Origin of the sequence: Antrihabitans stalactiti (genome assembly GCF_012932915.1) — a bacterium.
GTDB lineage: Bacteria > Actinomycetota > Actinomycetes > Mycobacteriales > Mycobacteriaceae > Antrihabitans > Antrihabitans stalactiti.
The window spans coordinates 394,181-621,245 of the sequence record NZ_VCQU01000001.1 but is presented as its reverse complement, the minus strand read 5'-3'; the positions used below and the strand labels follow the sequence as shown (position 1 = coordinate 621,245).

Here is a 227,065-nt window from a genome sequence, read left to right as displayed (position 1 = left end):
GGTCGGTGCCATCGCGGGTGCGTCCGACGGTTGGTCCTGGACTTCGTCTGGCAGGACGAGATGAGTGACGCCACGTCCGTCGAGCGCGCGTTTGACGGACGTCGCCGCCAATTCGGCATGTGCGGAGCCGGATTCGATGGTGACGGTGGACAACGCAACATCGCGAAACACGGCAGCGAGGTCGAGGTCCTGGAAGGCGCCACGGCCGCGGACCGTCGACGGGACCTGACCGGAAATCGCGACGACCGGAGCGCCGTCGAGTTTTGCGTCGTACAGCCCGGTCAGCAAGTTTGTCGAACCTGGTCCGGCGATGGCGAAGCAGGCGGCCGGTCGGCCGGTCAGTTTGCCGTAGCCGCTCGCTGCGAATGCTGCGGCGCCTTCGTGGCGAATTCCGATGAATTTCAGTTCGCCGCGCTCTTCGGCCTTGCGCAAGGCGTCTGCGAAGCCGAGATTCGAGTGCCCGACCATGCCGAAGACGGTGTCGACACCCCATGCGACCAGAGTTTCGACGAGAACGTCCGAGACGGAGCGTTGCCGTTCGACTACGTCGGGTAAGCAGACGTAGGTTCCGTCGTCGCGTTCGTCCACATCGAAAGCTGTTGGTGCATCCGAGAATCCAGCAGGTGGACGGCCAGTGGTCGGGTTGTAGTCGTAGCCGTGCCACGGACACCGCAGCAGGCCGTTCTCGATCGAGCCTTCGCCGAGCGGTCCGCCTTGATGGGGACAATGGTTGTCGAGTGCCCCGACGCGGCCGCCGCACCGCGTCAGGGCGATGCTGCGGCCGTCGACGATCGCGGTGTGCACACGACCTTCGGCGGGAACTTCCGCCACGCGGTGCCACTGATTCATGTAACGCTCCATCTCTCGCCTGACACGCTTGTATGAGACGTAGTGCAGGGCGCGACCTATGGCGTTACACCGATTCGAATCGAGGACTTCACATGAACGACGAGACTTTGGCCGCGACCCGGCGATCGCTGCATGCGGTTGCGGAGTTGCTGATTGCGGGTCCGCAGCATCGTTTGCACCAGACGATTCGACTGGCGGTGGACTCGGACGGGATCGGTGGAAAGATCCTGCCGATTCGGATCGAGGGCGCCGAGCTGGTCTGGCCGGAGGGTCGGGCGCCGCTGACCGGAACGTATCGCGAACTCGCTCAGCTCGCGGGCGTCGAACCCGGAGTCGCAGAGGGCGTGTACGCCGACACGACGGGGGTGTCGCTGGACGAGCCGCTATCGGTCGACCCGGCCGCCGCGGCGCTGGTGCTGGGCTGGTTCGCGATGGGGGACAAGGCGTTACGCACGTTCGCGCCCACCGAGGAACCGGTCCTGTGGCCTGAGCATTTCGACCTCGGAATTGCCGTGGACGAAGTGAACTACGGCATTTCGCCGGGCGACAGCGGAATCGCGACACCGTATGCCTACGTCGGTCCGTGGACACCCCAGATCGGTCCGTTCTGGAATGAATCGTTCGGCGCTGCTCGGACGGTGGACGACCTGCCATCGGTCGAGTCGATTGTCGCGTTCTTCGAAGATGGAAAGGACAGCGTGAAACGCGTGTAACGCCAGCCCGGGCTGCCCACACTAGGGTGCATGACCGAGTCAACTGCCAACACGCCCCCAGCCGACTACAGCGATCTGCGGGCGCTGTTCATCAACTGCACCCTCAAAAGGTCGCCGGAGCCCAGCAATACCCAGGGACTCGTCGACATCAGCACGCGCATCATGGAGGCCCACGGGATCACGGTCGAAACGGTGCGCGCAGTCGATCACGACATCGCCACCGGTGTGTGGCCGGACATGCGCGAGCACGGCGCCGCGACCGACGACTGGCCCGAAATCTTCGAAAAGGTGTTGGCGTCAGACATTTTGGTCCTCGCCGGACCGATCTGGCTCGGCGACAACAGCTCGATCATGAAGCAGGTTCACGAGCGTTTGTACGGTGGCTCGCATCTGCTCAACGACGCGGGCCAATACCTCTACTACGGTCGGGTCGGTGGATGTTTGATCACCGGCAACGAGGATGGCATCAAGCACTGCGCACAGAACGTGCTCTACACGTTGCAGCACATCGGCTACACGATTCCGCCGCAAGCCGATGCGGGATGGATCGGTGAAGCCGGTCCGGGGCCGTCCTACCTCGATCCCGGTTCTGGCGGTCCGGAGAACGATTTCACCAACCGCAACACCACGTTCATGACCTGGAATCTCATCCATCTGGCGCGACTGCTCAAGGACGCGGGCGGTGTTCCGGCGTACGGGAACCAGCGTTCCGGTTGGGACGCTGGTTGCCGTTACGACTTCGAGAACCCGGAGTACCGGTAGTCCGTCAGTTCGGGCGAACCGGACGTCGATCGGACAGTTTTCGGCGATCATTGAGGCTTGCCAGCTGATGCGCCCACTCGAGACGTCGGCGAAGAGGGGCTCGTGGCCGCGCTTCGGTGCGGCGACGAGTCCGCCTTCGCCGAGGTGGTCGACCGATACACGCCGACGATGCTCCGCATCGCCCGCGGCTACGTCGCCGGCCACGAGGCTGCCGAGGACGTCGTGCAAGAGACCTGGATTGCGTTGCTCAAAGGCATCGACAAATTCGAAGGTCGGTCGTCGTTGCGGACATGGTTGTTTGCGGTTCTCGTGAACGTGGCGAAGGCCCGAGGAATTCGAGACCACCACAACGCAACGCGCGAAGTTGCTGGAACCTTCCCGAACGGCGCGTCGGTCGACCCCATGCGGTTCCGGCCTGCCGACGATCGATATCCGGGCGGCTGGCGCCCTGAGTACGTGCCTGCCCCTTGGTACGTGACTCCCGAGACGTCCGTGCTGGGCGACGAGATCTTGGCTCTTGCTCGTGCGGAATTGGATCGTTTGCCGACGCGGCAGCGGATGGTCGTGGCGCTGCGGGACATGCTCGGTCTCGACGCGGGGGAGGTATGCACGATGCTGTCGTTGACGACAGAAAATCAGCGAGTCCTACTGCACCGCGGCCGCACGCGGATTCGGCAAGGCCTGGAGGCCTACTTGGCGGTCGATTCGTCATGACCGAACCTGCCCATATCAGTTGCCAGGAGATCGTCGAACTCGTCACGGAGTATCTCGACGGCGTATTGGACCCGGAGACGACTGCGCGGGTCGAACATCATCTGGAACTTTGCCCTGGGTGCCTGAACTATGTCGAGCAAATGCGCACAACGGCTCGCATTCTCGACGCAAGCCAACCGGAGCCACTGGACCCGGTTTTCCGCGAGCGACTACTCGATGCGTTCAGAAAGTGGCGATAGAACGTCCGCGCGGGTTCGCGCTACGGGCGTTGTGCTGCTGTGGCAGACGAGCCGATCGCCGCCGGAATTCTTGGCTTCGTACATCGCCAGGTCCGCCTGGTGTAGTTCCGTGGCGAACGCGTTGGACGGGTCGATCGCCGGGACCAGGCCGGTGCGGATCCACGCTCCCGTGCTTGCGGTCACGGGGACGATATCGAGTGAGTCGTTGATCGATTCGTGTAGGCGGGCGACAATCTTGTCGACCTGGTCGACTGGGATCGCGACGACCGCGGCGAACTCGTCGCCGCCCAACCTCGCAACGAGTCCGGTCCGCGGAATGGCTGCGTGGAGTCGGCCCGCGACGGCGCGCAACGCCTGGTCACCGCTGGCGTGACCGTATCGGTCGTTGAGGGACTTGAACCCGTCCAAGTCGGCGAGCGCGGTCACGATGACAACCTGATCGTCACGTGCCGACGAAAATAGTTGATATGCCTCGGCGGCCAGGCCGCGGCGATTCAGCAAACCGGTGAGTGGATCCCGGTGCGAACCCTCCGCATCCTCCTTCAAAAACTGCAAGCCGATGTGCAGGATCAGCGGAATCCCAGTCATCAAACCCACCAAAATAAGCACGCGAATGGCGAACAGCGCTACTTCAGCTTCCGAGTCTCCGACCAGGTACTGCGCAGCGGCCACCCCGATCGTTGCGCCCGCCCAGCCGAGATGCAGGGCAAGAATGCGCGAACTGTGCAACAGGGTCACATAGATGCCGATAACGACGAACAATCCGCTGCCGGCCAGTGGTGACGAGGTACTTCCCGCGCCCGCAAAAAGCCCGATGCTGAGTGCTGCGTCAGCCCAGAGAACGAACCACAGCGACCTTCTTTCGGACGGCCACTTTGTGATCGGCCACCGTATTGCGGTGTAGAACGCGCTGGCTGCCAGGACGAACATCAACCCCGATCGCCACCTTGCGGTGTCCTCGTCGACCGTGAACTCGAGAAGCGCGACATAGAGACCGAATACCGCGCACCACGCACCCACCGACCATTTCAGCATGCGAGTGAGTCCGCGGCGCGAGAGAAAGGTGGGCATCCATTCGTAGTCGAAATCGGCGCACCACCAGGCAACGGCACGAGAACGCAAATTCGTGCGGGGCCCGATTCGTTGTGCTTCGAGAGCGGGGCGCTCTCGACGATTCCGCTGTTCGCCCATATCCGAACCTCCACTTACTCGACGCCCACGTGTGCGTCGCTCGAGGTCCCGACCTGCCCAGAATATTGCACGGTCACGCCGTTCTACGATGAAGCCCAGGCAACAGATAGTTGAATTCCCGCACGGAAGCCCGCGAGTCTGTCATCGGGATTACCGCGTCGTCGGGTAGAACGTCTGACTACAATCCAATAACGATCCTGGCTCTTTGGATTTCTTGCCGGCTTGCGGGCGAGCGCTCTGACCGAACGGTGTTGACGATGGCTTTTTCTTTCCGCAGGTTTGCACACGCCGTCGCAATCTGGTTGCTGATCGCGCTCGCTGCGGCCTTTGTCGGACCGAGCCGCGCAGCCGCGGATCCGCTGATGCCCGCGCCCGATCCGGATCCGTTCTATGCGGCACCTGCGGACCTCGACGCCCATGCGAACGGCGATGTGCTGAAAGTTCGGGAGCGGCCGTGGCACGTCTACTTCCCGACCAGCCGAGTTTTCGAGGTGCTGTTCCGAAGCACTGATTCCGAGGGCAAGTCGATCGCGGCGAACACGACGTACCTGCTCCCGTCGAACCACACGCCGGATGCCCCGCTGCTCTCGTACCAGCACATCATCAACGCGCTCGGCACCAAGTGCAAAGTCGCATCCAAGCTCTACACGTCAGACCCGATGAACTTGATCCTCGAGATGCCGGGGCTCAACGTTGCGCTGGCCCGGGGCTGGTCGGTCGCTCTGCCCGATCACCTCGGACCGCGCATGTCCTACGGCGCCGCAAGACTCGGCGGGCAGATCACCCTGGACGGAATCAGAGCCGTCAAGAATGTCCCCGAGTTCATGGTCACCAACAGCCCGGTCGGAATGGGCGGGTACTCCGGCGGCGGGATGGCTACCGCCTGGGCGGCGGCTCTCGCACCGACTTACGCGCCCGAGCTCAACATTGTCGGCGCTGCATACGGTGGTGTGCCGATGAACTTGTCGACGATGGCTCGCGCTCTCGGAACCCAGCCGCACATTGCGTTCGGTCTGGCCGCGATTGCACTACTCGGGCTGGAGCGCGAATATCCTGACCGGATCGATGTAGCCAGCCAACTCAACGGGTACGGCCGCTGGCTCGCCAACTGGGTCATCAACGGCTGCACCAACGAAGCGATGTTCGTCGGTTTGTACAAGAGCTCCGACCAGTTGACGGACCGACGTGACTACATGGATACGCCGTCGGTGTGGCAGGTGCTCAACGAGAACAGCTTGGAGTTCTACGACGGAATCCCGAAGACCCCGATCTTCGAATGGCACAGTCCGATCGACGGACTGATTCCGGTCGACGCGATCGACAACACTCTCGGCCGTTACTGCCGTGCCGGCGTGCAGTTGTTCACCATGATCACGCCGACCCCGGACCACTTGTCCGCCGCGCCGCTCGGCATGTTCCAGGCGTTGGACTTCCTCGACAAGAAGTTCCAGGGGCTCCCGACGGCGCGAATCTGCTGATTCGGTAGTTCCTAAGCGGAGCTCACGCCCAGCGCGGTCCGAAGGCTGGCGCATTGCGCGTCGAAGAATGCGCGTGTGACGGGTGCACGTCGGACCACCTGGTCGAAGCCGTGGAACGCGCCTGGCACCAATTCCAACTGGCAAGGCACGCCTGCTTCCTCGAGCCGGCGTGCGTACGCGATGCCCTCGTCATGAAACAGGTCGTGCGTGCCGACCCCGATCCATGCCGGGGCCAACCTGGACAGGTCGACCTGACGGGCCGGAACCGCTACCGCTGGATCGGCTTCACCGAGGTACGACTGCCAGCCGAAGTGGTTGCTCCGCGGATTCCAGACGCGATATCGGCCTGGCTCGCTGCCCGGTTCGGTCCGGTCGTCGAGCATCGGATAGGTCAGCAGCTGGAAGGCGGGCGTGACCTCGCCCCGATCGCGCGCAAGTATTGCGAGGGCGGCAGCGAGACCGCCGCCAGCACTCATCCCGCCGATAGCGATGCGAGTGGGATCGATCTCGGGGAGCGCAGCGAGCCAGGTCAGGGCGTCGTAACAGTCGTGCAGCGCTGCTGGATACGGATGTTCCGGAGCGAGCCGGTAGTCCACGGATACGACCGTGATTCCCAGTCTGTCGCTGAGTCGTCGGCACATCGTGTCGTCTTGGATGGCGGCGCCGAGGACATAGCCGCCGCCGTGAATCCACAGCAGCGCGGCGGAGCGAACAGCTGAGTTGGGTGGTCGGAACAGCCTGACCTTGACGTTGGACGACAGGTCCATGACTTCTGCGTGGCGATTGCCGATCGGGCGGAGCGCCTTGAAAGCGATCCGCGCAAACGGCAGGGTGAACCGGCCGACAGCGAGTTGTCCGGGTATCAGTCGTGTCGCGAGACGCAGGTCCGGATGCACATCGTCTAAAGGCAACGTCGTTGTCTCCTCTGGCTTCTCACACGCGACAAAAAGATAGCAGGGAGAATAGGTGTCAAGCGTTGTCGAGTCGGGGGAAGAGGATTTCCTCGGTGAGAAGTTGAATGGCTGCAGCGATAGGGATTGCGACGAGCGCTCCGACGATTCCGAGCAACGCACCGCCGACCAGCACCGCGATGACGGTGGTGAGCGCAGGCACTTTCACGGCTCGTCCGATGATCTTGGGGACCAAGAGGTAGTCCTCGCCGAGCCGGAAGCCGACAAAGAACACGATTGTCGAGAGGCAGACCGGTAGTGAGACGGTCAAGGCAACAGCAGCGACGACAACGCCGGCGATCGTCGAGCCGATGACGGGGAGGAGGTCGAAGATAGCGACGCAGATACCCAGGAGCAGCGGGTAGGGCACGCCGAAGGCCGCGAGCCACATGAACGTCGCGATTCCTGCGATCACCGAGATCGCGACGTTGCCCAACACATAGGCACCGACCTTCGCGAACACCTCGTCGCCGATCAGGATCGCCCGAGGCCGACGTGTGTGCGGCACGAGGCGATAGATCATGGTGCGGATTCGGGGCAGGTCGGCGAGGAAATACACCGTCAGCACCGCAACGATCAGCAAGTGAGCGAGGGCGTCGAATATCGCACTGCCAGCAGTGACGACGCTGTCGAGCATCGAGCCACCAGAACCGTTGATCGTGTCGGTGATGCGCTGTTGCAGGTGGAATCGATCGTTGAGCTTGCCGATCGTCGACGAATGATCCTGCGCCTGTTGCATGTAATTCGGCGCTTGGTCGATGAGTTGTTTGGCCTGCTCCGCGAGCGGTGGAATGGCGGCGGCGACGAACCCGGCGACCATGGCAAGAGCGAGCACGAACACGACAGTCACCGCCGCCCAGCGCGGCAGCGATCGGTTGACGAGCCAAGACACCACCGGTTCCAGGCCGAGGGCGAGAAAGAACGCGAGACCGATCAGCACGAGCGTCGACGACACCGTCACCAGCAGATGTACCGCGCCGTAAGTGACGGCGACGCCTGCCGACGCCGCCAACCCGATGAAGAATGGCGACCTGGGATTGAACCGAGGTCCGGGTGTTCCGAGTGGTTGCTCGGGTGAACTCAACTCTGCCGCAAGCTGTTCGGCCTCGGCGACCGGTCCTTCCTCGTCGGTATGCGGTTGCGCGACCATGTCGTGATGGCCCTCATCGCGGGGTTCAGAAGCCTCATCCATCGCGACTCCAAACCGATCCGTTGTCACCTGCGTTTCGCGCGATGCGGTCGGCGCAGGGCTTGCCGTATTTGGTGGATGCGTGCAGTACCGATGATCGCGGTCACGATGACGCCACAAACGGCCGCCAGCAACACAGCGACGCCGAGTGGAAGGGTGAAATGCATTCCGAGGAAAGCGAAGTCGCCCGGGGTGGAGTTCTCCAGCACGAAAACGAGAAGCAGTATCACCGCGATCGCACCGCCGATGAGTGCAACCCACGCCGTCGAGATCCGTGTCCGCGGAGGTGTCGCCGACGCGACCACCGGCGCTTCGGCAGCGCGCGGGGGCGGAGGTGGGTATTCGCCTTCTCCGGGAATTGAATTGTCTTGAAAACTCATACCGCGCCGACTTTCTTCGTGAAGCGCCTTTTCCTTGTGAGTACCCCTCGATAGTCATCGGCAACCAGGTCACTTCCGACACTCCGGAGACAGCAACCCGTCCAGTCACACCAGTCACGAAAACCGTTGGTGCCGTTGATCGCTCACCGAAACGTGTCAGTGGGTCCCGATACACTACGAACATGCTTGCGACCGCGACCGGAGTAGCCGACACCACCGTCGACGCCGCCCTCACCGCGCTCGACACCGCCGCCACCGCACTGCACGACCTGAATTTCGAGGTGTTGTCCAACCCCGAACGCGTCACCGTGTTGCAACGCCTGGAAACGGTGGCGCGGATGATCCCCTCGGTGGGACACACCCTGATCGCGCAGATCCAACAACAATGGGTCTACCGCGAACTCGGCAACGGCAACCTCACCTGGGTCCTCAGCGACGCCTTGCGCATCACTCCCGGCGACGCGCGGACCCGTACTCACCTCGCCGACGAACTGGGACCACGCCAAACGATCACCGGCCAACCCTTGGACCCGATCTACCGAGGAACCGCTGCCGGGCAGAAAGCCGGCCAGATCGGCGAACACCACATCAAGGTCATTCGGGAGTTCTTCAAGAGTCTTCCGCACACGATCGACATCGACACCCGCGAGCAGGCCGAAGCCGCGTTGGCGACACTGGCACGCACGCTACGACCCGACGAACTCCGCGCCGCAGCCAACCGGATGCTGGCCCACCTCAACCCCGACGGCAGCCTGACCGACGAGACGGACCGTGCCCGTCGCCGCTCGTTCGATCTGGGTAGACAGGGTCCGGACAAGATGACGAAAGGGTCGTTCTGCGCCGACCCGGAATTGCGAGCGTATCTGGAGGCGGTGTTCGCCAAGTGGGCCAAACCCGGCATGTGCAATCCCGACGACGACACCCTCGTCGTCGACGGTGAACCGTCCGACGACGCCGCCAAACGCGACACAAGATCGACCGGGCAACGTCAACACGACGCGCTGAAAGCGATGTCGCGGGCGATGCTCGCCTCCGGACAGTTGGGCCAACACCGCGGCTTGCCGGTCACCGTCGTGGTGACCATGACACTCACAGAACTCCAAAACGCGACCGGCAACGCCACCACCCACACCGGATCCCTGCTGCCGATGCGCGACGCGATCCGGGTCGCCGCCCACGCGCACCACTACCTGGCGATTTTCGACGACGACGGCCGCGCGCTCTACCTCGGCCGCAGCGAACGTCTCGCGCAACCCGACCAGCGGATCGTGATCTTCGCTCAACACATTGGCTGCACCTTCCCGGGATGTTCGCGCCCGGCCAGCCAGTGCGAGTGTCATCACTGCCGAGAATGGGAAGCCCAACACGGCCTCACCAACGTCGACGAACTCACCTTCGCCTGCCCCGTCCACCACCCGCTCGTCGGAGTCAACGACACCGACTGGAAAACGATTGTCGCCCCACCCGGGCACCGCTACCCCGGCCGCACCCTATGGATCCCGCCCAAACACATCGACCCGCAACAGAAACCGCGGATCAACCACTACCACCACCCCGGCGAATACCTACTCGAAGGAATCGACGATGACGAACCACGAAAACCTAAGCTCACTTAGCAAAAGGCTCGCGGAATACGTATCGGCTGGTCGGCACGACGTCGAGGTCTCGGTCTGCGCCGAATGTCGCGACGCTGGCCATCAGTCGTGTGATGCGCTGGGTCAATTCATCGGCGTCTCCGGCGGAGCCGTAGAAGGCGTGCGGGTCCGAGAGGGCAGCGATGGGAAACAGCTCCTCGACGATTCCGTCGATCGGGCTCGCGCCGGGTGTCACCGATCGCACGATCGCGTTACGGACGTAGCCGAAGGTGTCCTGGGTTTCGATCGCGACGCGAGTGTGCGGACCGAGCCAGCGGTCGAGCCAGTCGTCACGGTCCAGGTCGGCGGGCCGCCGCAGGATGGCTACATTCGCCAATCCCGATGATCGCTCGCCCGCTTCGGACCGAGGCGGTTCGATCGCAACGGACTCCGTCACCAAATAGCCGGCAACGTCGCTACACACGGTAGCGAACACTGCGGCCAGTCTCGCCGAAAGCTGCGCTGAGCTGTCCACCCATACGCTGGCTATGGCTGATACGGGTCGGTCGAAGGTGGTGATGCGCAGCATCGCACCCGCGACCGCCGAGTCCGACACGTTGACCTGCACGCCCCGCACACCATCGATTTCGAGCAGCTTCGTCGCCACAGTGCCGGCCAGATCCTCGGCCACGGTGTCGGATTCTGCCCACAGCAAGTAGACGAGCTTCTCCATGGCTGCAGGCTAGTCGCGAATATTCGGAAACATGGCTGTCATTTTCCCGACCTACCGTAGTGACCAGATTTCACGTCGCACCCAAAAGGAGGACGGAGTGAAAAACCCTGAGAACACATCGCGCCTGATGCTCGACTTCGCTTGTTCATGGCGACGATTCGGTGGCGGGCCGGACGAGGACATCATGGTCCGGTTCGGTTTGACAGCACCCGAGTACTTCAGCCGACTGGAGGGCATCGTCAAGGCCGGCCACCACAACTTGGACGAGCAAACTGCTACCGAGATTTTGAAGGTATGTCGGCGTCGGCTGTGGACCTACCGAACCGGGCACGACTCACTTCGTGCCCCGGCCTGACCGGACGGAACGGTCAGCGCTGACTGCAGCCAGGTCGTAGCATCACGTCCATGACAAGCACGCGGGCCGAGGACTTCCAGCGGTTGCAGGAAAGTCGGAGCCAAGCCAGTCGGCAGCAGATTCTGGATTCCGCTGTGCAATGCCTTGTCGAGGATGGTTATTCGGGTGCGTCGACACTCCGGATTCAGGAGTTGGCGGGCGTCTCGCGCGGTCGGCTGCTCCACCATTTCCCCTCGCGCGACGAGCTATTGGTCGGAGCCGTCGCGCACCTTGTATCCAATCGTGTTGCGACGCTGCAAGAAGAGGCGCTGACGACGATAACCGCGGCGGACGGCGATCCGCTGCGCATCGACCAAGCCGTCGATCAGATGTGGGTGTCGTTCCATCAGCCGTACTTCTGGGCGTCGATTGAGCTCTGGATCGCCGCGCGACACAACGAGAACCTTCGCAGGGCGCTGAAACCGGCGGAGCGCAAGTTGTACAAGGCGATTCGCGCGACGCTCGATTCGTATTTCGGGCCGACGCTGTGCGCCCATCCGCGCTACCGGCAAACGGTGGACATGCTCGTGTCCAGCATGCGTGGCGTCGCCCTCACGTATGCCTTCGACGCTCGTCGTCCCGCCCGTGATCTGCACGTCGCGCAATGGCGCGAAGTCGCGCGCGTGCTGCTGTCCTGAGGGGCGCAGTCAGCATTGACTCCAGGTGCGATCTGGAGCACCCTTGTGTCAACTCGCGCCAGTGAAGGAACTTCGATGCCAAACGAGCAGTTCACATTCCCATCCGTCGACGGACGCGAGATCGCGGCATATCGATGGGATCCAACGGGGACACCGGTCGGGGCCGCGATGATCGTCCACGGGATGGGCGAGCATGTTCTGCGCTACGAAGAACTCGCCCAGACGCTCAACCGCGAGGGATACGTCGCATACGGTCACGACCATCGCGGGCACGGTAGCTCTGTGCAGCCAGGGGAGACGCCGGGTGACCTGGGCCAAGACGGTTGGTCTGCGTTGGTCGCCGACATCGGTACTTTGGCTGGCATCGTCCGGGAGAATCATGCGGACCTGCCGATATTGCTGATCGCGCACAGCATGGGTTCGTTTGCCACGCAACAGTTCCTGCTGGATAACAGCGATCGCGTCGATGCGGTGGTGCTGAGCGGCACGGGTTGTCTCGACCTTCTGGAGCCGGCTCTCGACTTGGACAGCGAACTGGATCTCGCGATGTTCAACGCACCGTTCGCCCCAGCTCGGACCGACTTCGATTGGCTCTCGCGCGACGAGGTTGAAGTCGACAAGTACGTCGCGGACCCACTCTGCGGATTCGGCGTCGACGTCGATTCAGTGAAGTCGATGTTCGGCGGTGCGCGTCGACTCGCGGATCCGGAAGAGGTGGCTCGAATCCGTGCTGACCTGCCCGTTCTTATCGCTGTCGGTTCGCACGATCCGGTCAATGCCGGTCTGGCGCTGGTAACGCCGCTGGTCGATCGGCTGAAGGCCGCCGGCGTCGAAGACGTGACCCTTCGTGTCTACGAGAATTCTCGCCACGAGATTTTCAACGAGACCAACCGTGCGGAAGTGTTCACGGACCTTGTCGCCTGGTCCGGGCGGGCGCGCAAACCTGCCGCTAGCATCGGATGACCTCGTCCGCGATCAGGTATCTCGAGCTCGGCGCTGAGCGCCTCTTCGGTATCGGCACGGTGATCGGCGACGAGAAATCGGCCCGCGCCACGATGCGGACCGGCTCGAGGACGACGGGTCCAGACGGGCAGGGGAGTGCAGGTTCCCTCGGCGTCCTGGTCGACGATGGATTGGGTTACAGCATCGCGGCGCGCACTCCCGCCCAGATGACAACTGTGACAACGCAACTCCACCTCGACGTGCTTGCACCCGTTCCCACGACGGAGACCGACCTCGTCATCGTCACCGACGAAGTGATTCTCGGCGACAACGGCGGCTACTCGACCGGTCGCGTGACCGACGGAGCTGGAACCGTAATTGCATTGGCATCGTTGCGAATTCGATTCGTGCCGAGATTCGGAAACGGCCAGCGAGGGTTGGTCCTGAGTAGCGAGCAACTTCGCGAACTCGCCGACCGCGCGATCGGCAAGAACGTCGTGGACATGTTGGACGCGACCGCCGCGCAAATCGACGGTGGCGTCGATCTGCGCGTGGCGGTCACCAGTGGCATCGCCAACTACGGCCGCAACCTGCATGGGGGGGTGTCGTTGTGCGCCGCCGAAATCGCAGGCTGGACCGCTATCAACGACGCACAACCCGAGAATCCGCTCTCCACGTCATCGGTGGATATCGCCTACCTACGACCATGCCCACTGGGCAGCGACGTGACGTTCCGTGCCACCCTCATCCATCGCGGTCGAACGCTGGGAATTGCCCGGGTCGCGGGATTTGTCGACGAGGACCGCCCGGTCGTCGTCGCCACCGTGACGTGCCAAATCCCGGATTAGGCAGAGGTCGATCGACCTATCTGCTGAGGCATCATGAAGAGTGTGAACCAGCTATTCGAGTTTCTGTCGCACTACTGGTGGCTGATCTTCGTCTTCGGCGGCAGTATCGGCGGTGCGCTGAAGGCGATCGGCGCAGCGAATCAACGGCGCGCCGACCGCAGACTCGAGCGGTACAGGATCAAGCAGCAGGCCAAAATTGCTGTGGCGCAGGCGAAGGCGCAGGACCACGTCGACGCGCAGACCCAGCGGCGCGAGATCGCGAAGGCCATCGACGAACACGACCAGACCGACGCGCGATGGTTCGGCTACGAGATGGACCTGGCGACCTTGCTCGATTACCCGATGATGACCGATATGCGGGAGCCGTTGACGGTCGAATTTCACAAGGCGCGGCGCCGCGCGGACCTGCTGCGGCCTGCGGATGTGGAGTCGATGGTCGGCAACCACGAGGCGCAGCTCGAATACCGCGATGCGGTGCATGCGTATGCCATCGCGTTCGATGTAGGCGAAGCGGAGGCAAAGCGCCGCCGCCGCGGCGGGTTTACGCGCGACGAACAAGAACGGCTGGTCCGGGCCCAGCGTCTACTGCGCCTCGCGATGGACGACGCCGCCACAGCTGCCGAGCGCCAGAGTGCATATGCCAAGGCGCGCAAGGAACTCGATGGTCTGATCGTCCTTCCGGCGACAGCGCGCGCGGAGCTCGAACGAAAGATTGCAGGTCAGATCGAAGCCTGAGCCCAGATCCGCGCCGCCGAGCGCATAGTTTTGGTGGTTGTACGGGCCTGATTTGCCACCATTTCTATGCGCTCAACGCAACCTCGGCGCTACTCAGTACCTCGGCAGACTCGGGTCGACGTAGTCGATCCAGGCCATGAGCCCGCCGTTGACGTTCCAGGCGTTCGAGAATCCAGCATCACGCAGTTTCTCGACCGCTTGCGCGCCGCGGTAACCTGCGCGGCAATGCGCCACGACGTGGCTCGTCGGGTCGAGTTCGCTGATTCGAGTGTCGAGTTCGTCGAGCGGAATCAACGTCCCGCCGATGTTCACCGTCTCGTATTCGCCGGGTTCACGCACGTCGATCAAGGCGAATTCGGCGCCGGTGTTGCGCAGGCGCTCCAACTCTCGTGCGCTGATGTCCCACGGGCTTTGCCTCGCCGCTTGGTTGCCACCGAGTTTGGCGAGAATGCCGTCAGTGTTGGCCGCCGCCAAGGCAATTCGCGGTAGTTCGCGTGGGTCGGTGGAGTCCACTGCGGTCAGCGCGGTGCCTTCGCCGAACACATCGACCGCGACCGGTTCGAGCTCGGTCAGCAACGCGGACTGGATTTCCTCCGGAGTACCGAGTTTGCGGTCCGCGACCGTGACTGTGACCGACGACAGGTCGAACTCGGTCGGGAGTGCCCCGTCCTCGTTGATCTGCTCGACGGCGCCGAGCAGGATCCGCACCCCGTCGCGGAACTGGGTCGCGGCGTCGTCGGCCCCGCGGCGTTTGATCGTGACGTAGAAGTTCGACGGCGTGATTCCGTAGTCGAGGTCCTGGCCGATCAGCATCAGGCCAGGCCCGTTCGGGACGTGCCGGTAATCGGCGACGTCCAGAATGAAGCCTTCGACGAGCCCCCGCTGAATGAACCGGTGGAAAACGCCGGTCGCGTTCTCCAAAGGAGCACCGAGCGAGGCCGGGACGGACACGGTCAGACGTAGCGGCTTCACTTGCGACCTGCCGTCACCTTGATTGCCGTCTTCTCGGCTTCGAGCTTGGCGTCACAGGCATGGGCTGCCTCGATGAACAACTGGGCCTCTTCGACACGTTGCGCGGCGATGGTCGGATCCTCGGATGGAGTGGGGTCGGCGTGGAAGTCGAGCAGGTACTGGCCGAACTTGCCGCCCGCGAAGCGATCGAAGAACTTCTGGGTGTCGAAGAACCGGGCTTTCCACTCGGCAACGACCTGCTGGGGGTCCTCGGTGACGTCGATGAACTCGGTGCGGACCAGTGCGCGGGCGGCGGCGATCATCGCTGCGTAGGCGCGGCTTTCTGCCTTGGCCGGGTTGTGGTCTTCGTCGAGGGCGAGCTGCGCGTCGAACACCGCGGACTCGGCCTTCATGACCTCGATGCCGAACAGTGAGACGACCTCACCTGCACATTCGCCGACGCCGTGGTCACCCATGGTGAACAGCCGTGCATCGCCGAAGTCGATGTAGAAGTCCTGGTCATCCTTGAACGTCGGGATGTCCATCAGCGGTTCGACGAGCGCCTTCAGGCCACGCTTGCCCAATCGCAGCGACCAGTCCTGGAACGATTCGCCGTCTTCGCGCCCGGCGAGGTAAGCGTCGGTCAGGGCGTCGACGACCTTCGGTGCGTTCTTCGACGGAACGGCGCCGACCGCCATGCCGTACTTCGCGGCGTTCTCGGTGCGCTGGCCGCCGAGAATCACCTGGAAGTGCGGCACCCGGCGGCCGTCCATACCGCGGGAGTTGCCGTAGAAACCGATGTCGGCAAGGTGGTGCTGGCCGCAGCTGTTGAAGCAGCCGGAGATCTTGATCGACATGCTCTTGACGGCGTCGTCCTGCTGTTCGGCGCGCGGCGCGAGCTGTTCACGCAGCACACCCGCGAGGCCGCGGCTGGATGCGATGCCGAGCTTGCAGGTGTCGGTACCGGGGCACGCGGTGATGTCAGCGATGGTGTTGGCACCTGCGGCCGCGAGGCCGATTGCCTGGAGTTCGGTGTAGACGGCGACGAGATCGGCGTCGGAAATGAACCGGAGCACGATGTTCTGGTCGACCGTCGTGCGCATCCGGTCGCCCGAGTACTTACGAGCGATGTCTGCGAGACCTCGGGCCTGCGCACTTGTGAGGTCACCGAGCGGGAGATGCAGCGTCACCACCCGGTAGCCGGGTTGACGCTGTGACCGCACGTTGGTGACGTTCCAGGTGTCGAACCCGGCGGGGCGGGCTGCGCCGTTGAGCGACGCTGCCGGCCGGACCGCTTCGCCTTGCGTCACGGGCAGGTTGTCCACCAGCCCGCGGTGCCGTGGGTCGGCTGGGATGGTCTTGCGCTCTTCGGCGACCAAACGGCGGAATTCCTCGATGCCGAGCTTGGCGACGAGGAACTTGATGCGCGCGCGGTTCCGGTTCTTGCGTTCGCCGAGCCGCGCGAAGACGCGGGCGATGGCCTGCATCTCGACGAGCAGATCCTCGACCGGGGTGAACTCGGACAGCACCTGCGCCTGGTATGGGACGGTGCCGAGGCCGCCGCCGACGACGACCTTGAAGCCCCGCTTGCCGTTCTCGATGCGGGCGATGAAGCCGCCGTCATGCATCTGCACGAGTCCGCAGGCCTCGTGTTCGCAGCCTGAGAATGCGGGCTTGAACTTGCGGCCGAAATCCTGGACGTCGGGGTGCCCGAGCAGGAACTCCATCATCGCCTGGGCGTACGGGGCGACATCGAAGGTCTCGGTGTGGCAGACGCCGGCGAGCGGGCACGCGGTGATGTTGCGGATCGAGTTGCCGCACGCCTCCTGCGTCGTCACGCCGACGGCGGCGAGGCGACGCATCAGGTCCGGGGTGTCTTCGATGTGGACGTAATGGAGCTGGAAGTCCTGTCGCGTGGTGACGTGCAGGATCTCGTCGGAGTATTCCTCGGCGCAGTCGGCGATCACCTCGAGTTGCTCGGGCGTGAGGCCACCGAACGGCAACTTGATGCGCTGCATGCCAGGCGCGTCCCATGCGGTGTCGGGACCCTTGGTGGGCTTGTCCGCGAACGGCAGTTGGCGCGTCGCGTAACCGTCGGCGCGTTCGCCGTTGTCGTAGCGCTGGCCGTATGCACCGCGACGCAAGCGAGTCTCAGCGAAGACTTTCTCGTCCAGCTTGCCTTGCAGGCGGAGGCCGATCTGCGCTTCGAAACGGTCGATCTGTTCGGACCACTCGGGCCGCATCTGGCCGTCGAGGAGGCTGCTCCAGGTTGTCATCAAGTAGGACTCTCGCTGGTATCGACAATGTCGGAGGGCTGGCGCGAGTGGGCTGCGCACCGATCCCGAAGGTCAACCTTAACGGCTACGGGAATTCGGTTCCTGGCTACATGGGCGTTCGTGCTCGCGCACCGCTGAATTCTGTTGTTTGATGACCCCTATGGCTCATCGTGTCGTGATTCTCGGTGGCGGTTTCGGCGGCGTGGCGGCCGCGACCAGGCTCCGCGCATTGCTGCCGCCGGACGACGAAATCGTGCTGGTCGACCGCCGCGACTACTTCATGATGGGCTTCCGCAAGACCGGCGAGGTGGTCGGGGCGGAGCCGATGGCCGACGGGCGTCGGTCGCTCGAGGCACTGACCCGTGCGGGAATCGACGTCGTACAGGGCGAAATCACGGCGATCGATCCGCAGAGTCGCGCGGTCGACGTCGATGGTCGTCGGATCGCGGGGGATGCCTTGCTGGTCGCTCTCGGCGCGCGAACGGTCCCCGATGCCGTGCCGGGCCTGCGTGAACACGGCATCGATATCTACGACCCGGACGAGGTACCAAGGGCGGCTACAGCATTGAGTGAGCTGACAAGTGGTTCAGTGGCGATCGGGATATTCGGGGCCCCGTACCGCTGCGCACCTGCACCGTACGAGCTTGCCCTGCTGGCCAATGAGGCGGCTCGAAAGCGCGGCGCAACACTGCAATTCACCGCATTCACCCCGCAGCCCATGTCGGTGCCAGTGTTGGGGCAAGTCGGTTGCGGCGGCATCGAGGACCGACTTGCGGGCGCAGGTATCGATTTTCGACCCGCGACGAAGGCTGTGCGGGTCGAGTCCGGCACGGTCGTCGTCGACGGTGGCGCCGATATTCCGTTCGACCTGCTGTTGGCCGTGCCACCGCACCGCGTACCCGAGGTGGTGGCGGACGCGGGGCTGACCGGTCCTAGTGGGTGGGTCCGTGCCGACGCCAGGACGTTGGAGACCGCCTTTCCCGACGTGTATGCGGTCGGCGATGTCACCGGTATCCCGATGGCCAACGGGCAGCCGTTGCCGAAAGCGGGGGTGTTGGCAGCCGCTCAGGGTGAGGTCGTCGCCGAGCGGATCGCCGCCCGGTTGGGCGGCGGAGAACCAACCGCGACGTTCGACGGCGCAGGCTATTGCTTCCTCGAGATCGGCGGCGGGCAGGCGATGCTGGTGCGCGGGAACTTCCTGGCCGAACCGGCTCCTGACGTGGAACTCACCGCACCGTCGGAGGAGTTTCTGGCCGAGAAGCAACGATTCGAGCGAGAGCGGCTCGACGCGTGGTTCGGCGCCGGCTGATGCTGCCGTTCAGGCGCGGTCGGTAGTCGCCGGGCCCTCCGGCATCGCGCCGCCCTCGTCGGACCAGTCGCTCTGCTCGGCTGCGCCTTCGCCTGGATCGCTTTCGACGTCGTCTCGCGCATTGTCGCGACCAGCTTCGGTGGGCGTGGTTTCGATCTTTTTCGACGTCATGACCTCTGACTACCCTCGTCAGGGTGTCGCTAACCGCGCACGTGGATCAGCTGGCTACGTGCCCGGCGAAGTTGTCTGTGCCGTCGTTCAAATCGATCAGTGCGTCGCTCAGGCTGGGGTATACGGAGAAGAGAGCATCGAGACCGACCAGATGCAGCGGACGTGCTGTATACCGTCCGGTGGCGACGACCCCGAACCGCGCAGGCGGAATGCATTGCTTGTGGGCGGCAACCAAGATCGTCATCCCGGCTGAGCCGAGGAAATCGACCTTCGACAAGTCCATGACCAGTACGGCCGGTGGCTCGGCGAGGGTTTCGATGATCTTTTCGGTGAGCAGTGGCGCCGTCTGTATGTCCACCATTCCGGAGACCGCTACGACGGCCAGACCGTCGGAGCGACTCACGCTCACCTTGAACGGCTCCGAGAGGTTGCGGTCTCGTTCGCCACTGTCTGGCGCTTCCTGCATCGCGGTGCACCACTTTCTCGTCGGCCGTTGCGCCAAGTAAAGCATGAATGCATCGTTTGTGCATCGATTGTCTGTCCGGACTACGGAGTGTTTGCAGCACAGGTGCTCGGGTATCCGCGTCAATAGGAGGCTAGTAATGACCCGATTCGGATACACGCTGATGACAGAGCAAAGTGGACCCAAGGAACTTGTCGCGTACGCAGTCGGTGCAGAGGCGGCCGGGTTCGACTTCGCTGTGAGCAGCGACCACTACTCGCCGTGGTTGATGTCGCAAGGCCACGCACCGTATGCGTGGTCGGTCCTCGGTGCCGTCGCACACGCAACGTCGCGGATGGAATTGATGACGTACGTGACGTGCCCGACGATGCGTTATCACCCCGCCGTCGTCGCGCAGAAGGCTGCGACGATGCAGATACTCAGCGACGGACGCTTCACCCTCGGTCTCGGCAGCGGGGAAAACCTCAACGAACACGTTGTGGGTGCCGGGTGGCCGGGTGTCGAAACTCGGCAGGAGATGCTGGGCGAGGCGATCCAGATCATCCGTGAACTACACAACGGCGGGCTAGTCGACTGGCGAGGCGAACATTTCCGCGTCGACTCGGCACGACTGTGGGACCTTCCGAAAGTGCCTGTCCCGCTTGCAGTTGCAGTATCCGGCGACAAGTCGATCGAACGCTTCGCCCCACTCGCCGATCACATGATTGCCGTTGCGCCCGAGAAGGAACTGGTCGATGCATGGAGCCACGCCAGACGTCCGGCGACGGGCTTGTCGACGGGTTCGCGAGTGATCGGTCAAATACCGATTTGTTGGGATACGGACCGCGAGAAGGCAATTGCCCGTGCCCACGACCAATTCCGATGGTTCGGCGGAGGCTGGCAGGTCAATGCTGATCTTCCGACGACAGCTGGCTTCGCTGGCGCAACGACTTTCGTTCGACCGGAAGATGTTGCCGACAGCATCCCGTGTGGTCCAGATCTCGATGCCATCGTCGAATCTGTCAGTGCCTATTGGGAATCGGGGTTCACCGACGTTGCCCTGGTGCAGATCGGTGACGAGACGCAGGACGCGTTCTTGAACGAAGCCGCAGGCCCGCTGCTCGAGAAGCTCCGCGCAGCGGCGCGGTGAAGGCGGTCGCTATGCCTGTCACTCGAACAACGACGGCTACTCCCAGTCAAGTCTGGTCCGTGTTGGCCCAGGGGTGGGACTATGCCGGTTGGGTCGTCGGAGCAAGCCGAATTCGCGGCGTAGATAACACGTGGCCACTACCTGGTTCGAAAATCAGCCACTCGGTCGGTCCGTGGCCGGCGATGATCGACGACAATACCGTCGTCGAAGCGGCGACTCCGGAAAAGGAACTGATCCTTCTTGCGAAGGTGTGGCCCGTCGCGGCCGCGCGAATTACGATGCGACTGCACGAAATTCCAAAAGGCACTCGTATCGAGATGTCGGAATCGGCCGTGTCGAAGCCGTTCAGCTGGATCCCACAGCCCGTGCAGTCCGCGGCGCTGTGGCGTCGTAACCATGAATGTCTGCTGCGGCTCGCCTTGATCGCCGAGGGACGGGAAAGCGATGGGGACTCCTGACGTCGGTACGACCGTCACCGAAACCGTCGATGCGATCGTCATAGGTGCAGGACACAACGGACTCGTCGCAGCGTCGGTTCTGGCCGATGCGGGGTGGGATGTCGTTGTGCTGGAGGCAGAATCGGAGCCTGGCGGTGCAGTGCGAAGCGCCGAACTCGTACCTGGCTTCGTCACCGACCTCTACAGCGCGTTCTATCCGCTTTCGCAGGTGTCGCCCGCCCTTCTCAATCTCGGACTGGAAGATCACGGGCTGTCCTGGAGCCACGCGCCTGTAGTGGTCGGTCATCCGTTGTCGAGCGACGACACCGACGCGCCCGTCATACACGCCGACCCGCAAGCGACGGCAGAGCTACTTGCACAACGAGATCCGCGTGACGGTGCGGCGTGGTCGCGCCTCTGCGAGCAATGGCAGGCGATCAAGGAACCGCTGGTGAAATGCCTGTTCTCGCCGTTTCCGCCAGTGCGCGGACCGATCCAATTGTTGCGGTCGATCGGCACGGCCGATGCCATCCGCCTCGCCCGATTCCTCATGCTGCCTGCTTCGCTGATGGCAGCAGAGCTGTTTCACGATGAGGCGGCGCGAGTCCTGTTGTTGGGCAATGCGATGCATGCCGATGTGCCGCCGGACGCGCCCGGCAGCGGCGTCATGGGGTATCTGCTGACCATGCTCGCCCAGGACACGGGTTACCCCGTGCCGGTTGGGGGAGCGGGCAGGCTCACGGCCGCGCTGGTATCACGCGCACGCCACGCAGGTGCGGAAATCCGTTGCGCGACAAGGGTCGACGGAATCGATGTGCACAGCGGACGAGCGGTCGGCGTCCGGACCGAGGGCGGTCGAGTCGTTCGGGCAAGACGCGCGATCATCGCCGACGTATCAGCGCCGACCCTCTATTCAGGGTTACTCCCACGCGACTCTCTGCCGCCGCGATTGCTGGACGACTTGAAGAACTTCGCCTGGGACACTCCCGTTCTCAAGGTCAACTATGCCCTCGACGAACCGATCCCGTGGCGATCGGCGAACTTGCGCGGAGCTGGCACGATCCACGTGGGTGCCGACTCGCACGAGCTGGTGCGCTGGATGGCCGATCTCAACACAGCCGTGATTCCCCAGAAGCCGTTCATGTTGTTCGGCCAGATGACGACGGCGGATCCGACTCGGTCGCCGAGTGGCACCGAAAGCGCATGGGCCTATACGCATTTGCCGCGCGGAGTGGTCGACAACGCGTCGGCGGATCTCTTGGCGGACCGCGTGGACGACGTGCTGGAGGCGTACGCGCCAGGTTTCCGGGCCCGAGCGATCGGCCGCGTCGTGCAGCGCCCAGGCGATCTGGAGAACGCCGACGCGAATCTGCACGGTGGTGCTGTCAATGGCGGGACTGCTCAACTCCAGCAGCAGCTCATTTTCCGGCCGGTTCCCGGCACCGGACGATCCGAGACCCCCATCGAGGGTCTGTATCTCGGGAGCGCGTCTGCTCATCCGGGCGGCGGGGTGCATGGGATGTGCGGACTGAATGCCGCACATGCGGCACTGAAGAGTGACGGCGCTAGTGGCTGGCCGCGGCGTCGACTGAATCGGTTGCTGACCAACGTGATCGACAAGCCGTGAATACGCGCAGTCAAAGGCATTCTGTGTCAAACGTTTCGGATCGGCCTGCACGGGTATCCGGAAAGTAGCGCCCAAGAGGGCGCACATACGACATCAACGTAAGGATCGATATGGCTGACGAAAACAGTGGACCCGCCGAAGGCGCCAAGGGTGTCGTCGAGGGTGTCAAGGGCACCATCAAGGAAGCCGCCGGCAACGTCGTGGGTAACGACTCGCTCGCACGTGAAGGCGAAGCCCAGAAAGACAAAGCCGAGGATCAGCGTGAGGTAGCAAAGCACGAGGCCAAGGCGGAGGAAGCACGCGCCGAGGCAAAGGCAAACGAGGAACGGCAGCGTGCCGAGCAGTAGATCTCGAACGATCGACAAAAATTCCGTGCGCACATGCGCACGGAATTTTTGTGTCAGCACTTATCTCAGCGTGGCGGCAACGCTTGGAGATTCGATGTAACCGGCCCTTCCAAAACCTTTCCGTCGGAATCGAATCGAGAACCGTGCAGTGGGCAGTCCCAGGACCGTTCCGCGTCGTTCCATTTCACAATTCCGTAGAGATGTGGGCATACCGCCGATACTCGCTTCGTCACACCGTCGACCGTGCAGGTGGCGACGGGACGAATCCCTGATCTGTCGACGTTGCCGGCGCCCTCCTTCGGCGGTGAACTTTCGGTGCTGAGTGCTGCCCGCAACCACCCGGTGGCCATGTTGAGCCCGACGCCGGCGTTCGCCTGTGCGGCCTTCGGCAAGCCGACCAATTGCGACGGCCGCCAACTGCGCATGGCATCGGCCCAGGCCAATTGGCCGCCGAACTCTCGGCTGGCGAGCGCGAGCGCAGCCGCCACGGCGTTCGTCATACCCCATTTTGCGTAGCCGGTCGCGACCAGGATGCTGTCGAGGCCCGGCAGTAACGTTCCGACGTAGGGTAATTCGTCGATCGCGGTGTAATCCTGAGCCGACCAACTATGGGTAAGTTGTGCGCCGGGGAAGTGGGTCTGCGTCCATTCCACGATGTCCTCGACGAGCGTCGCCGGTGAATCGGACCGACCGACGGGGTGGCCGTTGCCGCCGACGAGCAGCAGGTCCTCGCCGGTGCCCGGCGCGTACCGCAGCGATCGGCTCGGCTTGTCTGCGGAGAGGTACATGCCGCGCGGGATCGGCCCCGGCACGGTGAACGCAAGTGCGTAGGAACGTTCAGGTTCCAGGCGTGCGAAGTAGCCACCACGATCCAGAATTGGTGTGCCAGTAGCCAATACCACCCTCTTGGCTTGTACTGAGCCGTGGTCGGTTTCGATGGACTGGCCACCGTTGCGGCGACTGACCGACTGCACTCGCGTATTTTCGAAGATCGGGACTCCGCGTTCGAGCAGATCTGCTGCGAGTCCTTCCAGCACCGACATGGGATCGAACTGCGCCTGATTGTCGAGTCGGACAGCGCCGTAGGTCGGAAACGGCAGTTCGGGTAGTTCCTCGGTCCATTCGACGTCCAGTCCCGCTGACGCGCACGCGCGTAATTCTGCGCGAACCGAGTCGGTGCCCGCAGCCGTGTTCGCGTAGGTATAGGCAGTTTCGCGCTGGACGGGGATGTCGTGCGCTTCGCAGTAGCGGAGCAGCCATTGCTGGCCCTCCTCGTTGGCGTCGACGTAATGTTGCGTCGTTGCCTCGCTGTGCTTGCTCGAGATCTCCGAAAGTCGCGTTCCCTGAAGCAAGCTCAGTTTCGCCGTCGTGTTTCCAGTGGCTGCTGCACCGATGCGGCGCGCTTCCACAACGGCGACCTCCGCACCGCCGCGGGCAAGCAGCAATGCGGTGACCAGTCCGGTGAGACCAGCACCCACGACGACGTAGTCGAAACTGAGGCCCTCGTCGAGGGTTGGCTGCGGCGTCGAGCGGGAACGATCGAACCATAGGGACGTCATTGCTAGTGGGTGCCCCGGAAGCGAGGAACGAAACAACGCGCGGTTCTCGATTACCGACCTTTGAAGGCTCGGGTCACCGAACCGACAGGAAATCGGGGAGCGTCGCGTCGAGTGGGGATCTGCGAAGGGCGCGCTGCGATCTGGGTTGTGTGGAACAGCTGACGCCGTCGTGTCCATGCTGCGACTTCCGCTGCGCGGCGGCGCGCAAGTGCGCGTGCGAATTCTGTTTCCGCGGAAGTTGTTTCGGTCTCGCAGCGGTGCTCGGCGGCGACCAGTCGACGCACTACTGTGGCGCGAAGCCCAGCGTCGGTATCGCCGAGAACTCGGCCGGCGACGACGTCGAACGCGATCAACACCTGCTGATACGCCCGCCACGGCAAGCGACTGCGGTCGAACGTCGAAACGAGGATGTCATCGATGCGCTGTAGCAGCGCCCGCCACGTTCGGTAGAGCCGTTGGACAGACAGCTGCACGCTCGGAATCGGCTTTGTCGGATCGTGCTTGGTGGCGACCATCGGTAATCCCTGTGGGTGTGTTGTCGTCAACTGACGAGGCCACCGAGGTCTGGGGCGGGAGTGGGCAAGAATCTGTCCGCTCTTCTCCACCGTACGCGCTCGCGCGACCGGTCGTTTGCCGCCCTCGTGGATGGGGTACTCGTTGAGTCTTACGGCCCGAGGCACCACATGGTGATCAACGGCGGCGCAGACGAACGTCGCGCTGGTGTTTTCGGTCGAATTCGAATACAAGTCGGAAGTAGTAGCTATGACGTTGCCTAAACCGAGTAATGACGATCTACGAACGAGAGAAGCCGGCCGAGAACCGAAGAAGCGCAGCTGGATCTGGATCGGCTACCTTCTGGTTGGGGTCGGAATCGTATTTCTGGGAATTGGTCTCACTGCCGCCGGATATGGATATTACGGCTGGACATGGATAGCTGTGGCCGGTTGTGCGGCGTCCGTGATTTCCGGGGTAGCGGTGATCATTTTCCTTCATCGCCGCAGCAAGTCCGGCGATGCGCGCGACGCAGAATTCGAAAATCGTTACCTTCCGCGCGGCTTCGCCGGCGACGGCTCCGACCAATAGCAGAGAGAATCGACATGAATAGCAGTGAATCGAACGGGCGCGATGCCAACACCGCAGGTGACAACAACGAAGCGCTGAGTTCCGACCCGCGCGACACCGATCACCCCACCGGGCACGAGGACGCGGCTGAGAATGCCGAAGAAGAGTCCCCGCATAGTTCGTCGGCGCAGGTCGTTTAGATCGGCACCGCGCGGGTAACCGTTCGATAGAGACGCTCCAGATTGTGGCGTTCTCGCGCGTGAATTTCCAATTCGCGTATTACCGAGTGCAACTCGGACCAATTCAGCTACGAAAGGGTTAATGCCGTATGCGCATCACCACATCGAAGAACGCGATACTCACCCAGCTTCGGGCTCTTGCAACGTTGACGAATACCGAAATCATGATTGCCGAGACGCGGACTGCGCAGGCACGCACCGATGCAGTGCGCCGTGAACTGAGCCAGAACGCCGAAAACGGGCGCGAACGCGCAGAAGCGATCGAAGATGCGATTCGTGGACTCGGTGCGCTCCCAGCTGTCGTGGGTCCGGCGATCGGCCGAATCGGCGCGATGGTCAAATCGATGTTCGAGCAGGCTCAGCCTTTCGACGAGGCAGTGCTGGGTGACCTGGCTCTCGAGTACCAATTGCTTGGCCGCGCAACATATCTAAAGGCGTTGTCCGTGCAGGAGAACGATCGCACACTGACCGATCTGGCCGAGCGGCTGATCGTCGCGCACAAGGCGACTGTTGATTGGCTGACGACCGTTCTTGCCGAAGAAGCGTTGGGTGGCCCCGCTGCTCTGCGTCGTACGCCGCTGCAATCTGTCGCTGCTTTGGGCACGACTGTGGTCAATTTGCCAGGTAGCTGGATTGCGCGAGCGGGCGACAACCTCGCGGATGCGGCTAAGCAACTGCCTGCTCACGTCGGCGATTTGATCGGACGGGGCTCGGCGACGAAGGTTCCGGAGGCCGATGAGTTGGCGATCGAGGGCTACCAGGACCTCAATGCCACCGATGCCGTGGCGGCGATCCGCACGCTGGACGATCCCGAGGCGATTCGCGCAGTGGTGTCGTTCGAAGAGGCCAACAAGAACCGGTCCACTGTTGTCTCTGCGGCGCAAGCCCATGTCGCCAACATCGCGAAGGACACCGTCGGCGTGTCGTAGCGCCAACTCACGTCGGCAGCAATGCAGCGTTTATGCATCGTTTAGTGTGGTACTCCGTACGCAGGACTGCTCGGTCGAGTAGATCCAATTGCAGCGCCGGCCAATAAGTTTCGGCGCGCAACAATATGACTCGCGCTTTCAGCGTCGAGTCGAAGGAGCCACCATGAACACACGAAACACTGTCATCCGCTCGATGCACGATGTCGGCGCGGCTGCCTGGTTCGGTGGGTCGTTGATGGGCGCGACGGGCCTCAATGGTGCCGCGAGCGACGTCGCAGACCCGAATGACCGCGCGCGGATTGCTGCTGACGGGTGGGCTCGATGGGCGCCGATCAACGCTGTTGCGATCGGTATGCACGCGATCGGCGGGATTGGGCTGATCGCCGCCAATCGTCGCCGCGTCGCTAATCAAGAGGGTGTTGGCACCAACACCGCGATCAAGACCGCGATCACCCTCGCCGCCGCAGGAGCGACGGCGTACTCCGGGTACCTCGGGTCGAAGATCGCGAGCCAGGGACGGCAGGCAGCAGAAGGTGCCACCGAGCCGTCCTCGGCCACTCCTGACGAATCCGCCGCCGCGCAGAAGCAACTCCGCATCACGCAGTGGGTGACGCCGGTTCTCACCGGAGCAGTCGTCATTCTCGCCGCTCAGCAGGGCGAACAGCAGCGCGGCAGCCAGGTGGTCTCCGGTTTCGGAAGAACACTGGCCCACAAGCTGGTGAACTGATGGCCTCGACCACAGACCCGGCCGAGTCCGGGTCGGTCGACGCTCCAGGGTTGGAGCCGGGAGGCGGGGTGCCACCCGGTGAAACCCCGCCGGACACCGGTCAAACCTCCGGACTTTCGCATCCGCAGCCGATGCCAGGCAGGGTCGGACCGATCGTCGCGCTGACGGCAATCGCCGTCATCGTGTTGGCTCTGGTCTGCTTCTTCGTCGCCCGCGCATTCTCGCTGTTCTGAGCTAGCCTTCGCTTACGACCCGGACAGCGTCCGCGCCATGCCGCGTTCGACAGCGGCGACGATGGCGGGGCGCAGGTCCGCGGCGGGGACGATCCGATGGACCGAACCGACGTTCTGTGCGCGGTCGATGTTGTGGACGGCCTCGAATTCCTGAGCGACCTCGCCCAGTTTTTCCGACCGAACCGACGACCGAGCAGCCGCCAGTTCGACGCGTATGCGTGCTCGTTCGGCGTCGTCCTCGGCTGCTCCAAGCCGCTTCTCCAACGTCTGGACTTCCGGATGCGCAGCCGTGCGGTTGTTGACTTCCCTCGAGAAGACAACAGCCGCGGCGGGTGCGCCGCCGATGACCGAGGCGAACGAGCCCTCGACGGCGAGCACTTCCATGTTGTCGTTGAGTGCACCGGAGAAGACGACGAACGCGCCGCCGTGGTAGCGCGAGATCACGCAGAACACGATCGGTCCGTCGAAATTGACGATGGCCCTGCCGATTTCGGCGCCGTGCTCGAGCTGGATGTTGCGCAGCGATTCCGGTGAACCGTCGAAGCCGGACAGGTTGGCGAGCACGACCAGCGGCCGGTTGCCGCTTGCCGCGTTGATCGCGCGCGCCGTCTTCTTCGACGACTGCGGGAACAACGTGCCCGACGTCCACAGGTCGGGTCCGTCGGCGGGGAACCAGCCTTTTCGGTTGATGGTCCGCGATTCGATGCCGATCACGGTCACGGGGTAGCCCGCCAGGTGAGCATCCACGACGACCGACGTCTCGGCGCCCGCCATATCGGCCCACCGTTCGAGAACAGCATGGTCCTGGTCGACAACTCCGCGCATGACGGTCCGAATGTCGAAGGGCTTCTTGCGTTCCGGGTTCGTCTTCGAGGAGAAGATGTCGCCGACGGTCTTGAAGTCGCTGGACGGATGGACGTGCGGGTAGCTGCGAATATCGCGGCCGACCGGATCTTTCGTGTGGGCCCGGCGCGGGAAGCGTTCGCCCGGAGCAACATACGCGTGGTCGTAGTGGGCGAACAGCACGTCGCAAGCCGCGGTCAGGTCGGGTGCCCAGTATTGGGCCTGGCCGTTGGGGCCCATGACGCGGTCGTAGCCGCCGATGCCGAAGTTGTCTTCGGCCGACACGCCACCCGAGTAGTCGAGAGATTGCTTGCCGGTCAACACCATTGCGCTGTCGGGGGTCATCACGAGGATGCCCTTCGTGTGCGTCAGCATCGTGGCTTCAGCATTCCAGTACGGCTGCGCGCCGACGTTGATGCCCGCGACGACGACGTTGATCTCGCCGCCGGCTTGGGTGAACGTGATGATCCGACGCAGGGCGCGGGATACCCAGTCCATGTTCTCGGTGCCGCTACTCATGGAAATAGTTGCACCAGAAGACAATGCGAACCATTCGACGGGCACGCCCAGTTTCTCGGCCAGGTCGATGCCTGCGACGACTCGGGAGCATTCGGCTTCCGCGACCGTGCCAAGGGCTTTCGTCGGATCGCCGAACAGCGCGACGCGCGTCATCCCTTCGGGATAGCGATCGGTGGCCGTGGTGACCAGTCCGACGATGAGCCCGGCGGTGTTGTGCCCGTATGGCCGATCCACCTCGACGAGGTGACCGGTCGAGTCGAAGTCGAGTTCTCTGAATGTTCCGCTGTCGCGAACAAGCAGCGGAATCAGCTCGTACGGGTACACGGTGCCACGGGTACGTGAACGCTGCACCTTCTGCGTGTATGCGTCGAGCGGCTGCATCGGGTGCGTCGGCGGATCGATGACCGCGACGGTGACGCCGGCACCGGACCGATACGAAAAGCGAAGCTTCACAGTACGAATCGGGTCGCCTGGTCGTTCTTGCAGTCGGGCGTGCAGGGCAACTTCTTCCAGCCCCGCGCCGAGGGTGATCGGCAGGAGGTGGCGCGCGATTGCGGGCAGCTTCTCGACCGGCAGGTCGATGAGCGGCCAGATGTAGAGCACGACGCGATTGTTGTCGAAGCGTCGCTTCCGTCGCTGGGCCTGAGCCCGGCGAATGCCGTCCATGCACGCCGACAACGCGCTCTCGATTGCTCGCCCGGCAACGATGTTGCCGTCCTTGTCGAGCTGTGTCGACTCCCCACGGACCTCCGCGAAGGCGATTAGCCGCTCGTCGGCTGAATTCTCCTTGGCCACAATGTGATAGAGGTAGGTATCGGCGGGCGAGGGGAGCGCCTTGCCGTGGAAGTTCTTGAGCCGCCAGATATCCAGCCGCTGTGCAGTAAGCGGGTGCATGTTGCGGATGATGCGGTCTTCGACGAGGCCCGTCACGGACCCGTCGGCCGACGCCCGCCGGAACGTCACTTGCCGCACGCGATCACCGTCGGCGCCGATGACCGTCGTCGTCACCCTGCGCCACGTTGTGGCGTTCGGGTGCTGCAACAGCCGGTCCTCCAGCTGGATTGCCAGCTCGTCTCCGTTGTCAGGTGCATCCGGCCATGACAGGTAGAGGTCGACCGACACGTTCTGCGCGTCTGCGCCTGCGAGCTCGTCGACGAATCCGAGTGTCGTCGCAAGTTCGGCGACAGGGGAGGTGGCGGACACCAGGTGAATGCGATCGCCTGCGAGGTGGAAAGTGCCGGTGACGATGGGACGATCGGCACGGTCGAAGGTCTTGACGTCGTCGAGTGTGTGAATTCGGTAGTACTGTCGCGTGACCACCTCGAGGAGCGCTCCCGGATTCGAGATACGTTGCGCCAGTAGGTCGACCAACGGCTCTGAGCAGTCGACGAGGGCGTCGGTGCGGCGGGCATGGTCCGGCGCGTCGGGTCGCTCGGCGAGGTAGGCCAAGTTGCCACGAACGCTGTTGAAGGTGTGTTCACGAACAGCGTCGATCGCGGGGGCGTCGAACAATTTGAATCGCACGTTGCGGGCGATGTCGCCGATCAGCGGATAACGGACCTGGGTTGCGTGAATCAAGCGGTCCAGGGCTTCGGCCAACTCGGGAGTCGGCGGTAGTGACGCAGAATCTGCTGTCAGCCATCGATCGAGCAGCCCGGCGATGACGGGGACCTGGTTCTCCATGCGCTGCTGCGCGACGAACAGACGGTACACGGCTTCGTCGAGCACGGGGGTGCGGTCCAGGCTCGTCACGTCGTAGTGACTCAGAGCGCGAGAAAGCTTGCTACGGAACGAATCCGGCAGCCCGTGCACATCGACGTCGACGGACTGAAGGTAGGAGTGGAAGTGCTCGCGCGGGCTGTGCACGGCGTCGTGCAGATCGCCCTCGTCGAGTCCGGGGCGGTTGCGCGAGAGTTCGCAGACGTCGGCGAAGGTGGTCAGTACGGCGATCTCGGCGTCGACGAGATCGGTGTCCCGACTGGGCAATTCGTCACGCAATGTGACGTAGCCTGCGAGCAGGTCACGGCCTTGTTCGCCGCTGACGTCGAAGCCGGTGATCATGGCACGCAACGCATTCAGGCGCGCGAAGGCCTCGGTGCGGGTATCGCTTTCCTGCGCCAGGTCGGTCGTGTCGAATCCGACGCGCGGGGTGGTCGACGCGGCGGCGCCGTCGCCTGCGCGATCGACGCGCAGGAGTGCCGCTCCGGCATCGACCTGAGAGTTGACTACTGCGAGCACCTCTCGGACCCGGCCCGGGTATGCAGCGCGGACCGCGGTCTCCATCTTCATGGCCTCGAGCACGACCAGAGTTGCTCCCGCGGCGACCTCGTCACCGACCGCGACGGGGACTGCGACCACGACAGCGGGTGCGGGCGCGCGGACCACACCGGCGTCGTCCTGGCTGATTCGATGGGACATCCCGTCGACCTCGACGAGGTAGCCCGCCGGACCTGGGACCGTGACGACGTGGAATCGCGACCCGCGCAGGTCGATTCGGCTCTCGAACTCGCCGAGGCGGTCGACGTCGACCTCGTACGCGCGATCCTCGGTCTCGACTCGGTAGCGGCGCGGGCCGATCTGCCCGACCGTGAGTTGGTACGCCTGACCTTGATAGCTGAGTTCGACCGTGCGGCCGATCGAGTGGCTTGCGCGCGGACGTCCACCGCGAGCCGAGCTGAGGAAGGTGGCGCGCTCATGCGCCTCTTCGACGTCGTAGGCGTCGATCGCTGCGGCGATCAAGGCGACGTCAGCGACGGGTGTCGGTCCGTCGCCGGTGCCTGCACCGGTGCGGTCGAGCCAGCCTGTGTCGGCGGAGCCGGAGATCAGCTCCTCGCGGTCGAGCAGGTCGAGGAGGAACGACTTGGTCGTGGTGCCGCCGTCGAGGACGACGGTCGTTTCGCGCAACGCGGTCCGCAGCCGGGCGAGCGCCTCGGATCGGTCCTTGCCCCAGGCGATGACCTTGGCGACCATCGAGTCGTAATCGGGCGGAATGACGTCACCCTGGGCAATTCCGGTGTCCACGCGCAGTCCCGAACCGAGCGGGAACTTCAGCAGATGCACAGTTCCCGGTGCGGGCGCAAAGCCGTTGTCGGCGTCTTCGGCGTTGAGGCGAGCTTCGACGGCGTGGCCGAACTCGGTCGGGCATTCGCCTTCGAGCGCTACGCCCGAGGCGACCTGAATCTGCAGCTTGACCAGGTCCAGACCGGTCGTGGCCTCGGTGATCGGGTGCTCGACCTGCAGGCGCGTGTTGACCTCGAGGAATGTGAACAACTGCTGATCGGGCTGGTAGAGGTACTCGACCGTCCCTGCGCCCCGGTAGCCGGCGGTACGGACCAGCTCACTCGATGCAGCGCGCAGGTGATCGGCTTGCTCTTTGGTGAGTACCGGCGAGGACGATTCCTCGATGACCTTCTGATTCTTGCGCTGAATCGAGCAGTCGCGAACGCCCGGAGCCCAGACGTTGCCGTAGTTGTCGGCGATAACCTGCACCTCGACGTGGCGGGCTTCGGTGACCAGGCGCTCGATGAACACGACCGGATCGCCGAAGGACCGTTCGGCTTCACCCTGGGTGCGCTCGAGTGCGAGTTCGAGTTCGTCTTCGGCGTAGACCTTGCGGATGCCGCGACCGCCACCGCCACTCCGGGCTTTGATGATCAGCGGGTAACCGATGGCTTGGGCGTGACGGCGCGCGTCGGCGCGGGTCTCTACGGGGCCACCGCTCCATGGGGCGACGGGAACGCCGACCTTCTCGGCGAGGATCTTCGCTGCGACCTTGTCGCCGAGTAGGCGCATCGCTTCGGCGGGCGGACCGATGAAGGTGATGTTCAGCTTGGCGCACAGGTCGGCGAACGCGGGGTCCTCGGCGACGAAGCCCCAGCCGACCCACACCGCATCTGCCTTGGCCTCCAGCAGCGCGCGTTCGAGTTCTTGGTGGTCGAGGTAGGGACTGCCTGTCGACGACGAGCGGAGGGTCACCGCCTCGTCGGCCTGGCGGACGAACATCGCTCGGCTTTCGGCACTCGTGTGCAGGGCGATGGTGCGGATGCCGTGACTGTGTTCGGCGTTGAGTTCCCGCACGGCTCTGATGAGGCGTACTGCTGCTTCGCCTCGGTTGACTACGGCGATCCGCTTGAACATCTTGTTGTCGTCCCTTGATCGGTGCTGGATATTGCGAATGGGCGGCATCGTCGACGTGGTCAAGAGTGCAGGACCGATGCTCGAGAGTCGATGCGAATGCCGCTGGCAAGGCCGATTTCTTGATCTTGCTTCACTGAAGGATTCTGCAAGGCAACGTGTTTCATGCACACATGAGCTTGGTGTGAGATTTCTCGCTTGCCGGGAGTTTGCGCGGTTACCGGTGAGTATTGTTGCGGCAGAATGATTCTCGCGGTTTCGAGTGTTACCGGCGGTAGCTGATACGTCGGTTTATAGGTATCTGGTCTGTTTGTGAAAATTCCCACTTGGCCTTGCCGGGCTGGTCAGGGGCACCTACGGTTGCGGGTATCACAGGGGTGAGTGACGTCGAGGTTCTCACGTATTCAGGTCTTCGAACGAAATCGAAAGATCTTCGAACACAAGGGAAATCGAAATGAATAATGGTTACATCGTCACTGGCGGAACAGGATTCATCGGTCGGCATTTCCTCCGCGCGTTGCTGGAGAAGGATCCAGACGCCGTTGTCCACGTTCTCGTTCGCGAATCGTCGCGTCGCAAGTTGGCGGCCATTGTATCGAATTGGACTGGTGCAGAACGGATTGTCCCACTGATCGGGGATCTCACGAAGGAGAACCTCGGGCTGGAGAGCGATCCGCCTGCCGTCCGCGAGATAGTCCATCTCGGCGCGGTGTACGACATGACTGCCGACGAAGACGTTGCGCACGCTGCCAACGTCGCAGGCACCGAACGGGTGATCGCGCTCGCGAAACAGTGCGGGGCGATGCTGCACCACGTGTCCTCGGTCGCCGTTGCCGGTGATTACAGCGGCGAGTTTACGGAATCGGATTTCGATCTGGGACAACAACTTCCAACGCCGTACCATCGCACCAAGTTCGTCGCCGAGAAGCTCGTACGCGAGGCGGAAGGCCTACGGTGGCGGGTGTACCGACCCGCGATCGTCGTCGGCGATTCCCGAACCGGCGAGATGGACAAGATAGACGGTCCGTACTACTTCTTCTCCGCGCTGTCGCGGCTCGCCCAACTACCCTCGCAGCTGCCGATCGCCGTCCCGAATCTCGGATCGACGAACATCGTGCCGGTCGAATACGTCGCCGCTGCGCTGGTCGAACTGGTCTGCTTCAAGGGCAACAGTGGGGCCACCTTCCACCTCGTCAACCCGGAGCCACAGCCGGTGCACGAAGTGTTCGCCGCGCTTGCTACCGCGGCCGGGGCTCCGAGCAGTCTGTTCGCAGTGCCCGGCTTCAACGCATCGCTGTCGCGCATAGGCGCACTGCCCGGCGTGAAGGCGGTCCGTGACGCCGCATTGGGACAACTCGGAATCCCCAGTGCCGTAATCGATCACGTTGCGTTCGCGTCGACCTTCAAATCGACGGCCACCCGGTCGGCGCTGCGCGGTGATCTGAGTATCAAGGTCCCCGAGTTCTCCAGTTACGCAGACAAGCTGTGGCGGTATTGGGCGCAGGAGCTCGATCCGAATCGCTTGCGCCGCACGGCCGGGCCGGACGGCTTCCGCGGTCGCGTGGTCGTGATCACCGGTGCGTCGTCAGGCATCGGGTTGGCGTCGGCGCATGCGGTCGCACGGCGCGGGGCGACGGTACTGATGGTCGCCCGCGGCGTGGAGGACTTGGACGACGCCGTTGCAGCAATTCGCGCCGAGGGCGGTGATGCTCATGGGTATCCGTGCGACATCACCGATGAAGAAGCGGTCGCGATGTTGGTCAAGACGTTGCTCAACGAGCACGGTCGAGTCGACTACCTGGTCAACAACGCAGGTCGTTCGATCCGTCGTGCGGTGATCAGCTCGACCGACCGGATGCACGATTTCGAACGAACCATGGCCGTGAACTACTTCGGCGCGGTCCGGCTCATCCTCGCCTTGCTGCCATCGATGCGTGAACGCGGCTTCGGGCACATCGTCAACATTTCCTCGATCGGGGTTCAGACGAAGGCGCCGCTCTTCGCTGCGTATGTCGCCAGCAAGTCCGCGCTCGATTCGTTCGCTACGATCGCGGCCGCTGAAAATATCGATGCAGGAGTAACTTTCACCTCGATTCGGATGCCATTGGTCCGGACGCCGATGATCGCCCCGACGGCTGCCTACAAGTCGCTGCCGGTCGACTCGCCCGAAGACGCTGCCGCACGCGTGATGCGAGCTCTCGAACAGCGTCCTGACCGGATCGACACGCCGATCGGCACCCTCTCCGATTACATGGGTCTCTTGGCGCCGAACGTCAAACGAGCTGTGTTGCATCAGGTTTACCGGGCGTTCCCCGAATCCGGGGCAGAGCGGAAGCCTCGCGACGCCAGCGATGAGGCCCGGCCGTCGCAGAGTTCCTTCACTGCAAAGATGTTGGCGCCGTTGATGGCGATGCCCACTCCGAGCATCGGGTTGGCCAAATGGATTCCTGGCCTCTATTGGTAGCCAACGTCGTCTCGGGGGAGTGGGCCGAAGCGAACCTCGACACACCGGGCATTGTGTTCGTCGAGGTCGCCGAAGACCCGCCGGCAAACGACGACGGCCACATCCCCGGCGCCGTGACGATCGACCTCCGAGATCCCGCGAGCACACAACGGTTCGAGTCGTTGCTCTCGGCGACAGGCATCGAGAACGACGACACGATCGTTCTCTGCGCGCGAAAAAGCAACCGCGCGGCCAGCTTTGCCTATTGGTGCTTCAAGCTGCACGGTCACCAGGATGTGCGAGTCCTGGCCGGCGGACGCAGGAAATGGGCGGCCGACGCGCGTCCGCTTGCTACCGAGTCGGTCCACCGGCAGCCGACGAAGTACGTCGCAGCCGAAGCCGACGCATCGACCCGCGCATTCCGCGACGAGGTGCTCATCGGACTCGCGCCCAGCGCTTAATCCCCGCCGAAAGTGCAGTTATCCAGGTCGTTTCGGCCGATATTGCCTGAAAAGCTGCACTTTCGGTGATGGTTGAGCAGCCGCTCAGCACTGCGCGCTGACCAGACGGTCGACGCGTTGCTTGGCGAGCGCGACCATCTGGATGTTGCCGCCCTCGCGGGGCAGGGCCTCGAGTGCGGCCAATGTTGCCCGTGCGTCAGCGAGGTCCTGGACGAGGCGCTGGCATCGCAGTTGCTCGTTGCGCTCGTCCCGGCGGTCACGCTGGCGGCGGTCGTCCTCGGTGTCCTGGGTGTCGGACCTGATGGCGTTGCTGATCGCGCCGGTCGAGGAACGCTCGAACCCACGACCGCCCGCGTCACGAATGATCCAGCCGACCGTCGACATTTGCCCGTTCTCGTTCACGACCGTGCGGTAGACGCCCTCGTTCGCCTGGGCAGGAACCGCGGTGAAGTTGTGGTCGGCTCCGCCGATCTTCACACTGCCGGTCAATGTCGAACCGTCGAGGTGAGCAGCGACTGTGGTCCCGCTCGAGTTGGTGAGCTCGACCCGATTGTCGTTGAAAGAGCCTGTCGGCCATTCCCACATCGACGAGCCGTCGCATAGGAACGCCACCGCCTTGTCGCCGGCCATGATGACAGCGATGTAGGCATCGGTGCCTTCGACACTGCCGAGGTACGTGTTGGCAGCCTGCGGTGCGTTGACGAACGGAGACGGGATGGAATCCATCATGGACTGCATCGCCGCATCCACCGACGCCGAGGCGGACGTGGTTGGCGCAGAGGAGGATTCGTCGTTGCTACACGCGGCAAGCGACGTGAAGGCGGTCACCGCGAAGGCGGCGAGAATTAGGCGGGGCAGGTGTTTCACGGTCGGGTCCTTCGGTCCGTAGCGGCGAGGCGTACGAACAAAGGTGCCCAGGACCGTCGAATTCGTTACACCTGTTCAACTACCCGCCGGTGACCGCGTCACATGCGAAGACGATTTCGAAGGTCGACTTCTTCGGCTGCGTCGGGTTCGCGAGGTCGGCGCCGAATGCTTCGCCGGTCACGGTGAAGGTGTTGCCGTCCTTGACGACCTTCGCCGGGGCGACACCTGGCGCGCCGAGGGAGTAGCCGAGTCCGGAACTGGATTCGCCGAGGCCGACTGACACGACGGTGTCCGCACCGTTGATGGTGGCGCCGCCACCCTTGCGCGCATCGCCGCTCGCTTCATAGATCGAGAGGGCGGTTGTGTCGCCGACCTTCGTGCACTTCGAGGAGTAGTTGCCCTCCCAGGCGGTGCCGTCGACTTTCACGCTCGACTTGCCGGCCGCCGGTGTGACGGAAGAATCCGCGCTGCCGGTCGTCGACGCTCCGGCAGTGGTGCTGGAGCTCGCCTTTGTGTCTTTGTCATCGTCGGAGCACGCGGCAAGTGATCCTATGAGCGCGGCTGAACACAGGAGCGCCGCTGCTGCGGAGGCAACTTTCGAGTTGATCAATTCTCTTCTCCCGATCTGCTAGTGGTCTCGCCAGTCAGTATGGGCCTACGGCTGGTGTCGCGGACGCCGATAGTGAAAACTTGCCCTTTCAACTAGATCAGCGTGCGAACAGTTGTCGCATGAAATCCGTTGCATCGGGCAGCGAGGCAATCGTCGTGGCGTTGTGGCCGGTCGGGTAGGTCCGGAACGTCATCGGCTGGCCGTTGGTGGCGAGCTCCGATGCAAGGGTGAAAGTCAAAGGGGCTGGGACAGTGGGGTCGAGCAGGCCTTGACCGATGAAGAACGGCCGCGCATAGCCCCGAGTCGGAATCGCCAGCCAATCGCGTAGCGCCGCAAGAAGTTTCGGATCGTCAAGTTGCCGGGACAACAGACTTCCGATCCCGATGCCTTCAAGCCTGTCCGCTGCCTCGAAAATGCAGATGGTCTCGACTTCGTCGAGCACTGTGCGGCCGAATGGGGTGAGGTAGCTGTCGATGTCGAGCTCCGGATGAACCGCGCGCATCGACGCGAGAATGTAGGTGACGTAGACGTTGAAGCCTTTCACTGGAACGTCTGGAAAGCCCGGTCCGCCGAGGAATGCAAGGTTTTCCAGGTTCGACGGTGGCCCGGTGGCGACCGCGCCACGGAAATCGAGATCGGGCGCGTAAGTCGTTGCCATCGAAGCGGTTACCAGTGCGGCCTGCCCACCCTGCGACTGCCCGAATGCGGCCCAACGCGACGACAGACTGGGCTCCACAGCACGCGCCGCGCGGACCATGTCGATGACGCTGTGCGCCTCGGACCGGCCATCCAGGTACGGGTGGATGCCTGGCGTACCCAGCCCGACGTAGTCCGTGGCGACGATGGCATAGCCTTGCGCGAGCCAGCGCTGCAGGTAGTCGAAGTTGATGTCACCGTTGACCGTCGGTGCACAGTCGTCGCCGAGCCCGGTGGCTTCGTGTCCCCAGGAGAGCACCGGCCAGCCGCCTGGCGGGGGAGTGCCGGGCGGAATCCAGATCGCTCCCGTGCTCAGTGCGGGTGTGCCGAGCGGTCCGGTCGTCCAGTACTTGACGAGCGACGCGTCAGCAGCACCTGGTAGCCATCGATCACGTTGCAGGGGAACGACATCGACGACCGCCCCAGGTCGGGCCAGCGGCTCTGCCTGCGCGGGAACTGCGCACGACAACGCGATCAGAGCCACGATCGCAAGCCGTCGGATCAACGCCCGGCCTCCTGGCACGTCGAAGGGGCGGGGACGCCGGCGAACCGAGCGGCAAGGTAATCGGCGCCGAGCCAGCTCGCCGCGAAACTGGGGAGCGCGTGCATCAGTTGTGTTCCGGGAAGTACTCGAGGAACTGGGATCTCGGTGTAGTCGACGGTCGCGCCCTCGCTGCACCACAGGCGTGCGAGCTCGCGTGCCTGTTCTACCGGGATCGTGTCGTCACCGGCGGCATGGAACAACAACACCGGCGCGCGTGGTGGCGTCAGGCCGATTCGCTGCCGTGAAATCAGCGAGGCGAAAGGCTCTTCGCCGAAAACCTCCATCAGAGGTCGGCCGTCGCTCGTCAACTCCGGCGTCGTCACGTTGTCGAACTCCGTCGGGTTGTCACTGTCGCAATGTGTCTGCGTGCGCAGCAGAACATCGAGACCTTTCCCGTTGAAATGGGCTCGAATCGCTTGCGCTGCCGGTGGGTACGCCTCTATGAGTCCGCTGACGAAGTCGAGGTAGATGGGCTTCAGCAACTCGCCTCCCGACCTGAATTGCGCTGTGAGATCGGCTGGGACCGCGCCTGCGAACGCGCCGACGACTGCCAATTCCGGTGCGTACTCCGACTGGAGCTCGACCGCCGCGGCAGCGGAAAAGCCGCCCTGCGAGTAGCCGCCGATGCCAACAGGGCCGGGGCCGAACAGGTTCTGCGCGGCCCGCGCCGCATCGAGAACCGCGTGCGCAGCCTGGACCCGGTTGAGGTAGGTCGGCGATCCCGTCGTCCCAAGGCCGCGATAGTCGGTGACGACTACCCGCGCACCGCGGGCAAGTAGCGCGCCGAGCGTGGCGGCGTCGAGAAAGTAGCCGCCTTCCAGCGCATGGGACGGCGCGCAGCGATCACCTTGCCCGTACGTTCCCGGCGCGAGGCTCACCAAAGGGCGCGGCCCAGCGCCGTCCCACGGTCGATTGGGAGTGATGACCGATCCAGTCACAGGAATCGGAGCACCGTCGAGGTCGGTGCTGACGTACATGATTCTCGTCGCGGTCGCGTCGTACGGAGTGCGAACAACGGGGTCGAGTACGGCGCTCATCGGTTCACTTCGAATGATCGCGCCTGGTTCTTGACTCGACAAAGTCGGTGGCGTGTAGAAGTGCGCACTCGGTGCGGCCGAAGCCGACGTAGGCGCGAGCAATGCCGCAACCACGGCGACCAGCGACAGGACGCGACCGCGAGTCATTGGCGAAGCGTACTACCAGACCGTGGCACCGGAAGTTGCGACGATCAACCGGGAATGGTGCCGATTGGGACTGGCTCGATGAGAGTCACCGGTTGGGGACGTACAAGCTGACAACCTCGGCAACGCAGGCCGGCTTGTCGACACCCTCGCGCTCGATCTTGACAAACGTGACTGTCTGGACGCCCGCCGCAATCTTGCGTACGTCCGGCGATCTCAACCACCGCCCGAATGCGCGAGTCAACCGGAACAGGAGTCGGATACCGAATCTTGTTCGAGCCGTAGTTGATTCCCATTCGGACGCCGTCGACGTCGTATACCTCCCACACGAGCATGGGAATCATCGAGGTCAGAAGATGCCCATGAGCGATAGTGCTTCCGAATGGTCCATTCGCTGCACGCACGGGATCGACGTGAACCCACTGGTGATCACCCGTCGCAGCTGCGAATGCGTCGATCAGCTTCTGGGTGATTGTGTGCCATGACGACGTCCCGAGCGGGGAGCCCACCGAGTCGTAAAGTTCAGCAATTCCGTTGAAGACGATCACGACTGGGGTCCCCCGGCCACGTAGCCGAACTGAATGGAAGCGATGACGGCCATGATGAAACTCCTGAAATGAGAAGGGGAGGTGAAGGAATGAAGGAGGTCTGCGCTCAGCCAGCGCAGCCGGACATCCCGCCATCGAGCGGAATGACAGTGCCGGTCAGATACGAGCCAGCGGACGAGGCCAGGAACCGGACAGTTCCGATCAGGTCGTCACTGTTTCCGTAGCGGCCCAACGGCACTCGTTCAAGGAGGTCGGCCTCGACCCCGGCGTCCGCCGCGATGTGTCCGAGCATGTCCGTGCGAATCGGTCCAGGGGCTATCGCGTTGACTGTGATGCCGTCGGAGGCCAACCGTTTCGCCAGGTGGCGGGTGGCCATGTGCAATCCGGCTTTGCTCGCACTGTAGGAGTAGTTGTCCCATTGAGGTGCGATCAATGCGTCGACGCTGCCGATGTTTATGACACGCGCGGGGCGGTCCGGGAGGACCGCGTTGCGCAGGAGCGGCAGTGTTCCTTGAACGAGGTAGAACGGCGCGATGAGGTTGGTATTCAATACCTTCGTCCAACCGGCGAGGGGGAATTCCTCGAGGGGAGCACCCCATGTGGCGCCGGCATTGTTCACCAGGATGTCGATTCGCTCGAGGTGCTCGGCGAGCCATACGACCAGCCGGGCTACGCCCTCCGCTGATGACAGATCGCTGACCACAGCGCTGCAGCTGCCGGCTGTTCCCACAGAATCTGCCTCAGCGTTGATGGCTTCAGCAGTTGCACGGCACTGGTCACCTTTGCGGCTGGTGATCACGACGTGGGCGCCGTCCAACACCAAGCCGCGAGCGATCATGGCGCCGATTCCGCGCGAGCCTCCAGTCACGACGGCAGTTCGACCGCTGACGGCGAAGAGGGTGTCGTACGCCGGACGGGCGTCGGAGCCCGTTGATGTCTTCATGCTTCGAACGTTAGGGGCACACGTATCGAGTTCTCTTGGCGCTCAGCGCACACCGATTGTATTGCGCGCAGCGCACCACCCGACCAAGTCAGCGTGGTTGCCCTCAGTCGGCCGCCGCTGCCGAGCGGGTGTCGGACGGGCGTTCACCGAAGGCGCGCCGATACGTGTTGCTGAAGGTGCTGAGATCTTGGAACCCAGACGAATAGGCCACCTGAGTCACACTCTGGTGGCTCCAGCCTCGATCCTGTAGACGCAATCTGGCGAGAGCTAAGCGCTCCTCGCGAATGAGCTCTGATGGTGTCGTGCCTGCCCGCTGCAACTGCGCCTGAACATGCCGGAGCGACCAGCCCAGGCGTTTCGCCACACCAGCGCCGGTGAGGTCAGGGTCGTGTGCATTTTCTCGTACGACGCGACGGATGGCGGACACCAGCCCTTCCTGCACCGCCACCGACCGAGACGCAGTGTCGGCGTTGTACGCAAGCGCTAGGAGGTCCACGACGCGGTCGGCGATGATGTCGAACTGGGCACCAGTCAGCTCGTGACGCTGCCTGCGCAAGCTCATGACAAGGTCGACAACGATGCATCCCAGTCCGGAGCTTGCATCCAAGATGGTGCCCAGCGGCGGCAGCACCGGCATCCGGGCATCCACCCGTGCGCGCGGCATCACAAACGCAACAGACGAGAATCCGTCACCGTGGCTGAGATCCAACGCGCTGTCGAGTGACGTGAGAGCCATGACTGTCGGTGTCAGCGTCGACTCACGATCGCCCTGACGGAGGGCCAATTCGCCCCGGACGGGCACGAGTAGTTCGTAGGCGTCGTGCGGATGACGGCGGATATCGGAGTTGCCCCGCGATATGACCTCGGAGTCGCCCCACCAACGGACAAGTTGATACGTGTCCGAGCGTTGGTGTTCCAGCTTGCCTCGATAGTTGTTCGCGAGGTCGAAGGTCATCGGGCAGTGGATCGAAGAAACCTGATCACGCCACCAGTCACCGCGCTCGTGACGGCGATGCTGGTCGCTGTGCAGCGTTTCAACGGTGTACAACGACACCTCTTTTCGCGCCTCCAGACCGCGAATGACCGCGGTCATATACGACGACGGTAATGCGCTGCATCGCCCACAGCAACGATCGGATCACCGCAGCTCCCGTTTGAGCACTTTGCCCGTGGCGTTCATCGGCAATGCGTCCCGGAACTCCACCAACCGGGGGCACTTGTAGACGGCCAACCGCTCGCGGCACCAGGCGATCAGTTCTTCGTCCGTCAGTGTCGATCCTGGCTCACGGATGACGAAAGCCTTTACCTCCTCGCCGATTCGGTCATCGGGGACCCCGACCACGGCCACGAGGCTGACATCCGGGTGCGTGATGATCATTTCCTCGAGCTCGCGCGGGTAGATGTTGAAGCCGCCTCGCACGATCAGGTCCTTGGCGCGATCGACGATGTAGTAGTAGCCGTCTTCGTCGCGCGTTGCGATGTCGCCAGTGCGGAACCATCCGTCGCGTAAGACTTCGGCCGTTGCTTCCGGACGCCCGAGGTACCCCTTCATGACGTTGTGGCCGCGGACGACGAGTTCGCCACGCTCACCCGCCCGAACCTCGTTCCACTGCTCGTCGATAAGCCGCACCTCGATTCCCCAGATCGGCATCCCAATCGATCCGGGCCGGTTCGGGCGTTCGAGTGGATTGAACGTGACCGTTGGACTGGTTTCGGAAAGGCCGTAGCCCTCGGTGATCCCGATACCGAAGACGGCGTTGAACCGTTTCAGCACGTCGACGGGCATTGCCGCCCCACCCGAGACTGCGATGCGCAACAGGCCTGCGAGGTCGACATCGTTCCCAGCTTCCGCGGATTCGGTGAGCAGTGCCCAGTACATGGTCGGGACACCCGCGAAAATGGTCACCCGGTGCCGCGCTATCAGCTCCAGAGCCGAGGCAGCATGGAACTTGGGCAGGAGGACCAACGTGATGCCCCTCGCGAATCCCGCATTCATCTGCACGGTCTGGCCGAACGAATGGAAAAGCGGGAGGGTGACCAAGTGGACGTCGTCGGGTCGTGCGTCGAACAAATTGTTGTGTACGACGGCATTGAGCACCATGTTCGCGTGGGTGAGTTCAGCGCCCTTCGGTTTGCCTGTCGTCCCACTGGTGTAGAGAACAACCGCAGTATCTGTGGCCTCGGTCGGGTGCAGGATGTCCTCAGTGGGATGGTCGACGAGAACATCGGCCAGGTTTGTTCCGACTCCCAGGCCGGGTGACGTAGCGCTGATGGTGACGAGCTGTTCGCAAGAGTCGACGTCCTGGAATCCCCGCCACGCGTCAGGTTCCGGTCCGTGACCTGTGCAGAAGTAGGCCTTCGCGCCTGAATCGCGAAGGTGATACGCGACCTCATCTCGCTTGAGCATCGTGTTGAGGGGCACGACGACACCGCCTGCCTTCAGGATGCCGAAGTAGACGATCGGGAACTCCACGACGTTCGGGATGGTGAGCGCTACGCGATCGCCGGAGCTGAGCCCTCGTTCGAGGAGGTATGACGCGACGCTGTTTGCTGCTGCATCGACCTCGCCGAAAGTCAGCCGGCGGTTACCTTCGATGACGGCAGTTTTCGACGGCTCACGGCGAGCTGTGTCGGCAAGTGTGGTGGCCAGGTTGAGCATGATCCTGCTTTCGAGTGACGACGGGTATGCGACGAACGAACTGGCTGCTCAGGACCAATCCCAGTCGTATTCGGCGCCAACCCGCTTCGCTAGTGGCTTGAACAGGCCTTCCTCGTAAGTCGACATCGTGTCGATCCCAGGGATGGGCGCGAAGTTGATGATCTCGCCGAGTTGCTCGAGGTCGAGCTCGGGCTTGGGTATTCCGGCAGCTAGCGCAAACCTCTGGAGATGGTTCGTAAAGCTCTCCGCGCAGGGCGGCATCCCGAAGTTCATGGGGTGCTTCATGGCCTCATCGAGGGTCACGAATTCCACCCCGCGCTCGAGAAACGCCTCGAAAATCGGAGCGAGGGTGTCGCGCGAGATGGGGGTGCCATGCACAAGCCAGATGAGAGGCGCATCAGCACCGAAGAGTGTGCGGGCCGTGTCTGCATGTCGATAGAGCATGTCGACCGCGGTCGACACGTGGAGGTTGCGTATCTGAGCCTGAAATTCCTTGTCCCCGAGCGTCACCGCACGAAAGTAGGGAACGATGAAGGCGAAGTCACTGAACCAACTGGTAATCGGCGCATTGCGGTAGCCACGCGCGCCGATGTATTCCTCCACCTCACCCCGTCGTCGCTCCGATCCCGACGACATGTCCATCGGGTACCGGAAGTACTTCGACGGTGCCGCTTCGATGAGATGCCCGATGTACTTCTCGGCGATTTCGAAGTCGTTCCGGAACGCGTCGTCGGACATCCACCGCAGCGGGGCGTGCTGATGAGTGTGGTTGCCAAGATGGTGCCCAGCTTCGGCCCAAGCGTCGAATGCCGCCATGTGCTCGGGCTCGTTGTCCAGCCGATACGTGTGCGAAAACCCGTAGGTCCCGGTGAGGCCGTATTCGTTGAGGGTCTTCGCTACCGACCGCGTGGTGTCGGTCGGAGACACGTCGTCGACAGCGGGGACGCCGTCCCATAGGACGAAGTCGTCGATGGTGACGGCGATCTGGAGTGGTCGGTCGGCGCGTGTGTCGTTCATGGGTCAACTCCGATATCGGTAGGGGAGGGCTCGCGGCGTGCAGCCCGTGTCCAACCGAAATTAGGATGTGATCAAGGTCACGTCTTGGTCGTGTGCGCGTGCTTCTTTCGTCAGGCGCATTGGTTCGGATCGTCCGCTCGGCGGCCCTGCGCTCGTGTCGAGCGCCGTGCGTTTACCACCAAGAACGCACCATTCCCGACTCCTAACGTCGTTGAAGACCTTAGGAGTGATCGACATCGTGAACACATCGCAGCAGATCGTTCTTGCTAAACGTCCCGACGGACATGTGAGCCCAGATGACTTCCGTGTCGAGCGGGTCGCGACGCCGGAACTCGGTCCCGGTGCGGTCGCGCTCGAGACCCTGTTCATCTCCATCGACCCGGCCATCAGGGGTTGGCTGGATGACCGGCCCAGTTACCTACCCCCTGTCCAGATCGGGGCACCGGTGCGTGCATTCGGACTCGCTCGAGTATCCGCATCGCGCAACAGTGCCTTCGCCGTGGGTGAAGTCGTTCGCGGCTTGGTCGGTTGGCAGCAGCGCCAGGTGGTCGAGTCACCCGACGCCGAGTGGGACCGGATTACGCCGCGTGCGGGTGTTCCTCTGGAGCACTACCTCGGTGTCCTGGGCATGACCGGCCTGACGGCATGGGCTGGGGTCTGCGACATCCTGCGACCGGAGCAGGGACAGACAGTCTTGATTTCCGGAGCATCCGGTGCTGTCGGGAGCGTGGCCGTCCAGCTCGCGAAGGAGGCGGGTGCGTGCGTTGTCGGCATCGCGGGCGGCAACGAGAAATGTGATCTGGTGACGAGCCTGGGTGCCGACTTCGTTGTCGATCGCAAGGCCAGTGACTGGAGAGATCAGCTCGAGAAAGCGACTCCGGACGGCATCGACCGGCTCTTCGAGAACTCCGGTGGCCAGATGTTCGAGGCCTCCATCGCACGGCTGAACAATCACGCAGTTATCGCGTTGTGCGGATTGATCGATGGCTACAACATGGCGAAGCGTCCCGCCGGGCCGAGCAACTTCGGGCTACTACTCACCAAACGCGTTCGCACACAGGGTTTCATAGTCCTGGACTACATGAACCGTGCACGCGGGGTCGAAGCCCAGCTCGGAGAACTCATGAGTGCAGGCAAGCTCGAGGCCGTGCAATCGGTGTTGCGCGGATTCGAGCAGCTCCCAGCGGCGTTCGTAGATTCGTTCCCCAACGGGCACCCAGGAAAGGTCATCGTCGACCTGACGGGATAGCTGCTGGCGGGGGCGCCACAAGCGTGGCGAGCGTGTCCGCGAACTGTGCGAGGTCCTTCAACGTGTTGGGGTTGGCCGATGATGTGCTGTTGAGTGCGCCGACGACGATATCCCGCAACACCCTGGCGTTGACGTCGGGTCTGACCGAGCCGTCGATTTGCCCCTTGCGGAGGATGTCGAGCCAGACGCGGCCGAACCGTCGCTCGCTGGTGCTGTGTGCTGCGCGGAGGTTCGGGGGGAGTGTGTCGACCATGCGGACGACAGCGGTGGCGCGGTCGTCACTGGCGTGCAATGCGTCCAAATGCGAGCGGATGGCGGCGCGAAGCCGCTGCTGGGGCGTGGCATCTGCGGGGACTGCGCGGAGGCCTGCGACGAGTTGAAGGCGGGCCGACTCGACGCCGTCGGCAAGCGCGGCCCCGACGAGGTCGTCTTTGGTCTTGAAGTGGAAGTACAAACTGCCGACTTTGAGTTCTGCGGCGGCCGCGATGCGGCGCAAACTGGCGCCGCCGTAACCGTGCACGGCGAATTCGTGGGCAGCGGCGTCGAGGATGCGCCGGCGAGTGCGCTCGGCCTTGGTATCGGTGTCGTCCACGACCCAAGCCTACCGAATCGGACGATCGTTAGTTTATACTAATCGGACGATCGTCCGAATATGCTCGAAATGGAGCCCCATGTCTGTCGTTGCACGCACTCAGGACCGCATGTCTCACGACGTGTTCCTTCCGTCAGAGACCGTTGAATTGCGTACGCGCGCAAGGGCATCGGTTGCGAAACACCTCGCACCCGTCGCTCGCGAGATCGGAAGCCGGGAGGAATCGCGGGACAGCTTCCCGTGGACGGCCTTTCGCGGTCTAGCCGCCGACGGACTGTTCGCGGTGCCCTTCGGCGGCGCATTCGGTCCGGGGCTCGAGTATCCGATGCTCGCCACGTGCACGGTCGCGGAGGAGATCGCCTACGAATCTTCCTCCATGGCAGGCGTGTACGACGGCCAGTGCATTCTGGTGCCCGCCACCCTGGCGCACGCCGCCGAGCCGCTCAGAGACGCTCTGATCCCGGCTCTGGTGTCGGGAGAGCAGGCCTTCGCGTTCGCAACGACCGAGCCGGAGACGAGTAGCGACCTCACCGCCGCGCGGCTCACCACATACGCCGAAGAGACCGCCGACGGCTTCGTCGTCAACGGACGGAAGCGGTGGATCACCAACAGTGTTGTGGCCGGGTGGGTTTCGATGCTCGTGCGCGCCGGGCACGACGGCACTCGCGCGCACATGCTCTTGATCGATCTCTCCAGCCCCGGTGTCAGAATCGGGACGCCCGACCTCAAAATGGGCCATCGCGGTCAGATCACGGCCGACATCGTGCTCGACGACGTCCACGTGCCGCGCGAGAACCTGCTCGGTGATTTCGGGCGTGGGATGGCAGTTGCACTGTCTGCGTTGGTGCGTGGTCGGATAGGGATCGGCGCAGCGGGAGTCGGCGTTGCGCAAGCTGCACTCGACCTCGCGGTCCACCGGCTGCAGCATCGCGAAGTGTTCGGTCGGCCATTGGGCGCGATGCAGCATTGGCAATTCCAAATGGCTCAGCGTGCCACCGAAATCGAATGTGCCCGAAGCCTTTACCAGAAGGCCGCGACTCTGCTGGATCGCGGTGACGCGACTGCCGAACCAGAAGCCGCCATGGCGAAGGCCTACGGCACCCGTCTGGCCAACGACGTGGTCCGCGAGGCGATCCAGATCCACGGTGCGCTCGGCTTTGCTCGCCAAGTCGGCGAGACCGGTGAATCCGTGCGGCTCGAGGAGATGTACCGCGACGCCAAGATCCTCGAGATCTTCGAAGGAGCAAACGAATTGCAGCAGTGGATCATTGCTCGCCGCCTCATCGGACGAGACATCACCGGGTGAGATGGTCGGCGCCCTCGACTGTCTGTGCTGTTTCGGAAGTTAGTCGAGCAGCCTCGCGCGGAGGCGGGCGAGCACGTCCGCGTCGATGCCGATGGTGTCGAGGTAGTTGTCGAACCCGCCGTAGTCGCGGTCGACGACATCCCACGCCGCGCGGATGAAGTCTTCGTGGACGCCCAGCACCTTGTCCGACACCTGGGTGAGATCACCGTTTCGCGCAACCACGACGGCCCGCAATGGCGCGATCGCGTCGTTGCTACGCAGATAGTCGGCGAGGATGTCGTCGGCACTGATTCCGGCAGCGCGCAGGAACGCGGCGATGATCCAGCCAGCGCGGTCTTTGCCTGCAGCGCAATGGATCAGCACGCCGCCGTCGGTATCGGCGGCCAGCCGAATCGCGTGCGCAAGAGCGCGCTGGCCGCCTTCGAGGGCGGGGAAGCGGGTGTACGCGTGTTCGAGGGCGGCTTCGGCGACCTCGGGGGTGAGTTTCTGCGGTTGCTCGTGCGGTGCGGCCGCCTTGTTTTCGTCGTCGTGCACCGGTTTCGCGTGCAGGGTTACGCCATCGGGGAGCGCGTCGGCACCGTTGTACGCGACCTCGTTGGTGCCGCGCAGGTCGACTACCTCGGTCACGCCGAGTTCGAGCAAGGCGCTCCGGCCGTCGTCGTCGAGGGCGCAGAGTTCGGATGAACGGAACACGACTCCGGGCTTCAACGCGCGTCCGTCGTCGGCTCGGAGCCCGCCGAGGTCGCGAAAATTCCAGGCACCGGAAAGGCGGAACTGGTCGACGATCACGATTCGAAGGTAGTCCAACGGGTGTTCGGCGCTGCCGATCGGGTCATTGCCACTTCTAGTAACTATTGCGCCGTTTCGAACCTCCCTGCGGGCGTTCTCCCTGCATAGCGTTGTTTTCAAGAGAAGACCACGAGTCGCAGCGAGGGACATGATGGCTACCACCCAATGTCGATCGAACACCCAGCGAGGCCAACGGTTGGTTGGCGGTTGGGGTGGGGCCGTCTACCGCCACGGCGGAACCGTTCGCCGGGAATCCGGCCCATGGACGCCAGCTGTGCACGAGCTGTTGAAGCACCTCGAGTCGGTCGGATTCGACGGCGCACCGCGAGTTCTCGGCACCGACGAGGACGGCTTCGAGGTGCTGTCCTTCATCGAGGGGCAAACGTGCGGTGGCGTCGCCGGCTGGCCCTGCTGGGGCCGCTCCGAGTCGAACTTGGTCCGTACAGCGCGTCTGATGCGACGGTTTCACGACGCGGTCGAGAGCTTCCGACCAACTCCGGGAATGGAGTGGCGCAGCGGCTGCCGCGACCTGTTACCCGGGGAGATCATCGGCCACAACGACGTCAGTCTTGCGAACGTCGTCGCCGATTCGGCCGGCCGCGTCCACTCGCTGATCGATTGGGACCAGGCAGGTCCGACAACTCGCCGACAGGATCTCGCCTACGCGGCGTGGCAGGTCGTAGGCTTGCATGCTCCAGCTCACGCAGCGCACCGGGGTTGGACGAGCCGACCCGACATCGCGCGACGCCTGAGCGAATTCCTCGACGCATACGGTCTGACCGATCGTGACGGATTCGTCGACGAGATCTGCGAACGAATCGCTCGGTCCGTGCGCGAGATGATTTCCGCATCCCAGCGAACAGGTGCGCCGGTCGCCGACTTCGTCGCCCTGCTGGAGGCGGACATCGAATTCATCCGATCGAACCGGGCCGCGCTCGAACGTGCGATTGCTGCACCGGAGTGGAGTTACGCGACGTAGGAGTCAGCCTGCCGCGAAGAGGTGATTCTCCAGCGCGAGGTGGGCCTGCATTCGTCGGACCGACCGAGCCGGGTGATGGTGTTGCCTGAACAACCTGTGCCGCCGTCGTTCCATGACGACTTCCAAGGTGCGATTGTCGGCTCGAATCATGTCGAATCCTCCGTATGACGCCTCGCCGCGTGGGCTGGGGACTCCAACAAGCTGGTGCTACAAGTACACGCTCGCAGATCGATCGAAATCAAGTAGTTGCTCGCCGCCACTACTGCTGATTGGCACGACTTTGTCGAAACCGATCATGGTCATCACTCGCATGATCTGCCGTGGCACTCCCACCAAACGAACCGATCCGCCCGCGACTATCGACTCCAGTTGCACTTGCTCTACCAGCGCCATAGCTGTCGCACCAAAGAAACTCACTTCAGACAGATCGAGGACCAATTGGCGTCCAGCACGCGCTCGGGCTTGGAGCTTCACCAGCAGTGCGGGGCAAGTCAGCAGGTCCAGCTCGCCGGACAGGACGATCAGATCGAGCACGTTGGTGTTCCTCATCAATGGCATCTCAATCGACATCTGTGTGACTCCTTCGCAGAACAAGCGTCCGTCCACGACGAGGGGTCGCAGGCCCAGTCTGCGAATGCAGGCAAACTCGCGGGGCCGCCTGTCCTTCGTGCGATAGCTCCCGCTGGCTGATTACTCCACAGTAGGCGCTCGCGTTTACAATGTAAACGGCTATCCGTTCGCGCGTTTCGGAGGTCGCGCCGCAGTATGGCGTGCCGTCAGGTTCGGCGGCGGCTCACTTCTGCCAGTACAACTCCACCGTGGTGCCTGCGTCGTCCGACCCGATGTGGACGCTGTCGGCGAGGGCTCGGATCAATGGGATGCCGCGGCCCCGCCAGCCAGGCGTGGGGGATGGGGGAGTCCAGGATCCGGTGTCGGAAATGGTGACGCACAGCTGGTGCGGGGTGTCGTCGGCGCGCAGTGTGAAGGATCCCGCGCCGCCGGAGTACGCATGTTCGACCACGTTCGCGATTGCCTCGTACGCGGCGTAGACGACATCGGCGATGAGCTCGGACGGCACATCGTGCCGGTGTGCCCATTCGGTGAGCAGGCTACGGGCATTCGCGGCGTTGACGGCGGTCGCGGTTGCGCTCAGCAGCAGGGAGTCTGCGCCCTGCAGTGACAGGTAACGACACCGGATCCGTGTGTCGGTCTCGGTCATCGTCTCTCCTGTCGTTTCAGTCGGCGGGTGTGACGCACGTCGGCAGTCGCCCCGTTTGCTTCGGCCCCTTTCGCTCAAGTTCTCCAGATCGCTGGATTTTCAAACATTTAGGGGCAGATCCCGTCGGACGAGGCAATGTATGGTCGGGACATCGGCGACCTTTCGAGTTTGTCGGGAGCATCATCACCTGCCCCGATACCCGCCCCGCCGTGTGCCTGAAGATCGCCCGCGACTTCCCGAGGATCGTCATGATCACTGAATCGACCGACCCGACCGACTCGTCGGCGGACCACGAAACCGACGACGGGCACGACTTCATTTCACCTGATCCCGAAGCCACACCGACGGAGTCGGCCGACGACGACAGCGACGCGAAAGAGTAGAGGAGTCGGCGACAACCCTTCGGGCCGCTGTATTTGCGGCCGACCGGTCGAGGACGAAAGTCGTCGGGTCTACGGGCCTGCGGACCCTACCCGTGCCGAATTGCCCACGGCAGGCTGGATGCCAACGCAGCGATCGCTGCAGTCCGCACTTGCGCGGAGACCAGCACGAAAGAATTGGGTGAATTCGATGCACGCACGGGACATCATGACTCGGCCGGTGGTTACGACCACGCCGGAAACATCGCTGAGAGACGCAACCGCTTCGATCGTAGAGTCGGGCTTCGCGGCGTTGCCGGTCGTGGACGAAAATGGGCGCGTAGTTGGAATTCTTTCCGAATCCGATGCACTGACTGCCGGGCCCGGCGAGCAAGCTACGACCGTTGCGGCCGCGATGACGACTCCTGTCGAGACTGTCACGCCGCGTTCGGACATCAGCACGATTGCCGTGCGAATGCTCAACGGCAGGTTGCGGTCGATCCCTGTGGTGGAGGCTGGACTGTTGGTCGGCATCGTCGCGCGTCGAGATGTACTGCGAGCGTTGATCGATGACGACGCGACAATCGCATCGAACATCCGCGCGCTCCTGGACGACTTTGCGGGCAGTCGACGCGCATGGGCGATCGACGTCGCAGAGGGCAGAGTCACGATTCGTGGAGGATTCGCCGACGATGCAGAACAGCGCGTCGTCGCGACGCTGGCGCGCAGCGTAAACGGTGTTCGCCATGTCGATCTCCAACCGATCACGGTTGCGAGCCTAGGCCAGCGTGCTTGACAGCGAAGTGGCACAACAGATTCAGGGCTGACGCCAGATGAGCATTCATGACAGCTTTCCTCGGATCGAATCACCCCAGGGCGCCGTGGTGGTGGGCGTGGACGGATCCGCGTCCGCCGAACGGGCAGTGCGGTGGGCTGCCCGCCTGGCGTCAGCTCGCCACCGGCCGCTGCACCTCGTGCATGCACTCGCGTTGGCGTCGCTCGGATCGTCGTTCGCCGATGCCTACCTCGATGCGCCTGCGGTGATCGATGCCCTCCGAGCAGGCGGACGCACGATAGTGGATCGCGCGTCAACCATTGCGGCAGAGGAAGATCCAGAGCTGGTTGTGTCGACTGAATTGTCATCGGAGACACCCGTGGCGACGTTGGTCCGGTTGTCGGAAGTTGCGTATCAGCTCACGTTGGGTGAGCCTGCTGCGGCGCACTCGATCGGATCGACGGCAATCGCAGTGGCGAGCCACAGCAAATGTCCGGTCGTCGTCGCGCGCGGTGACACACGGCCGAGTCGACGGCCGGTTGTCGTCGGAATCGACGGAAGTTCGGTCAGCGAGACGGCCACCGCACTCGCCTTCTACGAAGCGTCCAACCGCCGGACAAATCTTGTCGCCGTGCATGTCTGTAACGACTTCACGCACGGCGCACTGGCTCGGCACGCGCCGGTCGCCGACCAGGATCCGACTCGATGCGCGATCTTGGCGGAACGGCTCGCAGGCTGGCAGGACAAGTACCCAGACGTGCCCGTCCAGAAGTACGTCTACCTCGACGGGCCGCGGGAGCACCTCACCGAGTGGTCCACCCGGGCGCAACTTGTGGTCGTCGGTAGCCGTGGTCGAGGCGGAATTCGTGGCGTGGCGATCGGATCGACGAGCAATGCCCTTGTCCTGCAGTCGCATTGCCCGGTCCTAGTGGTCCGCCCACAAGAGTCGAGTACGTGACGCAGTGAGCGTTCAGGCAGGCCCTCGATCGGTCGTCGTCGGCGTCGACGGATCGAGTTGTTCCGTGCACGCTGCCGCGTGGGCGGCCGACATCGCCGAGGCCCGCAGGGTGCCGCTGGTACTCGTCCTGTGTCTCGAAGAATCACGGTATTTGGCCCACCACGACGACAAATTGGTCGAGACGGTGCTGACTCAACCCGACCGTCTTGCTGCAGTGCGCATCTTCCGCAGTAGCGTCGCAGATTTGCGACGACGGCACCCGATCCTCGACATAGAGACGCGACTGCTACCGGGATTCCCCGGGACAGCGTTGGTCGAAGCGAGTTCGTCGGCGTCGCTCGTCGTGGTCGGAGGGGATCGGTCGGCAGCGGGGCGGTTCCTGGTCGGGTCGACGGTTCGTCAGGTCGCCGGCAGCGCCGCATGTCCAGTGGCAGTGTGGCGCCAGAGTCGGCGGCACGTTCACGCGAAGCGAATGCCTGTGATCGTCGGGGTCGATGGCACGCCCGCCGGTGACAATGCGATCGCCCACGCCTTCGAATACGCGGCGATGACCGGAGCCCCTCTCCAGGCAGTCCACACCTGGCGCGGCGGTGACGCCGGCACTGAGGAGGCGCGAATGTCCGAGACTCTCGCGGCCTGGACCGAGAAATATCCCGACGTGGCAGTGAGCCGCATTCTGCGCCAAGGCAATCCCGGCACCGTGCTGGCAGAGCTGGCACAACACGCCCGACTGGTCGTCATCGGCAGCCACGCCCACAACAAATTGATGGACACCGTACTCGGGTCTACCGGCCAGCGCTTGGTGCATATCGCGCCGTGCCCGATTCTGATCTGTCGGCGTCAGCCGCGATCGTGCCACACCGACTGTGCGCCGCTGTCACCGATGCGGTAGATCATGATCAGCGATCCGATCGCGAAAACCGTTCCAGCCACAATGATTACGACATTTGCGATCTTATTCGCCGCCAATGATTCGACGAAACCGAGGCGACGACTCAGCCAGCCGACCGTTCGCGCATCGTGCATCGTCCACCAGATCGCCGACGCGAGGAACACCCCGATCGCCCACACCAGTAGCTGGTCGCCCAACTCCGCATGCTTGCGGAGCAACGGACCAGGTTGGCTTTCTCGATGTTCGAGCCATTCGCCTGCGTTCGTCGTGATCGGCACAAGAGCGAGAGTCACCAACGCAATGACAGGCGTGATGATTCCGAGTCTGCGGTGGGCAGCAGGCCACAACACAGAGCACAAGGTGAGAATTGCGGCGATCGGAACCAGCACAACCACGAAATGCACGAGCAGTGGATGCGCCGGAATGCCGCTGATCGTGGTCGGGCCCATAGTTCTCCAATCGATTCGATCAAGACGATCGAGCCACCTTAAGGCGCCAAGCTGGGAAAAGTCTGTCAGTACGAGGACGACGAGCAAGTCGACCGTCTTGGAGCGAAAATGCAGTCGAGCGCTCGGCGTGACCACTGTGACCGGGCAACGTGCACGCAGCACACACTCCGTCGCTACTGGCCCGCGAAACGCGTCGTGAATTCGGCCGCGACCCGAGTTGCCCAGCACCAACAAATCGTTGTTGTTGAGCGTCTCGAGTAGCCCCTCCGCAGGCCTGAGTGCCGCGGATGGCGGGTCGGTGTGGCCGACCGTCACCGTCTCGACGCATCTGCCGGTTGTCGCCCCTTCCTCGACTGCCCAGTGCAGTGCGGCATACGACCAGATCGATCCATTCACCCCGACGACAATTCGTCCTTCGGGCGCCGCGGGGGTCCAGGACATGGGTTCTCCTACATATTGCTTCGAGATTTCCCCACCGAGAGTGCCCGCCGTGCCTCGATGCGCCGAAGGGTCTTAAGTCACTCCATTTCGGGCACGAGTGCCGATTCATTCGCGCAGTACGACTCTGCCCACTGCCGGGCGCATGCGACAGCATTGGCACATGAGCGAAACCGACACTGTCTCAACCCGTTCGGCATGGCGCGCAGTGGGGCGCTCGATGGTTCGCTTCGTCGCGTTGGCGGCGTCAGGCTGGATTCACCAGCCGCGGGAGCGCGTCGGGGAGCGCTTGGCCTTTGCGAACGGCACCAGCGCTGTGATCTATCGAGAGACTGTTGTCGACACAGTCGGGCATGACGTGCCGGCCGTGCTGGTGGTCGAATTCCGGCTTCGTGCGGTTCATGGTTGGTTGCACTGGCTTTTTCGACTCGAAAGCATTCTGAACACGCCGCTCTTCGTGGGGTTCCCCGGCTTCGCATCGAAATTGTGGCTCGCGCACGACGAACACGAGGTCTACCGCGGGATCTACGAGTGGGACGGTGCGGAGCGCGCTGTGTCCTACGCCGAGGCGCTGTCGAAGATTCTCGCGTTGGTCTGCGTACCCGGATCCGTCGAGTTTCACGTCCTCCCCGACCACGAGCGCGACGCGTGGCTGAGCGATCGAAAAGGGTTGCCAGCCAACGAATATCACGAGCCACGCGCATGGTGGCTGGTCGCATGAGTCCCGACGAAGGAGTCGAACAATGAAGGCCAGCACAGGTGATTAGCTCGTCATCGAGACGGGCAATCTCGGTCGCGTCGCGCGAGAAGGGCTGATCGAAGAGGTGCGCTCGCCAACGGGCGAACCGCCGTTTCTCGTGCGGTGGAGCGCCACTGGTCGTGAAGCTTTGATCTTTCCTGGGCCCGACGCGCACGTGGTCGGCAAGCAAGAATTCGCGGCACGATGTGCAGCCCGCGCAGCGCGGGCGGTCCGCAATCAAGAGTCGATTCTGGCGCACTAGACACCGAATCGATCAGTCGCGTCGCTTCACGTGTGCCGAGTCGAGTTCCGCCCATTCGCGGCTCCAGCTTCGCCCGTGCCGCAGGAGTACGCAGAGGCTCGTCAGCCGCAGGCCGACCACGACCGCGAGCCCGAGCAGTCCGTAGCTGGCGATAGCGGTCATGATGCCAATCGCAGCGGCACTCGACGGGGAGCGTGGCGGGTCTACCCGCTCGCCTGCGCCATCGACCCAGATGGTGACGACATCACCTTTTCGTGCTGACGGGGCGACAATTTGGTCGACACGCGGGAGACGTCGTTCGTCTGCCACGTGATGTCGGCTCGGTGGTCTGTCTCAACGTCCACAATCGATGCGCTGACAGTGTGATTCGCCTCTCGCTCGGCGTGGATGGCATCGGCGGCAGAGGTGTAACTTGCTCGTTCCGAGCGCCGCGCACACCGGGACCGCCGCGATCATCGTTGCGGTACCCAATAGCTGCATCGTAGAAGAGATTCGGTCGCCGTTCCGCATGAGCGGGTTCCGGTTCCACGGCGAACGACGCCACAATCGCTCTACCCGTTCGCGATGCGATTGCGGGCCCAGCGACTCGTTCATTTCGTCACCGGCGCTGCCGAGCCGATCCCTGTGGTAGCGCCTCCGTCGAGGGTGAATTCCGAGCCCGTCGAGAAGGTTGCTTCGACGACGATGAATCGGATCATCGCCGCAACTTCGTCCGGTTCGCCGAATCGTCCGATCGGCTGACCCGCCACAATGGCTTCGTCCAACCCGTCCGTCATGTGGGTCCGGACCGGGCCGGGATGGACCGAGCACACACGGATGTTGTCCGCGGCCAGATCGAGCGCAGCGGCCTTCGTGAGCCCACGAAGACCCCACTTGCTCGACACATACGCCGCGAGTCCGGGGTAGCCGGTCAGGCCTGCGGTGCACGAGACGTTCACGATCACGCCGCCGCCGTTGTTCCGTAGCAAAGGCGCTGCGAAGTGCATGCCAACCACGGGCCATACACGTTGACGTCCATGATGTGCCGGAACGACGCCGGCCAGCCATCGGCGACGCCGCCGAATTCGATGACCCCCGCGTTGTTGATCAGTACGCCGAGCGGTCCGAGCGTTTCTTCGGCCTCGTTGAGTGCTGCGCGCCAATCTTTTTCGTCGGTCACGTCGAGATGGCGGTAGGCCGCGAGGTCGCCGAGCTCTTCGGCGAGCTGCTTGCCTTCTTCGTCGAGGATGTCGCCGATCAAGACCGCGATACCGGCATCGACGAGTGCGCGGGCAACCGCGGCTCCGATTCCGCGTGCGCCACCTGTGACGACAGCGCTCTTCTCGTGCAGTGCATGCATCAGATATTCCTTTTCGTGAACAGAACTTCGGAAAGGGGGCGTCGTGGCGTCAGCCGTTCCGCTCCTGGTTCCGGTGCGACACCCACTCGGATCACGACCTGCGGGGCGCCGGTGTTTCGCGCGACTTTGCCGATCATTTCGCGACTTCGGGGAAGCTCGGTGAGATGCGTGAGCGCGCAGGTGGCCAGTCCGCGAATTGTGCATTCGAGCAGCACTGCCGACAGTGCCTCACCACACCGGAGCCAATCGAGGCGTGCGTCGGCGGGAGTCGACAAGACGAAGATCGCAGCGCGGTCATCGGCAAGGTCGACCCGTCTCGAGTTCGGGCGACCCGGCGGAAACTTCCGCCCCAACGCGACGCGTTCCTGTTCGTCCGCCGACACCAACGAGTCGGTGGGGACTCCCTCAGGGAGCGTCGATTCGCCTGCCCACCAATCCAATTCCTCCTGGTACATCGAATCGTGCCCGCGCAGGCTGGCCGCGAGCGCAGACGCATGGATCAGTTCGGAGCGTTGACCCCGATCGATCAGTTCGATCTGCGTACCCGTATGGGCCAACAGAGCGGCGAGCGACGTCGCCAGCACGTCCGGGTCTGGCGGGGCGAGCAGGGGGAGCCGGTCACTGCTGCGGCGAGTGATCGCTGTAGCGGACTTGACGTCGTCGTCCGATATAGCATGGTCGGGCTCGACGAGCACCGTCGCGAGGTGTCCCGGATTCGAAGCGTCGGGTATGCGGGCGATCGTCGTTGTCCAACCCGCCGCGGCGAAGGCGATCGAGAGGTGGTGCAATACCGCACCACAACTGATCACCATCTGGCGACCGAATGCGTCCGTCGACGGAAGTAGCCGATCGCTATCGGCGAAGAGCTGCAACGTATTCCCGTCGACAACCCAGCGCCAAGGCTGGCTGTTGTGCAGCGACGGGGCTCGGCACGCCAGTGCCACAGCCGCTTCGATGGTTCTTTTGTCGAGTTTGGGAACTGTAGTCATCGCCGACGCCATCGATCAGCCGTTGTCCTTGCCAGGTACGACGAATACCGGGCATTTCGAATGGTGAACAAGGGTATTGGCGACCGATCCAAGTGCGCGTCGGTGCATCGACGAATCGGTCCGCCCACCGACAACAACGATTTGGGCGGTGTTGGACAGGTCTTCGAAGTAGTGCGCAGGATTTGCCTGTACGGCAAGTGAATCCATCCGAACATCGGGAAATATTCTTTGCCACTTGCTGATTCGGTTGTCGAGCAACTCTTGCGCCTCTTGCGCGCGGGCCGACAGGTGGTATTCGTCGGACTTGATGCCCAGGTGTAGTCGCCAGGCGTGCACTGCGAGAAGTTCCGACTTGCGGATGGCTGCTTCCTTCGCCGCGAAGCCGAAAACCGCATCGTTGGCAGCTGAATAGTCCACGGCAACAACGACTGGCCCCGTCGTCGGAATCGAGCCTTCACGGTGGGCGCGGACGATGACGAGCGGACATAGGGCGTTGTGTGCGAGGTCGACCGCTGTCGAACCAATCAGCAACTGGCGGATATGGCTGACCCCGACAGACCCGACCACCAGCAGTTCCGCCGACTCGGAGAGGTAGCGCAAGGTGGGGTGTAGTCGGCCCGTGATGATTTCTGTTTCGACCTTGACCGATTCGTTGCCAGCCGTGACCGCCGACTTCGCCGCGTCGAGAATCTCGCGCGCATATGGTCGTTCGAGTTCGATATCGATAGGCAAGGGCCCGTAGTCGTTGTCGGTGGCAATGACGTGCACGAGTTCTAGCGGCACATTTCGTGCGGTTGCTTCGGTCGCTGCCCATTGCGCAGCGTGAATCGCGGCATTGGAACCGTCGATCCCGACGCAGATTGACCGTTCGTGTTCGGGATCGTTCATGACGTTCTCCAAGTAGGTAAGTTGCGGTCGATTCGCCTTTCCACACAGTACGAATGGCGATCTCGGTGCAGAGGAGGCTTTGGTCCTCACTGCGGCGCCGATCGTCCCAGAAGTACGCAAAGGCGCACGAAAGGTCTCGGCTCGACTGGCGGTGACGTGCAAGATCTCGCCGTCCACCGAACCGCGGCATACAACGAACTAGCCGCCATGACGACCAGCAGACCTGAGCCCACCCGTCGACTACTTCGCCCACGATGAACTGCAGCAGCGCAACGTAAATCCCAAATGCTGCGCACCACGCGGCGACGGACCACTGTAGGAGCTTCGTCAGTCGACGCTGCGCGAGAAACGTTGACATCCACTCGTAGTCGAAATCGGCGTTCCACCAGGCGGCCACGCGCGATCCGACAGATCTGTGCCTGCTCGGCTCGGTAGGGGCATCGGATTCGAGCACGGGGCGACGTCGCGGTCGACGCCGGTCGCCGAGATCGAACGAGTCATCGGACAACGTATTCCCGGCCGGGTGTACGGCGATCGGCAGTTTTCGCGGCTTGTTCACTACTTCTCCGCGTCGGCGGGAAGATCGTTCGGCGAACGGTACGAGCTCGGGTATTCACCGTCGGCGATCGGCCTGCGAATCGGCTTTTCCGGCTTGCCGAGCGCGAGCACTTCAGCGAAGCCGGCCCGTAGGCACTCGACATACATGTTCGGGTCGGTGACCGCCGCCTCGTCGATGGTGAGACCGACGTGGCAGGCACCGTCGTACGACAGCAGCGTCAGGTTGGCAGCGCAGCCCATCGTCGGACCGAAGGCAGTGTAGGCGGTGACTTTCGCGCCGGCGAGATACAGCGGGAACTGTGGTCCGTAGACGTCGCTGGCCAGGAAGTCGACGCGCTTCAGCATGCTTCCGGCCACTGCGGTCGGGAGCAGATCCAGGCCGAAGGCGATGGCGTTGGTGAAGGGCAGCGAGCGTGCGTTTCGCGCCCGGCGGGCCTGCTTGTCGATCTTGTGCATCCGGGAAGCTGGATTGACATCGGCGACCGGCAATCGGAAGCGCATCAACGTGATTCGATTGCTGGCTGCCGGGTCGTCCTCCTTGCGAATGCTGACCGGCATGGTCACGCGTAATTCGTCGACGGTGGTGCCGTGCTGCTCGTGATAGCGCCGCAGACCGCCGGTGACAGCGGCGAGAAAGGCATCGTTCAACGTCGCGTCTGCGGCCTTGGCCGCACGCTTGAGGTCGGCCAAGTCGACTGTGACGAGGTCGAGGCTGCGGCTGAGGCCGCGCTCCTGCATGATCGGGGACAGCGCGTTGGAAACGGGTGCGACGGTCTCGGCGATCGAGGTCACCGTACCGACTGCATTGCGCACCGAAGTGACCGGATTTCGCACGAATCGAGGTCCAGCGCCGACCGCGGACTTCGCTGTCGAGGCCACCAGTCGGGCCGTCTGCACCACGTCGTTCGCGATGCTGGCAGGCAGCAGGCCGTGCCGATCGCTTTTCGGCGCGCTCGCTTCGTCTCGATGGGTAGTGGTCCGCGAAAGGTCGAACAGCAAGGGTGCGAGCTTCATTGCGCCCATGCCATCGGTGAGGGAGTGGTGAACCTTCATCACCAGGGCGGCGCGGTCGCCATCGACACCCTCGACGAGCGTCGCTTTCCAGAGTGGACGCACCCGGTCGAACGACGTCATGGCATCGGTTCTAGCGATCTCGAGCACCGCCGAGGCATTCGCGGGCGATGGTGCCTGCACCCGCCGGACGTGCCAGGTGATGTCGAAATGTTCATCGATGATGAACCGGGGCGTCGAGAGCCTCGCAGGCGGTTCCTCGACTCGCTCCCGAAACCGGACGATCTGCCTGCTCGCATTGTCCAGGCGGGCGCGGAGCTCGTCCCAATCCGGGGAGCTGTCGAGCCAAATGATGGAGACGATCGTCGCGCGCAATGCTGGATCGTTTTCCTGGTACCAGGAGAACGCATCACTGGCCCGCATGAATTCGCCGTCGTTAGCGTGCATTTCCCGTCTCCTGCAGTTGGTTTGTTACCAATCGAACACCTCACCGACCGGTCGCCACAGTGCCGAAGGCCCCGCGTTCGAAAGACAAAAGGGGGACGAAGGGTCCGCACCTCATGTGACAAAAGACAGCGGTATCACGTGGGCGTGCGGGCTTAGCGTTTCGGAGGAACTCGATACTGTGGAACAAGGAGATCGTCATGGCCGGTCAGCCGATCATTGTCGGCGTCGACGGTTCGCCGTCGTCGGGAAGTGCATTGCGCTGGGCTGCAAACGAGGCGGCACAACATCACGTGCCGCTGCACATTGTGAATTCCTGCGGTGACGCTCGTGGCTACGCCGCTGCCGTCGCGGAAGCTGCGTTCGACCGTGCACCACTCCAGGAAGCTGCGCGAAAGGTGCTCTCCCGTGCGAAGACCGACGTCGACGCACACTTCGCAGGCCGACACATTCCCGAGGTAAAGACGATTCTCAGTGATGATCCTGCCGAGCCGACGCTCATCGATTTGTCGCGGAGTGCACGTATGCTCGTCGTCGGCAGTGGGGGACTAGGGGCTTTCAAACGAGGGCTGATGGGGTCGGTCAGTACCGCCGTCGCACGGCACGCACATTGCCCGGTCGCCATCATCCACGAACAAGACGACGACGAATTCGTGGCGTCGAAGAAGCCGGTCGTTGTGGGGGTGGACGGCACGCGGAACAGTGAGCCGGCGATAGAGATTGCGTTCGACGAAGCCTCCCATCGCGGCTGCGACCTCGTCGCGGTGCACGCCTGGGCCGACACCAGTGATTTCGAGTATCCGTCGATCAACTGGCCCGCGACTGCGATGACCGAAGAGGTCTCGCTCGCGGAGAGTCTCGCCGGCTGGTCGGAGAAGTTTCCCGACGTAGCGGTCCACCGGATCGTGGTGAAAGACCGACCTGCCCGGAATCTGGCGGAACAGGCTTCCGGCGCAAGCCTTGTGGTCGTCGGAAGTCATGGTCGCGGTGGTTTCGCTGGTCTGTTGCTCGGATCGACAAGTCAGGCATTGCTGCACAGCGTGACCTGCCCATTGATCATCACGCGTGGAACTGCCTGACCATACCGCCAGATGTGAGGGGCGCTCGTGACGGACAATCGAGACGACGAAATTCGTTCTGTGCCAACAGTTCCGACCGTAGCCGAGGTCATGACGTCGCGCGTGGTTGCTGTCGGACCGTTGGCCACCCTGCATGAGGCACTGGCTGCCATGTTGGGCGCTGGGGTCCGACACCTGCCGGTAGTCCACGACGGCAGATGTGTCGGCCTCCTCTACGAATGCGACGCGCTCTGGGAGCTCTATCTGCGCGCAGAGTCGGCAGGTCGTGCCGGTGTGTGCGCGCGCAGTCCAGCTCCGTTCATCGCCCCCGATGCCTCGCTGGACGCAGCAGCCCAGGTGCTCGAACTCGCGGGCGCAGATGCGCTGATTGTCGGCCAGGGTGACCGAATCGCAGGGATTCTCACGACGACCGATGTCGTTCATGCAATTGCTCGAGCAGGCGCTACCCCGTCAAAGTGACTTTCGGCCCTCGAGGCGCGATGAACGGTGTCGAATGCGGCGGCTTCGGACTCTGCTCGCCGGACTGCACTCGGAGTGAAATAAAGAAAGAGCCTTCGTATGCGGTGGGCCTCATTCGAAGCCGGTTGGGCAACTTTCTGCTCTCGTTACTCCTGGAGTGGATACTCCGGATTTCACATTCCGGCTCCGCCATCGAGGTGATGACGCACCAACCCGAATGCAGCCAACACGACGCCGACCACCAGAAACGTTGGTTGCGACCAGCTCAACTCTTTGATGATGACTGCCTCGACAACGATCCACGCGACGAGAAGAAGCCCGGTGCCGATCGCGGCGGCGGTCGCCCTTGGGTCATGGGCGACCGCCAGGGGGTTGTCAGCGCCATCGGAATCCCGACGATCAGTGCCAGCGCAAAGCCACCGAATGCTTTACTGCCGAACGGAATCCGGTCGGTGACGATGTCACCTGGGTCCAGCACGCCGGTCATGAGACCGGCGGCCCCGACGAAAGCAAGGGTCGCGGTAACTCCGGCCAAGGTTGCTACCTAAAACGCCCAAATGTTGTGGAGCGAATGTCGCGTTGAGAGCTGCATGACCGTAAGTCTGCGCAACGGTCCGTCGGGAAGTTAGTGCCCGAAGTCCGCGGTTGCGAGGTCGTTCGGCCGATGGTTCAGCGGTTCACGAATGCCGCGGCACATTGCCATGACCGCGGAGACTGCCGATGACGACGGCGGTGGCCGTACCGGCGGTCATCAAGGCGGCGGCAGCACCCAGGACGGCCCAGTTGCCGAACCCGGATCCGGCTGCCGTCAGACTGGAACCAACGAGGGCCACGGTCAGCAAGATGAGCACGTATACGGTCGTCCACGCGGTCGGTTTCATTGTCCTTCCTCACTTTTGGAGTTCGCATATATGAATTCGATTGTGCGGATGCAGGAACGCCACGCGTAGGGGAAGACGGCTCGTGCTCGATGGTCGACGGTCATGCGCGGCGGATACGAAGGTCACGGTGCGAGGGCAGGTCGATCAACGACTATTGGCCCATCCTGTCGGGCCAACCGACTCTTCGCACGGTCGGCCGATTCCGGCAGCCTGAATACAGATCAGTCGGTGCGGAGGCCTGTTCGCCAACTGAGCTCCGCCTGAGTTTTCCGGCTCGCCAAGAGCGGGTCCTCTCTCACCGAACGGAGCAGAACATGGTTCACCCCCTCCAGAAATCGATCGTCGTCGGCATCGACGGATCCGCTGCAGCGGTGCACGCGGCCGAGTGGGCCGCGACCGACGCAGTTGCCAGAGATCTGCCCCTGACGCTCGTCTACGTCGCCGCGCCGGATTCCGAGGAACCGGTCACAAATGCGCCGCAGACGGAATTCGACTACGGCAGAGCAGCATTGCACACTGCGCGGCAAGCGGCCGAGCGCCGTGCCGAAGGTTTGAAGGTCGACCTCGAACTGGTCCGGGGCGACATCGACTCGACCTTGACGGACCTCTCGGCCAACGCCGACATGGTCGTCGTCGGATCGGTGGGCATCGGCTTCTTCGCGGAAATGATTCTGGGGTCGACTGCCTCCACGCTTGCACGGACGGCGCAGTGCACGGTCGCGATCATCCGCCCACCACATCGCTACGCCGCCGTTCCCATTGCGGGCCCGATCGTCGTTCTTGTCGACGGACATTCTTACCTCTCAGCCGTTCTCGGCGCCGCGTTTTTCGAGGGCAGCATCCGAGGGGCCGAGGTGATGGTTCCGCAGACCCGACGCAACCGGCCGTGGGCCGTGCCGGCAAGTTCGACGACTGTAGAACGTGGGGCCATGGCACCGGTACAGACCGAAATGGATGTACTGCGTCGGCAATTCCCCGAGGTCGTCTCACACTCGATGATCATCGAGGGCTATCCGATCGCTTACCTTCGAGCAGTTGAGCAAGAGCGCTCAGCTGGTCATCGTGGTTCGCGAGAAGTCCCGCTCCGAATCGGGTGCCAAGCTCGGCTCCACGGCGCACGCGATGGTGTACCACGCGAAGTGCCCTGTGCTCGTCGTTCCGGCCACCGACTGATCAGCAAAGCTGCCGAAACCCGGCTGGTAAGTTCGCCAGCCGGGTTTCTTATTGCTGCGCCTCAGTATTTCTGAACGGATTCGTGCCGGCGACCGACCATGGCGCCGTCGAACGAATCGATCATCTCATCCACCGTGTGCCTCGGCGTGGCAGGTAATGGGTCCGCGCTGGGGGGTGCCCAGCCAATCCGCACCATGATTTGCGGGAAGCCGCTGTCGTCCAACACAGCCGACCGAATAAGGGCGCGGGTCTCGGGTAGCTCGAGCGGTTCGGTGAGCGCGCAGGTCGCCAACCCCAAAGTCGTTGCTGTCAGCAAGGCAGCGCTTGTGGCTTCACCGGCACGAAGTCGAGACATGATGTCGTCGGAAGGCGTTGCCAACACAAGCAGTTCGGTTGCATCGTCATCGGGCTGTCCGCTGCGTGTTTGCTGCAACTGCGGGTTTGCAAACGCGCGCGACGGCATTCTGGTCGTATCGTCGGGCGCAGGAGTGTTCGAGGCTGGAACGCCGTCGAGCGAACCTCTGCGACCGCTCCACACTTTCAGTTCTGACTGGTAGTTGGCGTCGCGTGCGTGCGTCGCTGCCGACTCCGCGAGTGCGCGCTCGACGTGCGACAGTGCCTCGGCGCGGTACAGCAGGACGCCTTCCTGTGCGGCCCGAGCGGCAATCAGTGCGATGTGGCCGAGCGGCACCGGCCACGAACTGTAGCGGCGCCGGTCCGTCCTGCGGCTGGGAATGGCAGCGGCCATCGCGATGTCTTGTTCGGAGGGGACATGCCGCACCAGTTCGATAGCGGCAATGTGCTGGGGGTCGGCCGGATTCGGAAAGCGGTGGGCGCGAGCGCGCCAACCCAATGAAGCAATGGCCACCCTGAAGTGGTGCAGCACGGTGCCGCAGCTCAACATCAAATCGCGACCGTCCGGATCCGTATGGCGCAGCAAGATTGTGGGGTCGACGTACAGATGCACGGACTCGTCCCCGATCCGCCAACGCCAGGGCTGCGAATTGTGCACGGACGGTGCGCGCATCGCCAGAGCGATGGCCGTCCTGATCGTGCCGTCGTCCGGGAATTCCACGTCCATTGCCGTACCTTTCTATCGTTTCCTGTATCGACTGTCGCAGTTCGCGTTCGGTGAGTGCAGAGGACGAAGGCCCTGGTTCGGGGGACTACGTACTGAACGTTCCTCGATCGACCTCGGAGTCAACCCACCCGTCTGGACTAAGCGGCGAGCAAACGCGGCCAGGTGGTGCGGCACGAATTCAAGGTGAAAACTCGCTTTCACCCTTGTTCACAAGCGAGAGCTGGGTGCGGCGGCAGCACCCGCGACCCGGGCAACAAAGTTCGATGGCTGGCAGATTCGGCCGTGCGCAGCGCGGCAATGATGTTGTGTACAAATAACTTCGAGAGCTGGTCGAACCGGACGATCTCTATTCGACGGACATTCTTGGCCCGATGCTGCCCGGTGATTTGGCCCGAGCCGGAATCTGGGGTGCCAAGATTGCAGCGAAGCGAGTCGTATGCGACATGGTCCGGGTGATACTCGCGCCGCTATGCCACCGGCCGTTCAAAGCTGGTTCAATTGTCCCTTCCGAGTTTGGACACGAAGACCGCCGCCTGAGTCCGTCGCTCCATGCCGAGTTTGGCCAGTAGTCGCGACACGTAGTTCTTGACAGTCTTCTCCGCCAAGAACATTCGCGCGGCGATCTGCCGGTTGGTGAGCCCCTCGCCGAGCAACGTAAGGAGCGTCCGCTCCTGCTCGGTCAGGCCAGCAAGGGGTCCGGGTTCCTCCGTACGGGCGCGTAGTTTGGTCATCAGTGCCGCCGCAGCTCGGTTATCCAGCAACGATTTTCCGGAGCCGACCTCCTTGATCGCCTTGGCGAGTTCCATGCCTCGAATATCCTTGATGACATACCCGCTCGCGCCCGCGAGGATCGCATCGATCATGGCTTGTTCGTCGGTGAACGATGTCAACATCAGGCAATGCAGACCGGGAAGCTGAGACAGCAGATCACGGCACAGTTCAACGCCGTTGCCGTCGGGCAACTGTAGGTCTAGCACTGCAACGTCGGGGCGAAGCGCGGGTATTCGCGCGAGCGCTTGAGCCACGCTCCCGGCCTCGCCGACGACTGTCAGCTCCGGGTCGTCCCCGAGGAGGTCCGCCAGACCGCGACGCACCACCTCGTGATCATCGACCAAAAACACCTTGATCATGACAAATCCTTAGTTCGTCAGCGCAGTGTGCAAAAACGAGATTACCCGTACACTGCAGAATCGATGTAGTTGAGCAATCGGCACCCTACGGTGTTGAACGCTGGCACGGTCATGGCTGTCATCGACGCTTTGCTGGAACGCCCCTCGACTCTGCCCGGGCGCTCGGCGATCGAATCGTAGGTCATGTATCGCCCAGACGACCCGGCGGCGGGGATCCCTGCTTGCGAGTGGATCCAGGGCGATCTGCTCGGCCACTTGACTTGAGGACTAACTCGATTGAAACCGAAAACGTTGCAGGACTGTTGAACTCGCACATCGGGTCGTGTGACCGAATTTGTCGTGTCGGGCGGGTTCGACGACGGTTTCAACAATAGGGATTGTCACATCGATTCCATGGAGGCCATTGTCCTGAAATGTCGTCGACAAAAGTCGTCGGGCGCTAGGACCAAAGTCACGGGTCGGGAGTAACGTCCGTTCCGAACGTGCCGGGTCGAGAGTCAGGTAATCGTTATGAGCGATTCTGCCGAGAATTCATCACGTGGGCGACGGCTCGAGGACCTTCTCGACCAGAGTCGTCTGGACGGCCGAATTGATATCGACACGTGGGCGGGTGGAATTTCGCAAGACAATGCGCAAGTGCCGTCCGTCCGAATCGGCAGGCGCTGGTTCAGCTCTTTGTGGCTGTTGCCCATCACTATTGCCGGGTTGATCGTCGCGATTGCTTTGGCGCAGCACCTGCGACAGTACGAGTGGATGCATAGCTTCATCGAGAGCTATCCGGGCACTTCGGCAAGCTATGCGCCGGCCGTCGACACTGGTTTTCCGGCCTGGTTGCGTTGGCAACATTTGTTCAACATCGTCTTCATGATGTTTCTCATCCGAGCCGGACTACAGATACTGGCCGATCACCCGCGTTTGTACCTGAATGCTGGGAGCCGGCCGGGGACCGAGTGGTTGCGGCTCCGCGACGCGGTCCCGGAAGACCGAATGGATCCAGAAAACGCCGCGACCGCGTGGACGGCCAAAGACGATTCGGTTGCGTTGCCGAAGTGGCTGGGAATTCCGGGTTTCAGACATTCGATCGGCTTGGCGCGTTGGTGGCATTTCAGTTTAGACCTGTTCTGGCTGGTGAACGGAATTGTGTTTTACGTTTTGCTGTTCAGCACCGGTCAATGGCGGCGTATCGTCCCGCGATCGTGGGACGTATTTCCGAATGCCGTGTCCACAGCAGTCCAATATGCGTCCTTGGATTTTCCCGCCAACGAGGGTTTCACCAACTACAACGGATTGCAGATACTGGCGTACTTCGCAACGGTGTTCGTGGCCGCGCCGCTCGCCTTCGTGACAGGGCTGCTGCAGGCGCCGTCGATTGCGGCGCGATTCGGTTTCGGACGAGGAGTTCTCAACCGTCAGGTGGCGCGAAGCCTGCATTTCACAATTCTGCTGTGGATGATCTTCTTCATTCTCGTGCACACCACAATGGTGTTCGTCACGGGCTTTGTCGGAAATCTGAATCACATTGTGCTCGGCACCGAGACCGAATCCTATTGGGCCCTGGCGATCTATGTCGCCGTCATGCTGGTGTTGGCCGTTCTCTGGGTCGGCGCTTCGCCATTGACGATTCGCCACCCGCGAATCGTGCAGAGATCGGGACGCGCTGTCGTCGGCTGGGTCAAATCGTTCATGGAGTGGTCGCATCCGAAAGCGATATATGACGAAAAGGACATCTCACCCTTCTTTTGGCCGAATGGTGATCGACCCCGGTCCGACGAATATCGGCGGTTGCAGGCGGATGATTGGAAGAACTACGAACTCCGCGTAGAAGGATTGGTCGAGAAGCCGATAACCCTCTCGTATGCGGGCATTCTCGCGCTACCCAAGACCGAGCAGATCACCCAGCACTACTGCATTCAGGGTTGGTCCGGAATCGCGAAGTGGGGCGGCGTCCGGGTATCGGAAATTCTCGACCTCGTGCGTCCGCTCCCGGAGGCGAAATGGGTAGTGTTCTATTCATTTGCCGACGGTCCAGCCACGCCGGGCACTGGACGGTATTACGATTGTCATCGCTTAGCGCACATGCGGGAGCCGATGGCTATCTTGGCTTACGAGATGAACGGCCGGCGACTGAACGAGTTGCATGGCGCCCCCTTGCGCTTGCGCAACGAACTCGAACTGGGTTTCAAACAGGTCAAATGGATCGCAGCAATCGAACTTGTCCACGATTTCGCTCACCTTGGCGCAGGGCAAGGCGGTTACAACGAGGACCGCGAGTTCTTCGGTTACCGCATGCCTATCTAATGTGGTGGGGGTGAGTCCGGCGCCGAATCGAAATCCTCTATGGTTACCGAACGACACGCGTTCTGCGTAACTGCCCAGCGGCGGTGGGCCTCCGATTTGTGATGTCGTGAGGTGGGAAGGCAAGTCGACGGTGCGCACTGACCGAGAGGGTCGCGAAACTTGCCATCACGGGAGCGGCGCCCACCACGTCAGCCGCGTACCGCCGCCATCGGCCGGCGTGATGGTGAGATCGCCGCCCGATTCTTGGGCACGCGAACGGATGTTGGAGAGCCCGCTCGGTGTGATGTTCTCCGGCACTCCCTCACCATCGTCGACCACCTCGATGGTGAGGTTGTCCTCGACCGAAAGACTGACCCTGATGGACCGAGCGTGGCCGTGGCGAACCGCATTGCTGACAGCTTCGCGCACAACGGCTTCCGCGTGATCGGCGAGACCGGGCTCGACCACCGACAGCGGGCCGCTGATATGGACCGTCGTCCGCACATCGGCGTTACTGGTGAGCTGGGCGATGGCTTCCTCGACTCGCTGGCGAAGGCGCGTCGAGCCGGGGCCGCCGCCGTGGAGGTCGAAGATCGCTGTCCGAATTTCTTGGACCACGCCTTGCAGGTCGTCGATGACGTCGCTGAGCCTGCGCTGAACCTCAGGCACTCGGGTGCGCGGAATGGTTCCTTGCAGTGCAAGCCCTGCAGCGAACAGCCGCTGGATCACGTGGTCGTGCAGGTCTCGTGCGATGCGGTCGCGATCGGTCAGGACGTCGAGTTCGCGCACTTGCCGCTGCGCTTCTGCCAGTTGCAGCGCGAGCGCAGCTTGGTCGGCGAACGCCGTCATCATCTCCATCTGATCGTCGGAGAACGGCGGCCGACCCTCACGGCACAGAATGATCAGAACGCCGCTCACCGCATCGGCGGCGCGCAGCGGAAGAATGAGCGCCGGCCCGCCACTCGGGAGCGAATCGTCGAACTGGCCCGTGTCCAGGGAATCGAATCGGAGGGGAGTCCGCTCCGTGAATGCCTGGCCGGACACGGTTCCCGCAACGTCGTATCGTTCGCCGACACGAAGCTGCCCCCCGCTTCCGACGGATTCCACGAGGAGTAGTTCGCGAACATCCGAGGCAGCCGCTTCGGGATCCTCAGGAACGGAAACAAAGATGTGGTCGGCGCCGGTCAGGGCGAGCATCTTGTTTGCGATGAGGCGATACACCCTGCCCGATTCGGCGCCGGCAAGCAGTTCCGTACTGATGTCACGCGTGGCGGCTATCCACGCTTGCCGAGTCTTCGTCTCTTCGAAAAGTCGTGCGTTTTCGATTGCGATTCCGGCAGCAGCAGCGAGAGCCTGGACAAGCACCTCGTCGTCCTCGGTGAACGGTTGCCCGTTCGCCTTCTCGGTCAGGTAGAGGTTGCCGAAGACCTCGTCGCGGATGCGGACCGGTACGCCGAGAAACGTATTCATCGGCGGATGATTCGGCGGGAAACCAACCGAGGACGGATGGTGGGCAAGAACGTCGAGTCGCAGCGGTTTCGGTTGATCGATCAACAGGCCCAATACTCCGCGGCCTTCCGGCAGCGGCCCGATCAGTTCCTTGGTCGCCTTGTCGATTCCCTCATAGATGAACTCGGTCAGTTGATGGTCGTGACCGCGCACGCCGAGCGCACCGTACTGCGCATCGACGAGTTGGATTGCCGTATGCACGATGGTGCGAAGAGTCTCGTCCAACTCCAATCCGGACGTGACGACGAGCATCGCCTCGACGAGACCGTCCATGCGGTCTCTGGCGTCGATTATCTGTGTGATCCGGTCCTGCACCTCGGACAGCAGTTCGCGGAGCCGCAACTGCGAGAGCGTTTCACGTAGCGGGCTCGCAGTTGGTTCGGAACCTACGTCAGAAGGGCCAGACACGCGCTCATTCTCCCATGTTGGAGCCAATTCGCGGGTGCTGTGGTTGGTTCTCGTCTGGGGTGTTAAGTGCGGACAGGGCACCACTGGCGGCACTGGTAGAACCCCTGACCCTCGACGGCGGAAAATATTCGGCTGCAACGACGTTCGTTTGAGATCATGCAAATCGAGTGCGAATACCGCTATCACGTTTTCGGTGCCCAAAAACGATGGCGGCACCTCCCGCGTTCCTTTTCGTCGGAAGCACTGGTGGAGCCACTTGGTCCGCCTGCCATTTCGCGCGCTGTCCGATTGATCTGCCTGCTGACGATCGTGAATTTACTGTCCAGTCATGAGCGGAATTCGAGCACATCCGCCAGCGGTTTGCGTAACGTCGCGGGCGGCTGGTCCGTGCCCTTGGGTGCGACGCCGAGCCGCACGATGACCTGCGGGAATCCCTTTCCGCCCAGCAGCTTTCGAACAATAGCCCGGCTCTGCGGGATCTCGGTAATGTGGGTGAGCGGACACGTGGCCATGCCGTCGATCGTGGCTTCGAGCAGCAACGCAGAGAGCGCCTCGCCGCACGACAGGAGCTCCTGGGGGCTCTCCCCTCTGGTCATGAGGACCACGATGGTCGCGCGATCTTCGCCGATCTCGCCACGCCGTTCGATCGTGTCCAACGCAGGAAATCGTCGACCTACGTCGACTCGCCGGTCCTCGGCGCGAGATACCAACGCATCGCGCGGCACACCTTCAGCGAGGCCGGAATGACCGCTCCACCAATTAAGTTCGGCCTGATACATCGAGTCGTACCGACGAATGCCTGCCGTCAGTTCGGACGCTTTCGCCAACTCCGGCCTCGATTCAGTGGGTAAGACCGCCAAATCGGTCTCATATCGGGCCAGGATGTTGCGCACCACCATCTCGAATGTCGCCCAATCCGCGGGCTCCGCGAGCGGTAGGCGATCGGTGCGTCGTCGGGCGATGGCAGCCGCGCGCTCGACCTCCGGTTCGGAGATGTTCGGCGAGCGCCGGAACGAGATGCGGGCGAGGTGTTTCGCGTTGTTCGGGTTGGGAATTCGTGCAACGGTCGTCGACCAGCCAACGGCCGCGAACGCTGACTGGACGTGGTTCAACGCAACGCCGCAACTGATGATCATCTGCCGCCCGAACGCGTCGGTGGAGGGCAGAATGCGGTCGGAATCGCCGAATAGGTCGAGCGACTCACCCTGTTTGATCCATTGCCATGGCTGACTGTTGTGCAGCGAGGGTGCGCGACAAGCTAGAGCGACGGCGTCTCTTAACACTTCGTCTGTGGGCATATCGATGGTCATCTTTTCTCCCTTCAAAGATCGTCACCAGCGGGCCCGGGCGACGAAGAATGCTCACTACGGTACGAACTGGCGTGCTTCCGCAACGGAGGCGTTGGTCCTCGATTTGTACTCCGATGGTCCTGAATCGGCCGTCCCGCGGTGGGCTTTCTTCGCACCTGCCGAGTACCTACCAATGACAAGGCCCGTGCATGGCCTTTGGGCCAAAGGTGCGCTAGTCGTCGATGCGGCAGATCATGACCGGGCACGGAGCATGGTGGATCATGTCCTGGCTCGTCGAGCCCAAGAGTGTGCCGACGACACGGTGGAGCCCTCGACTGCCGACGACTAGCAAATCGGTGCTTCCCGCTTGTGCCAACAACGCATCCGCGGCCGATCCACGCTCGGTAGCACGGATGACAACGACGTCTGGGTACCGCTCCGCCCAGCCGGCTATGCACGCCGCCAGTAGACCTGCCTCGGCTTCGGCTTGAACAGCGACAGGATGCAGCGCATCCGCGACCGGGTAGTGGACGGGAAGAGTGTCCGGCTGCCATGCATGGAGGGCGACCAAGGGAACGCCGAACGCGGAGGCGTACTCGAATGCGTGCGCTATCGCTTCTTCGCCGGACTCGCTGCCATCGATACCCACAACTACGCGGTGGTGGTTCGACTCTGGTGGTTCGTGATCGCCGCGCCACAGCACAACTGGACAATGCGCGTGGTTGGCAACCCCGAGTGCTGTCGATCCGAGCAGGAGTGAGCTGACGACATTCGCACCCCCGTTGCCGAGCACGACCATCCGGGCATCTTCTGAAAGCGCAACCAGCTTCGCGACGACGGGTCCTTCGAGAACCGTCGAAACCACGTCGAGGTCTGCGTAGTTGCTGCGCACGAATTCTATTGCGCCGGAGACGACAACCTTTGCGTTCTGAAGCGCTTGCGTCGGCTGCTCGGGCGATCGGAGAAAGGCTGCATTACTGAAGTAGTACTCCGGATGAGTTGCCACACAAGCGACGACGAGCCTGCAGTGCAGTCGGCTTGCGACGCCGGCGGCCCAAAGGGCGGCGCTCAGCCCGGTTCGCGAACCGTCGACGCCGACGACAATCGCATTGCGCGTGCTGAGTCCGGTCATTGCAGAGTCCTGATTCGGGGTCGACGACTCAGTACGACCAGCCGGTCGGCAACGCGTTTGCCGAATCGACGGTCTCGAACAGCTGCTCGGCCAGGTCCACCAATGCTCGTGCGGTAGCTAGCTTTTCGATGTTCTCAGGCGAATCCGCGTCGGTCCGACTGAGATTGGCAAGGCCGGTCCCGATCGTCGCTGGGGCGCCGTCGGGGCGGAGCCTCGCCACAGCCCGCGTATCGTTTCCGTTCTTGTCGAGGAGAATCTCGACGCTAGTGATCTTCATTGTGCTGGCCTCCATTTGTGCGTTGAACTCAGGATCTGCTTCGAGTACCCCAGCGGCGAGGGTCCGAAGTCCTTGGTCGGTCATGCAATGGGCCCTGTGCCGACTTGCCGAGCCAGGAGTGCCCGTTCTGCGGCCGCAACGCGGGCGATTCAGCGAGGCTCTCTGCTCCCTGTCCGACGAGATTGGAATTGACGTTACGAATCACCGCCGGAAAACGGAGGTGCCGATGGTCTCCGAAATGTCAGGTCAGGTCGATGTGCACTCACGACCAAAGTCCCTAACGCACAAGAGGGCGACGCGGCCAAGGTGTCTTATGCAGCACAACGTGGAGGAGCGAGATGAGAACAACGCCACCGGTTGTCGTCGGCATTTGCGGTTCGAGGTCCTCGCAGGAGGCCGTCCGGTGGGCAGCCGACGACGCTGCACGCCGCCGTGCGCGACTGCAGATAGTCCACGCGGTGAGCGCACCGCTCGACCGCGGACCACGTTATGGCCAAGAAGAATTCGAGCTGCTCGAGAGCGAGGGCTTGCGACTTCTGGACAGCGCGCGACAGCAAGCGACCGGCGTTGCCCCGGCCGTCGAGGTGAGCACCGAACTCATCCACGCACCGATCGGCCCCATCCTCATCGACCGATCGAAGACGTCGCAGATGCTAGTCATAGGCGGTCGCGGACCGCGCGCACTGAGCAGAGCAATAGCTGGTTCGCTGGATTTCACGCTGTCCCGGCACGCGCACTGCCCGGTTGCGGTGCTCCATTTCCGCTCCAACCGTGCCTGGGACCTTTCGCGACCCCGCGGCGCGATCGTTGTCGGTGTCGATGGTTCGGAAAGTAGCAGCCGCGCAATCGAAGTAGCTTTCGAAGAGGCCTCGCTACGCGACGCCAAGCTAGTGGCGCTCCATGCGCGGTCCAATGACAGCCATCAACTCCGTGTCGCTGGCTGGACCGACGTGGAAACCGAGGAGCAGGCTTTACTGGCTGAGTGCCTTGCCGGCTTCGCCGAGCGCTATCCCGAGGTCGCTGTCCAGCGCGTCGTCGTCGAAAGCCAGCCCCTGCGGCACCTCTACGACCTGTCCGAGGATGCGGAACTGCTCGTCGTCGGCAGTCGCGGACGCGGTGGATTTGTCGGACTGACGTATGGCTCGATGAGCCAAGCGCTGCTCAATGCAGTGTCCTGCCCGATCATCGTCGCTCGGCCGGAGGCGTGAACTCTCATGTCGATCATCGAGTTTCCACGAAGCCTGGAGTGCGACAACTCCAGCCGCGTGTGCGCCGCTGACTTGGCGTTGCCGGTCACGACGATCTCGCGAGACGCGACCGTCAGTGAAGCCATCGCCGCGATGACTGTGAATCGGCAGAAGATGCTTGCTGTTGTCGACGCCGCCGGCCGCCTGGCCAAGTTGGTCACCGAGGAATCGATCGCCGATGCAAGCCTTGTTCGACTCTGGGCGGCGTCGACGATCCCGAACGGGCCGGGAACGGCGTCGTTCCTGAAATCGTCGGTGCTCGACTTCGCGTTCCCAGCGGTCTCGGTGCGCCAGGAATTCGAGGTCGAAGACATAGCGAAAACGATGCTGCGGTGGCGAATTCGTGCCGTGCCGATCGTCGTCGATGGTCGACCGACTGGAATCGTCACGTGGGCAGCGGTTTTCGCAACCAGCTTCAGGAATGAGGCCCCATCTGCTTCGATTTCGTATCTCACAGAAAGGCTTCGGCGAACCACATGAGCGAATCGGTACCGCGCGGGTCGATTGTCGTCGGTGTCGACGGTTCACGCACCTCGTACAGGGCTGCGCAATGGGCGGCCGAGCTGGCCGGCCTGCGGCGAGTGCCGTTGGTCATTGCGCGGGCCGTGCCGTCGACGACCTATTTCAGCGACGCCGACGCACAGCCCATCGAAGAAGCGTTCAGGTTGCAAGCGCTGACCGCGGCGAAAGACGAGGTCGCTGGTTCTGCGACGTCGTTGCGACGCGAGCATCCCGGGTTGGTGGTGTCCTGGCATGTGTACCCGGGCACGGGCGCGGACATACTGGTGGACCTCAGCAAGAGCGCGAGCCTGATCGTTGTAGGAGCAACCGGGCGATCGCGAACCAGAACATCGCTGCTCGGATCCACCGCGACGCAGGTTGCCAACCACGCTGCGTGCCCCGTCGCCGTGTGGCGGGGAGAACATGCCTCCGCCACGCCCGACGCGCGTTCGGTCGTCGTCGGCGTGGACGGGAGCCCGACGAGTGAGCGAGCCATCGAATACGCCTTCGACTTCGCATCGACGCACGGTGCGCCGCTCGTTGCGGTACACACCTGGATCGAGAACGAACTGCCCTACCCGCCGACCGTCGCGCCCGCGGGCGACGAGGAACGCGAAACTGCCCTGCTCGCCGAGTGTTTGGCGGGCTGGAGCGAAAAGTTCCCCGACGTCGAGGTCGTTCGAGTGTGCAAACAGGCCAGTCCGGGTGTCGAACTGCTGACTCAGGCGCAGGACGCCCAGTTGGTGGTCGTCGGAAGTCACGGTCGGCACAATCTGGCAGGCGCCCTACTCGGCTCGACCAGCCAGCGGTTGGTTCATCGCTCGCCATGCCCTGTCGTCGTGTGCCGAGGCGACGCTCAACGCTGACTACTCGAGCAAGGCACCCGCGTCGTCCGACCCTCCCTCGTGAGTCTTTTTGGAGTCCAGGGACTCCAAAAAGACTCACGACGGGCGAGTCGGATCGTTACGGGGCTTTCGCTGCACCATCGTCGCGAGTATGCGCGTGCCCGAAGCTCCGAGCGGGTCGCCGATGGCGATCTCGCCGTCAGCCGTGACGGACTCATCGAACTCGCCACCGACATGCTCGCCGTCGTCGACGACTACCTACAGAGTTAGAGCGCAAGGCGTGCGAGCACGCGGCATCACGAGCGGATGAATTCCAGCAGGTCCTTGTTGATCGTCTCCGCTTCGGTGGTCGGCATGCCGTGCGGGAAGCCCGGGTAGGTCTTCAACGTGCCGTTGACCAGCAGCTTCGCCGAAAGCGGCCCCGAGTCTTCGTAAGGAACGACTTGGTCGTCGTCGCCGTGCATCACCAACACCGGCACGGTGATCTTCTGCAGGTCCCCGGTGAAGTCGGTCTGCGAAAACGCGACGATGCCGTCGTAGTGTGCTTTCGCGCCGCCCATCATGCCCTGGCGCCACCAGTTGGCGATCACAGCTTCCGACGGCTCGACCCCGGGCCGGTTGAAGCCATAGAACGGTCCCTCGGGCAGTTCACGATAGAACTGGGACCGCCTCGTCGCTACCTGCACCTGCAACCCGTCGAACACCTCTTTCGGCAGGCCACCCGGATTGGCTTCGGTCTGGACCATCAACGGCGGGACCGCACTGATCAGTGCTGCCTTGGCAACCCGGTCTTCGCCGTGGCGAGCCAGGTAATGCGCAACTTCGCCGCCCCCGGTGGAGTGACCGACATGGATCGCGTCGTGCAAGTCGAGCTCGCTCGTCAATGCGGCGAGGTCGTCTGCGTAGTGGTCCATATCGTGGCCGTCGGCGGTCTGCGTCGAGCGACCGTGACCGCGACGGTCGTGCGCAATGACCCGATATCCGTGTAGGAGAAAGAACATCATCTGGGCATCCCAGTCGTCGCTCGACAACGGCCAGCCGTGGCTGAACACGATCGGCTGTCCGCTGCCCCAATCCTTGTAGAAGATTTCGATTCCATCGGGGGTAGTGATCGTGCCCATGCCTTGGTGCCATCCCTTCCGAATGTGCTGCGATGCAACAACACCAGCGACGAAGCCAGCGTCGACGTGTCGACGTTTCAACCGACGACCACTCACAACCTATCTCCGGCCGCGTCGATCAACGAGCGGAATCGCATCATGACGACGACCGAACTCTCGCTGATTCGCCCTCTTCAGTTCGATCTCCAGTCGGGTCCTGACGGTCTCACTGGAATCGGTCAGCTCGACGCCCCAATCCGTCGGCAGTCGGCGGAGCGACCAGTTGCGCCTGCTGGCCACAAAAGAGTGGTGCGATGTTGCGATGCTGGATCCGGGCAGCGTCTTCGGCTTTCGATTCGTCGAGATCGCCGATCGCGATCCGTGCGCTGTGTCAACCTCTATTTGGTCTGTGCCGGTTGCAAGCGCTTGGCCTGAAAGGCGACGCTCCGACTGACAATGTCGTCGGCTGCGGCCGCTTCCAGTCCGGATTCGATCAGCAGGGCGTGTGTGTGCTGACCAAGCGCAGGAACGTCACCCATCGCAGCCTCGGTGTCGGCAAAGGTGACAGGTGGGAGCAACGCCTCGACGGGCGCGTTCTCGGTGGCGATTGTTCGCCAGCGGTTGCGCGCGCGAAGTTGCGGGTGATCGACGACCTGATCGAGGTCTTTGATCTGGGCCGCAGGTACTCCCGCCGCGGCGAGACGGGCATCCAGTTCCGCGGTGGTCCACTGTGAAGTCTGTTCGGCCACAACGGCATCGCATTCGTGGCGGTGGCGCACTCGCTGCACATTTGTCGCGAATCGCGCATCGTCGGCGAGTGCGGGAAGATCGAACACGTCGGTGACGAGCGCCCGCCAGCCTTTGTCGTTCTGCACGCCGATCAGCATCTGGCCGTCACTGGTGGGGAAGGCGTCGTACGGGGCAATCGAGCTGTGGCCCAATCCCATTCGCGCGGGCTGCATGCCCGTGTGCATCTGGGTGTACATGGCATGCCCCATCCACTCGACGGTGGCTTCGAGCATGGATAGGTCGATGGATGCGCCTTGGCCGGTGCGCCACCTGCGCAGCAAGGCTGCGAGAACTGCTTGCGCGCAGTACATTCCGGATGCGATGTCGGCCGTAGGAATGCCGGTCTTGACCGGAGATTCAGCGGTGCCGGTGATGGAAATGAGCCCGGACTCGGCCTGGATGAGCAGGTCGTAGGCCTTGCGGTCCGACATCGGCCCAGCTGTCCCGTAACCGGAGAGATTAACCACGACCAACTCGGGGTGGTTCGACCGCAGTTCGTCCGCGCCGAGTCCGAGTCGCTCGGCTGCCCCCGGTGCGAGGTTCTGCACGAATACGTCGGCGGTATCGACCAGGCGGCGCACAACAGCGCGCCCCTCGATCGACTTCAGGTCGACGGCGATCGATTCTTTGCCACGATTGAGCCAGACGAAATGCGCACCCGTGCCGTGGACTACGTGGTCGTACTCGCGGGCGAAGTCGCCGCCGTCGATACGTTCGACCTTGATCACACGCGCACCAAGGTCCGCAAGGTTGCGCGTAGCCAGGGGAGCCGCGACCGCTTGCTCGATCGAGACGACGGTGACTCCGTCGAGCGGGAGCGTCATAGCGCCTTCTTCTTCTCCGCGCGGACGAGGCCGCCGCCGATGATCAGGCGCTGAATCTCGCTGGTGCCTTCGTACAGCCGCAGCAGTCGGACATCGCGGTAGATCCGCTCGACAGGCACTTCGCGCATATAGCCTGTGCCGCCGTGGATCTGCACGGCAAGGTCTGCGACCTTGCCGACCATCTCCGTGCAGAACAGCTTGGCGGCTGACGGCGCGATCCGCCGGTCGGTGTTCTCGACCCACGCTTTCGCCGCTTCGCGCGCCAGGGCGCGGCCGGCCATGACGCCCGTTTGCTGATCGGCAAGCATTGCCTGGACGAGTTGGAAGTCGCCGATCGCTGTTCCGCCTTGCTTCGCGGTGCTCGCGTAGGCCACCGACTCGTCCAGTGCACGTTGCGCCTGACCGACCGACAATGCCGCGATGTGGATGCGGCCGCGAGCCAGTGATGTCATCGCAGCGCGGTAGCCGACGTCGCCGTCGCCGCCAACGAGTGAGTCCGGGCCGATGCGAACGTGGTTGAAGGTGACGTCGGCGGTGCGTGAACCCTCCTGTCCCATCTTGGCGTCCTTGGCGCCGACCTCGATCCCAGCAAGGCCGGAGGGAACGAGGAAGACGGCGATGCCGTTGCCGGACGGGGGTTTCGGGTCGGTGCGGGCAAACACCACAAACAGCCCCGCCTCGGTGGCGTTGGTGATGAACCGTTTGCTCCCGTCGAGGATCCACCCGTCGCCATCGGCCTTCGCAGTGGTCCGCAGTCCCGCGGGGTTCGATCCGGCACCGTCTTCGGTGAGTGCGAAGGATGCGACGACGTCACCGGACGCGATGTCGGGTAACCACCGGGCCTTCTGCTCGTCGGTACCGAAGCCGACCAGCACCTGACCGGCAATGCCGTTGTTGGTGCCGAACATCGACCGTAGGGACAGTGACGTGTACCCGAGTGCCATGGCGACCTCGACGTCTTGGACCAGATCGAGCCCGAGTCCGCCCCACTCCTGCGGAATCGCGTAGCCGAACAACCCCATGTCGGTGGCCTGCTTGCGCAAGTCTGCGGGGATCGAGTCGGTGATCATGATTTCCAGCTCACGAGGCACCACGCGGGTGCGTACGAAATGGTTGAGCTGCGCGAGCACACCGGCGAAGACGTCATCCGGCACGTCGGGATTGCGATTCGGCATGGGCCAACTATGCGGGCGCGATCAAGATCAGTCCAATACCTAATACGCTCAACGATGCCGGCGAGTAGCTAGCGGTCGGCGATTCGTCCCTTCACGGACTCGGCGAGCTTCTTCGACGACGCGGTGAGATCGTCGAGTCGCTGGCGCAACGTCGCAGAGGCGGAATCGGTGCGGTCTTTGACCGAGTCCGTCAGGTCTTTGGTCGAGGCGCTGAGATCTTCGATTCGCTGCCGCACTGTCTCCGAAATGTCGTCGCCGTGCTCGCCAAGGGACTCGATGAGTTCCTTCGCCTTTTCGGCGAGATCGTCGATCAGTTGCCGCACTGTCTCCGAGATGTCGTCACCACGGGACGCGACGGTCTCGGTGAGATCCTTCGCTTTCGCAGCAAGATCATCGACACGCTCCTTCAACGACGACGAGATCTTGTCAGCGCGTCCTGCTGGCTCTTGGGTCATTTTTCGCTCCGTCCGGGGGCAATCGAATGGGAAGCTGCTTCCCCGACCACCGTATCCGCGAAATAACACCTGACGAGGCAAAACTTTGAACGGCGATGGGCGACGTGGTTTCGCGGCCCGATGTTCTGGGCATTCTGTGCGGTCGGCGGGTGCCACCGTGGCGTCGGCCTAGAGGGAGAGGTTCGAACAAGATGCCTGCTCGCGGGAAAGCTACTGATCGGGCAGATTCGAAGCCTCGGAAGGCGGGTCGTATCGCCTGGAAGGTGACACGACGGCAACCGGCCGTCTTCGGACTCATTCTGGCTCTGCGACTTTCGCTGATTCTTGCCGTCTTCGGCGGCATCGCATACGCGGGTTGGCGAGTGTTCGGTTCCTCGCCGCGAAACGAAGCTGAGCACCGGGCAGAACCGCTAGTGACAGAGGATCTCCGATAGACGGGGTCTCGGCAACTCAGTCGGCCAGCAACTGCTCGCGCAGGATGTCGGCGTGCCCGCAGTGGTGGGCGAGCTCGCGCAGGACTTGTAAATACACCCACCGCACTGTGCGAGGCCCGGTCCGGTGGCCGGTCACGACGGCGTCGAGCGACAGCTCCGCGACCGCCGCGCGGGCGGTCGCGCATGCCTCCCGGTGGGCTGTGGTGACGGAGGCGATGGTGTCGTCAGCAGCGAGCATGAACGACTCGTCCGGGCTCTGTACCAGGCCCAGCTCTCGGCGAGATGTGCCGCCGATGCACTCCTCGAACCACACGCGCTGCATCCACGTGACGTGCTTGAGCAGGCCGAGCAACGTCGTCGCGGACGAGACGAGCCGACGGCGAGCTTGCTCCTCGGTGACGCCCTCGAGTGTGGCCTCCAGTGTGCTGCGGTACTCCTCGACGAACGCGTCGAGCTGGGTGCGTTCATCCTCGAGCAGCACGTCGAACGATCCCATCCGAGTCTCCCGTCACGCCCCAGGCCGTCGGCAGCGAACGGCCCACCTGCATGTCGACCGAATCCTAGATGACTTCGACGAGATCGAACCGGGCGTGCAGCTCGGCCCAGGTGATCGTCCTACGACCGTCGCTGCTGCAGTAGCCGCGGCTGTCGGTCGGCAGCCAGGTCCGCATCATGTCGTCGCGCACAATCGGACGATCGGCAGGCTCGGGGGCGTTGCTCAACGTTGCAACGAGCCAGACGCGCAGTTCTTTCGAAGCGGTATGTGAATCAGTGGGGACGTTCATGACGGTATTCCTGTGCCGGCGGCTCGCTCTGTTCCGTGAGCCGAACTGGCAAGAACGCTATGGAGATCCGCCGAAGAATTCGATCCGGAACACGCGCGTACTATCCGGAATACGCAGGTCATGCTGCCCTAGCTCGGGCGGCTCGCGACCCAGGCGTGCTGGTGCCGACATCGGCGCGTCTCGAAACCGTACAGAGAAGTAACAACCTCGCGTCCGGCTACGGCCGGGGACAGGCAGGCGTCGTGCACGAGCCAACGACAACCGAACCCGGCTCCGAGTCATCAGCGGCTGAACTGATGGTTCGTTGTCTCGAGTCCGAAGGGGTGCAATTCGTCTTCGGCATTCCTGGGGAGGAGAACATCCGTCTCGTCCAGGCGCTCGCCAAGTCGGGAATCCGGTACATCCTGACTCGGCACGAGCAAGGGGCGTCGTTCATGGCCGAGATGTACGGCCGTGTCACCGGTCGCGCAGGGGTGGTATCTGCGACTCTGGGGCCGGGTGCGATCAACATGCAACTCGGCGTCGCCGATGCCACGACCAACAGCACCCCCTTGGTCGCGTTGTCGGCGCAGGTCGGCCATGACCGGGAGTACAAGGAATCGCATCAGTTCGTTGATCTGGTCTCGATGTTCGCGCCGATCACCCGATGGTCGGCCGGTGTGCCGACCGTGCGGGCGATCCCCGAAATGTTCCGCAAGGCCTTCAAATCCGCAGAGACCGAGCGCCCCGCGGCGGTCTATCTTGCCGTTCCCGAAAACATCGACTCCGCACCGGCGGACGCTGCGTTGTCGCCGCTTCCTCGCAACGTCGTTCGCGCCGAAGCCCCTTCGCCGAATCAAGTCACTCGAGCGGCGCAGATCCTTCGCGATGCCAAGTCACCGATTGTTCTTGCAGGCCATGGCGCCGCCCGTAACAACGCAAGCGCAGCGCTGATCCGTTTCGCGAACGAACTACGCATTCCGGTCGCGACGACATTTCACGGCAAGGGCGTCATGCCGGACGACGATCCGAATTCGATCGGAACAATCGGCTTCATGCGGCGCGACTATGTCAATTTCGGCTTCGACGCCGCGGACGTCATCGTCGCAGTGGGCTATGAGTTGCAGGAGTTCGATCCGGTGCGGATCAATCCGGCCGCGGACAAAAAGATCATCCACATTCACCGGTTTCCTGCCGAGGTCGACGGTCACTACTCCGTCGACGTCGGCATTGTCGGTGATATCAGTGCCTCGCTCGACGCGCTCAGCGACACGCTCCGGGACCATCGATTCCCGGTTGCGCCGCAGGCCCCGTTGTGCGACATGCTCGCCGACGAACTCCAGCGTGGGGCGCAAGATTCCAGGTTCCCGCTGGCGCCTCAGCGCGTGGTTGCCGATACGCGAGCCGCGCTGGGGCGCAGCGATGTCGTTCTGGTCGACACCGGCGCGGTGAAGATGTGGATGGCCCGGATGTATCCGACATACGAGCCGAACACGTGCTTGATCTCGAACGGCCTGTCCACGATGGCGTTCGCGCTGCCGGGCGCTCTCGGGGTATCGCTGGCACTGCCCGACGTCAAGGTGCTCGCCGTGATGGGGGACGGAGCGTTCCTCATGAATTCGCAGGAGATCGAAACCGCTGTCCGCGAACATATTCCGCTGGTCGTGCTGATCTGGGAAGACAACGGATACGGGCTCATCGAATGGAAGATGGACCTGGAGCTGGGCGAGCACCATTACGTCTCGTTCGCCAATCCGGACATCGTCAAGTACGCGGAAAGCTTTGGGGCGAAGGGCTATCGGATCAGTTCGGCCGATGAACTTCTCCCGACGCTGCGCTCCGCGCTTGCCGATGACGGTGTGACGCTGATCTGCTGCCCGGTCGACTATTCGGAGAACCTCCGGCTGACCGACCGCCTCGGCCAGCTCGACGATGCGCTCTAGCCCGGGGCGCTGCCTGGATGTTCCCCGAGCGTCGCTGCCTGCGCGGCGAGCGTTCGGATACGTGTCCATTCCTGCGCGCCCATTGCGGCAGCGGGCGTGATCCACGAGCCGCCCACGCATCCCACGTTGGGAAGCGCCAAGTAGTCCGCGGCATTCGAAATCGAGATGCCGCCGGTGGGGCAGAACCGTGCTGCCTGCACGGGGGAGTGAATCGACGCGAGAAACTTTGCACCTCCCGCAGCCTCTGCCGGAAAGAACTTCATCTCCGTGTATCCCGCCTCCAGCAGCGCGAGAACCTCGGAAACCGTTGCGACACCTGGCAAATGCGGCAGTCCGGTGTCGGTCATCGCGCCCAGCAAGCTTGGCGTGCTTCCCGGCGACACCAAGAACTGGGCACCCGCCGCCGCCGCAAGCATTGCCTGCTGCGGAGCGACGATCGTGCCCGCGCCCACCAGAATCTCAGGTACTTCAGCGGCGATCCGCTCGATCGCCTCGATGGCCACCGGCGTCCGCAGCGTGAGTTCGATGACCGGTAGCCCGCCGTCGACCAGGGCTCGGGCAAGCGGAACCGCGTCCTCGACGCGATCGATGACGACCACGGGGATGACTGGGACCAGATCGAGCAACGATCGGGTGGTTGTCGTTGTCATCACGCCACCCACTCGGTGATGACGCTGGCGCCCTGGTCTGCGGGACCGACGACCGCGCGCAGGCCGGCGAACAGTTCCCGGCCGGTGCCGACCCACTCGTCGGGATCCGGGGCGCGGCCGGTCGGTGTGCGCTGCTCGAACTCGTCGTCGGCAACATGCAGGGTCAAAGTCCCTGCGATGGCGTCGACGGTGATGACATCGCCGTCCTGCACCCGAGCGAGCGGTCCGCCCAACGCTGCTTCAGGTGTGAGATGTATTGCTGCAGGCACCTTTCCGGATGCGCCGGACATTCGGCCGTCGGTGACAAGGGCCACCCGATGGCCGCGATCCTGCAATACGCCCAACGCGGGGGAGAGCTTGTGCAACTCCGGCATACCGATGGCCCGCGGCCCTTGATAGCGCAGCACTGCGACCATGTCGCCGTCGAGGTCGCCGGCGCCGAAAGCGTCGAGGAAGTCGGCTTGGTCGTCGAACACGACCGCTGGCGCGGTGATCGAGCGATGTTCGGGTTTGACCGCCGACGTCTTGATCACCGACTTGCCGAGATTGCCTTCGAGGGTTTTGAGACCGCCGTCGGCATCGAACGGATCCTCGTAGCCACGAAGGACCGAGGTGTCGTGGCTGATCTTGGTGCCGTCGAACCAGCGCACGCCTGCCCCGTCGAGTTTCGGCTCCTGGGTGTACCGGCGCAGGCCGCGACCGGCGACCGTCATGACGTCGTCGTGCAGGAGTCCGGCGTCGAGCAGCGTTCCGATGACGACGCCGAGGCCGCCTGCGGCGTGGAAGTGGTTGACGTCTGCGCTGCCGTTCGGATAGATCCGCGCGAGCAGCGGAACCACAGCGGACAGGTCCGAAAGATCGCGCCACGTCAACGTGATTCCGGCGGCACGGGCGATCGCGACAAGGTGCATGGTGTGGTTCGTCGAACCGCCACACGCGAGAAGTGCGACGCAGCCGTTGACGATCGCGCGCTCGTCGATCATTTCGCCGACGGGTGTGTAGTCGTCACCCAGAGCAGTCAAGCCGGTCACCTGACGGCCGGCTTCGGACGTGAGCGCATCACGCAGCGGCGTACCGGGATTGACGAAACTCGAACCCGGCAAGTGCAGACCCATGACCTCCATCAGCAACTGATTGGAGTTGGCCGTGCCGAAGAATGTGCACGTTCCGCTGCTGTGATACGACGCTGCCTCGGCTTCCAGCAGCGCCTCGCGGCCGACTTTGCCTTCGGCGTACAGCTGGCGTGCTTTCGCCTTTTCGCCGTTAGGAAGTCCGGAGGTCATCGGTCCGGCGGGAACGAAAACCGTTGGCAAGTGCCCGAATGCGAGCGCCCCGATCAGCATTCCCGGCACGATCTTGTCGCAGACGCCGAGCATGAGTGCACCGTCGAACATGTCGTGGGACAACGCGATTGCGGTGGACATGGCGATGACGTCGCGGCTGAACAACGAAAGTTGCATTCCGTCGCGACCCTGCGTGATGCCGTCGCACATGGCAGGCACGCCACCGGCGAACTGCGCAATACCGCCGGCCTCGATGACCGACTGCTTCAGCTGTGCGGGAAACGACTCGAACGGCTTGTGTGCCGACAGCATGTCGTTGTAGGCGGAGACGATTGCGATGTTCGGCTTGACCATGCCGCGGAGGGCTTGCTTGTCGGCTTTGCCGGACGCCGCGAACCCATGCGCGAGGTTGGCGCAGGCCAGCCGACCACGTGCCGGTCCGCGCTCGCCTGCTTCGCGAATGCGGTCCAGATAGGCGGATCGTTGCGGCTTGCTTGCCTCGACGATGCGGTCGGTGACTTCTGCAAGGGCTGGATGAATGTAGTTCACGGTGTTGCTCCTTCGTGCCAGGTACGGCCGTCGCGCTCGATGAGAGTGGTCGCATCGGTGGGACCGTTCGTTCCTGCCGCGTATTTGCGTGGGCCGCGTTCGGACTGTTTCCAGCCGGACAGGATCGGCTCTACCCATGCCCATGCCGCTTCGACCTCGTCGCGCCGCATGAACAACGTCGGATTGCCGCGGACGACGTCCATGAGCAGGCGCTCGTAGGCATCCGGCGACGGCTGCGCAAATGCTTCTGTGTAGCTGAGGTCTAGTGCGACCGGACGCAGCCGGATGCCGCCCGGACCGGGTTGTTTGGCCGTCATCTGTAGCCGCATGCCTTCGTTGGGCTGCAGTTGGATGACGAGCTTGTTTGGTTCGCCGCCACCCTCGCTGTCCGGAAACATCGGGTGCGGAACAGGTTTGAATTCGATGATGATTTCGGAGAGTCGTCGCTCCATGCGTTTACCGGTCCGTAGATAGAACGGAACTCCGGCCCAGCGCCAGTTGCGCACCTCGGCCTTCACCGCAACGAACGTCTCGGTGCGACTGTCGGGGTTTTCGACTTCTTCCTTGTAGCCGGGAACAGCAACCCCGTCCGACAAACCCGGAACATATTGTCCGGCAACCGTGTTCCGCTTCACGTCTTTGGGCGTCATCGGTTGCAGGGCCAGCAATACCTTCAGTTTCTCGTCGCGGACCGTTTCTCTGTCGACGTAGGTCGGGGGCTCCATCGCGACCAGGCAGAGCATCTGAAGTAGATGGTTCTGCAGCATGTCCCGCAATGCACCCGAGCCGTCGTAGTAGTCGCCGCGCGCGCCGACGCCGAGGGACTCCGACACGGTGATCTGGATGTTGTCGATCCAGCTCGAGTTCCACAACGGTTCGAGGAACGTGTTGGCGAAGCGCGTCACGAGCAGGTTCTGCACGCTCTCTTTGCCGAGATAGTGGTCGATGCGGAAGATCTGGGATTCCTCGAATACCGCGCCGACCGCGTCGTTGATCGCGCGTGCCGACTCGAGACTGTGTCCGATCGGCTTTTCCAGCACGACGCGAGAATCGGCGTCGACGAGATCGTGCTCGGCGAGCTGTGCGCAGATCGGGCCGAACAACGCAGGTGCGCAGGCGAGATAGAACACGCGTATCTTGCCCGACTTGTCGCTCAGCCGAGTTGTCAGCTCGGCCCAGTCGGTTCCGTCAGCGAAATCGATGCTCGCGTAGTCGAGCCTGGCGCGGAATCGTTGCAGTGTTTCCTGGTCGAGGGCGTGCTCGGGGACGAATCGGCCGAGTTCGCCGCGCACTTTGTCGCGGTAACCCGACGTATCCAGGCCGGCCCGGGAAGCGGCGATGATCCGGGTGTCCGGTGGGAGCTCTCCGTCACGGTCGCGGAGATAGAGGGCTGGTAGGAGCTTTCGTACGGCGAGATCGCCGGTTCCGCCGAAGACGACGAAATCGAATGGTTCCACGGGTATCGCGGTTGACATTGGTGCCTCCTCACATGATGTGAAGTCTGTCGAGAACGACCCTATGGCACACTTAGGCGTCCTGGCAACCTGACTTATGTATTTCTAAGCACAAAGATCGGTGGGTTACGTTGTTGCTCGCCCAATGGTCAGTTGATTCAATGACGGGTATGCGCCTGTCCTTTTCTGCGCCTGTGGCGACTGCAGGCGAAGTGTTTGCCCTGATCCGAGACGGTGCGGCCACTACTCGCAGTGAGGTCGGCCGGATAACCGGACTGTCCCGCACGGCGGTCGCTGCCCGGGTGTCGGCGCTGGAGGCACGCGGACTTGTCGTGGAGAACGAAGAAGGCCCGTCCACCGGCGGTCGTCCGCCCGCGAGGTTGACCTTCAATTCCGACGCGGGCGTTGTTCTGGCGGCAGCAATCGGGCGTAGCCGCACTCGACTGGGTGTGTGCGACCTCGCCGGTCGAGTGCTGGCAATGGCGGACCTGGATCAAGAGGTTGGTACTGGACCCAACGACCTGATGCCCGATGTCGTCAAGCGCCTCGAAGTCCTGCTCGACGAACTGGGGCGTGGCCATGATCAGGTTCTCGGGGTGGGGCTGAGCATTCCGGGAACTGCCGACCGAGAGCGCGGTTGCAGCCTCAGTTCGCCCATCATGAGCGGTTGGGACGGGATCCCGCTAGCGCCGTATTTCGAGACCCTCACGTCGGCGCCTGTGCTCCTCGACAACGACGCCAATGCAATCGTCCTCTCCGAAAAGCGCGAACACCGTGCGAATTTCGAGAATGTGTTGCTGATCAAGGCGTCGACCGGGCTCGGTGCAGGGATCGTCGCCGGGGGAGTCGTGCAGCGCGGCGCCCTCGGCGCGGCCGGCGAGTTCGGCCACACCAAAACCCAAGCAGCGGTGGGAGTTTCATGCAGGTGCGGTGACACCGGATGTTTGGAAGCCGTAGCCGGCGGATGGGCGCTCGTGCGGCGATTGCAAGAGCAAGGCCGTCCGGTCGGGCACATCCGCGCCGTCGTCGACCTCGCTATTGCCGGCGATCCCGAAGCGCGCCGCCTGATCCGGGAGAGCGGACGGCTGATCGGTGAAGTGCTTGCCGGCGCGGTGAATCTGCTCAACCCCGAGGTCCTTGTAGTAGGCGGCGACATGTCGAACGCCTACGACACGTTCGTCGCAGGCCTCCGGGAAACCCTCTACGGCAATGCCGCAGCCCTGGTCACCAGAGAACTTCAGATACGGCCGTCGACGCACGGCGAAGAAGCCGGTGTTATCGGTAGCGCCGCAATGATTCTCGACCACGTTCTCAGTGCGAGAGCCGTGGACGCCGGGCTGGGGTGATCGTCGGTCGGTCGGCCGAGCGGCTACGTGTTTTCGTAACTTACGTATACGGACCCGTGAATCTACGGATGTGGCGGCAACCCGATGTTGCGAAAGTTGGTAGCACAACGAACTCGCAAGGCCGGGCCACGAAGTGGCATCGGTGATCGGAAGGCTAGGCCCGGCATGAACGTCTTGATCGAAATGACTGCTCTGTCAATGAGTCGTTCTGCCAGTTGTGGAGATGCCGAGAAACTCGCAGCGTGGTTCGAAGCGAAGGCACGTCTTCACGAACACTTGGCCGCCGAAGGTGGCGCGGACCGGGCACGCGAAAGCGCACTGGCCGTTCAGGCGCACGAACATTCATTGCGCTTACTGCGCACACGCGCGGTTGCCTGACGTCGAAGCCCGTAAATGATTTACCGCCTACCATCGTGGCTGAGCGTCGAAATCGCGCTGGGAGTTTCACCTTTGAGTCAGCGATTTGGCGTATCGGATCTTGTTGCCAACCAGCTGATCAGTAGCGCCTCGCGCCGTAGAACGGCCCGCCTCGGTCGAGCGGGACGACGGAGACCGGAACTCCGAACATCGGCGCGTGCAGCAGCATTCCGTGTCCCAGATAGATTCCGACATGGTGCGCGTCCTCGTAGAACCCGACGACGTCACCAGGCTGCATCTTGTCGCGGGGGACCGGGATTCCTCCTTCCATCTGGGCGTAGCTCGATCGCGGAAGTACCTTGCCGACCTGACTGTAGGCCCAGACCACAAGCCCTGAGCAGTCGAATGTCGTCGGCCCAGTCGCTCCCCACTCGTATGGGCTGCCGACTTTCGTGAGGGCTGCTTGTACCGCGCTCGCACCGGCGTCTGTACCGAGGGCCTCGAGGATGATGCTCATATCAAATCCGGGAGGGAGGGCAGCCCCGGAAAGACCAGCCTGCTCTCCTGGCGAAAGTTGCGCCCATGCCGCAGTGACAGCAGCGATCGCGGACTTCAGCTCGCTCTGAGTTTGTTGGAGGTCCGTGCGGACGAACTGCGCTTGCACTGCGGCAGCGCGAGCGGCGTCTGCGGATGTACGAGAGTCTTTTTCGACGGCTGCGAGTCCGACGATCGCGTTCTTCAACTCGGCGACCTGTATACGCGTCTTGTTCGAGATCAGGTCGATCGCCGACATCTGGGCGAGCAACTGCTGCGGCGAATCGCTCGTAAAGATCGCGGAGAGCCGGTATGTCAGCGCACCCTGATAACCAGCCAACGCCACCTGATCGATCAGGGGCTGATACCTCGCAACCGAGTTTTGTGCAGCATCCAGCGCACGTTGGTGGTCAGCTTGCTTCGCCTCAGCGGCCTGTTGCACTGCGATTTTGTTGTCCAGATCGATCTGCGCATTGTGCAGGGCTTCGGTGATCTGCTCGGAATATCGCGCAAGTTCCACAAGCTTTTGCACAGCCTCGCTGGAGCTGTCGGGCAACATTACTGGGTCGGCAGTGGCCGGCAAGGCGGGCATTCCGGCCATTGCGACGAATAACAGCCCAACAGCGAGCGCCTGTCCGAGCGAGCGTTTGAAGCGACTCAGCGTCACGGATGAGCCCTCCGTTCCTTGCCCTTCTCGACGATCTCGCGACTTTGCAGGCTCACCGCGAGACCTCGAATAGGTTACTTGAATGAGGTCCGTTCATCTCCAGATCGGACACAATTCTGTCGTATCGAGCTGGTATTCGCGATTCTGCTCAGGTGGTCGCTGCCGCCAGGATCCGGTCGGTGAAGGCCGTTGGTGTGATGCCCACCGCGAGTTTCTGAGCGCGGCTTGCGGTGTCGAGGATGTATCGCCGTTTGGGTCGCGACGACGTGAGGGCGTGGTGGACGGCTTTGGTCACGCGTTTGGGGTCAGCTGCGAACTTCTGCATGCGTCCGAGCAGCGTGCGGCTGCCGGTGAGATGGGCCGCGTATAGCTCACGGACCTCGTCGCTGAGTTGGGCGGTCATGGCGTCGTAGTCGTCGAGCATGCCGTCCCACATGTCGGTCTTGATGGGTCCGGGTTCGATGAGTGAGACCGGAATCTTCCACGGACGCAGCTCCATTCGTAGAGCGTCGGCCAGCGACTCGATGGCGTACTTCGACGCGCTGTAGGCGCCGGTGCCGGGGGTGGTGATCAGTCCGCTGACCGAGGAGATGAACACGACTCTGCCGTGTCCTGCGCGCAGTGCGGGGAGTACGGCTTGAGTGACCGCGATCTGCGATACGACGTTCACGTCGAGCTGCTTCGACAGGTTGTCGATCGACAATCCCTCGACTGGTCCGCTGACGATGATGCCCGCGTTGTTCACGACAGCGTCCAATGTGGACGGAAGGTGTTGTGGGAGTGTGGCAATGGCGTCGCGGTCGGTGATGTCGAGCGGAACGCCGATGACGTTGGTCATCGCGTTGAGTCGAGCGAGTGCCGATTCGGATCGGGCGGTTGCGTACACCGTCCACCCGGCCTCGCTCATGCGCTGGGTGATGGCCAGGCCGATGCCGCGTCCTGCTCCTGTGACCAATACTGTGCGGGCAGCGGGATTGGTTGTCCGGGTGGTCATGACGTCGCCCCTGCGGTCGCGTGCAGGTCCGGGTAGGCGGCCTCGATCGGTCCGCTCAGTGCTGCCTTGGCTCTGGAGGTCAGTTCGTCACCGATTACCTCGTATCCGCCTGCGGCAACGGTGTCGTAGACCGCAGCGACGAGGTCTTCGGGGCGAAGTTTCGGACCGTCGGCGTGCGCGGCCATGGCGGTGTCGACGTAGCCCATGTGCACTCCGACAACGTGGATGTCGCGCGGTGCAAATTCGAGGCGCAGTGAGTTCGTTGCGGCCCAGAGTGCCGCTTTCGAGACGCTGTATGCGCCGCCGTATGCGTTCCAACTTGCCACCGAGTGAACGTCGATGAGGACGGCGCCATGTGCTGCGCTCAGCGCCGGGGTGAAAGCTCTCGCCAAGAGGACGGGTCCGAAGAAGTTGGTCTCCATGATCGCGCGAAGATCGGCTTCGGGCACCTCGACGAGACTGGCGGTGGGCGGGAGTGCACCGGCGTTGTTGATGAGGACCGAGACATCGGGTGCGGCGTCGACAGCGGCGGCGATGGACTCGGCATCGGTGACGTCGAGACGCAACGGGATGATGCGCTCGTCCTCCCATTCGCGGGGAGTACGGGCTGCCGCGTACACCTTGCGTGCGCCGCGGGAGAGTGCCTGATGGACGAAATGTGCACCGAGTCCGCCGTTCGCGCCGGTGACGAGTACGACGGTGTCGTCGAGAGTGGGCATGGTGGTGACTTCCTGTTCGATGGAGGACGACACGTCGTCGTCGGGGATTGTGTGTGCTTGGGCGGTTCAGGCCGCAAGGAATTCCAGTGCAGCGGTGACGAACTGGCGGTGCTCCTGGAAGATTCCGCCATGTCCGGCGTCGGCGTAGATACGCAGGGTTGCGTTGGGTAGTCGGCGCGCGAGGTCGTAGGAGTTGCTGGTCGGCACCATCCGGTCGTGCTCGCCGTTGGCTACCAGCACCGGGTGGGTGATCGCGCTGAGGTCGGCCGGAGTCTGTGCGCCCCAAGCGTGGATGGCGCGCAGTTGCGTGCGGAGCACGCGTAGCGAGACGGCGGCGTCACGGTCGTCGGTACGTTCCTTCAGGCGTGCGACAAATGCTCGTGCTTGTGCTTTGCCGTTTTCGGTGCGGGTGAAGAACAGGTTCTGCTTCGGATCCTTGTTGGTGAGAATGGCGGTGATGCTGTCGACGTAGGTCACCCTGGTGACGCGCTCGATTCCCTCGCCGCCGGCAGGCCCGGTGCCGGCCAGGATGATCGAGCGGACGAGTTCGGGGCGAGCAGCGGCGATGACCTGGGCGATGAAGCCGCCCATAGAGAAGCCGAGCAGGTCCACTTTCGCGAAACCCATCGCCTCGATGAATGCGATCGCGTCCGCGGCCATCGCCTCGATGGTGTCGGGGGTGGAGCCGCCCGAGGCGCCGACGCCCCTGTTGTCGAAGGCCACTACGTGGTGGTGTGCAGCGATCCCGTCGATCACGCGCGGGTCCCAGTTGTCGAGGTTGGCTGCCAGGTGATGGAGGAAGATCACCGGGACACCACCCACCGGACCGTATGTGCGATAGGCGAAGTCGGCGCCGCCGACGGCGATGCTGCGAGTGGGGACGGTGGCCCAGGATGTCGCCGGGGGCGTGGGTGAGGGGGTGTGTTGGTTGTCGTGTGCGTTCAGGCCGGTCATCGCTGCTCCAATGTAGTAAACCAATCGGTGTACTTCGGGACAGTAGCCGCATTCGGCGCGGATGTAAACAGATCTGTGTACACTTGTTTCGAGAAACTTTCAGCGATGGGACCGGGTAATGACGACGACTGCGACTGCGAGCAAGCGAACGGGCGGTGGCCGAGGAGCCCGCGATCGGATCCTCGCCGCCGCGACGGAGTTGTTCTACTTCGACGGCATCAATGCCACCGGCGTCGACCGGGTCGCCTCGAAGGCGGATGTCTCCAAAAGAACTCTGTACAAGCACTTCCCGAGTAAGGCCGTGCTGGTGGAGCAGTACCTAGCGCACTTACGGGCGGCGTTACCCGACCCGCGCGAGGCTGAGGCCGAGGGGCCGCGGGCACGCCTGTTGTCGCTCTTCCCCGTTCCCGAGCAGGGGGTCGGTCGGATGCGTGGATGTCCGTTCCACAACGCGGCGGTCGAAGCCGCTGCGTCCATGCCCGGGGTCGAAGACTTCGTCCGTCTGCACAAACTGGCGTTCCTCGACGCGGTCACCGACCTGTGTCGCGAGTTCGGCGCCGACGATCCGGTGTTGCTGGGCAAACAAATCGCGCTGCTCTATGAAGGTGCGGCGGCGCTGTCGACGTCACTCGACGACTCGGCGCCGTGGGCGTGCGCACGAACCACGGCCGCGGCTCTGCTGGACGGGTCGCGCTCTGCTTGAGTCCCGGGCGGACCTGGTTGCGAGGTCAGCGGGCGAGAAAGTCGAGTGCGGCGGCGATGCCATTGTCGAGGACTCTGTTGGACTCTGCTTTGTCGGCGAGCGCACGGGCGAGTTGCATGGTGCCGACCAGCAGAGTGAACAAGGTCTGGGCGGTGCGGCGGGCGGAGTCGGGATCGCTGGGTGCCAGGCGCGTGGCGACCTCGTCGAGGATCGCGGCCGCGCCGGCGGTGTAGGCGAGTTTGACCGGATCGCCGCTGCGGGCGATCTCATCGAGTAGCGCCGCCGACGGGCATCCGGTGGCGAGATCGTCGCGATGCTCGGCGGTCAGGTATCCGCGCACGAAATCCGCGAGGCCGGCCCGCCCCGGCGGCAGATCGTGAATCGCGGCGGCTTGGGTGCTCAATTGGTCGCTCACCACGGCCGCGACTAGGTCGTCCTTGGAGGTGAAGTGTGCGTAGAACGCACCGTTGGTCAGCGCAGCGTCCGACATCAAAGTCGCGATTCCCGATCCGTCGAGCCCGTCGCGTTTGAACCGTCTGCCAGATGTGTCGATGATGCGTCGGCGGGTGACGTCCTTGTGCTCCTTGGGATATCGAGCCACGGGCCCTCCTCTTTCGATGCGGTCTCTTGCGTTGCTTCCACCTCCAAGATAGCATTACGAACATAAGATTATGATCGACAGCCAATGTAGTTGGTTTCACCTCTCGGAGGAAGGTTCCGAATCTATGACGACGCTCCACGACCCGTTGCCTTTGCCCTGCGGGTTGGTGCTGCCCAATCGCATCATGAAGGCTGCGATGAGCGAGGCCCTCGGCGGGCGCCGCAACGAGCCCGACGACCGGATCGAGCGGTTGTACCGCCGGTGGGCGCACGGCGGATACGGGTTGCTGGTCACCGGCAATGTGATGGTGGATCGTCGCCAGCTCGGCGAGCCCGGCAACATCGCGATCGAGGACGAGCGTGATCTGGCGGCGTTGACGGCGTGGGCGAAAGCCACCAAGGACGCCGGCGTCCCGATCGTGGTGCAGCTGAATCACCCTGGCCGACAGGCGAATCCGCTGTCGATCGGACACACCCCGGTGGCGCCCAGCGCGGTGGGGCTCGACTTTCCGGGCGCGACGACGCCGCGGGCGTTGACGGGTGCCGAGATCGAGGACATCGTCGATCGGTTCGCCTCCGCGGCCGCGGTGTGTGAGACCGCCGGCTTCGACGGCGTGCAGATCCACGCCGCCCACGGGTATCTGGTCACCCAGTTCCTGTCGCCGCTGACCAATCGACGCACCGACGAGTGGGGCGGGGATCCGGCGCGGCGGATGCGATTCCTGCTCGAGATCGTGCGCCGTATCCGCGCACGGGTGTCGCCAGGATTCGCGGTGACAGTGAAGCTCAACTCGGCCGATTTCCAACGCGGCGGGTTCACCGAAGACGAGTCGCGGGCGGTGGTGGCCAGTCTCGCGGGGGAGGCGGTCGACCTGATCGAGATCAGCGGCGGCACATACGAATCCCCGGCGATGGACGGCTCGTCCGCCGCCAGCACCCGCGCACGGGAAGCCTATTTCCTCGACTACGCCCGCTCGGTCCGAGCGGCCGCCGGTGCCGTCCCGCTGGCCGTCACCGGCGGCTTCCGAACCCGCGCGGGCATGGCGTCCGCTGTCGAGGCGGGGGAGTGCGACGTGGTCGGCATCGCCCGACCGACCGCGACCCGGCCCGAGGCTGCCGACGCGATCCTGACCGGAACCGCCGACACCCTGACGGTCACCGAACTCACGCTGCCCCGGTTGCTCGGTAGGGTCGTCGACACCAAAGCGCTGACGGGTGTTCTCAACCTAGGCTGGAACGCCGACCAGCTGCACCGGATCGGCAACGGACTGCAACCCGACCTCGATCGTGGCCGGTTGGCTACCGCGGTCGCCTTGCTGCGTCGCAACGGTCGAGTCACGCTGCGCCCGAAGCGGGGAATCCGATAACACGCGACAGAGCGACGATGCACTTCCGGCCTGACTTTGATTTGTCGAACGATCGATCCCTGGGGCCGACCGCGTGCTGTGTAATAAGTTACGCTGGCTACTATAACAAAGTTACAGGCGCCTGAGTTATCGCAATAGATTCGGAGCGGTAATGGGGCGGACTGGACGAAGGTGTGTTGGCAAATCGCACCGTAAGCTGAGCGCTCGCAGGGGACCGGGGAGTGAATGACGCGATTCCTGGCGACGAGCGTGACCGGTAGAAAGCGTGAGGACATGTCAGAGGATCAGGCCACCGAAACGGTGCCGGAGCGGCTGATCAGGGCAACAATCGAACTGATCGCCCAGCAGGGGCCGTCCGCGATCAAAGCTCGCTCGGTCGCGTCGGCAAGCGGCTTGTCGACCATGGTGGTTTACCACCATTTCGGTGGGATTCCCGAGCTTATGCGTGCAGTGGTAGATCAAGCGTTCACGGACTTCGGACGTGCGCTCGCCGATGTTCCAGTCACCGACGATCCGGTCGCTGACCTCTTCGCGATGGCGCTGACCTGCCGGGACGTCGCCCAGCAGAATCCGCACCTTTACGACCTAATGTTCGGACTGTCGACCCGTGCGACCTACCGGCCCCTGTCGGATGCAGATCTCCGGTTGAGTGGACATTCACCTGCTTTCCAGAGTGCTTACGTTCACCTTGTGGCGGCGTCCGAGCGTCTGGTGAACTCTGGCCGAATCTGTCCGGAGGCGGTCGAGGTGGTTGCGGCTCAGTTATGGAGTTTCGTGCACGGTTACGTCACCCTCGAACTCGCCGGACACTTCACGGAGTTCGACGATCCAGCTGGTCAGGTTCTGCTCCCCATGGGCATCACTTTCGCTGTCGGACTTGGCGATACTCGCGAGCGGGCAACAATCTCGCACGCAGCGGTGGTCGCCGGCACCGGCTTGCACTCCCGTCGGTCAGGGTGACGCCAACGGAGCAGATCCTCTTTGAACGCGAAGTGCGCGTAGACGCGCCGTTGGTGAGCCTTGCATCGATGCCTCAGTCCATCGTGATGACTATCTTGCCGTTGGCTTTGCCCTGCTCGACGAACGCCATTGCTTCGAGGGTCTGGTCGAACGGGAAGGTTCGGTCGAGGACGGGTCGGAGAACGCCGGCGTCGTATAGGGCGGCGAGGTCGCGCAGCTGCGCTCCGCTTGCGTGCATGAAGAAGAACGAGTAGGTCACGCCGAGTTTCTTGGCGGCGCCGCGAACCTTGCGGCTGAGGAAGTTCATCGGCAGGCCCATGAAGAAGGGCAGACCGAGCTGCTTGGCGAACCCCGCGTCGGGTGGGCCGGCGACACCGACGGCGAGCCCGCCCGGCTGGAGGATCGTCAAGGACTTCTCGAGGTTCTTGCCGCCGAGCGAGTCCAGTACGAAGTCGTAGCCGGACAGCACCTCGGAGAAGTCCTCCTTGGTGTAGTCGATGACGACGTCGGCGCCGAGCTCGCGCACGCGATCGACGTCGCGGGTGTGAGCGGTGGTGGCCACGTGGGCGCCCAGATGTTTGGCGAACTGGATGACCGTGGACCCGAGGCCTCCGGCGCCCGCATGAATGAGAACCTTCTGGCCAGGCTTGATGTTTGCGCGGTCGACGAGGACCTGCTGTGCCGCGAGTGCGACAAGGGGGACTGCGGCGGCCTCGTGCAGGCTCAATGCGGCGGGTTTGAGTGCGACGTCGTCCTGGTTGATCGCGATGTACTCGGCGAAGGTTCCGATATGCAGGTCACGAGGCCGCGAGTAGATCTCATCGCCAACCTTGAAACCGCGAACGGCCGACCCGACCTGGGTGATGACCCCGGCGACGTCATGGCCGAGCACGAATGGCGTCTTGTACTTGAGCAGCTGCTTGAACTCGCCGTTGCGGACCATTTTGTCCAGGGGGTTGATGCTCGCTGCGCTCACCTTGACCAGGACGTCGTTGGCACCCACGGTCGGCTGAGGTACGTCCGCGGCGCGGAGTGTGTCCGTGCCGTATTTTTCGACGACGAATGCCTTCATGTCGATCTGCTTTCTCGTAGCGTCCGGCTGCGATCAACCGGATGTAACTGTGTTGTGTAAGTGGCGAGTGGATGCTGTCGAAGGCCGGTGATGCCCGCCAGGACGGCGGACGTCACAATCCTCCGCGGTTTGCCGGTGGAAGGTTCGGATATGCGGGTGAGTCGATGCCCAGCGACCCGGTTGATGCGACGGGTCGAACTTGGAGGAAGACTCCGACGCGATGGGCCTTGGCGGTTTGTGTGTGCTTCATGGCGGTGGCGTGGCCGCCGGGCTTGTACGCATAGTCCAGGGCCAGGGCGTAGGTCTTCCACAAGCTGATCGAGGTGTGCTCGAACGGCAGTTGCGATGAGATGTCGACACTCCCGCGATGCCCGGGATGATGGGCGGCGCGGCTGGCTGCGTGCATGTTGTTGCGCAAGAAGGTACCGAGTTCGCGACGGTGCAAGATCCCGTGCACGATCGCCACCATGGGCTCGTCCTTGGTGAGGGGTTTGGCTCCCTCGGGTCGTGGCACCCACCCGTGCCAGTTGTCCCGCTCGGATTCCGAATCCACCCTGACCCGGACCAATTCGCCGTCGAGGCTGAAGCGACCCGGGCCGTCGACGGCTCGACGCAGTGGTCCGCGAAAGGCAGCCTCGGCGGCCTCAGGTGATTCCCATGCCGCAACCAGCGCGCCCCCTCCAGGAATGATCGCCGGGATCAACGCGTGGGTGCCGTTGTTCGAATGGTTCACCGTCGCGCCCCGCAGTCCGGGGGTCTGCTGGAGTTGGCGTCGGAGGTTGAGCCACCAGAGAATGCGGCCGCCGGGCGGTCGCTGGAAGACGTCGATGGTCACGAAATCTGGCGAACTCATCGCGCCACCGACGATTTGCTCGCCAGAAAGTCGAGCACTTCAGGTACGAACGCTCGATGGTGCTGGAAGATGCCGCCGTGTCCGGAGTTCGGGTAGATCCGCAGGGTGGCGTTCGGGAGGCGGTTGGCCAGGTCCGCAGAGAGCTTGCTGGCGACCATGAGGTCGTTGTCGCCGTTTGCGACGAGGACCGGAACCGTGATTTTGGACAGGTCGTCCGGGGCGTGAAGTCCGCCGCCGGTGATGGCACGAAGTTGGGCCAGGCGCGCCTGTTGGGAGATCGGCTGGTCGCGGTCGGCAGTTCGCTCGGCGAGGCGGGCGAAGTAGTCGTTGGCGGCCTTCTTCCCTTCGGCGTTGCGTGGGAAGAACAAGAAGTGTCGTGGATCTTTGCGGGTGAGGAACGCCTTGGCGTAGGCGCCGCCGACGATGAACGGCATCTTCCAGATGCCGCCTCCGCCGCGTGGTCCGGTGCCGGCGAGCACCATACGGCGTACGAGATCGGGAGCCTGAAGAGCGACCATCTGTGCGACGGCACCGCCGACCGAGAAGCCAAACAGGTCGACCTTGTCGTAGCCGAGCGCTTTGATGAATGCGATTGCGTCCGCGCCCATCTCTTCCAGGTCGGTGGGGACTGTCGAGCCCGTCGAACCGACACCGCGGTTGTCGAAGGCGATCACCTGGTGGCGGGCGGCCACGCCATCGATGATGCGCGGATCCCAGTCGTCGAGGACCGCCGTGAAGTGGTGCAGGAAGACAACCGGCACCCCGGTCGGGTCACCTAGCTCGCGGTAAGCGAACTTTGTGCCGTTGACGTCGATGGTCCGGGTGGGGGCGGTGCGCCAGGTTGTCATGCCAGTTCCTTCTTGCTCGAGTTCGTGGTGCGGTTGTCGAGGCGGGCGAGCACGTCGAGGATGCGGCGGTCGCGGGTGAAACGGGTGTCGAGGGTGGGGCCGAGCAGGCCGCGCAATACCGAGACGGGTCGCCAGAGTCCTGGATGAACGACCACAGACGATCTGGCCTGGATGCCGTCTACAAGTGCGGTGGCGGCCGATGCTGGGGTGACCCGTTTGAGCATCGGTTTGGGAAGGGTCGAGAGCAGGTCCATCACCACCGGGTCCTGGTCGACGCCGTTTTTGATCATGTCAGTGTCGACGAGCGAGAAGTACGCCGTGAGCACCGAGACGTGGTGGTCGGCGAGTTCTACGCGTAATCCTCGCCCGAGTTGTTCCACGGCTGCCTTGCTCATGGCGTAGGGGATGGTTCCCATGCCGTTGAGGAAGGCGAATACCGAGCTGATCAGCACGATCTGGCCCTGGCTGACGATGACCGGCTCGAGTGCTGCTTGGACCGTGTTGGCGACTCCTGTCACGTTGACGGCCAAGGTCGCTTCGAGGTCGGCGATCGGCGTGTTGCGGATCGTTGCGGCCTTGGCGAGGAGGCCGGCGTTCGCGATGACGATGTCGAGGTGGCCGAATCGATCGATGGCTTGGGCAACCGCGTTGTCGAGTGACGCGCGGTCGCGGACGTCGGCGACGCAGCCGAGGACTTCGCCGGGCAGTTGGGCAGCTCGAGCGGGGGTCGCGGGGTCGATATCAGCAATGGATACCTTCGCGCCACGCTCGAGGAGTTCGCGCGTGGTTGCTGCGCCGATGCCGCCGTTGCCGCCGGTGATCAGGACGACTTTGCCGGCCAGGTTGGTGGACGTGCTGCTCATTCCATCCCCCGGAGTTCACAGGGGAGGTCGAGTATGTCGGCGAGCATTGGCATTTCGGGTCCTCGTTCACATTGGCTTATGATCATACTATTATGAACATAATGTCATCTTGAATGCAAGGCCCTGCTGATGAAATCCTGGGCCGAGAGGTGCTCCTGACACGGAACGACGGTCGGAGAGCGGCAGCACCGCTGGATCGGGAATTCGACCGGCTTTCTTACCTGCACGTCTCGCGAGCGAATTCTCGTGCCGCGGGAACGTGCGCCATTGCATGCTCGGCGAGTGCGGTGATCGTGAGTGCTGGATTCACGCCCGGGTTGGCCGGTAGTGCGGCTGCATCACAGACCACCATGTTCTCGTAGCCGAAAACCTTGAGTTGCGTGTCGAGGACTCCGGAACGGGCGTCGGCCCCAATTGTGGCGCCGCCGAGGACGTGTGCAGTCATAGGAATGTTGCCGAACGCTTCGAAGATGCTGCTCTGTGCAATGCCGCCGGTCCGTTCAGCGACCCACTTCGCCACCTGGTGGCCAATCTCGAGATAGGTCGGAGCGGGCCGCTCGCTGTCGACGGCAGTCGTGAGTCGATAGCCCCGACCGAAGCGGCGCTTGGTGGCCTTGAAGCGAATCGCGTTGTCGCGGGCCTGCATGACCAGCATCATCAAGGTTCGACTGCTCCATCCCTGGCGCATGGTCTCGACCCACTGGCCGGGGTGATGGGCAACAGTGCCCAGCCAGTTGGCCAGACGCTTGGGCACTCTGCCCTCGCCGGTGAGCAGGGTGAACATCAGGCGCATGAAGTCGCCGTGTTGCCCATAGGTGAGGAACTCGATCTGAGTGTCCCCATCGAGAATGACCCGACTGCTCGCTGTGACGTCGCGCCACGTTTGCCGGTCTTCGGGCAGCAAGACCGACAAAACGGCTTCACTGTTGGTCCGGACCAGGGTGCCGAGCCGATCGCTGATGCGGGGGAGCGAGCCTCGATGTTTGCAGTCGGCAAGTAGCTCGTTGGTCCCGACGGCGCCGCCGGCGAACACCACGCCCCGGGTTGTGATGGTAGTTCGGTCGCGTGTGAGTGGTGAACCGGGCCGCTGGGTGGTAACGCGATATCCGTCGCGCCCATCGGGTGAGCCGATCGGGGAGACGTCGATGACCTCGCGTTCTGCAGTGATCTGAGCGCCCCGTTTCTCCGCGAACCACAGGTAGTTCTTCGTCAGTCGATTCGCGGCGCCGACGCGGCAGCCGACCATGCATGAACCGCACCGCGTACAACCGGTTCTCGCCGGTCCCTCGCCGCCGAAGTACGGATCGTCGACCCGCACTCCCGGCATGCCGAAAAAGACGCCGACCGGTGCGGCAGAAAAGGTTTCGGTCGCCCCGAAGTGCTCGGCGACCTCGCGCGTGAGCCCCATGGTCACCGACTCCCACGGGGTGGTCTGCACTCCGAGCATCTGCTCGGCAGTGGCGTAGTGCGGGTCGAGTGTCTGTGCCCAATTCCCTAGCGCGCGCCACTGCGCGTCCTGAAAGAACTTCTCTTGGGCTCGAAACAGCACACCGCCGTAGACGAGACTGCCACCGCCGACACCCGTCTGGGTCGAGCTGAAGACGTGCCGGAACGGGCGGTTGCGCATGATCCCGCGCAGTCCGAATGCGGGTGCCCAGAGAAATCGACCCCGATCCGATGCCGAGGCCGGAAGATCCTCGTCCGCGTAGCGACGTCCGCGTTCGATGACAGCCACTCGATAGCCCTTCTCGGCGAGGCGCAGGGCAGCCACGCTTCCGCCGAAGCCTGAGCCGATCACCACCCAGTCGACGTCCGGCGCTGGACTGGGGTTTGGGCCGCTGTCGTGACCGGTTTTCATCATGGGAACTCCTAGAAGTGGCTGACTCCAGCAATGTAACTTCGTTATGAGGCCCGGGTCAACAGTCTGCACACACTCCTGTAACTTCGTTATATTTCTCGATCGAAGTCATTGCCTTCTCTACTATAACTTGGTTATAGTCATTGCAGCGATCGCGATTCCGAGCAGAAAAATGAGTCGTGAACAGCGAGAACTCCAAGACCTGCAATTCGAAGGAACTAGCGAAGTGACACAAGAAGTCAGAGGCCACCTCGAGATCGAGGACCGTGGCGCCGTGCTCGTTGCCCGCATCGACGGCGGTCCGCTCGGCCTGTTCGGCAACGACATCGCCGAACAACTCGAAGCGCTGGTGGAGCGCGCCGACAACGACCCGAACATCCGCGCGGTGGTGTTCACCGGAACCCATCCGACGCGGTTCGTCAGCCACGCCGAGGTCCGCTGGCTCCAAGAAGGCGGCGCGACCGTTCCCTCGGTCGGTGTCAAAGGCGCCTCCGCGCTTGCGCGCACCGCCAAGGGAGTCAACAGCGTAGGCGGACTCAAAGCCGTGCTCGGCAAGACGCCCCTGTGGCCGGCTATCCAGCTCGAACGCGTGCACCAGACCTTCCTGAAGATGAACCGCAGCGGCGTGATCTTCGTGGCCGCCCTCAACGGTTCAGCACTGGGCCTCGGTGCGGAATTCACGTGGGCCAACGACCTGCGTGTCATGGCGGATGGCGACTACTTCATCGGCCAGCCCGAAATTTTGCTGGGCATCATGCCCGGTGGCGGCGGCACACAACGCTTGACTCGCCTGATCGGCACCCACAAATCCCTGGTCGCGATCCTCGAGGGCAAGCCCTTCACTCCCGCCGAGGCCTTGGCCAACGGTGCGGTTGACGATGTGGTTCCGCAGGACCAGGTTTTGGAGAGGGCGATCGAACTCGCGCAGCACTTCGGTTCGCGCCCGAAGGGATCCGTTGCCGCGATCAAACGGTCGGTCTACTTCGGCGGATCGGCATCGCTGGAGGATGGCCTGCACATCGAGCGCGCAGAGTTCCTCGCCACCGCGCTGTCCAAGATCGGCCAGGAACTGATGCTCGACTACATGGCCACCACAGACGCCGACGGTGAACTGCCCCTCTACAGCCCCGGCGTCTTCGACGCCGCCCTCCAAGCAGGCACAGTGCCCGGCCTGCGCAATGCAGAAGCAAAGGTAGTCCGCTGATGTCATCAACACCTGCCTATATCCGTAAAGACGTCACCTTCCGCTCGGGTGAGGACACCTGCGCAGCCTGGCTCTACTTGCCTGCCGGAGTTGCGAATCCACCCGTGGTGATCCTCGGCCACGGACTTGGCGCGACCCGCGAGATGCGCCTGGACGCGTTCGCCGAACGGTTCGCCCAGGCGGGAATCGCCGCGTTCGCCTTCACCTACCGGCACTTCGGCGACAGCACCGGCGAACCCCGCCAACTGCTGTCCATCAAGCGCCAACTCGCCGACTGGGACGCCGCGATCGCGCACCTCGAGAGTCGCCCCGACGTCGACGGCACACGCCTCGCAGTGTGGGGGAGTTCCTTCGGCGGCGGACATTCGATCACCGTCGCCTCCCGCCACCCCGAACTTGTCGCCGCGATTTCGCAGTGCCCGTTCACCGACGGGCTCGCCTCGGCGATGGCGCTGGGCCCCAAAGCGACCGCGAAAGGAATGCCGACCCTCGCCAAAGATCTGGTCGCCATGGTCCGCGGCGGCGAGCCAGCGATGATTCCGCTCGCGGGACCACCCGGATCACTCGCGCTCATGAACGCCCCCGACGCACTTCCCGGCTATGAAGCGCTCGTTTCGCCGAGCATGCCGTTTCGCAACGAGGTCGCTGCCCGCGTCATCCCGACGATCGTGGCCTACCGGCCGGGCAAGTCGGCCAAGAACGTCAAGATGCCGATCCTGTTCTGCGTCAGCAACACCGACTCCGTCACCCCGCCCGAGGAGACGATTCGCTACGCACGCACCGCACCACACGCAGAAATCAAGACCTACGACGCCGGACACTTCGCGTTCTATCTCGGCGAACCATTCGAAGAGATCGTCGCCGACCAGATCGAGTTCCTGACCCGCCACCTGAAGTCGAAAGCCCGCTAACCGCAATGCATTACAGCACTCTGCCGGACAACCGGGCGGCCCGCGACCCGGACGGACACGCGATCTCCGACGGCCGACATTGGCTCACCAACGTCACCTTGCTCGAGCGCGTCCAAGCGGCCGCCGGTCAGCTGCATGGCCTCGGAATCGGCCCCGGCGATGTCGTGGCACTCGAGCTCCGCAACCGGCCCGAGTTCGTCGTGCTGCTCTTCGCGGCCTGGCGCATCGGTGCAACCGTCACACCGGTCAACCCGGCCCTCACACCAACCGAAGTCGACCGCCAGCTAGCCGACTCGGACGCGCGCCTGCTCGTTGTCGACGGCGACGCCGCCCCGGCCATAGTGCCGACACTGCACGTCAGCGATATCGCCCACGAGCCAGTTGACCCCGGGCCCAAGCCGCACTCGGACCAGTCCGCTATCGCGCTGCTGATCTACACCAGCGGAACCACCGGTACGCCCAAGGGCGTCATGCTCGACCACGCCAACCTCGACGCCATGACGGCCATGGGCGAAGCGGCGCTCGAAATGACCGCGACCGACCGCAGCCTGCTGATCCTGCCGTTGTTCCACGTCAACGGCATCGTGGTCAGCGTGCTCACCCCGCTGCGCGCGGGCGGAAGTGTGGTCATCGCCGACCGATTCAACCCCAGGACCTTCTTCGCCACGATCGAAAGCGTGCGCCCGACGTTCTTCAGTGCCGTGCCCACGATCTACAGCATGCTTGCTGCACTGCCGGACGAGGTGAAGCCGGATACCTCTTCGGTTCGATTCGCCGTGTGCGGGGCCGCCCCGGCCTCGGCCGAGCTGCTGGCCCGCTTCGAGAACCGCTACGGATTTCCACTGCTGGAGGGCTACGGGCTCTCCGAAGGAACCTGCGGCTCGACGATCAACCCCGTCTCCGGGGTGCGGAAAGCCGGCACCGTCGGAATTCCCTTCCCCGGACAGGAATTGCGCATTCTCGATCCCGACGGCAACGAAGTTGCGCAGGGCGAAAACGGGGACGTCGTGGTCCGAGGCCCGAACGTCATGCGTGGCTATCTCGGCCGCGCCGACGACACAGCAGCGGTCATCGTCAATGGATGGCTGCGTACCGGCGACGTCGGGCACCTCGACGCTGACGGCTACCTGAGCCTGGTGGGTCGGTCCAAGGAGATGATCATCCGCGGCGGGGAGAACATCTACCCCAAGGAAATCGAGGACGTGCTCGCGGGAGAACCCGCAGTCCTCGAAGCCGCTGTCATCGGCGTACCCGACCCAACCTGGGGTGAGATCGTGGTCGCCTACGTGCAACCGCGACCCGGTTCGACCATCGATCTGCAACAGCTCGAAGAGCGCTGCGCCACTCATCTGAGCAAGTACAAGCGCCCCAAAACGATCCACGTCCTAGACGCGCTGCCCAAGAACGCCGTAGGCAAGATCGACAAGAAGGCGCTCCGCGGGACGCGTATGCCATCGGGGCAACCCGCATGAGTAAGCAGACCCGTAGCCCGATCAAACACCCGCTCAATCTCGTCGACCGTGGGTTCTTCCTGTTCGAATCCGACGAGGCGTACTGCCACGTTGGACTCCGCGCGATCTTCACCCCGCCTGAGGGGGCCGGCCCGGAATTCGTCCGCGAACTCGTCGCGAGCATGCGTGAACGACACGACGTCGCCCCCACGTTCACCTACACCCTGGCCCATCATCTCCCGCCGCTGCTGCTCGGACCGTGGCTGCAACTCGACCCCACCGCGGTGGACCTCGACTACCACTTCCGGCACTCGGCACTGCCTCGTCCGGGCAGTCAACGCGAGCTGGGCATCCTCATCTCCAGGCTCCACTCGCGTCCGTTGGATCCCAGCCGTCCGATGTGGGAACAACACATCATCGAAGGACTCGAGGACGGTCGGTTCGCGCTGTACTTCAAGGTCCACCACGCGCTCATGGACGGCGTTGCCGGGACCCAGGCCTTCATCAAGAGCCTGGCCACGGACCCGGCCAATCCCGTTGCGCGTCCGATCTGGACTGTCGACCCGCACAACACCGGCGCCGGCCCTTCGGTCCAACCGAGGATTGCCACGTTGTCGACGGGTCTGCGAGGAATAGTCGCCGGGGTCGCCGACGCCGGCAGACTGGTCCTCGACGCCGCCAAGAAGGTATCGGAGGTACGCGATCCCAAGAACGTCCTGCCATTTGGCGGACCAACCTCACCGACGCTGAACGGCAGAATCAGCCGACAGCGCCGAGCGGTCACTCAAACCTATGAACTGACTCGCCTCAAGGCCGTCTCGGCCGCGTATGGGGTGACGCTCAACGACGTCTTTCTCGCGATATGTGCCGCTGCCCTTCGCCGCTATCTCGAGGACATCGGAGAGCCGCAGGTCCGCAGCCTCACTGCCGGTGTCCCGGTGTCCCTACGCCAGCCAAATGTGGCCGCGGGCGGCAACGCGGTCAGCATGGTCCTCGCCAAACTACACACCGAGCTCGCCGATCCGGTCGAGCGTCTAAACGCGATCAATCGATCCACCAGCGACGGCAAAGCAGCCTTGATGCGGAAATCGCCCGCTGCGAGGGAACGCGAAGCTGTCCTGATCGCTGGCCCCTTGGTGGCGCAGTCACTGCTCGGGATCGCGGGCCGAGGCGGTCTGCCACACGCGAATCTCGTGCTGTCGAACGTTCCAGGCCCGCCCGCGCCGCACTACCTCGGCGGAGCCACGTTGGAAGAGGCCTACCCGCTGTCCATGCTCATGCACAGCCAGGCCCTCAACATCACTGCGTTCTCGACCGGCGGTCGGCTGAACATCGGCATCGTCGGCTGCCGCGACAAACTCCCGCATCTGCAGAGAATGGCGAACTACCTCGCCGTCGCCCTCGCTGAGCTCGAAGCCGTCGCCAAGACCCACGTATAGCAACCCAATCCAAGAAAGGCGACCGCTGAGTAGCCCGCGGGATAGCGGCGGCGACCATTCCGGCTGCATGTTATTAGCCGAAGCCGCACTCGTGACGCAGAATCTGATGACGGTCCCGAGCCAGCTCACCCCGCACCTGCACATACCCGTTCAGGAGATCACGATGGACGCCTCGTCGGCATGGCAGGTGTGAGTGCGCGTGCCTTGCAGATCGGCTTCGGCGACGTGGTCGGGATGTCGTCGATGACCTACCTTCGCAGCGTCCGCCTCGATCGTGTTCATCTGGAGTTGTGTTCCGGCGTAGCGCAATCCGTCACCGACGTCGCTGCTGGTTGGAACTTCTTCCACCCAGGTCGTGCTGAAACGTCTCCGATGGAAGACGCCGAATCGCTCCCGGTAGTGGCCGGAAACCGTCTCGCCGCTGACAGGTGGACGCCATCAGCCGATCCGCGCGGAACAGTTGTGTTGTTGCATGGCGGTGGCCAGACCAGGCACTCCTGGGTGCGCACTGCGTCGCACCTCGCCGACCACGGCTGGCTCGTCTTCAACGTGGATGCTCGCGGACACGGCGCCAGCGAGTGGCCGCCAGACGGTAGCTATGCGCTCGTCGATTTTGTTGCCGATCTGCGCGCAATTGTCGGTGCGCTGGACCGACCGCCGGTACTCGTGGGTGCCTCGCTAGGCGGTCGAGCAGCGCTGGTAGCCGAAGGGAAGGTCCGGGACTGTCAGTCGGGCTGGTCTTGATCGATATTGCACCGCGTATCAACCGGGACGGCGAGAAGCGAGTGCAGACTTTCCTCCGCCTCATGCAGGCCTACAAATGGGTGAATCCCTTCCTCGCGCCGGGCAACGGTCACCCGGCGTCGGCGGTTTCTTCGAGTGAAATTTCGCCTCGACGCCGGGTGACTTCGTCCACAAGTACATGATGTCGGCAGCGGCATTGCGCCCGTCGTCGGCGGAATCTCAACGGTCTCGTCGGCGAGTTGTCGGTATTCATGCGGCATGAAAATTGCTGACCTGGGGGGGAGGGGTTCTCGCAGTAGTCCAGCGAGCTTGCGGACCCGATCGCGGCCGCCTGACCCTCCCTAGATACAGAGATTGCTACAGAACTAGGGAATCAACTGCACTGACGTTGGGTAGGTTTCCCGTCGCAGAATTGGCCGTGATCAGCGAGTATCGGAGATTTCCCTACTACGTGATCCAGCGATTGGTTGTGTACTCACGAATTGGAGTCTGCCTCGACGGCAGAAACCATCGGCGGAACCGCTTGTAGCGTTGGGCATAGCCGCCGTACTTGTCGCCGGGGCGAATGTAGGCCAGTTGGTCATTCGGAAACTTGAACACCAGACAGCCGTGAGCCTCGATGCGAGCCGGAAGTTCCGGACCATCGATATCAACTCCGTTGTCGCGTTGGTACTCGATATCGAATCGCTGCACGCTCGGGTCATCGGTGTAGATTCCCGCGTTCGCGATCGTCGCAGCCTCGGCCCCACTGTTCACGACGATCAGATGGGCCGTGTAACCGCCCGACGTCTGGCCAACTACGACCCCCTGCCGCATGACGACCGCCACGCGGGGCCAGCGAATCCACGTGGCCAGAACTTGCCAGCCGATCGCCGCGACCGAGAAGACGAGCGCCCAACCAGCAACCCCCATGGTTGCAGTCTTCCGCATCGAGTCGGCCCGGCCAGGTCGACACGCCGACAGCATATTTCGCGGGCATCCCCGTCATCCAGGGCGGCCGGTTTCGGGCGTCAGCGTCGATCTCGGGCGGCCTCAGTGCGCCAGTCGGGGACGAACGACGCCGGGCCGAAAGCCTTGCGGCCCTGGCCTGTCGGCGAATCGTGATCGTGATGAGCGCGTCGATTTGAGGGCTTTATGTGGCGAAATTTGACAGCTTCTCACGGCTTGAATCGCGGCTCGGTCATGTAAAGCCCCACGCCTGCATCCGTCATTGTCATCGTGTCGATCACGCAGACGGTCACAAGGCCGTTTCGGAATTCGGTGATCAAATCGTCGGACGCCATTTCTGCACCCTTCTCGTCCACCTGTCGCGCGCTGGTGAGCATGTCCGCCGCCAGGACCCACTGCTGTTTGCCGCTCATGGCGGTTTTGAACTGGCTGCAGGTGGTCTCTTCGTACGGCGTCGTCCAAGTCTGTTTGTACTTGTCGGCACCTGACTTGGGCGGCGTGTACTCGGCCGGGCTCGTCGGCGGCGGCGTGTTCTCGACGGCACTGCTCGGTGGCGTCCACGTCCGGATGCTAACGACCACGCTGCTCGTGTCGGTTTGTGAGTCGCCGTCCGACGATCCGCAGCCCGCGAGTAGCGGTAGAAGAACGGCAACACAGGCCAGGGCAACTCTCGGCGCGCTCATTTGGCGGACCTTACGGCGCGGGCAAGTCGTGAGGGTGCCAAACACGTCAGGCGAGCCGAGACGCCAGGAACACCGACAAACGACGGCGCGATGCGTGTTCTGTATCGCGCCTTATCAATTAGCCCTGATAACCCGTAGGAACAGGTCAGGCCCCCTCGAAAGGGGGCCTGACCTGGTCTAACTGTGGTGCGCGATACTGGGATTGAACCAGAGTCATATGCTCGGTGCGTTTCTGTTGTTTGACCAGCATTTCTAGGCAGCTGACCTGCATGTTCTTCGAACAGTACCGCGAGCCACTAGTGACCACAAGCGGCCACAGATGTACTCTCCTATTGCATGTTTATTGCATGGGAAAGCAGGCTCGGTGACGCGCAACCGAAGAACGTTCGGCAGGCTCCGACAGGTCAAACCGTCGAACCGATGGCAGGCCGCTTACGTCGGGCCGGACGGCAACGTGCACAAGGCACCGTCGACGTTCGGTGCGAAGGTCGACGCCGAAGCATGGTTGACCGACCGCCGCCGCGAAATCGACCGCGAACTCTGGTCACCATCGAGCGGGCAGGAAGAGGCGCCGAGCGCGACCTTCGCTGTGTTCGCGGAGGCATGGTTGACGCAACGCACTCTGAAGTCCCGAACCCGCGCCCACTACCGAGACATCCTCGATGACTACCTGCTGCCGACGTTCGACGACACCGACATCCGACTCATCACCTCGCCATCGGTCCGAAAGTGGTACGCCACTGCGGCACTCGGCAAGCCGACCACCAGGGCGCACGCCTACGGGCTGCTGAAGTCGATTCTGACGACCGCCGCAGGGGATGGGCTGATCCCGTCGAACCCGTGCACGATCGTCGGTGCTGGGACCTCGAAGCGAGTCAAGAAGATCAAGCCCGCAACCCTGCCCGAAATCGAAGCATTGGTGACGGCCATGCCCGACCGCTACAAGGTGATGACCTTGCTCGCCGCGTGGTGCGGACTCCGGTTCGGTGAACTAACGGAGTTGCGCCGCAAAGACATTGACACAAAGAACGGTGTCGTCAGGATTCGCCGCGCCGTTGTCCGCGTTAGTGGTGGGTTCGAGGTAACGACACCGAAGTCCGATGCCGGTACTCGAGACGTCGCGGTTCCTCCACACCTGATGCCAGCGGTAGAGCGACACTTGATGGTGCACACCGATTCTGGCCGCGATGCGCTGCTGTTTCCCGCGCAGCACGGTGGCCACCTGGCGCCCTCAGCGCTCTACAGGCAGTTCTACAAAGCTCGCGATGCTGCCGGGCGACCAGACCTCCGCTGGCACGACCTGCGGCACACAGGAGCGGTCCTCGCGGCCTCGACGGGGGCGACGCTCGCCGAACTGATGGGCAGGCTCGGGCACTCGACGCCGCAGGCTGCATTGCGGTATCAGCACACTGCAGCCGGACGCGATCACGCTATCGCGCAAGCCCTCTCGGCAATGGTGCGTGCAGAATGAACGACGAGTTCGTCCGGGATGTTTTCGACAGCGCTCACGCTGCGCACGCCCGACGAGTCCGACTCTACGAAGAGCTGGTACGCACGCGGAAACTGAAATCCCACCTCCTGCTGACCTATCGGGGCCGAAACTGCCGCTGCGCACTGCTGCACATCCTCGACACAACCGAAGGCGTGCTGGTCGGCCACCCACCGGGCAAGGTGTCCACATCACGCGCGATGAAAGTTGACGGCACTCCCCAAAACCGAACCAAGCGAGCGGCATTCTTGCTGCGGGACTCTCCGGGACCGGAGCGGTTCGGTGCGAGATGCGACCATGTCAGCGAAATCGTCACCGCCGAACAGATACGAGCTGACCTGGCCGCGAATCGCCGTGGCGCCGAGATCCAACTTCCATGAGTGCGGACTTAGTTTATTGAAGGGGTCGGCAAACTTGCCGAGCCGCTGTAAAGTTGAGACACAGCCGAACACTGTTGGCCCGGCATGGACATGTCGAACTGAAACCGCGTGGCGACGGTAATCCCGAAAGGGGATTACTGAACCATGCCGATGAACAAATCTGCACGTCGTCTCGCGAGCATTGCCGTCGCAGCCGAATGCTGCGACGTGTCGACGAAGACGATCCGGCGCTACATCGCTGCCGGCCGAATCACCGGCTACCGGATCGGCCCGCGACTCCTCAAGGTCGACCTCGAAGAACTCGACCAACTGCTGCGCCCGGTCGGTGGTGCAGCATGACGGAACGAAAAAGCCGGTCCCCTCGGACCGGCCCTCTTCAGCATCCACCACGACAACGGACTACATCGAGCGTAGCGCTCCCAAGCAGGTGGTCGGCATGACTGTCTGCATTCTCTGCGGTCGCGAGACCGATCGTCCAGGGCACCCGTTCGACGGATTATGTGCGAATTGCGACTATTGCGCGAGGTACGGCCACGGATTGGAAATCCACTGCGGCCGTTGCGGTTTCCCGACCTACCCGCGAAACGCGCCGAATTCGACGGTCCGGAGCGGCTGACGAATGGCCCATTCGATGCGTTATGCGTGGCGTCGGATCGTGGTGCGCGACCCGGGCCTGTCTGAAGCCACCCGGCGCGTGTTGCTCGAACTCGAGTCCTACGCGGACCCGGACGGGTCGAACGCGCGTCCTGGCGTGCGGAACATCGCCGAGCAACTGCATACAGCCAAGGGGAAGTACGGGCACGTCTCCCAACGGACCGTGAAGACGGCGCTGGCGACCGGACTGACGCGTGGCTTCATCGAGCTGACAGAGAAGGCGCCACGCGGCCGAGGCAACCGCCGATCCGACGTATACCGGCTCGTGATTCCGACGGAAATGGAGGCAACCCAGACTGCACCTATTTCAGCCGACGAAAAGGGGGCAACCCAGACTGCACCTAATACGGCCGAAATAGGTGCAATCACGGACGTTAATAGGTGCAATCAGACCCCTTTAATAGGTGCAACCCAGACTGCCTACCACCAGATCACTACTTACGCAGCACCAGATCCTCTTACACCAGAGAGTTCTCCCCTTACGTTTCGTATCGCGCACGCGCGCGACGACAAAACGGGACACGAAGAAGATGAACCCGAAGTGGTCGACGCGGAGGTAATCGACGAGCCCGACGGCACCGACACCACCGACATCACCTCGCCAATCACGTCGTCGTTCGAGCGTCTAACAACACGCGCACCGATCCAAGAACCGCCGCAGGCAACCACGCAGTTCGCACCGCACCCCGAACCCGATCCCACCAAGAATCCGCTCGCGTGGATCGACCGAGAGTTGCCCCAAGGCTTCCTGCGGGGGGAGCGCGCACGAGCCGAACACCTACTCGCAGAAGGCAAGAGCTACCCGGCGGCGCGCTACGTGATCCTGCGCGAACGGCGCCAACCCCGCGCGAACGGAAAGCCTGAACCGGCATGACTCCCGACACTGTGCGGGCGTGCGCCTACCTCGTCGCAGACACAATCCGCCAACGCAGCCGCTACGGACAACCCATACCACCATGGCTCCGCACCCTCGACAGGAACCTACGAACCGAATTGTCCGCTACCGGTCACATCCCTACCGTTCACGCACAAACCGGCGCACCATTGAAAGCAGCACACGACATCGCAACCGAAAACGGTTGCAGTGCAAGAACAATTCGCAGACATGCACACAAGTTCGGCGGCAGAAAAGTGGCTGGCCGCTGGGTATTCGACTAAGGGAAGGCACCTGAAATGGCAACGACAACCGATCTGACCGAGGCAGTAGTCACCGCGATCGAGGCATTCGTTGCCGAACTCGACGACGACCAATTCGCCGAACTCGTTGCCCGCACAAGGGAACCCCGCACCGACGATAACGCCGACGAGACCGCCGCCGCGCGGGCGACCGCACGAAAACTGTTCGGCAAGTGAATGTTCGAACACGACGACGAGTTCCGCCAACTGGCCGACGACCTGTTCGACCGGACGACAGAACCCGAACCCGCACAGCCGCGGAACCACGTGCCCCGCGAGGGCGGCCCTGTTCACAGCGAGCGGCCCGGCCGATTCGAGCGGGAATGGTCCCGCAATTTCTTCCGCGACAATGTCGACACCTACGACTACCGCTGAAAGGCTCACCATGCCAACATCCGGATCCGCTGCCCGGCAGATTGTCACGCAGGCGGCTAGACAGCTCGAACTGCCCATACCGCCGGCCGTCGTTGACGGATTCGCCGAAGCCGATCGGCTCGCTCGCGAATGTGGTGCGCTCGTCGCAACCCACGATCAGCTCGCCGGCGCCGTCCTCGCCGCCATCCGCGCGGGCAGAGACCCCGCGGTCGACAAGGCAGTCCGCATCGCACAACTGGGCGTGCAGCTCGGGCTCCAGTCCTTCGGCGAACGCGGCCGCGCCGAAGCCGACGCCCTCGTCGCCGGCGTCCTCATTCAGCACTCCGACGAACTGCTTGAGCAGTGGCGCGGCGACCTCGAGGCCGACGGCGAGGCACTCGTCCACGCCGCCACCGCTCTGCCCACGACTGACTTGGACGACACTCGCAGCGTCCTCAGGGCCGGCGCCGACGCGCTCGCGGCATGGACCGCAGCAGTCGAAGCCGTCGCCCGCTTCGACCTCGCGACTACAGGGTTCGCGACCCTCGCCGGACTCCAGCGGATCGACACATCAGGACACAGACACCGTGTCTTACGCTTCGCCGCCGTCGACCTCGACACCGCCGAACAGATCGAAGCCGACACCGGCGGACGCGCGCCCACTGCCTGGAACGTGGCGTGTTCAGGGGCGACACCGGCGCTGCCGACCGTCAGCGAATTCCGGCGCCGCCGCAGCGCGTTGGACCAGGAGAGGCGAGACCGTGCGGCGGCCGCCGTCGAGGCTGCGGCTCATCCACGCGCGTCCGTGTGACCAGGGGGGTGGGGGACCAACCGCCCTCGGCACCCGCCGCGCACCCTCCGGCATAGGCACCCATCTATTCACAGCAGATCCCACATACCCCGGAAGGCCGATTGGATGCCTCCAAGCTGCGCGTGGCGACCCCGGCGACGGTGGTGACAAGTCCCCGTCGCGAACGTCGGAGAAGCCGTTGAGATCGGCTCTCGACGCGCCCTGATGATGGGCCGACACCACCGCTGTGGCCGGGTACCTCGAGGAGATGTTCGGGGGAGAGGGATACCGCCCTCGGCCTGCATGAGGCGGGCTCGACACCTGTACGGCATTCTTGTACGCGCCGTACGGGATGTTTGTCAGATACCCCTGGCACCCCCCAACCCCACCCATCCGGCACCCGGTTCACATAGCACCCCACAGTTTGCATGCGGCTTTCCGATGTTTTGGCTTCGCGGGGTGATCGAGTGCCCGGACCAATGGGCGGGACAATCATGTTAGGACGATTGTGTGTCCTCGATGAGCGAACTTGTTACATAGTCGGCCGCCGACATGACTTCGATACTTGTGAATTCCGGACCGACGATAGTGACGCCTTCGGCGTACGCAGACTGGTACAGACTAAGTACAAGCTCAGTCCAACCGTCGACATCGATCTGCGAGCGCTCGGATTCGTCTAAAGCCACGACGAAGAGCGCAAGGACGGTTGGGTTTGTGGGATCGTTCCACTGAACTCGAAGCTCTCGAACGTGCGCGTTTAGCGCTTCACCTCCATCTGGTTGTCGCCGCAGTCCGTCGTATAGCGGTTCGGAAAGGTGGGCGATACACGGCAGCGGTGCGGCAAGCCGCTGCCGCCGAGCACCAAGCTTCCGCGCAAGCAAGGCATATTCAAGGTCATTTCCGAACGCCTCGAGTGGGGTTTGACCGATCAGGACTGTTTTTTCCAGAGGCATTTCTAGGCGAAGGTCCGCGACCCAAAGCCCACTCGTCGCCCAGTCGGCGGTGATGGGTATGAAGTGGCCGAATTGGCCACTTCTGACTTGTCCGTGTTGTCCTGGTTGAAGTCGGTTGGCGGCATCATAGACCGGCGCAACGGTGATCCAAGGATTCGTCCTCTTTAGCAGGTCACAAGCTTGCGTGAGCATCATCGCGCGCATGGGCCCATATCCGAACTCGCCCGCAATCGTCGGCGTGAGCGAACTCAGTTGTTGTCTCGGAGGGCTCCATATCGGCGCGAGTGCGGCCTCTAGAAAGAACGCCGGGACGTTCTCGATGATATGGCCCTGCCGGTAGGTATCAAGGTGCTCAAACAGGCCCTCTGGCCAAGGATCGCAATTTCCGAAGTCGCCGATTGCACTACTTTCAGTCACGTCGTCGCTTGTTCTTACTCAGCGGCGTCAGCGAAGTTTGCCGCCAACATGTCGTCGACGGGCGGCAGAGGAGGCGCGGTGAGCGCACGTCGCAATCGCGCCGCGACGAGACGCACCTTTTCCGTATCACCGCGCGCATCTACCAGCTGATCCAGCGGCGACGGTTCACCCTGATGGAACCAGGCGCGCGCGCCGTCGCGCCCGACGGCTTCTACTGCTGAAGAGATGAGGCCATGCAGTCTCAAAACGGGCCCGTGTACGGTCGCCGGCCGCGGCGTGCTGTCGCGATCGCGCCACGCGTAGACGGTTCCGCGACTGATCCCTGCGGCGTCTGTCGCTTGTTGAAGGCCGATGCCAAGCCACCTTTGAATATCAGCGAGGCTGGTCTGCAGGTGTGCCGCAGGACCTAGATCCACGTGCGCGGCACGGTCGAACACTGGCGCGTCGCTCGTCGCGAACCCCATGCGAGACGATTGCCAGACCGACGCGATGAGCCCAAAGATGTAGCGAGTCGGCTCAAAGTCGATCGAGGTCGCCGTGCCCGCGCTCCAGCGCCAATCATGGAACTGGGGCGAGCGCACAATGCAGGGATCGACATACACGTACGGCCGATTGTGAGCGTCGCGGTTGGTAACGACATCGGAAAGTGAAGTGGCATCGGTGAGAGGCGTCCTGAAAGGGTCGAGGACCTCGTCCAGTTCAGTGGCAGTCGTCAAATAGTCGATCGGCAGCGTAGAAGGCTCGTGCGACGCAAGTCTGGTCTTGGTTGAATACATCTATTTCTCATCCCCTTTCAGCCATTCGTACAGCGTGTCGTCGAGGGATGCGCGAAACAGCGCGCCCGTGTGCTGATGGAGCACAGTTGTTGCCGCCATTATGTCGCCGACGGCGAATGCTCGGGGGCTTTGATCGAAGACGTCGTAGTCAAGCAGATATATGCCTGAGGCCCGGCCCTGATCGTCTGCTTGTAACCCGTGGTGAAACATGCATAGCGCGCCCTCTTCTAGCTGTAGCATGTGGCGCTGATCGGAGCCCAACACAGAACCGCCGAAGGTGGGGTCACTCAGAAGACTGCGGATCGCCGCCGGGATGAGTCCATCCCAGTTGTCGTGGCCGTCTGGCAGTGGAATCTTATCGATGTATCTGAGCCCTAGACGCAAACATTGGGATGGGTCAAACACTTTGGCAACAGCGTCGGCGACACTTTCTATTTGCGGCGCCATTTTTCCCCAACCGGGGTAATTCTGAGTCTCAAGTGTCACGCTGTCTGGACTGATGACGAGAGACCAGGCCCCGACGCTCGATTGCAACCGATATGCGGAGCGGCTTGTTTCGGAAACAGGCCCTGTTGCAGTGAGAGTGACCCGCATCTGGGGTGCGGGCTGCAGGCTGGTCCACGAAGCGTCCAAAGCCTTTTGGATCTCGCGCGCTTGCGCGTGGGATACGCCGGTCCCGATCTCTTCGAAGTTGATCTGCGCCGCCACCAGCACGAGCGGACTGCGTTGAAGAGGTTCACTGTCATATCGGGCAAGTTGCAAGGGGACTACGGGCACATTTGTTGACACGAGTTGAACATACAACCGACGGGAAGTTCATGTCGGCAGACGCGTAGGTTTCGAGGTCAGGGCGTCGCATTCTGCATCAGCCGTCGCCGATCCCCCTTGGGCCACCGTCATCGCCCCAGATAATGCTGTCATCCAGTTCCAATTTTGCGGAATACAAGCCTTCGCTGATGGAGGCCACTGATTGGGCTATCAATCGGCCGGGTACACAGAAGGCTAGTGATCCTAGAGGCTGAATTGAGGCTCAGATGACCGTCACAACTTTGCGTACCGCCGTTGTCACATCCGTGGGTCTTCTGTGCTTGGTGTCCGCGGGTGGCCCCGCCCAGGCTGCGCCGGGGAATGTCACAGCCACGGCGTCGGTATCGGGAACGACCGTCACAGTAACCGTCCACAACGGGACTTCGCGCGAGATCAACTGCGAGGAGATTGGGTTCACCGACCCCGAGGTGCCGGACCAAGAGACGCCCGAGCTGCCGTGGTTCGGAAACCGCGGACAGCTGAAACCTGTCCTGCCTGGTGCAGACGGGCATGAAGTCTCGACTGAAGTAACCCCCGGCCGGTATCACGTGTACTGGGTTTGCGGGGTGGATGACGGCTCCGAGATGTGGGGCACATCCCCGGTCCCTGAGTTTTATGGCGGGACGGGCACAGCCGCTCCAATTCCAGTCGTCGTAGGGCAACTGTGTTTCGGCTCCGCTTGTTTGCCGACTGCCTTTGGTTAGTGAGTCTCCTCAGGTGCTGGTCTGTCGTCTGGCTCTAAAGGGTGCGGAGGGGAAAGAACCTTCCCAGCGCATCGTGCGACGCCAGCGCTGCCGTCAGCCCCGGTGCTCCTTCTCAGCAAGTTGCGCTCAACTGAGCAACTTTGCCTTCGCAGCCCTGAACTCGTCGTCGGTCAGAACTCCAGAGGCGTGTAATTCAGATAGCTCTTTGAGTTGCTCGGATATTGCCGACGGCGCAGTCGCTGCGTCCGAGCGCGATTGAGGCGCTCCTTGGGCGGGCACGCGAGTGGCGGCGAGAACCGCTGCCAGTATGCCTATCGGTCCGAAGAAGAAGCCGAAAGCGAAGTACCCGCCCCAACTCAGCCACTTTTGCTCCGCAATGGTCGCCGCTATGAAACCGCAGATCAGTGCAGCCATAAGCAACACGATGTACAAAGATTCCATCGCCGCAAGCTACCACCCATCCACGGATTGACCGGGCGATCATGCATCTGCTGCTTCGTAGACGTCGATAGAGCCGCCTCTTCGGCTGATCTCGGGAAAGCAAAGGGTTTGTCAGTCCCTCGGGCTATCTTCTGCGTCGTGACGTCCGGTGTCGGAGGGAAGCCGGCTGCCGGACCACACGACGGAAGTGCCCGTACATCTCCAGTTCCCAGCGGACGAACTCGTGCGGCTGGGTAGTCGTAGTCGTCGTCCATTTTCTCAGCTTCGATTGCGCCGGCGGGGAGGGGGGATCGCAGCATTGCGCGTCTGCCACAGAATTTTGTGGTCGTTAAAGGCGATGGTCGCTGCGGCTGAGGGTGTGGTGATCGTGGCGGGCCTTCCGGATGGTCGCGGTACTGGAATATTCGTCCGCGACCGTAGACCTGTCTGGCGCCTATTGCATGCTTATCGCATGAGAACAAGAAAGGCACCCCGAAAGGGTGCCTGACCTGCACTAACTGTGGTGCGCGATACTGGGATTGAACCAGTGACCTCTTCCGTGTCAGGGAAGCGCTCTCCCGCTGAGCTAATCGCGCGAGGTGGAGACGGGAATCGAACCCGTGTGCACGGCTTTGCAGGCCGTTGCCTCACCACTCGGCCACTCCACCGTAAGGCCAAAAACGACCCTCTCGAGCGGATGACGGGATTCGAACCCGCGACCCCAACCTTGGCAAGGTTGTGCGCTACCAACTGCGCTACATCCGCATTTCATCCTCTTCGGCCGTAAGAAACAGCCTCTGAGGTGCGACTGGAAACACTAGCCGAACCACCTCTGTTGTCACAAATCCGCTGGCCAGGGGGTCTGTTGACTCGCTTACTTTGCGACCAACCCGATCGCCGCAACCGTCCTGGCCGTCGGATTTGTTGCTTGGGTGTACTGCGTGTACCGAATCGGCAAGAACGAGCCACCGAGCGATGCGTAGCTCAGCGCTGCGGCGACCGGTGTAGGCATCGGCATCGGCCTCCTCGCCGCATACATCGAGGCGGCATCCTCAGCCCGCTCGTCCCGGCGCTGGGCAGGCCCTCAGATTGGCCGCAGTCCGGCAGTTGGGATCGTTCTTCACCTTCGAAATTCACACCGCACCCGGCCACCGGGTCATCGACACCGGCCTGTACCGCCTGATCAGGCACCCGTCTTAGGCCGGTGCTCTGTGCACTGGGCTTCACCATCGCATACGGGAATTGGCTGGCGCCTCTGACGGTCTCGGTCCTCGCGCTCGGCTACGTCATCCGGATACCGGCGGAAGAGCGCGCGCTGGTCGACGGACTTGGTGACCCGTACCGGCTATACATGGCCAAACCAAGCGACTGATTCCGTACGGCCTGTGACGGGTTGTGACTCATTCCTGGCTGACAAACGTCAGTAGCGCCGCTCGAGCTGCATCGACCCTCATCGGTCTGGCGAGGTGAAAGCCCTGGGCGTAGTCGCAGCCGACCTTGTCCGCTACGGCGAGAGCCTCGCTCGATTCGATGCCCTCGGCGACGACGAGCAGCTCGAATGCGTGGGCCAATCGGGTGATTGCGGCGAGCACCCCGTTCGCTTGGGTGTCGGCTCCGAGATTCTTGGTGAAACGACGGTCGATCTTGACACCGACGATCGGCAATTCCGACAAGCGTGCAATCGAGGAGTAGCCGATGCCGAAGTCGTCGATCATCACGTCCACCCCCAGATCGGCGATGCGTCGCAGGGCGTTGGCAGCGATGTCGAGGTCTTGCATGAACCCGGTTTCGGTCACTTCGACGACGAGGTTGGCTGGCGCAACCCGGTATCGGTCGAGCGACGAACGGATCGCGTTCTCGACCGATCGGTCGCCGAGTTGGAGGACGGAGACGTTCACGCTGACGCGAACGTCAGGATTGATGCTCGCTAATCCGGCGATGTCGCGAATGGTGGTCCGGAGAACGCTGATGCCGAGCGGGACGATCAGGCCGGTTTCTTCTGCCAGAGGAATGAATTCAGCCGGTGGCAGAAGGCCGAGGGTGGGGTGCGGCCACCGGACCAGCGCTTCGTATCCATACAACGAGCCGTCGCTCAGCCTCGTCAGTGGCTGATATTCGACGACCAACTCGTCTCGTTCGATCGCGCGGAGCAGCTCGTTCTCGCGGGTCAGACGTTCGACGGCACGCTCGCGAAGGGCGTTGTCGAACTGAACGAATCCCGGCCGCCCACGTTCCTTAGCGACGTACATCGCGGCGTCGGCATCGCGAACCAGGCTGAATGCGTCGGAATGTTCGTCGTTGACGGCGACCCCGATCGACACTGTGAAGAAGAATTCGCCGCCGTCGATCACGAAGGGTGCGGCAAACGCGGCGTTGACTCGATCGGCCAACGCCGCAATGCCGGAATCGGTGCCCTCGGGCAGCAGGACCGTGAACTCGTCACCGCCGAAACGCGCGAGAATTGCCGATTCGCCGACGACATCGGACAGTCGCCCGCTGACCTCGACCAAAATCCGGTCGCCGGCCGGGTGACCCATGCTGTCGTTGATGCGCTTGAAGCGATCTAGGTCGAAGAACAGCACAGCAACCCGCGCGTCCGGGTTCGCGAGCTCGCCCGCGAGCAGGGTCAGGAACCGTGCGCGATTGAAGAGCCCGGTCAGCTGATCGCGTTCTGCGGCCTCGGTCAGTGCCCGATCTGCGTCCGACCGCTGAATCGCAAGGGCCGCAAGCCCCGCCGCCGCTCCAATTGCTGCGATTTCGGAGGCGCCGGGCTGGTGGGGGACCGAGCGATACAGCGCGAACGTGCCCAAGAGCCGGGTGTCGGAGTCGTACAACGGACTCGACCACACCGCGTGCAGATCGAAATCGCGAGCGAGGTCGACGAAATTTGCCGTACGCGGGTCCGTGAGTGTGTTGAAGACGATCGTGGTTCGGCCCGTAGCGGCGGCGGTGCCGCACGAACCGACCCCATCTTGGACAGGAAGGTCGGCCAGCGCTGTGCGGGCCGCAGGCGACAACGACGGGGCCGCTGCGACGTGAAGTCGTTGGCCGGTCGCGTCGGGCACCATGACGCTGCAAATCGTGCCGGGGAAGCGAGCTTCGACCTCGTGGCATAAATCATTGAGCGTCTCGTCGCGCGGTTTGCCGCGTGCGATCTGTTCGAGCACCCGTTGGTAGGTTTCGAGGTCCGCCTGCGCCTGCCGTTCGGCCGCAAGTTCCGCCACGGACGCCCGCAATGCCTCCTCGGTCACTTGGCGCTCGGTGATGTCATGGAGCGTGAGCACGAACGCTTGGGGCGAATTGGGCAACGTAGCGGTGGACAACTCGACCGGCACGCACGTGCCGTCCGCGCGGCAGAGCAGCTTCTCCGCATGTTCCGGTGGGAGCAACCGCGTGATCGGCGTACCGATCAACTCGGAACGTGAAAAGCCGGTCAGCCGCTCGGCCGCGGCATTGACGAAGAGGATCGTGGCGTTCGTATCCACGGAAACGATCGCGCCGGCCGTGTTCTCCAACAGGGCCATCGCCGCATCGTCATCCAGCCGCTGCACTCGACCAGTATCGTGTGTCGATGCCGAATCGGTGGCTGGTCTGCAGACATTGCCGCAATAGACCGGCAAAGCGATTGGGAAGCATCCGAACGACCGTGTAATGTTCCACCACGGTCACACGGTCCCGTGGCTCAGTGGAAGAGCGTCCGCTTCACACGCGGAAGGTCGCTGGTTCGAACCCAGCCGGGACCACCACGTAAAAGGCCCAGGTCAGAGACTCTTTAAGGTACAGCCCCGGCTGTGCGGGGGAGCGTTTTCGACCAGTATCCGGCGTTTATCCGGCGGGTTTCGCCGGATGGCTGCCGGATGAACCGACGACAACCCGCGGGAACACGGAATGTGCGGGGCGGAAGGTCAGGAGTTGGTTGAGTCGGCGTGCGGCGCGGTGCCGATGTTGCCATCGGTCCGTTTCCGCAGCCCGCTCGCCGAACCCGCCATGCGTGTTTCCACCCCACGGGCTCTCCATGGTGTCTGCCGTTAGGCGTGTTTGGCCACGGTCCAGGGGTTGGGGATTGTGTTGTCGCGGTACCGGTATCGAGTGATCGGGACCGCGGCGAGGTTGAACAGTTCGATCGCGTCCGCCGAAGGTCTGCGCCACCGACCGCAATCGGTGGTGTTGTTCGGCAGACATCCTTCCACTTGCAGCGAGTTCGGAAAGCGGTGTGACGGGTAGCACTTCGTGTAGTCCTTCGAAGGCTAGGAACGAATCACCGCGCGCCTCCACCCCCTTTGCCCCATGAGGTTTGCGGCCAGGGGGAGGGGAGCAGTGCGAACAGCGCGGCCGCCCATCCCGAGGGATCAAAGTTCACTCGGACCCAGTGTTAGCAGAAGGCACCACAGAGGACGCGTTTTCAAACCGACCGCGTCTCGCCCACTGCGACGCGGCGACGACGGCAAGAACCGAACCCGCTGCCGGTCGACATTCCACTCGGCGTGCTGACAGCTGATCGCCGTCACGTTGGCGTCGAAGGAGATGAGACCATTGCGTCGCCCGCCGGGAGGACTGCTCCAAAACGCTGAAAAGTTGTCACGAGAACTGACCAGTTGGCCGATGTTTGCTCGGGTTGGCCCAACGTAGCGTGCAAGTTGATGTTTGCAGTCACCGAAGGCGTCAGTTTTCAGCCGGTGCGAGCGACCTTGAAATCTAGGGGATCCGTTGTTCTCGAAAGTTTTGGTAGCCAATCGCGGCGAAATTGCTATCCGTGCGTTTCGTGCCTCGTACGAACTCGGTGCGGGTACGGTCGCTGTCTTTCCGTACGAGGATCGAAACTCGCTGCACAGGCTGAAGGCCGACGAGAGCTATCAGATCGGTGAGACAGGTCACCCGGTGCGGGCGTACCTGTCGATCTCGGAGATCGTCTCTGCGGCAAAGAGTTCCGGGGCAGACGCGGTGTACCCCGGATACGGTTTTCTTTCCGAGAACCCGGACCTCGCCGCAGCATGTGCGGCCGAAGGCATCACCTTCGTAGGGCCGTCGGCGGAGATTCTCGAGCTGACCGGCAACAAGGCGCGCGCCATTGCCGCAGCGAAGGCAGCCGGACTTCCGGTGCTCGCGTCGTCGGAGCCGTCTGCTGATGTCGAGGAGTTGCTCGCGGCTGCCGAGGACATGACGTTCCCGTTGTTCGTCAAAGCGGTCGCCGGTGGTGGCGGTCGCGGCATGCGGCGCGTGGCCGAACGTGAACAACTGAAGGAGTCGATCGAGGCTGCGGCGCGCGAAGCCGAATCGGCGTTCGGCGATCCCACCGTCTTCCTCGAGCAGGCCGTCATCGATCCGCGCCACATCGAAGTGCAGATCCTGGCAGACCAGCAGGGCAACGTGATTCACCTCTACGAGCGCGACTGCTCGGTGCAGCGCCGCCACCAGAAGGTCATCGAGCTTGCGCCTGCTCCGAATCTGCCGTCGGAGGTGCGGGCGAAGATCTGCGCCGATGCGGTCGCTTTCGCCAAGCAGATCGGCTACACCTGCGCAGGGACTGTCGAGTTCCTGCTCGACAAGCGCGGCAACCACGTCTTCATCGAGATGAATCCACGAATCCAGGTGGAGCACACAGTGACCGAGGAGGTCACCGACGTCGATCTCGTTCAGTCGCAGCTTCGCATCGCGTCGGGGGAGTCGCTCGCCGACCTGGGGCTGACCCAGGACAAGATCGTCTTGCGCGGCGCGGCTTTGCAGTGCCGCATCACGACCGAGGATCCCGCGAACGGGTTCCGGCCCGACACCGGCCGCATTACCGCGTACCGGTCGCCCGGTGGTGCCGGAATCCGGCTCGACGGCGGCGCGAACTTGGGCGCCGACGTCGCGGCGTACTTCGACTCGATGCTGGTCAAACTGACCTGTCGTGGCCGGGACTTCCCGACAGCTGTTGCCAGGGCGCGTCGCGCGTTGGCGGAGTTCCGTATACGCGGAGTATCGACGAACATCCCGTTCCTACAGGCGGTTCTCGACGACGAGGACTTCGGGGCCGGAAACGTCACCACGTCGTTCATCGAGGAGCGGCCACAGCTGCTGACCCAACGCGGATCGGCAGACCGTGGCACGAAGATTCTGAACTACCTTGCAGACGTCACGGTCAACAAGCCGCACGGCACTCGGCCGTCGAAGGTCTATCCGAAAGACAAGCTGCCCCTCATCGACCTCACGGTCGCCCCGCCGAACGGTTCGCGGCAGCGGTTGCTCGAGTTGGGCCCGGAGGGCTTCGCGAAGGCACTGCGCGAGCAGAAGGCTCTCGGTGTCACCGACACGACATTCCGTGACGCACACCAGTCGTTGCTGGCGACCCGGGTCCGGACGACAGGCCTGCTCGGCGTCGCCGGGCACGTCGCGCATCTGACGCCGGAGTTGCTGTCCATCGAGGCATGGGGTGGCGCGACCTACGATGTGGCCCTTCGGTTCTTGCACGAGGATCCGTGGGAGCGTCTCGCGGCCCTGCGTGAAGCGGTGCCGAACATCTGTTTGCAGATGCTGCTGCGCGGCCGCAACACGGTCGGCTACACGCCGTATCCGGAAAAGGTCACGCGCGCATTCGTTTCCGAGGCGACCGATACCGGTATCGACATCTTCAGGATCTTCGACGCGCTGAACAACGTCGACCAGATGCGCCCGGCGATCGACGCGGTTCGCGAAACCGGTACTGCCATAGCCGAAGTGGCGATGAGCTACACCGGTGACCTTGCCAATCCGGCGGAGAATCTGTACACGCTTGACTACTACCTGAAGCTGGCCGAGCAGATCGTCGACGCGGGCGCGCACGTGCTCGCGATCAAGGACATGGCCGGACTGCTGCGGGCGCCTGCGGCAACCACGCTGGTCACGGCGTTGCGTAGTAACTTCGACCTCCCGGTGCACGTGCACACGCACGACACTCCGGGTGGTCAGCTCGCCACGTACTTCGCTGCGTGGCAGGCGGGAGCGGACGCGGTCGACGGTGCCAGTGCGGCGATGGCAGGCACGACGAGCCAGCCCGCACTGTCGGCGATCGTGGCCGCCGCTGCGCACACCGAACGCGACACCGGACTGAATCTGCAAGCCGTCTGCGACTTGGAGCCGTACTGGGAGGCGCTGCGAAAGGTGTACGCGCCCTTCGAATCCGGACTTCCCGCGCCGACCGGTCGCGTCTACACCCACGAGATCCCGGGTGGTCAGCTGTCCAACCTTCGCCAGCAGGCGATCGCCCTCGGGCTCGGCGACCGGTTCGAGGAGGTCGAGGCGAAGTACGCCGCAGCAGACCGGCTGCTCGGTCGGTTGGTGAAGGTGACGCCCTCGTCCAAGGTCGTCGGCGACCTCGCGCTCGCACTCGTCGGAACCGGCGTCGACGTCGACGATTTCGCGGCCAACCCGGCCACCTACGACATCCCCGACTCGGTGATCGGCTTCCTGCGCGGCGAACTCGGCACACCCGCGGGCGGGTGGCCGGAACCGTTCCGCACACGGGCACTGGAAGGGCGCTCGGAGGCAAAGCCGATCACACCGTTGACCGCTGCAGACGACGCAGGGTTGGCCGGTACGTCGAAACAGCGGCAGGCCACGCTCAATCGTCTTCTGTTCCCGGGTCCCACAAAGGAATTCGAGGCGCACCGCGAGAAGTACGGCGACACGTCGGGACTCTCGGCCAATCAGTTCTTCTACGGACTGCGCCGTGGCGAGGAACACCGCGTCGAACTGTCGCAGGGTGTCGAGCTGCTGATCGGGCTGGAAGCGATCTCCGAACCCGACGAGCGCGGCATGCGGACCGTCATGTGCATCATCAACGGCCAGTTGCGTCCGGTGTCGGTGCGCGACCGGTCGATCGAGTCCGAGGTACCTGCCGCGGAGAAGGCGGACAAGACCAACCCGGCGCACATTCCCGCGCCGTTCGCCGGCGTCGTCACGCTCTCGATCGCTGTCGGCGACAAGATCAAGGCGGGCGACGCGGTCGCAACCATCGAAGCTATGAAGATGGAGGCTGCGATCACTGCGCCGCGCAGTGGCACGGTCAGTCGGGTCGCGATTTCCAAGGTCCAACAGGTCGAGGGTGGCGATCTCCTCGCGGTCGTTGCAGCGAGTCAAGAGTCGAGCGCGGAATAGCGCAGGCGACGGTTACGGCGTGTGCTGGCCTGTCCTGTGAATTGTCAGACGATGCTCATAACGTTCGGCGGCGTGGACTGTGGCGGCGAACTCGACAGGCTGCCCGTCGGAGTTTCGGTAGATCCGCTCGATTCGTAGTGCGGGCCTACCCACTGCCGTGTGCAGTTTTTCCGCGAGTTCCTCATCGATCAGGATCGCTGTGACGGTCTCCTCGGCGCTCGATACCGGTCCGGCAACAGTTCCGACTATGGCGACGATCGTTCCAGCTGCACGTCCGGAGGGAAGTCTATTTTCAGAGACAAGTCGACTGCCGATATCTGGGGGAAGAATTACTTCGGTCACGGCGAAAGGTTCGTCCTCGACCCATCGCCGTACCGTCAGTCTCGCCACTACTGGACCGTCTAGTTCAAGGCGACGCGCGCTGTCGACGTCGTGCCGCAATTCCAGCGACGACGTCAGTTCCATCTCCGTACCGGCCCACTCCTCTAGGTCCTCGAGTGAACCGGTGGATCGTACGGTACGGCCAGACGGCGATCGAAGCGTCGGAAAGGTTCCTCGCCCACGGACGCGGTATACGAGTCCGTCTGCAACGAGTTCCTGGAACGCGCGGCGGACAGTCTGCCGCCCGAGCCCATACTTTTCCATCACTTCGGCGTCGGTGGGCAGTGCAGTGTCCGCGCCGTATAGTCCGGCGTTGATTTCTTCCGTCAGTTGCAGGGCGAGGCGCCGGTATCCCGGAAGCTCTCCGGTGGCGGGTTGCGGCACTGACATGGGTGCTCCCTCCGAAGTTCTGCATCGCCGGGTGTATTTAGCCGACTATAGTTATTGTTTCATACCAAATATGCGGTCTTGCTGTGGCTCGATCGTGCGAAGCGCGGCTTTGGTGGTAGCTACGACGCCGACGTTCAGTGGTGGCCGACCGAATGGGGCAGGCGCGCAAATAGCGACAGCCCGAACCTGAATTCTGGTTCGGGCTGCCGGATTGGTTGTCTGACAAACGATTCAGCTGGCGGCCCCAACCGATCCGAGAGCGATGCTCCATTCTTTGATCGTGGTATCGACGATCACGCCCTCAGTAGTGAAAGGATCCTTGTCGAGCAGCGGCTGCAACTCGTCGTGATTCGCGACATCGAATACGACGAGGCCGCCGCTGCCGTCGGGCCATCCGCCGGCGACAGTCACGGTGCCGCGGGCGACGAGATCCTTGAGATAGTCGACGTGCGCCTGCTTGGCGGCGCCGATTTTGGACTTGTCGTCTGTGTAGGTCCAGAGAACTGCGAAGTTGGCCATGTGCCGAATCCTTTGGGTCGTGGTGAGGTTCCTATCCACATTTACCGCGGATTGGCGGTAGGTAACTGACCCGAAAATGACACAGTCCGTTAGGTGTTCGTGCGACGTAACGTTTGCGTTAGACCCTGCCGGACCATGACCGGCAGGCATGTACGCGACGTGGCTACAGGGAAGGATGATCGACAATGACGATTGCAGCAATAGAGGGCAACGGTAATCACAAGGTGCTCGTTCTGCACGGATGGGCCCTCGATAGTGGGGTTTGGCTTACTGCGCGAGCATTGAGCGACGTCGGTCGCTTCACATTCGCGTACGTCGACTTCCCTGGTTACGGCGTCGCCCGAGACGAAGCGCCTGCTGACGGAATCGACGGAATGGCACAAGCAGCTCTCGATGACGCCAAAGGTCTTGGTTGGGAAAGCTTTTCGGTGCTAGGGCACTCGATGGGTGGGCTCACAGCACTACGCGTGGCCACCCTTGCTCCGCAGCAGGTGCGCTCGGTCGTAGCCGTCACCCCAGCATCTCCTGCCGGCACCCCCCTCGACGAGCAGACGTACGCGGCGTTCGCGAGTGCATGGTCGGATCCCGGGCCGACGATCAAGGGCGGACTCTCGCCGAACATCGCAGCCGAAGACCTGAGCCGTCTCGTTGCTCGCAACCGTGCCTCGATGACTCAAGCTGTTTGGGATGCGTATCTCGCCAATTGGACTGCGGCGTCGTTCTTTTCGGAGCTCGGGTCGTTGGAGATGCCTGTGACCTTGTTCTACGGAGACTCGGATCCGTTCATCACCGAGGATTACTTGAAGGACACAGTGAATGCGATTCCAAACGTTGAATCGCTCGAACTGAAAGGCTCCGGTCACTACCCCATGATCGAGGCACCCGCCGCGTCGGTTCCTCTATGGGAGCGCGCGCTCACGAAGTGATGATGTGCTAGAGCCGAACGGTGGTCTCGAGAGGCTTTCTCGAGACCACCGTTTTTGTGACGGCCAAGAAACTGATTCGTTCGCACCAGTGTTGGCGCCGTCGACGAAGGACATGCATCTCTGATCAGTCGGGAGTTAGTTCGAATGTTCAGCGTTATTTGGCTGTTGCTGAGCCTGATTCGGCCATACGAAGGCTACAGAACGATTTCTACCAATCGGCGCGCCGTGGTGATTTCTCCCGGACGGTGACAGTCATAGCTGAGCCGCGCGATCACCGACCGGTGGAACCGACTTCTCAGTCTATGTAAGCCGAGTGCACGAGATCTGAGTAGCGTTGATGGCGTTCCCAGCTTCGCGTTTCTTCGAGCAGTCCGGTAGATAGAAATACGTATGTGAGGTTCCGCTCGGGATCGACCCAGAAAGCGTTCGACCCGGCGCCGATGCCACCGTAGGTGGTGGGCGAGGCAAGTTGACCGAACGCATGCGGGAAGATCCCGCTTCCGCGGACGTAGAACCCCAAACTGAGGTTTGCGGGGAACGTCCGCCAGTCGCGGGAACCTTTCGCGTAGCTCCACATAGTGTTCGGCTCGTCACCGGTTTCGGATCTGATGCTGTAGCGCGCCAACGCCGGGCTGAGGAGACGGATCCCGTCGACCTCGCCCTCACGTCGAAATAGTTCGGTGAACCGGAAGTAGTCACTCGTGGTTGTCAAACCAGCGCCAGCAGGAACGACGAAGTCTTCGTCTGTGCTGTTCCCGAGGAGTTCGAGGATCTCTGCGTCAAGTAAGCCTGGTCGGCGATCGCGTACTACGACGGGAACCCGGCGCGGCGCAAGAGACTTGCGCGCCGAGAGGCTTGTGTCCACCATTTTGAGCGGATCTAGCAATTGCTCGGCAAGTATTTCGCGATAGTCACGCGCCTGCCCGTCGAGCCGAACCACGATTTCAGCCATGATGCTCTGTGCAACTGTTGCGGCATAACTGATAGTCGATCCAGGCTCGCGTTCGGGGAGCATTCCGCATACCGCAGCAGTCAACGCCTGGATATTGCCGAGTACCTCTGGTGGAAGATTCGGGGCGAACGGGAGCCCAGCGCGCTGAAGGAGCAAGTCGGCCACCGTCGTGGAGTTCTTGCCCTTCGTTGCGTATTCGGGGATGACTTCGCGGATTTGGGTGGTCACCGCGATGTCTCCACGATCGACGCAACGCAGGAGCATGGTATTGGATAGATGCTTGACGAGTGACGCCGTCCAGAACACCGCGTTCGTTTGCATTGGCGTGCCGGCCGCACGGTCCGCGTAGCCGATGGCCTCGTGCAGCACTATCTCGCCGTTGTGAGCGACAAGGACAACAGCCCCATCGATGCGCTCGGCGTCGACGTCCTTTTGAATGGCCGCGGGTAGGAGGCTCAGCCGATCCTCGTCGATCTCTGCGGTCGTGTCGAATGCCATTGCTCAACCCTTCTTTGTAGCTGTGCGTGTAGTCGAAATACCGATTTATCGGAGCGTGGAGATGTGTGCCGCTTGACAGTTCGATCGCGATTTGACGCGCATCGAACCCAAGACGAAGGCGGAGTCCAGTGCAATCCCGTCTCCACGGTGAAGTATTTACGGGAATTGCTCACTTGCGAGTGTCCCGAAAATGGCACAGTGCAATCGGGTACGTACGTGCGTATCGCGTTTCTCGCGAAGGCATTGTGAAAAGGTATGGTCCGTAACCTAATTCATTTGGCGAGGTACGTGCGAACGAATCTACTATCGCTCACGAGCGGAGTTGATAGTCCTTGAGCAGCGCCCGCCCGATGATCATCTTCTGAATGTCCGACGTGCCTTCCCCGATCAACATGAAGGCAGCCTCGCGGTAGAGCCGTTCGATTTCGTACTCCTTGGAGTAGCCGTATCCGCCGTGGATACGGAACGAGTCCTGCACAACCTCGTTGCAGTACTCCGCAGCCAGCATCTTCGCCATGCCGGACTCGACGTCGTTGCGTTCGCCTTTGTCCTTGAGGCGTGCGGCCTTGGTCATCATCGCGTGGGCTGTCTCGACCTTGGTCGCCATCTCTGCGAGCCGGAACAGGATCGCTTGATGATCGGCGATCTTCTTGCCGAACGTTTCTCGTTGCTGCGCGTAGGAAATGGCTAATTCGAAGGCGCGCAACGCAATTCCACAGGCACGAGCTGCGACGTTGACGCGGCCAACCTCGACACCGTCCATCATGTGGTAGAAACCGTTGCCCGGCGCTCCGCCCAAGATCTGGTCGGCCGTTGTCCGATATCCGTCGAAGACGGCCTCGGTGGTGTCGACGCCCTTGTACCCCATCTTGTCGATCTTTCCGGGAATGGTGAGACCCGGCGCAGTTTCTCCGAAGCCGACTTCCTTCTCGACCAGGAACGTCGTCATGTTCTTGTAGACGCTGTCTGCGCCTTCGTTGGTTCGCACAAGCACGGCGATGAGGTTCGATGTGCCGCCGTTGGTCAGCCACATCTTCTGACCGTTGATCGTGTAGTTGCCGTCCTCGCCTTTGACGGCTTTGGTTTTGGTGGCGGCCACATCGGAACCGAGGCCTGGTTCGGACATCGAGAAAGAACCTCGCACCTCGCCGGTCGCCATTTTCGGCAGGTACTTCTTCTTCTGTTCTTCGGTGCCGTGTCGCATCAGCATGTACGCCACGATGAAGTGGGTGTTGATGACGCCCGAGACGCTCATCCAGCCGCGGGCGATTTCCTCCACGCACAGCGCGTACGTGAGCAGCGATTCACCCAAGCCGCCATACTCTTCGGGAATCGTGAGCCCGAAGATGCCCAACTCCTTCAACCCATCGACGATCTGTTGGGGGTACTCGTCGGCATGCTCGAGTTCCGTTGCCACGGGCAGGATCTTCTTTTCCACGTAGTCGTGGACTGCCGCGACAATCTCGGATTGATCGTCGGTCAATCCCTCGGTACTGCATAGTCGGCTCATGAAGGGCCTTTCTGTTCTGGGTACGGGTGTTTGGGTTGTGACTGAGGTCGGGCGCTCATTGCTCGGGAAGCACGCCGGCACTGCGTAGTCGAGACAGCTCTTCGCGTTGCAGGCCAAGGCGTTCGGTGAGAACCGGGTAAGTATCGGTTCCCAACAAAGGTGCGGGACGCGCCCGGACTGGGCGACCGTCCTGCACTAGAGGCGACCCGGGGGAGAGGTAAGAGCCGATGCCCGGCTGATCGATCTGTTCGACGATGGGGTTCTTGCCTGCTGAGGTACCAAGATGGGCGACGACGTCTGTGAATGTGCGATACGGGGCCCACAGCAGCGCCGTAGCAGACAGCGCCGCTTCCACTTCGGCAGAAGTGCATCGCGAAAACCACCTGTCGAAAAGACCCGCTAACGCCTCGCGGTATTCGTATCGGTCGTCCTCGCGTGAAAAATCAACGCCCAGAGCATCTTCCAGAGCGGACACTGCGACTTGTGTCTCGGTGACAGTCAGAAGATCGCGCCAATGCCGACGGGTGAGCGCGACGACCATGAAGCGCCGCCCGTCGACGCTCGAGAAGTCGCGCGCGAAGCTGCCGTACAGGTAGTTGCCGATACGCGGACGCTGCACCTTCGTCACCTCTGCCTCGGCGAGCATGCCGAGGTTGCCGGCCATGGCGAGTGCGACGTCGGACAGTGCGATGGTGAGCTTGCAGCCTTCGCCAGTGAGTTCGCGGTGCCGCGTGGCGGCCGCGACACCTGTGGCGACGTAGAGTCCGCAGGCGATATCCCAGGCGGGCAGAACGTGGTTGACCGGATCGGCGTGGTTGGCGGGTCCTGTGACCAGCGGAAACCCCATCTCGGCGTTGACCGTGTAGTCCACTGCCGGCGTGCCGTCGCTATGGCCGTGAACCTGCACGTGGATGAGATCCGCCTGGTATCTACGTAATTCGTCGTAGCTGAGCCAGTCCTGCCCGGCGCTGTTGGTGACTACTACCGCGGTTCCTGGTGCACAGGACCCGACGAGTTGACGGACCAGGTCGCGGCCCGGCTCCGCGCGTAGGTCCACCGTCACCGAACGCTTGCCCTTGTTCAGACCCGCCCAATACAGACTGGCGCCATCGTTGGTGATCGGCCAGCGATGCTGATCGGGACCACCTCCGATCGGATCGATACGAATCACCTCGGCGCCGAGTTGCGCGAGCGTCATCCCGCCCAGCGGTGCCGCGACGAACGACGACAGTTCGATGACCTGCAGCCCTGCAAGTGGAGTGGTTTGTGTCGACTGGGCACCGCTGGGATTGCTTCGGTCCGTAGTGACCATGACGCTCCTCGATGGGGTTATGCCGACCGCAATATGTCCGGCTATTACTAGCTCATTATGGCATTAGGGGATACAGTAAGCGAGAAACAAGCGCGAAATATGCGTACAAATTTAGCGTTGAAATTGCGCCATTTGGCGCACTGCACGGATGGTCGAGGAGCGCAAAACAATGCCAGGTCTTGAGCAGTTCAAATTGGTCATCGGCGGCAAGCCGGTCGACGCCGCATCGCGTGCGACATTCGAGTCGCAGAACCCCTACACAGGCGAGGCGTGGGCGATCCTTGCCGACGGCGCCCCCGAAGACGTCGATGCCGCTGTGGCAGCAGCCCGATCGGCATTGAACGGAGAATGGGGTGCCACAACAGGTTTCGTCCGCGCCCAGCTACTGCGTCGGCTCGGTGATCTGATCGGAGACAACGCCGAGCGCCTTGCGCAGCTCGAAGTGAACGACTCCGGCAAGCTCTACCGCGAAATGATCGGTCAGATGTCGGCGCTGACTTCGTGGTTTCACTACTACTCGGGACTGGCAGACAAAGTCGAAGGCCGCCAAATCCCTGTACCCAACCCCAACTATCTGGTGTACACGCGAAAGGAACCCGTCGGGGTAGTCGCGGCGATCACGCCCTGGAATTCGCCGCTGTTGCTGCTGGTTTGGAAACTTGCGCCGGCGTTGGCTGCGGGATGCACCATGGTTGTCAAACCGTCTGAACACGCGTCGGCGTCGACGGTCGCGCTAGCCGAGCTATTCGATGAGGCGGGCTTTCCGCCCGGAGTGCTCAATGTTGTCACGAGCCAGTCCCCGGAGGTCGGTGCCGCTTTGGCCGGTCATCCCGGGGTCGACAAGGTCGCATTCACCGGCGCCACGTCCACGGGACGGCACGTCGCACGGGCTGCCGCAGAGAATCTCAATTCGGTCACCTTGGAGCTGGGCGGAAAGTCGCCGCAGATCGTCTTTGCTGACGCCGACCTCGCTGCCGCGGCCAACGGCATCGTCGCCGGTATATTCGCCGCGACCGGACAAACCTGTATGGCCGGGTCTCGGCTTATCGTCCACGAGTCGGTGCACGACGAACTGGTCCGGCTGGTCGCCGAGCGTGCGGCATCGATCAAGCTGGGCGATCCGATGGACCCGGAAACGGAAATGGGGCCGGTAGCCAACGAGCCGCAATTTTTCAAAGTGCTGCACTACCTCGAGGAGGCACAGAAGGAAGGTGCCACCGTTGTGTACGGCGGCAGTGTCGACGACGGTCCATCGGGCATGGGCGGACTTTTCGTCAAGCCCACCGTGCTCACCGGCGTTGGACCTGCTTCGACGATCGTGCGTGAAGAGGTTTTCGGACCTGTACTGGCGGCCTACACCTTTCGTGACGAGGATGACGCGATCGTGCTGGCGAACGACACCCCTTTCGGGTTGGCTGCGGCCGTCTGGACGAAAGATGTTCACCGCGCACACCGAGTTGCCGCGAAAGTCAGGGCGGGAACCGTATGGATCAATGCCTACCGGGTCGTCGCACCGAGTGTGCCGTTCGGTGGGTTCGGTCTGTCGGGAATTGGTCGAGAGAGCGGCATCGACGCCATCGACTCCTACAGCGAGAACAAATCGATCTGGGTCGAACTGACTGGTGGAACCCGCGACCCCTTCAGTCTCGGCTGACGCCGAATTATCAAATCCCCGTTCGCCTTTCGAAACGCGATGTCAACGGAGCGCCACCATGACAGCTGCCACTAATGTCCTCGACCTCGCTCAGCACCGGACCATTATGGACAACCGTTCCGCTGAGACTGCCGGACGTGACATGGTTCTCGCTCAGGCGTTCGTCAGGGCCAGTCGCGCGCCGGGGACCGAAGTTGTTGCGGTGAACGAGCGTCTGCTCATGTCCACCAGCGCAGCCGCGCGGTGCCTCGGTGCTGTCGACCAGGCCGCGCTCTGGCGTTGGGCGCGGGAGTGTTCCAGTGCCAGGGTGGCAATGTTGCCCCTCGGTGGTCGTGCACCCCTGAAAACCGAGCTTGTTCCGATATTCGATGCGACTGTGCGCGTGGGTGTGCTTGTCACACTGGACTTGTCGCGACCGCATCCGCTGCACTGCGTCTCGCAGCACGAGGAGCGGCTGTTCGTCTCGGTCCTGCCGGGAACGTCTCGACAGGCGTCGCAATTGCGGGCCGACGTGGCTCGCGCATCGGACGTCGATGCGAATATCTTGATCACTGGGGAGCAGGGAACGGGAAAAGGCACCGTCGCGCGACGGATACTCGATCTCGTCGGTGATCGCGGCAACACGATCGACGAGTTCGACGCCCACGACGCCGAACAGGACGGCTGGACCGACCGAGTTGCCGCAGCACTGTGCCACGGTCACGTCCTGGTGACCCATTTCGACACGCTCCCCGACAGTGGGCGTTCCACACTCCTCACCGCTGCGGCGCATTCACTTCGAGGCCGCCTCGTTGCGACAGCCGAGTATTCCAACGTCGCTGGGCCGAACGACCGAGAATTTTCCTTTCGAATAACGCTGCCTCCACTCCGTGATCGACTCGAGGATTTGCCGGCAATCGCCACCCAGGTGCTAGCTCGAAAGATTGTCAACGGTAAGGGAAAGCGGCTCACTGCCGGGGTGCGTCGCCATCTGTGGCGGTATTCGTGGCCGGGCAACATCACCGAACTGGAGGTCGTGCTGAGTCGCGCTGTTCTGCGGGCTCCGACAGCCGTGATCGACGAATTCTGCATTCAGCTTCCCGCCGGCATCGAGGCGGGACTCGGCGCGCATCGGCGAAGTCTGGTCGAGTCCGCCGAGCTTGACGTTCTGCGTGACGCGCTCGACCGGTGCGGCGGTAATAAGTTGGCAGCCGCTGACATGCTCGGCATCTCGCGTTCGACGCTCTACCGCAAGGTCCGTGCGCTCGGAATATGAGGTCTTGCAGCTTATCTCGCACAAAGCGAGGATATGAAGGGAGAACGACGTGGCTGGTCCTTTGGCCGGATTGCGAGTAGTCGACCTCACCCAGGTGCTGGCAGGCCCCTATTGCACCATGCTGCTGGCAGACCTCGGGGCCGACGTCATCAAGGTTGAAGGCCCGGGCGGGGACATGGCCAGACAGTGGGGCCCGCATCCGGACGGTGCGGAGAATGCCGCCGAGAGCTACGGCGGCTACTTCGCCAGCGTGAACCGAAACAAGCGCAGCGTCTGCCTGAATTTGAAGGACAGTGCCGATCGCGAACGGTTCTACGCCCTTGCCGAGGGGGCCGATGTGCTGGTGGAGAACTACCGGGCCGGTGTCATGGACAAACTCGGATTGTCGTGGGAGTCGCTGCACCGCCGATTCCCGAAACTGGTCTACGCAGGGATCCGCGGATTCGGCGACCCGCGGACGGGAGACAGCCCCTACCGGGACTTTCCCGCCTTCGACATCATCGCCCAGGCGATGGGCGGGCTGATGAGCGTCACCGGCGAGGATGCCGCCCACCCCATGAAAGTCGGACCGGGGATCGGTGACATATTTCCCGCCGTCCTTGCCGCGGTCGGAATCCTCGCGGCCGTTCGGGAAGCCGAGAACACCGGGGCCGGACGGTTTGTCGACGTAGCGATGTACGACGCCGTCCTCGCGCTGAGCGAACGGATCGTCTACCAGCACTCCATAACCGGACACAGCCCTGAGCCGCAAGGCAATTCGCATCCCATCCTGTGCCCGTACGGTGTAGTCGCCACCGGCACGGGTGCCGTTGCGTTGGCGGCGCCATCGGACATCCATTGGGCGCGGCTTGCCACGATCATGGGGCGTCCCGAGCTGGCTCTCGACGCCCGATATATGACGAACGACGCTCGACTGCGTAATGCCGAGGACGTCTACTCTGCGGTGGGAACATGGGCGCAGACCCTGTCGACCGACGAGGTCATAAGACGCCTGGCCGGGCTTGTACCGTGCGGCCCGGTCAACACCGCGGCCGATATCGCACGCGACGATCATGCGGCAATGCGGCACATGATCGTCGAGGTGGAACACCCTGCGGGCCAACCGATCCAGATCGCGGGATGCCCGATCAAACTGGCCGGAAACCCCGAACCTCGTTACCATCGTGCCCCGCTTCTGGGCGAGCACACCGACGAGGTTTTTGCCGAACTGGGGCGGCGCGCCACCACGTTGATTGCAGATGTTCTCTGACCAAGCGCGAAGAATTGTGGACTGGTGGATTGTGAGAGGTTGGCGAGCATGACGAAGATGGTGCATTTCACCGAATTGGGTGGCCCCGAGGTTCTACAGGTCACCGAAGTCGAGCTGGACCCTCCAGGTGCGGGCGAAGTACTCGTGGACATCGAGGCGATAGGACTCAATCGGTCCGAAACGATGTTCCGCACCGGTACCTACATCGAACCCACGAGGTTGCCCGCTCGCATCGGATACGAGGCAGCGGGAACGGTGCGCGAGGTCGGAGAGGATGTCTCGCGCTGGTCTGCCGGCGATCCGGTCAGCGTCGTACCCGCTTTCTCGATGAACGACTATGCGGTCTGCGGCGAGCAGGCCGTCGTTCCGGCGCGTTCACTGGTTCCCAGGCCGGTTGACGCGGTCACCGGAGCCGCGGTGTGGATGCCGTTTCTCACCGTCTACGCCGGGCTGCTCGAACCCCACATCATGCGGCCCGGAGACACCGTCCTGATTACGGCAGCTGCGAGCAGCGTCGGCCTCGCAGCCATCGCGGTGGCCAAACGGATCGGAGCCCACCCGATCGCAACGGTCAGAACGGGGGAGAAGGCGCAGCAGCTTCTCGATGCAGGTGCCGCTCATGTCATCGTTACGGATGAGAGCGACCAAGTGGAGGTGGTGCGCGATATCACGGGCGGGCGCGGGCTCGACGTGGTGTTCGACGCAGTGGCCGGTCCTGCGGTGGAACAACTCGCTGAGGTGATGGTGCCGGGTGGGACGATCGTGATCCATGGACGGTTGTCTGGCGCGCCCACGACCTATCCCACCCGGACGATGCCCGATCTGATCATGCGCAGCTTCACCCTATTCGGCATGACCTACGACCCCGAGCGGCTTCGCCGGGCGGCGGCTTTCGTTGTCGCCGGCCTGCAATCGGGAGACTTCACGCCCCATGTGGACCGGGTATTCGAGGGTCTGGGCTCGGTCGTCGCCGCCCACCGCCACCTGGAATCCAACACTCAATTCGGCAAGATCGTCCTCAAGGTCTGACAAGGCTGACCTAGCTCGAAATCAGTTGTCCTTGTTCGCATCCGGTAGGAGGACAGCCGAACCGAGCTGCGCAGTCAGGTGCAGGGCAACCTCCAGCGCAAGCCGGTCTGCCTCGAGCGAACGGCCGAGGACGCGCTCGGCATGGTCGAGTCGATACCGCACCGTGTTGTGGTGCAAACCGAGTTGTTTGGCCGCGGTGCGGTAGCCGCTTCCAGCCGCAAAGAATGCCTGGAGCGTATCTCGTAAACGGGCGGATGCGGCGTTGTCGACTGCGAGCGGTCCCAACTGGGAGGACACGAACGCTCGCGCCCAGCCCGGGTCGAGTGAGCACAACGACGCTACGGCCACCTGCTCGTAGGACACTACTGTTCCGGCGCCACGCCCGGACAACAGCCCGACACGTAGGGCTTCCTCGGCTTCGCGATGACTGGCTCGAAATCCTTCCACCCCGGCGCCCACGCGGCCGAATCCGGCTATCACCGGTCCAGTGAGGGCCAAAAGTGAAGGCTGCGATGCACTTTCGACCGGAACCCAACACCAGGCGGTTGCCATGTCGACCCGAACGACGAGGGCTCGACGTGTCGCCATTCCAGCCGTGATCTCGCGGGCGACGGCCTCCAATGACGGACCGCGTTCGGCGGATGCAGTCCTGTGCAGCACGAGGGCAAGGTGGTGGCCGTCGAGCTCGTAACGCAATCGCGAACTTGCGCCGGACAAGTCGGCATCGGTGTCTGCATCGAGAATCTTTCGGACCGCTTCGACTTGTACCAACGCGCCTTCGCGTGCGAGCCGTTCGGCTTCGTACTGGGCTTCCGCGGTCAGCCGTTCCAGCACGCGCTCGAGCCAACCGAGCAGAAAAGTGGTCCCGGCGCTGGTTACGGATACAGCGATTGCCGCGTCATGACATTGCGTTCGAACAGCCGCCGCCCAGCGCGCGCACCAGTACGCGATCCCCAGTCGATAGCCACGCTGCACAGTGGTGACCGTCACCCCCTGCCGGATGAATTCGTGTGTATCGCGAACGACTTCGTCAGAAGGGTTGATCACGTCCATCGAGACATCACGCAACAATCCGTCGACTATCGCTGTGCTGTTCGGATGAGCCGAACGACGCACGATCGCGGCTCCGTCCCCTCGAAGAAACCCGGGCTCCCTCGCCAAGATGTACTCGGCGCATTCGTCACCGATCGCAGGGAGCTCCGGCAGCAGAGCGCGCGCGACAGCATGTACCCCAACCCGGGTCGCCTCGTCCAAATCGTCGTACACCTGATGCACCTCTCGTACTCAATCCTCCAAATGGTCAAAACATGCCCCTGCATTTGACCATTCAGCTGACACCAAACCGTCGATGAAATTCTGTGCGCCAAAACGTCGCAAAGTTTGTCTGAGACTGACCACTTGGCCGATGACGCGTCCGCCCTACCAACATACCGTCCATACCAGTGATTCAAATCACCCAATGGAGGAAACTATGAAGACAGACACAGACGTCATCATCGTCGGAGCCGGATTCACCGGTTTGTACGCTGTTCACAAATTTCGTGATGAACTCGGTTTGCGCGTGCAGGGCTTCGACGGGGCGTCGGATGCGGGCGGAACATGGTTCTGGAACCGCTACCCGGGTGCCCGGTGCGACTTTCCGTCCGTGCACTACTCGTTCTCGTTCTCCCCAGAATTGAACGAGCAATGGCACTGGAGCGAGAAGTACGCCGGCCAGCCCGAGATTCTGCGGTACCTGCAGTGGTGCGCCGACAAGCTCGACGTGCGCCGGTCATTCCGGTTCAACACCCGCGTGACCTCGATGGTGTGGGACGACGAAGCAGCGCTGTGGACGGTCACCACGGATGACGGTCAGTCCACCACGGCGCGGTTCATCGTCGCCGGTGTCGGCAATGTCACGATCCCGAAGCCGAACGAATTCCCAGGCGAGGAAACATTCAAAGGCGAGGTTTACCGTACGTGCCGGTGGCCGCATGTGCCCGTCGATTTCACCGGCAAACGCGTTGGTGTCATCGGTACCGGCTCGACCGCCATCCAGCTCATTCCCGAGGTTGCGAAGCAGGCCGCGCATCTGACCGTTTTCCAGAGGACGGCCATCTACGCGATGCCGCTGCGCAACCATCCGCTGACAGACGAAGAGTCACGCAACCAATCCGAAAACTGGAAGGAAACCCGCGCACGCGAGCGCATGAGTTTCGCCGGCGTGCCTCTCGGTGAAGAACGAGCCCGCCCAACTTCGCTGGCAGATTCCCCAGAAGAGCGCAAGAAGGTCTACGACCGGGGATCCGCTAACGGTGGGTTCCACCTGCTGATCGAGACCTATCAAGACCTCATGTACAACATGGAGTCCAACGCCACCGTCTCCGATTACATCCGCGACCACATTCGCAGTCGCGTCAACGACCCGGAAATTGCAGAACTGCTGTGCCCCAACGACCATCCCTACGGCAGCAAGCGGGCACCGTTCGAGACGGACTACTACGAGACCTACAACCGCGACAACGTCACCCTCGTCGACGCGAAAAGCGCCGCGATCGAGGCGATTACCGAGACTGGTGTCCGTACGGCGGCCGATGAGTACGAATTCGACGTCATCATCATCGCCACCGGGTTCGACCCGTGGACGGCGGCGCTCGAGAAGCTGAATATCACGGGTCGCAACGGACTCAAGCTCGAAGACCATTGGGAATTCGGACCCAAGACCTATCTGGGCCTGATGATGAACGGGTTCCCGAACTTCTTCGCCATTACAGGACCGCAGAGCGCTACCGCGCTCTACAACATTCCGCTGGCCTCCGAGGATCACGTCGATTACTCCGCGGATGCGGTCAAGCGCGTTCTGGACACGGGCGCACGCGCTATCGAACCCACCGGTGAGTCAGAGGTGGTGTGGAACACCTTGGTCGAGGGAGTGCTCAACTTGACGATCATCCCCAAATCGCCCAACACGTGGTACGTCGGTGCCAACATTCCGGGCAAACCTCGTGCGGCATATATCTTCCCGTCGGGTGCGCCGCTGTATCGGGCGATCTGTCAGGATGTCTGGGACAGCGGCTACGGCGGCTTCGCATTCGACGGGCAAGCCAACCCGTTGCCCCCAATGGTGCGGGTCGATCCAACGGTCGCGATCGTTCTCGGCGCAATGATCATGCAAGGCGTAAAGCCGATGGAAGAAAGTACTGTCGAGGAGATCCGCGCTGTCGTGGGCGGACTGACCGCCTTGCAGGCTCCGCGCCGCGACGTACCGGTCGAGGAGGTCACCTACCCGAGTCCGTCGGGCCAGGCGTTGCCGGCGCGGATCTACACGCCGGAAGCAGATGGCCCGTTGCCGGTTGTCGTCTTCTTCCACCCAGGTGGCTGGGTGTCCGGCGATGTCGAGGGCTCCGACGAGCAGTGCCGCGCTCTGGCACATGAGTTGAATGCGATCGTCGTCTCAGCCAACTACCGGTTGGCACCCGAGGACCCTTTCCCCGCCGGCACCGACGACACCTATGCGGCGCTGTGCTGGGCGGCAGAGACCATCGCCGAACGTGGCGGTGACCCCGATCGTCTGGTGGTGATGGGCGAGAGCGCGGGTGCGTTGCTCGCCGCCGTGGCGGCGCAGCGCGCGCGCGACGAGGGCGGGCCACGGTTGGCGGCGCAGGTGCTGGTGTACCCGGCTCTCGACCCACAAGCGGAAACCGCCTCGCGGGTCGAATTTGCCCGCGGCCCATTCCTTTCCGCGGCAGCCACCGACATGATGTGGGGTGCCTACCTCGGCGAAGAGGTGAACGGAACTTCGCCGCTGGCGTCACCGGTGCGGGCAGAGTCGCTTGCGGGCCTTCCGCCGGCTTTGGTGATCAGCAACGAACTCGATCCGTGCCGAGACGAGGCCGAGGACTATGGGCATGCCCTTGCCGCGGCCGGGGTCGATGTCGAGGTCCGCAGGATCGCGGGAATGATTCACGGGGTGTTCGGAATGTCCGGCCTCATTCCCCGGACCAGTGAGTACCACGAGGCAATCACGGTGTTCCTCGCAAAGCGCCTGGCGCCCGTCGCTGTGTCCTGATGTGTCGTGTGGGTGGCCGGCCCTTCCGGGTCGGCCACCCACAAAACTCCCCGACAAAGAACGCGGCACGAACACTTTCGACTATGCAGGAAGCCTGATCGATGACAAGCCCTACCGTTTCTGAACCGCTCAGTTATGTCTCCGGTGCATGGGATCTCCCGCTACTCGGCGACACGATCGGTGACAACTTCGACCGTACCGTTGCGCGGTACGGCGACCGAGACGCGCTCGCTGACTGCGCCAACAACCGGCGTTGGACCTACGCCGAACTCGCCGACGAGATCGATGCTCTCGCGCTCGGCCTGCTCCAGGCAGGTATTGGCAAGGGCGACCGCGTTGGCATCTGGGCACCGAATTGTGCCGAATGGGTATTCGTCCAGTACGCCACCGCCAAGATCGGTGTGATCCTGGTCAATATCAATCCGGCGTACCGTGCCCACGAACTGCGATTCGTTCTGAATCAAGCCGGAATCCGGATGCTTATCGCGGCTCCGCGTTTCAAGACCTCGGACTACGCAGCAATGATCGCTGAGGTGCGCGCCGACTGTTCTGCGCTGGAACACGCTGTCCTACTTGGAGACAACGAATGGGCACGCATCGTCGACACAGGTCGGGCAGCACTTCCCGCTGACCGCAGTCGAGTACGCGCAGCTCAACGCAGCTTGACCCCCGATGATCCGATCAATATCCAATACACCTCCGGTACCACCGGATTTCCCAAGGGCGCCACCCTCAGTCACCACAACATCCTCAACAACGGATTCTTCGTCGGCGAGTTGTGCCACTACACCGAGCAGGACAAAGTCTGCATCCCCGTGCCCTTCTATCACTGCTTCGGCATGGTGATGGGCAATCTCGCCTGCACGAGTCACGGTGCGACCATGGTGATTCCGGCGCCGGCGTTCGACCCGAAAGCGACCCTCGCTGCCGTGGAGGCAGAGAAGTGCACGTCCTTGTATGGAGTGCCGACGATGTTCATCGCCGAACTCGGCCATCCGGACTTCGATACCTTCGACCTGTCGAGCTTGCGAACCGGCATCATGGCCGGGTCGCCGTGCCCGGTCGAGGTGATGAAACAGGTCATGAGCCGAATGGGCATGACCGAAGTGTCGATCTGCTACGGCATGACCGAGACGTCACCGGTGTCGTTGCAGACACGCAGCGACGACACCATCGACCAGCGGGTGTCGACCGTAGGGAGGGTCGGCCCACATCTCGAGGTCAAGATCATCGATCCCGCAACAGGATTGACCGCACCTCGCGGCGAGCCCGGCGAGCTCTGCACCCGCGGCTACTCGGTGATGCTCGGCTACTGGGATCAGCCGGCAAAGACCGCAGAGGCCATCGACGAGGCGCGGTGGATGCACACCGGCGATATCGGCGTCATGGACGCCGACGGGTACGTCTCGGTAACCGGGCGCATCAAGGACATGGTCATCCGCGGCGGCGAAAACATCTACCCGCGTGAGATCGAAGAGTTCCTCTACACCCATCCAGACATCGTCGATGCTCAAGTCGTCGGAATCCCCGACGACAAATACGGCGAAGAACTGATGGCATGGATCCAAATGCGCAGCGAGGCAACACCACTGACAGCGCAGACAGTGCGTGACTTCTGCACCGGCAAACTCGCTCACTACAAAATCCCACGCTACGTGCACATCGTCGACGAATTCCCCATGACCGTAACCGGCAAGATCCGCAAGGTCGAGATGCGCGAACTGTCCGTCGGAATACTCGCCGAAACCGGTCAGTAGGACCGCATGGTGCTGTCGGCAGTATTCTCGTTTTCGAGAGGCGATCATGCCTGAGCCCCCTCTCGTCGTCACCGCCGAGCCGGATGGACTTACCTCGGTGTTGAAGAAGGCATTCGCAATTCTGGACGCATTCGATCACCAACACCCCGTATTGCCGGTCTCCTCGGTGATGAGACGCACCGGGCTGCCGAAATCCACGACGTACCGTGTTATCGGGGCGTTGATGGAGATAGGAGCCGTCGAAAGACACTCCGGGGGTTATCGACTCGGGCGACGGATGCTATCGGTCGGTGCGTCCCCTGCGGAACGATCGATGCGCGACGTCGCGCTCCCGCATCTGCGCGCACTGCACCGACGATGGGAAAGCACGGTGCATATGGCCGTCTTGGACGGTCAGATGGTGCTCTTCCTCGAAAAGCTATGTGCACCAAACACGATAAGCACACCAGTGATCGTCGGTGGACGACTTCCAGCGACCTCGACCGCATTGGGCAAAATCCTGCTCGCGCAAGATTGCGCGCCTGCGAGCGCAGTCCGGAAATCTCAGGCGCCGTATCGGCGCCCTGGTTGCGAAGTTGGTCATCTCCGCGAGATCGCTTACGACCGGGGTCATCTGAGAGTCGATCTCAGTTGTGTCGCAGCACCGGTCTCGGCGAACGGCGTTGTGCTAGCTGCTATTTCGTTTGCCTACCCGAGCTCGGAAGGGGACGCCGCGTACCTTGTTGGACCTCTTCGAGAAACCGCCCGGACAATAGGGCGCGAACTTGCCGGTCTGCCGGCGGCGACCTTTCGAAGCATGCTCGCAGGACTGTGAGTCGGTAAAACGTCAGCTAGCCTTCGACCCACACATCCATTGCATCGCAACGTAATTGCATCAATTCTCCTGCCGAGAAAGGTGACCACAAACAGTCTCGGAATTCGAGACTCGGGCTAGTTGCCGGCCAGCATTCCGTCCTACTCTTTGCGCACGCGGAACGTGATGCAGCACAAGATCCTAACCGTAGTGAGATTCAGAAGATGCTGCAACGCAACGCTTTCAAGATCACCGCCAACTTAAGCGCGGTTGGTTTCCATCCATCGAAAGGAACTATTACAATGGCGACACACTCAACGGGCATCCGCTCAACTCGTACTATCGCATTACTGGCCATTGCAGGCATTGTGGCGTGTGCCCTGATCCTGGCTTTCACGGTTCTGACGTGGCTTCAGGTGCCGGCTCCGGTCGGAGCCGCATTTGGCTTCACCGACCTCAAGCAAATGACTGAAACTCCGAACGTGCCAACCACCTCGATCCAGCACGCGTACTTCGCCTGGTTGGCATGGACCCTGCTGGTGGTAGTGGTTTCGATCACTGCAGCGGCGGTGCTGCTTCGGACACGGTTCGCCGGCGTCGCGGCGACGGCGGCCGCTTTTGTGGCACTCATTCTTCAGGTGCTGGCGGCCAAGGGCCCGATGACGTGGTCAGCGTTCTTCGATACGTTCGACCAGTTTCGTGCCGGTGCGTACTTTGCGATCGGGTCCTGGTTGGTTCTACTCGCGGTCGGTGTTGCGATCGTGGTGGCGTCGGGCAGCACGGCTGAGCGCGAATTGGTGACCACCTGAATCGGTTTGTCGCCGCCCACATGCGCATTGCGCCGGCTGCCGTCGAACGACCGGCCGGCGCAATGTTTCCATGTGCAACGTAAGCAATCGGATTGCGTGGGTCACCGTCTGTCAATGTGCGAGAGACAGTGCGCCTTTGGCAGTGATGCGGCCGTACTTGTCGCGAACTGATGTCGTCGTGGTGCTGTCGTCGGCGTTGCTGTTGGCCCGGACCACCAGACCCTGGTTATCGAACAGCGGTGCGACGGATCGGTGATCGAAAACCAGACCAGAGATGGCCTGGTGTCCTCGGGCGCGAGCAGCTTCAGCCATCACGGTGGCTTGTAGCGGGCCATGGGTGACCAGACCGGGATAGCCTTCGATATCGCGGGCGTAGTCGCGGTCGTAGTGGATGCGGTGCCCGTTGTAGGTCAGGGCCGAGTATCGAAACAGCAGCGTCGGAGTGATCGGAACCGACCATTCATCTTGTGCGGCAGGGACTTCGGTCAGTTCAGCGGACTGGGCAGGCGCTGCGGTCGCGACCGCATCGCGGTAGACAAGGTCTTGGCGTTCATCGATGACGAGGATTCCGCGCTGTGTGATGCGGTGGTTCACGGTCACGAAGGTCAGCCTGCCAGTGCGGCCTGTCTTTTCCTGTTGGTCAACGACTTCGGTGCGGCGAGTGGCGGGCTCGCCGACCCGCAGTGGAGCCAGTGTGCGAACCTGTCCGCCCGCGAACATGCGACGGCGGCCGGGTTCGGGTGGTTCGGGGATGCCTCCGTGTGTGGGATGGCCGTCGGCGCCGAGGTCGCGCTGTGCCGGTCGGTCGAGTAAGTAGATCCAATGCCACAGCAGCGGCAGGCCCTCGACGATATCGGGTAGCGGAACGTCGAGTAGTGCCGCCAGGGCCTCGGCGGGGCCGGGTACGAGTACCTCGGTTCTTTCGATCGGGGGTGTCATCTGCTCTGCTCCTGTCTCTTGGGTGCGAACTCTGCGCGGAGGGTGGTGTTGTGCTCGCCAAGGCGGGGAACGGCGCCCATTCGGGGTTCGCGGCCTGCCACGGTGACCGGTGGAAGGAGGGCTCGGATCGCGCCGCCTGGGGAGGCGACCTCGCGCCAGCGGTTGCGGGCCTGCAATTGGGGGTGTTCGGCGAATTCTGCGGGAGTGCGAAGTCGGGCGCATGCGATCCCGGCTTTGTCGAGCACGTCTACGGCGGCGTCGGCTAAGAACGGACGCAGCGCAGCCTCGATGATCGTTGTGATCTCGCTGGTGTGTGCGACCCGTTCGGCGTTGCGAGCGAAGCGCGGATCGTCGGTGAGTTCCGGGCGTCCGAGCACGATCGCGCACAATTTGGCCCATTCCCGATTGTTCTGGACGCTGAGGAAAACCGACGCGCCGTCACCGGCCTTGAACGGTCCGTACGGTGCGATGGAGGGATGTCGAGCTCCTGTACGGCGAGGTGGCTGCTCGCCATAGACGGAGAAATAGGTGGGCTGCATCATCCATTCGCCGAGCGCATCGATCATCGCGACCTCGAATGTAGATCCGTTGCCGGAGCGTTCGCGTTCGTAGAGAGCGGTGAGGATGCCCGTGTAGGCATACATGCCGGTTGCTATGTCTGCCACTGAGATTCCGACTTTGGCGGGCTCGTTGTCGGTCCCCGTCGTTGCGAGCAGGCCCGTCTCACATTGGACGAGCAGGTCGTAGGCCTTCTTTGATCGGTACGGGCCGTCGGATCCGTAGCCCGAGATCGAGCAGTGGATCAAGCTTGGTTTGCGTGCGCGGAGGGTGGCGGCGTCGAGCCCGAGGCGTTCGACCGCGCCGGGAGCGAGGTTCTGCATCACGACGTCTGCGCTGTCGATCATCGTGTCGAGCAGTACGCGGTCATCGGCGTCTTTGATGTCGAGTTCGATGCTCTCTTTGCCGCGATTGAGCCACACGAAGTAGCTGGCCTCGCCGTGGACCATGTGGTCGTAGTCACGCGCGAAATCGCCGGCGTCGGGTCGCTCGATCTTGATCACCCGCGCGCCGAGGTCGGCGAGTTGCCGCGTCGCGAACGGAGCCGCGACGGCTTGTTCGAGGGAGACGACGGTGATGCCGTCGAGTGGTTGCATCGAGGTTCCTCTGACGGTCGCGCCGGGCTCTGGTCGGGTGTCGATCATGTTGCGCGCGTGAGGATTCGCCGAGCACGCGCGATGACCGGTGCATCGATCATGTTGTTTCCCAAACGGACCGCGCCGGAATCGTCGGCGGTGGTAGCGACGACCTCGCGCGCCCAAGCGATGTCGCTGTCGGTGGGCAGGAAGGCGGCGGCCGCGGGGGCGAGCTGGGCGGGGTGGATGCACAGCTTTCCACCGAATCCGAGGTGCCGGGCGTGCTGAGCAGCAGCTGCCACCGCAGTGGTGTCGCGGGCCGCGACGGTGACCCCGTCGATCGGTGCGGGTAGGCCGGCGACTCTCGACGCGAGGACGAGTGTGCTGCGTGCGAGCAACATGCTGTCGTCGCCTTCGGTCGCATCGATGTCGACTGCAAAATCGATCGAACCGAACGCGAGTTCCTCGACGCCCGCGACCGCTGCAAGCTGGTGGGCGTTGTGGATTCCGAGCGCAGACTCGACGAGGGCTACGAGGCCGCGCCCGGTCCTGAGACGCTGTGCGAGGTTTGCGAGGCGGGTGGGGTTCTCGGCCTTCGGAACGATGATCCCTCGTAGGCCGGGTGATTTGACGATCGCGGCAATGTCGTCGGCGTACCAAGTGGTGCTGTGCGCGTTGATCCGGACCCACGCCTGTCCGCTCTCGTCGAGCCAGTCAGCGACCGCGCGTCGGGCAGCCGGTTTGTGATCGGGTCCAACAGCGTCCTCGAGATCGATCACGACTTCGTCTGCGCCGCTCGAGGCGGCTTTGGCGAATCGCTCGGGTCGATTGCCGGGGACGAACAGCCATGTGGCGGAGGTGTTCACGACCGGACCTTGTTGCGCGCCACTAGTTGTTTGGTGATGACGTTCTTCTGGATTTCGTTGGTGCCTTCACCGACGATCATGAGTGGCGCGTCGCGGAAGTAACGCTCCACGTCGAATTCGGTGGAGTACCCGTAACCGCCGTAGATGCGGACGGCGTCGAGAGCGATCTGCATGGCGGTCTCCGACGCGAACAGTTTCGCCATGCCTGCTTCCATGTCGGCACGTTGCCCGGAGTCGTAGCGTCGTGCCGCGTACATCACCAGCTGGCGGGCGGCGGTGAGCTTTGTTGCCATCTCCGCGAGATAGTTGCTGATGGACTGGTGTTTCCAGATCGGCTGGCCGAAGCTCTCGCGTTCCTGCGCGTAACGCAGTGAATCTTCGAGCGCGGCGCGGCCGACTCCGAGCGCCCGCGAGGCGACTTGGATGCGGCCGATTTCGAGTCCGCGCATCATTTGTGAAAAGCCGTGACCCTCGTCTTTGCCGAGCAGCGCGGTCTTCGGGACGCGGAAGTTGTCGAAGGTCAGCTCGCAGCTTTCGATTCCCTTGTAGCCGAGCTTGGGTAGATCGCGTGAGACCTCGAAGCCTGGTCCGTGCTCGACGAGGAGGATGCTGACACCGCGATGAGCCGGGGTTGCGTCGCGGTTGGTCTTGCACATCAACGCGATCAGCTGTGACCGGCGCGCATTGCTGATCCAGGTCTTCGATCCGTTGATGACGTAGTCGTCGCCGTCGGCGCGGGCCCACGTCCGCATGGCCTGCAGATCGGATCCGCCGCCGGGTTCGGTCAGCGCCATCGTGGCTCGGATTTCGCCGGTCGCCATCTTAGGCAGGTAGTGGTCCTTCTGCTCTTGTGTGCCGTAGGCAAGGAGGAGTTTCGCAACGACGGTGTGTCCGCCCATCGCGCCGGCCAGGCTCATCCAGCCGCGGGCCAATTCTTCGGTGACGGCGGCATAGCAGGGGACCGACACGCTGACTTCTCCCCACGGTTCGGGGATCGCGAGTCCAAAGATTCCCATCTGCTTCATCTGATCGATCAGCTTTTCAGGGTAAGTGTTGGCGTGTTCGAGCTCTTGGACAACAGGTTTGACCTCGCGATCGACAAACTGTTCGACCAAGGCAACGATCTCGGTCTCGTCGTCGTTCAGCTCGTACATGGTGGTTGTCCTTTCGGGGCTCGGTCGGGTGTCGCGAAGCATCCGGCCACTCGAACGCGCCTTTGAAACGGCGCGATGTCGCCCGTAGCTCCATCATCACTGCTGATCTATGCTCATGTGAAATAGCAATTGGTGATGGACGCATGTCCTCAGCGCATAGCCGCAGTTGGTGGGAACGATGGATCTGAAACAGCTCAAAGCGCTCGTCACGGTCGCAGAGGCGGGAAGTGTGACCAAGGCGTCCCAGCTGTTACATCTGGTGCAACCGGCGGTGACGCGGCAGATCAAAACTCTCGAGCAGGAGCTGGGAGTGCCTCTGTTCGAACGCACCCGAGAGGGGATGCGTCCCACCGTCGCGGGTGCAGCGTTGGTTGAGCGAGCGCGCCGGGCGCTCAACGAACTGGATCGAGCACGTGCGGAGATTCGGCGCGACCCGGGTCCAGTTACCGGTATCGCAACCGTGGGGTTGCTCGAGAGCACACTCGACGTGCTTGTCGAGCCGCTCGTCGAGCAGGTCGCGAAACATCACCCAGGTATCCAATTGCGCTTACTGACGGCATATTCCGGGCACTTGCAGCAATGGCTGGACGATGGCGACGTGGATCTGTCGCTGCTGTACAACTTGCGCAGCACGCCGTCCCTACATGTGCAGCCGTTGCTGCGCGAACAGCTGTGGGTCGTCGCGCCGCCGAGTGCTGGGCTGTGTGTCGAACGACCGGTACCGCTGAAAGACTTGGTCGCCCGACCGCTGGTCATGCCCGGACCCGGGCACGGTTTGCGGGTTCTCGTCGACCAGGCGTGCGCCCGCGCGAAAGCGAGCCCGCACATTTCGATCGAAACGAACTCGATGCGCCTGCAGAAGAAGCTCGTCCTCGCCGGCCACGGCTGGACGATCCTGCCCGCATCGGGCGTATCCGCAGATGTTGCGGCGGGTCAGTTCAGCGCCGCGCCGCTCGCCGATCCCGAAGCAACCCGAGACCTCGTTCTCGGCACGCCACGAACTGGACGTCCGGCACCGGCGGTCGATGTTGTTGCTCGCGAATTGGTTCGCATAGTCGGCTCCCTCGTCGCGGATGGAAAGTGGCCGTCGGCCAGGCTCTTCGAGACATCCCCAGTGTCATAGCGCACTTTGCGCGCGGCTCCCGCCCGCACGAGAAAGCACGCGAGCCTTGCGGGCCGTGGCGGCAACGCCCCGCGGTCGGCGGTACGAAGCGAGATGGCCGAATTCATCCGGCCGATATCCGGCCAAAATCTCGGAACACCCAGTCCAGCAAGTCCGATAGCGCTAGTTGGTGCGATGTGACCAGCGTAAACAGGCGTTCGGTGGTTACACGTCCATTTCACACGCGGAAGGTCGCTGGTTCGAACCCAGCCGGGACCACCAGGTATTTCCGCTGTTCAAGGCGATATTTTCGGGTCGTTCGTCCACGCGATCGGTTGCCTATGGGCACATGGCTGCAAATCAAGCCGCGACGTGCTCATCCAGCAAGAAAGGTCAAAACTGGTGGGGCGACGGAAGCTGCGTCCACCGCGTGACCAGGGGAGTCGATCGTGCGTCTGATTGCGTGCGGGAGCGCTGTCGCCACCGAATCGGCTGCCGCCTCGAAGAATTCGACAGGGAGGGCAGGCATGTACGGGTCGGAGGTGGATCGCGTGAGAATCAGCGTCTCTTGCCGGATGCGGCAAGGCGGTCTACGGGAGGAGACCCGTCGTCGCCGAGGACAGCCGCGTCATAGGCGAGTGTCGGTGCCAGCGTGAGCAACCCGTCCCAGAACGGCGCGGTTCGTGCGCCGGCGAGGTCGTCGTCGCTGGCGCCCCCTAGCCGCATGAACGCCGCCAGCGCCTCGTCGGTCTGCCCTTGCGTCAGCGACTTTGCCAGACTTGCGCGGTATTCGCGCCAGCGCGCCACTGCCTCCGCCCCGACGCTGTACGGCACGTCGTACACCACGAGGCGATCCACTGGTAGTTCCGCCGCGGCAGCTTCGAGGGCGAGCGCAGCACCGGTCGAGGCGCCGAACACGTGAGCCGAACCGCCGGCGACGTCAAGCAGCGCCGCCAGATCCTCGAGTTCCCGCTGCACCGCGTACGGTTGCGTGTCCCCGCTGGCGGCCCGTCCCCGACGCGCATAGTTGTACACAGTGAACTTGCTCGCCAACGCAGGTACCACCGCAGGCACGGACCCTTCGCGCTGATACGCGATCGGTGTTCCATCGGCGGACGTCACTGTTTGAGTGGCACTAGCCATGGATCGCGATCTCCCGTCGGGCAAGAAGGTCTGTCCGGTCCACGCGATCATCGTCGACATTGCGGCGCGTGGCAATCGTCCAACCGATCTATCGGAGGAATTATCGGTACGTATCGTTCGCGAATTATCAACTGGCACAACGCTATTTATCGCACGGCGAAGCAGTGATGCGTCAAGCGGCGTATTCATCCAGCAGCACTGTGCGCATTTAGGACGTGGGAGACCTCGTTGGGCGAGTAAGTTCCAACCCAAAGGTAAGTGTCGGGGACGGACCGAAGATCGACCGCACTCCCGGAGGTAAGTCTCAATGAGCCGCATTCAGCGATTGCTCCTGGCGATGACCGGATCCGCAGTGCTGCTGGTGGGGTGGGCTGCTCCTGTTGCGGCGGCACCACCGAATCCCAGCGTTCCGGACGCAGTGACACTCACGGCCTTCGGAACTGGCAAGAAGATCACCATCCAAGTGACCAACAACTACTCCGCGCCACTCACACTCTGTGGCATATTCCTGTACCTCGACCCCGCCGCCCCGCATGCCGGAAGTCCTGCTGATACGTGGGGTCCGGTCGATCTTCAACCAGGTAAGACCCGGGAACATGTGGTCGAGATGTTCCCGATGTACAACGGCAACTACCACGTGTACTGGAATTGCGCCGTGGCGGAGAACGAAAAGACTGTCTGGTGGGGAACGGCTCCGCACTATCAAGGTACGGACGCAGGCTGGACACCGACGGCACAGCCGCCATCGGTCCTCGTCGACACTCCTACATGCTTGGGACCTGTCTGCTTCCCGCCGGGATTCGGAATCTGACGTCGTCATCCGTGGCGGAGACCAACCTCGGGACGACCCGTTCGACTCACAAAATCGTGTGGCTGGCAACCGTCTTGCGCATGATCACACTCTCGATGCCGTGGTGCGCGGCTTCGCCGTGCTTCGAGACTGTGCGTCGTATAGCTAGTGAAAATGATTGAATTGCCTGAGGTCACTATCCGAATTCGATGGTCGGCGGCCGCTGCCCAGATTGCGAGTTGCACTGATGCGAGTCGACAAGGGGCGTGTCCGGCTGCCTTCTTGGCTTTCATCAGCGTGGGCTAGAACTGCTCGGAGCCGCGAAATTTCCGATGCTGGACTACTGAACGGCCTCACCGGCGACGCTCGAAAGGCTAGGCGAGCGTTGCTCTTGCGCCTGTCCAACACTGGATTGTCGACGCCCGAGTTGGTGCAAGCCGCGCAGGCGGGCAGGCTCGGTCACCTGTTGCTGAAGGATGCGCTGACGGCAGGTGGCACGAGGTACACGCTCGAAGAGATTTCGGATCGCTCCCGCCTGCCAGTCAGTGAGGTGGCGAGGTGGTTCCGAGCCATGGGCCGAGGCGTATCCAGCACGACGTCCGCAGACTTCAGTCGAGAAGATCTGCGGTTGGCACAAGTACTCGTCGAATATCGTCAACTCGGGCTCGACGAGGAGGGCATCTTCGCTTCCGCGCGAATACTGGGAAGGAACCTGTGGGCGATTGCCGATGCCGTCGAGTCGGTCGTGGACGAGCGACTGAGTGCGGAGGTCGACCACCCGGAAGTGGCATTACGTCTCGCGACGGAGGTGTCGCGGTTGGTCGAAATCCAGGCCAGTATCCTCGCGTACGTTCTCGCGAATCGCTTTGAGCTGCTGGTATTTCCCGACAACGACACGACTGATTCTGCGACGACCGGTGACATCGCAGTGTGCTTCGCCGACATGGTCGGTTTCACATCGCTCGGCGAGGCTGCGACGCCGACCGAACTTGCGCAGTTGGCGGAACGCCTCGACAGGGTGACGACGGACGCGGTCCAACCTCCTGTTCGGTTCGTCAAGACGGTCGGCGACGCGGTCATGCTCATTTCGCCCGATCCGAACGCACTCGCGCGGACCGTCCTGAAGATTTTCGCGGCCGCGCGCACCGAGAAATTGCCATCCCTACACGCGGGAATTGCGTGGGGGCCGGCATTGCCGAGTGCGGGGGACTGGATCGGCCGAACCGTCAATCTCGCCAGCCGAATCTCCGCTGTCGCCAAAACGGATGTCATCCTGGTCGATGAGGCGATGCGTAATCGCCTGGATGGCGCAGAACTCCGGTGCGAATCGGCCGGCGTCTTCAACCTGAAGGGTTACGGCGAAGGGCGCGAACTATTTCGACTCCAGACAGCGACTGCGGCGATCAATTAGCGATACGAGCGTGGGGGCGGCGTCGAGGCCGTGCCTGATCATCGATTGTGCAGTTGCCACAACGGAATCCACGGAGCCGCGAGAAGAGTTCCACCACTCCGGCGCCCAGTTGAGCGCGCCGATGATAAGCATCCGGGCTGCTCTGAGGTCGACATCCGGCCGGATTACACCGTCGTCCTGCGCCTCGCTCAGGAGACTCCGCCACAGCGCGTGGTACTCCGCCGACTCGCGGGCGAGCTCGGTGCGGATATCAGGAGGCACTTGCCCGCTATTGCGCGACACTGCGGTGGCGAAGTCGGACAGCTCCAGCTCGACTCGCAGGTGCGCCTCGATCGCCGTGCAGATGCGTTCGAGAGCCGGTGTCTCGGGCGGCAGTGCGTCGAGCGCCGCGCTCACGTGGTCGCGTAGCCGCTGCTGGCCCACGACCATCACCTCCGCGACAAGCTCGTCACGAGATTCGAAGTAGTAGTACACAGCCGGCGCACGCAGCTGCGCAAGCTCGGCGATATCGACGAGTCGGGTACCCGCGTAACCCTTTCGGGTCAGGACGAGTGCTGCCGCTGCGAGGATTCGTTCGCGCGTCGCGTTCGAGCGATTCTGTTTGATGCTCATGTCGGAGGCCCCTCAGGGCATCGTGTAGCCGCCGCTGACCGAGAGCACCTGACCGGTGACCTGGCGTGCGGCTGTATGGGACGAAGCCCATACGACGGAATTCGCGATGTCTTCGGCGGTAGTCAGCCTGCGCAGCGGAATGTCCTTGCGCAGAAACTCGATCTGCTTGTCGTTGAACACCGCGTCCTGTCCGACGGCCCACAGGCTGTCGGCGCCTACGGCGTCGGGGCTGTCGGGGATTACCAAACCTGGACAGATGACGTTCGACCGGATTCCGTGCCTACCGTGCTCGCGAGCAGTGGTTCGAGCGAGCGCGATGAGCGCCGCTTTCGTCGCGCCGTAGATGCCCTGCCTTATCTGGCCGAAGGCGGCGTCGCTGGCAATGAAGACGATCGATCCGCAACCCGCCTCTTTCATCGAGGGAATCGCGGCCTGCGTGCAGGCGATCGCTGTGAAGAAGTTGATTTCGACTGTCCGTTGCCACTTCGTGCGGTCGGTGTCTTCGGCGATGAACCCCGGAACACTCCACCCGGCGTTGTTCACAAGCGCGTCGATCCCGCCCCAGCTACTCACCACGTGCGCAACGGCGGCGTCCGCTGCGCTCGGTCCGGTCAGGTCTGCCACTTCGACCTCGACCGCGTCGGCGCCCAGTTCCAGTGCCTCGGCGCGGACCTTCTCCGCCTGCGGACCGTCGATGTCACTGATGACGATCCGTGCGCCCTCGCGGGCGAATCCGTGCAGGATGCCGCGGCCGATGTTGGACGCCCCGCCCGTCACAAGTACGCGCGCGCCGCGTAGTCCCAGGTCCATGGCGGTTTTCCTATCCTGCCGGTACGTCCTTGAATTTATGTTCGATTCAAAACAGTAGCAGCCGACGTTGACGCTCGTCCAAGTTTTAATCTATATTCAATTCAAGTCCGAACCGAGCTACGGGAGAGTGCACGTGAAGGTCTACAACGGTGTCGACGAGTTCGCGACAGCGCAGGGCGACGTCCTGGGAACCACCGACTGGGTCGTGATCGATCAGGCTCGCATCGACAAGTTCGCCGAGGCCACGGGCGATCACCAATGGATACATGTCGATCCGGTGAAGGCAGCTACAGGCCCGTTCGGCACGACGATCGCGCACGGTTTGTTGACGCTGTCGCTGTTGCCGGTCCTCGTGCACGAGCTCTACAAGGTCGACGGCATCACGATGGCCGTGAACTACGGGTTCGACAAAGTCCGGTTCGCCTCGCCTGTCCCGGTCGGTTCCCGAGTGCGCGCAAGTGCGGTCGTCGCAGCGGTGTCGAAGGTGCCGGGCGGGGTGCAGGGGCAGGTCGACGTCACCATCGAGGTCGAAGGTTCGGCCAAGCCGGCGTGCATCGCTCAGTCGATCGTGCGGTTCGTGGCATGAGCGGTCTGGTCGCGGGTGACGCAGCAGTGGTCACGGGCGCCGCGAACGGCATCGGTCTGGAAATCGCGCGCCTCTTTTATTCACACGGTGCGAGCGTTGTTCTGGCCGATATCGACGGCGAGAAGGCAGCGGCAGCGGCCACCGCCCTCGCAGCAGATCCGAACAAGCCGAGCGCCGCAGTTGGTCGTCTCGTCGGTGTCGCGTGCAATGTCACCGACGAGGCATCGGTACAGGCGGCAGTCGACACCGCGGTCAGCGAGTTCGGGTCGCTCGACGTGTACGTGAACAACGCAGGGATCACGCGTGACGCGTCACTGCGGAATCTGCGTCCGGAAGACTTCGACGCGGTGATCAACGTGCACCTCAAAGGCACCTGGCTCGGTGTGCGTGCAGCATCGGCGGTCATGCGCGGAGCCGGTAGCGGATCGATCATCAACATGTCGTCACTGTCGGGTAAGTCCGGCAACCCGGGGCAGACGAACTACAGCGCCGCAAAAGCCGGCATCATCGGGCTGACCAAGTCTGCGGCAAAGGAACTCGCGCACAAAGGAGTCCGCGTCAACGCCATTCAACCTGGCCTGATCCGAACCGCCATGACCGAGGCTATGGCGCCCGAGGTGTTCGCAGAACGTGAGTCGGCCATCCCGATGAAACGCGCAGGCGAGCCCGCCGAAGTTGCAGGCGCTGCTTTGTTTCTCGCATCGAGTCTGTCCAGCTACATGACGGGCGCTGTCCTCGAAGTCGGCGGGGGGCGGTTGATGTGACGGACGTTGTGCTCGTCGAACGAAACGGGGCAGTGGGCACGATCACGCTGAACAGGCCCGCGCAGATGAACGCGATCACCGTCGAACTGGGTCGCGAACTGGGGCGAGCGCTGTGCGAGATTGTCGACGATGTGAACGTGATCGTCATCCGCGGCTCCGGCGGAAACTTCTGTGTCGGTGGCGATTTCCATGAGTTGGCGCGACTGCGTGCGGCGGGCGTCCACGCGATGGCGGAGTTGTTCCGCAATTTCGGGCACGCCTGCGCGACGATCGAGGAGTTGGCGGTTCCGGTGATCTGCGCCGTCGAAGGGTACGCGATGGCGGGTGGCTTCGAGTTGATGCAAGCCGCTGACATCGTCCTGATTCACGAGAACGCCATTGTCGCGGACACTCATTCACGGTTCGGTCAGATCCCGGGTGGGGGGAGTAGTCAGCGGCTGCCCCGACTCGTTGGACGGCAGCGCGCCCTGGCGCACATGCTGACCGGCGATCGACTGACCGCCCCAGAGGCCATCGCTTGGGGGCTGGCGTATCGGCAGTTTGCGGCGGAGGAGTTCGGAAACGCCGTCACCGACTTTGCGCAGAAGCTTGCGGCCAAAGACCCCGTAGCACTGGCGGAAAGCAAGCGGCTCGTCTACGCGGGCCTGACCTTGCCGCTGGCCGAAGGGCTTGCAATGGAGCACACGGCCGTCCTTACGCACCTAACTCGTTCCTCAGCGGGCGCAGGAATCGATTCGTTCACGAAGGGATCCTCGAATGCCTGACTCTGCTCCAATCCTGCTCGACATCGACGACGACGGAATCGCCCGCCTGCGCCTGAATCGCCCGCAGGCAGCCAACGGGATGGACGTGCCGTTCCTGCAGGCATTGCACGCGGCTGTCCTCCAATGCCATGGCGACCCGTCGGTCCGTGCCGTGGTGCTGACCGGCGAGGGGAAGCACTTCTGCGCGGGCGGCGACGTCCGTACGTTCGCGTCCAAGGGTGAGCAGCTTCCCGACTATCTGCGCGAGGCGACAGCCTGGCTTCAACTCGCGATCGCCGCGCTGATCCAACTGGAGGCCCCTGTCATTGCCGGTGTTCACGGCTTTGCAGCGGGCGGAGGTGGTTTCGGCCTGGTGTGCGCTTCCGACTTCGTCATCGCGGGCCGCTCGGCGAAGTTCATGTCCGGTGCGGTCCGCGTGGGCATGGCGCCCGACGCCGGCGTATCGGTCACGCTGACGCAGCTGGTCGGCCTACGCAAGGCGACCGAGATCCTGCTGACGAACCCGACGTTGACCGCCGACGATGCGCTGGCGATCGGCCTGCTGACCAAGATTGTCGACGACGACGCTGTCGAGTCCGAAGCGCATGCCTACGCAAAGCAATTCACCGATATGGCACCGAAGGCAGTCGGCGCGACGAAGCGGTTGCTGTGGGCCGGCGTTGGGGCAACGATCGCCGATCGACTCCCGGAAGAAGCGCGGACCGTAGCTGCGCTATCGGGCACCGCCGATTCGCTCGAAGGCCTCGCCGCCGTGATCGAGCGGCGATCCCCGAAGTTCGTGGGGAGTTAGGTGATGACCGACGTGGTCGTCACCGAAGACCGCGGCGCCGTGCGGATCATAACGCTGAATCGTCCGCAGCGACGCAACGCGATCGACCTCCCGCTGCGCGTCGCGTTGGCCGAACGACTCGATGACGCAATGGCGGACAGCATGATTCGGGCGATCGTGCTGACCGGAGCCGGTTCGTCCTTCTGTTCGGGGGGCGACATCTCGACGATGGCGCGCCAAGGCGAAGAGAAGACTCGTCCGCGAGCCCAGGCCGCGCAACGCGTCGTCCGCGCGATCTGGGGTGGTCCGAAACCTGTTGTTGCCGCGGTGGAAGGTTCGGCATTCGGCGCCGGGACGTCGCTGGCCTTGGCATGCGACCGCGTGGTCGCCGCATCGGATGCTGTGTTCAGCACCGCCTTCACCGGTGTCGGTCTGGCGGGTGACATGGGGATCTTCGCCTCGCTACCAGCGCGCGTGGGGCCGGCGCGGGCCAAACAGTTGATGCTGTTGCCGCGCAGGCTGTCCGGGCTCGAAGCATTCGAACTGGGCATGGTCGATGCCGTCGCAGAACCCGGATCGGTCCTGACCGCCGCCCTCGCCGACGCAGATGCGATGACAGCGGCCCCGCCGCTAGCTGTTCGGGAAATGAAGTCGCTGCTCGCCCGCTGGCCGAGCGATCCGTTCGCGATCCTCGATCACGAGGTCGACAGCCAGGCCAAGCTTTTCGACACCGACGATTTCGCCGAGGGTGTCAGCGCATTCCACGACCGTCGCCGCCCGGTCTTTACCGGCAGTTAGTAGGAGGAGACACATGACCACACTCGTCGAATCATATTGGCCAGCAGACAGTTCGGTAGCGCTGTCGGAGCACACGGTCGGCACTCTGCTTGCGGAACGCGCAGACACCCACAATGCGAGGGTGGCGCTCGTCGGTACCCCGCACGGAACCACCCAACTGCGCCGTCTCACTTACGGCGAGCTGTACGAGGAGGCCCGGCGGGTGGCGTCGGCTCTGACCGAGCTGACCGAGCCCGGCGACTTCGTTGCGATCTGGGCACCGAACGTCGTCGAATGGCCGATCGTGCAGTACGGCGCCGCGCTTGCCGGCCGAACGTTGGTCGCGATCAATCCGGTCTTCCGTGCGGACGAATTGCGTTACGCCTTGACGCATTCCAGTGCGACGGTCCTTATTCACGCCGATGCGAATCGGGACTACGACATGGCTGCCGTGGTCTCGAAGGTTGCCTCGGACGTCCCATCGTTGGTGCACGTCATCAGCCTGTCCGAGCGGGATCGTTGGCGGGGTGGCTCGGCCGAGTTCGTCTCCACTGCCACCGATCCTGACGCTCCTGCAATGCTGCAGTACACCTCGGGAACGACGGGACTGCCTAAAGGTGTTCTGCTTCGCCACCGTTCGCTCGTCAACGTCGCAATGCTGACGATGGAAGCAGCGGAGATCACCGAAGGCGCGGTGTGCGTCAACCCGCTGCCGATGTTCCATACCGCGTCGTGTGTCATCGGGACCTTGGGCCCGCTGTCCATCGCGGGCACCGCGCTACTCGTGGAAACGTTTGCGCCCCAGTCAGTTCTGGACTGGGCAATCGAGGAGAAGGCAACGGTGCTCTTCTTTGTGCCAACGATCCTCGGCGCGCTTCTCGAGACGATGCGGAACAACGACCGACCCGCACCGCAGTTCCGGAGCATCCTCGGTGGAGCAGCGAATGTGCCTGCCGTGATGATCGAAGGCGCGCGCCGAGTGTTCGGCGGCGCGGTCCACAATCTGTTCGGCCAGACCGAGCTTGCCCCGGTGCTCACCTTGATTCGTCGGTCCGACGCGATCGAGGATCAGCTCGGCACGGTGGGTCGGCCGATCGGTCAGGTCGAGGTCAAGATCGTCGACACGGTCTCGGGTGCGACGGCGCCGCTGGGCGTACAGGGCGAGATCTGTGCCCGTGGATACCAGCAGATGATCGAGTACTACAAAGATCCGGACGCCACCACACGCACCGTCGACGGCGACGGTTGGTTGCACCTTGGCGACCTCGGATCGATGGACGAGCGTGGCTACATCACGCTCACCGGACGACTCAAAGATCTCATCATCAGCGGTGGCGAAAATATTGCTCCTGCGGAGGTCGAGTCCAGGCTCGTCGAGCATTCCGCGGTGGCACAGGCGGCGGTCGTCGGTGTGCCGCACGAGAAGTGGGGCGAAACGGTCGCTGCCGTCCTCGTGGTCCGCGGCGAACGACGGCCAGCCGAACTTGTCGAATCAGTGCGTCGTCAGCTCGGCCAGCGAGTTGCGCCGTTCAAGGTACCGAAGCGGTGGTTCATTACCGACGCACTACCGCTGACGGCGTCCGGCAAGGTCCAGAAGTTCGTTCTTCGCGACGCGATCCTGTCCGATCGACTCGACGAGGTCAGGTGAACAGTATGACCAGTCCTGACATCGCGCGTCGCAGGCAAGCGCTCGTCGACGCGTTCCCACAGTGGACGCCGTCGTCGTTGGGTCGCTGGCTCGACAACCGCGCGGAACGATACGGCAGCCGACCGCTCGTCATCACCGACGACCGCGTTCTGACTTACGCCGAGACCGCCGAATGGTCGGACCGACTTGCGGCAGGCTTGGTAGAGCTGGGAATTCGTCCCGGCGACCACGTCGGTGTACTGATGGCGAACTACCCTGAGTTCGTTCCGATCAAGTTTGCGATCGCGAAAGTCGGCGGCGTCGCCGTCCCCATGAACTTCCTGTACCGCGCCGCAGAACTCGAATATGTTCTCGCACAAGCGGAGTGCAGACTGCTGATCACGATGACCGGCTTCGCGGGCTTGGACTACCTCGCCATGCTCGACGAGATAGCATCGCGACTGCCGCTGCTGAACAACGTAATTCAGCTCTCGACCGACGGGCGCGTGCGAAACGGACTGCTGACCGTCGATGAGCTGTCGACATTGGCGGAGCCGACTGCGGGCGCCGACGTCGATCCTGGAGCTGTCGGCGACATTCTGTACACGTCGGGTACAACGGGGTCGCCGAAGGGCGTTCTCATCACGCACGACGCGGTGTTGCGCACGGCCTACGCGTCGGCGCTGACGCGAGCGTTCGGCGACGGACGTCGAATCCTGTTCTCGCTGCCGTGTTATCACATGTTCGGCTACGTCGAAGGGCTCTTAGCCGCGACGGTGGTGGGCGGCGCGGTGGTCCTGCAGACATCTTTCGACCCGCGGCAGTACCTCGCGGGGGTGGAGCGACACAGAGCAACCGACATTCTCTGCGTGCCCACGATGACCGTGGCGATACTCGAGCACCCAGACCGTGCATCCTTCGATCTATCCAGCTTGGAAGCAGTGCTGTCCGGTGCAGCCCCTGGACCGGTGTGGTTGTGGGAACGGGTGCGTGCGGAGTTGGGCGCAACCGAGATCGTCACCGGTTACGGCATGACCGAGTGCGGTGGGGCAATGACACTGACGCTTCCGGAAGACGCTTTCGAGCTGACGTCGACGACGGTCGGTAGGCCGAAAATGGCCGGCGTTGCGGGGTTACCGGGTGGCGGTCTGACGGAGTACCGGACCGTCGATCCCGAGACCGGTGAACCGCTACCCGCAGGTGCCACAGGCGAACTCGTGTCCAGAGGCCCCACCAACATGCTGGGCTTCTGGGCGAAACCGGATGAGACGGCGCACGGGCTGCGCGACGGGTGGGTTTTCTCCGGCGACTTGGGTCGTGTGCGACCCGACGGCTATCTCGAGGTCACCGGCCGCAGCAAAGAGCTCTACAAAAGCGGCGGCGAACTCGTCATGCCCAAGGAGATCGAGGAGCTGCTGACCGCGCACCCCGAGATCAGCCAGGCCTATCTCATTGGTGTTCCGGACGAGCGGTGGGGCGACGCTGGTTGCGCGTGCATCGTCAAAGCCCCCGGCGCGACGATCGACGAGCAGGCCGTGATCGAGCTGTGCAAGTCGCGGCTGGCGCGGTTCAAGGTCCCCAGGCACGTCGTGTTTCTCGACGCGCACGAGTTGCCGACCACGCCGACCGGCAAGGTCCAGAAGTTTCGCCTGGTTGCTCAGGTGCAGCAACGATTGGAGCAGTACGCATGACGATCACCACCGATTCAGTTCCGCGCGTTGACTATTCGAAGCTGATCGAGCCCGAGCGAGTCCACGGCAGCCTGTACACCGACCCCGCTATCTTTGCCGACGAGCTCCAGCGAATCTGGTACGGCGGTTGGGTGTTCGTCGGTCACGACAGTGAAGTCCCGATGCCCAACGATTACGTCCGAAAGAACATCGGTCCGCAAGACATCGTGATGACCCGCGATCGTGAGGGTGACGTGCATCTGCTCGTCAATCGGTGTGCGCACAGGGGCAACCTTGTGTGCGACGAACCTTCCGGAAATTCCAGTTCCTTCCGGTGCCCCTATCACGGGTGGACGTACCGCAACACCGGAGAACTGCTCGGTTACCCCTACCGCAAGGGCTACGACGGCACGAACAAGTTGGACCTCGGCCTCGGCGTTGTGCCGAAAGTTGCTGTGTACCAGGGCTTCGTATTCGGCAGCTTCAATCCGGACGTACCGTCGATCGAAGAGCATCTCGGGGCGGCGGCGGGGGAGATCGACCGATTGGCACGACTGTCGCCGGAGGGCAGGGTCGAGCTGGACGCCGGTTGGCTCAAGCACAAGACCCGGGCCAACTGGAAGCTGTTGGCGGAGAACGAAACCGACGGCTATCACCCTCAGTTCGTGCACGGTTCGATTTTCTCCGTCACGGGCAGCACCATCGGCCCGCTCTACAGCGACAACTCGACCGCGGTGACGCGCGCGTTGGGCAATGGGCACAGCGAGAACGATCTGCGTCCTGAATTTCGCAAATTCGCCGAGCCCATGCGCTGGTTCGGGACCACTCCCGACCGGGTACCGGACTACGTCGCGAAAATGCGCGCGTTGCATGGCGACGATGCGGAGCAGATTCTCATCGAGGGTGGCCCGCACGTGATGGTCTTCCCGAACCTCTTCATCGCAGAGATCCAGGTGTTCAACATTCAGCCGATCTCGGCGTCGGAGTGCGTCCAGTACTCGACGGCAGTGCAGCTCAAGGGCGCTCCGGAACTGAACAAGCGGATGCTGTCGCAATCGATCGGATCGGTCGGTCCCGCAGGAATGCTCCTCGCCGACGACACCGAAATGTATGAGCGCAATCAAGTAGGAGTGTCTCAACTGCGGCCGGAATGGCTCGACATCCGGCGCGGCGCCGGACGCGAAAGGACCGACGAGGACGGCTTCCTCGTCGGCGGCGCGACGGACGAAACCGCGATGCGCGCGTTCTGGCGCCACTACAAGGGTCTGATGGAGGCGAAATGACAACAACGGAAGCGACGATCGCCGACCTTCGCGAGATCGAGCAGTTCATCTACCGCGAGGCACGCTATGCCGACGAGCACGATTACGACTCGTGGGAGGCGCTCTGGACCGACGACGCGCTGTATTGGGTGCCAGCCGGCGGATCGCTGGCCGACCCGCTGCATCAGGTATCGGTGATCTACGACAACCGCCGTCGAATCTCCACCAGGCTCAAGCAATTACGCACCGGCAAGCGGTACGCGCAGTCGCCACCGTCGAACCTGCGACGCACGATCTCGAACGTGGAGATCCTGTCGTCGACGGACACGGAAACCCAGGTCGGCGCCAATTTCGTTCTCTACGAATCGAAGCCGCGCGGCATCGAAATGTGGGCGGGCCGGATCACCTACGTGCTGCGGTCGGTCGACGGCGAGACCAAGCTGGTCCGTAAGACGGTCGTGCTCGTCAACAGCGCCGAGGCATTGCCCACCCTCGGGTTTTTGATTTGACCCAGTTTGATCTAAGGAGCGAGCCATGGACGGTGTCGTCGCGAGCGAATTCGCACAGGTCGCGGTATCGATCGACCGTTCGGCGAACAGCCCACGGTTGCGATTGGAGGACCTGAAAACCGGTCAGGTCCGCTTCCTTGATGCCCTCGAATTGGAGACGATCGTCTGGATATCCGATGGGCACTTGCAGCAACTGTTGGACCCTTCGGCGGATCGCTGGCGTGAGGACGTGCAGACGTGATCGATTCCGATGAGGTCGATTTTGCCGACTTCGTGCGGCCTGGCGACGTCATCGTATGGGGTCAGGCGTGTGCCGAGCCCGTCACGTTGGTCGAGCGTCTGCTGGACCAACGCGCAAACTTGGGCGGCGTGACCTGCTTCATCGGTATTCCAGCCGCGAATTCGGTGCGACCAGAGCACGCGGATCACATTCGGTTCGTCAGCTACTGCGGAACAGGTAGCAACCGCGCGCTCGCGGATGCAGGCGTCCTCGACATCTACCCGGGCAATTATTCGACGTTGCCGACGTTGCTCACCGCGGGTCCGCTGGCGGCCGACATCGTCCTCGTCCAGTGTTCGCCCGCCGACGACGCAGGGCGGCACAGCCTCGGCCTTGCCGACGATTACTTCTCTGCTGCAATTGATTCGGCGCGGGTGGTGGTTGCCGAAGTGAACGATCAGGTGCCGTTCACCCACGGCGCGCGATATCTGACGGCGGCCGATATCGACGTCGCCGTCCGGGTCAGCAGAGCACCTGCGGAGGTCCCCGCAGCCCGAAGTACGGACGAGACACAGCAGATCGCGAAGAAGGTCGCATCACTCGTCGCCGACGGATCCACGTTGCAGTTCGGGATCGGTGCCATTCCGGACGCAGTGCTCAACGAGCTTTTCGAATGCAACGACCTCGGTATTCATTCCGGCCTACTGACCGATTCGGTGGTCGAGGTGATTGAACGCGGCGTCGTCACGAACGCACGAAAGACGAACGACACCGGAGTGTCGGTCGCCGGGCTCTTGCACGGCACGCGGCGTCTGTTCGACTTTGCCGATCACAATCCTGCGATCGAACTGCGACCGACCATGTACACCCACAACGCAGCGGTGCTCGCTGCAACTCCGGCTCTGGTCGCCATCAACTCGGCCATCGAAGTCGACCTGACCGGACAATGCAACGCCGAGGTCGCGGCCGGCCGTTATGTAGGTGCCGTTGGTGGTGGTGGCGATTTCCTGCGTGGCGCAGCGCGATCGGCCGGCGGGGTGCCGGTTGTCGCGCTGCCATCGACGGCCGGGGATCGCACTCGAATCGTGTCGCGGTTGTCCGGTCCGGTGAGTACATCTCGCGCCGACGCCGGTGTCGTCGTCACCGAGTACGGGGTTGCGGACCTCCGGGGTCTGCCGCTATCCGAACGACGCAAGGCGATGATCGCGATCGCACACCCCGACCATCGAGACCGACTAACCGAAGCGGTTGCCCGCAAGGAGGATTCATGAGGAGAGCGGCAATCGTCAGTCCGCTTCGTACGCCGGTCGGCACGTTCGGCGGCGCTTTGCGTACGGTGCCTGCCGAGGAGTTGGCCACGGTGATCATCAAGGCGGTGGTCGAGCAGTCTGGGGTGGACCCGAGCCGGATCGATGACGTGTCGTTCGCCCAGTCCTATGCAAATTCTGAGGCGCCATGCATCGGCCGGTGGGCCGCGCTGAATGCCGGTCTGCCGATCGAGGTTCCGGGCTTCCAGACCGATCGACGCTGCGGCGGTGGACTGCAGTCGATCGTGACCGCGGCGATGATGATCCAGACCGAGGCTGCCGACGTCGTGCTGGCAGGCGGTGTGGAATCAATGAGCAACATCGAGCACTACACGCAGAGCATGCGCTGGGGTTCGCGCGCGGGCAACGTCGCGCTGTACGACCGGTTGGATCGCGGCCGGGAGCGATCGCAACCCGAGGCCAGGTTCGGCCGGATCAGCGGGATGATCGAGACCGCAGAGAATTTGGCTGTCGACTACGACATCAGTCGCGAAGCGGCCGACGAGTTCTCGGCACGCAGTCATCAACGTGCGGCGGCGGCGTGGGACGCGGGCTTGTTCAAAGACGAAGTCGTCGCGGTGGAAGTTGCTCAGCGCAAGGGTGATCCGCTCGTCTTCGACCGAGACGAAGGTATCCGCCCTGATTCGACCGTCGAATCGCTCGGTCGGCTGCGCACGCTGTCGAAGAACGGAGTTGTCACCGCCGGCAATGCAAGTCAGCAAAACGATGCTGCCTCAGCCTGTCTCGTCGTCGCCGAGGACAAACTCGACGAGTTGGGTCTCGAGCCGATCGGCTACTTGCGGGGTTGGGCAGCCGCGGGGTGCGAGCCGTCCCGGATGGGGATCGGTCCGGTCCCTGCGGTCGCGAAGCTGTTCGCGCGGACCACGTTGTCCTTCGATGATGTAGACCTCGTCGAGTTGAACGAGGCCTTCGCGGTGCAAGTGCTGGCCGTGCTGAAGGGCTGGGGGTTCGAGGATCAGGAACGATTGAACGTCAACGGGTCCGGGATCTCACTCGGCCATCCGATAGGTGCGACCGGCGTCCGGATCATGACGACGATGCTGCACGAACTGCGCAGGCGCGGCGGCAAATACGCGCTGGAGTCGATGTGCATCGGTGGCGGCCAGGGCATGGCGGCACTTTTCGAGGCACCGTGAACGGGATCATCGGCTACGGCACGTACCTCCCGAGCGGGCGGGTCCAGCTGGCTGACATCGCAGCAACGTTGGGCATCAAGGCGGGGAAGGGTGCGCGCGTCGTGGCGTCGTTCGACGAGGACAGCACAACGATGGGCGTGGCGGCGGCATGCACGGCACTGACCGGCGCCCCGAACGCATTGTTCTTCGCGACGACGAGCCCGGCCTACGCGGACAAGACGAACGCGACGGCCCAGCATGCGGCACTTGGGCTTCCGGACGACGTGTTTGCGGCGGACGTTGCAGGGTCGGCGCGCAGTGGTATTGCGGCGCTCAAAGCAGCACGCGCGTCCGGTGGTGTGGCGGTCCTTGCCGAAGTCCGCGTCGGTCGACCCGGTTCCGCGGACGAGCTCGGTGGGGGCGATGGGGCAGCGGCGTTCGTGTTCGGCGATTCGTCGCATGCGATTGCCGAAGTGGTTGCCGAATACAGCACTACAAGTGAGTTTCTGGACCGATGGCGCGCACCGGGAGCCGGCGGTGGAAGTCAGTGGGAAGAGCGGTTCGGACTCGACGAGTACGTCCCGTTGATCGAGCGGGTCGTCAAAGAATTGGCTGTCGATGCCGATCACGTCGTCGTGGTCTCGCCCAACTCGGGTGTGGTCAAGCGGGCTGGAACGCTGGTGCAGGGCCGCCTGTCGACCACGTCGTCGCCGATTGGGCACGCCGGCACGGCCGATGTGGGAGTGGCATTGGCAAGTGTGCTCGACAACGCCGGTCCGGACGAAACCATCATGGTGCTCTCGGCGGCCGACGGTTGCGACGGTCTGTTGCTACGAACCACGGACCGAATCATTGCTGGTAGACAGCCGGTTTCGGTTGCCGAGCAGCTCGCCGCCGGTACCAAAGTGCCGTACGCGACCTATCTCAGCTGGCGCGGCATCCTCGACCGAGAGCCGCCGCGCCGACCCGAGCCCGACCGGGCAGCAGCGCCACCCTCGGCTCGCGCACGAGCGTGGAAATTCGCCTTTACCGGAACCACCTGCACAGCATGCGATCTCGTCCACCTACCGCCCGCTCGGGTGTGCAAACGGTGCGGTGCCGTCGATCAGATGACCGCGCGCTCGCTCGCTCGCGCGAAGGGGACAGTCGCGACATTCACGGTAGACCGCCTCGCGTACTCGCCTGCGCCGCCCGTCGTCGCAGCGGTTGTGGACTTCGACGGCGGGGGCCGTTACACGCTCGAGGTTGCCGAGTCGACTGGTGCCGACTTGAAAGTCGGTGCGCGGGTCGCACTCACGTTCCGTCGCCTGAATACCGCTGGGGGAGTGCACAACTATTTCTGGAAGGCTCGAGTCATTGAGTAGCAACGGAATTCGAGACAAGGTTGCGATAGTCGGCATGGGCTGCACGTCGTTCGGTGAACATTGGCACCGCTCGGCCGACGATCTGCTGATCGATGCTATGGCGGATTGCTTCGACGCAAACCCACGATTCGATCGCGCTGATGTCGACGCGTACTGGCTGGGAACGTTGGGGTCAGGGCAGAGCGGGCTCACGCTGAGCAAGCCCCTCGGCTTGGACTACAAACCGGTCACGAGGGTCGAAAACTATTGTGCCAGTGGGTCCGAGGCGTTTCGGAATGCGTGCTACGGCGTGGCATCAGGTGCCTACGACCGGGTGGTGGCAATCGGAGTCGAGAAGCTGAAGGACTCGGGGTTCTCCGGGTTGCTGCGCGGTGATCCGCCTGGCGACGGGACGTCCGCCGAGTTGTCGATGACGGCTCCTGCAGCGTTCTCGCTGCTGGATCCTGCCTATTGCGCGCGGTACGGGGTCGATCCGGGGGCGATGCGCGACGCGATGACCCATGTGGCGTGGAAGAACCACCGCAACGGCGCGTTGAATCCGAAGGCGCAGTTCCGGGCTGAGGTCGCGAAGGAGAAGATCGCGGGCGCACCGTTGGTCGCCGGCCGGCTCGGCATCTTCGACTGCTCAGGCGTGTCCGACGGTGCCGCGTGCGCGTTGATCGTGCGCGCCGAGGACGCGTACAACTACACCGACACGCCGCTGTTCGTGAAGGCGCTCTCGCTGGTCGCGGGTCCGGCACGCGGTGCGATGGACCCGGAGTACGACTACACGACGTTCCCCGAAGTGGTCCACAGCGCACGAGATGCATACGCGCAGGCTGGTATCGAGGATCCGCGCACCGAGATTTCGCTCGCCGAGGTGCACGACTGCTTCACACCGACCGAGTTGATCCTCATGGAGGATCTCGGCTTTACCGACCGGGGTCAGGCCTGGAAGGACAGTCTCGCAGGCGATTTCGACCTCGACGGTCGGTTGCCGGTCAACCCTGATGGTGGTTTGAAGTCGTTCGGTCACCCGGTGGGTGCGAGCGGACTGCGGATGCTCTACGAGATGTGGCTCCAAGTGCAGGGGCTCGCAGGAAAGCGGCAGCTCGATGATCCACGCATCGCTTTGACGCACAACCTCGGCGGCCGCCCGGGTAGCTGTGTGTCGTTCGTGTCCCTGGTTGGGCGCGAAAAAGGTTGATTTACAACAAGTCTGAAGGAGATATGGCATGCCAGGAGTAACCGATCGAGTCGTCGTTGTCACCGGTGCCGGTGGTGGCCTCGGACGGGAGTACGCGCTGTTGCTTGCGCGTGAAGGAGCCCTTGTCGTCGTCAACGACCTCGGTGGCGCGAGGGACGGATCGGGTGCAGGTAGCGCGATGGCAGACGGCGTCGTGAGCGAGATCCGCGCGGCCGGCGGCACTGCGGTTGCAAACTACGACAACATTGCGAACGAAGAAGGGGCGCAAGCCCTGATCAAGACTGCGATCGACGAGTTCGGCGCGGTGCACGGGGTCATCAACAACGCGGGAATTCTGCGCGACGGCGCATTCCACAAGATGTCGGTCGCGGACTGGGAGTCGGTACAACGCGTGCACCTGTTCGGCGGATTCCACGTCACGCGGGCCGCGTGGCCGTACTTCCGGGAGCAGCGGCATGGGCGGGTCGTCGTGGCGACGTCGACGAGTGGCATCTACGGCAACTTCGGCCAGGCAAACTACGGGGCAGCGAAACTCGGGCTTGTCGGTCTGGTCAACACGCTCGCCATCGAAGGCCGCAAGTACAACATCCTCGCCAACGCGGTTGCGCCCATTGCTGCGACGCGAATGACCGAGGACATGGCACCCGCCGAGGTTCTTGCCGCACTTCCGCCGGCGCAGGTCGCTCCTGTGGTCGGGTATCTGGTCAGCGACGAATGTGCTGATTCCGGAACAGTTCTCGTCGTCGGCGGCGGAAATGTCCACCGCGTCGCGCAGTTCGCGTCGAAGGGTGTGAACTTCACCGTGCCACCGTCGATCGACGAGGTCGCAGCGTCGTGGGATCAGATCACCGATCTCAGCGGTGCCGAACTGGGCAAGAACCCCGTCGGCTGAACGCGGACGTTGGTCGGACGGGAATGTGGGATTCCACTCGGTTACCGAGTGGAATTCCACGTTTTGTTGGCGGGTGAGAGCGACTCCAACCGGCGGCTTGGCCGAGGGGGGCGGGTATTGCTGTCGCCACTCGGGGGTTGTTCGCACAACAGCCCGTTCGGCGGTGACGAAGAGTCCATCCGGTCCATGTCGGCTGGGAATGTGGGATCCCACTCGGTTACCGAGTGGAATCCCACCTATCCTCGGCGACGAGGACCGGCGAGGTGAAGTCAGCGATCGATGCCGCCGCGAGCGACGAGTTGGGACACGATGACGTTGCGCTGGATCTCGTTCGTGCCTTCGCCGACGATCATCAACGGTGCGTCACGGAAGTAGCGCTCGACGTCGTACTCGGTCGAGTAGCCGTAGCCGCCGTGCACACGGACCGCGTCCAACGCGATCTCCATCGCGACCTCGGAGGCGTACAACTTGGCCATGCCGGCTTCCATGTCACAGCGTTCACCAGCCTCGAACTTCTCGGCCGCGTAGAGCACGAGTTGCCTTGCGGCAGTGAGCTTTGTGCCCATATCTGCGAGGTAGTTGCCGACGGACTGATGCTTCCAGATCGGCTTCCCGAAGCTCTCGCGATCCTGCGCGTACTGCAGGGCCGATTCGAAGGCAGCGCATCCTACACCCAAAGCCCTTGATGCGACTTGGATTCGGCCGGTCTCGAGCCCTTTCATCATTTGAGCGAAACCTTTGCCTTCGACCCCGCCCAGGACCGACGACGCGGGTGCGCGGTAATTGTCGAAGGTGATCTCGCAGCTTTCGACCCCCTTGTAGCCGAGCTTGGGGAGATCGCGCGAAACGGTCAGGCCGGGTCCATGTTCGACGAGCAGGATGCTGATCCCGCGGTGTTTCGGTTCTGCGGCGGGATCGGTTTTGCAGAGCAGGGCGATCAACTGCGAGCGGCGCGCGTTGCTGATCCACGTCTTCGAGCCGTTGACGACGAAATAGTCACCGTCGCGCTTCGCGACCGTCTTCATCGCCTGCAGGTCGGATCCGCCGCCCGGCTCCGTGAGCGCCATCGTCGCGCGAACTTCGCCAGTTGCCATGCGCGGCAAGTACTGCTGCTTCTGTTCATCCGTACCGAAGGCGAGAATCAACTTCGATACGACGGTGTGCCCACCCATCGCACCGGCAAGGCTCATCCATCCCCGGGAGAGTTCTTCGGTCACCATCGCATAGCACGGCATGCTCACCGGGGCCTCGCCGTACGGTTCGGGAATCGCCAGGCCGTAGATCCCCATCTCTTTCATCTGCTCGATGAGATCCTCGGGATAGGTATTCGAGTGCTCGAGCTCGTGCACCACGGGCTTGACTTCCTTTTCGACCCAGTCGCGGACCGCGTCCACGATCGCCTGTTCGTCTTCGCTCAGCTTGCTCATCGGGGTTCCTTGGTAGTGGATACGAACATGTCTACGCCTCGCTGAGGGCCTCGGTCAGCCTTTGCCGACGATGTCGCGACCGATGATCTCTTTCATGATCTCGGTCGTGCCGCCGTAGATGGTCTGAATTCGCGTGTCGACGTACGCCCTTCCGACCGCGTACTCCGTCATGTAGCCGTAGCCGCCGTGCAGCTGCAGGCAACGGTCGATCACGCGTTTCTGCAGTTCGCTGACGTACCACTTGCCCTTCGCAGCGTCGACGGGCGTCAGCTCGCCAGCGTTGTAGGCCAGCACCGATTTATCGACGTAGGCCTCGACGATGTCGATTTCGGTCGCCATCTCGGCAAGTTCGAAGCGAGTGTTCTGGAACTGCGAGATCGGTCCGCCGAACGCCTGCCGTTGGTTGCAGTAGTCGACGGTGATGTCGAAGATCGCGCGGGTGGTCGCCATCGCCTTCGCGGTGACGCCGAGCCGTTCGCGGGGGAGATGGCTCATCAGATAGCCGAGCCCGCGGCCTTCTTCGCCGAGCAGGTTGGCGGCGGGTACGCGCGCATTCTCGAAGTAGAGCTCGGCGGTGTCCTGTGCAGGCAGCCCGATCTTGTCGAGTTTGCGGCCGCGTTCGAATCCGGGGGTGTCGTTCTCGACCACGAACAGGCTGAAGCCCTGCGAGCCGCCTTTGGGGTCGGTCCTGGCGGCGACGACAACCAGGTCGGCCATGATGCCGCTGGAAATGAATGTCTTCTGCCCGTTGAGAATCCAGTCGTCACCGTCACGAACGGCGCTGGTTCGAATGCCGCGAAGATCACTGCCGGTGCCGGGTTCGGTCATCGCCAGCGCGCCGATGATCTCCCCGGTTGCGAAACCGGGAAGCCAGCGTTGCTTCTGCTCGTCGTTGGTGAGGTCGAGTAGATAGTGCAAGACGAGGTCGTCCTGGAGGCTGACGGTCAGTCCGAAAGACAGCGCGTTGATGCGCGCCACCTCTTCGCAGACGATCATCCGGAATCGGTAATCGGACTCTCCTGAGCCGCCGTATTCGGTGCCGACCTGCAAGGAGTACACGCCGGCCTGCGCTGCCTTCGCGAAGACTTCGCGATCGATCCACCGGTTCTCGTCCCACTTGTCTTTGAACGGAACGACCTCACGGGCGAGAAACTCTCGGACACTCTCGCGGTATAGCTCGTGGTCTTCGTTGTAGAGCGTGCGTTTCATTGCCGCTCAGAGCCTTTCGATGATCGTGACGTTGGCTTGCCCGCCGCCTTCACACATGGTCTGCAGGCCGTAGCGACCACCGGTGCGCTCGAGTTCGTGCAGCAACGACGTCATCAGCCGGGCGCCGGTGCAGCCGATCGGGTGTCCGAGCGCGATTGCGCCGCCGTTGATGTTGACCTTCGCAGGGTCCGCGCCGAGGTCGGCCAGCCAAGCCAGGACGACCGGTGCGAATGCTTCGTTGATTTCGACGGCGTCGATGTCGTCGATGGACAGTCCGGCGCGCTTCAGTGCGTGCTGGGTCGCAGGGATCGGGGCGGTCAGCATCATCACCGGGTCCGCACCGCGGACCGAGATGTGGTGGACGCGTGCGCGGGGAGTGAAGCCGAAACGCTCAACGGCAGCTTCGGACGCGACAAGCAATGCTGCTGCGCCGTCGGAGATCTGGCTGGCGACGGCCGCGGTGAGAACGCCGCCCGGAACGAGAGTTTTCAGTCCGGCCATCTTCTCGAGGCTGGTGTCGGCGCGTGGACCTTCGTCGACGGTCACACCCTCGAATTCGGTGATCTCGCGGTCGAATCGACCCTCGGCGATCGCGCGTAGGGCGCGTTGATGACTTTCGTAGGCGAATGCTTCGTTGTCCTTGCGGGTCAGGTTCCACTGCTCGGCAATCATTTCCGCGCCGCGGAACTGCGAGATCTCCTCGTTGCCGTAGCGCGCGGCCCAGCCCTTCGACCCGGTCCAGGGGTCGGTCGAGCCGTATGGTTCTCCCGCTGCGAAGGCGCTGAGGATCGGGAACTGGCTCATCTTCTGCACACCACCGGCAACGATGAGGTCGGACGTACCGCTCATCACGCCTTGCGCGGCGAAATGCACCGCTTGCTGAGCGGACCCGCACTGGCGGTCGATCGTGACGCCGGGAACGGATTCGGGCAGGCCAGCCGCAAGCGCAGCAGTCCGTGCGATATCGCCGGCCTGGGAGCCGATGTTGTCGAGGCAGCCCAGGATGACGTCGTCGATCGCTGCGGGATCGAAGTCGTGACGTCCGACCAGGGTCGAGATGACATGAGCGGCCATGTCGGCGGGGTGGGCGCCGGCAAACCCGCCGCCGCGTCGGCCGACCGCAGTGCGTACAGCGTCGACGATGTATGCCTCGGGCATGTGGGTTCCTTTGTCTCGGGGTCTCAGTCGAATTTAACATAGATTCGAAACGTGGCCAGTGTCGAACCGGTGCGAACTCGCACGGCACTTGCGTCGAGTTTAATATATGTTAAATTCGAAGAACCGCAGAACCCGACCGCGGTGAAGACCTCTCGTTCGGGCGCGTGCGTTGTCCGCGCCCGAACGGGCTCCCAACCTGGGGCCGACCGAACGAGAGGGGATTGGAGGCTCTGATGGATCGATACGCAGCAACAGCGACGGCGACCGCGCTGTACGAGGCGCTTGCAACGGGCGATAGGCCCGCGCTCGCCGCGCTCTTGCACCCCGAGTTCGAAGGACATACGACGGCCGGAATGCCACTGGGACTTGGCGGCAGCTACCGAAGCGCCGACGACATGTTGCGTAATTTCTGGGGCCGCATCGCGAAGCACTACAGCGCGAAGGCGGTTCCGAAGGAGTTCCACGTCCTCGACGACGACCGGCTGTCGGTGTCGGGCAGCTATGTCGGGACAGCAAAAGACTCCGGTAAGGCGCTCGACGCGGAATTCGTCCACGTCCTCGGATTCGAGGGCGGCCGGATAAGCCGGTTGGATCAGCTCACGGATACGCAGGCGTGGCACGAAGCGCTGTCGGGTACCACACGTTTCGAGACGATCGACTATTCGGTGCGCGACGGAGTTGCCGTGATCTGCCTCAACAGGCCGAATGAACGCAACGCAATCGACCTTCGACTCGGCGAAGAACTCCTGGAGGTCGCCCGGCTTTGTGCCGGCGACAGCGCGGTCCGCGCGGTTCTGTTCCGGGGCAACGGACCTGCGCTGACGGTAGGCGGTGACATCGGGTATTTCACCGCGAACGGCGGCGCACAGTACGGCGAGTTGTTCCGTCGCATGACCGGACCGTTCCACGAGGCATTTCGCATCTTCGACCGCCTAGATGCGCCGATCGTCACGGCAGCACACGGGTCCGTAGCCGGCGGCGGACTCGGGTTCGTCTATGCCGCCGACATTGTCTACGCCGCGCCGGGCACGAAGTTCGTCACGGCATTCGCGGCGATCGGGTTGTCCGGAGACGGCGGTGGCACGTGGCACCTTCCGCGACTCATCGGTCCGCGGCGCGCGGCGCAGATGTACCTCGAGAACCGCGCACTCGACGCAGACGAGGCCGTCGAGTGGGGTCTCATCACGGAAGTCGTTGCGGCCGAACAGCTCGAGGATCGTGCGTTCTCCACCGCAGCGACGCTCGCTGCTGGTCCGACCAAGGCGTTCGGACGAATGCGCTCGTTGCTCCATTCTTCCTGGACGAATTCGCTGTCCGAACAACTCACCGAGGAATCCGAAGGCATCGCCTACTCGGGCGCCACGGCGGACGCCGCGAACGCCATCGCCAGCTTCGTTGCAAAGCAACGACCTACGTTCGAAGGACGGTAACCCAATGCCAGGTTTGATCAGCGACAACGACGAGCACCGGCTCCTTCGTGAAACAACGGCGCGGATCGCTGAAAAGTATGGCGCCTCCTACTTTCTCGAACGTGGCCGGGCCGGCGGCGATATCGACGAACTGTGGCAGGATCTCGCCGTATCCGGACTGCTCGGCGTCCACTTGCCAGAGGAGTACGGCGGTGGTGGTGGTGGGATGGCCGAGGCTGTCGTCGTCGTAGAAGAACTTGCAGCACACGGCATGCCTTTGCTCATCTGGGTGATCTCGCCGGCGATCTGCGGATCGATTCTGAACAACCACGCAACCGACGAGATGAAACGTCGGTGGCTACCCGCATTGGCGGACGGCAGCAAGAAGATGGCCTTCGGCTTGACCGAGCCCGATGCCGGTTCCAACAGTCACGACCTCAAAACGACAGCGCGACGCGACGGTGATGGTTGGACCATTTCCGGCTCGAAGTACTACATCTCTGCGATCGATCAGGCCGATGCGGTACTGCTCGTCGCGCGCGACGCCGATCATTCGACCGATAGTCGAAAGGCACTGTCGCTGTTCGTTGTTCCGACCGACGCTCTTGGATTGAGCATCCAAAAGATCGATACGTCGATCGTGTCGCCCGACAAGCAGTTCACCGTGTTTCTCGACGACGTCCGGGTCGGTCCGGAAGCGCTCATCGGTCATGCGGGCAACGGACTCCGGCAGGTATTCTCTGGGCTCAATCCCGAGCGAATCCTGGTGGGTGCGCTCTGCGGCGGAATCGGCAACTATGCCGTCACCAAAGCGGCAGATTACGCCCGCGACCGGCAGGTGTGGTCGGTTCCGATCGGAGCGCACCAAGGCATTTCGCATCCGCTTGCAGCGGCGCACATCGAGGTCGAGCTGGGTCGACTCGCGACGGCGCGCAGTGCCGAACTGTTCGACGCGGGTGAAAATGCTGCCGAGGCCGCGAACATTGCGAAGTACGCGGCGTCGGAGGCGGCCTTGAAAGCGCTGGATCAATCGATTCAAACCCATGGCGGCAACGGCTTGACCCACGAATACGGGCTGTCCGAATTGTGGTTCGTTACAAGGCTGATGCGCACTGCTCCAGTCAGCCGGGAGATGGTCTTGAACTTCGTTGCCCAAACATCACTCAACCTGCCGCGTTCCTACTGAGAGGTTCATCGATGACGAACAACGACTATGACGTGATTGTGATCGGCGCCGGAGCAGGTGGCCTGTTCGCGGCAGCGCGGTTGGCGCATAAGGGCTATCGCACTCTGGTCGTCGAGCAGTTGGAGAAGGTCGGTGGTCGGGCGTCAACCGACGATATCGACGGTTTCAAGGTCAACAACGGTGCGATCGTGATCGAAGTGGGTGGGATCACCGAGCAGACGTTCACCGAGGTCGGTGCCAAATTCGAGATACGGGAACCGAATCCGCCGATTCTCTACCGCATCGGCGGCAAGGATATCGACGTCACCGGCGGCGGTTGGGGCTTCCTGCTCGGCAAGCTGACGCGCCAGGGCGCGAAGCTGGTCAAGGGAATCGGAGCCGCCCGCAACGACTCCGGTCTGCCCGAGGATGAGCTGAGCACTGCTGACTGGGTTGCTAAGTACACGAAGAACGAAGGGGTGCACGGGATCTTCCGCAACATGTGCGCGTCGGTGTTTGCTGTGAGCTCGGACGAACTGCCCGCCCGGGTCTTTCTCACCTACTTCACTCGCAAGAGTGCTTTCAAGAGATTCGGCTTTCATCCGGAGGGCTCGATCGGTGTGTGGCGGTCACTGGCTGAGTCGATCGAGGGGAATCACGGCCAGATCTGGCTCGGGAGCTCGGTCGAGTCGGTATCCGTCGTCGACGGCAAGGTGACGGGCGTCGTCGTCGATCGTGGCGGCGAAAGGGTGACCGTGACGGCGCCGGTGGTCGTGAGCGATGTGGGTCCCGCCGCAACGGTGAAACTTGTTGGTGGCGAATCATTCCCGGCGGACTACCTCGATATGGTGCGACGTGGCGATCGGCCGTGCTCGATGATCGCAGTGAACTTCGCGAGTCAGGAGCGGCTCATCGACGTCCCCGGAATGCTCAGCTTCGCAAAGAGCCGCCGCATGGCCTACATCGCCAACTTCACGGACGTGTGCCCGGAAATGGCTCCTGCTGGTTGGAACCTCTACGTCGCAGCAGCCGTGCCCAAGCCGGCAGTGGGTGATTTCGATGCGAAGGCGGAGACCGCGTTGCTGTTCGACGATCTGCGCGACGAAATCCCTGGCTTCGACACTCGTGCGAGGGTCCTGTCGACTGCTGTCACTCGCGATGGTTGGCCACCGCAGCGCGCCGTCGCGGGTTTCGACCTACCCAACACGACGCCGATCGCTGGTCTGTGGAACGTCGGCGACGGGGTCAAGGAGTATGCGAACGGCGGCACCACGGCATGTGCCGAAACCGCCAAGATCGTCGTCGACGAGATCGTGCAGCAGTTTCCTGTCGCAGACCGATAAGCGAAGGTGTGCCCAGGTCGAGTGGGTGGTTGTGCAAGCATCGCCCCCCAGTGGCGAGCCGAATAGCCGCCCGCTCGGGGGCGGTCCGCTCGATGCGAATGTGGAAAAGCGCTCGCCATCCGAGTGGAATTCCACATTCCTGATCTGATCGCCGACCGCTAGGCAGACAAGTCCGCTTCTTGCGGTGTGGGTTTTGCTGCGCGGCGGGTGCGGGCGGGCTTGGGGGCCGCCGCCGGGGCGGCGGTGCCGATCCCTGACTGGATGATGGACTGGGCGTTGCGGACAACCAAGTCGAGCGATCCTCGGCGTGGATTCCACCACTCCGCCGCCCAGTTCAACGCACCGAGGATCAGCATGCGCGCGATGCGGAGATCCAGCTCGGGGCGAATTTCGCCTTCTGCGGCTGCGTCACGGATCAGCTTCTTCCAGACCTCGCCGTACTTTGCCTCTTCTGCCTTCTGCCGCGACCGGATTTTCTCCGGAACCTGGCCGGAGTTCCTGATCGACGCTGTTGTGTAGTCGGAGATATTCAGCTCATGCCGCAAATGGACTTCGACGGCGATCATGATCCGATCCATGGGCGTCGCTTCGGCCGGAGCGGCCTCGAGAGCAGCGATCACGTACTTACGCATTTCGGCGATGCCGGCCCACATGACCTCTTCGATCAGGTCCTCGCGCGATGGAAAGTAGTAGTAGATGGCCGGTGCTTGTATTTCGGCAACTGCCGCCACATCCGTCAATCGTGTTCCCGAGTAGCCCTTCTTGCTCAGCACCTGTGCGGCTGCATCGAGAATGCGCTCGCGCGTGCGGGCTGATTTGGAGTCGTCACGTTGTGCGTCGGGTTTTCTAGCCATCATTCAATTGTAGGTCATTCGAACTTGCCCCGGCCCGTACCCGAGTCCGGTCGAATCGTCTAATATAGATTAAATTAGCGATTGAGGATGGTGCATCGTATGGCTACTGGGCACAGACGGTCGTGGTTGTCGGTTCCGGGGTCGCGGACTGAGCTGATCGCGAAGGCGGCCGGGGCGGGTGCGGACGGGATTATCGTCGACCTCGAAGATTCGGTCGCACCGAACGAGAAGGACGCCGCACGTGCGGGCCTGATCGCGGCGATCGCCACTGTGCCCGATGCCGAGATCAGCGTCCGAGTGAACGCTCCTGGCTCGCCGTGGAGTCACCTCGACCTGATCGAGTGCGCACGACTGGGAGGGCCGTCGACGGTCATGATCCCGAAAGTCGAATGTGCTGGCGACATCGAGTTCGTGGACCGACTGCTGACCGGTGCAGAAGCCGCGGCCGGTCGCCGCGAACCGACAGCGATCGCGGCCATTATCGAGAGCGCAACGGGTTTGGTGAGCGTGCGCGAGATTGCACGATCCTCGAAGCGCCTGAACGCCCTTGTCATCGGGTACGCCGACATGGCCGCGTCGATCGGTCGTGATGCTGCAACAGCACCCGAGCAGTGGCTGTTCGTGCAGGAGACGGTGCTCAGTGCCGCGCGATCCGCAGGGTTGGCGGCGATCGACGGACCGTACCTCGGTGTCGAGGTGGACGCGGATTTCACGGCCAGCGTCGAACACGCCAGTCGGCTCGGTTTCGACAGCAAGTGGGTAATTCATCCTCGCCAAGCACAATTCGCAACCGCAGCCTTCACTCCAGGTATCGCAGACGTCGACTACGCACGTGCTGTGCTCGACACTCTGCGGCAGAGTCATGGCGACGGGATCGGTGCGGTCACGCTGAACGGCAAGATGATCGACGAAGCCGTCGCCGTGTGGGCGCGCCGGATTCTGGCACGGACGGGCGGAGACTGACGTGACGACAACGATCGGTGCGCCCGGACCGTACTTCGAGGACCTCCAGGTGGGCAAGCAGTTCACCGACGCCCCAGCCTTCACTTTGACGGAAGGGTGTGCGGCAATTCATCAGGCGATACTCGGTGACCGGCTGCAACTACCGCTTGACGCTGCGCTGGCGAAACAAGTTGTCGGACGATCGCCGACAGCTCATCCTGCGCTCGTGTGGAACGTTGCAATCGGTCAGTCGACGGTCGCAACCAGGCATGTCAAAGCGAATCTCTTCTACCGTGGGCTCGCTTTTCGTCGAGCACCCGCCATCGGAGACACACTGCGCACGACGACCTCGGTGGTCGCGCTGCGCCAGAACCAGCCGAAGCCCGGCCGTGGCGCCACCGGATTGGCTGCGCTGCACATGGTCACTGTCGACCAGGAGGATCGCCCGGTCCTCAATTTCTACCGATGCGCAATGATTCCGTTGCGCGACCAAGCGATTCAGACTGGCCACCGCGACGACCTTTCCGAGGTGGGGCGTGCGGAAGGCGACGACTTCTTCGGCGCGGCTGTCGCCGACTGGGACTTCGCCCGATTCTCGAAGGATGCGCGGGGTCCTCGACTATCGGATCTCGTTGCCGGGACATCCTGGGACGCCGTGGGTGCCGACGTGGTGAGCTCCGCTCCGGAGCTAGCCCGTCTGACATTGAATATCGCTGAAGTTCATCATGATTCACGTGCTGCCGGTGGGCGACGCCTCGTGTACGGCGGTCACACCATCGGACTCGCGCTCGCGCAGGCAGCGCGTTCGCTGCCGGGGATTGCAACAGTGACCGCCTGGCACGGGTGCGACCACCTGGGGCCCGTGTTCGAAGGCGACACCCTCCGAAGTCGGATCACCGTCGAACGCGTCGCGCCCCTGTCCAAAGGTGGGGGATTGGTCCATCTGCGGTCCGAGGTCTCGGCGGACACCGACGCCGAACCGCGCCCCGTCCTGGATTGGCGGTTCGTCGCGGTCCTGGTGTAGCGGAACAGGTCTGATCAGAAGATGAAGCGCAGCAGCCGTTGGGTGAGCTTGTTGTACGGTGGGTAGACGATCCGAAGATCCGGGCGGGTCGGTCTGCTCAGATGTGCCTTGCGGTGGCTGAACGTCTCGAATCCCCATTTGCCGTGGTAGGTGCCCATTCCGCTGTTGCCGACGCCGCCGAATGGAAGTTCCGGTGCGAGAACGTGCATCGCGGCGTGGTTGGCCACGACAGCACCGGCACTGACGGTGTCGCGGAAACGCCGCTGCAGAGCCTTGGACTCGCTGAATACATAGGCGGCCAATGGTTTCGGTCCGGCGCCTATAGTGCGCATCGCAACGTCAGCCGACTCGACGCTCAACACGGGCAATATTGGACCGAAGATCTCCTCCTTCATAACCGGGGATTCGGGTTCGGGATCGACGAGAATAGTGAGGTCGACTTTGCGTTCGGCAGGAGTAGCGTTGCCGCCCAGCAAGACTCGACCACCGTGATTTCCGAGCAGACCGGCAAGGCGTTCGGCATGCCGAGCAGTGACGATCGGCATATTGCGTCCACCGTCGCCCTGTGGACTGAGTTCACGGAAGGCGTTCGCGAGTTTCGGAAGAAACTCCTCGCGCACTGACGCGTCGACCAACAGGTAGTCAGGCGCGATACAGGTTTGCCCAGAGTTCATGAGTTTGGTCCATGCGATACGACGAGCGGCGACATCAAGGTCAGCGTCGGACGCGATGAGAGCCGGACACTTGCCGCCGAGTTCCAGAGTGACCGGCGTGAGGTGCGGCGCCGCTGCTGCCATGACCGCTTTTCCCACTTCCGTGCCTCCGGTGAAGAAGGCGTGATCGAGGCCCTGGGCCAGGATCTCCTGTGTCACTGCGGGTCCGCCTTGAAGGACTGTCATTGCGTCGGTGTCGAGATACCGCCCGACCAAGTCTGCGATGACCGTTGCAGTAGCAGGCGCGTGTTCGGAAGGCTTGATCACAGCGCAGTTGCCGGCTGCGATCGCTGCCACCAGTGGAGCGATCGTGAGATAGACAGGATAATTCCACGGTCCGATGACCAGGGTGACGCCCAATGGCTCGTACTCGTACCACGCCCGGCCGGGGAACTGGGAGAGCGGCAGACCTACGCGGCGAGGCTTGACCCACTGGTGCAGGTGTTTCCGGGCGAACGCGGCCTCGGCGACGGTGGGGGCGATGTCTCCGAGGAACGTGTCGTTCGCAGGGCGGCCGAGGTCCTCGGCGAGCGCTGCGGCGATCGCAGACTCGCCCTCGGTCAACATGGTCTCGATCGCGCGCAGCTGATCGAGGCGCCACCGCAGGGGTTTGGTCCGCCCTGTCGCGAAGGTTGCCCGTAGCCGTCTCACCTCCTCTGCCGGGCTGGGTCCGTCGGCGACGTCGGCTGCGGATTCGGTTGTGGCAGTGTCGTTCATGTGAGTCTCTCGATTGCTTTGGAGGATCACGACTCGGTGATGCGGCGGGTATAAGCGGCGCGCGCGTCCGGGTCGAAGTCGAGGAAGGTGTTGTAGGCACCGAGCTTGCGATTGACGATGTCGCGCAGGCGACGTCCCATCAGCGGCTGCGGACGAAGTAGCGTCCCTACGAGCTTGGGCACGTATACGTCGGCCTTGGGTTTGCCGATCGCGCCTGCGATTGCGCGAGCGACATCCGATGGCTCGGCGATCGGCACGAGCTTCGTCGCCGTCGTCCCGGCGATGAGCTCGGTGTTGGTGAAACTCGGCATGACACAGGTGAATTCGACGCCGCTACCGGAGAATTCGACGCGAGCTGTTTCCGTGAGCGCGATGACGGCCGATTTCGTACCGCAGTAGGTGAGGCCGCCGGGCACCGGCGACTTTCCAGCCGCCGAGGCGATGTTGATGATGTGTCCCGAACCGCGTTCGATCATTGCGGGCAGGGCGAGGTGCATGCCGTAGATGCAACCCATGACGTTGACTTCGACGGCACGGCGATGAACCTCGGCGGATTGGTCGAGGAAGTGCCCAATCGGCATGATGCCTGCGTTGTTGATGAGGACGTCGATCGGCGCGTCCGCAGCGGCTTGCTTGATGAACGCAGCGAACGACTCGTGGTCGGAGACGTCCAGAGCGAACGCCTCGACGTCCGATCCGAGCGTCGCAGCAGCTGAGGCGGCGGCGCTCGCGTCCAGATCGCCGATGACGACAGTGGCCCCACGCTGGCGGAGCTCCTTGGCCGTGGCGAGGCCGATGCCGCGACCGGCGCCGGTGATGGCGATACGCAGGCCGCGCAGCGGTGTGGTGGTCATGCGACTGACCCTGTGCCTTCGCGCGTGCCGGGGGTGAACGTGACCGGCATCGAGGTGAGTTCGTTCGAGAAGTTCGACGTCAATCGGGTGATCGGTCCTGCGAACTGCATGTCGGGTACGCGCCGCATCAGTTCTTCGAAGAGCACTCGCAGTTCGAGTTTCGCGAGGGCGTTGCCCAGGCAGAAGTGCGGTCCGCCGCCACCGAATGCCTGATGCATCGGCTTCTGACGCGACACATCGAACCGTTGGGGGTCGGCATTCATCTGCGGGTCCCGCGATCCGGCCGGGTACCACATGACAACCCGTTCGCCTTCACGAATCGGGTGTCCACCGACTTCGGTGTCGCACTGCGCGGTCCGGGAGAAGTAGAGGACGGGTGTAACCCAGCGCAGCATTTCCTCGACCGCGTTCGGTATCGCGGCGGGATTGCCGACCAACTTCTGTCGTTCAGCATCGTTCTCGATCAACGCCCGCAAGCCGCCCGAGGCGGTGTTTCGGGTGGTGTCGTTCCCGGCGAACATCAAGATGCCGAAGAAGAAGGTGATTTCCTGCTCCGAGAGACTCTCGCCGTCGACTTCCGCGGTGATCAACCGCGAGATCAGGTCGTCGGCAGGGTTGGCCTTTCGTTCGGCCGTGATGCCCGTGAGGTAGCCGCCGATCTCCATGAGAGCGCCGAGCCCCTCCTCGGGATCCGACGTTGCGGCTGCATGTGACAGCTTGTTCGTCCACTCGAAGAGCTGCCGACGATCGTCCTGGGGGACGCCGAGCATGCCGGCGATCACGCGAAGTGGCAGTTCGACAGCAATGTCTTTGACGAAGTCGCATTCGCCCTTTTCGATCACGTCGTCGATGAGCGTCGTCACGATGGCGCGGATGTCGTTTTCCTTCTGTCGCATCAGTTTCGGTGTGAACACGACCTGCATGATGTTGCGCTGCGCGGTGTGGCGCGGCGGATCCATGCCGAGGATTACCTCACGCAGTACTTCGACGGGAGTTGCTCCACGGGTGGTGAGGAAGACTCCGGCGCGCGCCGACGAGAAGGTGGCAGGATCCTTGCTGATGGCTTGGATGTCGGCGAATTTCGTGAACGACCAGAATCCGGGTTCGTCGCCGGTCAGGGCGTTCCAATGCGGGCTTGCCTCTTCGCGCATTCGGGCGAAGATTTCGTGCGGGGGACCGTCCTCGAAGTAGGAAAGGTCGGTCAGGTCGAGCGTGTCGAGGTCGATGTCGGTGAAATTCTTTGTGCTGGTCATCGGAGTTCCTTTCAGGAGAATTGTTTGTTGTCAGAGCTTTTCGTTCTCAGCAGCCCGGGACGCACGGTGGAGCGACCGGCCTCTTTGGCGAGCATCACCGCGACTATGCGTCGAGCGCGTAACGCGGCAGCATCGGCTTGGAACTCCACGCCTGATCGCCAGCCGTCGTAGCCGACCCGGGCTGCGGCCATCTCGAGGACAGCCGAGTCGCGGCGCACGAGTTCGGCGGCGAAGGACTGCAATACCGTTGTCACAGTCTCGCTTTGCTGCGCGTAGTTGCGCGACGCCTGCATGAACACGTGTGTCGAGGTCGCTGTCTCGGGAGTTATCGCGTGCGTCCTGACGTGCGCGTAGGTGTCGGCACCGTCGTCGATCTCCCATCGTTGGATGTGCATCGCAGGCGAGACGAAGGTGCCGCGTTCTCGACGGGAGTAGCTGCGCGAGGGATCGAGGTCGGTTGCGTCGGCTTCCCATTGGGCGAGCGGTGCCTCCGGGAGCCGGCGTATGTAGGACACGGTTGTCTCGGTGACCTCGACCTCGTCGAAGCCCGGAAGACGGTCCATGCCCGGCGGTACGTCTGCGCTGTGAAGTACTGGCGCGTAGGAGAAGTCGAGATAGTGCTCGTGCAGCATCAGATAGTTCGCCTGCACGAGCCAGCTGTCGGTAAACGTGGACCAACTGGCATCGCTCAGCCACGGCGTGCGAGGCGGTCGGCTGCTCGATGCCGCAGCCGGCGGTCCGAGCCAGATCCAGATGAAGGGGGACTGCTCCAGGATTGGATAGGCCCGGACTCTCATGCCTGGTGGTACGTGATCCTGCGTCGGAACGCGAACGCAACGACCGTCGGGTCCGTAGGTGCAGCCGTGGTACCCGCAGACGAGGTGGTCGCCGTCGGACCTGCCGTCCGACAGGGGGAATCCGCGATGTGCACAGCGGTCGTCGAGTGCGACGGCCTGTCCGTTGTCGGAGCGCCATAGGACGATGTCGTGTCCGAGTAGCCGGCGCCCCAATGGGGCATCGCCGAGTTCCGTGGAGGTAGCGGCCACGTACCAGCACTTCTCGGGATAGTTCGCGTTCATAGGTCCAGCACCAGCCTCTCGGTGCGCGAACGAGACACGCACGTCAGAATCACGTTTCCGGACGCCCGTTCGGCGTCGGTGAGCATGGAGTCCTGATGATCGGGAGTGCCTTCCAGGACTGTAGCTTCGCACGTGCCGCAGATACCTTGCAGACATGACGACATAATCGGTATATCGGCGTCTTCGAGCGCTTCGAGGATCGTCTCGCCTGCGGACACGTCGACTGTGGTTCCCGAGCGCTGACACACCACCTGGAACGCGTCCAGTGCCGTCGGTTCGGCTTCGACGACAGGCGCCTTGGCTGCAAATCGTTCGATGTGGAGACTGCCGTCCGGCCAGTGGCCGCAATGCTGTTCGACTGCTGAAAGCAGCGGCTCGGGTCCGCAGCAGTAGACAAGAGTGCCATCCGCGGGATGCTCGAGCGCCGCGGCCAAATCGAACAAGCCCTTCTCGTCGTTCGGCCACAGGTCGACGCGGTCGCCGTAGACATCCGACAGTTCCTCGGCAAACGCCATCGTCGTGCGCTGCCGGCCGAGGTAGACGAGCTTCCACTCGCTTCCAGCACGGGCTGCGGAATCGATCATCGGCATCATCGGAGTGATCCCGATTCCACCTGCGATGAACAGGTATCGTGGCGAGTCGACGAGCGGAAAGTGGTTGCGAGGGCCGCGAACTCGAATCGTCGTGCCTTCGGTGAGGTTCTCGTGGACGTGACGGGAGCCGCCGCGGCTGTTTGGGTCGAGCAGCACTGCAACGCGCCAGGTGTCCGGGTCGCGCGAGTCGCCGCAGAGGGAGTACTGCCGCACCAGTTTGTCGTCGAGCATCAGGTCGACATGTGCTCCTGGTTCCCAAGCCGGCAATGCGTCGCCTTCGGGGTCGACGAGCTCGAGTGCTGCAACGCCGTCCGCGGCGGCGTGACGCCGTCGGACGAGTAGATCCTTCGTGAATTCGCGGATCTTCGGTCCGGGTACTGCGGACACTGTCAGTGCAGTGGACATCAGACAGCGAAGCGTGGGGAGCGCTGTGCGCCCGATGGCGCCTTTATGCGGAGGAGTTCGACGACCGTCCTGACCGCGTTGCAGACGGGTGGAATCACCATCGGCGCAAAGACGAACGCGTAAATCGAGAGATAGATGAAGAGGGCCATCGCGTTCTTCCTTCGACGTAGCGGCGGGGTTGATTAAACATAAGGTAAGCTATATTTGGATTGAAAACAAGCCTTGGTTTCGGATTGTCCAACCTGTAACATAAGTTAGCTTATATTTGTTACCGCCCTCACGACGACCTATGGAGACCTCCATGTATCCCGGAACCCACGCTCGTACGACGCCGCTGAAGCCAGCCGTGATCATGAGTGGTTCGCAGCGCGAGATGAGCTACCGCGAACTCGACGACAGCTCCCGCCAACTTGCCGTCGCACTCGCCGACCTCGGGCTACGGAGGGGGGATGTCGTGGCGATGTTCAGCGACAACGCGGTCGAATGCTTCACGATCTATTGGGCAGCGCTTCGCTCGGGGCTGTACCTGACGGCGATCAATTTCCACCTCACCGCCGAAGAGGCCGCCTACATCGTGCGAGATTGCGACGCAAAGGTTCTCATCGCATCCGGTCGTCTGGAGACACTGGCAGAGGACGTGCGAAGGCTCGCGCCCGAGATCGAACACGCCTTCAGCTTCGAGGGCGAACTGGCAGGCTTCGGCTCCTATGCCGACCTGCTCGTGAGCGGGGGAGATCGCGAACTGGCCGAGCAACCCCGTGGTAGTGACATGCTCTACTCGTCGGGGACGACCGGGCGACCCAAAGGAATCAAACCGCCGTTGCTTCCGATCGCGGTGGACGAACCCGGCGACGCGTTGACTGCACTGGCCGGGCAGATGTTCGGCATCAACGCCGCGGACGTCTACCTGTCGCCTGCGCCGATCTATCACGCGGCCCCTTTGCGCTGGTGCGGGGCTGTTCATGCGTACGGCGGGACGGTGGTGGTGATGGAACGTTTCCGGGCCGAAGACGCCTTGGCCGCCATCGAAAAGCACGGTGTGACGGTCGCTCAATTGGTGCCAACGATGTTCGTGCGAATGCTGCAGCTCGACGCGGGCGTCCGCAACTCCTACGACGTCTCCAGCCTGCGAATTGCGATGCACGCTGCGGCTCCATGCCCGAAGGACGTCAAGCTGGCGATGATCGAGTGGTTGGGCCCGATTCTGATCGAGTACTACGGCTCGACCGAAGGCGCAGGTATCACGGTCATCAATTCTCAGGAGTGGGCGACCAAGCAAGGATCTGTCGGTCGCAGCATGCTCGGTCCTGTCCACGTGTGCAACGAGGACGGCGACGAGTTGCCGGCGGGAGAGCCGGGCCTCGTGTATTTCGAGCGCGCCGAAAGGCCGTTCGAATATCACAAGGATCTCGCGAAGACCAAGCAGGCCGAGCATCCCGCGCACGCCAACTGGACCACGGTCGGGGATATCGGCTACGTCGATTCGGACGGCTATCTCTACCTCACCGACCGGCAATCGTTCATGATCATTTCCGGTGGAGTGAACATCTATCCCCAGGAAGTCGAGGACGTACTGACACTGCATCCTGCAGTGTTCGACGTCGCCGTCATCGGGGTCCCTGATCCAGCGATGGGGGAGCAGGTCAAGGCCGTTGTCCAACTCCGCGACGGAATAGTTCCGTCCGACGAGCTTGCCGACGAGCTGATCGCTCATGCTCGCACGAAAGTAGCGGCGTACAAGGCGCCCAAGTCCCTCGACTTCGTCTCCTCGTTGCCTCGCACGGAGACCGGAAAGATGATGAAACGGCTTCTGGTAGCGCGATATACCGCTCAGCCTGCCGTCGGCGGATAGCGCCCGTGCACCGCGTCGTCACCGTCGGAGACTACTTCGATGCTGCGCTGAAAATCCTCGTGACAGCGGGACCGCGCAGCATCAAGGTTGGTTCGTTATGTGCGGCGCTCGACGTCACCAGCGGGTCGTTCTACGGCTATTTCCGCAGCCTCGATGACTTCGTCGCGGAACTCCTCCGAATGCAGTTGTCACGGCAGAATCATCGACTCTTGGCGCTGATCGAGGCAGGACCCGAGCCTGAGGTGATCCTTCCTCGGCTTCGCGAAATGGCCCGGACGGTCCCGCACGAGACCGAGGCCGCCATCCGGACCTTGGCGCGAAGCCACGCCGGCGCGATGGATCTGCAGCGCCTGCTCGACCAGGAGAGGGTCGCGGCACTCGCGGAGATCCTCCGCCCGATCGTGTCGACAACGGATGACGCCCGGCACGCCGCGGTGATCGGGATGGCGCTCCTCGTGGGGTGGCAGCACCTGTGCTCGAGCCGCACGGATCAGGACTTCAACGACATGTTCGACGAGTTCGAAGCCGCGGTGATCTCAGCGGCCACGCAAGGCGAAATTGACGGATAGCCGGCTCAAATGTAAACATCATTATGTATATATCCGCGGCCCACGGAGGAGTTGAGCAATGCGTCTGCTGGTGACTCGCGAAGACTACTTCGACGCGGCGATGACGTTGCTGGCAAAAGAGGGCGAAGGCAAACTCAAGATCTCGTCACTCTGCAAGGCGCTCAACGTAACCACTGGATCCTTCTACGGATACTTCGGTAGCCTCGACGGTTTCGTGGACGAGTTTCTCGTCTACTGGGAGCAGTCGCAGACTGACCGAATTGTCGAGTTATCCAATGCGCCGGCAGATCCGGTGCAACGCGTGCATCTCATGAAGAATCTTGCCGCGCAAATACCGCACAACGCGGAGGCCGCTATCCGCTCCTGGGCTCACACGAATGTCCGGGTCGCGGAGGCGCAGAAGCGCGTCGATACGCGGCGTCAGCGTGCTCTGAGCGACATCCTGCTCCCCGGCGTCCGCACGCGACGCCAGGCCAACAGGCTGGCCTTCATGGGCATCACGCTGCTTGTCGGCCTGCAGCAGTGGCGTGCGCCGGTCACCAAGAAGGACTTCGACATGCTGTTCGACGAGTACGAGAGCGTGATCTTGAGTCGGATGGCAGGGGACGCGGCCGCGTCCTGAGGCATCGAGTTCCGGCGAGAGGCAGCGCTTCTCGATTACAGATTCCGAACTCCAACAGCAGCTTCGAGTTCGTCGAGTGCCTCGCCGGTATAGACCGCCAGCTTCTGCATACTAGGAATGGAGTCGCGGCAACCGGTGTAGCTGATGTTCGCCCGTCCGGCGTAGCTGAACATCGTGATGTTGAGTGCCTGGCCGTGAAACAGCACGGACGGCCCGTACATTTCCTCGATGCCGGCGCCGTTGAAGTACAGGGGAACCGATGGTCCGGCCACGTTGGAGATAACGAGATTGGCTGCGGGGGATACCCGCCCGCCGAGCCCGAGAATCGTTTGGGCGATGTACGGACCTGATAGCAGCATCGTGAACGGTGCCACCGATTCGGCCGGCAGGGATTCGTGTAGCGCCTTGCCTGCCGCCACCGACGAATGGACTGCGGCGAGTCGGTCGATCGGATCCTCGATGTCGGTGCGCAGCCGTGCGTATACGAAAGCGATCTGATTGCCGACGCCCGCTTGGCCGCTCGGTCGCACGTTGACCGGGACCTGTCCCGTGACGGACCGCTCGGGGAGCGCATCGAATTCTGAGAGATATCGGCGCATAGCACCACCCGTGATCGACAGGAAGACGTCGTTCACAGTGACGTTGGCGGCCTTGGCAACTCGCTTGAAGCGGGCCAGATCGTACTGCTGGGTAGCGAAGCGACGCTGCGCACTGATGCGGCCGTTGAAGATCGTATTCGGCGCTTGGAAAGGTCCGGTCAGTTCCGCTTCGCTGCCGGATCGGAGTTTGGCGGTCATCTGGATCAGTGCTTTCGTCGCTCCCGCGAAACCGCTGATCGACTTTCGGAAGCCGGCACCCTCGCGGGGAGTAGTGTTCTGCTGCTTCACTTCTCGGTCACCATTGCCATAGACGCCCACAGCCCACGGCGGCAACATGCCGCGCGCAGACGAATCGGGAGTAAGAAATCCTTCGAAGAGTCGAGCGGTTGCGACGCCATCGAGTTGGCCGTGATGAAACTTCATATAAATGGCGAACCGGCCACCCTCGAGCCCTTCGATGACATGGCACTCCCATAGCGGGCGCTTCATTTCGAGCGGGTGCGAATGAAGGCGGGAGATCATGATGCCGAGCTCACGCTCGCCCCCGGGCGCTGGCAAGGCGAGGTGTCGAAGGTGGTAGTCGAGGTCGATCTCGTCGTCCGGCAGAACCTCCCACGCTGGAATCGGGTTGCGCTTCAAGCGATAGTTGAACGGCGGTGCGAACGTCTTGTGCTGGCGCCATTGTTCGACGAAGCCGCTGATGAAGTTGTCGGGCGCGTCGGCTGGTGGCGTCAGTATGAGGAGCGGGCCGACGTTAGCTGGAGTTTCGGCCTTCTCGACGTAGAACCACGCCGCGTCGAAAGGTTTGAGGAATGTCGAAGTCATGAGACGTAATATAACCTATATTAGGTATCAATTCCAGACGTAGTCAGTGTGATCCGTTGCGCTGCGAGATTTATGCCGGCGCTTGGCGATTGGCGCGAATCGTGCCCACGGCTGCACCGATCATCGCGGCGACGAATACCAGCAACAACGACCATGCCGCTCCGGCTGTGAGTTCGAACAGTAGCGAGTTGCCGCTCTGTCCGAGCAGCCACGCCAAAGCCGCTGTCGCGAAACCTGCGAACGCACCACCCGCGAGCCAGATCATCGTCAGATCGGGGCCTCGTTCAGGGCGATCGGGATACTGCAAGCGCTTACGTCGACCGTCGGCAAACCCCCAGGTCGCAGCCATGCTGATCACGCACGAGAGTCCGATGTAGCGAAGCGCGACGTCGTGAGCAGGCCACTGTTCCATCGTCACATCGAGCGCAAGGCGGGCGAGAGTCAGCACACCTGTCATAGCGAGACCGCGTACCAGCCATGTGTTCATCGACGTACCTTCGACCTTCTGTGGCGCGTTTGAGATCTAGAAGTTGTGAGTGACATCAAGGATAAAGTAGGTTATCTTAGCTTTCAACTCAAAGGCTACCGAAGGAGCGCTACAGGTGTTGCGTACCTCATGGATCATGAATCACGTTGTTGGACAACGTGATCGGTTTCGCTCGCAATCTCCTGCTGCCGCGGAGTCGGAGGATCGGCGATGACGAAAGTCCTCTTGCGCCCACTGGGATCGCTCGGCGAGTTCTTCGCGCTGTCCGCCGACGCCTTCCGGGGGATGGTGGTGTGGCCGTTCCAATGGCGCGAGTTCATCGATCAGTGCTGGTTCATCGTGCGCGTTTCCCTCGTCCCGACTTTGCTTGTGGCGCTGCCGTTCACGGCACTGATCAGCTTCACGTTCAACATCTTGGCCGCCGAGTTCGGGGCCTCCGATATCGCCGGCGCTGGCGCGACGTTGGGTGCTGTCACCCAAGTAGGGCCGGTGGTGACGGTGTTGGTCGTTGCCGGAGCGGGCGCTACCGCGATTTGCGCCGACCTCGGTTCGCGCACGATTCGCGAGGAGATCGATGCGATGGAGGTACTCGGAATCGATCCGGTCGTGCGATTGGTTTCTCCGCGTGTGCTGGCATCCATGCTGGTCGCGGTCCTGCTCAACTCGCTCGTCTGTGCGATCGGCATAGCCGGTAGTTTCGTGTTTTCGGTGTTCTTTCAGAACGTCACCCCTGGTGCGTTCGTCGACGGGATCCCGCTGTTGACCGGGTTACCGGAGCTCGTGATCTCGCAGGTCAAGGCGGGTGCGTTCGGACTTATCGCAGCCCTTATCGCGTGTTACCGCGGACTCACCGTCAGGGGCGGGCCCAAGAGTGTCGGTCAAGCCGTCAACGAGACGGTCGTCTATGCATTCATGGCGTTGTTTCTCGTGAACGTCGTGATGACCGCCATTGGAATCAAGATGACAGCAGGTAAATGATGACAATCGCGATTCGACGTCAGGGTCACCTAGACCGATTCCGAACGAAAAGCGTTGCACGGGTCAAGGGTTCGAAGCGCTCGCTCGACGAGATCGGAAAACAGGCGCTGTTCTACCGGAACGCGATCTTCGAAATCCCCATCGCACTCAAGCACTATCGTCGCGAGACATTGCGTTTGGTCGCCGAAGTCGCACTCGGGTCTGGGGCGTTGGCGCTCATCGGCGGCACAGTCGTGATCTGCGGTTTCTTGACGATGTCGGCTGGCGCTGTTGTTGCGCTACAGGGCTACAGCTCGCTCGGCGACATCGGCGTGGAAGCACTGACGGGGTTCTTCGCGGCATATGTCAACGTCCGAATCGCGGCGCCGGTAATCGCCGGAGTTGGCCTTGCGGCGACGATCGGGGCTGGTGCGACGGCGCAACTGGGCGCAATGCGGATCTCGGAGGAGATCGATGCGCTCGAGGTGATGGGTGTTCGGTCGGTGCCGTATCTGGCATCGACGCGCATCGTTGCGGGGATGGTGGCGATCGTTCCGATCTACGGTGTTGCGGTCATCGCATCGTTTTTGGCCAGCCGGACGATCACGATCGTCGTCTACGGCCAATCCGGTGGTGTCTACGACCACTACTTCACTTCGTTTCTCAATCCGACAGATCTGTTGTGGTCGTTCTTGCAGGTGATTCTGATGGGACTCGTTGTGATGCTGATCCATTCGTACTTCGGCTACAACGCGTCCGGTGGGCCCGCCGGTGTCGGTGAGGCCGTTGGCCGTGCGGTCCGTGCGTCGTTGGCCGCGGTCGTGTTCGTCACTCTTGCTGTCTCCCTGGCCGTCTACGGCGTGTCGGGCAACTTCAACTTCGCCGGATGAGCGCGGCAACACGGCGGCGAGGGCGCCCGACCCAGCACTACACGACTGCAGGCGCCGTCTTCGTCACCATGATCGTCGCGGTGGCGATCTTCGTCGGCGCTCAGTTTCGTGGTGCCTTCGTCACGAGCGTCGAAGTCGCGCTGTTGACGCCACGTTCGGGCCTGATCCTTGAACCAGGTGCACGCGTGAAGCTTCTCGACGTTCAGGTGGGCCGCGTGGGCAAGGTCGAAGAGAAGGACGGCTACGCCGTGATCGAACTCGACTTGTTCCCCGAGCAGGCCGGTGCCATTCCCGCGAATGTGGCTGCGTCGATCGACTCGACGACCGTCTTCGGCTCCAAATACGTCAACCTCACATTGCCCGAACAGCCGGTGACGGAGGCTATCTCGGGCGGTGACACGATCGATACCCGCGCAATCACACCCGAACTCAACACGCTGTTCGAGCGGCTGACGACCGTGCTGAAGGCCGTCTCGCCCGAGGACCTGAACGCGACACTGACTGCGATCTCGGATGCGTTTCGTAACCGCGGCAAGCAGTTCGGGCACACGTTGGACCAAGCGAACTCATACCTGAACTCGCTGCGGCCGAGTCTGGACAATCTGCAACGCGACTTGGTCGCGACCGGAGACGTCGCGAATCTCTATGCCGACGTTGCGCCGAGTGTCTTGGCCAGTGTGGATGCACTCACGACCACCGGCTCGACGGTCGTGGAAAAGGTCGATGACTTGGATCGATTCTTCGTGGCAGCGGCTGGTTTCGGTACTACAGGCCATGACCTGCTCGGTCAGAACGAGCAGTCGATCGAGCTGCTGATGCGACAGTTGCGCCCGACAACCGAACTGCTCGAGGAGTATTCGTCCGAATTCGCGTGCTTCTTCCAAGGTCTGGACAACGCTCGCGCCGATGTCGAGAAGGTCATCGGCGGCACGGTGCCCGGCTTCAACATCAGCGCTACGGTCTTGGCGGGCGACATGCCCTACCGGTTCCCTCGGGACCTGCCGAAGGTCGGTGCGAGCGGCGGACCTCGTTGTGGCGAGCTGCCTAGCCTGAACATCGCCAACGGACCGGCGCACTATCTCGTGACTGATACCGGCGTCAATCCTTACGCACAGACCGACAGGCCGGCACAGCTGAATGTCCTCGATTTCATGTTGTTCGGTGTACCGGGAGGTATGCGGTGACCAAGAACGTCGTCAAATTCGGAGCATTTGCGCTCGCGATGCTTCTCGTACTCGGAATGTTGATTCTGGTGCTCGGTCAGATACGGCTCGACAGCAGGACCGGATACCAAGCCGACTTCGCCGACGCGTCCGGGTTGAAAGCCGGCCAGATCGTGCGCCTCGCCGGCGTCGATGTCGGACGAGTCCAGTCAGTGGAGTTGGATCATCGCATAGCGCGCGTGAAATTCGATGTAGCGCAAAGTATTCGGCTGACACAGGACGCGACGTTGCAGGTGCGGTATTCGAACCTCATCGGCGACCGCTATCTCGAAGTCGTCAACGGCGCCAACATCGCCGAACCAATGTCAGAAGGCGCCACATTCGGCACGGGCCAGACCAAGCCCGCTCTCGACATCGACGCGTTGCTCGGCGGGCTCGCGCCTTTGACCAGATCGTTGCAGCCAGAGCAGGTCGACCGGCTCTCCGGCGAACTCCTTCGGGTACTGCAGGGGCAAGGCGGAACGATCACAGGGATTCTGCAGCAGGTCGCCGCGCTGACCAGCCGGCTCGCCGACCGTGATGAGCTGATCGGCTCCGTGATCACCAACCTCGGCACCGTGTTGCAGACCGTCGGCGACGACAGCGCCGCACTGTCAAACATCATCGACCAACTGCAGCAGCTCGTCGGCACACTCTCGCAACGGAGTTCTCCGATTTCGGACGCACTGGTGCGAATCAACGACGGTGCAGCAACAGTGTCGGACCTACTCCTCGACAACCGCCCGGCAATCAGGGCGGACGTCAACGAATTGAACCGCACAGCAACGGTTCTCGACGACGGTAGCGCGCAGCTCGAGGCCGTGTTGACGCAGCTACCCGACGCGTATCAGCGGTTGAGTCAGCTGGGTTCCTACGGCAGTTTCTTCAACTTCTATTTGTGCGCTGTGACGCTCAAGATCGACGGCCCAGGTGGGCAGCCGATCATCACCAAGCTCGTCCAGCAGAAACAGGGCAGGTGTGTGACGCCGCAATGAGACGCTTCGAGAACCGAAACACCATTCGTACCGGGGTCGTCGGAATCGCATTGATTCTTGCGACGGTCGCAGCGGTATCCAATTACGATCAACTGCCGTTTCTCGACTCGCGGCACGAGATCCGCGCAATCTTCGCCGACGCGGGCGGTATCAAGACCGGTGACAAGGTCGAATTCGTGGGAGTCGACGTCGGCTCGGTGCGCGACATCGAGCTGCGCGGTACCGACGTCGCGATCACGATGTCGGTCCGCAACAACCTCGACCTCGGGGAGAACCCGAGCGCGCAGATGCGCACACGATCGGTACTCGGCGCCAAGGCCATCGTGTTGGTTCCGAGCAACGACGAAGGTCGGTTCGATGCCGACACCGCGATTCCGCTCGAACGCACCCGCACGCCGTACGACCTGCCGACCGAACTCGGAAAGCTCGCCGCCAACGTCGAAGACATCGACACCGAGCAACTGTCGGACGCACTCCACGCGACAGCGGGCGTGCTCGACGACACTTCGCCGGAATTACGCACGGCCCTCGACGGTGTTGCGCGACTGTCTGATTCGCTCGGCTCGCGAGACGAGTTGCTGAAGAAGCTGTTCAGCAACGGCTCGGCGGTCACGGGAGTGCTGGCCGAACGGAGCCATCAGATCGACGCATTGCTCGTCGACGGCAACACGCTGTTCGCCGCACTGGACGCGCGGCGTTCGGCGATCGCCGAACTCACGAGCAACTTGTCGTTCGTGTCTGCGCAGATCAGCGGACTCATCGCCGACAACCGTGAGCAACTCGGTCCGACGCTCGAACGGGTCAATCGGGTCCTCGAGATGCTCGAGCGGAACAAGGCATCGCTCGAAGCCGCGCTACCAGGTCTGGCGCGCTATGCGCGCACGCTCAACGACGCAGTCGGGAGCGGACCGTTCTTCAATGCCTACGTCGGCAACCTCATTCCCGGCCAAGTCATTCAGCCATTCATCGACGCCGCACTCGGCGACGGCCGCGTTCCGTCCCCACCGGCCCATACGGACGGACCGAGATGAGCATGAACCGCAAGACCATCACCGCTGTAGCGACCGCGAGCATTCTCGCTGTGCTCGCGGTCCTCGCTTACGTCGTTGTGCCGAAGTTGACCTCGCGCAGAGTGATTGCCTATTTTCCTGCAGCAGTCGGACTGTTCCCGGGTGACGACATTCGGATTCTCGGTGTCGATGTCGGCTCGGTCGACAAAATCGAACCCGAAGGCACTCGGGTCGCCGTCCACATGAGAATCGACAAGAAGTGGGAGCTGCCTGCTGACGTCCAAGCGGTCCTCATCGCGCCGACGCTGGTGACGACGCGGTTCGTGCAGCTCACTCCTGCCTACACAGGCGGGCCGACCCTGGCCGACGGCGGCACCATTTCCGAAGACCACACGGCGATGCCGGTCGAATGGGACAAGATCAAGGAACAGCTCGCGCGACTGACGAAAACACTAGGGCCACAAGCGGACAGCGGCGTCATCGAAACCGGCAGCCTGGGCGAGTTCGTCACCGATGCTGCGGACAATGCGCGCGGTAACGGGGCGACTCTGCGCGAGACTCTGGCCAATCTCGCACGCGCAACAACCACGCTGTCGGACGGCCGAACCGATCTGTTCGCCATGGTGCGTAACTTGTCGGTGCTGGTCGATGCGTTGTCACAGAGTCACCAGCAGATCGTGGCCTTCAACGATCACCTCGCCTCGGTCACCGAATTGTTCGCTCAGAGCGAGACGTCCTTGGGCGCTGCCGTCGCCGACCTCGATCAAGCGGTTATCGACATCCACCAGTTCGTGGTCGACAACAAAGACGGAATCGACACTGCCGTAGCCAAACTCGGATCTGCTACCCAGGCGCTGGTGGACAAACGGCGCGACCTCGAACAAGTCCTGCACGTCGCGCCCACGGGGTTGGTGAACCTGAGCAACATCTATCAACCCGCCCAGAATTCGCTCACCGGAGCACCGTCGCTGGCGAACTTCTCGAATCCTGTCCAGTTCATCTGCTCGGCCATCGCTGCGGCTGGAGAGCAGGGTGCTCAGGAGGCCACCAATCTGTGCATCCAGTATCTTGGCCCGCTCCTGAAAACCATTGCATTCAACTATGTTCCGCTCGGTGCAGTGATCGGAAACTCGATCGGGGCCACACCGGATCAGATCGACTACAGCGAGCCGGGACTGGAAGGCCCTGTGCCGACTGCCGGAGATTCCCAGCTGCGGATTCCGCCGCCGGCCCCCGTCGTTCCCGGCTTGCCGGGTCTGTTGTTGCCCGGACTCCCGGAAGTGGGTGCACGATGAGCGTTCTCGCGCGCAGATCAGCAATCGTATTGTGCGGCCTGATAATTGGGTCCACTCTGACCGGCTGCGGTTGGACCGGACTGAACCAGCTGGCTCTACCTGGGACGGTGGGTACCGGCGAAGGTTCGTGGACCGTCGATATCGAGATGCCCGACGTGTCGACACTTACCGAGAATGCCCGCGTTCGAGTCAATGACGTCAACGTAGGAACGGTGCGCCGAATCCGGGTCGAAAACGACCATGCGTTGGTGTCGGTCTCGCTTGAACCTGACGTCGAACTGCCCGCGAACACGTCTGCAAAGGTTGGCGTGACGAGCTTGCTGGGTTCGGCGCATTTGGAGCTCATCGCGCCGACCGAGCATGGGGCAGGGAAACTGCACGACGGCGATCGAATCCCGCTGGAACGGGCGGGGGAGTACCCGACAACCGAGCAGACGTTGTCGACGCTGTCTGTCCTGCTGACCGGCGGCGGGGTCGGCAAGCTCGAGGAGATCAACCGCGAGGTGGGCGAGGCGCTTGGCGGTCGTGAAGACGTCGTCCGCAATCTGCTCACGAACGTCGAAGATTTCACGCGCCGCCTCAACGATCAACGCGACGACATCATCCGCGCGCTCGAAGGGATCGATCGATTCGCGAAAGTCGTTGCCGACGACCGCGTCATCGTCGACAACGGATTGCGTACGCTCGATCCCGCCCTCGCCACCCTGAACAAGCAGCGCGACGACTTGACCAACGCCATCACTGCGATCGGCGACTTCGCCGGTGCTGCGGACCGCGTGATCAGCGGCAGTCGAGCAGATCTCGATGTGAATCTGCGAGCCCTGGAACCTGCCCTGCGCGGTCTCGCGGACGCCGGCCCGGCGCTGCCGTCGTCGGCTTCGCTGCTGGCCACTGTGCCGTTTCCGCTCAACACCTATCGCAACGCCGTTCAAGGCGACTTCGCCAATCTCTTCCTGAACCTGGATCTGACGACCAAGCGGCTCGACACCGCGCTGCTCACCGGCACGCCCGCCATCGGCCAGTTGGCATCGCTCGGTGGTCTCATCGGGCAGCTGCCCCCGATACCACCGATCCAAGGCAATCCGCTGATCACACCGTTGAACATTCCCGGGCAAGGCGGTAACTGATGCTTCTCTCGAAATTCGTTCGCTACCAACTGATCGCGTTCTCGATCATCACCGTTGTCTCGGTCGGCTGGATCGTCGGTCAATACCTACGGGTGCCGGCGATGGTGGGGCTCGGCCGCAGCACGGTCGAGCTGGTGCTGCCGTCTGGTGCAGGTCTGTACGAGAAGTCGAACGTCACGTACCGCGGCGTCCACGTCGGCGTCGTCGATCACCTGCGAATCAAGGGCGATTCGGTGGTCGTCACGATGTATCTGGACGACAGCGTCGACATCCCGAAGACCGATCTCGCAGCCGAGGTGCACAGTCGGTCGGCGATCGGTGAGCAGTACATCGAACTGCTGCCGCAATCGGACTCGGGCCCGTACCTGCGGGATGGCGATACCATCGTCAGCACATCGATTCCGACCTCCACAAGCGAACTGGTCTCCACGCTCGACACCGCATTGCAAGACGTGTCCCGTCCCGATCTGCAAACCTTGATCGACGAGAGCGGCATAGCTTTCCGTAACTCCGGCAATGACATTCAGAAGATTCTCGATGGACTGAACAACTTCCTCGACGAGGGGCAGAAGAATCTCGCGCCGACGCTGTCGTTGATCGACAATGCCGGTCCGCTACTGGATACCCAGGTCGCGTCAGCCGGAAGCATTCATGCGTGGAGTGGTTACCTCCAGTCGATAACGACGTCGGTCGCTGCGAACGACGCAGGGCTGCGCGGTCTGATCGACCATGGCACGCCTGCCGCCATCGAGACGACCGACTTGTTCCGTCGCATCGCTCCGACGCTGCCAACCACCCTGGCGAACGTGAACTCGGTCGCAGATGTGCTGCGGATCTACAACCTGAGCTTGGAACAGATATTGGTCATCTACCCGCGCATGGCGGCAGCGATCCAGAGCGTCGTCAGGGGGTCGGAGCCGAACATGGGCAACCTCGACTTCAACCTGGGTGTCAACGCGCCGCCGCCGTGCACCACGGGCTACATTCCGCCCGATCAGCGTCGTTCGGGCGCCGACTACCTTCCGGTCGGCATCGATGCACCGGGGTATTGTGCAGTGCCCCAGGATGATCCAAGCGTGGCCCGTGGCGCCCGCAACTTTCCGTGTATGGAGGTGCCCGGTCGCCGGGCCCCAGACGTCGACGCCTGTCGCGACCCTTCCGGATACGTGCCGCTCGGCACGAATCCGCCGCTGGGAGCAGGGGAGAACTGACGCCACCCGCTGCGTACGCTTACGTTTGCGGGTCGGCTGGGTCGGTGTCGTGACCTTTAAGATGTGGACACTGGAAACATCCCGGCAGACCACGAGGTTCACGAGAGAGGCAGAAGCACGTGCATCTGACTGTGACGCGTGACGACTACTTCGAGGGCGCGATGAAGATTCTTGCGACGGAGGGTCATCACGCGCTGAAGATGTCGACGCTGTGCAAGATGCTCGGGGTCACGACCGGTTCGTTCTACAACTACTTCGGTAGCTGGGCGGAGTTCACGCCGCAGCTGCTGACCAACTGGGAAAAAGAGCAAACCCTTCGCATCGAGGAAGTCTCGAACGAGCAGGACGACCCGTTGAGTCGCATCGTCACGATGAAGGAGCTCTCTACGACACTTCCGCACGAGTCGGAGGCCGCGATTCGCGCCTGGAGCAACGGCGACCCCCTTGTCGCCGAGTTTCAGCGCCGCGTCGATGACGAGCGCGTAGCAGCGCTACGCGCAGTCGTGAAGACTCTTGTTCCCGACGACGCGAAGGCGGAACTACTGTCGCTGATGGGCGTCAGCCTGCTGATAGGAGCGCAGTCCTTGCGCAATCCGGTCGACCGCGACGAGTTGCATCGACTGTTCGACGAGTTCGAACGAACCGTTCGCTCGTATTCGCAGGTTCCGGAAGATGCTCGCAGATCAGAGTCACGATCACGCCGGCGGTAGCTGTCCGCGGAAGAGCAAGAATGCGATTGCTTTGACGATGTACTGAATTGGGTCGACCAGATCGATGATCATGAAGTAACCGTCTCTCGGTGATCAGGCGGGGTCGAATTTCGACACGAGCCACTTGCTGCTGTGCCGTTCGACCTCGATGCGGATTGTCGTTGTCGTGGTGGTCGGTTGGGTGACCTCGGCGGTGGTCGTCGATTGATTCACGAACACGAGCACAACCGCTTTGTCCTCACTGAAGTCCGAGATCGCTTTGCCGACAACGGTTGCCGACGTGCTGATCTTCTTCTCCTTGGCGGCGGGGGAGACTACGTCGCGAGTGAAGGTCCGGTAGTAATCGCCGAACGTGCCGGTGACCAAGCTGTTCGCCGCGTCGAGGTCGGCGTCGACGGTGTCGGATTTGTAGCTCAGTATCGCCGTGGCAGCGGACGCGGCTGAATCTACTGCAGCCTGCTGGCTTGCCTGATCGATCGCGTCATCTGCGGGCCTGGTGACGAAGAACAGGTACGCCCAGGCGCTGGCGGCCGCGACTGCGAGAAACACACTCAGTGCGAGGGCATTTCGCGCCCTGTTCCGTCGCGGCTTGCTCGGTGCGGATTCCTCTGCTGCCGTTTCGGGGATTTCCTGCGAAAGTTCCTCGATAGCTTGAACATTCATGCCACGAACTCCACATTCGACATTTTGTACTGCCCCTCGTCGTCGGACATTGTGACCCGCAGCCGCCAGCTCCGTGATTCGTTGTTGGCACCTGCGGCGTTGGTTACCGACGAGGTCGCCGTGACGAGCACGGTCGCCGACCCATCGCCGCGTGACTCGATACCTTGGGCCACGACGTCGCCTTGGGTTACCACCTTTGCTTGCTGGACGATGCCGATGAAGGCTTGTGACCGTGCCTCGAAGTCCTTTTTGAAGATGCCCGTCGATTGGTCGAGGACCTTCTGCACATCGTCGGCAGCGGACGTGTCGCGAACCGAGATCATGGCCGTCACGCCCGATCGGGCAGCGCTGAGAATCGCGGCGTCTCCGGCGCGCTGGTCTTCGCTGGTGTGATGACTCTTCAGGAGCGCAACAGACAACACCGTGAAAAGCACCGCTATGGCGACGAGCAGACACGACGCCGCATTGGTCTTGGTGAGCTTGCGCCGTGCGTCCGCGAGGGCGGGGAGTTTCATGGCTATCCGATCCGTCGGTCGTTCCGAGCGAAATATAAGATAACCTATGTTTGTTTTGATTGCAAGGAGCCCCTCACGGGCGCGGGATCCGGTTGGGGTGTGAACGGAAATGCGGGGGAGCGCCGGAGTTTCAGTTGGTGTCGCGGTGTGCGGCGTGCCCGCCGATTGCGACCGGTTCCTGTTCGCGATCCCTGTCGTGCGCGCTGGCGGGGAGTGGGACGTGGCCTCGGCCGGGGGTCCAGGGCGCGAGAACGATCGCGCTGACGACAATGATGATGGTCAGCACAAGCGAAGCCTGAGCGGTGCCATGGACGAAGGCGGCTTTGGCGAAGTCGGCCATCTGTTGCCCGGGCGGACCGGCCTGGTCGGCGACCTGCAGGGCAGCGGCGAGCGAGTGGGACACGGGTTCACGCGCTTGCTCGGGCAGTCGCGGCAGAACCGGATCGATTCGATTGCTGTAGCCGGCGGCGAGAACGCTTCCGGCGACGGCGATCCCGATTGCCGCGCCGATTTCTCGGGCGGCGTCGTTGACCGCCGCGGCTACCCCGTGCTTCTCCGGCGGTGTTTCCGCCACGATCGCCGCGGTGGCAGGTGCAGTGCACAGCCCCATCCCGACGCTCAAGATGAGCAGCGGCCACAGGATGTCGGCATACTCGGCGTCGGCATTCAGGCGGCTGATCAGGAACAACCCGGCCCCGATGAGCAGGAGGCCGGAGACGGTCACGATGCGTAAGCCGACGCGGTCGGCGAGCCAGGGCGCGATCAACGAAATCGATATCAGCGGCACCATGATCGGGGCGATCGCCAACGCCGACTGCAGGGGCCGGTACCCGAAAATCAGTTGGAGGAACTGCACCAGGAGCAAGAACACCCCGAACATGACGACGAACTGCAGGGTGATCGACATCGTGGCACTGGCGAATCCGCGTTGGGTGAACAACCGCAACTGCAGCAGTGGATGCTCGACGCGCAACTCGATGATGACGAAAACTGTTGCAGTAGCCAATCCGGCGCCGAGCAGGCCGAGGACGCCGATATCGTCCCAGCCGCGTAGTGGTGCCTCGGTCAAGGCGATGACAATGAGGCCGATCGCGACCGCAATGCTCACCGAACCGGCGGGATCGATCGCCGGGCGTTGTCGTTCAACCGATTCGGGAATGGTGAACGCCAAGATCACCAGTATCACGCCGGTGACGGTGGTCCCCGCGAAGATCGACGCCCACGACCACACTTCCAGCAGAACTCCCGAGCCGAGAGTGCCGAGCACGGCACCGGATCCGGCCACGCCTGCCCAGATCCCGACCGCCCGTCCACGTTGGTGCGCAGGAAGATCCGCGGTCAGGATCGACAGCGTGGAAGGCATCACGAATGCGGCACCGGCGCCGGCTACCGAACGCGCGGCGATCAGCGAAATCGGATCTTGCAAGAACAGCGGTACCGACGATGCGGCCGAAAACACCGTCAATCCGGCAATCAGGACCGCTCGGCGACCGTAGCGGTCACCTAAGGCACCCGCCGGCAGCACCAGGCAGGCGAGGGTGAGGGTATAGCCGTCGACAATCCACGTGAGCTGGCCCTGGGTTGCTCCGGTCGCGATTGCGATGTCGGTGAGCCCTGCATACAGCGCTGCCATCGACCCGATAACCAACGCCACGGACAGGCACGACACCACCAGCGTCCAATGGTGGGCGCGCGACAAACGCACACTCGCGGGGGAGGGCGAATCGATCGAATCCATCGAGCCTCCGATTTGTCGATACTAACGGTATCACTACGATACTATCGGTATCATAAATGCGGCCTGAACTCTAAATGCTGCCGACGAGACAAGGCGATCGACGTCGCACTTCGGTTTACCCTTCGAGGGTGGGTACAGAGATGAACGCCAATTCCCGGCGCTCAGCCGATGACGACGAGATCGATCCGCGTCGGCTGCGTTCGCGTGCGCGGTTGCTGGAGGCGGCAACGAGTTTGCTGAGCACCGGTGGGATCGAGGCAGTCACCATCGAGGCGGTGACGAAGGTGTCCAAGGTTGCCCGCACTACGTTGTATCGGCATTTCAGCAGCTCGACGCAGCTTCTTGCCGCTACCTTCGAACGTTTGTTACCGCACGTGGAGCCACCGCCCGCGGACGGGCCGCTGCGCGAACGATTGATCGAGCTCCTGAGCAGGCAGGCCGTGTTGATCGAGGAAGCGCCGATTCAACTGACCACGTTGGCATGGCTCGCACTTGGACCTGACGAGTCCGACGGCGATTCCGACGATCCGCACGAGGCAAGATCGCTGGGCGCCTTACGGAATCGCGTCGCAAATCAATATCGTGGACCGTTCGATCAGATTCTCGACAGCCCGCAAGCGAGATCCGCACTCGGCGATTTCGACCCGACCATCGCGTTGTCGCAACTCGTGGGGCCGATCGTCTTCGCTCGACTGACCGGGATTCATACTTTCGGCCACGAGGACTGTGTCCGTCTCGTCGACGACTTCCTCGCGGCCCGCCTTGCCCCGCTCGGCCCGGCAGATGCCGACGCGCTTCGCATCACGGCCGAAGCGGGGGAGGACACCTCCGCAGCCGCCCTGTAGCTACACCCTGCGCAACCGTCCGTGCTCGTAGGCGGCGCTTCGGTGCAGATAGAACGATACCAACAGTAGCGTAACGATACCAGAAGTGCTTGTATTGAACCGTGGGCCCGAAACCCCGAACTCTCACGCAATCCAGCTGAGCCACATGCCTTGGAGGATGAATGTCTGCATACCGCACGATCATCGTCGGCACCGACGGATCGGAATCGTCATTGAGAGCTGTGGATCGGGCCGGCGCGATTGCCGGAGATGCCAACGCACAGTTGGTGTTGGCCTGCGCGTACCACCCGGCTGGGCCGGCGGAGACCAGTGGCGCCGAGGATCTCCTCAAACATGACGGATGGGAAGTACACGGCGGTGCACCTGTTTTCAGCATGCTGCACGAAGCACGCGATCGCGCGACCGCGGCCGGGGCTCGAAACGTCGATGAACGTGCCGTCATCGGATCGCCGAGTGCAGGATTACTCTCCCTGGCCAAAGAGATGGCGGCGGACCTGCTGGTGGTAGGAAATCGTGGTCTCAACAGCGTCTCCGGACGATTTCTCGGGTCGCTCCCCGCAGAAGTAGCCCGCAAGTCTGTCTGCGACGTGCTGGTCGTTCACACGATCGCCTGAGGCGCGCGATTCCGCCGAAGCGTTGGTGCTGTCGCCTTCGGCTGACGGGCGGTGAGGTGGTTATCGAATCGGTCACGATCCGTCTGACGCGCTAACGGCATCTGCATGTGATCGATGTAGCAGTCGTCCGGTCGGGGTTGAAGAGTGATTTGGGGGCCGGAGATGGCGTCCGGTATCGAGACGTCGGAGTGGCGTGATCGCAAACGCTGGTTGTGGACGTTGGGTTTGATCGCCCCTGGATGCAGCGTGGTTCCGTCACAGTTGGTGCTGTGGACCGGTGTCGAGGTGTTCTGGTGGATCGGACCGATCATCGTATTCGTCATGATCCCGCTCATCGACGCTGTCGTCGGCGATGACGGGGTGAATCCGCCCGATGAGGTGTACGAGCGCCTCTCCAACGACCGGTATTACCGGTGGTGTACGTATGCGTTTCTGCCGGTTCAGGTGGTTGCGTTGTTCATTGCCGGCTACCTGTGGTCGCAGAATGCGCTCAGCGTCGTCGATAAGATCGGTATGGCTGTGACGGTCGGGGTGGGTTGTGGCATCGGCATCAACGCCGCCCACGAGCTCGGGCATCGTTGCCAGCGACACGAACGTTGGCTGGCGAAAGTTGCACTCGCGCAATCGGGTTACGGCCATTTCTACGTCGAGCACAACAAGGGTCATCACGCTCGGGTCGCTACACCCGAGGACCCGGCGAGTGCTCGGTTCGGCGAAAGTTTGTGGCAGTTCCTACCGCGAAGCATCGTCGGTGGTCTGCGGTCGGCCCTCGGTCTCGAACGAAGTCGCTTGCGCCGCAACGGCAAGCACTGGTTCAGCGTGCACAACAATCTATTGCAGGCGTGGGCGATGACCGTGGTGCTGTACGGCATTTTGCTCGGCGTGTTCGGGTGGCAGATCGCGCCTTACCTGGTTGTGCAGGCAGTGGTGGGATTCTGCCTCCTCGAGACCGTCAACTATGTCGAGCACTACGGATTGTTGCGCCGGCGATTGCCGAACGGTAGTTACGAGCAGTGCTCGCCGCGGCACAGTTGGAACAGCGATCGACTGGTGACCAATGTGTTCCTGTTTCATCTGCAGCGGCACAGCGACCATCACGCCAATCCGGGACGGCGATATCAGACGTTGCGGACCGTCGAGGAGGCGCCGCAACTTCCTGCCGGCTACGCCAGCATGGTTGTCCTGGCGACGATTCCACCGCTGTGGCGGCATGTGATGGATCGGCGAGTGCTCGCGCACTACGACGGCGACGTCTCTCGGACCAACATCCTGCCCAGCAAACGCGCACGAATCCTCGCCCACAACATGTCGGCTCGCAAGGTATAGAACCGGCACCGTTGGTACCGACGACTTGTGCACTGGGTTTGAGAATGTGCCGAGCGGGTACCGCGACAACCGTGCAGGGTGATGAGCGCCGTCGCGGTCGATCCGATGCGCCCGGTGCGCTGGTGTCAATCCTGTTGATCGCGGACCCGGGCGAGCCGGCCGCTGTCGCGGAGCGAATGTCGCAGAGTTTGCCGCGACGCCTGGGTGACCGGGACCTCGTCGAGCGGCGGTGGTCGGCGTGTGTACGTGCGGAGCCCTACCTGCCCGACGAACATGCCGATTTCGCGGATGTCATCGACACGGTCGATCCGTCCTCCGAGAAGGAGGACATCGTGGTCTATCTGACCGATCTACCGCGTCGCGAGGAGACACTGCCCGTGGTCGGTGAGGTCAGTTCCGTCCACCAGTTCGCGCTCGTTTCCGTTGCCGCCGTGGGCGGATTCCGTATCGAGGCTCGGGTCCGCATCGTCACCGAACTCGCCATCGCCCATATTCTCGCTGCGCCGGAACTCGCGCCCGGAGGTGGGCGACGGTTCCGGTCGGCGCCCAGTGAGGACGGTGTCCGGTTCTTCGCGCCCTCGGGACTGCGGCGCCTGCGACTGCTGGCAGGAATGGTGCGGGCCAACCGACCGTGGAGACTGGTCACTGGGCTGTCGAAGGTGCTGGTCGGCGCGTTCGCGACGGGTGCTATCGCATTGGCGACGAGCACGATCTGGCAGTTCTCCGACACGATGGGCCCGTGGCGGATGGGGGCGGCGACGGTGCTGTCGATCGCTGCGTTGATTTTGTGGCTGATCCTCGAGCACGAACTGTGGGAGCGGCCGCAGTCTGCGGCGGAGCGCGGTCGCTCGGTGCTGTACAACACCGCGACAGTCGTCACGTTGGTCATCGGGGTTGTCGTGCTGCATGTGGCATTGTTCTGTTTGCTGCTCTTCACTGCCGGCTTGACGCTGCCTCCGAAGCTGCTCTCGAACAGTCTCGGGCACGGGGTGCATGTGTCCGATTACCTCACCCTTGCATGGCTGTTGGCGTCCATCGCGACCATCGGTGGGGCGCTGGGGTCGGGACTCGAGGACGATGCCGCGGTCAAGGAGGCGGCCTACGGAGTTCGGCAGCGGCAGCGGATCGAGCAGACACGGAGTCGGGCTGACGAGACGGCGTGATCGTTGCCGAGCACAAACGCTGGTGACGCCGCGGGGCCACGATCGGACAAGCGATCGGAATTCAGTGGAGGTGGCTGCCGCCGTTGATGTCGAGGGTTGTGCCGGTGAGGTACGCGGCGTCGTCGGATGACAGATAGGTGATGGCGGAAGCAACTTCGCGGGTGGTGGCGACCCGGCCGAGCGGCACGTCGCGGCAGATAGCGGCCTCTTGTTCGTCGGTGCTGCCGGTGCGGATGTTGGTGTCGACGGCGCCTGGGGTGACGGCGTTGACGGTGACGCCGGTATGGCCGAGTTCGCGGGCTAAAGCCTTGGTGAACCCGAGGACGGCGGCTTTGGATGCCGAGTAGGGGACTTTGCCGAACACGCCGCCACCGCGTTGGGCGGATACCGAGGACATGTTGACGATGCGGCCGAAGTTGTTGGCGATCATGTCGGGGACGAAAGCTTTTGTGACGAGGTAGGTTCCAGTCGCGTTGACGGCCATGACCTTGTTCCACACGTCGAGCGTGGTGTCGAGGAACGGTACGGGTGAGGTGATGCCGGCGATGTTGGCGAGCGCGCCCACTGGGGGAAGATTGTGCGCGGCGACCTCTGCGGCGACGGCTTGGTAGGCACGCTGGACGGACGGTTCGTCAGCGACGTCGATGTCGTGACCGAAGGCGGGCACGCTGAATTCGCTGCCGATCTCTGCGGCGACTTTCGCTGATTTCTCGGCGTCGAGATCGAGAACGACTATGGCCCAGCCATCTTCGGCATATCGGCGTGCGGTGGCGAGTCCGATTCCGCGCGGCGAGGTCGCGCCGGTGATGACTGCAGTGCGTTGGGTCGGGGACATGAGCTGACTCCTGTTTCGGGCGTATGGTCCGCCAATTCGGTGAGTGATAGGGACCACACTAGATCTGTCTACTGTTAACAGTCAACTACCAACTGTTGAGCGTTGACATTGCGAGTGGGCTGGCTCACACTAGGCGTACTGTTGACAGTCAACAGGGCGGTCTCTGGAGAGCCGCAGCTCGAAGGAGAAGGTCGTATGAGTACCGAAACCCTCAGAATGCGAGGACCGGTTCACGGGACGAAGGACGCGAAGCGTGTCGCGGTCGGTTCCTCGGTCGGGGCGGTGATCGAGACCTACGACTTCATCGGTTTCGGTACTGCCGCAGCGTTGTACTTCGGTGACGCGTTCTTCCCGGGCCAGAGTTCGGTCGCAGGCACATTGGCTGCGTTCGCCACATTGGGAGTCGGCTTCGCCGCCCGCCCACTCGGTGGCGTGATCGGCGGCCACCTCGGTGACCGACTGGGCCGCAAACCAGTGCTCGTCGCGTCGCTGATCCTTATGGGCATCGCGACCTTTGCGATCGGTCTTCTGCCCACCTATGCGCAGGTCGGCGTGATCGCGCCAATCCTCCTGGTCGTGGTGCGCATCGTCCAAGGTCTGGCGTTCGGCGCGGAATGGGGCGGCGCAATTTTGATGAGCTACGAGCACGCGCCTTGGCGATCGAAAGGCAAGTACACCGGCATTGTGCAGGCTGGATTCCCGGTCGGGCTGCTGCTGGCCAACCTCGTGTTTCTCGGCAGCGTGCACCTCGGTGGCAGCTGGGCGTGGCGCGTCCCGTTCCTGGCCAGCATCGTGTTGGTAATCGTCGGTCTGATCATTCGTTCCAAGGTGCCCGAGTCGCCGGTGTTCGAGGACGTCAAAAACCAGGGCGGGGTCGTCGCCTCTCCGGTCCGTGCCGCGATCACGCAGGACTGGCGCAATATCCTGCGCGGAATCGGTCTGCGGGTGGCGGAGACGGCGGGCTATGCCGTGTCGATCACGTACATGATCTCGTATCTCCACAACGAAGGTCTGGCCGGCAAAACACAGACGTTGACAGCGTTGTGCGTCGCCGCTGGTATCGGCATCTTCGCCACCGCCGGCTGGGCCAGACTCACCGACCACATCGGTAGGCGGCCGGTGTATCTGGTCACCTGTTCGTTCGCCGCGCTGTTCGGCATTCCCATGTTCCTGCTGGTGAACACCGGTGTCTTCCTGCTGATCGTGGCCACGATCGTCATCGCCTACGCGGTCTGCCAGAACTCGCTTGCGGGCGCCCAGGGTGCGTGGTTCCCGGAACTGTTCGACGCCTCGCACCGAGCGTCTGGTGCCTCGCTCGCCTACCAGATCTCGGCGATGGTCTCCGGGTTCACGCCGTTCGTGACGACGCTGTTGTTCGTGTCGTTCGGTTGGGTCGGACCCGCGTTGCTGTTCACCATCTACTCCTTGATCGGACTGTGGGCAGCAGTGCTCACCAAGGAAACCTGGGGCCGCACCGAACGCCGCCTCGCGGCCGAGGCGGAGGCCGCCGCCGTCTCCGACGAGCCGACACCAGACCTGTATCACTCCATCCCGTCCACGAATGGGCAGTACGTCCCGCGCAAGCAAAAGGAACTTCTGTGAGCACCGCAACCATGCGCAACGACAGCACAACAACCCGCTCCACCCGTATCGCACACGTCACCGAATTCGCGTACCGCATGCGCCACCACGTCCTGAACATGGGCGAAGAGCAGGGACAGGGCTACGTCGGCCAAGCACTCGGTGCCGCCGACATCCTCGCCACCGTCTACGGTGACCAACTCCGCTACCGTGCCGCAGATCCGGATTGGGACGGCCGTGACCGCTTCCTGCTCTCGACCGGGCACTACGCGATCGGGCTCTACGCCGCGCTCGGCCAAGCCGGAATCGTCGCGATCGACGAGTTGCTGACGTACGGATCGGACGACTCGAGGTTGCCGATGTCGAGCATGTCTACCTACACCCCGGGCATGGAGATCTCCGGCGGTTCGCTGGGGCACGGGTTGACGATCGCGGTGGGAATGGCGTTGGGACTGCGGCACCGTCGGTCGACGGCACGCGTGTTCAACTTTCTCTCCGACGGCGAACTCGACGAAGGCTCCACGTGGGAAGCGGTGCTGGGCGCACACCATCACGGGTTGTCCAACCTGACTGCGATGGTCGACATCAACGCGCTACAAGCCGACGGCGCAACGGCCGGAATCCTCGACATCGAACCGGTCCACGACAAATGGTCGGCATGCGGTTGGTATGTCCAACGCGTCGACGGCAACGACGTTGGAGCGTTAGTAGAGGCATTCGATAACGCCGCAGCCGAGTCCGTCGCACAGGGTCGACCGTCGGTCATCTTGTGCGACACCCGAATCGGCAACGGTGTCACCATGCTCGAAAACCGGGAGAAGGCGCATTTCATGCGTATCGACGAACCCGAATGGCAGATCTGCCGAGACCAACTCACCGCTACACATCACGCGAAAGATGCCTGAAATGACCACTGCTGCAACGCCGAAGCTGAAAACCTCGGCCATGATCGCCTCGTTCGTCGACCCGGGCCAAAAGACCGTGTCCGCACCGTTCGGCCACGCACTCGTCAAGGCGGCCAGTGCCGATGATCGGATCGTCGGTCTGTCCGCCGATCTTTCCAAGTACACGGACATGCATATCTTCGCCAAGCAGTTCCCCGAGCGCTTCTTCCAGATGGGTATGGCCGAGCAGTTGCTGTTCGGGGCCGCAGCGGGCATGGCGCAAACCGGGCTGATTCCTTTTGCCTCAACATATTCGGTCTTCGCCGCACGACGTGCGTACGACTTCTTATGCCTCGATGTCGCCGAACCCAACCTCAACGTCAATATCGTCGGCGGACTCCCCGGACTCACCACCGGATACGGACCCAGCCACCAGGCCACCGAAGACATCGCCATTTTCCGCGGGATGCCCAACCTCGCCATCGTCGACCCGTGCGACTCCGTCGACATCGAGCAAGCGGTGCCACAACTCGCCGCAAGCGAGGGTCCGACCTATCTGCGGCTGCTGCGCGGCCAGGTCGCCACCGTGCTCGACGAATATGACTACACCTTCGAACTCGGCAAGGCCAAAGAACTCCGTGCAGGCAACGACGTCGTCTTCATCACCAGCGGGCTGATGACGATGCGAGCCCTGCAAGCGGCCGATCGCCTCGCCGCTCACCACGTCGACGTAGGTGTGGTTCATACCCCGACCATCAAACCCTTCGACGCGGAAACGGTTCTGGCGCAAGTGAATACCCCACGGCTTGCGGTGACTCTGGAGAACCACACCGTGATCGGTGGCTTGTTCGAGACCGTCGCTGCTGCGATGGCGCGTACGGGAATCGGCAAGCGGGTGGTGCCGATCGCGCTACCGGACGAATTCCTGCACGCCGGAGCGTTGCCAACCCTGCACCAGAGATACGGACTGTCCACCGACCGGATCGTGGAACGCGTCTTGGAGGAACTCGGCTGACCGACGACGTACGATGACTGTCGACAGACCATTCGTCGACTGTCAACGGACAACGACTCTCAGGAGGCATCGATGGCACAACCTGCCGCACTGTTGGGACTGGAAAAAACCAGCCTGCGCCAGCAAGCCGTCGATGCGCTGCGCCGAGCCATCACCAGCGGTCAGCTTGCGCCGCGTTCGCCGCTGGTCGAGACCGAACTGTCCGAGATGCTCCAGATCAGCCGCGGCACACTGCGGGAAGCGATGCGGCAGTTGCAGCAAGAAGGGCTGATCACGGTCGGTGCGCGCGGTCGACTGATCGTGCGGCACCTCGACGACAAGGAAATCCGCGATATCTTCGCCGTCCGCGCCGCGCTCGAATCGCTCGCCGCGCGGGAACTCGCGCAGCTACCCGACCGCGCTCCCGCGATCGCCACCTTGCGAGCCACCCTCGACGCCATGGCACGTGCCGGGAACGAAAACCTCGAGGGCCGCATCGAAGCCGACCTCGAATTTCACCGCACGCTGTGCCGACTGACTGGAAACGAAACACTTCTGCACTCATGGATTTCGTTGGAAGGCTCGATCCGAATGTCGATCATGTTCGCCGGGCTCGGCAAAGCGGTCGGCAACATGGACGTCGACCGGCACAACGAAATCGTCGACGCCATCGACACCGGCGACGCGGACCACGCAATACAGGCCGTCCACACCCACATGGCATGGGCAGCAGCGAACCTCGTCGCTTGAGTCCACGGTTGCCGAAGTCTTGCCGCGTTCACACTGGCAGGGAAGAAGGCGAGCCCATATCCGACCCGGCCGGACGCGGGAGTGTCAAGGCAGGAGGGTCTGTCGAGATTGTCCACGCCAACGTCACTCGGGTTCCGGTCGCGGAGGCGTCGATTTCGGCATGGTGGGTGAGCGCATGGATGAGTGGGATTCCACGGCCGCGCACCGACAAGGGGTCTGGCGCGGCCACTCGCCAGCGGCCCTGGTCGGAGACGATGACGGTCAACTCGTCGTCGGTGGGGTCGTAGACCGCGTGCAGCGCGATCGAGTCGTCGGCACGGCGGTTGGGGTAGGCGTGTTCGGCGGAGTTGGCCAGTGCCTCATTGGTGGCCAACAAGATGTCGCCGAGCAGGTCGGGATCGAGACTGAAATGCCGTTGCAGCCAAGTGTCTACGGCGGTGCGCAGAATCCGGACACCGAGGGCGTCGGCGAGGCTCGCGAGTACCAATTGGATCGGGCCGGAGTCGCCGGAGCGGTGGTCCTCGGTGGGGTTGACTCTCATAGTGTGTCGCGGGTACCCGCGAAGGTGGTGTTTCACCCAGTCATAGGGTGCGGGTGAACCCCCAGGTGCTGGCTAGTGGCGGCGCCGAGGTCTGGGGCGACTGTACGAACATCCCGCGGCAGCGACATCGCGAGCGCAGGTGAACGGATGTGCGTGAGACCGCCCAGGCTGCAACGCTGCCATAAACAGACAGGTCTGTTTATGGCTGACGCCCTCGCAAAGCGGGTGTCGGTGCTGGACACAGCGCACCCTCTTCAGGTTTCTGTCAGCCATCAGGATTCAGGAAGCGCCACGCCCGTGTCGCGGCGTGCAGGTTGAACCGTGTGTCGACGTTGCGGAGGTCGTGTCCGGTGAGTTCGGCGATGCGCGCCAGCCGGTAACGAAGCGTGCTGCGATGGATGTGCAGTGCAGCCGCGGATTCGTCATAGTTTCCACCGCACTCCAGGTAATCGCTCAGGGTCATCACCAGGTCGGCCTTCTTGCTGTCGTTGTAATCCAGCAGTACGCCTAGCCATTCGCGCACGAAGCTTTCGACCTCTCCGCCGCCGTGAGCGGCGTCGATGAGGCGATAGAAGCCAAGTTCGTCGAACGCGGCTGCGCCTTGCGGACTGACTGAGCGCAGGCGGATGCTCATGGCCCGACGGGCGTCCATGAAAGACTGCGGAAAGTCCTCGGGTACCGAGCATCGGGAGCCGATACCTACGACGCTGCAGGTCTCGCCAAGCAATTCACTGATCGTGCGGTGCAGCGCCTGTGGGTCGGGGCGGCCGTCGGTGAGCAGCACGACCAGACCGGCATGGCGCCCTTGTAGATAGTTCAGTTGTAATGCGGTTGCGGCGCGCCCGGCGACGGCGTTCAGCGAGTTCTCGGAGCGACCGATACTTTTCATGACCACTACGTAATGCGGGCACCGCAGGTCGTGGTTCAGTGCGTCTGCGCGAGCGTAGGCCCCATCCCGGTCGGTGCCTGCCAGCAAGTCGTCGACGAGATCGCGGCGCAGGTTCAGTTCGATCTCAGCGACGGTTCGCCGGTGCGAAAGTTCCAGTGCCAGAACGATGGCACCGTAGCGCAGAGCGAACCAGTCGTCTTCGGTCATCGTATCGTCGGGGTCGTTCAGGGCGAGGAGACCGAGGATCTCTGCCAGGGGTTGGATGAGTACGAGTACCCGCCGTCCGAGTCGTGCTCGACCGTGCTGTGCGGCCAACTCGTGCAGTACGAGCTCGCGCTGGCGCGCCTCATGTTTGGGGTAGGGGTGTGGTAGTCCGGGTCCAGCCCAGCAATGGAGGTTGCCGAACCGGTCCTCGATCGCCACCGCACGCCCTGTCAGGTCATACAGGGCATCGGCGATTCCTTGGGAGCCCGTCCCCGCGGCGAGCGCCCTGCTCAATGCTTCGTGCACCTTGGTTTGCCGCTGTAATCGCGCCACTGTTGCAGCGAGTTCACGGTTCGCTTCCTTCAGGTCGGCGTGCGTGTTCTTCGACTGCGCAACGCCCCAGTCTCCGCCCTGCGTAGCGGCATGTGCCAGGGCAGCGCCGGTCCGCTGGGCCAGAATGGTCAGCAGCTGGGTTTGATCCTTCGTCGGTGCGCCGGCGGCGCTCACCACCAGGCACCCGTTGACCGCTCGTCGGTAACGCAGCGGGAACGCCCACCCCCACCGGCCGTCTTCTACGTCGATCTGGCCATCCCAGTTGGACTGACGGTGCCGTTCGGTCTCGGGGTGTTCTGGCTGAGACGGTGGAAACCGGATGAATTCGCCGTTGACCGATCGGTAACTGGCCTCGACCCGGCAGGGCCCGAGTCCACCCACCGCGGCGGTGGCCGCTCGGAAGATTTCACCGGCATCGGAGTTGTCGAAAGCGACCCGCGACAGGGCCGCCAAACCAGCTGAGAATGCCTGTTCGATCGGGGAGCTGCGCTGTTTCGGGCCGTGCGATTCGCCGTTCATCTTAAGGTGGCCACACTCAGGCGCCCTTTCTCGAGCGAATCGTGGCCGGACGGTCCGTTAACGCATCACCGTGAAGGGATATCCGAAGCGGCGTTCGCTAGCGCCCTTCCGGTCCGAAGTCCGAAGTTCACCGAACATCCGCTGACCGAACTCTACTCCGCTGTAGTGCAGGTCGAAGGCGATCTTTGCTTCTGCTTGCGCTCGTCCGGCGCGTGCGGGTGATCGGTGATAGGGCACGACGGCATACTCCCTGTCTGCTGGCAGGCCCTGACTGGCTGGGGTGAATTGCTACCCGCACCTTCACCCTGCCGGGACCAGGAAATCGGCGGTCCAAACGCAGATCCTTGGGTGGTAGGCAGCGCATGACGCTTCAGGCATAAGGCGCGATTCTCGACTGTTCCGATCATCCATTCCAAAAGAGAGAGATCAACCATGGCCACAAAGGCGTTGCTGGTACGGCTCGAGGCCAAGCCCGGCAAAGAAAGCGCAGTCGAAGAATTCCTTCTGTCCGCGTTGCCGCTAGTCGAGCAGGAACCCGGCACGAAACCATGGTTCGCGGTCAAGTTCGGTCCGTCCACGTTCGGCATCATCGACGCATTCCCGGACGATGCTGCACGCGAGACGCATCTCGGCGGCCCCGTTGGGAAGGCTCTCATGGAAAAAGCCGACGAGCTCTTTGCCTCGCCACCCGACATCAGCTATCTCGACGTTCTCGCCAACAAGCTCTGATGTTCACCTGTCTTCGCCGTCCTATCATTGGAAGCAGGCGCCACACTATCGATTCGCCAGGATCCGCTGCGCGGTAACGACATCCGATGGTCCACCAGGTCGGCGAATTGGACCGCGAGCGGGTGACGGAACGGTCCAGGTTGGCCAGCGCGTTGCTTCCCATCGCGGCCAACTTGGAGCGGGCGATCGCCCATACGACTGGACAGTCGGGCGTGATTCTCGAGGGCCCTGCGAAGCATTCTCGATCGGCGTTCCAGGTGCTTGCGCAGCTTAGTCGCTGCGCGGACCGCTTCGACCGGAGGCCGCCCCGCCAGTCGGCGGCCGTCCATCGGTGATTGTTCGGGTGGCTATGCGGCCGTATTCGGATTTGTGCGGTGCGATTCACGGTCGACGAAGGTGGAGGCAATCGCAGCCGCTTCGCGTTCGTGAAAACCCATCTTGATCAGGGCTTGTTTGAGCGATTCGCATTCTTCGGTGCTGTAGTGGCGCATCGCGTCTCCCGTTGGTTATCGGTTGGACGAGAGCGCCGGTGCCCCGCTTGTCTACTTGTGATTCGTCTGACAATCAGTCTCTGTTACCGGTGATAGCACACATCGACTCATCGGCGCATCGGTGACCGCGCTCAACCTCGTTTGCTCGAGTCAGGGAGCCTGCAGAAGTTTCACCAGACGTGCCATGACGGGACCGGCATTCCGCAGTGTTTCGCGCTCGGCGGCAGTGAGATGCTGCATGGCAGCGCCCAGTACGTGGTCGACCTGCGTGTCGTAAGCGGCGAGCAAAGTCAACGCTTTCGACGAAGCCGTCACCGTCACGAGCCGTCGGTCGTCGCTGGTGCGCAGCAGGTCGACGAGGTCGGCACGCTGCATCGCGCCGAGCAGATTACTCATCGTGGACCGAGCGAGTTGCATCCTTGCGGCCAGTTCGCTGGTGGTGGAGAACTCCTGCTCCTCGAGGATTCGGAGCACCTCTATCTGAGCATCCGGAATGTCGGGCAGCTGTGCGGCGGTTCGTGCCGCCCGGGTGAGCGTGCGCTTGAGGGATCCGAGCTGTTTGCCGAACTCTGTCATCGCTTACCTTCCATTAACGATTGACAACAAACAGTGTTTGCATACAAACTTACCTGGCAAATCTACCACCAAGACGTAGGGGCGAGTCCGTGTCAACCAAAGCGCCATTGATGTTGCTGCACGGCGTGACGATGTCCGCCTCGGCCTGGGACGACGTTGCGCCGCTACTGGCCGACGATTTCGATCTCATCGTGCCAACTGCCGTGGGGCATCGCGGCGGTCCGCCGAGGAGCGGCCACACGACGATCGAGCGGCTCGTCGACGTAACCGAGCAACTCCTGGACGAGCGCGGATTGAGTAGCGTCCACGTCGCTGGAAACTCGCTGGGCGGGTGGATGGCCATCGAGCTCGCGCGCCGCGGACGCGCCCGTTCGGTATGTGCGTTGTCGCCGGCAGGTTTCTGGACTCCTGGAACGCACGACAACACCGGCGCGACCAACGTGTTGATACGTACAAAGCGCCTTGCTGAGCTCTCCCGAGTGCTCGCACCGATAGTGACCTGGCCGGCGTTTGCCAGGAAGCTGATGCTGCGTGATATCGCCGTGCATGGCGATCGACTGAGCCAGTCGCAGACGCTGGCGATCGTTCAGGATGTCGTTGAGTGCTCGGCCGCAGCAGATCTTCTAGGGACCACGGAAAGTGTGGCGCGAATGGACATACTCCCGTGCCCGATCACCCTGGTGTGGGCGGAGAAGGATCGACTATTTCCGCCGTCGGTCAATGGAGTGATCGCTCAACAGCGCATTCCCGGCGCCCAGTACGTCGTGCTGCCCGGCGTCGGGCATGTGCCAATGATCGACGATCCCGCTCGATGCGCAGAAGTCATCCGCTCCACCGTCGATATGGCTGCCTAGGCGCACGGCGTCACCGTCGACGAACGGCCGAACACGCTGTACGGACCGGATTCACAGCCCATCAGTCATATCGGCAGTCGCATTGGCCGGAGTTGTCCTCGAGATCGAAGGTGTCGCCACAGTACGGGCACTGCCACATTCCTGAGCGTGCCTCGATTGCCGCGCGAACGGGCTCGACGCCTGACTCTTCGGCTGACGTAACAGGCTGTTCGTCCTCTTTGTCGACCACTCGGCTGGGTAGTGGCGCGTTCACGAAATGACCGCGTCGACGACTTTCTTGACTGCTGAGGGTTGGGCGGGCGAACGTGGGGCTTTCTTTTCTAGCTCGAGCATTTCCGCGCCAATTTTCTGCAGCTGTGTTCGCGACAGTTGCTTGCGAACCTTCGGGAACCAGTCCTCTTCCTCTTCTTGAATGTGGTGTTCGACGTTCTCGATCAATACAGTGGTTTTCGCGTCGAACCGCTCCGCGCTCGGCGCCATCGACACCAGCTCCATGACCAGTACATCGGCGACGTGATGCTCTTCGTAGGATTCGAGGATGTCGTCTTCGAGATCCGGAAGTAGTTCTCGCACTTGCGGATACATGCACTCGTTCTCCAGATAGGTGTGCACGGTCAATAGTTCGATGATCTTCTTTACGAGACGACCTTTTTCGGCATCGGCATTCGGTCCGGCATTCTTGAAGTCACGAAATACTCGTTTGATCTCTTTGTGGTCGTTTTTGAGCATGACGATTGCATCGGTCGACATCGGGATCTCCTCGGAAAGTCTTTGGCCGGCTCATCATCTACAAGCCGTGCTCTGGAGTAATTCCCAATTCGAGCGGATGTGAAACCGCGCTGGCAGCACGGGAATCGGAGGCTGAAATATCCGTCCGACCTGGCATGATCTAGATCATTCGGGGCTTTGCTCAGCACCAGACGGACGTCGCGGCTCGATCGTCTTCTCGAACAGGAAGGCACACGTATGCACAACGCCAAGTTCTTCGAGTTGGCGACGGATTCGTTCGAACTGCTCGGCGTTCTGTCGATGGTCCTCGGGTTCGTGTTTGCGTTCGGCCTTGCCGCGGTGAGATGGAGACGCACCAGCGATGGCGCGCTGGCGTTCAAGACGTTACGAAATTCATTGGGCGGCGCAATTTTGCTCGGTCTCGAATTGCTTGTGGCGGCAGATATCGTCAAGACCGTCACCTCAGCGCCGTCGCTGCAAGATGCCGCCATTCTCGGACTGATCGTGCTTATTCGGACGGTGCTGAGTTTGTCCATCGAAGTTGAAATCGAAGGTGTCCCACCTTGGAAGAGGGCACTGACCACGGGTCCGGAGGTCCTGGTACGCGCAGCTAGGAACGCCTAGATCCCGGTCAACGCCTGATTCCTCCGATGAATGTCAGTTGTGGACGCACATCCATTCGGTGCCGTAGTGGGCGGCATTCCCGCCGTCGAGGTGCACCCAGTGACCGTCGGGTTCGCAGGGCGCGCCTTCGGTTGGAACGGGCCCAGGGGGAGGGGTAGCTATGACGCCGGGAAGACCCCGAAAAAGCCCGTCTGGCAGCGGAATCGAGATGCCTGGGAACGGCTGCCACACGTCAGCCTGTGCGGTGCCGGTTACCAATAGTGGCGATGCGAGTGCGGCCGTCACTGCGGCGGTCAGTATTGCTGCACGATGCTTCATGCGGTCCTCCATGGGACGGGTCGGCACTGCTCTGGGACAGCGACCTTATCGGCAGCTGAGCGAAAATGCTAGCGAAGCGGACGCCTATCCGCCGGAGCGCGTCGCAGCCTTCACTGCATCGATGGCAACCGCATCATGGCTCGGGACGCTCGATAACTTGCGTCATCTTCGAACGATGAGACGCCTAATCGGGATCGAGCACCAGGGCGTCGTCGACGACCACCGCGTTGCGGCCGTTGTGCTTGGCCCGGTACATAGCCCGGTCGGCGCGAGCGAGGAGGGCATCGAGTTCTCGAGTCTGCGGTAACGCCGTGCGCAGCCATTCTGCCGCGGGCGCGGCGGCCACGCCGAGGCTGGCTGTGACGTGTGCGCGGTTCGCCGGGGCGGCGATCGCCACCCGAATTCGTTCTGCCAAGTCTCGGACAGCGGATAGCGGAACAATGTCGACGACGACGAATTCCTCGCCGCCCAGACGGGCGACCACTGCGCTACCGCGAACAACGGACTTGATCCGGTGCCCGGTCCGGATGAGTACTTCGTCGCCGACCACATGACCGAGTGTGTCGTTGACGTCTTTGAACCGATCGAGGTCGATGGCGATCATCACAAGCTGGGCATCGTCGGCCGCCGAGTCCGCGGTAACGATGTTGCGTGCGGACCGTTGCAGTCCGCGCCGGTTCAACAGTCCCGTCAGCGGATCGTTGAGCGAGTCGACTGCGTCAGCACGGAGCACCCAGAATCCGATATGCAGGAACGGCGGGATGAAGACCACAACGAAATACGCCACCAGACCCGTGACAACGGCAAGTGGAAGATCCCCTTCTCGACCGGAAGCCAGGAGCACACCGAGCAGCAGTATCGATATCAATGCACAGCTCAGATGCACTGCGAGTGCTCTCGCTCCATGGAAGAATGTCGCGTAGGCACCAACCAGCACGAGTGTCATAAGCCCGAACATGCCGACCAGGTGATTGCTGGTTTGCAGGCACACCACGGTTACACCGATGTCGGCACAGACGACGAACGACGTCGACACCACTGGTGACGGCCACGGACCGAACCACCAGAAGAGCAGCCAGCCGATCGCGACCGCCGAGACCAGCAGATTGACTGTTCGGCTTGCGGCGCTCATCGGTCCCGCAGGCGAATCGAGTATTGCCGCAGGTATCACGCCCATCGCGGCGACTCCAGCGCCGATCAGGATCTTGACGGGGCGGAGAATTCCACGTGACTCGAGGTAGTCGAGAATCCATCGATACTCGGATGGCGCATTCCACCATGCTTGCAGTAGTGCGAACGCACCCGTCACCGTCAGCCCTCCGTCCGAGTGTCGGGATTGTCGGTGACCCTCAGCGGAACGTTACTCGGCTACTGCGCGGCTACCTGCCTCCCAGTGCTGGATCTTACTGTCGGAGGGCCTGCGACCGCCTGCTCGACGGCCGCATCACACCGGAGAGAACTTCACCCTGTGCGTGGCGGCTCTGGATGCGACGGTTGCCATCACGCCAACCTTGCGAGCTGGCCGGGCTTCTTGACGAGCCGGTCGCCGACGTTGAGTTCCTTCCACAGGGCCCGCTCGACCCTGACCTTCTCCGTGCCGCCGGCGTCGGTCTCGACGGTGACCCTTCGGTAGAGGTTCGAGCCGTCCAACAGTGCGCGCGACTTCTTGACCACTGTGCCGCTCCAGGCGTCTTCGTTTGCCACGTCGTCCCCTTTCGTCGCCACCAAGACTATCAACGATAACCTTGGCCGCAAATGACGATATCCTCGATCCATGCCGTACCCGTCGCGCACTGACCGGCGGTCGATCGTGGCGGCCGCGATCACGCTGCTGGACGAGCGAGGGCTGGACGACGTTTCGCTCCGTGCAATCGCGACGCAACTCGGCATCCGCCAACCGGGTCTGTATCACCACTTCTCCAGCAAAGCTGCGCTGCTGGACGCGGTCGCAGACGAGATTCTCGATCGCTGGCACACCGACCGGCTGCCGGCAGACGGTGAGCAATGGGAGGAGTTCGTCACTAGGAACGCTCGCAGCCTGCGCCGGGCGATGCTCAGCGTCCGCGACGGCGCCCGGCTGATCGCGGCAGCAGGCTCCCGCAGCCCGCGGCTCGATAACGCGATCGCACAGGTTTCCCTGCTGGAAGATGCGGGCTTCAGTGCAACGGACGCTGTGCTCGCGCTGATCGCTTTGTCGCGTTACACGATTGGCTCCGCGATCGAACAGCAGACGACTCGCGACAATGGGGACATCGTCATCGACACGGACCGGAACGACGACGCAGCGGCTCACATCATCGCCGTGACGAGACAAGTCGTCGCTCTCGGCCAGGATCACGAATTCGAGACCGGCCTTGCGGCCCTCGTCCGAGGCCTCGCGCCAGTTCGTGAGTAGCTTCGTCAGTATGGAGAACGAACCCAGCCGGACAGCCCTCACGACTGCGTACGCCCGTGCCTATCACCAAATTGCCGACCGGCCAACGATTCTGACCGATCCGCTCGCGGCGCGCTTACTGGGCGTAACGGCGGATGAGCTGGCCGAATTGGGCCAGCCGACGGGGGATAATCCCGGCGCGGGCCTGGGAGTTCTGCAGGTGGGTGTCACTGATCGGCCGCGCCGCTTGTTCTTTGCTGCACGTTCCCGCTTCGCCGAGGACCGGGTGGCCGAGGCCGCCGCTGCCGGAGCGCGACAGGTCGTAATCCTCGGCGCGGGCCTGGATACCTTCGCGTTCCGCAATCCGCATGCTGGCCTGCGGGTATTCGAGGTCGACCATCCCGCGACCCAAGCGTGGAAGCGTGAACGCCTCACCGTGTCCGGGATCGACCAGCCCGAGGGGTTGACCTTCGTGCCGGTCGACTTCGAAACCGACACATTGGCAACACAATTGGAGACTGCCGGATTCAGCCGGACCGAGGCGGCAGTATTCGTGTGGCTCGGTGTCGTCTTCTATCTGACGCCGGACGCGGCCCGCGCAACCCTCGAATACGTTGCTGGCCAACCGGGTCCGGTCGAGGTGATCTTCGATTACCTGCAGTCGGCGAACACCGACCAGGATCGTGCACAGATGCAGGTTCGCGAAAATCGAGCGGCTGCTGTCGGTGAACCCTGGTTCAGCTATTTCACTCCCGACGGCATCGCCGCACAGTTGCGCGCGCTCGGCTTCGCCGATATCGAAGACCACTCAGCGACGGACCTCATTGCTGGGTACCTCGATGGCTCCGCGGAATTCGAGGGCGAACCGCAGGCGCTACGCCCGGTCCGCATAGTGCGGGCGAGCCGCGGACAAGCTGCGCCCTCGTGAGTCTTTTCGGAGTCTATAGACTCCGAAAAGACTCACATGGGTGTGCGCGGACTCATAACCAACGGCTATCAACAAGCGAATTCACCCCTGTTTGCGCCCGGCCGCGCCGACGTGGCGTACGCCCCCACCCTGCGTATACGGACAGCAGACCTAGCCACCGCAGAAAACCTGTTGGCGACGACGGTGGCCGCTGCTAGCCTTCCGGAGTCCGTGCGAGAGATAGAGGAGGTGGTACCCGTGAATGCAGTAACGACATGGGTGCTCCCTTCGCGGGTCACGGTCGGGCGATAGGTCGTCCGGGAGCGCCATTTCTGAGCACTCCCGAAAGGCACGACCATGCACTTCACTGCTGAACAGCACCTCGACGACGGCGTCGTCGAACGAAAATTCACCCTTGGCGAGATCCCCGGCATTCTCTGGACGCCCGCAACCGAATCAGCACCAGCACCGCTGATTTTGATCGGCCATCCCGGCGGACTGAACATGATGTACCCCCGACTGGTTGCTCGGGCACGGCATGCCGCGGCGCAGGGATACGCCTCGGCGACCATCGAACTACCCGGGAGCGGTGATCGGCCCCGTTCCGCCGCCGCCGACCAGGCCCGCGCCGACCTGCGCGGGGCGCTGGCCGCTGGTGAGCCGGTGAGCGATGACATCGTCGACCGGCTCGTCCTTCCACTGGTCGAGAAGGCGGTCCCAGAATGGCAAGCCGTCTTGGACGCCCTGCTTGCGCTGCCCGAGATCAGGGGCCCGATCGGATACTCCGGAGGGGTGATCGCCATCGGCGTCCGGCTGGCCGTGGTCGAGCCGCGCATTTGCGCCGCCGTGCTGTTCGCGGGGAGCTATGTGCCCCGCACCATCTTCGAGGAAGCCCGGCGGGTCACGATTCCGCTGCATGTCCTGCTGCAGTGGGACGACGAAGGAAACGACCGGCAGATGGCGCTGGACTTGTTCGACGCGTTCGGATCCGAGGAGAAGTCGCTGTACGCAAATATGGGCGGCCACACCGGCGTCCCACAGTTCGCGGGGGAGGAGGCGAACCGGTTCCTCGGCCGCCACCTGACCTGACAACGGGTCGAACCACTAAGCGAAATCCGTTGACAAGATCGCGTCGGCAGGCATAGTGAACGTGTCGCTTCGCGTGCAGGCGGCACGAGAGGTGCTGATGCTGCGTTCACGGCGGGTCGCCCGAGGAACTGCAGCGTGCTGCGCGAGCGTCCTACTTGTATTCGGTGGCGGCGCAACGGCCGTCGGCGATCCGCCGCCGCCACCGGTTGCAAATACACCGACGACTGCGGTGAATGTCGACCCGCTGTACATGCTGTTCAACGCATTGATGCTGCTCGAGGGCTATCAACGCACCTTGAGTCCTGCCTCGCTGCAGTTCTGGGCCGATCACATCCTGAGTTTTCCTGGCCGCGTGGGCGAAAGCCTGCAGAACATGCTCGACCCAGCGCAGTACCAGACGCCGGAAGGTCAGGTGCGGCTGCGTGACAACGTGCAGAAATTGCTCGACGACGCCAGCCACCTCAATCCGAACCTCGGTGGCGCATCGGCGATCCCTGCCAACCCCGACTATCTGCCGAACTGGGGCAACAACGGCCGCTTCGGAACAGCGTTGGACAGCGCACTCGACAGCGACCGCCTCGACGTCGCGCACGCAGGCAATGTGGGACTGACTGCGAAGTTCCGTTACCCGTGTACCGCGGCGGACGGCGCGGTGACCTACGAAATCCGCAGCGGTGCTTGCGTTCCCGGCGATACGCCCGGTGCCGATTTCAAACAGGGCGAGGCTCGCAAGATCCAGATCGTCAACTCGCGCGGGATGCGTCTTGCCGCGACGCTGTGGCTGCCGGAAGCGGCGCTGGACCCTGCAAACACCGAGAAGTTCCCGATGACCGTTTTCACCAACGGTGTCGGTTCGATCCAATCGTCGTTCTACCTCTACACAATGAGTGCGGCGCGCCGCGGCTACATCGGACTCACCTTCGACGAGGCAGGCCAGGGCGGCAGCGACGGGACGGCTGTCGACCTCGTCGTTCCATACAACACGCCGCATTGCTTCGCGTCCGGACCGTGCCGGGACATCGAAGACGTCATGCACTGGGTGGTCGGCGACGACGTGCTGCCGTCCGTGAACCTGTACAACGAACTTCCTGACGTATCGAGCTTTTCCGCGCTCTGGAATACCTTGCGGTTCCCACGGATCGGCGAGCGCTACAACCCTGCCTATGCGCCGGCAGGCATCAATATCCGCAACCCGGTCCGTGATCTGATCGACGTGGACCGCATCGGCGTCTGGGGCCAGTCGATGGGATCGGTCGCGACGAGTCACTACCTCTGGGACGTCGGGCGAGGGCAGGGCATGGACGGTCGTCCGCTGCCGAAACCCGCAGCGGCAGTGCTGATGTCCGGGCTCGAACCAACCAAGGGCGACGTGCCAACCCTGGCAATCACCGCGGACCTCGACATCCCGGGCTTGACGGCAGGCAGCGTGTTCCCGATCAACGACATCTACGACCCGACCGACGGACCGCTCGGCATGAAGTCCTGGTACGACTGGGTTCGCGACCATTCGAAGAGCACTGCGCCACTGGAAATTCTCACGATCAAAGGCGGCAGTCACTTCGACACGGAGAACCTCAACTTCATCTATCCGCAGACCGCCGGAGCGCGCAAGACGACGTCGGATTACGCCGTCGACTGGTTCGACTGCAATATCCGGCGCGACGCAGCGGCCTGCGTTCGCGTGGTCACGCCGACAGCAGGATTGTCCCAATCAGTCGCGACCGAAATCTCGCCGACCGGACCCGCCGGACCCAGCTACTGCGTGACCGTCCCGACCGAGCAGAGTTTCGGGACCATCTTCGCGCCGATCAGAAATGCGCTCGATTGGCTGTACAACGAACCCCAGCCGCACCCGTGCGTAGCCGGTCAGCCCATTCCGATTCCATACGGCTGAAGGCTATTCCGGCGCGCTGCCAGGTCCACGAGCGGCTGCGAGTTCGGCGCGCGACCGGATGCCCAGCTTCGCGTAGACCCGCGTCAGGTGGAACTGCACAGTTTTGACGGAGAGAAACAGCTCGGACGCGACCTCGCGGTTCGTCATTCCCGTTGCCACCAAGCCCGCGACCGCGTCCTCCTGGGGAGTGAGATCGTCGTGAGCGCGGTCTTTCAGCACGGCGTGCAGTCCACCGGCTTTGAGTTCGCGATCACAGCGACGCACATAGGTCGTCGCGCCGATCGAGAGGTAGCCGTCGCGTGCCGCGGAGATCACGCTGTCTGCTTCGCGCCGTTTTCCGGCTCTACGCAATGTCTGTCCGTACGCGAAGTTCACCCGAGCGCGGTCGTAGACCAGCGGCAGCGGCGTG

At 62.9% G+C, this 227,065-nt stretch carries 225 protein-coding genes, 4 tRNA genes and 1 pseudogene (2 of these 230 cut by a window edge); 121 read left to right on the top strand and 109 right to left on the bottom strand.

Annotation, left to right across the window (positions count from 1 at the left end):
• On the bottom strand, positions 1-849 hold the 5' portion of the coding sequence (locus FGL95_RS03090; RefSeq protein WP_169584691.1) for a thiamine pyrophosphate-binding protein. It extends 1,074 nt beyond the left edge of the window; 849 of the gene's 1,923 nt are visible here — the first part of the coding sequence; the start codon lies at positions 847-849; its stop codon lies off the left edge, out of view.
• Positions 850-941: 92 nt separating this feature from the next.
• Here FGL95_RS03090 and FGL95_RS03085 point away from each other — a divergent pair, with 92 nt between their 5' ends.
• The 4 genes from FGL95_RS03085 to FGL95_RS03070 are packed head-to-tail and all read left to right on the top strand — an operon-like array spanning position 942 to position 3,277.
• Entirely contained in the window at positions 942-1,562 is a 621-nt protein-coding gene (locus FGL95_RS03085) for a hypothetical protein (RefSeq protein WP_169584690.1), read from the top strand.
• 30 nt (positions 1,563-1,592) lie between these two features.
• Positions 1,593-2,324, top strand: a complete 732-nt coding sequence (locus FGL95_RS03080) for a flavodoxin family protein (RefSeq protein ID WP_169584689.1) — start codon at positions 1,593-1,595, stop codon at positions 2,322-2,324.
• A 57-nt stretch (positions 2,325-2,381) separates the two neighbouring features.
• On the top strand, positions 2,382-3,038 hold the full coding sequence (locus tag FGL95_RS03075; protein WP_169584688.1) for an RNA polymerase sigma factor: 657 nt from the start codon (positions 2,382-2,384) through the stop codon (positions 3,036-3,038).
• A complete protein-coding gene (locus FGL95_RS03070; RefSeq protein ID WP_206071396.1) occupies positions 3,035-3,277 on the top strand; it encodes an anti-sigma factor family protein in 243 nt (80 codons plus the stop codon). The genes FGL95_RS03075 and FGL95_RS03070 overlap by 4 nt, the downstream gene beginning before the upstream one ends.
• Here the strand turns inward: FGL95_RS03070 and FGL95_RS03065 are convergent.
• Complete coding sequence (locus FGL95_RS03065) at positions 3,248-4,468, bottom strand: GGDEF domain-containing protein (RefSeq protein WP_169584687.1); 1,221 nt, start codon at positions 4,466-4,468, stop codon at positions 3,248-3,250. The genes FGL95_RS03070 and FGL95_RS03065 overlap by 30 nt on opposite strands.
• A gap of 257 nt (positions 4,469-4,725) precedes the next feature.
• Here FGL95_RS03065 and FGL95_RS03060 point away from each other — a divergent pair, with 257 nt between their 5' ends.
• Positions 4,726-5,946, top strand: coding sequence for a lipase family protein (locus FGL95_RS03060; RefSeq protein ID WP_169584686.1), 1,221 nt, complete (start codon positions 4,726-4,728; stop codon positions 5,944-5,946).
• An 11-nt stretch (positions 5,947-5,957) separates the two neighbouring features.
• Here the strand turns inward: FGL95_RS03060 and FGL95_RS03055 are convergent, their stop codons facing one another.
• Genes FGL95_RS03055 through FGL95_RS03045 form a run of 3 tightly spaced genes read right to left on the bottom strand, consistent with a single transcriptional unit; the run spans position 5,958 to position 8,465 of the window.
• Positions 5,958-6,857 carry an alpha/beta hydrolase gene (locus tag FGL95_RS03055; RefSeq protein ID WP_169584685.1) on the bottom strand — a complete coding sequence of 300 codons (900 nt, stop codon included), beginning with the start codon at positions 6,855-6,857 and terminating at the stop codon, positions 5,958-5,960.
• Positions 6,858-6,915: 58 nt separating this feature from the next.
• Positions 6,916-8,088, bottom strand: coding sequence for an AI-2E family transporter (locus tag FGL95_RS03050; protein ID WP_169584684.1), 1,173 nt, complete (start codon positions 8,086-8,088; stop codon positions 6,916-6,918).
• 23 nt (positions 8,089-8,111) lie between these two features.
• Positions 8,112-8,465, bottom strand: coding sequence for a LapA family protein (locus FGL95_RS03045; protein ID WP_169584683.1), 354 nt, complete (start codon positions 8,463-8,465; stop codon positions 8,112-8,114).
• 182 nt (positions 8,466-8,647) lie between these two features.
• Between FGL95_RS03045 and FGL95_RS03040 the strand changes: the two genes are divergently transcribed.
• Entirely contained in the window at positions 8,648-10,081 is a 1,434-nt protein-coding gene (locus tag FGL95_RS03040) for an HNH endonuclease signature motif containing protein (RefSeq protein WP_169584682.1), read from the top strand.
• Here FGL95_RS03040 and FGL95_RS03035 read toward each other — a convergent pair.
• Positions 10,074-10,772, bottom strand: coding sequence for an EthD domain-containing protein (locus FGL95_RS03035; RefSeq protein ID WP_169584681.1), 699 nt, complete (start codon positions 10,770-10,772; stop codon positions 10,074-10,076). The two genes, FGL95_RS03040 and FGL95_RS03035, sit on opposite strands and share 8 nt — an antisense overlap.
• 97 nt (positions 10,773-10,869) lie before the next feature.
• Here FGL95_RS03035 and FGL95_RS03030 point away from each other — a divergent pair, with 97 nt between their 5' ends.
• The 5 genes from FGL95_RS03030 (at position 10,870) to FGL95_RS03010 (ending at position 14,329) form a co-directional block, all read left to right on the top strand.
• Complete coding sequence (locus tag FGL95_RS03030; protein WP_169584680.1) at positions 10,870-11,127, top strand: hypothetical protein; 258 nt, start codon at positions 10,870-10,872, stop codon at positions 11,125-11,127.
• A gap of 50 nt (positions 11,128-11,177) precedes the next feature.
• The gene (locus FGL95_RS03025) at positions 11,178-11,804 is read left to right on the top strand and encodes a TetR/AcrR family transcriptional regulator (RefSeq protein ID WP_169584679.1); all 627 of its coding nucleotides are present in this window, start codon (positions 11,178-11,180) and stop codon (positions 11,802-11,804) included.
• Positions 11,805-11,879: 75 nt separating this feature from the next.
• Positions 11,880-12,767: an alpha/beta hydrolase gene (locus FGL95_RS03020; RefSeq protein ID WP_169584678.1), complete on the top strand. Its 888-nt coding sequence runs from the start codon at positions 11,880-11,882 to the stop codon at positions 12,765-12,767.
• Positions 12,764-13,594, top strand: a complete 831-nt coding sequence (locus FGL95_RS03015; protein WP_169584677.1) for a PaaI family thioesterase — start codon at positions 12,764-12,766, stop codon at positions 13,592-13,594. Before FGL95_RS03020 ends, FGL95_RS03015 begins: the two co-directional genes overlap by 4 nt.
• Before the next feature lie 33 nt (positions 13,595-13,627).
• The gene (locus FGL95_RS03010; protein WP_169584676.1) at positions 13,628-14,329 is read left to right on the top strand and encodes a hypothetical protein; all 702 of its coding nucleotides are present in this window, start codon (positions 13,628-13,630) and stop codon (positions 14,327-14,329) included.
• Positions 14,330-14,422: 93 nt separating this feature from the next.
• Here the strand turns inward: FGL95_RS03010 and FGL95_RS03005 are convergent, their stop codons facing one another.
• A complete protein-coding gene (locus FGL95_RS03005; protein ID WP_169584675.1) occupies positions 14,423-15,301 on the bottom strand; it encodes a rhodanese-like domain-containing protein in 879 nt (292 codons plus the stop codon).
• Complete coding sequence (locus FGL95_RS03000; RefSeq protein ID WP_169584674.1) at positions 15,298-17,556, bottom strand: nitrite/sulfite reductase; 2,259 nt, start codon at positions 17,554-17,556, stop codon at positions 15,298-15,300. Before FGL95_RS03000 ends, FGL95_RS03005 begins: the two co-directional genes overlap by 4 nt.
• 160 nt (positions 17,557-17,716) lie before the next feature.
• Here FGL95_RS03000 and FGL95_RS02995 point away from each other — a divergent pair, with 160 nt between their 5' ends.
• Positions 17,717-18,865 carry an NAD(P)/FAD-dependent oxidoreductase gene (locus FGL95_RS02995; protein ID WP_169584673.1) on the top strand — a complete coding sequence of 383 codons (1,149 nt, stop codon included), beginning with the start codon at positions 17,717-17,719 and terminating at the stop codon, positions 18,863-18,865.
• A 9-nt stretch (positions 18,866-18,874) separates the two neighbouring features.
• Here FGL95_RS02995 and FGL95_RS02990 read toward each other — a convergent pair whose 3' ends face one another.
• Both FGL95_RS02990 and FGL95_RS02985 read right to left on the bottom strand, forming a co-directional pair.
• On the bottom strand, positions 18,875-19,036 hold the full coding sequence (locus tag FGL95_RS02990; protein ID WP_169584672.1) for a hypothetical protein: 162 nt from the start codon (positions 19,034-19,036) through the stop codon (positions 18,875-18,877).
• Positions 19,037-19,082: 46 nt separating this feature from the next.
• Complete coding sequence (locus tag FGL95_RS02985) at positions 19,083-19,502, bottom strand: STAS domain-containing protein (protein ID WP_169584671.1); 420 nt, start codon at positions 19,500-19,502, stop codon at positions 19,083-19,085.
• A gap of 136 nt (positions 19,503-19,638) precedes the next feature.
• Here FGL95_RS02985 and FGL95_RS02980 point away from each other — a divergent pair, with 136 nt between their 5' ends.
• The 4 genes from FGL95_RS02980 (at position 19,639) to mbp1 (ending at position 23,039) form a co-directional block, all read left to right on the top strand.
• Positions 19,639-20,628 carry an LLM class F420-dependent oxidoreductase gene (locus FGL95_RS02980; RefSeq protein WP_169584670.1) on the top strand — a complete coding sequence of 330 codons (990 nt, stop codon included), beginning with the start codon at positions 19,639-19,641 and terminating at the stop codon, positions 20,626-20,628.
• Between the two features lie 11 nt (positions 20,629-20,639).
• Positions 20,640-21,086, top strand: coding sequence for an SRPBCC family protein (locus FGL95_RS02975; protein ID WP_169584669.1), 447 nt, complete (start codon positions 20,640-20,642; stop codon positions 21,084-21,086).
• Positions 21,073-22,692 (top strand): phytoene desaturase family protein, encoded by a 1,620-nt coding sequence (locus tag FGL95_RS02970; protein ID WP_169584668.1) that lies wholly within the window; start codon positions 21,073-21,075, stop codon positions 22,690-22,692. Before FGL95_RS02975 ends, FGL95_RS02970 begins: the two co-directional genes overlap by 14 nt.
• Positions 22,693-22,802: 110 nt before the next feature.
• On the top strand, positions 22,803-23,039 hold the full coding sequence (mbp1, locus tag FGL95_RS02965) for a microaggregate-binding protein 1 (protein WP_169584667.1): 237 nt from the start codon (positions 22,803-22,805) through the stop codon (positions 23,037-23,039).
• A gap of 65 nt (positions 23,040-23,104) precedes the next feature.
• Here mbp1 and FGL95_RS02960 read toward each other — a convergent pair whose 3' ends face one another.
• Both FGL95_RS02960 and FGL95_RS02955 read right to left on the bottom strand, forming a co-directional pair.
• Positions 23,105-24,598: an FAD-dependent oxidoreductase gene (locus FGL95_RS02960; protein WP_169584666.1), complete on the bottom strand. Its 1,494-nt coding sequence runs from the start codon at positions 24,596-24,598 to the stop codon at positions 23,105-23,107.
• A gap of 50 nt (positions 24,599-24,648) precedes the next feature.
• Positions 24,649-25,113 (bottom strand): hypothetical protein, encoded by a 465-nt coding sequence (locus tag FGL95_RS02955; RefSeq protein WP_169584665.1) that lies wholly within the window; start codon positions 25,111-25,113, stop codon positions 24,649-24,651.
• Positions 25,114-25,318: 205 nt separating this feature from the next.
• On the opposite strand from FGL95_RS02955, the gene FGL95_RS02950 reads away from it, so the two are divergent.
• The 5 genes from FGL95_RS02950 (at position 25,319) to FGL95_RS02930 (ending at position 27,788) form a co-directional block, all read left to right on the top strand.
• Positions 25,319-25,681, top strand: coding sequence for a hypothetical protein (locus tag FGL95_RS02950; protein ID WP_169584664.1), 363 nt, complete (start codon positions 25,319-25,321; stop codon positions 25,679-25,681).
• 14 nt (positions 25,682-25,695) lie between these two features.
• Positions 25,696-25,860, top strand: coding sequence for a hypothetical protein (locus tag FGL95_RS02945; protein WP_169584663.1), 165 nt, complete (start codon positions 25,696-25,698; stop codon positions 25,858-25,860).
• Between the two features lie 128 nt (positions 25,861-25,988).
• On the top strand, positions 25,989-26,828 hold the full coding sequence (locus tag FGL95_RS02940; protein ID WP_169584662.1) for a ferritin-like domain-containing protein: 840 nt from the start codon (positions 25,989-25,991) through the stop codon (positions 26,826-26,828).
• 163 nt (positions 26,829-26,991) lie between these two features.
• On the top strand, positions 26,992-27,555 hold the full coding sequence (locus FGL95_RS02935) for a hypothetical protein (RefSeq protein WP_169584661.1): 564 nt from the start codon (positions 26,992-26,994) through the stop codon (positions 27,553-27,555).
• Positions 27,555-27,788, top strand: coding sequence for a DUF6480 family protein (locus tag FGL95_RS02930; RefSeq protein ID WP_169584660.1), 234 nt, complete (start codon positions 27,555-27,557; stop codon positions 27,786-27,788). The genes FGL95_RS02935 and FGL95_RS02930 overlap by 1 nt, the downstream gene beginning before the upstream one ends.
• Before the next feature lie 12 nt (positions 27,789-27,800).
• Here FGL95_RS02930 and FGL95_RS02925 read toward each other — a convergent pair whose 3' ends face one another.
• Positions 27,801-33,287 carry an ATP-binding protein gene (locus FGL95_RS02925; protein ID WP_169585205.1) on the bottom strand — a complete coding sequence of 1,829 codons (5,487 nt, stop codon included), beginning with the start codon at positions 33,285-33,287 and terminating at the stop codon, positions 27,801-27,803.
• 451 nt (positions 33,288-33,738) lie between these two features.
• Between FGL95_RS02925 and FGL95_RS02920 the strand changes: the two genes are divergently transcribed.
• Together FGL95_RS02920 and FGL95_RS02915 are read left to right on the top strand one after the other, a co-directional pair.
• Positions 33,739-35,748 carry an SDR family oxidoreductase gene (locus tag FGL95_RS02920; RefSeq protein ID WP_169584659.1) on the top strand — a complete coding sequence of 670 codons (2,010 nt, stop codon included), beginning with the start codon at positions 33,739-33,741 and terminating at the stop codon, positions 35,746-35,748.
• A complete protein-coding gene (locus FGL95_RS02915) occupies positions 35,724-36,188 on the top strand; it encodes a sulfurtransferase (RefSeq protein ID WP_169584658.1) in 465 nt (154 codons plus the stop codon). Before FGL95_RS02920 ends, FGL95_RS02915 begins: the two co-directional genes overlap by 25 nt.
• Positions 36,189-36,272: 84 nt before the next feature.
• Here FGL95_RS02915 and FGL95_RS02910 read toward each other — a convergent pair whose 3' ends face one another.
• The 9 genes from FGL95_RS02910 to FGL95_RS02870 form a co-directional block, all read right to left on the bottom strand.
• A complete protein-coding gene (locus FGL95_RS02910) occupies positions 36,273-37,055 on the bottom strand; it encodes a hypothetical protein (RefSeq protein ID WP_169584657.1) in 783 nt (260 codons plus the stop codon).
• A gap of 79 nt (positions 37,056-37,134) precedes the next feature.
• On the bottom strand, positions 37,135-37,665 hold the full coding sequence (locus FGL95_RS02905; RefSeq protein ID WP_169584656.1) for a lipoprotein LpqH: 531 nt from the start codon (positions 37,663-37,665) through the stop codon (positions 37,135-37,137).
• A 97-nt stretch (positions 37,666-37,762) separates the two neighbouring features.
• Positions 37,763-38,866 carry a lipase family protein gene (locus tag FGL95_RS02900; RefSeq protein ID WP_206071395.1) on the bottom strand — a complete coding sequence of 368 codons (1,104 nt, stop codon included), beginning with the start codon at positions 38,864-38,866 and terminating at the stop codon, positions 37,763-37,765.
• Positions 38,863-40,089: an alpha/beta fold hydrolase gene (locus FGL95_RS02895; RefSeq protein WP_169584654.1), complete on the bottom strand. Its 1,227-nt coding sequence runs from the start codon at positions 40,087-40,089 to the stop codon at positions 38,863-38,865. Before FGL95_RS02895 ends, FGL95_RS02900 begins: the two co-directional genes overlap by 4 nt.
• Before the next feature lie 44 nt (positions 40,090-40,133).
• Entirely contained in the window at positions 40,134-40,769 is a 636-nt protein-coding gene (locus FGL95_RS02890) for a MaoC family dehydratase (RefSeq protein ID WP_338079684.1), read from the bottom strand.
• Positions 40,741-41,577, bottom strand: coding sequence for an SDR family oxidoreductase (locus FGL95_RS02885; RefSeq protein ID WP_169584653.1), 837 nt, complete (start codon positions 41,575-41,577; stop codon positions 40,741-40,743). Before FGL95_RS02885 ends, FGL95_RS02890 begins: the two co-directional genes overlap by 29 nt.
• A 103-nt stretch (positions 41,578-41,680) precedes the next feature.
• Positions 41,681-42,670, bottom strand: coding sequence for a helix-turn-helix transcriptional regulator (locus FGL95_RS02880; protein ID WP_169584652.1), 990 nt, complete (start codon positions 42,668-42,670; stop codon positions 41,681-41,683).
• 45 nt (positions 42,671-42,715) lie between these two features.
• A complete protein-coding gene (locus tag FGL95_RS02875; protein ID WP_169584651.1) occupies positions 42,716-44,236 on the bottom strand; it encodes a long-chain-fatty-acid--CoA ligase in 1,521 nt (506 codons plus the stop codon).
• A gap of 48 nt (positions 44,237-44,284) precedes the next feature.
• The gene (locus FGL95_RS02870; RefSeq protein WP_169584650.1) at positions 44,285-45,253 is read right to left on the bottom strand and encodes a polysaccharide deacetylase family protein; all 969 of its coding nucleotides are present in this window, start codon (positions 45,251-45,253) and stop codon (positions 44,285-44,287) included.
• A 238-nt stretch (positions 45,254-45,491) separates the two neighbouring features.
• On the opposite strand from FGL95_RS02870, the gene FGL95_RS02865 reads away from it, so the two are divergent.
• Positions 45,492-46,502 carry a zinc-binding dehydrogenase gene (locus FGL95_RS02865; RefSeq protein WP_169584649.1) on the top strand — a complete coding sequence of 337 codons (1,011 nt, stop codon included), beginning with the start codon at positions 45,492-45,494 and terminating at the stop codon, positions 46,500-46,502.
• On the opposite strand, the gene FGL95_RS02860 is transcribed toward FGL95_RS02865, so the two are convergent.
• Positions 46,480-47,094, bottom strand: coding sequence for a TetR family transcriptional regulator (locus FGL95_RS02860; protein WP_169584648.1), 615 nt, complete (start codon positions 47,092-47,094; stop codon positions 46,480-46,482). The genes FGL95_RS02865 and FGL95_RS02860 overlap by 23 nt on opposite strands.
• Positions 47,095-47,173: 79 nt before the next feature.
• On the opposite strand from FGL95_RS02860, the gene FGL95_RS02855 reads away from it, so the two are divergent.
• Complete coding sequence (locus FGL95_RS02855; protein WP_240962642.1) at positions 47,174-48,400, top strand: acyl-CoA dehydrogenase family protein; 1,227 nt, start codon at positions 47,174-47,176, stop codon at positions 48,398-48,400.
• Between the two features lie 39 nt (positions 48,401-48,439).
• On the opposite strand, the gene FGL95_RS02850 is transcribed toward FGL95_RS02855, so the two are convergent.
• A complete protein-coding gene (locus FGL95_RS02850; RefSeq protein WP_338079683.1) occupies positions 48,440-49,189 on the bottom strand; it encodes a tyrosine-protein phosphatase in 750 nt (249 codons plus the stop codon).
• A 274-nt stretch (positions 49,190-49,463) separates the two neighbouring features.
• Between FGL95_RS02850 and FGL95_RS02845 the strand changes: the two genes are divergently transcribed.
• Complete coding sequence (locus FGL95_RS02845; RefSeq protein WP_338079682.1) at positions 49,464-50,168, top strand: phosphotransferase; 705 nt, start codon at positions 49,464-49,466, stop codon at positions 50,166-50,168.
• A 3-nt stretch (positions 50,169-50,171) separates the two neighbouring features.
• On the opposite strand, the gene FGL95_RS02840 is transcribed toward FGL95_RS02845, so the two are convergent.
• The 3 genes from FGL95_RS02840 to FGL95_RS02830 form a co-directional block, all read right to left on the bottom strand.
• Positions 50,172-50,318 (bottom strand): hypothetical protein, encoded by a 147-nt coding sequence (locus tag FGL95_RS02840; protein ID WP_169584646.1) that lies wholly within the window; start codon positions 50,316-50,318, stop codon positions 50,172-50,174.
• Between the two features lie 57 nt (positions 50,319-50,375).
• A complete protein-coding gene (locus FGL95_RS02835; RefSeq protein ID WP_169584645.1) occupies positions 50,376-50,702 on the bottom strand; it encodes an STAS domain-containing protein in 327 nt (108 codons plus the stop codon).
• Between the two features lie 259 nt (positions 50,703-50,961).
• Positions 50,962-51,387 (bottom strand): ATP-binding protein, encoded by a 426-nt coding sequence (locus FGL95_RS02830; protein ID WP_169584644.1) that lies wholly within the window; start codon positions 51,385-51,387, stop codon positions 50,962-50,964.
• Positions 51,388-51,635: 248 nt separating this feature from the next.
• On the opposite strand from FGL95_RS02830, the gene FGL95_RS32715 reads away from it, so the two are divergent.
• The 4 genes from FGL95_RS32715 to FGL95_RS32835 all read left to right on the top strand — a co-directional run bounded on the left by FGL95_RS32715 (position 51,636) and on the right by FGL95_RS32835 (position 54,371).
• Entirely contained in the window at positions 51,636-51,770 is a 135-nt protein-coding gene (locus FGL95_RS32715; protein ID WP_277351727.1) for a hypothetical protein, read from the top strand.
• Positions 51,771-51,957: 187 nt separating this feature from the next.
• Positions 51,958-52,542 carry a CBS domain-containing protein gene (locus FGL95_RS02825; RefSeq protein ID WP_169584643.1) on the top strand — a complete coding sequence of 195 codons (585 nt, stop codon included), beginning with the start codon at positions 51,958-51,960 and terminating at the stop codon, positions 52,540-52,542.
• Positions 52,543-52,579: 37 nt separating this feature from the next.
• The gene (locus FGL95_RS02820) at positions 52,580-53,479 is read left to right on the top strand and encodes a universal stress protein (protein WP_169584642.1); all 900 of its coding nucleotides are present in this window, start codon (positions 52,580-52,582) and stop codon (positions 53,477-53,479) included.
• Positions 53,480-53,483: 4 nt separating this feature from the next.
• Positions 53,484-54,371 (top strand): universal stress protein, encoded by an 888-nt coding sequence (locus tag FGL95_RS32835; protein WP_169584641.1) that lies wholly within the window; start codon positions 53,484-53,486, stop codon positions 54,369-54,371.
• On the opposite strand, the gene FGL95_RS02810 is transcribed toward FGL95_RS32835, so the two are convergent.
• On the bottom strand, positions 54,320-55,261 hold the full coding sequence (locus tag FGL95_RS02810) for a universal stress protein (protein WP_169584640.1): 942 nt from the start codon (positions 55,259-55,261) through the stop codon (positions 54,320-54,322). The genes FGL95_RS32835 and FGL95_RS02810 overlap by 52 nt on opposite strands.
• Positions 55,262-55,421: 160 nt before the next feature.
• Here FGL95_RS02810 and FGL95_RS02805 point away from each other — a divergent pair, with 160 nt between their 5' ends.
• Together FGL95_RS02805 and FGL95_RS02800 are read left to right on the top strand one after the other, a co-directional pair.
• Positions 55,422-55,979: a hypothetical protein gene (locus FGL95_RS02805; RefSeq protein ID WP_169584639.1), complete on the top strand. Its 558-nt coding sequence runs from the start codon at positions 55,422-55,424 to the stop codon at positions 55,977-55,979.
• A gap of 52 nt (positions 55,980-56,031) precedes the next feature.
• Complete coding sequence (locus FGL95_RS02800; protein WP_169585202.1) at positions 56,032-56,259, top strand: DUF1918 domain-containing protein; 228 nt, start codon at positions 56,032-56,034, stop codon at positions 56,257-56,259.
• A gap of 12 nt (positions 56,260-56,271) precedes the next feature.
• Here the strand turns inward: FGL95_RS02800 and FGL95_RS02795 are convergent, their stop codons facing one another.
• The 5 genes and pseudogenes from FGL95_RS02795 to FGL95_RS02775 all read right to left on the bottom strand — a co-directional run bounded on the left by FGL95_RS02795 (position 56,272) and on the right by FGL95_RS02775 (position 61,491).
• Positions 56,272-56,421 carry a hypothetical protein gene (locus FGL95_RS02795; RefSeq protein ID WP_169584638.1) on the bottom strand — a complete coding sequence of 50 codons (150 nt, stop codon included), beginning with the start codon at positions 56,419-56,421 and terminating at the stop codon, positions 56,272-56,274.
• Between the two features lie 428 nt (positions 56,422-56,849).
• Positions 56,850-57,598 (bottom strand): annotated as a pseudogene (locus FGL95_RS02790) (SDR family oxidoreductase).
• Positions 57,598-58,587 carry an Acg family FMN-binding oxidoreductase gene (locus FGL95_RS02785; protein WP_206071391.1) on the bottom strand — a complete coding sequence of 330 codons (990 nt, stop codon included), beginning with the start codon at positions 58,585-58,587 and terminating at the stop codon, positions 57,598-57,600. Before FGL95_RS02785 ends, FGL95_RS02790 begins: the two are co-directional and overlap by 1 nt.
• Positions 58,588-58,602: 15 nt before the next feature.
• The gene (locus FGL95_RS02780; RefSeq protein WP_169584636.1) at positions 58,603-59,475 is read right to left on the bottom strand and encodes a universal stress protein; all 873 of its coding nucleotides are present in this window, start codon (positions 59,473-59,475) and stop codon (positions 58,603-58,605) included.
• Positions 59,476-60,033: 558 nt separating this feature from the next.
• Positions 60,034-61,491: a wax ester/triacylglycerol synthase domain-containing protein gene (locus tag FGL95_RS02775; protein WP_169584635.1), complete on the bottom strand. Its 1,458-nt coding sequence runs from the start codon at positions 61,489-61,491 to the stop codon at positions 60,034-60,036.
• A 197-nt stretch (positions 61,492-61,688) separates the two neighbouring features.
• Here FGL95_RS02775 and FGL95_RS02770 point away from each other — a divergent pair, with 197 nt between their 5' ends.
• Together FGL95_RS02770 and FGL95_RS02765 are read left to right on the top strand one after the other, a co-directional pair.
• Positions 61,689-62,567 (top strand): universal stress protein, encoded by an 879-nt coding sequence (locus tag FGL95_RS02770; protein WP_169584634.1) that lies wholly within the window; start codon positions 61,689-61,691, stop codon positions 62,565-62,567.
• Positions 62,568-62,594: 27 nt separating this feature from the next.
• Positions 62,595-63,026 (top strand): CBS domain-containing protein, encoded by a 432-nt coding sequence (locus FGL95_RS02765; protein WP_169584633.1) that lies wholly within the window; start codon positions 62,595-62,597, stop codon positions 63,024-63,026.
• Between the two features lie 265 nt (positions 63,027-63,291).
• Here the strand turns inward: FGL95_RS02765 and FGL95_RS02760 are convergent, their stop codons facing one another.
• Complete coding sequence (locus FGL95_RS02760; protein WP_169584632.1) at positions 63,292-63,561, bottom strand: hypothetical protein; 270 nt, start codon at positions 63,559-63,561, stop codon at positions 63,292-63,294.
• A 142-nt stretch (positions 63,562-63,703) separates the two neighbouring features.
• On the bottom strand, positions 63,704-63,907 hold the full coding sequence (locus tag FGL95_RS02755) for a hypothetical protein (RefSeq protein WP_169584631.1): 204 nt from the start codon (positions 63,905-63,907) through the stop codon (positions 63,704-63,706).
• 314 nt (positions 63,908-64,221) lie between these two features.
• On the opposite strand from FGL95_RS02755, the gene FGL95_RS33255 reads away from it, so the two are divergent.
• A complete protein-coding gene (locus FGL95_RS33255) occupies positions 64,222-65,154 on the top strand; it encodes a universal stress protein (protein WP_169584630.1) in 933 nt (310 codons plus the stop codon).
• Here the strand turns inward: FGL95_RS33255 and FGL95_RS02745 are convergent.
• A complete protein-coding gene (locus FGL95_RS02745; RefSeq protein ID WP_169584629.1) occupies positions 65,142-66,161 on the bottom strand; it encodes an Acg family FMN-binding oxidoreductase in 1,020 nt (339 codons plus the stop codon). The two genes, FGL95_RS33255 and FGL95_RS02745, sit on opposite strands and share 13 nt — an antisense overlap.
• Positions 66,162-66,655: 494 nt before the next feature.
• Positions 66,656-67,291, bottom strand: a complete 636-nt coding sequence (locus FGL95_RS02740; RefSeq protein WP_169584628.1) for a response regulator transcription factor — start codon at positions 67,289-67,291, stop codon at positions 66,656-66,658.
• Positions 67,292-67,801: 510 nt separating this feature from the next.
• Here FGL95_RS02740 and FGL95_RS02735 point away from each other — a divergent pair.
• Positions 67,802-69,589, top strand: coding sequence for a molybdopterin-dependent oxidoreductase (locus tag FGL95_RS02735; protein ID WP_169584627.1), 1,788 nt, complete (start codon positions 67,802-67,804; stop codon positions 69,587-69,589).
• Between the two features lie 165 nt (positions 69,590-69,754).
• Here FGL95_RS02735 and FGL95_RS02730 read toward each other — a convergent pair whose 3' ends face one another.
• The 4 genes from FGL95_RS02730 to FGL95_RS02715 all read right to left on the bottom strand — a co-directional run bounded on the left by FGL95_RS02730 (position 69,755) and on the right by FGL95_RS02715 (position 74,267).
• A complete protein-coding gene (locus FGL95_RS02730) occupies positions 69,755-71,485 on the bottom strand; it encodes a GAF domain-containing protein (RefSeq protein ID WP_169584626.1) in 1,731 nt (576 codons plus the stop codon).
• 326 nt (positions 71,486-71,811) lie between these two features.
• A complete protein-coding gene (locus FGL95_RS02725) occupies positions 71,812-72,795 on the bottom strand; it encodes an Acg family FMN-binding oxidoreductase (protein ID WP_240962640.1) in 984 nt (327 codons plus the stop codon).
• 211 nt (positions 72,796-73,006) lie between these two features.
• The gene (locus FGL95_RS02720; RefSeq protein WP_169584625.1) at positions 73,007-73,906 is read right to left on the bottom strand and encodes a universal stress protein; all 900 of its coding nucleotides are present in this window, start codon (positions 73,904-73,906) and stop codon (positions 73,007-73,009) included.
• Between the two features lie 28 nt (positions 73,907-73,934).
• Complete coding sequence (locus FGL95_RS02715; RefSeq protein WP_240962639.1) at positions 73,935-74,267, bottom strand: dsRBD fold-containing protein; 333 nt, start codon at positions 74,265-74,267, stop codon at positions 73,935-73,937.
• A 254-nt stretch (positions 74,268-74,521) separates the two neighbouring features.
• On the opposite strand from FGL95_RS02715, the gene FGL95_RS02710 reads away from it, so the two are divergent.
• From FGL95_RS02710 to FGL95_RS32150, 4 genes are read left to right on the top strand one after another with little or no spacing between them, the layout of a single operon-like run.
• Entirely contained in the window at positions 74,522-75,391 is an 870-nt protein-coding gene (locus tag FGL95_RS02710; RefSeq protein ID WP_169584624.1) for a universal stress protein, read from the top strand.
• 6 nt (positions 75,392-75,397) lie between these two features.
• Complete coding sequence (locus tag FGL95_RS02705; protein WP_169584623.1) at positions 75,398-75,910, top strand: CBS domain-containing protein; 513 nt, start codon at positions 75,398-75,400, stop codon at positions 75,908-75,910.
• A complete protein-coding gene (locus tag FGL95_RS02700; RefSeq protein WP_169584622.1) occupies positions 75,907-76,797 on the top strand; it encodes a universal stress protein in 891 nt (296 codons plus the stop codon). The genes FGL95_RS02705 and FGL95_RS02700 overlap by 4 nt, the downstream gene beginning before the upstream one ends.
• A gap of 39 nt (positions 76,798-76,836) precedes the next feature.
• Complete coding sequence (locus FGL95_RS32150; protein ID WP_240962638.1) at positions 76,837-77,046, top strand: hypothetical protein; 210 nt, start codon at positions 76,837-76,839, stop codon at positions 77,044-77,046.
• 26 nt (positions 77,047-77,072) lie between these two features.
• Here the strand turns inward: FGL95_RS32150 and FGL95_RS02690 are convergent, their stop codons facing one another.
• The 6 genes from FGL95_RS02690 to FGL95_RS02665 all read right to left on the bottom strand — a co-directional run bounded on the left by FGL95_RS02690 (position 77,073) and on the right by FGL95_RS02665 (position 82,338).
• Positions 77,073-77,897 (bottom strand): alpha/beta fold hydrolase, encoded by an 825-nt coding sequence (locus FGL95_RS02690; RefSeq protein ID WP_169584621.1) that lies wholly within the window; start codon positions 77,895-77,897, stop codon positions 77,073-77,075.
• Between the two features lie 377 nt (positions 77,898-78,274).
• Positions 78,275-79,489, bottom strand: a complete 1,215-nt coding sequence (locus FGL95_RS02685) for a CaiB/BaiF CoA transferase family protein (protein WP_169584620.1) — start codon at positions 79,487-79,489, stop codon at positions 78,275-78,277.
• Positions 79,486-80,664, bottom strand: coding sequence for an acyl-CoA dehydrogenase family protein (locus FGL95_RS02680; RefSeq protein ID WP_169584619.1), 1,179 nt, complete (start codon positions 80,662-80,664; stop codon positions 79,486-79,488). The genes FGL95_RS02685 and FGL95_RS02680 overlap by 4 nt, the downstream gene beginning before the upstream one ends.
• Before the next feature lie 68 nt (positions 80,665-80,732).
• Positions 80,733-81,119 carry a hypothetical protein gene (locus tag FGL95_RS02675; protein WP_169584618.1) on the bottom strand — a complete coding sequence of 129 codons (387 nt, stop codon included), beginning with the start codon at positions 81,117-81,119 and terminating at the stop codon, positions 80,733-80,735.
• Between the two features lie 450 nt (positions 81,120-81,569).
• The gene (locus FGL95_RS02670; protein WP_169584617.1) at positions 81,570-82,049 is read right to left on the bottom strand and encodes a DinB family protein; all 480 of its coding nucleotides are present in this window, start codon (positions 82,047-82,049) and stop codon (positions 81,570-81,572) included.
• Positions 82,050-82,113: 64 nt separating this feature from the next.
• Complete coding sequence (locus tag FGL95_RS02665) at positions 82,114-82,338, bottom strand: hypothetical protein (RefSeq protein ID WP_169584616.1); 225 nt, start codon at positions 82,336-82,338, stop codon at positions 82,114-82,116.
• A 293-nt stretch (positions 82,339-82,631) separates the two neighbouring features.
• On the opposite strand from FGL95_RS02665, the gene FGL95_RS02660 reads away from it, so the two are divergent.
• Positions 82,632-84,260, top strand: coding sequence for an acetolactate synthase large subunit (locus FGL95_RS02660; RefSeq protein ID WP_277351738.1), 1,629 nt, complete (start codon positions 82,632-82,634; stop codon positions 84,258-84,260).
• Here FGL95_RS02660 and eda read toward each other — a convergent pair.
• The 3 genes from eda to zwf are packed head-to-tail and all read right to left on the bottom strand — an operon-like array spanning position 84,257 to position 88,217.
• Positions 84,257-84,910, bottom strand: coding sequence for a bifunctional 4-hydroxy-2-oxoglutarate aldolase/2-dehydro-3-deoxy-phosphogluconate aldolase (gene eda / locus FGL95_RS02655; RefSeq protein ID WP_169584614.1), 654 nt, complete (start codon positions 84,908-84,910; stop codon positions 84,257-84,259). The genes FGL95_RS02660 and eda overlap by 4 nt on opposite strands.
• Positions 84,910-86,742, bottom strand: coding sequence for a phosphogluconate dehydratase (gene edd / locus FGL95_RS02650; protein WP_169584613.1), 1,833 nt, complete (start codon positions 86,740-86,742; stop codon positions 84,910-84,912). Before edd ends, eda begins: the two co-directional genes overlap by 1 nt.
• Positions 86,739-88,217, bottom strand: coding sequence for a glucose-6-phosphate dehydrogenase (zwf, locus tag FGL95_RS02645; RefSeq protein WP_169584612.1), 1,479 nt, complete (start codon positions 88,215-88,217; stop codon positions 86,739-86,741). The genes edd and zwf overlap by 4 nt, the downstream gene beginning before the upstream one ends.
• Positions 88,218-88,366: 149 nt before the next feature.
• Here zwf and FGL95_RS02640 point away from each other — a divergent pair, with 149 nt between their 5' ends.
• Entirely contained in the window at positions 88,367-89,542 is a 1,176-nt protein-coding gene (locus tag FGL95_RS02640) for an ROK family transcriptional regulator (RefSeq protein WP_169584611.1), read from the top strand.
• Positions 89,543-90,038: 496 nt separating this feature from the next.
• On the opposite strand, the gene FGL95_RS02635 is transcribed toward FGL95_RS02640, so the two are convergent.
• The 4 genes from FGL95_RS02635 to FGL95_RS02620 form a co-directional block, all read right to left on the bottom strand.
• Positions 90,039-91,100, bottom strand: a complete 1,062-nt coding sequence (locus FGL95_RS02635; protein ID WP_338079681.1) for a C40 family peptidase — start codon at positions 91,098-91,100, stop codon at positions 90,039-90,041.
• Positions 91,101-91,248: 148 nt separating this feature from the next.
• Complete coding sequence (locus FGL95_RS02630) at positions 91,249-92,094, bottom strand: SDR family oxidoreductase (protein ID WP_169584610.1); 846 nt, start codon at positions 92,092-92,094, stop codon at positions 91,249-91,251.
• Positions 92,091-92,813, bottom strand: a complete 723-nt coding sequence (locus tag FGL95_RS02625; RefSeq protein ID WP_169584609.1) for an SDR family oxidoreductase — start codon at positions 92,811-92,813, stop codon at positions 92,091-92,093. The genes FGL95_RS02630 and FGL95_RS02625 overlap by 4 nt, the downstream gene beginning before the upstream one ends.
• Before the next feature lie 66 nt (positions 92,814-92,879).
• Complete coding sequence (locus tag FGL95_RS02620) at positions 92,880-93,767, bottom strand: alpha/beta fold hydrolase (protein WP_206071389.1); 888 nt, start codon at positions 93,765-93,767, stop codon at positions 92,880-92,882.
• A gap of 118 nt (positions 93,768-93,885) precedes the next feature.
• Between FGL95_RS02620 and FGL95_RS02615 the strand changes: the two genes are divergently transcribed.
• The gene (locus FGL95_RS02615; RefSeq protein ID WP_169584608.1) at positions 93,886-94,470 is read left to right on the top strand and encodes a TetR/AcrR family transcriptional regulator; all 585 of its coding nucleotides are present in this window, start codon (positions 93,886-93,888) and stop codon (positions 94,468-94,470) included.
• A 25-nt stretch (positions 94,471-94,495) separates the two neighbouring features.
• On the opposite strand, the gene FGL95_RS02610 is transcribed toward FGL95_RS02615, so the two are convergent.
• Positions 94,496-95,071 carry a TetR family transcriptional regulator gene (locus FGL95_RS02610; protein ID WP_169584607.1) on the bottom strand — a complete coding sequence of 192 codons (576 nt, stop codon included), beginning with the start codon at positions 95,069-95,071 and terminating at the stop codon, positions 94,496-94,498.
• Between the two features lie 124 nt (positions 95,072-95,195).
• Between FGL95_RS02610 and FGL95_RS02605 the strand changes: the two genes are divergently transcribed.
• Both FGL95_RS02605 and FGL95_RS02600 read left to right on the top strand, forming a co-directional pair.
• Positions 95,196-96,437: an NADH:flavin oxidoreductase/NADH oxidase family protein gene (locus FGL95_RS02605; RefSeq protein ID WP_169584606.1), complete on the top strand. Its 1,242-nt coding sequence runs from the start codon at positions 95,196-95,198 to the stop codon at positions 96,435-96,437.
• A 273-nt stretch (positions 96,438-96,710) separates the two neighbouring features.
• Entirely contained in the window at positions 96,711-97,397 is a 687-nt protein-coding gene (locus tag FGL95_RS02600; RefSeq protein WP_169584605.1) for a TetR/AcrR family transcriptional regulator, read from the top strand.
• Between the two features lie 73 nt (positions 97,398-97,470).
• Here FGL95_RS02600 and FGL95_RS02595 read toward each other — a convergent pair whose 3' ends face one another.
• The 5 genes from FGL95_RS02595 to FGL95_RS02575 all read right to left on the bottom strand — a co-directional run bounded on the left by FGL95_RS02595 (position 97,471) and on the right by FGL95_RS02575 (position 102,894).
• On the bottom strand, positions 97,471-98,469 hold the full coding sequence (locus FGL95_RS02595; RefSeq protein ID WP_169584604.1) for an NADP-dependent oxidoreductase: 999 nt from the start codon (positions 98,467-98,469) through the stop codon (positions 97,471-97,473).
• A 112-nt stretch (positions 98,470-98,581) separates the two neighbouring features.
• The gene (locus FGL95_RS02590) at positions 98,582-99,322 is read right to left on the bottom strand and encodes a hypothetical protein (RefSeq protein ID WP_169584603.1); all 741 of its coding nucleotides are present in this window, start codon (positions 99,320-99,322) and stop codon (positions 98,582-98,584) included.
• The gene (locus tag FGL95_RS02585; RefSeq protein WP_169584602.1) at positions 99,319-100,170 is read right to left on the bottom strand and encodes an alpha/beta fold hydrolase; all 852 of its coding nucleotides are present in this window, start codon (positions 100,168-100,170) and stop codon (positions 99,319-99,321) included. Before FGL95_RS02585 ends, FGL95_RS02590 begins: the two co-directional genes overlap by 4 nt.
• Positions 100,167-101,033: an SDR family NAD(P)-dependent oxidoreductase gene (locus FGL95_RS02580; RefSeq protein ID WP_169584601.1), complete on the bottom strand. Its 867-nt coding sequence runs from the start codon at positions 101,031-101,033 to the stop codon at positions 100,167-100,169. The genes FGL95_RS02585 and FGL95_RS02580 overlap by 4 nt, the downstream gene beginning before the upstream one ends.
• Positions 101,034-101,250: 217 nt before the next feature.
• Positions 101,251-102,894 (bottom strand): FAD-dependent oxidoreductase, encoded by a 1,644-nt coding sequence (locus FGL95_RS02575; RefSeq protein WP_169584600.1) that lies wholly within the window; start codon positions 102,892-102,894, stop codon positions 101,251-101,253.
• A gap of 223 nt (positions 102,895-103,117) precedes the next feature.
• Between FGL95_RS02575 and FGL95_RS02570 the strand changes: the two genes are divergently transcribed.
• The 6 genes from FGL95_RS02570 (at position 103,118) to FGL95_RS02545 (ending at position 108,640) form a co-directional block, all read left to right on the top strand.
• Positions 103,118-104,095 carry an enoyl-CoA hydratase-related protein gene (locus tag FGL95_RS02570; protein WP_169584599.1) on the top strand — a complete coding sequence of 326 codons (978 nt, stop codon included), beginning with the start codon at positions 103,118-103,120 and terminating at the stop codon, positions 104,093-104,095.
• Positions 104,095-105,006: an alpha/beta hydrolase gene (locus FGL95_RS02565; RefSeq protein ID WP_169584598.1), complete on the top strand. Its 912-nt coding sequence runs from the start codon at positions 104,095-104,097 to the stop codon at positions 105,004-105,006. The genes FGL95_RS02570 and FGL95_RS02565 overlap by 1 nt, the downstream gene beginning before the upstream one ends.
• A gap of 5 nt (positions 105,007-105,011) precedes the next feature.
• Positions 105,012-106,478 carry a class I adenylate-forming enzyme family protein gene (locus FGL95_RS02560; RefSeq protein WP_169584597.1) on the top strand — a complete coding sequence of 489 codons (1,467 nt, stop codon included), beginning with the start codon at positions 105,012-105,014 and terminating at the stop codon, positions 106,476-106,478.
• Positions 106,475-107,896, top strand: coding sequence for a WS/DGAT/MGAT family O-acyltransferase (locus tag FGL95_RS02555; RefSeq protein WP_169584596.1), 1,422 nt, complete (start codon positions 106,475-106,477; stop codon positions 107,894-107,896). Before FGL95_RS02560 ends, FGL95_RS02555 begins: the two co-directional genes overlap by 4 nt.
• Positions 107,897-107,963: 67 nt before the next feature.
• Positions 107,964-108,089, top strand: a complete 126-nt coding sequence (locus tag FGL95_RS32710; RefSeq protein WP_277351726.1) for a hypothetical protein — start codon at positions 107,964-107,966, stop codon at positions 108,087-108,089.
• A complete protein-coding gene (locus tag FGL95_RS02545; RefSeq protein ID WP_206071387.1) occupies positions 108,077-108,640 on the top strand; it encodes an alpha/beta fold hydrolase in 564 nt (187 codons plus the stop codon). Before FGL95_RS32710 ends, FGL95_RS02545 begins: the two co-directional genes overlap by 13 nt.
• 447 nt (positions 108,641-109,087) lie before the next feature.
• On the opposite strand, the gene FGL95_RS02540 is transcribed toward FGL95_RS02545, so the two are convergent.
• Positions 109,088-109,552 carry a hypothetical protein gene (locus FGL95_RS02540; RefSeq protein WP_169584595.1) on the bottom strand — a complete coding sequence of 155 codons (465 nt, stop codon included), beginning with the start codon at positions 109,550-109,552 and terminating at the stop codon, positions 109,088-109,090.
• A gap of 245 nt (positions 109,553-109,797) precedes the next feature.
• Positions 109,798-110,271 carry a hypothetical protein gene (locus FGL95_RS02535; RefSeq protein WP_169584594.1) on the bottom strand — a complete coding sequence of 158 codons (474 nt, stop codon included), beginning with the start codon at positions 110,269-110,271 and terminating at the stop codon, positions 109,798-109,800.
• A 319-nt stretch (positions 110,272-110,590) separates the two neighbouring features.
• Between FGL95_RS02535 and FGL95_RS02530 the strand changes: the two genes are divergently transcribed.
• The 7 genes from FGL95_RS02530 to FGL95_RS02500 all read left to right on the top strand — a co-directional run bounded on the left by FGL95_RS02530 (position 110,591) and on the right by FGL95_RS02500 (position 115,135).
• Positions 110,591-111,742, top strand: coding sequence for a tyrosine-type recombinase/integrase (locus tag FGL95_RS02530; RefSeq protein WP_169584593.1), 1,152 nt, complete (start codon positions 110,591-110,593; stop codon positions 111,740-111,742).
• Positions 111,739-112,140: a hypothetical protein gene (locus tag FGL95_RS02525; RefSeq protein WP_169584592.1), complete on the top strand. Its 402-nt coding sequence runs from the start codon at positions 111,739-111,741 to the stop codon at positions 112,138-112,140. Before FGL95_RS02530 ends, FGL95_RS02525 begins: the two co-directional genes overlap by 4 nt.
• A gap of 144 nt (positions 112,141-112,284) precedes the next feature.
• On the top strand, positions 112,285-112,479 hold the full coding sequence (locus tag FGL95_RS02520; protein ID WP_169584591.1) for a helix-turn-helix transcriptional regulator: 195 nt from the start codon (positions 112,285-112,287) through the stop codon (positions 112,477-112,479).
• A 280-nt stretch (positions 112,480-112,759) separates the two neighbouring features.
• Positions 112,760-113,668: a helix-turn-helix domain-containing protein gene (locus FGL95_RS02515; RefSeq protein WP_169584590.1), complete on the top strand. Its 909-nt coding sequence runs from the start codon at positions 112,760-112,762 to the stop codon at positions 113,666-113,668.
• Positions 113,669-113,967: 299 nt separating this feature from the next.
• Positions 113,968-114,147 (top strand): hypothetical protein, encoded by a 180-nt coding sequence (locus FGL95_RS02510; RefSeq protein ID WP_169584589.1) that lies wholly within the window; start codon positions 113,968-113,970, stop codon positions 114,145-114,147.
• Positions 114,148-114,345, top strand: coding sequence for a hypothetical protein (locus FGL95_RS02505; RefSeq protein ID WP_169584588.1), 198 nt, complete (start codon positions 114,148-114,150; stop codon positions 114,343-114,345).
• 10 nt (positions 114,346-114,355) lie between these two features.
• Positions 114,356-115,135: a hypothetical protein gene (locus tag FGL95_RS02500; protein WP_169584587.1), complete on the top strand. Its 780-nt coding sequence runs from the start codon at positions 114,356-114,358 to the stop codon at positions 115,133-115,135.
• Between the two features lie 476 nt (positions 115,136-115,611).
• Here the strand turns inward: FGL95_RS02500 and FGL95_RS02495 are convergent, their stop codons facing one another.
• The 8 genes from FGL95_RS02495 to FGL95_RS32145 form a co-directional block, all read right to left on the bottom strand.
• A complete protein-coding gene (locus FGL95_RS02495) occupies positions 115,612-116,484 on the bottom strand; it encodes a hypothetical protein (RefSeq protein WP_169584586.1) in 873 nt (290 codons plus the stop codon).
• A gap of 14 nt (positions 116,485-116,498) precedes the next feature.
• The gene (locus FGL95_RS02490; protein WP_169584585.1) at positions 116,499-117,086 is read right to left on the bottom strand and encodes a hypothetical protein; all 588 of its coding nucleotides are present in this window, start codon (positions 117,084-117,086) and stop codon (positions 116,499-116,501) included.
• A gap of 174 nt (positions 117,087-117,260) precedes the next feature.
• Positions 117,261-118,049 (bottom strand): TIGR04255 family protein, encoded by a 789-nt coding sequence (locus tag FGL95_RS02485; RefSeq protein WP_169584584.1) that lies wholly within the window; start codon positions 118,047-118,049, stop codon positions 117,261-117,263.
• An 848-nt stretch (positions 118,050-118,897) separates the two neighbouring features.
• Complete coding sequence (locus FGL95_RS02480) at positions 118,898-119,212, bottom strand: SHOCT domain-containing protein (protein ID WP_169584583.1); 315 nt, start codon at positions 119,210-119,212, stop codon at positions 118,898-118,900.
• A gap of 500 nt (positions 119,213-119,712) precedes the next feature.
• A tRNA-Val gene (locus FGL95_RS02475) sits at positions 119,713-119,787 on the bottom strand.
• Between the two features lies 1 nt (position 119,788).
• Positions 119,789-119,859: transfer RNA gene (locus FGL95_RS02470), tRNA-Cys, on the bottom strand.
• A gap of 24 nt (positions 119,860-119,883) precedes the next feature.
• A tRNA-Gly gene (locus FGL95_RS02465) sits at positions 119,884-119,956 on the bottom strand.
• Between the two features lie 109 nt (positions 119,957-120,065).
• Entirely contained in the window at positions 120,066-120,203 is a 138-nt protein-coding gene (locus FGL95_RS32145; RefSeq protein WP_240962637.1) for a hypothetical protein, read from the bottom strand.
• 77 nt (positions 120,204-120,280) lie between these two features.
• On the opposite strand from FGL95_RS32145, the gene FGL95_RS33095 reads away from it, so the two are divergent.
• Entirely contained in the window at positions 120,281-120,391 is a 111-nt protein-coding gene (locus FGL95_RS33095) for an isoprenylcysteine carboxylmethyltransferase family protein (protein WP_420838008.1), read from the top strand.
• A gap of 4 nt (positions 120,392-120,395) precedes the next feature.
• Complete coding sequence (locus FGL95_RS32140) at positions 120,396-120,563, top strand: hypothetical protein (RefSeq protein ID WP_240962636.1); 168 nt, start codon at positions 120,396-120,398, stop codon at positions 120,561-120,563.
• A 28-nt stretch (positions 120,564-120,591) separates the two neighbouring features.
• Here the strand turns inward: FGL95_RS32140 and FGL95_RS02455 are convergent, their stop codons facing one another.
• The gene (locus FGL95_RS02455) at positions 120,592-122,742 is read right to left on the bottom strand and encodes an EAL domain-containing protein (RefSeq protein ID WP_169584582.1); all 2,151 of its coding nucleotides are present in this window, start codon (positions 122,740-122,742) and stop codon (positions 120,592-120,594) included.
• Between the two features lie 120 nt (positions 122,743-122,862).
• Between FGL95_RS02455 and FGL95_RS02450 the strand changes: the two genes are divergently transcribed.
• Both FGL95_RS02450 and FGL95_RS02445 read left to right on the top strand, forming a co-directional pair.
• Positions 122,863-122,937 (top strand) — tRNA-Val (locus FGL95_RS02450).
• A 961-nt stretch (positions 122,938-123,898) separates the two neighbouring features.
• Entirely contained in the window at positions 123,899-127,306 is a 3,408-nt protein-coding gene (locus FGL95_RS02445) for a pyruvate carboxylase (protein WP_169584581.1), read from the top strand.
• A 12-nt stretch (positions 127,307-127,318) separates the two neighbouring features.
• On the opposite strand, the gene FGL95_RS02440 is transcribed toward FGL95_RS02445, so the two are convergent.
• Positions 127,319-128,077, bottom strand: a complete 759-nt coding sequence (locus tag FGL95_RS02440; RefSeq protein ID WP_169584580.1) for a GntR family transcriptional regulator — start codon at positions 128,075-128,077, stop codon at positions 127,319-127,321.
• 231 nt (positions 128,078-128,308) lie between these two features.
• Positions 128,309-128,596, bottom strand: a complete 288-nt coding sequence (locus FGL95_RS02435) for a YciI family protein (protein WP_169584579.1) — start codon at positions 128,594-128,596, stop codon at positions 128,309-128,311.
• A 185-nt stretch (positions 128,597-128,781) separates the two neighbouring features.
• Between FGL95_RS02435 and FGL95_RS02430 the strand changes: the two genes are divergently transcribed.
• The gene (locus FGL95_RS02430) at positions 128,782-129,522 is read left to right on the top strand and encodes an alpha/beta fold hydrolase (protein WP_169584578.1); all 741 of its coding nucleotides are present in this window, start codon (positions 128,782-128,784) and stop codon (positions 129,520-129,522) included.
• Positions 129,523-129,817: 295 nt separating this feature from the next.
• On the opposite strand, the gene FGL95_RS02425 is transcribed toward FGL95_RS02430, so the two are convergent.
• From FGL95_RS02425 to FGL95_RS02415, 3 genes are all read right to left on the bottom strand, one after another.
• The gene (locus FGL95_RS02425) at positions 129,818-130,972 is read right to left on the bottom strand and encodes a serine hydrolase domain-containing protein (RefSeq protein WP_169584577.1); all 1,155 of its coding nucleotides are present in this window, start codon (positions 130,970-130,972) and stop codon (positions 129,818-129,820) included.
• 310 nt (positions 130,973-131,282) lie between these two features.
• Positions 131,283-132,482, bottom strand: coding sequence for an acyl-CoA dehydrogenase family protein (locus FGL95_RS02420; RefSeq protein WP_169584576.1), 1,200 nt, complete (start codon positions 132,480-132,482; stop codon positions 131,283-131,285).
• A 55-nt stretch (positions 132,483-132,537) separates the two neighbouring features.
• Positions 132,538-133,794 carry a CoA transferase gene (locus FGL95_RS02415; protein WP_169584575.1) on the bottom strand — a complete coding sequence of 419 codons (1,257 nt, stop codon included), beginning with the start codon at positions 133,792-133,794 and terminating at the stop codon, positions 132,538-132,540.
• 169 nt (positions 133,795-133,963) lie between these two features.
• Here FGL95_RS02415 and FGL95_RS02410 point away from each other — a divergent pair, with 169 nt between their 5' ends.
• The 4 genes from FGL95_RS02410 to FGL95_RS02395 are packed head-to-tail and all read left to right on the top strand — an operon-like array spanning position 133,964 to position 138,981.
• Positions 133,964-135,448: an aldehyde dehydrogenase gene (locus FGL95_RS02410; protein ID WP_169584574.1), complete on the top strand. Its 1,485-nt coding sequence runs from the start codon at positions 133,964-133,966 to the stop codon at positions 135,446-135,448.
• 58 nt (positions 135,449-135,506) lie between these two features.
• Positions 135,507-136,703: a helix-turn-helix domain-containing protein gene (locus FGL95_RS02405; RefSeq protein ID WP_169584573.1), complete on the top strand. Its 1,197-nt coding sequence runs from the start codon at positions 135,507-135,509 to the stop codon at positions 136,701-136,703.
• A gap of 49 nt (positions 136,704-136,752) precedes the next feature.
• Positions 136,753-137,952: a CoA transferase gene (locus tag FGL95_RS02400; RefSeq protein ID WP_169584572.1), complete on the top strand. Its 1,200-nt coding sequence runs from the start codon at positions 136,753-136,755 to the stop codon at positions 137,950-137,952.
• Between the two features lie 48 nt (positions 137,953-138,000).
• The gene (locus tag FGL95_RS02395) at positions 138,001-138,981 is read left to right on the top strand and encodes a zinc-dependent alcohol dehydrogenase family protein (protein WP_169584571.1); all 981 of its coding nucleotides are present in this window, start codon (positions 138,001-138,003) and stop codon (positions 138,979-138,981) included.
• A 21-nt stretch (positions 138,982-139,002) separates the two neighbouring features.
• On the opposite strand, the gene FGL95_RS02390 is transcribed toward FGL95_RS02395, so the two are convergent.
• Complete coding sequence (locus tag FGL95_RS02390; protein ID WP_169584570.1) at positions 139,003-140,247, bottom strand: helix-turn-helix domain-containing protein; 1,245 nt, start codon at positions 140,245-140,247, stop codon at positions 139,003-139,005.
• 205 nt (positions 140,248-140,452) lie between these two features.
• Here FGL95_RS02390 and FGL95_RS02385 point away from each other — a divergent pair, with 205 nt between their 5' ends.
• The 4 genes from FGL95_RS02385 to FGL95_RS02370 all read left to right on the top strand — a co-directional run bounded on the left by FGL95_RS02385 (position 140,453) and on the right by FGL95_RS02370 (position 146,388).
• Positions 140,453-143,029 carry a flavin-containing monooxygenase gene (locus FGL95_RS02385; RefSeq protein ID WP_169584569.1) on the top strand — a complete coding sequence of 859 codons (2,577 nt, stop codon included), beginning with the start codon at positions 140,453-140,455 and terminating at the stop codon, positions 143,027-143,029.
• A gap of 101 nt (positions 143,030-143,130) precedes the next feature.
• Positions 143,131-144,786, top strand: coding sequence for an AMP-binding protein (locus tag FGL95_RS02380; RefSeq protein ID WP_169584568.1), 1,656 nt, complete (start codon positions 143,131-143,133; stop codon positions 144,784-144,786).
• A gap of 46 nt (positions 144,787-144,832) precedes the next feature.
• The gene (locus FGL95_RS02375) at positions 144,833-145,600 is read left to right on the top strand and encodes an IclR family transcriptional regulator (protein WP_169584567.1); all 768 of its coding nucleotides are present in this window, start codon (positions 144,833-144,835) and stop codon (positions 145,598-145,600) included.
• Positions 145,601-145,803: 203 nt separating this feature from the next.
• Complete coding sequence (locus tag FGL95_RS02370; RefSeq protein ID WP_169584566.1) at positions 145,804-146,388, top strand: hypothetical protein; 585 nt, start codon at positions 145,804-145,806, stop codon at positions 146,386-146,388.
• Positions 146,389-146,499: 111 nt separating this feature from the next.
• On the opposite strand, the gene FGL95_RS02365 is transcribed toward FGL95_RS02370, so the two are convergent.
• The 4 genes from FGL95_RS02365 to FGL95_RS02350 are packed head-to-tail and all read right to left on the bottom strand — an operon-like array spanning position 146,500 to position 150,480.
• Positions 146,500-147,327: an HTD2 family dehydratase gene (locus FGL95_RS02365; RefSeq protein WP_169584565.1), complete on the bottom strand. Its 828-nt coding sequence runs from the start codon at positions 147,325-147,327 to the stop codon at positions 146,500-146,502.
• Positions 147,324-148,481: a CaiB/BaiF CoA transferase family protein gene (locus FGL95_RS02360; RefSeq protein ID WP_169584564.1), complete on the bottom strand. Its 1,158-nt coding sequence runs from the start codon at positions 148,479-148,481 to the stop codon at positions 147,324-147,326. The genes FGL95_RS02365 and FGL95_RS02360 overlap by 4 nt, the downstream gene beginning before the upstream one ends.
• 44 nt (positions 148,482-148,525) lie before the next feature.
• Positions 148,526-149,326 carry an aldolase/citrate lyase family protein gene (locus tag FGL95_RS02355; RefSeq protein WP_169584563.1) on the bottom strand — a complete coding sequence of 267 codons (801 nt, stop codon included), beginning with the start codon at positions 149,324-149,326 and terminating at the stop codon, positions 148,526-148,528.
• Entirely contained in the window at positions 149,323-150,480 is a 1,158-nt protein-coding gene (locus FGL95_RS02350; protein ID WP_206071384.1) for an acyl-CoA dehydrogenase family protein, read from the bottom strand. Before FGL95_RS02350 ends, FGL95_RS02355 begins: the two co-directional genes overlap by 4 nt.
• Before the next feature lie 178 nt (positions 150,481-150,658).
• Here FGL95_RS02350 and FGL95_RS02345 point away from each other — a divergent pair, with 178 nt between their 5' ends.
• Positions 150,659-151,603: a LysR family transcriptional regulator gene (locus tag FGL95_RS02345; RefSeq protein WP_169584562.1), complete on the top strand. Its 945-nt coding sequence runs from the start codon at positions 150,659-150,661 to the stop codon at positions 151,601-151,603.
• A gap of 537 nt (positions 151,604-152,140) precedes the next feature.
• Here FGL95_RS02345 and FGL95_RS02340 read toward each other — a convergent pair.
• On the bottom strand, positions 152,141-152,704 hold the full coding sequence (locus FGL95_RS02340; protein WP_206071383.1) for an alpha/beta fold hydrolase: 564 nt from the start codon (positions 152,702-152,704) through the stop codon (positions 152,141-152,143).
• 328 nt (positions 152,705-153,032) lie between these two features.
• On the opposite strand from FGL95_RS02340, the gene FGL95_RS02335 reads away from it, so the two are divergent.
• Both FGL95_RS02335 and FGL95_RS02330 read left to right on the top strand, forming a co-directional pair.
• Positions 153,033-153,536, top strand: coding sequence for a hypothetical protein (locus FGL95_RS02335; RefSeq protein WP_169584561.1), 504 nt, complete (start codon positions 153,033-153,035; stop codon positions 153,534-153,536).
• Positions 153,537-153,762: 226 nt separating this feature from the next.
• Entirely contained in the window at positions 153,763-154,926 is a 1,164-nt protein-coding gene (locus FGL95_RS02330) for an adenylate/guanylate cyclase domain-containing protein (RefSeq protein WP_169584560.1), read from the top strand.
• Here the strand turns inward: FGL95_RS02330 and FGL95_RS02325 are convergent.
• Both FGL95_RS02325 and FGL95_RS02320 read right to left on the bottom strand, forming a co-directional pair.
• On the bottom strand, positions 154,888-155,538 hold the full coding sequence (locus FGL95_RS02325; RefSeq protein WP_169584559.1) for a TetR/AcrR family transcriptional regulator: 651 nt from the start codon (positions 155,536-155,538) through the stop codon (positions 154,888-154,890). The two genes, FGL95_RS02330 and FGL95_RS02325, sit on opposite strands and share 39 nt — an antisense overlap.
• Before the next feature lie 12 nt (positions 155,539-155,550).
• On the bottom strand, positions 155,551-156,348 hold the full coding sequence (locus tag FGL95_RS02320; RefSeq protein ID WP_169584558.1) for an SDR family NAD(P)-dependent oxidoreductase: 798 nt from the start codon (positions 156,346-156,348) through the stop codon (positions 155,551-155,553).
• A gap of 133 nt (positions 156,349-156,481) precedes the next feature.
• Here FGL95_RS02320 and FGL95_RS02315 point away from each other — a divergent pair, with 133 nt between their 5' ends.
• Genes FGL95_RS02315 through FGL95_RS02245 form a run of 15 tightly spaced genes read left to right on the top strand, consistent with a single transcriptional unit; the run spans position 156,482 to position 171,181 of the window.
• The gene (locus tag FGL95_RS02315) at positions 156,482-156,934 is read left to right on the top strand and encodes a MaoC/PaaZ C-terminal domain-containing protein (protein WP_169584557.1); all 453 of its coding nucleotides are present in this window, start codon (positions 156,482-156,484) and stop codon (positions 156,932-156,934) included.
• Positions 156,931-157,698, top strand: a complete 768-nt coding sequence (fabG, locus tag FGL95_RS02310) for a 3-oxoacyl-ACP reductase FabG (RefSeq protein WP_169584556.1) — start codon at positions 156,931-156,933, stop codon at positions 157,696-157,698. The genes FGL95_RS02315 and fabG overlap by 4 nt, the downstream gene beginning before the upstream one ends.
• Positions 157,695-158,462: an enoyl-CoA hydratase-related protein gene (locus FGL95_RS02305; RefSeq protein WP_169584555.1), complete on the top strand. Its 768-nt coding sequence runs from the start codon at positions 157,695-157,697 to the stop codon at positions 158,460-158,462. Before fabG ends, FGL95_RS02305 begins: the two co-directional genes overlap by 4 nt.
• On the top strand, positions 158,455-159,252 hold the full coding sequence (locus FGL95_RS02300) for an enoyl-CoA hydratase/isomerase family protein (RefSeq protein WP_169584554.1): 798 nt from the start codon (positions 158,455-158,457) through the stop codon (positions 159,250-159,252). The genes FGL95_RS02305 and FGL95_RS02300 overlap by 8 nt, the downstream gene beginning before the upstream one ends.
• 3 nt (positions 159,253-159,255) lie before the next feature.
• A complete protein-coding gene (locus FGL95_RS02295) occupies positions 159,256-160,029 on the top strand; it encodes an enoyl-CoA hydratase/isomerase family protein (RefSeq protein ID WP_206071381.1) in 774 nt (257 codons plus the stop codon).
• Positions 160,030-160,042: 13 nt separating this feature from the next.
• Positions 160,043-161,656: a class I adenylate-forming enzyme family protein gene (locus FGL95_RS02290; RefSeq protein ID WP_169584552.1), complete on the top strand. Its 1,614-nt coding sequence runs from the start codon at positions 160,043-160,045 to the stop codon at positions 161,654-161,656.
• 5 nt (positions 161,657-161,661) lie between these two features.
• Positions 161,662-163,326: a class I adenylate-forming enzyme family protein gene (locus FGL95_RS02285; protein WP_169584551.1), complete on the top strand. Its 1,665-nt coding sequence runs from the start codon at positions 161,662-161,664 to the stop codon at positions 163,324-163,326.
• Positions 163,323-164,588: an aromatic ring-hydroxylating oxygenase subunit alpha gene (locus tag FGL95_RS02280; protein ID WP_169584550.1), complete on the top strand. Its 1,266-nt coding sequence runs from the start codon at positions 163,323-163,325 to the stop codon at positions 164,586-164,588. Before FGL95_RS02285 ends, FGL95_RS02280 begins: the two co-directional genes overlap by 4 nt.
• Positions 164,585-165,076, top strand: a complete 492-nt coding sequence (locus FGL95_RS02275) for an aromatic-ring-hydroxylating dioxygenase subunit beta (RefSeq protein ID WP_169584549.1) — start codon at positions 164,585-164,587, stop codon at positions 165,074-165,076. The genes FGL95_RS02280 and FGL95_RS02275 overlap by 4 nt, the downstream gene beginning before the upstream one ends.
• Positions 165,077-165,101: 25 nt before the next feature.
• Positions 165,102-165,317 (top strand): hypothetical protein, encoded by a 216-nt coding sequence (locus FGL95_RS02270; RefSeq protein ID WP_169584548.1) that lies wholly within the window; start codon positions 165,102-165,104, stop codon positions 165,315-165,317.
• Positions 165,314-166,567: an acetyl-CoA hydrolase/transferase family protein gene (locus FGL95_RS02265; RefSeq protein WP_169584547.1), complete on the top strand. Its 1,254-nt coding sequence runs from the start codon at positions 165,314-165,316 to the stop codon at positions 166,565-166,567. The genes FGL95_RS02270 and FGL95_RS02265 overlap by 4 nt, the downstream gene beginning before the upstream one ends.
• Positions 166,564-167,760 (top strand): acetyl-CoA C-acetyltransferase, encoded by a 1,197-nt coding sequence (locus FGL95_RS02260; RefSeq protein ID WP_169584546.1) that lies wholly within the window; start codon positions 166,564-166,566, stop codon positions 167,758-167,760. The genes FGL95_RS02265 and FGL95_RS02260 overlap by 4 nt, the downstream gene beginning before the upstream one ends.
• Complete coding sequence (locus tag FGL95_RS02255; protein ID WP_169584545.1) at positions 167,757-169,103, top strand: OB-fold domain-containing protein; 1,347 nt, start codon at positions 167,757-167,759, stop codon at positions 169,101-169,103. The genes FGL95_RS02260 and FGL95_RS02255 overlap by 4 nt, the downstream gene beginning before the upstream one ends.
• A complete protein-coding gene (locus FGL95_RS02250; RefSeq protein WP_169584544.1) occupies positions 169,096-170,289 on the top strand; it encodes an acetyl-CoA acetyltransferase in 1,194 nt (397 codons plus the stop codon). Before FGL95_RS02255 ends, FGL95_RS02250 begins: the two co-directional genes overlap by 8 nt.
• Positions 170,290-170,317: 28 nt before the next feature.
• Positions 170,318-171,181 carry an SDR family NAD(P)-dependent oxidoreductase gene (locus FGL95_RS02245; protein ID WP_169584543.1) on the top strand — a complete coding sequence of 288 codons (864 nt, stop codon included), beginning with the start codon at positions 170,318-170,320 and terminating at the stop codon, positions 171,179-171,181.
• A 269-nt stretch (positions 171,182-171,450) separates the two neighbouring features.
• Here the strand turns inward: FGL95_RS02245 and FGL95_RS02240 are convergent, their stop codons facing one another.
• Genes FGL95_RS02240 through FGL95_RS02230 form a run of 3 tightly spaced genes read right to left on the bottom strand, consistent with a single transcriptional unit; the run spans position 171,451 to position 174,975 of the window.
• Positions 171,451-172,608, bottom strand: a complete 1,158-nt coding sequence (locus FGL95_RS02240; protein WP_169584542.1) for an acyl-CoA dehydrogenase family protein — start codon at positions 172,606-172,608, stop codon at positions 171,451-171,453.
• Between the two features lie 54 nt (positions 172,609-172,662).
• Positions 172,663-173,817: an acyl-CoA dehydrogenase family protein gene (locus FGL95_RS02235; RefSeq protein ID WP_169584541.1), complete on the bottom strand. Its 1,155-nt coding sequence runs from the start codon at positions 173,815-173,817 to the stop codon at positions 172,663-172,665.
• A 6-nt stretch (positions 173,818-173,823) separates the two neighbouring features.
• Entirely contained in the window at positions 173,824-174,975 is a 1,152-nt protein-coding gene (locus FGL95_RS02230) for an acetyl-CoA C-acetyltransferase (RefSeq protein ID WP_169584540.1), read from the bottom strand.
• Positions 174,976-175,196: 221 nt separating this feature from the next.
• Here FGL95_RS02230 and FGL95_RS02225 point away from each other — a divergent pair, with 221 nt between their 5' ends.
• Genes FGL95_RS02225 through FGL95_RS02215 form a run of 3 tightly spaced genes read left to right on the top strand, consistent with a single transcriptional unit; the run spans position 175,197 to position 178,892 of the window.
• Positions 175,197-176,405 carry an enoyl-CoA hydratase-related protein gene (locus FGL95_RS02225; RefSeq protein WP_420838007.1) on the top strand — a complete coding sequence of 403 codons (1,209 nt, stop codon included), beginning with the start codon at positions 175,197-175,199 and terminating at the stop codon, positions 176,403-176,405.
• A gap of 4 nt (positions 176,406-176,409) precedes the next feature.
• Positions 176,410-177,570 carry an acyl-CoA dehydrogenase family protein gene (locus FGL95_RS02220; RefSeq protein WP_169584538.1) on the top strand — a complete coding sequence of 387 codons (1,161 nt, stop codon included), beginning with the start codon at positions 176,410-176,412 and terminating at the stop codon, positions 177,568-177,570.
• An 11-nt stretch (positions 177,571-177,581) separates the two neighbouring features.
• Complete coding sequence (locus FGL95_RS02215; RefSeq protein ID WP_169584537.1) at positions 177,582-178,892, top strand: phytoene desaturase family protein; 1,311 nt, start codon at positions 177,582-177,584, stop codon at positions 178,890-178,892.
• Positions 178,893-179,050: 158 nt separating this feature from the next.
• On the opposite strand, the gene FGL95_RS02210 is transcribed toward FGL95_RS02215, so the two are convergent.
• A complete protein-coding gene (locus tag FGL95_RS02210; RefSeq protein ID WP_206071380.1) occupies positions 179,051-179,749 on the bottom strand; it encodes a TetR/AcrR family transcriptional regulator in 699 nt (232 codons plus the stop codon).
• A gap of 96 nt (positions 179,750-179,845) precedes the next feature.
• On the opposite strand from FGL95_RS02210, the gene FGL95_RS02205 reads away from it, so the two are divergent.
• Complete coding sequence (locus FGL95_RS02205; RefSeq protein ID WP_169584535.1) at positions 179,846-180,709, top strand: HpcH/HpaI aldolase/citrate lyase family protein; 864 nt, start codon at positions 179,846-179,848, stop codon at positions 180,707-180,709.
• 1 nt (position 180,710) lies between these two features.
• On the top strand, positions 180,711-181,712 hold the full coding sequence (locus FGL95_RS02200) for a hotdog family protein (protein WP_169584534.1): 1,002 nt from the start codon (positions 180,711-180,713) through the stop codon (positions 181,710-181,712).
• Positions 181,713-181,726: 14 nt separating this feature from the next.
• On the opposite strand, the gene FGL95_RS02195 is transcribed toward FGL95_RS02200, so the two are convergent.
• The 6 genes from FGL95_RS02195 to FGL95_RS02170 are packed head-to-tail and all read right to left on the bottom strand — an operon-like array spanning position 181,727 to position 187,475.
• Complete coding sequence (locus tag FGL95_RS02195; RefSeq protein ID WP_169584533.1) at positions 181,727-183,142, bottom strand: aldehyde dehydrogenase family protein; 1,416 nt, start codon at positions 183,140-183,142, stop codon at positions 181,727-181,729.
• Positions 183,143-183,168: 26 nt separating this feature from the next.
• Positions 183,169-183,996, bottom strand: coding sequence for an SDR family oxidoreductase (locus tag FGL95_RS02190; RefSeq protein WP_169584532.1), 828 nt, complete (start codon positions 183,994-183,996; stop codon positions 183,169-183,171).
• A complete protein-coding gene (locus tag FGL95_RS02185) occupies positions 183,993-185,249 on the bottom strand; it encodes a cytochrome P450 (protein WP_169584531.1) in 1,257 nt (418 codons plus the stop codon). The genes FGL95_RS02190 and FGL95_RS02185 overlap by 4 nt, the downstream gene beginning before the upstream one ends.
• An 11-nt stretch (positions 185,250-185,260) precedes the next feature.
• Positions 185,261-186,328: an aromatic ring-hydroxylating oxygenase subunit alpha gene (locus FGL95_RS02180; protein WP_169584530.1), complete on the bottom strand. Its 1,068-nt coding sequence runs from the start codon at positions 186,326-186,328 to the stop codon at positions 185,261-185,263.
• Positions 186,325-187,326 carry a PDR/VanB family oxidoreductase gene (locus tag FGL95_RS02175; RefSeq protein ID WP_169584529.1) on the bottom strand — a complete coding sequence of 334 codons (1,002 nt, stop codon included), beginning with the start codon at positions 187,324-187,326 and terminating at the stop codon, positions 186,325-186,327. Before FGL95_RS02175 ends, FGL95_RS02180 begins: the two co-directional genes overlap by 4 nt.
• On the bottom strand, positions 187,326-187,475 hold the full coding sequence (locus FGL95_RS02170; RefSeq protein ID WP_169584528.1) for a hypothetical protein: 150 nt from the start codon (positions 187,473-187,475) through the stop codon (positions 187,326-187,328). Before FGL95_RS02170 ends, FGL95_RS02175 begins: the two co-directional genes overlap by 1 nt.
• A gap of 152 nt (positions 187,476-187,627) precedes the next feature.
• On the opposite strand from FGL95_RS02170, the gene FGL95_RS02165 reads away from it, so the two are divergent.
• From FGL95_RS02165 to FGL95_RS02155, 3 genes are read left to right on the top strand one after another with little or no spacing between them, the layout of a single operon-like run.
• The gene (locus tag FGL95_RS02165) at positions 187,628-189,178 is read left to right on the top strand and encodes an acyl-CoA synthetase (RefSeq protein ID WP_169584527.1); all 1,551 of its coding nucleotides are present in this window, start codon (positions 187,628-187,630) and stop codon (positions 189,176-189,178) included.
• A 5-nt stretch (positions 189,179-189,183) separates the two neighbouring features.
• On the top strand, positions 189,184-189,747 hold the full coding sequence (locus tag FGL95_RS02160) for a TetR/AcrR family transcriptional regulator (protein ID WP_169584526.1): 564 nt from the start codon (positions 189,184-189,186) through the stop codon (positions 189,745-189,747).
• Between the two features lie 58 nt (positions 189,748-189,805).
• Positions 189,806-190,369: a TetR/AcrR family transcriptional regulator gene (locus tag FGL95_RS02155; RefSeq protein ID WP_169584525.1), complete on the top strand. Its 564-nt coding sequence runs from the start codon at positions 189,806-189,808 to the stop codon at positions 190,367-190,369.
• Between the two features lie 35 nt (positions 190,370-190,404).
• Here the strand turns inward: FGL95_RS02155 and FGL95_RS02150 are convergent, their stop codons facing one another.
• Both FGL95_RS02150 and FGL95_RS02145 read right to left on the bottom strand, forming a co-directional pair.
• Complete coding sequence (locus FGL95_RS02150) at positions 190,405-191,793, bottom strand: WS/DGAT/MGAT family O-acyltransferase (protein WP_169584524.1); 1,389 nt, start codon at positions 191,791-191,793, stop codon at positions 190,405-190,407.
• Between the two features lie 70 nt (positions 191,794-191,863).
• Positions 191,864-192,280, bottom strand: a complete 417-nt coding sequence (locus tag FGL95_RS02145; protein ID WP_169584523.1) for a B-4DMT family transporter — start codon at positions 192,278-192,280, stop codon at positions 191,864-191,866.
• A gap of 210 nt (positions 192,281-192,490) precedes the next feature.
• Between FGL95_RS02145 and FGL95_RS02140 the strand changes: the two genes are divergently transcribed.
• The 9 genes from FGL95_RS02140 (at position 192,491) to FGL95_RS02100 (ending at position 201,677) form a co-directional block, all read left to right on the top strand.
• Positions 192,491-193,258 carry an MlaE family ABC transporter permease gene (locus FGL95_RS02140; RefSeq protein ID WP_169584522.1) on the top strand — a complete coding sequence of 256 codons (768 nt, stop codon included), beginning with the start codon at positions 192,491-192,493 and terminating at the stop codon, positions 193,256-193,258.
• Positions 193,255-194,127 carry an ABC transporter permease gene (locus FGL95_RS02135; protein ID WP_420838006.1) on the top strand — a complete coding sequence of 291 codons (873 nt, stop codon included), beginning with the start codon at positions 193,255-193,257 and terminating at the stop codon, positions 194,125-194,127. The genes FGL95_RS02140 and FGL95_RS02135 overlap by 4 nt, the downstream gene beginning before the upstream one ends.
• The gene (locus tag FGL95_RS02130; protein WP_169584520.1) at positions 194,124-195,311 is read left to right on the top strand and encodes an MCE family protein; all 1,188 of its coding nucleotides are present in this window, start codon (positions 194,124-194,126) and stop codon (positions 195,309-195,311) included. The genes FGL95_RS02135 and FGL95_RS02130 overlap by 4 nt, the downstream gene beginning before the upstream one ends.
• Positions 195,308-196,324: an MCE family protein gene (locus FGL95_RS02125; RefSeq protein WP_169584519.1), complete on the top strand. Its 1,017-nt coding sequence runs from the start codon at positions 195,308-195,310 to the stop codon at positions 196,322-196,324. Before FGL95_RS02130 ends, FGL95_RS02125 begins: the two co-directional genes overlap by 4 nt.
• Complete coding sequence (locus FGL95_RS02120; RefSeq protein WP_169584518.1) at positions 196,321-197,355, top strand: MCE family protein; 1,035 nt, start codon at positions 196,321-196,323, stop codon at positions 197,353-197,355. The genes FGL95_RS02125 and FGL95_RS02120 overlap by 4 nt, the downstream gene beginning before the upstream one ends.
• A 2-nt stretch (positions 197,356-197,357) precedes the next feature.
• Positions 197,358-198,629: an MCE family protein gene (locus FGL95_RS02115; protein WP_169584517.1), complete on the top strand. Its 1,272-nt coding sequence runs from the start codon at positions 197,358-197,360 to the stop codon at positions 198,627-198,629.
• A complete protein-coding gene (locus FGL95_RS02110; protein ID WP_169584516.1) occupies positions 198,626-199,756 on the top strand; it encodes an MCE family protein in 1,131 nt (376 codons plus the stop codon). Before FGL95_RS02115 ends, FGL95_RS02110 begins: the two co-directional genes overlap by 4 nt.
• Positions 199,756-200,967, top strand: coding sequence for an MCE family protein (locus tag FGL95_RS02105; RefSeq protein WP_169584515.1), 1,212 nt, complete (start codon positions 199,756-199,758; stop codon positions 200,965-200,967). The genes FGL95_RS02110 and FGL95_RS02105 overlap by 1 nt, the downstream gene beginning before the upstream one ends.
• Positions 200,968-201,086: 119 nt before the next feature.
• Positions 201,087-201,677, top strand: coding sequence for a TetR family transcriptional regulator (locus FGL95_RS02100; protein WP_169584514.1), 591 nt, complete (start codon positions 201,087-201,089; stop codon positions 201,675-201,677).
• A 93-nt stretch (positions 201,678-201,770) separates the two neighbouring features.
• Here FGL95_RS02100 and FGL95_RS02095 read toward each other — a convergent pair whose 3' ends face one another.
• From FGL95_RS02095 to FGL95_RS02085, 3 genes are all read right to left on the bottom strand, one after another.
• The gene (locus FGL95_RS02095; RefSeq protein WP_169584513.1) at positions 201,771-202,340 is read right to left on the bottom strand and encodes a twin-arginine translocation pathway signal; all 570 of its coding nucleotides are present in this window, start codon (positions 202,338-202,340) and stop codon (positions 201,771-201,773) included.
• Positions 202,337-202,855: a hypothetical protein gene (locus FGL95_RS02090; protein ID WP_169584512.1), complete on the bottom strand. Its 519-nt coding sequence runs from the start codon at positions 202,853-202,855 to the stop codon at positions 202,337-202,339. Before FGL95_RS02090 ends, FGL95_RS02095 begins: the two co-directional genes overlap by 4 nt.
• A 130-nt stretch (positions 202,856-202,985) precedes the next feature.
• Positions 202,986-204,593: an MFS transporter gene (locus FGL95_RS02085; protein WP_169584511.1), complete on the bottom strand. Its 1,608-nt coding sequence runs from the start codon at positions 204,591-204,593 to the stop codon at positions 202,986-202,988.
• A gap of 140 nt (positions 204,594-204,733) precedes the next feature.
• Between FGL95_RS02085 and FGL95_RS02080 the strand changes: the two genes are divergently transcribed.
• The 4 genes from FGL95_RS02080 (at position 204,734) to FGL95_RS02065 (ending at position 208,541) form a co-directional block, all read left to right on the top strand.
• Positions 204,734-205,438, top strand: coding sequence for a TetR/AcrR family transcriptional regulator (locus FGL95_RS02080; protein ID WP_169585195.1), 705 nt, complete (start codon positions 204,734-204,736; stop codon positions 205,436-205,438).
• A 161-nt stretch (positions 205,439-205,599) separates the two neighbouring features.
• Entirely contained in the window at positions 205,600-206,052 is a 453-nt protein-coding gene (locus tag FGL95_RS02075; RefSeq protein ID WP_169584510.1) for a universal stress protein, read from the top strand.
• A 162-nt stretch (positions 206,053-206,214) separates the two neighbouring features.
• On the top strand, positions 206,215-207,378 hold the full coding sequence (locus tag FGL95_RS02070) for an alkane 1-monooxygenase (protein ID WP_169585194.1): 1,164 nt from the start codon (positions 206,215-206,217) through the stop codon (positions 207,376-207,378).
• A 44-nt stretch (positions 207,379-207,422) separates the two neighbouring features.
• Positions 207,423-208,541 carry a hypothetical protein gene (locus tag FGL95_RS02065; protein ID WP_206071379.1) on the top strand — a complete coding sequence of 373 codons (1,119 nt, stop codon included), beginning with the start codon at positions 207,423-207,425 and terminating at the stop codon, positions 208,539-208,541.
• A gap of 61 nt (positions 208,542-208,602) precedes the next feature.
• Here FGL95_RS02065 and FGL95_RS02060 read toward each other — a convergent pair whose 3' ends face one another.
• Complete coding sequence (locus FGL95_RS02060) at positions 208,603-209,376, bottom strand: SDR family NAD(P)-dependent oxidoreductase (protein WP_169584508.1); 774 nt, start codon at positions 209,374-209,376, stop codon at positions 208,603-208,605.
• A gap of 195 nt (positions 209,377-209,571) precedes the next feature.
• Between FGL95_RS02060 and FGL95_RS02055 the strand changes: the two genes are divergently transcribed.
• The 4 genes from FGL95_RS02055 to FGL95_RS02040 all read left to right on the top strand — a co-directional run bounded on the left by FGL95_RS02055 (position 209,572) and on the right by FGL95_RS02040 (position 213,585).
• Entirely contained in the window at positions 209,572-210,978 is a 1,407-nt protein-coding gene (locus FGL95_RS02055) for an MFS transporter (protein WP_169584507.1), read from the top strand.
• 11 nt (positions 210,979-210,989) lie between these two features.
• A complete protein-coding gene (locus FGL95_RS02050; protein ID WP_169585193.1) occupies positions 210,990-211,862 on the top strand; it encodes a transketolase in 873 nt (290 codons plus the stop codon).
• A 1-nt stretch (position 211,863) separates the two neighbouring features.
• Positions 211,864-212,856 carry a transketolase family protein gene (locus FGL95_RS02045; RefSeq protein WP_169584506.1) on the top strand — a complete coding sequence of 331 codons (993 nt, stop codon included), beginning with the start codon at positions 211,864-211,866 and terminating at the stop codon, positions 212,854-212,856.
• Positions 212,857-212,928: 72 nt separating this feature from the next.
• Positions 212,929-213,585 carry a GntR family transcriptional regulator gene (locus tag FGL95_RS02040; protein WP_169584505.1) on the top strand — a complete coding sequence of 219 codons (657 nt, stop codon included), beginning with the start codon at positions 212,929-212,931 and terminating at the stop codon, positions 213,583-213,585.
• Positions 213,586-213,613: 28 nt separating this feature from the next.
• Here the strand turns inward: FGL95_RS02040 and FGL95_RS02035 are convergent, their stop codons facing one another.
• The gene (locus FGL95_RS02035; RefSeq protein WP_169584504.1) at positions 213,614-214,126 is read right to left on the bottom strand and encodes an ATP-binding protein; all 513 of its coding nucleotides are present in this window, start codon (positions 214,124-214,126) and stop codon (positions 213,614-213,616) included.
• A 265-nt stretch (positions 214,127-214,391) separates the two neighbouring features.
• Complete coding sequence (locus tag FGL95_RS02030) at positions 214,392-216,071, bottom strand: PucR family transcriptional regulator (RefSeq protein WP_169584503.1); 1,680 nt, start codon at positions 216,069-216,071, stop codon at positions 214,392-214,394.
• A 432-nt stretch (positions 216,072-216,503) separates the two neighbouring features.
• On the opposite strand from FGL95_RS02030, the gene FGL95_RS02025 reads away from it, so the two are divergent.
• A complete protein-coding gene (locus FGL95_RS02025) occupies positions 216,504-216,800 on the top strand; it encodes a putative quinol monooxygenase (RefSeq protein ID WP_169584502.1) in 297 nt (98 codons plus the stop codon).
• A 347-nt stretch (positions 216,801-217,147) separates the two neighbouring features.
• On the opposite strand, the gene FGL95_RS02020 is transcribed toward FGL95_RS02025, so the two are convergent.
• Positions 217,148-217,291 (bottom strand): hypothetical protein, encoded by a 144-nt coding sequence (locus FGL95_RS02020; protein ID WP_169584501.1) that lies wholly within the window; start codon positions 217,289-217,291, stop codon positions 217,148-217,150.
• 150 nt (positions 217,292-217,441) lie between these two features.
• Complete coding sequence (locus tag FGL95_RS02015) at positions 217,442-217,867, bottom strand: MarR family winged helix-turn-helix transcriptional regulator (protein ID WP_169584500.1); 426 nt, start codon at positions 217,865-217,867, stop codon at positions 217,442-217,444.
• 89 nt (positions 217,868-217,956) lie between these two features.
• Between FGL95_RS02015 and FGL95_RS02010 the strand changes: the two genes are divergently transcribed.
• A complete protein-coding gene (locus tag FGL95_RS02010; protein ID WP_338079679.1) occupies positions 217,957-218,721 on the top strand; it encodes an alpha/beta fold hydrolase in 765 nt (254 codons plus the stop codon).
• A 249-nt stretch (positions 218,722-218,970) separates the two neighbouring features.
• On the opposite strand, the gene FGL95_RS02005 is transcribed toward FGL95_RS02010, so the two are convergent.
• Positions 218,971-219,471: a hemerythrin domain-containing protein gene (locus tag FGL95_RS02005; RefSeq protein ID WP_169584499.1), complete on the bottom strand. Its 501-nt coding sequence runs from the start codon at positions 219,469-219,471 to the stop codon at positions 218,971-218,973.
• A gap of 216 nt (positions 219,472-219,687) precedes the next feature.
• Between FGL95_RS02005 and FGL95_RS02000 the strand changes: the two genes are divergently transcribed.
• Positions 219,688-220,074, top strand: a complete 387-nt coding sequence (locus tag FGL95_RS02000) for a DUF1622 domain-containing protein (RefSeq protein WP_169584498.1) — start codon at positions 219,688-219,690, stop codon at positions 220,072-220,074.
• Between the two features lie 33 nt (positions 220,075-220,107).
• Here the strand turns inward: FGL95_RS02000 and FGL95_RS01995 are convergent, their stop codons facing one another.
• The 3 genes from FGL95_RS01995 to FGL95_RS01985 form a co-directional block, all read right to left on the bottom strand.
• A complete protein-coding gene (locus FGL95_RS01995; protein WP_169584138.1) occupies positions 220,108-220,392 on the bottom strand; it encodes a hypothetical protein in 285 nt (94 codons plus the stop codon).
• Positions 220,393-220,576: 184 nt separating this feature from the next.
• Entirely contained in the window at positions 220,577-221,701 is a 1,125-nt protein-coding gene (locus FGL95_RS01990) for a diguanylate cyclase (RefSeq protein ID WP_169584497.1), read from the bottom strand.
• A 191-nt stretch (positions 221,702-221,892) separates the two neighbouring features.
• The gene (locus FGL95_RS01985) at positions 221,893-222,096 is read right to left on the bottom strand and encodes a DUF7489 domain-containing protein (RefSeq protein WP_169584496.1); all 204 of its coding nucleotides are present in this window, start codon (positions 222,094-222,096) and stop codon (positions 221,893-221,895) included.
• Positions 222,097-222,166: 70 nt separating this feature from the next.
• Between FGL95_RS01985 and FGL95_RS01980 the strand changes: the two genes are divergently transcribed.
• The 4 genes from FGL95_RS01980 to FGL95_RS01965 all read left to right on the top strand — a co-directional run bounded on the left by FGL95_RS01980 (position 222,167) and on the right by FGL95_RS01965 (position 226,656).
• A complete protein-coding gene (locus FGL95_RS01980) occupies positions 222,167-222,787 on the top strand; it encodes a TetR/AcrR family transcriptional regulator C-terminal domain-containing protein (RefSeq protein WP_169584495.1) in 621 nt (206 codons plus the stop codon).
• 10 nt (positions 222,788-222,797) lie between these two features.
• Positions 222,798-223,694: a class I SAM-dependent methyltransferase gene (locus tag FGL95_RS01975; protein WP_169584494.1), complete on the top strand. Its 897-nt coding sequence runs from the start codon at positions 222,798-222,800 to the stop codon at positions 223,692-223,694.
• 336 nt (positions 223,695-224,030) lie between these two features.
• Entirely contained in the window at positions 224,031-224,762 is a 732-nt protein-coding gene (locus FGL95_RS01970) for a dienelactone hydrolase family protein (RefSeq protein ID WP_169584493.1), read from the top strand.
• Positions 224,763-224,835: 73 nt separating this feature from the next.
• Positions 224,836-226,656: an alpha/beta hydrolase family protein gene (locus FGL95_RS01965; RefSeq protein ID WP_169584492.1), complete on the top strand. Its 1,821-nt coding sequence runs from the start codon at positions 224,836-224,838 to the stop codon at positions 226,654-226,656.
• Between the two features lie 3 nt (positions 226,657-226,659).
• On the opposite strand, the gene FGL95_RS32830 is transcribed toward FGL95_RS01965, so the two are convergent.
• A protein-coding gene (locus FGL95_RS32830) for a LuxR C-terminal-related transcriptional regulator (RefSeq protein ID WP_169584491.1) crosses the window boundary here: on the bottom strand, positions 226,660-227,065 show its final stretch. 2,300 nt of this gene lie beyond the right edge of the window; the window shows 406 of its 2,706 coding nt (coding positions 2,301-2,706); its start codon lies beyond the right edge, outside the window; its stop codon occupies positions 226,660-226,662.

Coding starts and splice junctions, on each gene's coding strand:
- FGL95_RS02715 (WP_240962639.1), bottom strand. CDS start 74,267: ATGACCGACCAAGGACTTCGGACCCTCGCCGCTGGGGTACTCGAAGCA.
- FGL95_RS02995 (WP_169584673.1), top strand. CDS start 17,717: ATGGCTCATCGTGTCGTGATTCTCGGTGGCGGTTTCGGCGGCGTGGCG.
- FGL95_RS02300 (WP_169584554.1), top strand. CDS start 158,455: ATGCCTGACTCTGCTCCAATCCTGCTCGACATCGACGACGACGGAATC.
- FGL95_RS02330 (WP_169584560.1), top strand. CDS start 153,763: ATGCGAGTCGACAAGGGGCGTGTCCGGCTGCCTTCTTGGCTTTCATCA.
- FGL95_RS02640 (WP_169584611.1), top strand. CDS start 88,367: ATGCGCCTGTCCTTTTCTGCGCCTGTGGCGACTGCAGGCGAAGTGTTT.
- FGL95_RS02440 (WP_169584580.1), bottom strand. CDS start 128,077: ATGTCAGTGCCGCAACCCGCCACCGGAGAGCTTCCGGGATACCGGCGC.
- FGL95_RS02195 (WP_169584533.1), bottom strand. CDS start 183,142: ATGAACGACACTGCCACAACCGAATCCGCAGCCGACGTCGCCGACGGA.
- FGL95_RS02120 (WP_169584518.1), top strand. CDS start 196,321: ATGAGACGCTTCGAGAACCGAAACACCATTCGTACCGGGGTCGTCGGA.
- FGL95_RS01995 (WP_169584138.1), bottom strand. CDS start 220,392: ATGAAGCATCGTGCAGCAATACTGACCGCCGCAGTGACGGCCGCACTC.
- FGL95_RS02135 (WP_420838006.1), top strand. CDS start 193,255: ATGATGACAATCGCGATTCGACGTCAGGGTCACCTAGACCGATTCCGA.
- FGL95_RS02320 (WP_169584558.1), bottom strand. CDS start 156,348: ATGGACCTGGGACTACGCGGCGCGCGCGTACTTGTGACGGGCGGGGCG.
- FGL95_RS02785 (WP_206071391.1), bottom strand. CDS start 58,587: ATGACTACAGTTCCCAAACTCGACAAAAGAACCATCGAAGCGGCTGTG.
- FGL95_RS02690 (WP_169584621.1), bottom strand. CDS start 77,897: ATGGGCACGATCACTACCCCCGATGGAATCGAAATCTTCTACAAGGAT.
- FGL95_RS02040 (WP_169584505.1), top strand. CDS start 212,929: ATGGCACAACCTGCCGCACTGTTGGGACTGGAAAAAACCAGCCTGCGC.
- FGL95_RS02325 (WP_169584559.1), bottom strand. CDS start 155,538: ATGAGCATCAAACAGAATCGCTCGAACGCGACGCGCGAACGAATCCTC.
- FGL95_RS02275 (WP_169584549.1), top strand. CDS start 164,585: ATGACAACAACGGAAGCGACGATCGCCGACCTTCGCGAGATCGAGCAG.
- FGL95_RS03035 (WP_169584681.1), bottom strand. CDS start 10,772: ATGGAGAAGCTCGTCTACTTGCTGTGGGCAGAATCCGACACCGTGGCC.
- FGL95_RS02405 (WP_169584573.1), top strand. CDS start 135,507: ATGACAGCTGCCACTAATGTCCTCGACCTCGCTCAGCACCGGACCATT.
- FGL95_RS03080 (WP_169584689.1), top strand. CDS start 1,593: ATGACCGAGTCAACTGCCAACACGCCCCCAGCCGACTACAGCGATCTG.
- FGL95_RS02190 (WP_169584532.1), bottom strand. CDS start 183,996: ATGACCACCACACCGCTGCGCGGCCTGCGTATCGCCATCACCGGCGCC.
- FGL95_RS02430 (WP_169584578.1), top strand. CDS start 128,782: ATGACGATTGCAGCAATAGAGGGCAACGGTAATCACAAGGTGCTCGTT.
- FGL95_RS02705 (WP_169584623.1), top strand. CDS start 75,398: ATGTCGATCATCGAGTTTCCACGAAGCCTGGAGTGCGACAACTCCAGC.
- FGL95_RS02235 (WP_169584541.1), bottom strand. CDS start 173,817: ATGAAACGCACGCTCTACAACGAAGACCACGAGCTATACCGCGAGAGT.
- FGL95_RS01970 (WP_169584493.1), top strand. CDS start 224,031: ATGCACTTCACTGCTGAACAGCACCTCGACGACGGCGTCGTCGAACGA.
- FGL95_RS02335 (WP_169584561.1), top strand. CDS start 153,033: ATGAGCCGCATTCAGCGATTGCTCCTGGCGATGACCGGATCCGCAGTG.
- FGL95_RS02070 (WP_169585194.1), top strand. CDS start 206,215: ATGGCGTCCGGTATCGAGACGTCGGAGTGGCGTGATCGCAAACGCTGG.
- FGL95_RS02105 (WP_169584515.1), top strand. CDS start 199,756: ATGCTTCTCTCGAAATTCGTTCGCTACCAACTGATCGCGTTCTCGATC.
- FGL95_RS01975 (WP_169584494.1), top strand. CDS start 222,798: ATGGAGAACGAACCCAGCCGGACAGCCCTCACGACTGCGTACGCCCGT.
- FGL95_RS02805 (WP_169584639.1), top strand. CDS start 55,422: ATGAGCGAAACCGACACTGTCTCAACCCGTTCGGCATGGCGCGCAGTG.
- FGL95_RS02520 (WP_169584591.1), top strand. CDS start 112,285: ATGCCGATGAACAAATCTGCACGTCGTCTCGCGAGCATTGCCGTCGCA.
- FGL95_RS02560 (WP_169584597.1), top strand. CDS start 105,012: ATGCATTACAGCACTCTGCCGGACAACCGGGCGGCCCGCGACCCGGAC.
- fabG (WP_169584556.1), top strand. CDS start 156,931: ATGAGCGGTCTGGTCGCGGGTGACGCAGCAGTGGTCACGGGCGCCGCG.
- FGL95_RS02670 (WP_169584617.1), bottom strand. CDS start 82,049: ATGGGATCGTTCGACGTGCTGCTCGAGGATGAACGCACCCAGCTCGAC.
- FGL95_RS03015 (WP_169584677.1), top strand. CDS start 12,764: ATGACCTCGTCCGCGATCAGGTATCTCGAGCTCGGCGCTGAGCGCCTC.
- FGL95_RS02365 (WP_169584565.1), bottom strand. CDS start 147,327: ATGACACCCCCGATCGAAAGAACCGAGGTACTCGTACCCGGCCCCGCC.
- FGL95_RS02945 (WP_169584663.1), top strand. CDS start 25,696: ATGAATAGCAGTGAATCGAACGGGCGCGATGCCAACACCGCAGGTGAC.
- FGL95_RS02035 (WP_169584504.1), bottom strand. CDS start 214,126: ATGAGAGTCAACCCCACCGAGGACCACCGCTCCGGCGACTCCGGCCCG.
- FGL95_RS02890 (WP_338079684.1), bottom strand. CDS start 40,769: ATGGCGGGATGTCCGGCTGCGCTGGCTGAGCGCAGACCTCCTTCATTC.
- FGL95_RS02285 (WP_169584551.1), top strand. CDS start 161,662: ATGACCAGTCCTGACATCGCGCGTCGCAGGCAAGCGCTCGTCGACGCG.
- FGL95_RS32710 (WP_277351726.1), top strand. CDS start 107,964: ATGTTATTAGCCGAAGCCGCACTCGTGACGCAGAATCTGATGACGGTC.
- FGL95_RS02525 (WP_169584592.1), top strand. CDS start 111,739: ATGAACGACGAGTTCGTCCGGGATGTTTTCGACAGCGCTCACGCTGCG.
- FGL95_RS02435 (WP_169584579.1), bottom strand. CDS start 128,596: ATGGCCAACTTCGCAGTTCTCTGGACCTACACAGACGACAAGTCCAAA.
- FGL95_RS02215 (WP_169584537.1), top strand. CDS start 177,582: ATGACGAACAACGACTATGACGTGATTGTGATCGGCGCCGGAGCAGGT.
- FGL95_RS02240 (WP_169584542.1), bottom strand. CDS start 172,608: ATGAGCAAGCTGAGCGAAGACGAACAGGCGATCGTGGACGCGGTCCGC.
- FGL95_RS02825 (WP_169584643.1), top strand. CDS start 51,958: ATGCACGCACGGGACATCATGACTCGGCCGGTGGTTACGACCACGCCG.
- FGL95_RS02555 (WP_169584596.1), top strand. CDS start 106,475: ATGAGTAAGCAGACCCGTAGCCCGATCAAACACCCGCTCAATCTCGTC.
- FGL95_RS02605 (WP_169584606.1), top strand. CDS start 95,196: ATGACGACGCTCCACGACCCGTTGCCTTTGCCCTGCGGGTTGGTGCTG.
- FGL95_RS02080 (WP_169585195.1), top strand. CDS start 204,734: ATGAACGCCAATTCCCGGCGCTCAGCCGATGACGACGAGATCGATCCG.
- FGL95_RS02025 (WP_169584502.1), top strand. CDS start 216,504: ATGGCCACAAAGGCGTTGCTGGTACGGCTCGAGGCCAAGCCCGGCAAA.
- FGL95_RS02740 (WP_169584628.1), bottom strand. CDS start 67,291: ATGATCAAGGTGTTTTTGGTCGATGATCACGAGGTGGTGCGTCGCGGT.
- FGL95_RS02410 (WP_169584574.1), top strand. CDS start 133,964: ATGCCAGGTCTTGAGCAGTTCAAATTGGTCATCGGCGGCAAGCCGGTC.
- FGL95_RS02095 (WP_169584513.1), bottom strand. CDS start 202,340: ATGAATGTTCAAGCTATCGAGGAACTTTCGCAGGAAATCCCCGAAACG.
- FGL95_RS02170 (WP_169584528.1), bottom strand. CDS start 187,475: ATGGCCCTCTTCATCTATCTCTCGATTTACGCGTTCGTCTTTGCGCCG.
- FGL95_RS02270 (WP_169584548.1), top strand. CDS start 165,102: ATGGACGGTGTCGTCGCGAGCGAATTCGCACAGGTCGCGGTATCGATC.
- FGL95_RS02630 (WP_169584610.1), bottom strand. CDS start 92,094: ATGACCACCCGGACAACCAATCCCGCTGCCCGCACAGTATTGGTCACA.
- FGL95_RS02930 (WP_169584660.1), top strand. CDS start 27,555: ATGGCCTCGACCACAGACCCGGCCGAGTCCGGGTCGGTCGACGCTCCA.
- FGL95_RS02370 (WP_169584566.1), top strand. CDS start 145,804: ATGCTGCAACGCAACGCTTTCAAGATCACCGCCAACTTAAGCGCGGTT.
- FGL95_RS02145 (WP_169584523.1), bottom strand. CDS start 192,280: ATGAACACATGGCTGGTACGCGGTCTCGCTATGACAGGTGTGCTGACT.
- FGL95_RS01980 (WP_169584495.1), top strand. CDS start 222,167: ATGCCGTACCCGTCGCGCACTGACCGGCGGTCGATCGTGGCGGCCGCG.
- FGL95_RS32715 (WP_277351727.1), top strand. CDS start 51,636: ATGATCACTGAATCGACCGACCCGACCGACTCGTCGGCGGACCACGAA.
- FGL95_RS02000 (WP_169584498.1), top strand. CDS start 219,688: ATGCACAACGCCAAGTTCTTCGAGTTGGCGACGGATTCGTTCGAACTG.
- FGL95_RS02935 (WP_169584661.1), top strand. CDS start 26,992: ATGAACACACGAAACACTGTCATCCGCTCGATGCACGATGTCGGCGCG.
- FGL95_RS03085 (WP_169584690.1), top strand. CDS start 942: ATGAACGACGAGACTTTGGCCGCGACCCGGCGATCGCTGCATGCGGTT.
- FGL95_RS02985 (WP_169584671.1), bottom strand. CDS start 19,502: ATGCAGGAAGCGCCAGACAGTGGCGAACGAGACCGCAACCTCTCGGAG.
- FGL95_RS02960 (WP_169584666.1), bottom strand. CDS start 24,598: ATGACGTCCCTATGGTTCGATCGTTCCCGCTCGACGCCGCAGCCAACC.
- FGL95_RS02090 (WP_169584512.1), bottom strand. CDS start 202,855: ATGAAACTCCCCGCCCTCGCGGACGCACGGCGCAAGCTCACCAAGACC.
- FGL95_RS02380 (WP_169584568.1), top strand. CDS start 143,131: ATGACAAGCCCTACCGTTTCTGAACCGCTCAGTTATGTCTCCGGTGCA.
- FGL95_RS02940 (WP_169584662.1), top strand. CDS start 25,989: ATGCGCATCACCACATCGAAGAACGCGATACTCACCCAGCTTCGGGCT.
- FGL95_RS02395 (WP_169584571.1), top strand. CDS start 138,001: ATGACGAAGATGGTGCATTTCACCGAATTGGGTGGCCCCGAGGTTCTA.
- FGL95_RS02795 (WP_169584638.1), bottom strand. CDS start 56,421: ATGACCGCTATCGCCAGCTACGGACTGCTCGGGCTCGCGGTCGTGGTC.
- FGL95_RS02030 (WP_169584503.1), bottom strand. CDS start 216,071: ATGAACGGCGAATCGCACGGCCCGAAACAGCGCAGCTCCCCGATCGAA.
- FGL95_RS02600 (WP_169584605.1), top strand. CDS start 96,711: ATGTCAGAGGATCAGGCCACCGAAACGGTGCCGGAGCGGCTGATCAGG.
- FGL95_RS02970 (WP_169584668.1), top strand. CDS start 21,073: ATGGGGACTCCTGACGTCGGTACGACCGTCACCGAAACCGTCGATGCG.
- FGL95_RS02180 (WP_169584530.1), bottom strand. CDS start 186,328: ATGAACGCGAACTATCCCGAGAAGTGCTGGTACGTGGCCGCTACCTCC.
- FGL95_RS02830 (WP_169584644.1), bottom strand. CDS start 51,387: ATGACCGAGACCGACACACGGATCCGGTGTCGTTACCTGTCACTGCAG.
- FGL95_RS02140 (WP_169584522.1), top strand. CDS start 192,491: ATGACGAAAGTCCTCTTGCGCCCACTGGGATCGCTCGGCGAGTTCTTC.
- FGL95_RS02420 (WP_169584576.1), bottom strand. CDS start 132,482: ATGAGCCGACTATGCAGTACCGAGGGATTGACCGACGATCAATCCGAG.
- zwf (WP_169584612.1), bottom strand. CDS start 88,217: ATGTCAACCGCGATACCCGTGGAACCATTCGATTTCGTCGTCTTCGGC.
- FGL95_RS02895 (WP_169584654.1), bottom strand. CDS start 40,089: ATGACTCGCGGTCGCGTCCTGTCGCTGGTCGCCGTGGTTGCGGCATTG.
- FGL95_RS02110 (WP_169584516.1), top strand. CDS start 198,626: ATGAGCGTTCTCGCGCGCAGATCAGCAATCGTATTGTGCGGCCTGATA.
- FGL95_RS02580 (WP_169584601.1), bottom strand. CDS start 101,033: ATGAGCAGCACGTCCACCAACCTGGCCGGCAAAGTCGTCCTGATCACC.
- FGL95_RS02565 (WP_169584598.1), top strand. CDS start 104,095: ATGTCATCAACACCTGCCTATATCCGTAAAGACGTCACCTTCCGCTCG.
- FGL95_RS02075 (WP_169584510.1), top strand. CDS start 205,600: ATGTCTGCATACCGCACGATCATCGTCGGCACCGACGGATCGGAATCG.
- FGL95_RS02710 (WP_169584624.1), top strand. CDS start 74,522: ATGAGAACAACGCCACCGGTTGTCGTCGGCATTTGCGGTTCGAGGTCC.
- FGL95_RS02185 (WP_169584531.1), bottom strand. CDS start 185,249: ATGACCAGCACAAAGAATTTCACCGACATCGACCTCGACACGCTCGAC.
- FGL95_RS02045 (WP_169584506.1), top strand. CDS start 211,864: ATGACCACTGCTGCAACGCCGAAGCTGAAAACCTCGGCCATGATCGCC.
- FGL95_RS02295 (WP_206071381.1), top strand. CDS start 159,256: ATGACCGACGTGGTCGTCACCGAAGACCGCGGCGCCGTGCGGATCATA.
- FGL95_RS02375 (WP_169584567.1), top strand. CDS start 144,833: ATGCCTGAGCCCCCTCTCGTCGTCACCGCCGAGCCGGATGGACTTACC.
- FGL95_RS03025 (WP_169584679.1), top strand. CDS start 11,178: ATGACAAGCACGCGGGCCGAGGACTTCCAGCGGTTGCAGGAAAGTCGG.
- FGL95_RS02980 (WP_169584670.1), top strand. CDS start 19,639: ATGACCCGATTCGGATACACGCTGATGACAGAGCAAAGTGGACCCAAG.
- FGL95_RS03050 (WP_169584684.1), bottom strand. CDS start 8,088: ATGGATGAGGCTTCTGAACCCCGCGATGAGGGCCATCACGACATGGTC.
- FGL95_RS02510 (WP_169584589.1), top strand. CDS start 113,968: ATGGCAACGACAACCGATCTGACCGAGGCAGTAGTCACCGCGATCGAG.
- FGL95_RS02260 (WP_169584546.1), top strand. CDS start 166,564: ATGAGGAGAGCGGCAATCGTCAGTCCGCTTCGTACGCCGGTCGGCACG.
- FGL95_RS02175 (WP_169584529.1), bottom strand. CDS start 187,326: ATGTCCACTGCACTGACAGTGTCCGCAGTACCCGGACCGAAGATCCGC.
- FGL95_RS03065 (WP_169584687.1), bottom strand. CDS start 4,468: ATGGGCGAACAGCGGAATCGTCGAGAGCGCCCCGCTCTCGAAGCACAA.
- FGL95_RS02755 (WP_169584631.1), bottom strand. CDS start 63,907: ATGAAACCGACCGCGTGGACGACCGTATACGTGCTCATCTTGCTGACC.
- FGL95_RS02720 (WP_169584625.1), bottom strand. CDS start 73,906: ATGACCGGACTCAGCACGCGCAATGCGATTGTCGTCGGCGTCGACGGT.
- FGL95_RS02775 (WP_169584635.1), bottom strand. CDS start 61,491: ATGCACGCTAACGACGGCGAATTCATGCGGGCCAGTGATGCGTTCTCC.
- FGL95_RS02505 (WP_169584588.1), top strand. CDS start 114,148: ATGTTCGAACACGACGACGAGTTCCGCCAACTGGCCGACGACCTGTTC.
- FGL95_RS02585 (WP_169584602.1), bottom strand. CDS start 100,170: ATGACAACCTGGCGCACCGCCCCCACCCGGACCATCGACGTCAACGGC.
- FGL95_RS02685 (WP_169584620.1), bottom strand. CDS start 79,489: ATGACGCTCCCGCTCGACGGAGTCACCGTCGTCTCGATCGAGCAAGCG.
- FGL95_RS02220 (WP_169584538.1), top strand. CDS start 176,410: ATGCCAGGTTTGATCAGCGACAACGACGAGCACCGGCTCCTTCGTGAA.
- FGL95_RS02415 (WP_169584575.1), bottom strand. CDS start 133,794: ATGGTCACTACGGACCGAAGCAATCCCAGCGGTGCCCAGTCGACACAA.
- FGL95_RS02480 (WP_169584583.1), bottom strand. CDS start 119,212: ATGGAATCTTTGTACATCGTGTTGCTTATGGCTGCACTGATCTGCGGT.
- FGL95_RS02955 (WP_169584665.1), bottom strand. CDS start 25,113: ATGGTCGCCACCAAGCACGATCCGACAAAGCCGATTCCGAGCGTGCAG.
- FGL95_RS03045 (WP_169584683.1), bottom strand. CDS start 8,465: ATGAGTTTTCAAGACAATTCAATTCCCGGAGAAGGCGAATACCCACCT.
- FGL95_RS03000 (WP_169584674.1), bottom strand. CDS start 17,556: ATGACAACCTGGAGCAGCCTCCTCGACGGCCAGATGCGGCCCGAGTGG.
- FGL95_RS02880 (WP_169584652.1), bottom strand. CDS start 42,670: ATGACCGCGGTCATTCGCGGTCTGGAGGCGCGAAAAGAGGTGTCGTTG.
- FGL95_RS02530 (WP_169584593.1), top strand. CDS start 110,591: ATGTACTCTCCTATTGCATGTTTATTGCATGGGAAAGCAGGCTCGGTG.
- FGL95_RS02205 (WP_169584535.1), top strand. CDS start 179,846: ATGGCTACTGGGCACAGACGGTCGTGGTTGTCGGTTCCGGGGTCGCGG.
- FGL95_RS33255 (WP_169584630.1), top strand. CDS start 64,222: ATGGTTCACCCCCTCCAGAAATCGATCGTCGTCGGCATCGACGGATCC.
- FGL95_RS02615 (WP_169584608.1), top strand. CDS start 93,886: ATGACGACGACTGCGACTGCGAGCAAGCGAACGGGCGGTGGCCGAGGA.
- FGL95_RS02540 (WP_169584595.1), bottom strand. CDS start 109,552: ATGGGGGTTGCTGGTTGGGCGCTCGTCTTCTCGGTCGCGGCGATCGGC.
- FGL95_RS02210 (WP_206071380.1), bottom strand. CDS start 179,749: ATGATGGCTAGAAAACCCGACGCACAACGTGACGACTCCAAATCAGCC.
- FGL95_RS02780 (WP_169584636.1), bottom strand. CDS start 59,475: ATGAACGATCCCGAACACGAACGGTCAATCTGCGTCGGGATCGACGGT.
- FGL95_RS03020 (WP_169584678.1), top strand. CDS start 11,880: ATGCCAAACGAGCAGTTCACATTCCCATCCGTCGACGGACGCGAGATC.
- FGL95_RS03070 (WP_206071396.1), top strand. CDS start 3,035: ATGACCGAACCTGCCCATATCAGTTGCCAGGAGATCGTCGAACTCGTC.
- FGL95_RS02840 (WP_169584646.1), bottom strand. CDS start 50,318: ATGATTCGAGCCGACAATCGCACCTTGGAAGTCGTCATGGAACGACGG.
- FGL95_RS02130 (WP_169584520.1), top strand. CDS start 194,124: ATGAGCGCGGCAACACGGCGGCGAGGGCGCCCGACCCAGCACTACACG.
- FGL95_RS02885 (WP_169584653.1), bottom strand. CDS start 41,577: ATGAAGACATCAACGGGCTCCGACGCCCGTCCGGCGTACGACACCCTC.
- FGL95_RS02535 (WP_169584594.1), bottom strand. CDS start 110,271: ATGAGCGCGCCGAGAGTTGCCCTGGCCTGTGTTGCCGTTCTTCTACCG.
- FGL95_RS02925 (WP_169585205.1), bottom strand. CDS start 33,287: ATGTTCAAGCGGATCGCCGTAGTCAACCGAGGCGAAGCAGCAGTACGC.
- FGL95_RS02665 (WP_169584616.1), bottom strand. CDS start 82,338: ATGAACGTCCCCACTGATTCACATACCGCTTCGAAAGAACTGCGCGTC.
- FGL95_RS02385 (WP_169584569.1), top strand. CDS start 140,453: ATGAAGACAGACACAGACGTCATCATCGTCGGAGCCGGATTCACCGGT.
- FGL95_RS02515 (WP_169584590.1), top strand. CDS start 112,760: ATGGCCCATTCGATGCGTTATGCGTGGCGTCGGATCGTGGTGCGCGAC.
- FGL95_RS02165 (WP_169584527.1), top strand. CDS start 187,628: ATGTATCCCGGAACCCACGCTCGTACGACGCCGCTGAAGCCAGCCGTG.
- FGL95_RS02055 (WP_169584507.1), top strand. CDS start 209,572: ATGAGTACCGAAACCCTCAGAATGCGAGGACCGGTTCACGGGACGAAG.
- FGL95_RS02060 (WP_169584508.1), bottom strand. CDS start 209,376: ATGTCCCCGACCCAACGCACTGCAGTCATCACCGGCGCGACCTCGCCG.
- FGL95_RS02620 (WP_206071389.1), bottom strand. CDS start 93,767: ATGACCGGCCTGAACGCACACGACAACCAACACACCCCCTCACCCACG.
- FGL95_RS02735 (WP_169584627.1), top strand. CDS start 67,802: ATGAGCGATTCTGCCGAGAATTCATCACGTGGGCGACGGCTCGAGGAC.
- FGL95_RS02920 (WP_169584659.1), top strand. CDS start 33,739: ATGAATAATGGTTACATCGTCACTGGCGGAACAGGATTCATCGGTCGG.
- FGL95_RS02975 (WP_169584669.1), top strand. CDS start 20,640: ATGCCTGTCACTCGAACAACGACGGCTACTCCCAGTCAAGTCTGGTCC.
- FGL95_RS02810 (WP_169584640.1), bottom strand. CDS start 55,261: ATGTCCTGGACCCCCGCGGCGCCCGAAGGACGAATTGTCGTCGGGGTG.
- FGL95_RS03060 (WP_169584686.1), top strand. CDS start 4,726: ATGGCTTTTTCTTTCCGCAGGTTTGCACACGCCGTCGCAATCTGGTTG.
- FGL95_RS02230 (WP_169584540.1), bottom strand. CDS start 174,975: ATGCCCGAGGCATACATCGTCGACGCTGTACGCACTGCGGTCGGCCGA.
- FGL95_RS02680 (WP_169584619.1), bottom strand. CDS start 80,664: ATGCCGAATCGCAATCCCGACGTGCCGGATGACGTCTTCGCCGGTGTG.
- FGL95_RS02005 (WP_169584499.1), bottom strand. CDS start 219,471: ATGTCGACCGATGCAATCGTCATGCTCAAAAACGACCACAAAGAGATC.
- FGL95_RS02770 (WP_169584634.1), top strand. CDS start 61,689: ATGGCCGGTCAGCCGATCATTGTCGGCGTCGACGGTTCGCCGTCGTCG.
- FGL95_RS02290 (WP_169584552.1), top strand. CDS start 160,043: ATGACCACACTCGTCGAATCATATTGGCCAGCAGACAGTTCGGTAGCG.
- FGL95_RS02875 (WP_169584651.1), bottom strand. CDS start 44,236: ATGCTCAACCTGGCCACCACACTTGCCGACACAGCTCGCCGTGAGCCG.
- FGL95_RS02500 (WP_169584587.1), top strand. CDS start 114,356: ATGCCAACATCCGGATCCGCTGCCCGGCAGATTGTCACGCAGGCGGCT.
- mbp1 (WP_169584667.1), top strand. CDS start 22,803: ATGGCTGACGAAAACAGTGGACCCGCCGAAGGCGCCAAGGGTGTCGTC.
- FGL95_RS02245 (WP_169584543.1), top strand. CDS start 170,318: ATGCCAGGAGTAACCGATCGAGTCGTCGTTGTCACCGGTGCCGGTGGT.
- FGL95_RS02575 (WP_169584600.1), bottom strand. CDS start 102,894: ATGATGAAAACCGGTCACGACAGCGGCCCAAACCCCAGTCCAGCGCCG.
- FGL95_RS02545 (WP_206071387.1), top strand. CDS start 108,077: ATGGCAGGTGTGAGTGCGCGTGCCTTGCAGATCGGCTTCGGCGACGTG.
- FGL95_RS02150 (WP_169584524.1), bottom strand. CDS start 191,793: ATGACTTCGACATTCCTCAAACCTTTCGACGCGGCGTGGTTCTACGTC.
- FGL95_RS02725 (WP_240962640.1), bottom strand. CDS start 72,795: ATGACCATCGATATGCCCACAGACGAAGTGTTAAGAGACGCCGTCGCT.
- FGL95_RS02065 (WP_206071379.1), top strand. CDS start 207,423: ATGTGCCGAGCGGGTACCGCGACAACCGTGCAGGGTGATGAGCGCCGT.
- FGL95_RS02020 (WP_169584501.1), bottom strand. CDS start 217,291: ATGCGCCACTACAGCACCGAAGAATGCGAATCGCTCAAACAAGCCCTG.
- FGL95_RS02915 (WP_169584658.1), top strand. CDS start 35,724: ATGGATTCCTGGCCTCTATTGGTAGCCAACGTCGTCTCGGGGGAGTGG.
- FGL95_RS32145 (WP_240962637.1), bottom strand. CDS start 120,203: ATGCCTACACCGGTCGCCGCAGCGCTGAGCTACGCATCGCTCGGTGGC.
- FGL95_RS02360 (WP_169584564.1), bottom strand. CDS start 148,481: ATGCAACCACTCGACGGCATCACCGTCGTCTCCCTCGAACAAGCCGTC.
- FGL95_RS02050 (WP_169585193.1), top strand. CDS start 210,990: ATGCGCAACGACAGCACAACAACCCGCTCCACCCGTATCGCACACGTC.
- FGL95_RS02345 (WP_169584562.1), top strand. CDS start 150,659: ATGGATCTGAAACAGCTCAAAGCGCTCGTCACGGTCGCAGAGGCGGGA.
- FGL95_RS02745 (WP_169584629.1), bottom strand. CDS start 66,161: ATGGACGTGGAATTCCCGGACGACGGCACGATCAGGACGGCCATCGCT.
- FGL95_RS02870 (WP_169584650.1), bottom strand. CDS start 45,253: ATGAACGACACACGCGCCGACCGACCACTCCAGATCGCCGTCACCATC.
- FGL95_RS02425 (WP_169584577.1), bottom strand. CDS start 130,972: ATGGCATTCGACACGACCGCAGAGATCGACGAGGATCGGCTGAGCCTC.
- FGL95_RS02675 (WP_169584618.1), bottom strand. CDS start 81,119: ATGACCCAAGAGCCAGCAGGACGCGCTGACAAGATCTCGTCGTCGTTG.
- eda (WP_169584614.1), bottom strand. CDS start 84,910: ATGACAACGACAACCACCCGATCGTTGCTCGATCTGGTCCCAGTCATC.
- FGL95_RS02820 (WP_169584642.1), top strand. CDS start 52,580: ATGAGCATTCATGACAGCTTTCCTCGGATCGAATCACCCCAGGGCGCC.
- FGL95_RS02350 (WP_206071384.1), bottom strand. CDS start 150,480: ATGTACGAGCTGAACGACGACGAGACCGAGATCGTTGCCTTGGTCGAA.
- FGL95_RS02855 (WP_240962642.1), top strand. CDS start 47,174: ATGTCTGTCGTTGCACGCACTCAGGACCGCATGTCTCACGACGTGTTC.
- FGL95_RS02700 (WP_169584622.1), top strand. CDS start 75,907: ATGAGCGAATCGGTACCGCGCGGGTCGATTGTCGTCGGTGTCGACGGT.
- FGL95_RS03040 (WP_169584682.1), top strand. CDS start 8,648: ATGCTTGCGACCGCGACCGGAGTAGCCGACACCACCGTCGACGCCGCC.
- FGL95_RS02085 (WP_169584511.1), bottom strand. CDS start 204,593: ATGGATTCGATCGATTCGCCCTCCCCCGCGAGTGTGCGTTTGTCGCGC.
- FGL95_RS02990 (WP_169584672.1), bottom strand. CDS start 19,036: ATGACGTCGAAAAAGATCGAAACCACGCCCACCGAAGCTGGTCGCGAC.
- FGL95_RS02280 (WP_169584550.1), top strand. CDS start 163,323: ATGACGATCACCACCGATTCAGTTCCGCGCGTTGACTATTCGAAGCTG.
- FGL95_RS03010 (WP_169584676.1), top strand. CDS start 13,628: ATGAAGAGTGTGAACCAGCTATTCGAGTTTCTGTCGCACTACTGGTGG.
- FGL95_RS02155 (WP_169584525.1), top strand. CDS start 189,806: ATGCGTCTGCTGGTGACTCGCGAAGACTACTTCGACGCGGCGATGACG.
- FGL95_RS02015 (WP_169584500.1), bottom strand. CDS start 217,867: ATGACAGAGTTCGGCAAACAGCTCGGATCCCTCAAGCGCACGCTCACC.
- FGL95_RS02115 (WP_169584517.1), top strand. CDS start 197,358: ATGAACCGCAAGACCATCACCGCTGTAGCGACCGCGAGCATTCTCGCT.
- FGL95_RS02595 (WP_169584604.1), bottom strand. CDS start 98,469: ATGAAGGCATTCGTCGTCGAAAAATACGGCACGGACACACTCCGCGCC.
- FGL95_RS02625 (WP_169584609.1), bottom strand. CDS start 92,813: ATGCCCACTCTCGACGACACCGTCGTACTCGTCACCGGCGCGAACGGC.
- FGL95_RS02590 (WP_169584603.1), bottom strand. CDS start 99,322: ATGAGTTCGCCAGATTTCGTGACCATCGACGTCTTCCAGCGACCGCCC.